144 protein-coding genes and 2 tRNA genes (1 of these 146 running past the window's edge) are annotated in these 230,686 nt (G+C 70.6%); 72 read left to right on the top strand and 74 right to left on the bottom strand.

From position 1 onward, the window contains the following. A protein-coding gene (locus tag LXT23_RS33845; RefSeq protein WP_253984519.1) for an endonuclease/exonuclease/phosphatase family protein crosses the window boundary here: on the bottom strand, positions 1-1,044 show its 5' portion. 69 nt of this gene lie to the left of the window's left edge; the window shows 1,044 of its 1,113 coding nt (coding positions 1-1,044); it begins with the start codon at positions 1,042-1,044; the stop codon falls past the left edge of the window. 49 nt (positions 1,045-1,093) lie between these two features. Continuing rightward, positions 1,094-2,890, bottom strand: a complete 1,797-nt coding sequence (locus tag LXT23_RS33840) for a hypothetical protein (protein ID WP_253984518.1) — start codon at positions 2,888-2,890, stop codon at positions 1,094-1,096. Between the two features lie 76 nt (positions 2,891-2,966). On the opposite strand from LXT23_RS33840, the gene sitI6 reads away from it, so the two are divergent. Continuing rightward, positions 2,967-3,686: a SitI6 family double-CXXCG motif immunity protein gene (gene sitI6, locus LXT23_RS33835; RefSeq protein WP_253984517.1), complete on the top strand. Its 720-nt coding sequence runs from the start codon at positions 2,967-2,969 to the stop codon at positions 3,684-3,686. Positions 3,687-3,780: 94 nt separating this feature from the next. After that, positions 3,781-4,551: a 3-hydroxybutyrate dehydrogenase gene (locus LXT23_RS33830; RefSeq protein ID WP_253984516.1), complete on the top strand. Its 771-nt coding sequence runs from the start codon at positions 3,781-3,783 to the stop codon at positions 4,549-4,551. Here the strand turns inward: LXT23_RS33830 and LXT23_RS33825 are convergent. The 6 genes from LXT23_RS33825 to LXT23_RS33800 form a co-directional block, all read right to left on the bottom strand. After that, the gene (locus tag LXT23_RS33825) at positions 4,505-5,869 is read right to left on the bottom strand and encodes an MFS transporter (RefSeq protein WP_253984515.1); all 1,365 of its coding nucleotides are present in this window, start codon (positions 5,867-5,869) and stop codon (positions 4,505-4,507) included. The genes LXT23_RS33830 and LXT23_RS33825 overlap by 47 nt on opposite strands. Positions 5,870-5,904: 35 nt before the next feature. Next, positions 5,905-7,338 (bottom strand): hypothetical protein, encoded by a 1,434-nt coding sequence (locus LXT23_RS33820; RefSeq protein WP_253984514.1) that lies wholly within the window; start codon positions 7,336-7,338, stop codon positions 5,905-5,907. Positions 7,339-7,427: 89 nt separating this feature from the next. Further along, positions 7,428-8,792, bottom strand: coding sequence for an esterase/lipase family protein (locus LXT23_RS33815; RefSeq protein WP_253984513.1), 1,365 nt, complete (start codon positions 8,790-8,792; stop codon positions 7,428-7,430). 220 nt (positions 8,793-9,012) lie between these two features. Then, on the bottom strand, positions 9,013-11,577 hold the full coding sequence (locus LXT23_RS33810; protein ID WP_253984512.1) for a MupA/Atu3671 family FMN-dependent luciferase-like monooxygenase: 2,565 nt from the start codon (positions 11,575-11,577) through the stop codon (positions 9,013-9,015). Next, complete coding sequence (locus tag LXT23_RS33805; protein WP_253984511.1) at positions 11,574-15,539, bottom strand: amino acid adenylation domain-containing protein; 3,966 nt, start codon at positions 15,537-15,539, stop codon at positions 11,574-11,576. The genes LXT23_RS33810 and LXT23_RS33805 overlap by 4 nt, the downstream gene beginning before the upstream one ends. A 1-nt stretch (position 15,540) precedes the next feature. Further along, complete coding sequence (locus tag LXT23_RS33800; protein WP_253984510.1) at positions 15,541-22,245, bottom strand: type I polyketide synthase; 6,705 nt, start codon at positions 22,243-22,245, stop codon at positions 15,541-15,543. 114 nt (positions 22,246-22,359) lie between these two features. Between LXT23_RS33800 and LXT23_RS33795 the strand changes: the two genes are divergently transcribed. After that, the gene (locus tag LXT23_RS33795; RefSeq protein WP_253984509.1) at positions 22,360-23,703 is read left to right on the top strand and encodes a phthiocerol/phthiodiolone dimycocerosyl transferase family protein; all 1,344 of its coding nucleotides are present in this window, start codon (positions 22,360-22,362) and stop codon (positions 23,701-23,703) included. 4 nt (positions 23,704-23,707) lie between these two features. Here LXT23_RS33795 and LXT23_RS33790 read toward each other — a convergent pair whose 3' ends face one another. Together LXT23_RS33790 and LXT23_RS33785 are read right to left on the bottom strand one after the other, a co-directional pair. Then, entirely contained in the window at positions 23,708-25,072 is a 1,365-nt protein-coding gene (locus LXT23_RS33790) for a cytochrome P450 (protein WP_253984508.1), read from the bottom strand. Next, a complete protein-coding gene (locus tag LXT23_RS33785; RefSeq protein WP_253984507.1) occupies positions 25,069-26,325 on the bottom strand; it encodes a glycosyltransferase in 1,257 nt (418 codons plus the stop codon). The genes LXT23_RS33790 and LXT23_RS33785 overlap by 4 nt, the downstream gene beginning before the upstream one ends. A gap of 172 nt (positions 26,326-26,497) precedes the next feature. Between LXT23_RS33785 and LXT23_RS33780 the strand changes: the two genes are divergently transcribed. After that, positions 26,498-27,709 (top strand): threonine aldolase family protein, encoded by a 1,212-nt coding sequence (locus LXT23_RS33780; RefSeq protein ID WP_253984506.1) that lies wholly within the window; start codon positions 26,498-26,500, stop codon positions 27,707-27,709. 3 nt (positions 27,710-27,712) lie between these two features. On the opposite strand, the gene LXT23_RS33775 is transcribed toward LXT23_RS33780, so the two are convergent. Continuing rightward, a complete protein-coding gene (locus LXT23_RS33775) occupies positions 27,713-28,612 on the bottom strand; it encodes a LysR family transcriptional regulator (protein WP_253984505.1) in 900 nt (299 codons plus the stop codon). Between the two features lie 95 nt (positions 28,613-28,707). On the opposite strand from LXT23_RS33775, the gene LXT23_RS33770 reads away from it, so the two are divergent. The 3 genes from LXT23_RS33770 to LXT23_RS33760 all read left to right on the top strand — a co-directional run bounded on the left by LXT23_RS33770 (position 28,708) and on the right by LXT23_RS33760 (position 30,381). Then, positions 28,708-29,160, top strand: coding sequence for a DoxX family membrane protein (locus tag LXT23_RS33770; RefSeq protein WP_253984504.1), 453 nt, complete (start codon positions 28,708-28,710; stop codon positions 29,158-29,160). A gap of 121 nt (positions 29,161-29,281) precedes the next feature. Continuing rightward, positions 29,282-29,476: a hypothetical protein gene (locus LXT23_RS33765; RefSeq protein WP_253984503.1), complete on the top strand. Its 195-nt coding sequence runs from the start codon at positions 29,282-29,284 to the stop codon at positions 29,474-29,476. A 134-nt stretch (positions 29,477-29,610) separates the two neighbouring features. Continuing rightward, a complete protein-coding gene (locus tag LXT23_RS33760) occupies positions 29,611-30,381 on the top strand; it encodes a CARDB domain-containing protein (RefSeq protein WP_253984502.1) in 771 nt (256 codons plus the stop codon). 13 nt (positions 30,382-30,394) lie between these two features. Here LXT23_RS33760 and LXT23_RS33755 read toward each other — a convergent pair whose 3' ends face one another. Then, positions 30,395-31,615, bottom strand: coding sequence for a discoidin domain-containing protein (locus tag LXT23_RS33755; protein ID WP_253984501.1), 1,221 nt, complete (start codon positions 31,613-31,615; stop codon positions 30,395-30,397). A 141-nt stretch (positions 31,616-31,756) separates the two neighbouring features. On the opposite strand from LXT23_RS33755, the gene LXT23_RS33750 reads away from it, so the two are divergent. Beyond that, positions 31,757-34,048: an RCC1 domain-containing protein gene (locus LXT23_RS33750; protein ID WP_253984500.1), complete on the top strand. Its 2,292-nt coding sequence runs from the start codon at positions 31,757-31,759 to the stop codon at positions 34,046-34,048. A 62-nt stretch (positions 34,049-34,110) separates the two neighbouring features. Here the strand turns inward: LXT23_RS33750 and LXT23_RS33745 are convergent, their stop codons facing one another. Both LXT23_RS33745 and LXT23_RS33740 read right to left on the bottom strand, forming a co-directional pair. Next, a complete protein-coding gene (locus LXT23_RS33745; RefSeq protein ID WP_253984499.1) occupies positions 34,111-35,928 on the bottom strand; it encodes a GAF domain-containing sensor histidine kinase in 1,818 nt (605 codons plus the stop codon). Positions 35,929-36,076: 148 nt separating this feature from the next. Beyond that, entirely contained in the window at positions 36,077-36,709 is a 633-nt protein-coding gene (locus tag LXT23_RS33740) for a DUF2267 domain-containing protein (protein WP_253984498.1), read from the bottom strand. A gap of 243 nt (positions 36,710-36,952) precedes the next feature. Here LXT23_RS33740 and LXT23_RS33735 point away from each other — a divergent pair, with 243 nt between their 5' ends. Continuing rightward, entirely contained in the window at positions 36,953-38,311 is a 1,359-nt protein-coding gene (locus tag LXT23_RS33735) for a hypothetical protein (protein ID WP_253984497.1), read from the top strand. A gap of 17 nt (positions 38,312-38,328) precedes the next feature. Then, positions 38,329-38,967 (top strand): YdeI/OmpD-associated family protein, encoded by a 639-nt coding sequence (locus LXT23_RS33730; protein ID WP_253984496.1) that lies wholly within the window; start codon positions 38,329-38,331, stop codon positions 38,965-38,967. Between the two features lie 13 nt (positions 38,968-38,980). Here LXT23_RS33730 and LXT23_RS33725 read toward each other — a convergent pair whose 3' ends face one another. Genes LXT23_RS33725 through LXT23_RS33705 form a run of 5 tightly spaced genes read right to left on the bottom strand, consistent with a single transcriptional unit; the run spans position 38,981 to position 44,040 of the window. After that, positions 38,981-40,117, bottom strand: coding sequence for an ABC transporter permease (locus LXT23_RS33725; protein WP_253984495.1), 1,137 nt, complete (start codon positions 40,115-40,117; stop codon positions 38,981-38,983). Positions 40,118-40,133: 16 nt separating this feature from the next. Then, positions 40,134-41,264 (bottom strand): ABC transporter permease, encoded by a 1,131-nt coding sequence (locus LXT23_RS33720; RefSeq protein WP_253984494.1) that lies wholly within the window; start codon positions 41,262-41,264, stop codon positions 40,134-40,136. Positions 41,265-41,270: 6 nt separating this feature from the next. Continuing rightward, the gene (locus LXT23_RS33715) at positions 41,271-42,209 is read right to left on the bottom strand and encodes an ABC transporter ATP-binding protein (protein WP_253984493.1); all 939 of its coding nucleotides are present in this window, start codon (positions 42,207-42,209) and stop codon (positions 41,271-41,273) included. Further along, complete coding sequence (locus tag LXT23_RS33710; protein WP_267146728.1) at positions 42,206-42,979, bottom strand: ABC transporter ATP-binding protein; 774 nt, start codon at positions 42,977-42,979, stop codon at positions 42,206-42,208. Before LXT23_RS33710 ends, LXT23_RS33715 begins: the two co-directional genes overlap by 4 nt. Beyond that, a complete protein-coding gene (locus LXT23_RS33705; protein WP_267146727.1) occupies positions 42,976-44,040 on the bottom strand; it encodes an HlyD family secretion protein in 1,065 nt (354 codons plus the stop codon). Before LXT23_RS33705 ends, LXT23_RS33710 begins: the two co-directional genes overlap by 4 nt. Positions 44,041-44,492: 452 nt before the next feature. Between LXT23_RS33705 and LXT23_RS33700 the strand changes: the two genes are divergently transcribed. From LXT23_RS33700 to rtcA, 6 genes are all read left to right on the top strand, one after another. Then, on the top strand, positions 44,493-44,783 hold the full coding sequence (locus LXT23_RS33700; RefSeq protein ID WP_253984492.1) for a hypothetical protein: 291 nt from the start codon (positions 44,493-44,495) through the stop codon (positions 44,781-44,783). A gap of 32 nt (positions 44,784-44,815) precedes the next feature. Then, the gene (locus tag LXT23_RS33695) at positions 44,816-46,156 is read left to right on the top strand and encodes a sensor histidine kinase (protein WP_253984491.1); all 1,341 of its coding nucleotides are present in this window, start codon (positions 44,816-44,818) and stop codon (positions 46,154-46,156) included. Further along, on the top strand, positions 46,149-47,591 hold the full coding sequence (locus LXT23_RS33690) for a sigma-54-dependent transcriptional regulator (protein WP_253984490.1): 1,443 nt from the start codon (positions 46,149-46,151) through the stop codon (positions 47,589-47,591). Before LXT23_RS33695 ends, LXT23_RS33690 begins: the two co-directional genes overlap by 8 nt. Positions 47,592-47,722: 131 nt before the next feature. Next, the gene (locus LXT23_RS33685; RefSeq protein ID WP_253984489.1) at positions 47,723-48,289 is read left to right on the top strand and encodes a response regulator; all 567 of its coding nucleotides are present in this window, start codon (positions 47,723-47,725) and stop codon (positions 48,287-48,289) included. Between the two features lie 145 nt (positions 48,290-48,434). Then, positions 48,435-50,366: a CocE/NonD family hydrolase gene (locus LXT23_RS33680; RefSeq protein WP_253984488.1), complete on the top strand. Its 1,932-nt coding sequence runs from the start codon at positions 48,435-48,437 to the stop codon at positions 50,364-50,366. Positions 50,367-50,474: 108 nt separating this feature from the next. After that, positions 50,475-51,551, top strand: coding sequence for an RNA 3'-terminal phosphate cyclase (rtcA, locus tag LXT23_RS33675; RefSeq protein ID WP_253984487.1), 1,077 nt, complete (start codon positions 50,475-50,477; stop codon positions 51,549-51,551). A gap of 28 nt (positions 51,552-51,579) precedes the next feature. Here the strand turns inward: rtcA and LXT23_RS33670 are convergent, their stop codons facing one another. Continuing rightward, a complete protein-coding gene (locus LXT23_RS33670; RefSeq protein WP_253984486.1) occupies positions 51,580-51,924 on the bottom strand; it encodes a hypothetical protein in 345 nt (114 codons plus the stop codon). A gap of 108 nt (positions 51,925-52,032) precedes the next feature. On the opposite strand from LXT23_RS33670, the gene sppA reads away from it, so the two are divergent. From sppA to LXT23_RS33640, 5 genes are all read left to right on the top strand, one after another. Then, positions 52,033-53,802: a signal peptide peptidase SppA gene (gene sppA / locus LXT23_RS50200; RefSeq protein ID WP_267146726.1), complete on the top strand. Its 1,770-nt coding sequence runs from the start codon at positions 52,033-52,035 to the stop codon at positions 53,800-53,802. A 78-nt stretch (positions 53,803-53,880) separates the two neighbouring features. After that, complete coding sequence (locus LXT23_RS33655; RefSeq protein WP_253984485.1) at positions 53,881-55,335, top strand: AAA family ATPase; 1,455 nt, start codon at positions 53,881-53,883, stop codon at positions 55,333-55,335. Positions 55,336-55,727: 392 nt separating this feature from the next. Continuing rightward, positions 55,728-56,324: a protein kinase family protein gene (locus LXT23_RS33650; protein WP_253984484.1), complete on the top strand. Its 597-nt coding sequence runs from the start codon at positions 55,728-55,730 to the stop codon at positions 56,322-56,324. Between the two features lie 34 nt (positions 56,325-56,358). Continuing rightward, positions 56,359-57,327: a hypothetical protein gene (locus LXT23_RS33645; protein WP_253984483.1), complete on the top strand. Its 969-nt coding sequence runs from the start codon at positions 56,359-56,361 to the stop codon at positions 57,325-57,327. A 36-nt stretch (positions 57,328-57,363) separates the two neighbouring features. Further along, positions 57,364-57,972: a hypothetical protein gene (locus tag LXT23_RS33640; RefSeq protein ID WP_253984482.1), complete on the top strand. Its 609-nt coding sequence runs from the start codon at positions 57,364-57,366 to the stop codon at positions 57,970-57,972. A gap of 86 nt (positions 57,973-58,058) precedes the next feature. On the opposite strand, the gene LXT23_RS33635 is transcribed toward LXT23_RS33640, so the two are convergent. Next, positions 58,059-58,763, bottom strand: a complete 705-nt coding sequence (locus tag LXT23_RS33635) for a hypothetical protein (protein WP_253984481.1) — start codon at positions 58,761-58,763, stop codon at positions 58,059-58,061. Between the two features lie 119 nt (positions 58,764-58,882). Here LXT23_RS33635 and LXT23_RS33630 point away from each other — a divergent pair, with 119 nt between their 5' ends. The 14 genes from LXT23_RS33630 to LXT23_RS33565 all read left to right on the top strand — a co-directional run bounded on the left by LXT23_RS33630 (position 58,883) and on the right by LXT23_RS33565 (position 69,895). Continuing rightward, positions 58,883-59,809 (top strand): hypothetical protein, encoded by a 927-nt coding sequence (locus tag LXT23_RS33630; RefSeq protein WP_253984480.1) that lies wholly within the window; start codon positions 58,883-58,885, stop codon positions 59,807-59,809. A 96-nt stretch (positions 59,810-59,905) separates the two neighbouring features. Next, positions 59,906-60,508, top strand: a complete 603-nt coding sequence (locus LXT23_RS33625) for a hypothetical protein (protein WP_253984479.1) — start codon at positions 59,906-59,908, stop codon at positions 60,506-60,508. 50 nt (positions 60,509-60,558) lie between these two features. Further along, positions 60,559-61,008, top strand: a complete 450-nt coding sequence (locus LXT23_RS33620; protein WP_253984478.1) for a hypothetical protein — start codon at positions 60,559-60,561, stop codon at positions 61,006-61,008. Next, a complete protein-coding gene (locus LXT23_RS33615; protein ID WP_253984477.1) occupies positions 61,005-61,592 on the top strand; it encodes a hypothetical protein in 588 nt (195 codons plus the stop codon). The genes LXT23_RS33620 and LXT23_RS33615 overlap by 4 nt, the downstream gene beginning before the upstream one ends. Positions 61,593-61,801: 209 nt before the next feature. Beyond that, complete coding sequence (locus LXT23_RS33610; protein WP_253984476.1) at positions 61,802-62,887, top strand: Mrp/NBP35 family ATP-binding protein; 1,086 nt, start codon at positions 61,802-61,804, stop codon at positions 62,885-62,887. Positions 62,888-62,905: 18 nt separating this feature from the next. Beyond that, the gene (locus LXT23_RS33605) at positions 62,906-63,421 is read left to right on the top strand and encodes a hypothetical protein (protein ID WP_253984475.1); all 516 of its coding nucleotides are present in this window, start codon (positions 62,906-62,908) and stop codon (positions 63,419-63,421) included. Positions 63,422-63,423: 2 nt separating this feature from the next. Next, a complete protein-coding gene (locus tag LXT23_RS33600) occupies positions 63,424-63,873 on the top strand; it encodes a hypothetical protein (protein ID WP_253984474.1) in 450 nt (149 codons plus the stop codon). Positions 63,874-63,947: 74 nt separating this feature from the next. Then, entirely contained in the window at positions 63,948-64,796 is an 849-nt protein-coding gene (locus LXT23_RS33595) for a 3-hydroxyacyl-CoA dehydrogenase family protein (protein WP_253984473.1), read from the top strand. 19 nt (positions 64,797-64,815) lie between these two features. Next, positions 64,816-65,592, top strand: coding sequence for an enoyl-CoA hydratase-related protein (locus LXT23_RS33590; protein WP_253984472.1), 777 nt, complete (start codon positions 64,816-64,818; stop codon positions 65,590-65,592). Between the two features lies 1 nt (position 65,593). Then, a complete protein-coding gene (locus LXT23_RS33585) occupies positions 65,594-66,298 on the top strand; it encodes a hypothetical protein (RefSeq protein WP_253984471.1) in 705 nt (234 codons plus the stop codon). A 34-nt stretch (positions 66,299-66,332) separates the two neighbouring features. Beyond that, complete coding sequence (locus tag LXT23_RS33580) at positions 66,333-67,475, top strand: acyl-CoA dehydrogenase (RefSeq protein WP_253984470.1); 1,143 nt, start codon at positions 66,333-66,335, stop codon at positions 67,473-67,475. Positions 67,476-67,480: 5 nt separating this feature from the next. After that, the gene (locus LXT23_RS33575) at positions 67,481-67,933 is read left to right on the top strand and encodes an AgmX/PglI C-terminal domain-containing protein (RefSeq protein ID WP_253984469.1); all 453 of its coding nucleotides are present in this window, start codon (positions 67,481-67,483) and stop codon (positions 67,931-67,933) included. A 10-nt stretch (positions 67,934-67,943) separates the two neighbouring features. Then, entirely contained in the window at positions 67,944-69,089 is a 1,146-nt protein-coding gene (locus LXT23_RS33570; RefSeq protein WP_253984468.1) for an acyl-CoA dehydrogenase family protein, read from the top strand. Positions 69,090-69,106: 17 nt separating this feature from the next. Further along, positions 69,107-69,895 (top strand): toxin-antitoxin system YwqK family antitoxin, encoded by a 789-nt coding sequence (locus LXT23_RS33565; protein WP_253984467.1) that lies wholly within the window; start codon positions 69,107-69,109, stop codon positions 69,893-69,895. 13 nt (positions 69,896-69,908) lie between these two features. Here the strand turns inward: LXT23_RS33565 and LXT23_RS33560 are convergent, their stop codons facing one another. Further along, positions 69,909-71,033, bottom strand: coding sequence for a sterol desaturase family protein (locus LXT23_RS33560; RefSeq protein WP_253984466.1), 1,125 nt, complete (start codon positions 71,031-71,033; stop codon positions 69,909-69,911). 605 nt (positions 71,034-71,638) lie between these two features. Here LXT23_RS33560 and LXT23_RS33555 point away from each other — a divergent pair. The 8 genes from LXT23_RS33555 (at position 71,639) to LXT23_RS33520 (ending at position 83,300) form a co-directional block, all read left to right on the top strand. Next, the gene (locus tag LXT23_RS33555) at positions 71,639-73,351 is read left to right on the top strand and encodes a 30S ribosomal protein S1 (protein WP_253984465.1); all 1,713 of its coding nucleotides are present in this window, start codon (positions 71,639-71,641) and stop codon (positions 73,349-73,351) included. 178 nt (positions 73,352-73,529) lie between these two features. After that, positions 73,530-76,067, top strand: a complete 2,538-nt coding sequence (locus LXT23_RS33550; RefSeq protein WP_253984464.1) for a WD40 repeat domain-containing protein — start codon at positions 73,530-73,532, stop codon at positions 76,065-76,067. A 102-nt stretch (positions 76,068-76,169) separates the two neighbouring features. Next, positions 76,170-78,641, top strand: a complete 2,472-nt coding sequence (locus LXT23_RS33545) for a WD40 domain-containing protein (protein ID WP_253984463.1) — start codon at positions 76,170-76,172, stop codon at positions 78,639-78,641. 237 nt (positions 78,642-78,878) lie between these two features. After that, entirely contained in the window at positions 78,879-80,060 is a 1,182-nt protein-coding gene (locus LXT23_RS33540; protein WP_253984462.1) for a thiolase family protein, read from the top strand. 82 nt (positions 80,061-80,142) lie between these two features. Next, on the top strand, positions 80,143-80,841 hold the full coding sequence (locus LXT23_RS33535; protein ID WP_253984461.1) for a CoA transferase subunit A: 699 nt from the start codon (positions 80,143-80,145) through the stop codon (positions 80,839-80,841). A gap of 7 nt (positions 80,842-80,848) precedes the next feature. After that, complete coding sequence (locus LXT23_RS33530; RefSeq protein WP_253984460.1) at positions 80,849-81,505, top strand: CoA transferase subunit B; 657 nt, start codon at positions 80,849-80,851, stop codon at positions 81,503-81,505. 63 nt (positions 81,506-81,568) lie between these two features. Continuing rightward, on the top strand, positions 81,569-81,952 hold the full coding sequence (locus LXT23_RS33525; RefSeq protein ID WP_253984459.1) for a TIGR02266 family protein: 384 nt from the start codon (positions 81,569-81,571) through the stop codon (positions 81,950-81,952). Between the two features lie 43 nt (positions 81,953-81,995). After that, the gene (locus LXT23_RS33520) at positions 81,996-83,300 is read left to right on the top strand and encodes a class I SAM-dependent RNA methyltransferase (RefSeq protein WP_253984458.1); all 1,305 of its coding nucleotides are present in this window, start codon (positions 81,996-81,998) and stop codon (positions 83,298-83,300) included. A gap of 29 nt (positions 83,301-83,329) precedes the next feature. On the opposite strand, the gene LXT23_RS33515 is transcribed toward LXT23_RS33520, so the two are convergent. Next, a complete protein-coding gene (locus LXT23_RS33515) occupies positions 83,330-84,082 on the bottom strand; it encodes a hypothetical protein (protein ID WP_253984457.1) in 753 nt (250 codons plus the stop codon). Between the two features lie 180 nt (positions 84,083-84,262). Between LXT23_RS33515 and LXT23_RS33510 the strand changes: the two genes are divergently transcribed. Beyond that, positions 84,263-85,660: a VWA domain-containing protein gene (locus LXT23_RS33510; RefSeq protein ID WP_253984456.1), complete on the top strand. Its 1,398-nt coding sequence runs from the start codon at positions 84,263-84,265 to the stop codon at positions 85,658-85,660. A 529-nt stretch (positions 85,661-86,189) separates the two neighbouring features. Beyond that, complete coding sequence (locus tag LXT23_RS33505) at positions 86,190-86,807, top strand: hypothetical protein (RefSeq protein WP_253984455.1); 618 nt, start codon at positions 86,190-86,192, stop codon at positions 86,805-86,807. 15 nt (positions 86,808-86,822) lie between these two features. Here LXT23_RS33505 and LXT23_RS33500 read toward each other — a convergent pair whose 3' ends face one another. Then, positions 86,823-88,538 carry an MYXO-CTERM sorting domain-containing protein gene (locus LXT23_RS33500; protein WP_253984454.1) on the bottom strand — a complete coding sequence of 572 codons (1,716 nt, stop codon included), beginning with the start codon at positions 88,536-88,538 and terminating at the stop codon, positions 86,823-86,825. A 116-nt stretch (positions 88,539-88,654) separates the two neighbouring features. Between LXT23_RS33500 and LXT23_RS33495 the strand changes: the two genes are divergently transcribed. The 9 genes from LXT23_RS33495 to LXT23_RS33455 all read left to right on the top strand — a co-directional run bounded on the left by LXT23_RS33495 (position 88,655) and on the right by LXT23_RS33455 (position 97,990). Then, positions 88,655-89,176, top strand: a complete 522-nt coding sequence (locus LXT23_RS33495; RefSeq protein WP_253984453.1) for a hypothetical protein — start codon at positions 88,655-88,657, stop codon at positions 89,174-89,176. Between the two features lie 73 nt (positions 89,177-89,249). Continuing rightward, positions 89,250-90,638: a tRNA (N6-isopentenyl adenosine(37)-C2)-methylthiotransferase MiaB gene (gene miaB, locus LXT23_RS33490; protein WP_253984452.1), complete on the top strand. Its 1,389-nt coding sequence runs from the start codon at positions 89,250-89,252 to the stop codon at positions 90,636-90,638. A 46-nt stretch (positions 90,639-90,684) separates the two neighbouring features. Continuing rightward, positions 90,685-91,200, top strand: coding sequence for a gamma carbonic anhydrase family protein (locus LXT23_RS33485; RefSeq protein ID WP_253984451.1), 516 nt, complete (start codon positions 90,685-90,687; stop codon positions 91,198-91,200). Between the two features lie 39 nt (positions 91,201-91,239). After that, positions 91,240-91,710 carry a Crp/Fnr family transcriptional regulator gene (locus LXT23_RS33480; protein WP_253984450.1) on the top strand — a complete coding sequence of 157 codons (471 nt, stop codon included), beginning with the start codon at positions 91,240-91,242 and terminating at the stop codon, positions 91,708-91,710. A gap of 26 nt (positions 91,711-91,736) precedes the next feature. After that, a complete protein-coding gene (locus tag LXT23_RS33475; RefSeq protein WP_253984449.1) occupies positions 91,737-92,765 on the top strand; it encodes a hypothetical protein in 1,029 nt (342 codons plus the stop codon). A 16-nt stretch (positions 92,766-92,781) separates the two neighbouring features. Next, complete coding sequence (locus LXT23_RS33470; protein ID WP_253984448.1) at positions 92,782-93,591, top strand: DedA family protein; 810 nt, start codon at positions 92,782-92,784, stop codon at positions 93,589-93,591. Between the two features lie 5 nt (positions 93,592-93,596). After that, positions 93,597-94,007, top strand: a complete 411-nt coding sequence (locus tag LXT23_RS33465; protein WP_253984447.1) for a hypothetical protein — start codon at positions 93,597-93,599, stop codon at positions 94,005-94,007. Positions 94,008-94,081: 74 nt separating this feature from the next. Beyond that, positions 94,082-96,475, top strand: coding sequence for a patatin-like phospholipase family protein (locus LXT23_RS33460; protein ID WP_253984446.1), 2,394 nt, complete (start codon positions 94,082-94,084; stop codon positions 96,473-96,475). A 48-nt stretch (positions 96,476-96,523) separates the two neighbouring features. Continuing rightward, positions 96,524-97,990, top strand: a complete 1,467-nt coding sequence (locus LXT23_RS33455; protein WP_253984445.1) for a hypothetical protein — start codon at positions 96,524-96,526, stop codon at positions 97,988-97,990. On the opposite strand, the gene LXT23_RS33450 is transcribed toward LXT23_RS33455, so the two are convergent. The 4 genes from LXT23_RS33450 to LXT23_RS33435 all read right to left on the bottom strand — a co-directional run bounded on the left by LXT23_RS33450 (position 97,933) and on the right by LXT23_RS33435 (position 159,278). Then, the gene (locus LXT23_RS33450; RefSeq protein ID WP_253984444.1) at positions 97,933-101,364 is read right to left on the bottom strand and encodes an nSTAND1 domain-containing NTPase; all 3,432 of its coding nucleotides are present in this window, start codon (positions 101,362-101,364) and stop codon (positions 97,933-97,935) included. The genes LXT23_RS33455 and LXT23_RS33450 overlap by 58 nt on opposite strands. Further along, positions 101,361-103,397: a CHAT domain-containing protein gene (locus tag LXT23_RS33445; RefSeq protein ID WP_253984443.1), complete on the bottom strand. Its 2,037-nt coding sequence runs from the start codon at positions 103,395-103,397 to the stop codon at positions 101,361-101,363. The genes LXT23_RS33450 and LXT23_RS33445 overlap by 4 nt, the downstream gene beginning before the upstream one ends. A 176-nt stretch (positions 103,398-103,573) precedes the next feature. Then, positions 103,574-156,796, bottom strand: a complete 53,223-nt coding sequence (locus LXT23_RS33440) for a non-ribosomal peptide synthase/polyketide synthase (protein WP_253984442.1) — start codon at positions 156,794-156,796, stop codon at positions 103,574-103,576. A 175-nt stretch (positions 156,797-156,971) separates the two neighbouring features. Beyond that, complete coding sequence (locus LXT23_RS33435; protein WP_253984441.1) at positions 156,972-159,278, bottom strand: TIGR02266 family protein; 2,307 nt, start codon at positions 159,276-159,278, stop codon at positions 156,972-156,974. A 175-nt stretch (positions 159,279-159,453) separates the two neighbouring features. Here LXT23_RS33435 and guaB point away from each other — a divergent pair, with 175 nt between their 5' ends. Beyond that, positions 159,454-160,911 (top strand): IMP dehydrogenase, encoded by a 1,458-nt coding sequence (gene guaB, locus LXT23_RS33430; RefSeq protein WP_253984440.1) that lies wholly within the window; start codon positions 159,454-159,456, stop codon positions 160,909-160,911. A 115-nt stretch (positions 160,912-161,026) separates the two neighbouring features. Here the strand turns inward: guaB and LXT23_RS33425 are convergent, their stop codons facing one another. Then, the gene (locus tag LXT23_RS33425) at positions 161,027-161,659 is read right to left on the bottom strand and encodes a hypothetical protein (RefSeq protein WP_253984439.1); all 633 of its coding nucleotides are present in this window, start codon (positions 161,657-161,659) and stop codon (positions 161,027-161,029) included. A 98-nt stretch (positions 161,660-161,757) separates the two neighbouring features. Here LXT23_RS33425 and guaA point away from each other — a divergent pair, with 98 nt between their 5' ends. Next, a complete protein-coding gene (gene guaA / locus LXT23_RS33420; RefSeq protein ID WP_253984438.1) occupies positions 161,758-163,311 on the top strand; it encodes a glutamine-hydrolyzing GMP synthase in 1,554 nt (517 codons plus the stop codon). 85 nt (positions 163,312-163,396) lie between these two features. Here guaA and LXT23_RS33415 read toward each other — a convergent pair whose 3' ends face one another. The 3 genes from LXT23_RS33415 to LXT23_RS33405 form a co-directional block, all read right to left on the bottom strand. Further along, positions 163,397-165,493, bottom strand: coding sequence for a S46 family peptidase (locus tag LXT23_RS33415; protein WP_253984437.1), 2,097 nt, complete (start codon positions 165,491-165,493; stop codon positions 163,397-163,399). Between the two features lie 303 nt (positions 165,494-165,796). After that, positions 165,797-167,029 carry an MFS transporter gene (locus LXT23_RS33410; RefSeq protein WP_253984436.1) on the bottom strand — a complete coding sequence of 411 codons (1,233 nt, stop codon included), beginning with the start codon at positions 167,027-167,029 and terminating at the stop codon, positions 165,797-165,799. A 60-nt stretch (positions 167,030-167,089) separates the two neighbouring features. Continuing rightward, positions 167,090-167,449 carry an alpha/beta fold hydrolase gene (locus LXT23_RS33405; protein WP_253984435.1) on the bottom strand — a complete coding sequence of 120 codons (360 nt, stop codon included), beginning with the start codon at positions 167,447-167,449 and terminating at the stop codon, positions 167,090-167,092. Between LXT23_RS33405 and LXT23_RS50770 the strand changes: the two genes are divergently transcribed. Both LXT23_RS50770 and LXT23_RS33400 read left to right on the top strand, forming a co-directional pair. Beyond that, positions 167,397-167,957 (top strand): CGNR zinc finger domain-containing protein, encoded by a 561-nt coding sequence (locus LXT23_RS50770; protein ID WP_407692931.1) that lies wholly within the window; start codon positions 167,397-167,399, stop codon positions 167,955-167,957. The genes LXT23_RS33405 and LXT23_RS50770 overlap by 53 nt on opposite strands. Beyond that, positions 167,864-168,442 carry a hypothetical protein gene (locus LXT23_RS33400; protein ID WP_253984434.1) on the top strand — a complete coding sequence of 193 codons (579 nt, stop codon included), beginning with the start codon at positions 167,864-167,866 and terminating at the stop codon, positions 168,440-168,442. Before LXT23_RS50770 ends, LXT23_RS33400 begins: the two co-directional genes overlap by 94 nt. Positions 168,443-168,563: 121 nt before the next feature. Here LXT23_RS33400 and LXT23_RS33395 read toward each other — a convergent pair whose 3' ends face one another. The 13 genes from LXT23_RS33395 to LXT23_RS33335 all read right to left on the bottom strand — a co-directional run bounded on the left by LXT23_RS33395 (position 168,564) and on the right by LXT23_RS33335 (position 181,184). Then, positions 168,564-169,379 (bottom strand): DUF3014 domain-containing protein, encoded by an 816-nt coding sequence (locus LXT23_RS33395; RefSeq protein ID WP_253984433.1) that lies wholly within the window; start codon positions 169,377-169,379, stop codon positions 168,564-168,566. Positions 169,380-169,567: 188 nt separating this feature from the next. Further along, positions 169,568-170,449 carry a ribonuclease H-like domain-containing protein gene (locus LXT23_RS33390; RefSeq protein ID WP_253984432.1) on the bottom strand — a complete coding sequence of 294 codons (882 nt, stop codon included), beginning with the start codon at positions 170,447-170,449 and terminating at the stop codon, positions 169,568-169,570. After that, a complete protein-coding gene (locus tag LXT23_RS33385; protein WP_323379114.1) occupies positions 170,449-170,877 on the bottom strand; it encodes a (deoxy)nucleoside triphosphate pyrophosphohydrolase in 429 nt (142 codons plus the stop codon). The genes LXT23_RS33390 and LXT23_RS33385 overlap by 1 nt, the downstream gene beginning before the upstream one ends. Beyond that, positions 170,874-172,037 (bottom strand): outer membrane protein assembly factor BamB family protein, encoded by a 1,164-nt coding sequence (locus LXT23_RS33380; protein ID WP_253984431.1) that lies wholly within the window; start codon positions 172,035-172,037, stop codon positions 170,874-170,876. The genes LXT23_RS33385 and LXT23_RS33380 overlap by 4 nt, the downstream gene beginning before the upstream one ends. Before the next feature lie 9 nt (positions 172,038-172,046). Next, positions 172,047-172,859 carry a tetratricopeptide repeat protein gene (locus LXT23_RS33375; RefSeq protein WP_253984430.1) on the bottom strand — a complete coding sequence of 271 codons (813 nt, stop codon included), beginning with the start codon at positions 172,857-172,859 and terminating at the stop codon, positions 172,047-172,049. A gap of 72 nt (positions 172,860-172,931) precedes the next feature. Beyond that, the gene (gene der, locus LXT23_RS33370; protein ID WP_253984429.1) at positions 172,932-174,311 is read right to left on the bottom strand and encodes a ribosome biogenesis GTPase Der; all 1,380 of its coding nucleotides are present in this window, start codon (positions 174,309-174,311) and stop codon (positions 172,932-172,934) included. A gap of 1 nt (position 174,312) precedes the next feature. Beyond that, positions 174,313-175,257 carry a GTPase Era gene (era, locus tag LXT23_RS33365; RefSeq protein ID WP_253984428.1) on the bottom strand — a complete coding sequence of 315 codons (945 nt, stop codon included), beginning with the start codon at positions 175,255-175,257 and terminating at the stop codon, positions 174,313-174,315. Between the two features lie 121 nt (positions 175,258-175,378). Further along, positions 175,379-175,930, bottom strand: a complete 552-nt coding sequence (locus LXT23_RS33360) for a peptidylprolyl isomerase (RefSeq protein ID WP_253984427.1) — start codon at positions 175,928-175,930, stop codon at positions 175,379-175,381. Positions 175,931-176,005: 75 nt separating this feature from the next. Then, on the bottom strand, positions 176,006-176,716 hold the full coding sequence (locus LXT23_RS33355; RefSeq protein WP_253984426.1) for a peptidylprolyl isomerase: 711 nt from the start codon (positions 176,714-176,716) through the stop codon (positions 176,006-176,008). Positions 176,717-176,760: 44 nt separating this feature from the next. Beyond that, positions 176,761-177,567 carry a ribonuclease III gene (rnc, locus tag LXT23_RS33350; RefSeq protein WP_253984425.1) on the bottom strand — a complete coding sequence of 269 codons (807 nt, stop codon included), beginning with the start codon at positions 177,565-177,567 and terminating at the stop codon, positions 176,761-176,763. Positions 177,568-177,576: 9 nt separating this feature from the next. Next, positions 177,577-178,440, bottom strand: coding sequence for a hypothetical protein (locus LXT23_RS33345; protein WP_253984424.1), 864 nt, complete (start codon positions 178,438-178,440; stop codon positions 177,577-177,579). Then, a complete protein-coding gene (locus LXT23_RS33340) occupies positions 178,440-179,585 on the bottom strand; it encodes an acyl-CoA dehydrogenase family protein (protein ID WP_253984423.1) in 1,146 nt (381 codons plus the stop codon). Before LXT23_RS33340 ends, LXT23_RS33345 begins: the two co-directional genes overlap by 1 nt. Positions 179,586-179,654: 69 nt before the next feature. Further along, a complete protein-coding gene (locus LXT23_RS33335) occupies positions 179,655-181,184 on the bottom strand; it encodes an acyl-CoA carboxylase subunit beta (protein ID WP_253984422.1) in 1,530 nt (509 codons plus the stop codon). Between the two features lie 209 nt (positions 181,185-181,393). On the opposite strand from LXT23_RS33335, the gene LXT23_RS33330 reads away from it, so the two are divergent. Continuing rightward, complete coding sequence (locus LXT23_RS33330; protein ID WP_253984421.1) at positions 181,394-181,753, top strand: YtxH domain-containing protein; 360 nt, start codon at positions 181,394-181,396, stop codon at positions 181,751-181,753. 81 nt (positions 181,754-181,834) lie between these two features. On the opposite strand, the gene LXT23_RS33325 is transcribed toward LXT23_RS33330, so the two are convergent. Then, on the bottom strand, positions 181,835-182,611 hold the full coding sequence (locus LXT23_RS33325; protein ID WP_253984420.1) for an enoyl-CoA hydratase-related protein: 777 nt from the start codon (positions 182,609-182,611) through the stop codon (positions 181,835-181,837). A 94-nt stretch (positions 182,612-182,705) separates the two neighbouring features. Between LXT23_RS33325 and LXT23_RS33320 the strand changes: the two genes are divergently transcribed. Both LXT23_RS33320 and LXT23_RS33315 read left to right on the top strand, forming a co-directional pair. Further along, positions 182,706-184,658 (top strand): TIM44-like domain-containing protein, encoded by a 1,953-nt coding sequence (locus tag LXT23_RS33320; protein WP_253984419.1) that lies wholly within the window; start codon positions 182,706-182,708, stop codon positions 184,656-184,658. 53 nt (positions 184,659-184,711) lie between these two features. Beyond that, positions 184,712-184,990, top strand: a complete 279-nt coding sequence (locus LXT23_RS33315) for a hypothetical protein (RefSeq protein ID WP_253984418.1) — start codon at positions 184,712-184,714, stop codon at positions 184,988-184,990. 12 nt (positions 184,991-185,002) lie between these two features. Here LXT23_RS33315 and LXT23_RS33310 read toward each other — a convergent pair whose 3' ends face one another. Both LXT23_RS33310 and LXT23_RS33305 read right to left on the bottom strand, forming a co-directional pair. Then, a complete protein-coding gene (locus LXT23_RS33310) occupies positions 185,003-185,938 on the bottom strand; it encodes a hydroxymethylglutaryl-CoA lyase (protein WP_253984417.1) in 936 nt (311 codons plus the stop codon). Positions 185,939-185,986: 48 nt separating this feature from the next. Continuing rightward, positions 185,987-186,715, bottom strand: a complete 729-nt coding sequence (locus tag LXT23_RS33305; protein WP_253984416.1) for a class I SAM-dependent methyltransferase — start codon at positions 186,713-186,715, stop codon at positions 185,987-185,989. Positions 186,716-187,075: 360 nt separating this feature from the next. Between LXT23_RS33305 and LXT23_RS33300 the strand changes: the two genes are divergently transcribed. From LXT23_RS33300 to LXT23_RS33285, 4 genes are all read left to right on the top strand, one after another. Continuing rightward, entirely contained in the window at positions 187,076-188,965 is a 1,890-nt protein-coding gene (locus LXT23_RS33300; RefSeq protein ID WP_253984415.1) for a methylmalonyl-CoA mutase subunit beta, read from the top strand. Continuing rightward, the gene (gene scpA, locus LXT23_RS33295) at positions 188,965-191,151 is read left to right on the top strand and encodes a methylmalonyl-CoA mutase (protein WP_253984414.1); all 2,187 of its coding nucleotides are present in this window, start codon (positions 188,965-188,967) and stop codon (positions 191,149-191,151) included. Before LXT23_RS33300 ends, scpA begins: the two co-directional genes overlap by 1 nt. Continuing rightward, entirely contained in the window at positions 191,148-192,131 is a 984-nt protein-coding gene (gene meaB, locus LXT23_RS33290; protein ID WP_253984413.1) for a methylmalonyl Co-A mutase-associated GTPase MeaB, read from the top strand. Before scpA ends, meaB begins: the two co-directional genes overlap by 4 nt. A 75-nt stretch (positions 192,132-192,206) precedes the next feature. Further along, positions 192,207-195,674 (top strand): methylmalonyl-CoA mutase family protein, encoded by a 3,468-nt coding sequence (locus tag LXT23_RS33285; protein WP_253984412.1) that lies wholly within the window; start codon positions 192,207-192,209, stop codon positions 195,672-195,674. A gap of 19 nt (positions 195,675-195,693) precedes the next feature. Here the strand turns inward: LXT23_RS33285 and LXT23_RS33280 are convergent, their stop codons facing one another. The 3 genes from LXT23_RS33280 to LXT23_RS33270 are packed head-to-tail and all read right to left on the bottom strand — an operon-like array spanning position 195,694 to position 200,417. Continuing rightward, the gene (locus tag LXT23_RS33280) at positions 195,694-196,887 is read right to left on the bottom strand and encodes an aminotransferase class I/II-fold pyridoxal phosphate-dependent enzyme (RefSeq protein ID WP_253984411.1); all 1,194 of its coding nucleotides are present in this window, start codon (positions 196,885-196,887) and stop codon (positions 195,694-195,696) included. Between the two features lie 45 nt (positions 196,888-196,932). Then, positions 196,933-197,910 (bottom strand): phosphatase PAP2 family protein, encoded by a 978-nt coding sequence (locus LXT23_RS33275; protein WP_253984410.1) that lies wholly within the window; start codon positions 197,908-197,910, stop codon positions 196,933-196,935. Further along, positions 197,907-200,417 carry an efflux RND transporter permease subunit gene (locus LXT23_RS33270; protein ID WP_253984409.1) on the bottom strand — a complete coding sequence of 837 codons (2,511 nt, stop codon included), beginning with the start codon at positions 200,415-200,417 and terminating at the stop codon, positions 197,907-197,909. The genes LXT23_RS33275 and LXT23_RS33270 overlap by 4 nt, the downstream gene beginning before the upstream one ends. A gap of 425 nt (positions 200,418-200,842) precedes the next feature. Between LXT23_RS33270 and LXT23_RS33265 the strand changes: the two genes are divergently transcribed. The 3 genes from LXT23_RS33265 to LXT23_RS33255 are packed head-to-tail and all read left to right on the top strand — an operon-like array spanning position 200,843 to position 204,605. Beyond that, positions 200,843-202,402 carry an aminotransferase class I/II-fold pyridoxal phosphate-dependent enzyme gene (locus LXT23_RS33265; protein ID WP_253984408.1) on the top strand — a complete coding sequence of 520 codons (1,560 nt, stop codon included), beginning with the start codon at positions 200,843-200,845 and terminating at the stop codon, positions 202,400-202,402. Positions 202,403-202,409: 7 nt separating this feature from the next. Next, complete coding sequence (locus LXT23_RS33260) at positions 202,410-203,585, top strand: GNAT family N-acetyltransferase (RefSeq protein WP_253984407.1); 1,176 nt, start codon at positions 202,410-202,412, stop codon at positions 203,583-203,585. An 18-nt stretch (positions 203,586-203,603) separates the two neighbouring features. Next, on the top strand, positions 203,604-204,605 hold the full coding sequence (locus LXT23_RS33255; protein WP_253984406.1) for an NAD-dependent epimerase/dehydratase family protein: 1,002 nt from the start codon (positions 203,604-203,606) through the stop codon (positions 204,603-204,605). 96 nt (positions 204,606-204,701) lie between these two features. On the opposite strand, the gene LXT23_RS33250 is transcribed toward LXT23_RS33255, so the two are convergent. Together LXT23_RS33250 and LXT23_RS33245 are read right to left on the bottom strand one after the other, a co-directional pair. Next, complete coding sequence (locus tag LXT23_RS33250; protein ID WP_253984405.1) at positions 204,702-205,331, bottom strand: MlaC/ttg2D family ABC transporter substrate-binding protein; 630 nt, start codon at positions 205,329-205,331, stop codon at positions 204,702-204,704. A 52-nt stretch (positions 205,332-205,383) separates the two neighbouring features. Continuing rightward, a complete protein-coding gene (locus LXT23_RS33245; RefSeq protein ID WP_253984404.1) occupies positions 205,384-207,117 on the bottom strand; it encodes a TolC family protein in 1,734 nt (577 codons plus the stop codon). Positions 207,118-207,405: 288 nt separating this feature from the next. Here LXT23_RS33245 and LXT23_RS33240 point away from each other — a divergent pair, with 288 nt between their 5' ends. Beyond that, positions 207,406-208,329 (top strand): class I fructose-bisphosphate aldolase, encoded by a 924-nt coding sequence (locus LXT23_RS33240; RefSeq protein WP_253984403.1) that lies wholly within the window; start codon positions 207,406-207,408, stop codon positions 208,327-208,329. Positions 208,330-208,506: 177 nt separating this feature from the next. Here the strand turns inward: LXT23_RS33240 and LXT23_RS33235 are convergent. From LXT23_RS33235 to LXT23_RS33215, 5 genes are all read right to left on the bottom strand, one after another. Continuing rightward, positions 208,507-208,579: transfer RNA gene (locus LXT23_RS33235), tRNA-Ala, on the bottom strand. Positions 208,580-208,634: 55 nt separating this feature from the next. Beyond that, on the bottom strand, positions 208,635-209,036 hold the full coding sequence (locus tag LXT23_RS33230; RefSeq protein WP_253984402.1) for a hypothetical protein: 402 nt from the start codon (positions 209,034-209,036) through the stop codon (positions 208,635-208,637). A 56-nt stretch (positions 209,037-209,092) separates the two neighbouring features. Then, positions 209,093-210,427 (bottom strand): RsmB/NOP family class I SAM-dependent RNA methyltransferase, encoded by a 1,335-nt coding sequence (locus LXT23_RS33225; RefSeq protein WP_256561412.1) that lies wholly within the window; start codon positions 210,425-210,427, stop codon positions 209,093-209,095. Between the two features lie 52 nt (positions 210,428-210,479). Further along, positions 210,480-211,154, bottom strand: a complete 675-nt coding sequence (locus tag LXT23_RS33220) for a response regulator (protein ID WP_253984400.1) — start codon at positions 211,152-211,154, stop codon at positions 210,480-210,482. 98 nt (positions 211,155-211,252) lie between these two features. Continuing rightward, positions 211,253-211,338 (bottom strand) — tRNA-Leu (locus tag LXT23_RS33215). Positions 211,339-211,434: 96 nt separating this feature from the next. On the opposite strand from LXT23_RS33215, the gene LXT23_RS33210 reads away from it, so the two are divergent. The 3 genes from LXT23_RS33210 to LXT23_RS33200 all read left to right on the top strand — a co-directional run bounded on the left by LXT23_RS33210 (position 211,435) and on the right by LXT23_RS33200 (position 215,322). Then, the gene (locus LXT23_RS33210; RefSeq protein ID WP_253984399.1) at positions 211,435-212,178 is read left to right on the top strand and encodes a tetratricopeptide repeat protein; all 744 of its coding nucleotides are present in this window, start codon (positions 211,435-211,437) and stop codon (positions 212,176-212,178) included. Between the two features lie 399 nt (positions 212,179-212,577). Next, a complete protein-coding gene (locus LXT23_RS33205) occupies positions 212,578-213,534 on the top strand; it encodes a GGDEF domain-containing protein (protein ID WP_253984398.1) in 957 nt (318 codons plus the stop codon). Between the two features lie 45 nt (positions 213,535-213,579). Next, entirely contained in the window at positions 213,580-215,322 is a 1,743-nt protein-coding gene (locus LXT23_RS33200) for a response regulator (protein WP_253984397.1), read from the top strand. 87 nt (positions 215,323-215,409) lie between these two features. On the opposite strand, the gene miaA is transcribed toward LXT23_RS33200, so the two are convergent. The 16 genes from miaA to LXT23_RS33120 form a co-directional block, all read right to left on the bottom strand. Beyond that, positions 215,410-216,321 carry a tRNA (adenosine(37)-N6)-dimethylallyltransferase MiaA gene (gene miaA, locus LXT23_RS33195; RefSeq protein WP_253984396.1) on the bottom strand — a complete coding sequence of 304 codons (912 nt, stop codon included), beginning with the start codon at positions 216,319-216,321 and terminating at the stop codon, positions 215,410-215,412. Further along, entirely contained in the window at positions 216,314-217,282 is a 969-nt protein-coding gene (locus LXT23_RS33190) for a hypothetical protein (protein WP_253984395.1), read from the bottom strand. Before LXT23_RS33190 ends, miaA begins: the two co-directional genes overlap by 8 nt. Continuing rightward, positions 217,270-217,449 carry a hypothetical protein gene (locus LXT23_RS33185; protein ID WP_253984394.1) on the bottom strand — a complete coding sequence of 60 codons (180 nt, stop codon included), beginning with the start codon at positions 217,447-217,449 and terminating at the stop codon, positions 217,270-217,272. Before LXT23_RS33185 ends, LXT23_RS33190 begins: the two co-directional genes overlap by 13 nt. Continuing rightward, the gene (locus LXT23_RS33180; RefSeq protein WP_253984393.1) at positions 217,446-220,550 is read right to left on the bottom strand and encodes an outer membrane protein assembly factor BamB family protein; all 3,105 of its coding nucleotides are present in this window, start codon (positions 220,548-220,550) and stop codon (positions 217,446-217,448) included. Before LXT23_RS33180 ends, LXT23_RS33185 begins: the two co-directional genes overlap by 4 nt. 16 nt (positions 220,551-220,566) lie before the next feature. Next, the gene (locus tag LXT23_RS33175) at positions 220,567-221,097 is read right to left on the bottom strand and encodes a hypothetical protein (RefSeq protein WP_253984392.1); all 531 of its coding nucleotides are present in this window, start codon (positions 221,095-221,097) and stop codon (positions 220,567-220,569) included. Further along, positions 221,097-221,405 carry a PqqD family protein gene (locus tag LXT23_RS33170; RefSeq protein ID WP_253984391.1) on the bottom strand — a complete coding sequence of 103 codons (309 nt, stop codon included), beginning with the start codon at positions 221,403-221,405 and terminating at the stop codon, positions 221,097-221,099. The genes LXT23_RS33175 and LXT23_RS33170 overlap by 1 nt, the downstream gene beginning before the upstream one ends. Beyond that, positions 221,402-221,809, bottom strand: coding sequence for a S24 family peptidase (locus LXT23_RS33165; protein WP_253984390.1), 408 nt, complete (start codon positions 221,807-221,809; stop codon positions 221,402-221,404). Before LXT23_RS33165 ends, LXT23_RS33170 begins: the two co-directional genes overlap by 4 nt. A gap of 184 nt (positions 221,810-221,993) precedes the next feature. Then, positions 221,994-223,292: a histidine--tRNA ligase gene (gene hisS / locus LXT23_RS33160; protein WP_253984389.1), complete on the bottom strand. Its 1,299-nt coding sequence runs from the start codon at positions 223,290-223,292 to the stop codon at positions 221,994-221,996. Then, a complete protein-coding gene (gene asd / locus LXT23_RS33155) occupies positions 223,289-224,131 on the bottom strand; it encodes an archaetidylserine decarboxylase (RefSeq protein WP_253984388.1) in 843 nt (280 codons plus the stop codon). Before asd ends, hisS begins: the two co-directional genes overlap by 4 nt. Before the next feature lie 77 nt (positions 224,132-224,208). After that, the gene (locus LXT23_RS33150; RefSeq protein ID WP_253984387.1) at positions 224,209-224,907 is read right to left on the bottom strand and encodes a hypothetical protein; all 699 of its coding nucleotides are present in this window, start codon (positions 224,905-224,907) and stop codon (positions 224,209-224,211) included. 106 nt (positions 224,908-225,013) lie between these two features. After that, on the bottom strand, positions 225,014-225,745 hold the full coding sequence (locus LXT23_RS33145) for a metallophosphoesterase family protein (protein ID WP_253984386.1): 732 nt from the start codon (positions 225,743-225,745) through the stop codon (positions 225,014-225,016). Between the two features lie 27 nt (positions 225,746-225,772). After that, the gene (locus LXT23_RS33140; RefSeq protein ID WP_253984385.1) at positions 225,773-226,126 is read right to left on the bottom strand and encodes a TIGR02266 family protein; all 354 of its coding nucleotides are present in this window, start codon (positions 226,124-226,126) and stop codon (positions 225,773-225,775) included. 101 nt (positions 226,127-226,227) lie between these two features. Continuing rightward, the gene (locus tag LXT23_RS33135; RefSeq protein WP_253984384.1) at positions 226,228-227,157 is read right to left on the bottom strand and encodes a PfkB family carbohydrate kinase; all 930 of its coding nucleotides are present in this window, start codon (positions 227,155-227,157) and stop codon (positions 226,228-226,230) included. 116 nt (positions 227,158-227,273) lie between these two features. Continuing rightward, positions 227,274-228,803 carry an MlaD family protein gene (locus tag LXT23_RS33130; RefSeq protein ID WP_253984383.1) on the bottom strand — a complete coding sequence of 510 codons (1,530 nt, stop codon included), beginning with the start codon at positions 228,801-228,803 and terminating at the stop codon, positions 227,274-227,276. Positions 228,804-228,902: 99 nt separating this feature from the next. Further along, positions 228,903-229,640 (bottom strand): ABC transporter ATP-binding protein, encoded by a 738-nt coding sequence (locus LXT23_RS33125; protein ID WP_253984625.1) that lies wholly within the window; start codon positions 229,638-229,640, stop codon positions 228,903-228,905. A 56-nt stretch (positions 229,641-229,696) separates the two neighbouring features. Then, on the bottom strand, positions 229,697-230,512 hold the full coding sequence (locus tag LXT23_RS33120) for an MlaE family ABC transporter permease (protein ID WP_253984382.1): 816 nt from the start codon (positions 230,510-230,512) through the stop codon (positions 229,697-229,699). Positions 230,513-230,686 lie beyond the last annotated feature (174 nt).

Genomic DNA, 230,686 nt, shown 5'->3' with positions numbered 1-230,686 from the left:
GTCCGTGAGCAAGTCACCGACGACCTGCGCGCTGAGCGGCGTGAGGCCCTCGCCCGCGTAGAACACCAGGTCGATGCGCTCGTCGAAGCCGGACGTGTTGGTGTCGTTCACCGTCTCGCTGACGCAGCAGGTGAAGCCGTTCCCCACGCCGACCTGCGCCCACGCATCCGTGAAGCCCGCCGAGCCGGTGAGGATGCCGTAGGCGGGCGTCGGAGAGCCCGGTCCGGTGTTGAGGTCTCCCACCAGGATGATGGGCCGCGGGTAGCTCGCGAGGATGCCCACCAGCTCGTTGGCCTGCTGCTGGTTGGCCGGCATCAGGCCCTCCAGGTGGCTGTTCACGAACGTGAAGCTCGCGCCGTCAAACGTCGCCTCCACTTTCGTGAAGCCGCGCTTGAAGGTCACCTGCGCGCCGCCCACGGGGACCTGCTGGTTGTTCGTGTAGTTCTGCTCGACCACGCCGGAGATCTGGACGTCGCCCCGGGCGAGGATGACGTCGTAGTCCGTCAGCCGGAGGTCGGTGAGGTCCAGCGCGCCGCCAGCGAGCGCGGCGGGCAGCTCCGCATCCGCGTTCTCCACCTTCGCGGCGACGCGGTAGTTGAGCCCGCGCTCCTGCAGCTTCTCGAGCAGGATGGCCAGGAAGTCGTAGGCCACCGTTTGCGCGTCCGGCGTCGGCGACGACAGGAAGTTGCTGGGGAACTGCGTCCGGTACAGCGACACCTCCTGCAGCCCCACGAGGGCGGGGTTCACCGACTGGATTTCGTCCGCGAGCGCCTCGGCGCGGGTCGGGAAGTCCGTGGCCTGCACCGTGGCGTAGAGCTGCCCGGCGACCACCGGGACCTGCTGCGGTGACTGCGCCTGGGCGAGCCGGAAGATGTTGGCACCCAGGTAGACGTTGCGGGTCATCACCGCGGCCTTGGCTCCTTCGACAGGGGGCTTCGGTTCCGGGCCGCCGTCGTCGTTGTCGTCACACGCGGAGAGGGACAGCACCGCGCACCCGAGCAGCGGTGCCAGCACACGGAAGCGGCGAAGGGGACTGGGGGCCATGGGGCTCCTCGTGAGAAGGGGGCGCGCAGTGTGCCATGCCCGCATGCCCTCAGAGCCCCATGGGGCCCGGGCTGTAGAGAATCGGAAGACTCCCGCCGGGGGACGGCAGGAGCACGGAGCGCAGCCCGGCGTTGCTCCAGGTGACGAAGCACAGGTCGGGGGACTCCAGCGGACGGCCGAAGTCGAAGTGCACGCGCATCGGGCCGGCCTCGGTGGACTCCTTCACGGTGACGTGGAGTCCCTCGAGCCGCACCTCGGTTCCAGGTGGCGGTGGAGTGTCGCGGTACACCTGCTCCCAGAAGCCGGGCCGGCGCGCGTCGGTGCGGACCACCAGGTCGAAGCCGGTAGGGGAGGTCCGCTCCAACTCGTGGTCGTGGGGCGCCGCGCTGAGCAGGCGGTAGCGCCGGGGCGCGCGGCCTTCGAGCAGCATGACGGCGGGGACATAGGTGGCGATGGCGGGGTCCGAGGCCACCACCACGACGAGGGTTCCCTCACACCGTGGCGCGGCGCGGGCGACGGTCCACTGGGCCTCGGCGATGAGGCCCAGCCCCACGCCCGCCACCATCCGGAACAGTGGTCCGCTCACGAAGTGTCCCAACACGAGGACGGCCGCGACGGCGCGGAGGCCCCAGCGCGACAGCGCGGTGCGCCCCGGCTCGCGAGCGGACGTCCAGCTCCGGACCAGCAGCACGGCCGCGAGGGCGCTGCCCGCCAGCAGCGGCGTCAGCAGGACGCGGCCGCCAATGACTCCCGCGGCGCCGGGGATTGCCGCGGCCACGCCTCCGGGGAGGAGCCAGCGCAGGGTGTGCCGCTCCCGCTCCGACAGTCGCGGCCACAGCGCTCGCAGCACCAGCAGCGCCGCGACGGTGACGAGCGCACCCCAGGCGGCGAAGCGCTGGTGCATGGCGGGGAAGGGCGCCACCGCGTCCGAGGGCGTCGCCACCACCAGCTCGCCCAGGAGGATGAGGACGCGCTGGGCCAGGGTGACGATGAAGGCGCCCGGTTCGGCCATCGGGTCCAGGTAGGCGGCGCTGCCATGCGCTCCGTAGCCCCGGGCCACGTAGAAGGCGAGGTAGGCCGCCATGATGACGGCATAGGGAACGAGGTGCAGGGCCGAGCGCCGCCAGCCCTCGCGATGGCCGAAGAGCTCGTAGGCTCCAATGAGCGCCACCGCGCCGAGGGCCGGCTCGCCGCCCGTCAGCGCCGCCACCACGAGCAATGGGGCCAGGATGCGCCCTGGCTTCCAGCGGTCCTCACGGAAGCGCAGGTGGGCCGCCAGGGCGAGCAGCCCGAGGAGCCCGGAGATGAGCGGGTGCCGTGCCGCGAGCCAGGCGACGGGCATCAGGTGCGCGGCGGCGATGGCATAGGCCACGGTGGCGACCGCGGCCTGGGGCGCGGGCAGCAGGCGGCGGTGCAGCCAGCCGATGACGGTCACCACGCCGAGGAACCAAGCGAGGCTGTGGAGGTGGGCGGGGAGGGCGGCATCGCCGATGAGCCACGTGTCCAGGACGAGCAGCGCGCTGGTGAGCGGCCGGAAGAAGCGCACCGACAGCTCATCGGGCGTCCACCAGGGAATCAGGCCGGATTCTCGCAGGCCGGCGGGTGGCGTCTTCGCGGTGCCCGCGAACTCGTAGAGGGTCAGCGGCCCCCAGTCGCCGTACTCGCGGAGCTGTCCGGAGATCATCAGGCGGTGGAGGAGGTCATCGAGCAGGAGGCCCACGCCGAGCGAGGGGAGTGACACCAGTACCCCCAGCGCCATGGCCAGCCACAGCGAGCGGGGCCAGCGCCGCCAGCCGCTCGCGCGGGAAGGACTGTCAAGTCTGGGGCCTTCGTGGGATTCGGACATGGCTGTCTCCACGATAGCTCCTCTCCTCGGTGCGGCTGATCAGTCCTACAATTCGCGCCCGGGAGCGTGACAGCGGATGAGCCAGTTCTTCTGGATGCGAGAGGACAGGGCGGTCGTTGAGAAGAACGGCGGCTACGTCAACGCGGCGCACAGGTGGGGGCTACCGGGTGCGACCTGCCACACGTGTGGCGTCACGTGGGCCAGCTCGGGCCACACGTACCCGTGTGTTGACCTGTCGCAACTGCCAGAGCATGCGGAGTTCTTGAGCGCAAGGCCCGAGCCCTTCCCTGAGTTCGCGCGCCTCCGCGAGCTGGTGCGCCCCCTTGCGCCTCCCAAGGCCACCCTGCCACCCGGCACACTCTTTGGGCCGCTGGTTGGCACCGCTACCGGAAGGCTGGCTGCCTTCGAGTGGCTCACCGAGGTGCTCCTGGTGCGTAGGGACGCGCTGGAGCGCCTCCAGGGAGAAGGCCTCCGGGGCATGCGGGCCTGCCCGACAGCGCTGCGGTTCCGACAGAAGAACCCGCCAGAGTTCCTGGAGCTACAAGTGGAACCCCACGGCAGGTTGCACCCGGACTGCCTCCCGCCAGATGTTCCTCCGCCGTGCGTCACCTGTGGCCGGCACGCATTCCGGCGGCCGGATGAGCCCATCCTCGACGCGGCTTCCCTGCCCATGGACCTGGACCTGTTCCGCGGAGGGAACTTCGCCACGATGGTCGTCGTCACCGCGCGGTTCATGGAGGCGGTGCGCCGCCTGGACCTGGACGGCGTCACCTTCCGCGAGCTGCCTACGCGCTGATCCGCGGCGGGTCCGACACGACGCACGACGTCGACGAACCGGTCCCTATTGCCCTCCGCCGCGCCGTCCTCCACCATGCTCGCGGAGGTGGAACATGAATCAGTATTCAGGTCGGTGTGCGCTAGTGACGGGGGCCGCCAATGGCATCGGGCTCGCGGTGGCGGAGTCCCTGGCGTCGCAGGGCGCGAAGGTGTTGCTGGCGGACCTCGACGAGGCGGCGGGTGCCGAGGCGGCGCGGCGGCTTCCGGGAGCCCGGTTCCAGCGGGCGGACGTGTCCTCGCGTGAGGACTGCCGCTCGCTGGTCGCCCATGCCGAGCGGGAGTGGGGTCGCCTGGACATCCTCGTCAACAACGCGGGCGTGCAGCACGTGTCGCCCGTCGAGGACTTCCCCGAGGACCGCTGGGAGCAGCTCATCCGCATCATGCTCGTCGGCCCGTTCCTCCTGACGCGCTACGCCCTGCCGCTGATGTACGCCCGGAAGTGGGGGCGCATCATCAACGTCTCCTCGCTCCACGGCCTCGTCGCCTCGCCGTACAAGTCCGCGTACGTCTCCGCCAAGCACGGACTCATGGGCCTGACGAAGACGGTCGCCCTCGAGGCCGCCGACAAGGGCGTCACCGTGAATGCCGTGTGCCCCAGCTACGTGCGCACGCCCCTGGTGGAGAAGCAGATCGCCGACCAGGCCCGCGTCCACGGCCTCTCCGAGACGGAAGTCGTCGAGAAGGTCATGCTCGCGCCCGCCGCCGTGAAGCGGCTGCTGGAGCCGTCCGAGGTCGCCGCCTACATCTCCTTCCTGTGCTCCGACGCCGCGGCGGGCATCACCGGGGCGGCACAGGTGATGGACTGCGGCTGGACGGCTCGCTGAGCGCGTCCTCACCGGGGCTCGCGGCGGGGGCCTCGGTCAGCTGCTCCCGGAACGTCTCCGCCGACAGGTAGACGGAGACCAGCGTCACCGCCGCCAGCCCCAGCATGTACACCGACACCGGCCACGCCTGACCGCCCGAGCGCGACAGCAGCGCCGTGGCGACGACTGGCGACAGGCCCCCCGCGAACACCGACGCCAGCTGGTACCCCAGCGACGCCGCGCTGTAGCGCACGCGCGTGCCGAACAGCTCCGAGAAGAAGCTCGCCTGGGGGCCGTACATCGCCGCGTGCGCGATGATGCCCAGGACGATGGCCAGCCAGATGAGCAGCGTCTGCTTCGTGTCGATGAGCCAGAAGAACGGGAAGGCCATCAGCGCGCAGCCCACCGCGCCCGCCAGGTACACCGGCCGGCGGCCGAAGCGGTCCGACGCCGCGCCGAACGCCGGAATCGCCACCAGGTGCACCGCCGTCGCCACCAGCACCCCGTTGAGCAGCGTGGAGCGCGGCAGCCCCAGCCGCTCGGTGCCGTAGGAGAGGACGAACGTGGTGATGATGTAGAAGAAGCCGTTCTCCGCGAAGCGCGCCCCCATCGCCAGGAGGATCTGCTTCGGGTAGTTGCGTATCGCCTCCATCACCGGCAGGCGCTCGGCCGCCGGCGCCGGCTTGCGCTGGCGGAAGACGGGGGACTCCGCCACGTGGAGCCGGATGAACACGCCGATGCCGATGAGCACCGCGCTCAGCAGGAACGGCACGCGCCAGCCCCACGAGAGGAACTGCGCGTCCGGCATCTTGGAGAAGAGGCTGAACACCGCCGTGGCCACCAGCAGCCCTGCCGGTGCCCCCATCTGCGGCCAGCTCCCGTAGAAGCCCCGCCGGTTCGCGGGCGCATGCTCCACCGCCATCAGCACCGCGCCGCCCCACTCACCGCCCAGGCCGAAGCCCTGGACCAGCCGCAGCACCACCAGCAGCACGGGGGCCAGGACGCCCACCGTGTCGTAGGTGGGGAGCAGGCCCACGGCGAACGTCGCCAGCCCCATCAGCATCAGGGTGGCACTGAGCATCGCCTTCCGGCCGAGCTTGTCCCCGTAGTGGCCGAACACCACGCCACCCAGCGGCCGGGCGACGAAGCCGACGGCGAAGGTGCCGAAGGCCGCCAGCGTCCCCGCCAGCGGGTCCAGCGAGGGGAAGAAGAGGCGGTTGAACACCAGCGCCGCCGCCGTCCCGTAGAGGAAGAAGTCGTACCACTCGATGGCCGTGCCGATGAAGCTCGCCACCGCCACCTTCAAAATGGAGTCGTGCCGCTCCTGCGTGGGTTCCATGGCTTCCCCTCCCGGGGCGGACGTCGTTGGAGCTTCTAGAGCAGCAGGCGCAGCGTCAGGAAGTACGACGCGTCAATCTCGTCGCTCGAGCGGTCCTGCTTCTTCTGGTAGCGCGCGTAGCGGGCACCGAACGCCACGTCCTCGGTGAACCAGTACGTGCCGCCGACGTTGAAGAAGAACTGCGTGGTCTTCGTGATGGGCTCGCTGGCGGGGGTGTCTCCCGTGGGCGCCACGAAGCCGGGCGACCTGTCCGCCACGCGGGAGAACTGGAAGCCGACGCCCGAGCGGCCGTGGACGTTGACGTCCATGCCCGCCGACACCGAGGTGGCCGCATAGCGGGTGGACAGGAGCTGGTCCGCGAAGCCCGCCGTGTTGTTCAGCACGTCGTTCTGCACCCGCGCGACGTTGAAGAACGGGGTGATGAACAGCGGGATGCCCACATTCGCATGCAGCTTCAGCAGCACGTTGCCGCGGAGGTTGTTGCCGCGCAGCAGCGGATCCTTGCGCGACGACGTCTGGTAGTTCACGTCGAACACCTGGGCCATGGCCTTGGCCTCGAACAGCGCATGCGAGTAGGTGACTGACGGGCTGAAGACCTGGAAGTGCAGGTCGTCGTCCGGCTGGCCATTGCGGTAGTTGCCCAGCGGCCGCTCCCAGAAGCGGCCGCCACCGCCGAAGGAGCCGCCCACCTGGTAGGAGCTGGAGGTGCTGATGGGGTTGGCCGCGGTGTAGCCGAAGCCCACCCGGAAGCCGTTCCAGTCATATGCCGCCTGCGCGCCCTGGCCGCGGTTGAAGCCGCTGAAGAGCAGCGGATCTCGCGTGTACTTGTCCGCGAGCAGCGTGTCCGCCACGTGGGTGGAGATGAAGTCCACGCTGGCCGGGTCCACGATGATTCCGGCTTCTACCGTGGCATTCCACCGCTGCAGGCGGATGACCTGGTCGCGGACGCTGAAGGACGCGGTGCCCTCCCACACGCCGGAGCCGTGCGCGCGGATGTTGCGCTCGAACTCGCTGCGGAACGACACGTACTCGCCCAGCCGGCCCTCGAAGCCGAAGCGCGTGAGGGCCAGCGTCGTCGCCCGGCTCTCACGGTTGCGGTTGAGCGTCTGGATGAGGTTCTCCACGTGGACGCCACCCGCGAGCGCGAGGATGGGCTTCACGTAGAACGTCTCGTTGCCCAGCGCGATGCGCGGGCGGACGGTGGGCGGCGGCCGCGCGTCCACCACCTCGGACGTGCCGGCCATCTCCTCGGCGGTGAGGGGCTTGTCCTGCGCCTCGGCGGCGGGGGCCGGAGCCGCGGGGGCCGCCGGAGCTTCGGGGCTGGCCTGCGGAGCTTCGGGAGCGGGAGCCGCCTCGGGCCCAGGAGCGGCGTCAGCGGGAGGAGGCGTGGCGGGCGCCTGCGCCCAGGTCGCCGGAGCGGCGGCCAGGGCGAGCGCACAGACGGTCGCGGTGAAGGGGAATCGCTTCATGGAATGAGCTCGGGAAGGAGGAGGGGAGGCGTGGAGCCGGCTCGGCCTCGGGTGGCGGGCTGGCCCTGCTTCGGGAGGAAAGGGGCGCGCTACTCGGCCAGCGTGCGCAGCACCAGGTTGACGCCCGCGGTAGACCGCAGCGAGCCGAAGTGGTTGGCGATGAAGCCCTTGTTGAAGTAGCCGCTGGTGTCGTAGTCGCTCAGCGTGGTGAGCGAGTTCGTCACGCAGCCCTCCATGTCGATGCGCGAGGCGGCCTCGGACACGTAGTAGTCCTGGTAGTTGGTGCCGCGCTGCTTGTCCGTCATGGTGAGCGTCTGGTACTTCACCACGTTGCCGCCGCACTGCCCCGTCTTGCCGAAGGCGTAGTCACCATCCGCGCACGGCGTGGCGAACAGGTCGAAGGGGCCATTGAGCGGCTTGTGGAAGTACGTCTGCACGTAGTTGGAGCGGCTGCCCATCTCGCAGACGATGGTGCCGCGCATCGTCGAGTTCGTCTGGCAGAGCCCGCCGCCCGCGGTGTCATAGGTGGAGACGCCGTGGTTGGCGCCCGAGCCGAGGATGACGTGGCTGACCTGCGGGAAGGGGTTGATGGAGCCCGCGCGGCCGGTGCTCCACTCGACATACAGCCGGCGCAGGGCGTCGCGCGCCACGGTGACGCCGAGCGAGTGGCCGATGAGGGCCACCTTGCGGTTCGGCTGGTCCTTCATCACCGCCTTGAGCAGTGACTGGAGGATGGGCGTGGCCCAGCCATGGTCGATGTTGCCCGCCGAGTTCTGGCTGGTGGCGTTCGGGTCGACGCTGGTGACGATGTCCGTGCGGAAGTCCACCGCGATGACGCGGAAGCGCCGCGCGATGAGCTCCTCGGCGAGCTGGTTGCGCGCGGTGGAGTCCGCGGTGAACTGCACCTGCTCGAGGGCGCTGTTGATGGACGTGTTCGGCGGGAGGAGGAACTTCTCCCAGGTGTGCGGGCGCGTGGAGTTGCCGTGGACGAGGATGACGATGGGCTTGGACGTGTCCTCGTTGGGTTGCGTGTACTCCTTGGCCGCGCAGGGATAGCCGGGGATCTTCGCCACGTTGCCGGGGATGAAGCCGCTGGCGGCGTTGGGCCCGCCGAGTGCCGCGGCGCCCGTCCACTTCCCGTCGTTGTTGCCGTCGATGTACGGCGTGGCGCCGGTGGTGTTGTTCCGGTCGTAGTAGAGGTCCGCCGTCGTGCAGCCGGGGTGGTTCGTTACCGGGCGGTAGTTGCCGTCATAGTTCAGGTAGTTGTCCTGGTTCTGCGGCACGGTGGTGGTGATCTCCGCCATCTCCGGCGCGTCCTGGATGGACCAGGCGGCGATGTCGATTCCCGCCGCGGTGACCTCCGCGGTCTTCGCCGCGATGCGCTCCTGACAGGCCTTCACCTCGGCCGGCACTTCCGTGACGAGTGGCTGCTCCTCTCCAGGGTCCTGGTTCACACACGCAAGCCCGCACAGACCGAAGACCGCGGTCACGGCATGAATGCTCAGACGCGTCTTTGCCATTTGTAGCTCCGTTGCAATCGCTGACAGGTTTCAGAGGAGAGTCAGGGGCAGCCCTCGATGAACCGCGGAATACGTACCGCACGCGGCCCGCACGGAGCAATCCAGACTTGAAGGGTGATTCATCTTTCGACTTATTGAATTGCGGTGCGGCGCGTCATGTCTCGATGGAGAGCGGAGGCAGTCCGGGGAGTCGCTCGTCCACGTACGCGGCCAGGACGCGGCGCATGCGCAGCGCGTCATCGTCGACGAGCGCCTTCAGCTCGACGAGGTGGGCGAGGCCCTCCAGCACGGCGGAGCCTTCGACGCCGAAGTCGATGAAGCACGCGAGCTCGTCGGCGCCGGCCTCGGTGAGTCGCTCCACCATGGGCAGACAGGAGGTGGGCGTGCCGATGAGGGCGCTCGTCCGGTAGTGCAGCTCGAAGGCGAAGCGGGCCAGCGAGTCGAGCCACTTCGGGTCGTTGATGTCCACGTTCAGGTCCAGGGCGCGGACGCGGGCTTCCTGGAGCTTCAGGTGGGTGCGGAGGTAGTGCGTGAGCGGCTCGCGGACCAGGTCGAGCACCGCGTCCGCGTCGCGTCCCACGTAGGTGTGGAGCATCACCGTCGCAATGCCCGTGGCCGGGTCATGGCCGGCGCGGGCGCGGGCCGCGCGGTAGAGGGCGAGCTTCTCGCGGACCTCCTCGACGGACTGTGACGCCAGGGAGGTGAGCACGTTGACGCCCAGCTCGCCGGCCTTCTCGAACAGCTCGGGGTTGCCCGGGCAGGTGAGCCACACCGGGAGCTCGGGTTGGATGGGGCGGGGGAAGGTGCGCAGCGGAACCTCCCTGCCGGTTCCGTCCGGGCAGGGCACGGTGCCGCCGCGCCACAGCTCCCGCACCTTGGCGAGCGACTGGAAGAGCACGTCGCGCTTCTGGGCGAAGTGGTCGGGCGCCAGCGCGAAGTCCTGGGGCATCCAGCCCGACGTCACCGCGATGCCGGCGCGGCCGTTGGACAGGTTGTCGATGGTGGACCAGTCCTCCGCCACGCGCAGCGGGTGGTGCAGCGGCAGGACGACGCTGCCGGCGCGCAAGCCGATGCGCTCGGTGATGGTCGCCAGCGCGGCCGTGAGGACGGAGGGGTTCGGGTACAGCCCGCCGTGCTCGTCGAAGTGGCGCTCGGGTGTCCAGACGGCCGTGAAGCCGTTGCGGTCCGCGAGCCGCGCGCTGTCCAGGTAGAGGCGGTACTTGTTGCTCGCGCGTGCGTCCTCGTTGGCGAAGAAGAAGAGGCTGAAGCCAGGCTTTCCGCGCCGGGCCTCCGCCACCGGACGCGCGGGCACCACGCGCGCCACGAGCCTGCCCGAACCGGGAGCGCTCGAGTCAGGCGCCACGGTGACGCTGGCCACCGAGGGGTGCTGGGCGAGCACGGCCTCGACCTCCCTGGGGCCGAAGGTGTTGCCCACCGTCAGGGACGTGGCCGCCCAGGAAGCACCGGGGAGCACGGAGAGCTCACGCTCGGGATGCAGTGCCAGCGCTTCCACCAGGGTGCCCAGGTGTCCGGCCAGCCGGGCCACCACCGTGGAGTCGAGCCGCCCGGCGTCATACTGGAACCGCAGCGCCAGGCGTGGACCCTGCGTGGCGCTGATGACGAGGGGGGCGGGCAGCCAGGAAGGCAGGAGGCTCAGCCCGTGGAAGCCCAGCCGTCTCGCCGAGGGCTTCAGCAGCGCATCCTCGGAGTCCGTGGTGAGCACGCTCCCGACGTGCACGGGGGACGAAGCCGGCTCATCCAGCCGCGCGTCCGCGAGCCCGGCCTGGAGCCCCCGCAGCCACGTCAGCCGCGAGCCGGTCCGCGCCACCTGGATGCGGCGCGGGGCCAGGGTGGCGAAGCGCCCGAGCAACGCCCCATCGCTGGCCAGCGGGGCCGGGCAGCCGGTGAGGACGCCGAAGACGAGGTCGTCACCTTGCCCCTGCTGGTGCAGGAGCACCGCCCAGGCCGCCTGGAGCAGCGTCCCGAGGTCCACCGAGTGCTGCCTCAGGAACGCCTGCACCTGCCCGGTGACGGCGGGCTCGAGGAGGAAGCGCTGCACGAGTCGCTCGTCTCCCGCGCCCTCACGGGAGGACGGCTGCCAGGCCCGCGGAAGCTCCGGGCCCCGTGCTTCCGTGAGCGGCGCGCGTACGGGCTGCACCGCGTCCCGCCGTTCGAGCCAGGCGACGTAGTCACGATACGGGCGGCTGCTTCCGAGTCCCGGGGCCTCGCCCTCCAGCGCGGACCCATAGAGCAGGAACAGCTCCTGGACGCAGCGGAGCGCGGAGGCGTCGTCCAGGATGAGCGGGTGCCAGCAGAGGACCACCGTTCCCGCTTCCGGTGACGTCCGGAGCACGGTGACGCGCAGCAGCGGCGCGGCCGACGGGTTCATCGCGCGCCGCCGCTCCTGCGCGAGGAAGGCCGCGAGCCTGGCGGGCCGCTCGGCCTCCGCGAGCTTGGACAGGTCCAGGCGCTCCAGCTTCGGCTCGACCTGCTCGCGCACCACCTGCTTGGGCTCGGGCATGCCCTGCCAGAAGAAGCCGGTGCGCAGGACGGTGTGACGCGCCAGGAGCTGGCGCAGCGCGGACTCCAGGGCCGTCTCATCCAGGCCCTGACGGAAGCTCCAGTGCAGGCAGGAGGGCCGCGCCTCCGGTGCCTCCAGCCGGGAGAGGAGCTCCCGCTGCACGGGCGAGAGCCGGTATACGTCCTGGACGTTCTTCATAAGAGCGGCGCGAGCTGGCGGGCGAGCTCCGCCACGTGGGGTTCGACCATCACCGAGTAGTGGTCACCGGGAAGCTCGATGAGCCGGGGCACCTGCCGCGTCACCGTGTCCCAGCCTCCCAGCGGGCCCGACGCGGCCCTGAGCGCGCCGGCTTCCGGACGGAGGAGGTGGATGGAGGCGGGATGGTCGCTCGCGGGCACATACCCCCGGAACGCCTGGGCATGCGCGCGGTAGACCTCCAGGCGCGCGCGCAGCGTCTCCGCGCCCACGCCCGGCGGCAGCGCGTTGGCGGCCCGGGCCCGCTCGAACAGCAGGGTGCGCCGCGCGTCGGGCGAGAGTGGCGCCAGCTCCTCGCTGGAGAGTGACACCTCGTGCCCCGTCATCTGGCTCAGCTCCAGCGCGAAGCCCTGGAGCACGAGCGTGTCGTCGAGCTTCACGGGACTGGCACCGGGCTGGAGCGTGGGCACCCAGCTGTCGATGAGGGCCACGAGCGCCACGGACTTCCCGCGCCGCAGCAGCTCGCGCGCCATCTCGAACACCACCAGCCCGCCCATGGACCAGCCGGCGAGGAGGTACGGGCCTTCCGGCTGCGTCTTCAGCACGACGTCCAGGTAGGCCGCCGCCATGGCCTCCAGGGTGGGGAAGGGCTCGCGCGTGCCGTCGAGCCCCGGCGCTTCGAGCCCATACAGCGGCTGCTCGGGGCCGAGGTGGCGGGACAGCGGCTCGTAGCAGAGCGCGCTGCCGCCAATCGGGTGCACGCAGAACAGGGGCCGCCGCTGGCCGTGCGGCTGGATGGGGACGAGCGGACTCCAGCCGGCGCTGGATGGCTCCTCGCGCAGCAGCTCCGCGAGCCGGGCGATGGTGGGGTGGGTGAAGAGCACCGACAGGGGCAGCGTGCGCCCCAGTGCCTTGGCAATGCGCGACATCATGCCCATCGCGAGCAGCGAGTGGCCGCCCAGCGAGAAGAAGCTCTGGTCGATGCCTACCGGACGGACGTGCAGCAGCTCCTCCCAGATGCGCACGAGCTGCTGCTCCACCGCGTCACGCGGGCCGGCCACGGCCGTATCCGAGGCCATGGCGCCCACGGGCGCGGGCAGGGCCTTGCGGTCCACCTTCCCATTGGGTGACAGCGGCAGGGCGTCCAGCACCATGAGCGCCGAGGGCACCATGTGCGAGGGCAGCCGGTCCGCCACGAAGCCGGCCAGCGTCCCGCGCTCCACTTCAGCCCCGGGGGCGAGGACGACGTAGGCCACCAGCCGCCGGTCTCCGGGGACATCCTCTCGCGCCAGCGCAACGGCCTCTCGCACCGCGGGGTGCTCGAGGAGCCTCGCTTCCACCTCTCCCAGCTCGATTCGGAAGCCGCGGATCTTCACCTGGTGGTCGGCACGGCCGAGGAACTCCAGGCGCCGGTCGGGCAGGTAGCGGACGATGTCTCCCGTCCGGTACATCCGCGCTCCGGGCTCGGGGCTGAAGGGGTTGGGCAGGAAGCGCTCCGCCGTGAGGGCCGGTCGCCGGAGGTAGCCCGTGGCCAGCCCGTCGCCTCCGATGTAGAGCTCTCCGGGCACGCCCTGGGGAACGGGCTGGAGCTGCCCGTCCAGCAGGTACACCCGCGTGTTGGCGATGGGCCGGCCGATGGACACTGTGCGCTCCACCTGGGACGCGTCCTTCATCACGTAGCAGGTGGTGAAGGTGGCGCTCTCCGTGGGGCCATAGCCGTTGATGACGTGGCCTCCCCGCGTGAGCCGCTCACGCACCCGGCCCGGAGGCAGCACGTCTCCGCCCGCGAGCACCTGGCGCACGCTGTCGAGCGCTTCCGGGTGGTACGCCACCATCTGGTCGAACAGGGGCGCGGTCAGCCAGAGCGTCGTTACTCCGAACCGCGTCAGCTCTGCGCCCAGCTCCTCCAGCGAGTGCAGGTGCGGCGGGCACACCGCCAGCTTCGCGCCGTGCAGCAGGCTGCCGAACAGCTCGAAGGCCGAGGTGTCGAAGGAGATGGGCGAGAACAGCATGAAGGTCTCTCGCGGCCCGGTGTCGAAGTAGCCGGTGTCCATCGCCATCCGCATCACGCCGCGGTGCGGGACGCACACCCCCTTGGGTCGCCCCGTCGAGCCCGAGGTGTACATGACGTACGCCAGGTCCAGGGGACGGGTGCCCGCCTCGGGCCGGTCCTCTCGCGAGGCGGCGAGCCGCTCGCGGTCCAGGTCCATCAGCACGCGCTGCTCACCGCCTCGTGGCAGCACGTCCGCCAGCGACTGCTGGGTGACGAGCACCGGGGCGTGGGACTCGTCCAGCATGAAGGCCAGTCTGTCGCGCGGGTACGCCGGGTCCAGCGGCAGGTAGGCACCGCCCGCCTTCAGGATGCCGAGCACGCCCACCACCGTCTCCGCCGAGCGCTCCAGGCACAGGCCGACGATGGAGCCCCGCGCCACGCCGAGCGTGCGCAGGTGCCACGCGAGCTGGTTCGCGCGCCGGTCCAGCTCCCGGTACGTCAGACGTGCGCCTTCGGCTTCCACGGCGATTGCGTCGGGCGTGCGGTCGACCTGGGCCTCGAACACGTGCTGGAGGCAGGCGTCTCTCGGGAACTCTGTCACCGTGTCGTTCCACTCCACCAGCAGCCGGTGCCGCTCCTCGTCCGTCACCAGGGGCAGCTCACGCAGCTTCCGCTGGGGGCCGGAGGCCATGCCCTCCAGCAGCACGCGCACGTGTCCGAGCATCCGCTCGATGGCGTCCGGCGCGAAGCGGTCCGCGTCGAAGACGAGCTGCAGCTCCAGCTCCGCGCCCATGCTCGCCACGAAGGTGAGCGGGTGTCCCGTCCTGGGGTCCGCGTAGCCGAAGCCGTCCAGCGTCACCTTCCCGCCGGCCAGGGGGTCGAACTTCAGCTCCACCGCGGCCTGGATGGAGACCATGCTGTGGAACAGCGGCTGCCCGCGCGGCACCTGTCCGAGTCCCTGCGCGTCCACGAGCGAGAGCTGGTCGTGCTTCCTCGCGGCGAGCTGGTCGGCCTGGAGCGCCTTGAGCCACGGCAGCAGCTCCGCGTCCGGAGGCACCGCCACGCGGGTGGCCAGCGTGTTGATGAGCAGCCCCAGCATCGTGTCCGAGCCGGGGAGGGCGGGCGAGCGGCTGGAGCTCACGCTGCCAAAGGCCACGTCCCGCTCACCGCTGTAGCGCGCGAGCAGCAGCGCCCAGGCGCCCTGCACCAGCGTGCCCGGGGTGAGCTGGTGCTGGCGCGCGAGCGCCGTGAGCTGCCCCGTCACGGGAGCCGGCACCCGCAGCGAGCGCGTGCCGTAGGCGGCATTGACGGAAGGCGGCTGCTCCGCGCCCCGGTCCACCCAGAGCGGGGTGGGGGCCACGAAGCCCTGGAGCGCCTGTTGCCAGTACCGCTCGGCCTCCTTGCGGTCCCTCCGTCCCAGCCACGCGATGAAGTCGCGATAGGGACGCCCCGGCTCCAGCTCCGGCTCTCGTCCCTGGGCGAGCGCGTCGTAGCAGGTGGTGACCTGCTTCAGGCAGAGCGGGAGCGACCAGCCGTCGAGCAGGAGATGGTGGTAGCTCCACAGGCACCGGTAGTGCTCCGGGCCGAGCTGGAGGAGCGTGAGGCGCATCAGCGGCGCCGCGGAGACGTTGAAGCCCTGGCGCCAGTCCGAGTCGAGCAGCGCCTTCCACCGCGCCTCCTGTTCGTCCGGCGGCAGCCCCCGCCAGTCCTGCTGCGCCCAGGGCAGGTCCACCTTCGTGCGGATGGCCTGGACGGGCTCGGCCAGGCCCTCCCAGAAGAAGGCGGTGCGCAGCACGGGGTTGCGCTCCACGACCGACTGCCACGCGCGCTGGAGCAGCGCGAAGTCCAGCGGCCCCCGCCAGGTCCAGTAGACCTGCTCCACGTAGGCGCCCCCGTGTGGCGAGTAGAGGCTGTGGAAGAGCATGCCCTGCTGCATCGGCGAGAGCCGATACACGTCGTCGATGTTCTTCATGTCAGTCGTTCGCCTGATCGACCTGGTCGATGAGCTGGGAGAGGACATCCATCTGCGAGTCATCCAGGCCCGCGAGCGGGAAGTCCGTCGGGGAGATGGCCTCGCGCGTCTCCTGGTCGCCAGCGCACAGCGCGCGCAGCGCACCGAGCACCTCCGTCATGAGCCGCTCGGGAACGGGCGCGGGCAGCGCGGTGCCTTCATGGGTGCACCGGACCTGGAGCCGCCCGCCGGCCATGAAGCCCTCGAGCTCCAGCAGGCAGCCTCCGGGCAGGCCCCGGCCCGACAGCGCCTCCGGCACCTCGTTGCTTCCTCCCAGGAACCGGAGCCCCATCTCGTTGCGCTCCGGTCGCGACGTGGGCGTGGAGAGCCCACGGACCTCCTCCTTGATGACCCGGAGGAGCGTCGCCTCGTCGGAGCCTTCGGGCAGCTCGAGGCGGAGCGGCTGGCGGAGGTCGAAGCAGCCCACGGTGCGGGAGCAGTCGAGCCCCTCGAACGCGGCACGCCCATCCCGCGTGAAGTCGAGGTGCAGCACGCGCCCCTCCGTCCACGCCCCGAGCGCCCTCGCGAACCCCACGAGCAGGGCCTCTCCCAGGTCCGCGCGCCAGGCGCTCGCCAGCTTCTGCTGGAGGACTCGCGTCTCCTCCGGGGGCAGTGAGGCCAGGCGCTCCTGCACCGACTCCCTGGCCGGGTGCGACGGTGGCGTGGCTTCGGTGAACGGCGGCGCGCTTCCGGCGCGGTGCTCCGCCCATCGCTGGAAGGACCAGGTCTTCGCGCGGGCCACGGCCGTACCGGCGCCGTCCGAGGTCAGGCCCTCCCTCACGTCCTCGGCCAGGATGCGCCAGGACGTCCCGTCGACGACCAGCTCATGCCCGGCCAGCAGCAGCCGGCTGCTCTCGCCCGGACCCCGGAGGAGGACCGCCGCCAGCATGGGGCCATGGAGCGGGTCCAGCATGGCCCGGGCCTGCTCCTCGGCGGCACGCTTTGAATCCGCGGGTCCGGCCGGAAGGTGCGCGTCGAGGTCCAGCTCCCTCAATGGCACGGCTCCACCCGGAGGTGCGCTCTCCTGACGCCAGCCCGCGGCGTCCAACGTGAAGCGGTGGCGGAGCGCGTCGTGACGGGTGAGCAGTCCGTCGAGCACCCGGGCCACGCGCGCCGGGTCCGGTGTCCCGGGAAGGTCGATGGCCAGCACCCGGCTGGCGCGTGCGGTGAGCTCGGGCGGCCCCTCCAGGAGGCGTCGCTGCTCGGGCGTGAGCGGGACGGGGCCCACCACGGGGCCCTGCTCGGCCTGCCGGGTCAGCATCCCCTCCAGCACCCGGGCCAGCTCCGCGATGGTCGACGTCTGGAAGAACTGCTCCGGGTTGAGCTGGAGTCCCAGCCGGCTTCCTCGCGCCATGATCTGGATGGCCTGGACGGAGTCTCCCCCGAGCTCGAAGAAGTCGTCGTGGACGCCGATGCGCTCGATGCCGAGCACCTCCTGCCAGGACGCGGCGAGCTTCTGCTCCAGCTCGGTGCGCGGCGCCACGTAGCCCTTCTTGAGGTCGGGGCGGGGCTGGAGCGAGTCTCCCGTGCGCAGCCCCGCGGCCGCCTCGGCGATGCGCTCGCGGACGACCTCGTCGGTGTGCTCCTGCGTGGCCTGGAGGTCCCTCACCGAGACCACCACCTGCGGCATCACCCGGGCCGACAGCAGCCTTTCGAGCGCGGCCACGCCCTCGCTCGGGCGAATCTCCTCACTCGCGCTGCGGGAGGACTCGGACGCGGTCTGTGCTTCGGTCTTCGCCGCGGCGGCCAGTGCGCGGAGCTCGGCGGCGGGGTCGTTCACCCGCTTCTGCGTCAGCCGCTCCACCTCGGCGAGCACGCGGCCCGACTCATCCGCCAGGGTGACGTCGAACGCGCGCGTCTCGCCATCGGAGCCCGCGTTCTCCAGGAACCGCGCATGCGCGTAGATGCGGCGGGGCAGGGGCGCCAGGAAGCGCAGCCGCCCGTAGCCGAACGGCAGGTAATAGCCGCGCTCGGCGAGGAAGCTCTTCGCCATGCCAGACGTCCGGTCCATGAGCGACGGGTGGAAGCGCATGTGCTCCAAGTCGGAGCTGAACTCCGGCTGCAGCTCCAGCACGACCAGCAGCTCACCCTTGCCCAGGTGGAGCTGGCGGACGCTGCGCCACCGGGGCCCCAGGTCCTCCTCGTACTCGGCTTCGAGCGAGTCGGGCGTGCCCGTGCACCGGCTGCGGAGCGAGTCCAGGTCCAGCGTGCGCGGCGCCTCGGGCGCGAGGAACCGCGCGCGGCCCGTCGCGTGGGCCGTGGCCTTGCCCGTGCCATCCGCAGGCTGGGAGCGCACCACCCAGCGATAGCCGTCGGGCTCCTGCTCGATGACTACCCGGGCCTCGCGCGTCTCTCCGTCGGGCACGCGCAGCGGGAAGAGGAAGAAGGTGTCGACCAGCTCCAGGGTGCGGCCCTCGGCGCGTCCGGCGAGCGCCGCGCGCACCAGCTCGAACCAGGCCACGCCGGGGACGGTGGGGGTGCCGAGGATGCGGTGCTCGTCCACCACCCAGCGTGAGCGGGCGTCGCCGATGTCCGAGGCGAAGACCAGCCGCTCCGGCGTGTCCTCCAGGCAGCGGTGGAGGAGGGGATGCTCCAGCAAGCGGACGGGGTGCGCTTCGGCGGCGTCCTTGCGCGCCGCCATGCCGACCTCCTCCCAGGCGCCCCAGTTCACCGCCACCGCGTGGATGCCGGTGCGGGCGTGGAAGGCGCGCATGGCCGCGTCCAGGAACGCGTTGCCCGCCGTGTAGTCCACCTGTCCCAGCCGGCCGACGACGGAGGACAGCGAGGAGCAGGCCACGACGAAGTCGGGGCGGCTTCCCTCCAGCGCGGCCAGGAGGACTTGCGTGCCCTGGACCTTGGGCGCGAGGACCGCCGCCGCCGCTTCCGGCGCCTTGAGCTGGATGAGGCCGCCACCCGGGACGCCCGCGGCGTGGATGACGCCGTGGAGCTCGCCGAAGCGCTCGCGTGCCATGGCCACCACGCCGCGCATCGCGTCCAGGTCCGTCACGTCCGCCTGGCACACCAGGACCTCCGCGCCACGCTCCTCCAGGCGAAGGACGGCGCGAAGCCTCCGGCGGACCTCGTCGCTTCCTTCGTGCTGCTCCAGCAGCCGTGGCCACTGCTCGCGCGGCGGGAGCGCGGTGCGCGTGGTGAGCACGAGCCGGGCGCGCGACTTCTCCGCGAAGCCCTCGGCAATCGCGAGCGCGAGCCCTCCGAAGCCACCGGTGATGAGCACGGTGCCGCGCTCGCGCAGGGGCAGCGTGGCACCGGCTTCGAGCCGGACCGTGTCGAAGCCCTGCACCCAGCGCCGGCCCGCGCGGTAGGCCGTCACGGGCTCCTGCGCGTCGGAAGCGACGTCCGCGGCGAGCAGCTCCGCCAGCCGCTCGAGGTGCGGGCTGTTGGCGGCGGGCAGTGCCACGTCCACGCTGCGGCAGTGCAGGCTGGGGTACTCGCGGGGAATGACGCGGACCGGCCCCAGGACCGTGGCCTGCTCGGGCCAGAGCAGGTCTCCACCGGCGACCTCCTGCATGCCGTTGGACACGGTCACCAGCCGGACCGGCCGCTCCAGCCCCTGGCTTCCGAGCGCCTGGGCCAGGAAGAGCAGGCTGTAGAAGGAGCGCGCGACCACGTCCTCGGAGGGGCCCGTGGGTTCAGGCGTGAGGCCGAACATGTGGATGACTCGCTCCGGCGAGCGCGCCTCGGTGTGCAGCTCCGAGAGCAGGGCGGCGTAGCCCTCGCGCGTGGGCGGCACCTCGAAGGTGTGTGCTCCCGTGCGGCGGAAGGTCCGCGCCCGCCGTGCTTCGACCACGTCGCCGCCCGCCTGTCGCAGCCGCTCGGCCAGCCGTGCACCGAGCCCGGCCTCATCGAGCAGGAGCAGCCAGGGCGTGCGCGGCGCGGAGGCCGTCGCCAGCGAGGGGACCGACTCCTTCCACACCGGCAGGTAGAACCAGCCCGCGAGGTCCGCCTGCTTCTCCAGCGAGCCCGGCTTCGTCCCCGGGGTGAGCGCGGCGGCGCGAGGCTCCACCCAGTGGCGCTGTCGCTCGAAGGGGTACGTGGGCAGGGGCTGGCGGTGGCGCTGCTGTCCCACGAAGAGCCCCGGCGCATCCACGCCCCGCAGCCAGAGCTGGCCGACGGTGCGCAGCAGGTGCTCCACGTCCGACGTGCGCTCCTCGGCGGCTGGGAGGCAGGGCAGCACGGTCTGCCCCGGCTGCTTCCGGGGGTGCCACCGCGCCAGCGTGCGCAGCGCGCGGCCCGGGCCTACCTCCAGCAGGACGGCATCCGGCTCCTGGAGGAGGACGTCCAGTCCGTCGGCGAAGCGCACCGGTTGGCGCAGGTGCTGCGCCCAGTAGTCGGGGCTCGTGGCCTGCTCCGGCGTAATCCACGTGCCCGTCACGCAGGACAGGAAGCGGAGCTTCGGCGCATGGCGCTGCACCCGCGACACCGCCTCGCGGAACGGCGCCACCGCGGACTCCACCCGCGCGCAGTGGAAGGCGTGCGACGTGCGCAGCCGGCGACAGGGGACGGAGGCTTCCACGAGCCGGCGCTCCAGCGCGGTGATGGCCTCCGTGGAGCCCGCCGCCACACACGAAGACGGACCGTTGATGGCGGCGAGCTCCACCTCCGGCGACAGCAAGGGGCGGAGCTCCTTCTCGGGGAGCTGCACGGAGAGCATGGCCCCGGGCGGACAGGCCTGGAGCAGCCGGCCTCGCAGCGCCACCAGGTCCAGCGCGTCGTCCAGCGAGAACACTCCCGCGAGGCAGGCCGCGACCAGCTCTCCGACGCTGTGCCCGAGCATCGCTCCGGGCTGGAGGCCCCAGTGCTGGAGGAGCCGCGCCAGCGCGTACTCGATGACGAAGAGGGCCGGCTGGGTGAGGGCCGTCTGCTCCAGCCGCGCCGCAGCGTGGGCGTCGTCCCTGTCGGCAGGGAAGAGCCACGGCCCCAGGTCCAGGTCATGCCGCCGCCGCAGGGCTTCGAGGCACCGGTCCAGTTGCTCCCGGAAGACGGGCTCGGTGGCATGGAGCTCCGCCGCCATGCCGGGGTGCTGCGAGCCCTGGCCGGGGAAGAGGAACACCAGCGAGCGCTGGGTGGACTCCTGCACGCGGGAGAGGACGCGCTCCGGGTGCAGCGTTGCGAGTGTGCCCGCCGCATCCTCCGTGTCCCGGCACACCACGAACCGGCGGTGGTCGAAGGTCCGCCGGCCCACCGCCAGCGTGTACGCCACGTCCGCGAGGGGCAGGGTGGGGTGCGCCTTCAGGTGCTCCGCGAGCCGCGTCGTCATCGCCTCCAGCGCCGCGTCAGAGCGGGCCGACAGCATGAGGAGCTGGAACGGGCGCGACGGGCCGGACGGGGCTCGCTTCGGTGCCTCCTCCAGCACGACGTGCGCGTTGGTGCCGCCCAGGCCGAAGGCGCTCACCCCCGCGCGCCGGGGCGTGGCGGAGTCCCAATCGCGCAGGCGGGCGTTGACGAAGAAGGGACTGCCGGCGAAGTCGATCTCCGGGTTGGGCGTCTCGAAGTGCAGGCTCGGCGGGAGCTGCCGGTGCTCCAGTGCCAGCGTGGTCTTGATGAGCCCGGCGATGCCGGCCGCGGTGTCCAGGTGCCCCAGGTTCGTCTTCACGGAGCCGAGCGCGCAGAACCCCGTGCGCGCGGTGTCACGGCGGAACGCCTGGGTGAGCGCCCGGACCTCGATGGGGTCTCCGATGGGAGTCCCCGTCCCGTGTGCCTCGACATAGGAGATGCTCTCGGGTGACACCCCGGCCAGCGCCTGCGCCATGGCGATGACGTCCTCCTGCCCCTCCACCCCCGGCGCGGTGTAGCCGACCTTGGACGCGCCATCGTTGTTGAGGGCACCGCCCCGGATGACGGCGTGGATGGTGTCTCCGTCGGCCAGCGCGTCCGACAGCCGCTTGAGGAGCACCGCGCCCGCTCCGGCGCCGGGCACGGTGCCCTGGGCCTTCGCGTCGAAGGCGCGACAGTGCCCATCCGGCGAGCCGATACCCCGCTCGTTGTAGAGGTAGCCGGTCCGCTGGGGCAGGGGGAGCGAGACGCCGCCCGCCAGCGCCAGGTCGCACTGGTGGCTGAGCAGCGACTGGCTGGCCATCACCACCGCGACCAGTGACGTGGAGCACGCCGTCTGCACGGAGATGCTCGGCCCCTTGAGGTCCAGCTTGTAGGAGACCCGCGTGGCGAGGTGGTCGTTCTTGTTGTGGAGGATGGTCTGGAACGCGCTCGCCGTGCCCACCAGCCGCCCGGCGGGTGCGAGGTGGTGGAGGAGGTAGCCGTTCGCTCCCGCTCCCGCGAAGACGCCGACGGGGCCCGGGAAGGTGGAGGGCTCGTAGCCCGCCCGCTCGAACGCCTCCCACGCGCACTCCAGGAAGACGCGCTGCTGCGGGTCGGTCAGCTCGGCCTCGCGCGGTGAGAAGCCGAAGAAGCGCGCGTCGAAGTGCTCGAGGCCTTCGACGAGGCCCCGCGCCTTGACGTACTTCGGGTCGCCGAGCTCCGCCGGGTCGACCATCGCGCGGTCGAGCTCGGTGTCCTCGAAGAAGGTGATGGACTCCACGCCCTCCCTCAGGTTGCGCCAGAACTGCTCCACCGTGCTCGCGCCAGGGAAGCGGCAGGACATGCCGATGATGGCGACGGCTTCCTGCTCCAGGGGTTGATCCGTGCTCATGCCTACCTCGTCATTCCGGAAATGCGCGAAGCAGGTATACTGAAAACTGAATCATCATTCATATGCCATCGCGTTGCGCGCCGCGGCACGCAGTCCAGGCGCGAAGGTGCTCCCATGAACGTCGCGACCGTACCCGCACCGAGCCCGAAGCCGTCCCCCGCCTGGCGGCGTCCGCTGGGACTGGCGGAGAGCCTCTTCTGGCAGCTCGACCGCATCATCTGCGGCAACTTCATCGCCTACGTGGAGCTCGACGGTGTCGTCACCCAGGAGGAGCTGGCCCGGGGGCTCGCCGCGCTCGTGCAGGCCCATCCGCTGCTCCGGGCTCGCATCGTCGAGGACGTGTCGCTCGGCCGTCCGTGCTTCCAGGAGGTGGAGGCCGTCCCACCGGAGCTGACGCAAGTCGCCCCGGAAGCCCTTCGCTCTCACTGGATGAGAGAGCTGGACAGGACCTTCGCCAGCGACAGCGAGCCCCTGTTCCGCGCGCACCTCGCCACCGACGGCGCACGGAGCTGGGTCGGGCTGACGTTCCATCACTCCATCGGTGATGGCCGCACGGGCGCGAAGCTGCTGAACGAGCTGGTCCCCTTCCTGGACCAGGGCCTCGCGCCAGCGCCCAGCGCACCGCCGCCGGCGCAGGAGTCGTTCTACCGGCCGGAGGCGTTCGGCGCGCCGGACAAGGCCCATCACTTCGCGACGGTGGTCGCGGACATCCGCGCCCGCGCGCAGACGCTGGCGCCGGGCAACCTGGTACCGGGGCTGTGCGAGCGGACGAGCCTGACTCGCGAGAACGGCCACCACGAGCTGGAGCTGTCCTCCGCGCAGACGAACGCGCTGCTCCAGACGTGCCGGAGGCACGGCGCGACGGTCCACGGCGCCCTGGGTGCGGCGTACCTGGGCGCACTGCACACGGAGTTCCTGACGCCGGGCCGCTCGGTGGTGATGTCCCTGGCCTCACCGGTGGACCTGCGGGCCAGCCGCCGCAGCCCCAGCAGCTCCGAGGATGTCGGCCTGCGGCTGTCGGGCGTGGTCAGCCGCATCCGCATGAGTGACAGCTCGGAGTTCTGGGAGCTTGCCCGCACCTTCACCCGGGACGTCCGGGAGCAGATCGACCTTGGCAATGCCCACCTGCTGCATGAGCTGGTCTACACGCAGACGCCTCCGGGCCTGACGCGCGAGCACGGCGCCGCGATTCTGGAGGGGATGCGGCGCTTCCCCTGGAACAGCGTCATCACCAACGTCGGCCGCCTGCCCGCGCTGGAGCCCGGACGGAGGCTGACGCTGCGGCACATGGGCTTCCTGGGAGCGCCCACGCCCAGCCAGGCGCTGGTGATGTCCATCGGCACCTACGGCGGGCTGCGCATCCACACCGTGTATGACCGGCAGAACCTCGGCCAGCCCCGGGCCGAGTCCCTGCTGGGCCGCTTCGAGGAGCGGCTGCGGGCGGCCATCGACACCTGAGGCGTCAGGCGGGGAGGGGGTCCAGGTACATGGGCACGCCGCCCCTGGGACGCAGCGCCACCAGGGGCTCCTCCACCGGCGTCCAGCCGGGCACCCGCCTGAGGCGGTACCGGCGGAGCACCTGCGCGAGGATGAGCACCATCTCCATCATCGCGAAGTGGGTGCCGATGCAGAGGCGCTGCCCGGCTCCGAAGGGCAGGTAGGCCATGCGCGGCCGTCCCGCCGCGCGCTCCGGCGAGAAGCGGTCCGGGTCGAACCGCTCCGGCTCCGGCCAGAGCTCCGGCTGGCGGTGGATGACCCACGGGGAGATGGCGACGACGAGGCGCGGGTCGGCCGGGATGCGGATGCCGTCCACCACGTCGTCCTCTCGCGCCTGCCGCACCAGCACCCAGGCCGGTGGGTGCAGGCGCATGCTCTCCTCCAGCACCTGGGAGAGGTAGCGCAGCCGGGGGACGTCCTCCGCCCCGGGCACCCGCTCGCCGAGCACCTGGGCCACCTCCGCCCGCGCGCGCTCCTCCACCTCGGGGTGCCGGGCGAGCAACGTCCAGGTCCACGACAGGGCGTTGGCGGTCGTCTCATAGCCAGCGATGAAGAGCGTCATCAGCTCGTCACGCAGCTGCGCGTCCGTCATGCTCTCGCCCGTGTCGGCGTCGCGGGCCTCCATCAGCATCGCGAGCAGGTCCTGTCCCGTCGTCTCGCCGCTCCGGCGCCTGGCGATGATGTCGAAGATGACGGAGTCGAGCGTCGCGCGCGCCCGCTTGAAGGCCAGGTTGCCGGGAGAGGGAATCGAGAGGGGCAACGGCAACAGCGAGAGGACCCGACCGTTTACCTCCTGCTGCGCCACCGTCAACGCCGGCAGGACGCGGTTCGCCTCGCCAATCACCTGGGTGGAGAACAGCGCCCGGCTGGCGATGGACACCGTGGCGCGTGCCATCTCCTCGGCCAGGTCCACGGGGGCGGAGGTGTCCGGTCGCGCCTGCCAGCGCTCCAGCATGCGCCGGCCTTCCTCCTCCATCACCTGCACCAGGGGCACCAGTCGCTCCCGGTGGAAGGCGGGCTGCGCCAGCCGGCGCTGCCGCTTCCAGAAGTCGCCATCACTGGTCAGCAGGCCGTTGCCGAGCATCGGGCTCAGCCGCTCCGCGCCCAGGCCCTTGGTGTAGCGGCCCACCTGCTCCACCAGGACGTGCCGCACATGCTCCGGGTCCACCAGCGACATCACCCGGTTGACGGGCCCCATGCGCCACTGCGCCACGGGGCCGTACTCGCGGTGCATCCGGAGCAGGAAGTGGAGCGACTCCTTCCGCCGCTCTCGCAGGCTGCCCCAGAACCAGTGGCCCTTCGGGCCCGGTGCCATTCGTGGGGCCGTCATCGCAGCGCGCCCTCGATGACGCGCACCGCCTGGCCCACACCGTCCTCGGCGCGGATGAGGCCGCCGAGCTGCTCGGCCCGGGTGCGCGGGCCCGGTTTGTCCGTGGCCGCCAGCGCCGCCGCCAGGTTCTGCGCCGTGAGCTGCTTGCGCGGAATGGGAGGCGGCGCCACGCCGAGCATCTCCATGCGCCAGCCCCAGAAAGGTTGGTCTCCCAGGAAGGGCACCGTCACCATGGGCACGCCCGCCCGGAGCGCCGCGCCCGTCGTGCCGGCGCCGCCGTGGTGCACGACGGCCGACATCCTCGGGAAGAGCCAGTCGTGCGGTGCCGAGTCCACGAAGTGCACGGTGTCGGGCAGCGCGCTCCGGTCGAGCCCGCCCCAGCCCGCCGCCAGCACCGCGCGCCGGCCCTTCAGCGCCTGGAGGACGAGCCGCGTCGTCTCCGCGGCATCGAAGCCCCCCATGCTGCCGAAGCCGACGTACACGGGCGGCGGCCCGGCGCCGAGGAAGTCTCGCAGCCCGGCCGGTGGATCCCACGCGCGGCCCTCGTCCAGGAACCAGAAGCTGGTGACCTTGATGACATCGGGCCAGTCCTCCGGCGGCGGCACCACCACGGGGGAGAAGCCGTAGATGACCGGCCAGCGCCGCTCCACCATGACCTGGCCCGGGTGCACGAGCGACCAGGGCCCCAGCCCCAGCACCTTGCGCCGGGCCTGGTTGACCATGCGGCGGAAGTTCAGCCAGACGAGCTGACGCATCGCGATGTGAAGCGAGCGGTTGACGATGCCAGGCAGGGGACGCCGGGGCGGTGGAATGAGCGGGGGAGGGAAGCGGACCGTCGGCGAGACGGGCTGCAGCCCCGCGCCGATGGCCGGGATGCCCAGCTTCTCCGCGATGGACAGGCCGATGAAGAAGCCCATCCCAATCGCGATGATGCCGTCGCTGCCCCGGGCAGCCTCGAGGAACTGCGCCGCCCACGATTCCGAGTGCTGGACGGCGAGGCGGGCCATCATCCGCGAGAGCTCCGCCGGGTTGCTGCCGCGCGTGAAGAGGGCCTTCAGCTCCTCGCTGGCGGTGCTCGAGCGGATGTCTCCCGACAGGGGCCGGAACTCGATGCCGCGCCCCACCGTGAGCGGCGCGAACTCCGGGTCGGCCACGAGGACCGGGGTGTGTCCCGCACGGGCCAGGCCCTCGGCGAGCGCCACCATGGGACGGACATCGCCTTGCGTACCGAACGTGATGATCGTGATGCGCATGCGCCTGAATATGACATCACATTCATGTTCGCGGCGGACGATGTGCTTTCCGCGCGGCGCTCACGGAGGTGGATGTGAGACAGGACCGGCGCGTGATGGGCAAAGACGCACGGTGTCACGCGCGGTAGGTTCTTCCGCCGGACCGCGACCTCACCCGGAAGGACACACCACCATGAATCCACGCCAGCTCAGCCGGGGAGAGTTCCTCGCCCTCACGGGATTGTTGTCAGGCTCCACGCTCCTGCGAGGCACGGCGGTGGCCGCCACCCCCGCGCCCCCTCCAGCCGCGGGCCAGCCCACCCGTGCGCAGTACGAGCAGCTGCGCCGCGAGTGCCGCGCCGCGCTGGCGCCGGGCTCCCCCGCCGACGCGGGCGGTGAGCTGGTCCGCATCGGCCAGTGGATGCAGCGCCAGGGAATGTCGGGGGACATCTACGGGAATGGCGACCTCGTCCAGTCCTTCGAGAAGCGCATCGCGGGCCTGCTCGGCTTCGAGGACGGCTGCTTCATGCCCACCGGCACCATGGGCCAGCTCATCGTCCTGCGGATGTACGCGGACGCGGGCGGACACCGCACGGTGGGGTTGCACCCCTCCTCGCACCACGTGCTGCACGAGAACGACGCGCACCGCATCCTCCACGGGCTGAGCGACGTCACCATCTCCCCGTGGACGCGGCCGGTGCTGGCCAGCGACGTGGCCGAGGCGCGCGAGCCCCTGGGCTCCGTCAGCGTGGAGCTGCCGGTGCGGTGGCTGGGGGGCCAGCTCCAGACGTGGGAACAGCTCGAAGACCTCAAGCGCACCTGCCGCGAGAAGGGCGTGAAGCTGCACATGGACGGAGCCCGACTGTGGGAGTGCCAGCCCTTCTACGGCCGCTCGTACGCGGACATCTGCAAGGGCTTCGACTCCGTCTACGTGTCCTTCTACAAGATGGTGGGCGCGCTCGGCGGGGCCATGGTGGTGGGCGGGAAGGACTTCATCCGCACCGCGCGCACCTGGCGGCACCGGCACGGTGGCAACGTGTTCCAGCTGTACCCATACGTGGCGTCCGCGGCCATGCGGCTGGACGAGGTGCTGGCCCGCATCCCGGAGTACGTGAAGCGGACGAAGGCCGTGACGGAGCTGCTCGCGGCGGACACCCGCCTCACCGTGCTGCCGCGCCCCGTGCAGACGAACATGTTCCACGTCTTCCTCCGGGGCGACCCGGGCGCGCTGAGCCAGAAGCGAGACCGCATCGCCCGCGAGGACAAGGTCTGGGTGGCCAACGGCTTCGGCCAGACGCGCGTGCCCGGCATCGTGCAGACGGAGCTCCAGCTCGACGAGGGCATCACCGGCATCAAGGACAAGGACGCGGCCCGCGCCTTCCTGCGGCTGCTCGAGGCGGCCTGAGCGTCACATCTCCCCGGCCCGCTGACACGACAGCAGCTGCTGCGCCAGGAAGTCGCGCAGCAGCGTCACGCGCTTGGGCAGGTGCCGGGACGGGTACACGAGGGACTGCACGGCCCCGATGGCGGAGACCTTCGGGAGGACGTTCACCAGCGACGCGGCGCAGGTGTACAGGCGCGAGAGATACTGCTCGGGCAGCAGGCCGATGCCATGGCCTCCGGCGATGGCATCGAAGATGAACTGGTGGCTGTCGCCGCTCAGCGCGCCCTTGACCTTGACCGTCTCCGGGCCTCGCGGGCCGGTGAGCTCCCATATCGCCTGACCGGCGCTTCCCCGGTACAGCACCGCGTCGTGGCGCGCCAGGTCGGAGACCGAGCGCGGGTGTCCGCGCTGCTCCAGGTAGGCGGTCGACGCGAACAGCCGGTTCACGCTCATGCCCAGCTTGCGGACGATGAGCGACGAGTCCTCGAGCGGACCGGAGACGATGGCCAGGTCGACCTCGCCCCCCAGCAGCTCCGCGCCTCGCGCCGTGGTGATGATGTCCACGTGAATCTTCGGGTGGCTGCGCACGAAGCCGCCGAGCACGGTGGCGAGCTTGCCCGTCAGCTCCGGCGGCGCCGCGAGGTGCACGACGCCGCTGGGGTCCTTCGCGGCCTCGCCCGCCAGCAGCGTCGCCTCGTCGAGCCCGGCGACGGCCTCGCGGGCCCGCTCGTAGTAGGCTCGCCCGGACTCGGTGAGGGAGACGCGCCGCGTGGTGCGCTCCAGCAGCACGATGCCGAGCTCCTCTTCGAGCTTCGCGACGCTGCGGCTCACGGAGGAGGTGGGGAGCTTGAGGCGCGTCGCCGCGGCCGTGAAGGTGCCGGCCTCGACGACGCGGATGAAGGTGGCGATGCGGTTCAGGTCCATTGCTCCAGGGACAATAATGCGTTGTCCGCGGACGCTCTAGTGCTGCCTGAGGCACGCCGTTAGGTTGGCCGTGTGACTTTCACCGGAGCGTTCACATGTCCTTCCTGACCAGGTTTGCCCCCCACGTCGCTCGAGTCGTGATGGGGCTGATCTTCTTCGTCTTCGGCCTCAACTACTTCTTCAACTTCCTGCCGCCCATGCCTCCCCCCGAAGGCCAGGCGGCCCAGACGTTCTTCATGGGGCTGATGGCGAGCGGCTTCGTGATGCCCATCATCAAGGTCATCGAGATCGCCGCCGGCATCGCGCTGCTGTCGAACCGGTTCGTCCCGCTGGCGCTCATCCTGCTGGCGCCCATCGTCGTGGTCATCGCCGGGTTCCACTTCGTGCTCGCTCCTGCGTACCCCATGCCGATTGCCCTCATCGCGATGGGGCTCTACCTCGCATGGACCCACCGCGCCGCATTCGCTCCGCTGTTCCGTGCGCACACGACGTCCCCGGCCGCGGCCACCCGGGAGTCCCTGCCCGCCCACGCCGCGCCCGCGCGCTGAGCGGTTCCGTACCCGGCCGGTTGGAGAGTAGCCGGCCGGGCTGCGCGGTCTCGCAGGCGCGCGGTGGACACTCCGGGCCGCGGCGGGTTGCGCGGCGTCCAAGCCGCGTTAACTCAAGTACATGACCGAAGTGCAGACCACTCAGCGTGACTTCATGATCCCCGAGGGGTGCCCCGTGTGTGCGGCGGACCTGCCGGTGCGCGTGTCCGCCGCCGGGCCGAACGGCGTCTGCAAGCACTGCGGCTGGATCGGCAAGCCCCGCCTCACCGTCACCCACCGTGGGTTCCGCGTCTCCTACGAGGGTGAGCGGGCCTGACCTTCACCTTCACGGAGGAGGGGTGAATACACACGCCGGCTCCGCGTCCAGACCGCTGTCAGGTCCGCGGGGCGGGAGGGGAGAAGGACACGGGGCGCGGCCGGGAGTTCCTCACCTCGGAAGGCAGTCCTCCCATGAAGCAGGGTCGGTGGTTGCTGGGTGCGCTCGCAGGCGCCCTCGTGGGTTGTGCTGAAGCGCCCCCTCCGGAAGCGCCCGGCGCTTCAGAGACTGAGGAGCTCATCCCGGGCCGGCCGGACTTCGAGTTCGCCACCGTGGAGGGCCCCGCCGAGCTGTCACCGAGGGCGAGAGGGCCGCTGCGGGCGCTGCTCTGCAACCGGGGCGACACCGCTGGCAGCGCCGAGGTGTCCTTCTATTTCTCCCACAGCGACAGCTTCGAGTCGTTCGACAAGCCGGTGGCCACGACCCTTCCGCTCTTCGTGCGGGCGGGTGGTTGCGAGGACGTGAGCATGCTGGTGGCCAGGCCGGAGGTCGCGGATGCGACCTACCACCTCATCGCGGTCGCGGATGAGGACGGGCGGGTCAGCGAGGGACGGGAGGGCAACAACGTCCGCGTCGGGAAGGACAGGTTCCGCGTGGACTTCCACGCGCCGCCCCGGCCGGTGCTGAAGTGGGTGTCCAGCGAGTACTCGCCGGAGGGGCCGCTCCTGGAGGTCACCTCCGAGGTCAACGACTCCGTCTACGTCTACGTCGGCGAGCGCTGCGAGGGCAGGCCGGTGGCGGAGTCGCGCGTCGGCTCGGAGTCGTACTGCTACATGCCGATTGATCTGTCGGGCATCCCTGCGAGCAGCTACTCGGTCCAGGTGGTGGACTTCGTCGACAACGCGTCGGAGTGCAGCACCATCGGGGCCCCGAGCGGCTACGGCGTGGCAGGCGCTCGGGGCTGAACACAAAAAGCGGCTAGCGATAGACCTCGAGCTCACGCCAGGCGACCCAGCCCGGGCTGGTGACGGTCTCGATGCGGATGTACCGCCCGGAGATGCCGCGGCCCAGCAGGTCGACCTCCAGCCACACGCTGTCGGAAGTCACGCCCTCCAGCGTCGACACGAGCGCCGTCGGGGCCGGGATGTTGCCGACATAGACCCGGTGCGTCGTCTGCCCGGCGGGAGATTGCGAGGTGAGCAGGCGGAGCTTCTTCACGACGGTGGGGCTGCCGAGGTCCAGCTCGAGCCACCGTGACGCTCCCGCTCCCGCGTTCCACTGGGTGCCCGTGTTGCCGTCGATGGCGCTCGAGGGCGGCGTGCCGGCGTAGCTGCTCTGCGCGGACGCCGCGAAGGGCTGCACCTTCACCAGCTCATGGACGACCAGGTCGTCCATTCGGCCCTCGAAGTACTTCCCGAGCTGCTTCGCGGCCCAGTAGAAGCCGATATGCGGGTCGGACTTGAGGCTGGCGTTGAGGAAGTCTCCCGGCTCACCGTAGCGAGGCACGCCGCCGACGTTCGGCATCCGCATCTCCACCCCGTTCACGAAGTAGCGCCAGCCACCGCCCTCGGGCCCGAGGTAGTCCAGCCGCAGGTCGTACAGGACGCCTCCGGGGACCTTCATGACGTTGCCGTTGGCGTCGCGGAAGAGCTGGTAGTCGCAGGGGGCCCAGCGCCCCACCGCGTAGAGCTGACGGCCCAGGGCATCGAGCTCTCCCGTGGAGTCGAAGGCAATCTCCCGGTAGTCGGTCTCGGAGGCAATCAGCGTCACGCCCATGAAGCACCCCTGCTCCGTGTCCTGGCAGTGGTCGGGCGCCATCTTCACCGTCGCCGTGAGATAGCGGCTCTTGTCGAACGTGCGCCGGCTGATGAAGGCATGGCCATCATCCGAGGGGCCGCGCCGCGCATGGGTGTAGAGCACGCCGTTGCCCACCGCCCACGCCTGCGTTGCCCCGGTCCCCCGCCACGTCAGCGGGTAGACGCTGCTGGAGAAGAAGTTCCAGGTGTCCGAGCCGGGCACGGACATCGAGACGTCTTCCGGGTCGGGGCCATTGGGGTTGGCGCCGCAGCTGATCATCCCGCTGAACTCCACGCCGTTCTGGATCGTCATCGTGTTGAAGTCCTCGCGGAACTCCTGGGCCCGGCTCGCTCCGCCGGACAGGACTGCGACGATGGCCAGACCTCTCTTCACGCGATTCATGGCTTCCCCTGGGCGCCGTGCGCCGTGATGTAAGTCGGTTGCACCTGAAGTATGCCTGCAAGACTCATTGAAAACCGTTCTCACGGACGGTGAAGGGCATATAGGGTGCGCCGCGATTTCTTCGAGGCATGGGAGTGTGCAATGCGGAAGCAGTCGTCGAAGGCGACGTGGATTGTGTGTGCGGTGCTCTGGGGCCTGGGGGTGACGGGTTGTGGGGGAAGTGGCCCTGAAGGAGCCATGCTCGAGAGCGGGCTCCCGGCACGCACGGGGGAAGCGGCGCGCGCCGAGGCGAACGGCGAAGGGGCCCTGTCCGCCGCGCTCGTCACCAGCAGCACCGTGACGAAGGCCATCTCCGCCGGTAGCTCCCACTCGCTGGCCCTGCGCACGGACGGCTCGGTGTGGGCGTGGGGTCATAACTCGAGTGGGCAGCTCGGAAACGGGACGCAGACCCTCAGCAACGTCCCGGTCCGCGTGACGGGCCTTCCCGCCATCCAGGCGATCGCCGCGGGAGAGAACCACTCACTCGCGCTCGGGGTGGATGGCACAATCTGGGCCTGGGGCCAGAACAACGCGGGCCAGCTGGGTGATGGAACAAAGACCCACCGTCTGAGCCCCGTGTCCGTGTCCGTTCCGGGAGGCGCCGTGGCCATTGCTGGAGGCCTGGCCCACTCGCTGGCCATTGCCGCGGATGGCAGCGTCTACTCGTGGGGACAGAACGCCTATGGCCAGCTCGGCGATGGAACGACGAGCTCCCGGCTGACGCCGGTCCGCCTCAGCCTCCCGGTCAGCATCGCCGCCGTTTCGGCGGGGTGGTATCACTCGATGGCGCTGGGGGCGGATGGCCGCGTGTGGACGTGGGGCTACAACAACAATGGACAGATCGGCAATGGGAGCGCGTCGTCGAGCATCCACCAGCTCTCGCCGTACCTGGTGAGCCTGGCGCACGGCGCCACCGCCATTGCCGCCGGAGGCAACCACTCCCTGGCGTTGCTCTCCAACAAGAGCGTGGTGGCGTGGGGCCACAACGCCAATGGCCAGCTTGGCAACGGGACGACCACCTCGGCGCACGCGCCCGTGGCGGTGGGCCTGACGGGGGAGGTGAGCGCCATCGCGGTGGGCGGCAACTTCTCGCTGGCCATCGACTCCACCGGGGCGGCCTGGAGCTGGGGACAGAACAACGTAGGCCAGCTCGGCGACGGGTCGACGACCCAGCGCACCCTCCCTGTGTGGGTGCTCGGCGTGAGTGATGCGCAGGCGCTCTCCGGAGGACTCTTCCATGCCCTGGCGCTGCGCCCCGGCTGCCCCTTCTGGGCCTGGGGTCAGAACTCCTCGGGGCAGCTGGGCGACGGCACGCTGACCCACCGGCTCACGAAGACGCAGACGCAGTTGCTCAACATCTACTTCTACGACCTCGAGGGCGACGGCTATGGCGCCGACCTGCTTCCCGCCGAGGAGGCTTGCGAGGCTCCATCCCCCGAGTACGTGGAGAATGGCCTGGACTGCGATGACTTCGACCCCTCGGTCAACCCCGGTGCCACGGAGGTCTGCGATGGCCTGGACAACGACTGCAATGGCCAGACGGATGACGGCTCGGCCTCGTCCAACTGGTACCGTGACGCGGATGGGGATGGGCACGGCGATGCAGCGGTGAGCACCCAGGCCTGCGGGCAGCCGTCAGGCTACGTGTCCAACTCCAACGACTGCAACGACACCAACGCCAGCGTGAAGCCCGGTGCCACCGAGGTGTGCAACAACGTGGATGACAACTGCAACGGCTCCGTCGACGAGGGAGTGCCCCTCAGCACCTGGTACCGGGATGCAGATGGGGACGGGCGCGGTGATGCCGCGGTCAGCACCCTGGCGTGTTCAGCACCGGCCGGCTACGTGTCCAGCTCTGACGACTGCAACGATGCCAACCCCACGCTGCCTCGGGCCTTCTCCCAGGACAATGACAGGGATGGCTACGGGGATAGGTTCACCATCAGCCCCGCTCCCTTCGGATGCACGCCGCCGCCGGGGTACTCCTACACGTCCGACGACTGCAACGACAGCAACGCCAGCGTGAGGCCTGGAGCCGCCGAGCTGTGCGACACGGTGGACAACAACTGCGATGGCGCCGTCGACAATGGAGTGGGCTGCTCGTGCTCGGCGTGGCTCTCCAGCGACACCGTCCCCAGTGGTGGCACGGCGACCTTCGGGTTCGTGACGACAGGTCCCTTCCCCGCGGGCTCGCGGGCCTACCTGTATGGAACGAGGAATGGCGTGGTGGACGCGAACGGCTCGGATTCCTACGACCAGCTCACGTTCTCCTACCAGGTCGGCAACTACCCCGGCCTCGAAGGCTACTATCAGCGGTACATCATCATCCGGGGGCCTGACTACGCCGCTCTCTGCGAGACCAACGTCGTCTCCGGGTGGTTCCTCGCTCCGTAGTCCTTCAATGGGCGCTGCGCCGTGCAGTCCGGTCATGCACGGCGCTTCGCGCAACCCTGTCATCAATGCAGGACGGGTCCTGCCTCTGGCGCGTCGGGCCTGGACAGCTCCACGGTGAACGTGGAGCCCATCCCCGGCTGGCTGTACACGGAGATGGTGCCGCCCATGCCGCCGAGGATCTCCCGGACGATCCACAGCCCCAGACCCAGGCCGCCGTAGTGCTTCTCGGACACGGCGCGCTCGAATCGCTCGAAGATGCGCGCCTGGTCCTGCTCCGCGATGCCGATGCCCTCGTCCCGGACGATGAGCTTCGCGGTGTGCTCGTCCTGGGTCACCAACAGGGTGATGGGCCGGCCCTGCCCGTACTTGATGGCGTTGGACAGGAGGTTGGTGACGACCTGCTCCAGCCTCAGCCGGTCCCACTGGCCGCGGACGCTGCCCTCGCAGCGCATCACCAGGGTGCTGCCGCTGCGTGTCAGCTCCTCACGGAAGCGCACCGCCACGTCGCGCACCACCTCCGACAGGTCCAGGTCCTCCGGGTGGAAGGCCAGGCGTCCCTCTCGCACGCGGGCGATGTCCAGCAGCTCGTCCACCAGGTGCCCCAGCCGCTCCACCTGCCGGGCAATGACCTCCACCTTGGACTTGAGCTGCGGGTTGACGCACTCGGGGTTGCCGAGCGTGCTGCGGTGCAGGCTCTGGGACTGGAGGCGCAGCGTCGTCAATGGCGTGCGCAGCTCGTGCGAGGCGACGGAGAGGAACCGGTCCCTGGCGCGGATGGCCTCCACCAGGTCCTGGTGCATCCGGGCGTTGTCGATGGCCAGCGAGAGCCGCCGGGCCACGTCCCGCGCGAGCTCCACCTCGGTGTCCCCGAAGCGGCGCGGCGACACCGTGGTGAAGCCGATGGCTCCCAGCACCTTGCCCCGGCCCAGCAGCGGCAGCCGGATGGAGGACCCCGTCGGGTCATTGAGGCGGAGATGTCCCGTCACCGCCGCGCCCTCCGGTCCGGAGCCGAGGATGCCGGAGGGCTCGGACTGGCTCCACAGGCGCTGCTCCTCGTGCGCGTCCAGGTGGGCCACCGCCTCGCGCTGCAGCCTTCCGTCCGCCTGGAGCAGGTCGAGGCAGCACCCGTCCGCGACCAGTGGCACCGAGAGGCGCACGGCCAGGGTGATGGCCCGGGAGATGTCGGTCTGCTCGGCGAGCGCACCGCTGAGCTCCGCCAGGAGGGCGAAGCGCTGGCGCGCGGCCTCCGCCTCGGCCCGCGCGGCTGCCAGCGCCCGGGCCTGGACTTCCAGGTCGCGATTGGCGCGCAGCTCGATCTCCGTCATCACCGAGGCCGCCAGGTCCTCCAGGATGGCCAGGTCGTCTTCCGCCCACTTCCGAGGCTGCCGGTCGATGGCGCACAGGGTGCCCAGCAGATCTCCAGTGGCCGTCTTCAGCGGGAAGCCGGCGTAGGCCACCACGCCGAGTTGGTCCACCGCGAGGTTCGTCTTCAGTACCGGGTGCTGGCGCGCATCCTCGATGATGAGCGGCTTCCCGGTGGCCACCACATGGACGCAGAAGGAGTACGTGAGGGGCGTCTGCCGGGCGTCACCCCAGGGAGTGGGCAGGCCCACGCAGCTCTTGAAGAACTGCCTGTCCCGGTCCACCAGCGTCACCAGGGCCACCGGGACGTGGAGACAGCGCGTCGTGAGCCGGGTCAGCCGGTCGAACGACTCCTCGGCCGGCGTGTCGAGCAGGGCCGTGCGCCGCAGGGCGTCCATCCGGCGCCTGCCGCTGATGGTCTGCTGGAGCTCGACGAGCGAAGAGCACAGCCGACCGTCCGGCTGACCGGGCGATTCGTCATGGCCGCCGTTCACGTACGAGCCGGTTTCTGACGACACTCCGACCAAGTCCCTTCTCCCCGGGGGCGTGAAGGTATTGCCCCCGTCCTCTTTCATGTTGGGCACAGTGAGGCCGGAATGCCTGGGCCCCGGGGGCATGCTGCCGGCCCGGCGGAGCAAGCAGGGCCAGCGTGGGACGTGGGGGCGGCTAGCCGTCGTCTTCGCCCTGCGTGAGCCGGGCGCCGGGATGTGCGGTTGCCAGCGTCTCGCGCTCCCGCTCCTGCGTGAGCCCCGAGGCGCTGGACAGCCGGGTGTCCGCGTGCGGTTCGTCGGACCGCGCCACCGAGTGCGTATGTGCCCGCTCGGCCCGGGCTCGTGACACCGGGTGCTGACTTCCCGGCTGGCCCTCGGCGAGTGTGTGGTGGTGGACCGGATCCAGGTGGACGTACTCGAACCGCTCCCGGTGCGCACGGGGCATGAAGAGGGCGGCGAGCGGCTCGGGCAGGGCTTCCCGGAGCTGGTGCAGGGCGCCGTCGGACAGGGCCTCTGCCAGCACCTGGCAGACGATGCCGGTGTGCTCCACCGCGAAGCCCGGCCGGACGTGCTCTCGGCGCGCCACCCGGGCGTAAAGCTCCGCGAGGTCGAAGTCCTGGCCGTGCGTCCCGTCCCTGAGCAGGGCCCCCAACGGAGTGGGCAGGTCCTCGGCAAGGGCCTGGAGCTCCCGTCTGCCGAGCCGCTCGCCGACCACCTCCAGCACGGCCCGGACCGTCCGTGCCGCGTCCTCGGCGTCCGCCAGTCCCGCGCGCTCGGCGACCCGGGACAGGAATTCAGCGTGCGTCATCCACCACCTCCTACGGCGTAGGACCCTCTCAAGGGTGTGCACGGTGACGGACTCGCGCGGCTGCGGAGGCCGGGCGCCTCGCGCCACCGTCGCGGAGCGGGCCGCCTCCCGACGGTCCTCCTGCTTCGGGAAGGCACGCCGCCCCCGTGAGTCTCCTGGCCCGGCGAGGAGCGGGGAGGGGCCTCGTGGTAGCGTCCCGGCCAGATGCTTCATCACGTTCCTGTCTCCCGTGCGCCCTCCGGGATGTCCCCTGTGTCGCGGAGACCTCGCACCCGCGTCGCCGCGCTCTCCCTCGTGCTCCTCTCCGTGCTGGCGGGCTGCCGCAAGTCGGACGCCGAACGGGCCGCCGAGGAGCGCGCGGAGATGGACAAGAAGCTTCGCGACTCCTACGCGCTGGTGCCCTACCGCGCCCTCAAGCTGACGGTCCGCGCCCAGGGCCAGCCGAACGCGCCCGAGGAGATCGCCACCCTGTGGAAGGCCGTGGCCGAGACGCAGGCCCTGCCGGAGAAGGCCGTCACCGACGAGGAGGCACGGCGGATGGCCAGGACGTACCTGGACCTGGGCGTCGCCTTCTACAAGGCGAAGAAGACGCTGGAGAAGCGCGACGAGGACGAGTTCCCACTGCTGTGGGAGCACTGGATGCCTGGCACGGCGTCACCCCTCCCGGGGTACGACGCCGGGCAGGAGCACGCCTTCCTCTCGCTCGTCTGGCTCGTCCTGGACAACGCGGACCGGGGCAACCGGGTGCCGGCCACCGACCTGGTGTTCTACGAGCTGTCGCGCGCCACGCCCACGCCCTCGTGGCCACCCACACTGCGCGTGGGCATGCGCGCCAGCCGGGGCCTGGGGTTCTGCGAGGCGAAGTACCACTACGCCGCCGAGGAGGAGCTGAACGCGTTCCTCGCCGAGGCGGAGACCCTGCCGCTGGAGGACTTCCCCGGGTACAAGGGCACCACGCCCGCACAGTCCCGCGAGACGCTGCTCGCGGGCGGCTACTTCCTGCGCGCTTGGAACCGCATGGCGCTCAAGCGCCAGCGGCCCGCGGAGGACGACATCGAGCGCGGCCTCCAGTCGCTGGAGAAGCTGGGCATCGAGAACGAGCTGACGTGGTGGGGCTGGGCCTTCATCCACTTCCGCCGCGAGCGCTACGAGGAGTCCGCGAAGTACCTCGACAAGCTGGCCGCCAGCCCGTACCTCGACGCGAAGGAGCAGCAGGAGGTGAGGGCCAGCGCCGAGGAGATGCGCAAGCACGGTGACGAGCTGCCCATCTTCCTGCAGGCCCGCGCCGCCGTCATCCTGGGGCAGGCGCTCATCGCCCGGGCCGGCGGGCCGGAGAAGCTCCTCGCCACCGTGCTGGGCCCGGAGCGGGCGAAGCAGGTCTACGCGCCCATCGCCTGGATGGACCGGGTGCGGCAGGGCGTGGGTGGCCTCTCCGCGGACACCGTGGCGCGCGGGGCAGGGGACACGCTGGAGGTGGCGAAGCAGGCGGGCGGGAAGGGCCTCGAGGCCGCGAAGGAAGTGGGCGGGAAGGGGTTCGAGGCGCTGAAGCAGAAGCTGGGCGGGGGTTCGGGAACCACGACGGCCGAGCCCGCGCCGCAGTAGGCTCCGGGTCCATCGATATGAGCCCTGCGAAGAAGACCGTGGTGAAGAAGGCCCCCGCGAAGAACGCCGTGGCGAAGGCGCCCGCCGTCGAGCTCCCCATCCTGCCGTTCGAGAGTCCCAAGGCCTGGGAGACCTGGCTCGCCAAGCACCACGCGTCGTCTCGAGGGGTGTGGCTGAAGCTGGGCAAGAAGGGGACGGGCATCGCGTCGGTCACCTACCCTGAGGCGCTCGACGTGGCGCTGGCGTGGGGGTGGATCGACGGGCAGAAGGGCAGCTTCGACGACGCGTGGTGGCTCCAGAAGTTCACGCCGCGCGGCGCCCGGAGCGTCTGGTCCAAGATCAACCGCGACAAGGTGGCGGCGCTCATCGCCGCGGGGAAGATGCAGCCGCCGGGGCTCGCGGTGGTGGAGAGCGCGAAGCAGGACGGGCGCTGGGATGCGGCCTACGACTCGCCGAGCAAGGTGGTCGTCCCCGACGACCTCAAGGCGGCCCTGGATGCCAACCCGCGCGCGGCCGCGTACTTCGCCACGCTGAACTCGGCCAACCGCTACGCCATCCTGTGGCGGGTCCACACCGCGAAGAAGGCGGAGACGCGGGCCCGGCGCATCGCCCAGTTCGTGGAGATGCTCGCCCGCCACGAGAGCCTCCACGCCTGAGGCACGACGGCGCTCAGGCCGTGGTCTTCCGGAAGCGGTGCGCGGCCACCGACATCACCATGAACCCGAAGAGCGCGAGCAGCGCCAACTGGGGCCACAAGTCCATCAGGCCCGCGCTCTTGAGCAGCACGCCGCGCAGCACCTCCACGTAGTAGCGGACCGGGTTGAGCCAGGTGACCCAGGCCAGCCAGTCCGGCATGGCCCGCACCGGCGTCATCACGCCCGACAGCAGCACCGCCGGCAGCAGGAAGAGGAAGCCTCCGACGAAGGCCTGCTGCTGGGTGCGGCTCATGGTGGCGATGAGCAGCCCCACGCCCAGCGTGGACAGCACGTAGAGCAGGGTGGCCAGCGCCACCAGCGCCAGGCTCCCGCGCAGCGGCACGCCGAACACCCACGCGCCCACGCTCAGCGCCAGCCCCACGTCCACCAGCCCCACCAGCACGAAGGGCGTCACCTTGCCCGCCATCAGCACCCCGGGCCGCAGCGGCGTCACCTGGAGCTGCTCCAGCGTGCCGCTCTCCCGCTCGCGGGCCAGGCCCATGGCCATGATGATGGTGGTGACGATGAGCAGCAGCATCGCCGCGATGCCCGGCACCACGTACACCGACGTGGACAGCTCCGGGTTGTAGAGGACGCGAGGCACCAGCTCCACCGGCGGGCGGGGCGGCGTCTCGCCCCGGGCGCCGGCCTGGGCCTGGAGGGACTGCAGGGCCCGCTGCGCCGCGTGCCGCGCCACCGCGTCCGCCGCCACGCCCGAGCGCACCGGGTCGGAGCCATCCACCAGCGCCTGCACCCGCGCGCCGCTGCCCCGCAGCACGTCCTCCTCGAAGTCCGGGGGGAAGACCAGCGCGACGGAGGCCTGGCCCTGTTCCACCAGCGCCTCCGCGGCGCGCTCGTCGCGCAGCTCCGCCTTCAGGTCCAGCGTGTCGCCGGCCAGCAGCGTGCGCGCATGCTCTCGGCTCTCCACCGAGTTGTCCCGGTCCACCACCGCCGTGGGCACGTGGCGCACGTCGAAGTTCACCGCGAAGCCCAGCACGAAGAGCTGGATGAGCGGCACCAGGGTGAGCAGCGCCATCACGCGCTTGTCGCGCGCCGTCTGGCGCACCTCCTTCACCACCACCGCGCGGTACTGCACCATCAGCGGATGCATGCTCCCGGCCCTCCCTTCAGTCCAGCCGCCGCTGGAAGCGGCGCGTGGCCACCGTCAGCATCAAGGCCGCGAACAGCGTCAGCGCCACCAGCTGCGGCCACAGCACGTCCAGGCCGTTGCCCCGCAGCAGCACCCCGCGCAGCGTGGCCACGAAGTAGCGCGCGGGAATCAGCGTGCTGATGACCCGCAGCGGCAGGGGCAGGTTCTCCAACGGGAAGATGAAGCCCGACAGCAGCATGGACGGCAGCACGGACGTCATCGTCGCCACCTGCGTGGCCACCACCTGGTTGCGCGTCACCACGGAGATGAGCAGCCCCTGGCCCAGCATGCCCACCAGGAACAGCAGCGCTCCCAGCCCCAGCGCCACCAGGCTGCCCCGCACCGGCACGGCGAAGACCCACGCGCCCACCGTCAGCACCAGGAGCACCTGGAGCAGGCCGATGCCCAGGTACGGCAGCAGCTTGCCGACGACAATCTCCAGCCGTCCTACCGGCGTGGCGAAGAGCTGCTCCATGGAGCCGCGCTCCCACTCGCGCGCGACAGTCAGGGCGGTGATGAGCACCGCGACGATGGCCAGCAGGTACGCCGCCAGCCCCGGCACCAGGAACAGCGCCGAGCGCCCCTCCGGGTTGAACAGCGTGCGCAGGCTCACCTCCAGCGGCGGCGCCCGCACCTCACCGCCCGCGAGCTTCCGTCCCGCCGCGTCCACCAGCGCCTGGGCCTTGGCCAGCGCCTGCGTGGCCGTATTCCCATCCGAGCCGTCCACCAGCAGCTGCACCCGGGCTCCGCCGCGCGCCACGTCCTCGGCGAAGCCCCGGGGCACCACCAGCACGGCGATGGCGCGTCCCCGGCGCAGCTCCCGCTGGGCCTCCTCCGGGGAGGTGCCCTCCCACTCCTGGATGAACTCCTCGGAGGCCGTCACGTGGCGCACCAGCTCCCGCGACTGCTCCGTCCGGTCCTGGTCCACCACGGCCAGGCCCAGGTGGTCCACGTCGAAGCTGATGCCGAAGCCGAACAGCACCAGCAGCAGCACCGGCATGGCCAGCGCCAGGTAGAGCGTCCGGATGTCCCGGCGGATGTGCAGCACCTCCTTGCCCGCCATGGCGAGGATGCGTCCCAGCGTGCGACCCGCGTGTGAAGAAGCCATGGCGCGTCAGTCCTCCCCTCGCTGCGCCCCGGCGGTGAGCGCCAGGAAGACGTCGTCCAGCGTGGGCGCGGACTCCTCCGTCTCCAGTGGGTCCACGCCGCGCGCCTTCAGCCAGCGGGCCAGCACGTCCACGGGCAGCCGCTCCGGGTCCACCCGCACCGTGGCGCCCGAGCCGAACCGGCTCACGTCCAGCACCCCCGGCTCGCCGCGCAGCGCGTCCAGCGCCGGTGCCAGGTGGGGGCCGCGCACCTCCAGCACCCGGCCGGGCGCGTGCGTGCGCTTCAGCCCGTCGGGGGTGTCCAGCGCCACCAGCCGCCCGTCCACCATGATGCCGATGCGCGCGCAGTACTCCGCCTCGTCCATGTAGTGCGTGGTGACGAAGACGGTGGTGCCTCCCGCCGCCAGCTCGCGGATGAGCGCCCAGAAGGAGCGGCGCTGCACCGGGTCCACGCCCGCGGTGGGCTCGTCCAGGAAGACGATGCGCGGCCGGTGCAGCACCGCGCTGGCCAGCGCCACGCGCTGCTGCATGCCTCCGGGCAGCGCGCCCGTCACCTCGTCCTGGATGGAGGTGAGCTGCATGCGCTCCAGCATCTCGCCGATGCGGCGCTCCAGCTCCAGGCCATGCGCGCCGTACGCCGAGGCGAAGAACTCCAGGTTCGCCCGGACGGTCAGGTCCAGGTACAGGGAGAATTTCTGGGACATGTAGCCGATGCCGGCCTTCACGCGCTCCGGCTCGGAGCCCACGTCATGGCCCGCCACCCGTGCGTGGCCTCCCGTGGGCTTCAGCAGCCCGCACAGCATGCGGATGGTGGTGGACTTGCCGGCGCCATTCGCGCCCAGGTAGCCGAAGATCTCCCCGGCCCCCACGGTGAAGCTCACGTCGTTCACCGCGGTGAAGGCGCCGAAGCGCCGCGTCAGGTGCTCCACCTCGATGGCGGTGCTCATGCGGCCCTCCCGCCGGTGCGCTTCTCCACGAGGGCCAGGAACACCGCCTCGAAGTTGGAGGCCGCCGCGCCGTGCTCGCGGGCCAGGGCGCGCGGGTCGCCCTCCGCGATGAGCTCGCCCGCGTAGAGCAGCCCCACGCGGTGGCAGCGCGCGGCCTCGTCCATGTACGGGGTGGAAACCACCAGCGTCATGCCGTCATGGACCAGCGTGTACAGCAGCTCCCACAGCTCGCGGCGGCTCACCGGGTCCACGCCGTTGGTGGGCTCGTCCAGCAGCAGCACGCGCGGCCGGTGCAGCAGCGCGCACGCCAGCGCCAGCTTCTTGTACATGCCGCCGGAGAGCGCATCCGCCCGCCGCTCCGTGAAGCGCCCCAGCCGGGTGATGTCCAGCAGCCGCTCCCGCCGCTGCGTGAAGTCCTCGCGCGACAGGCCGAACAGGCGCGAGAAGAAGTGGAGGTTCTCATCCACGCTCAGGTCGCCGTAGAGCGTGTTCCGCTGGGGCACCAGGCCCAGGCCCTCGCGCACCGTGGAGCGCGGGTTGGCCGGATTCTCCCCCAGCATCCGCACCTGGCCTCCGTCCGGGCGCAGCAGTCCCGCCATGAGGCGGATGGCCGTCGTCTTGCCCGCGCCGTCCGGGCCCACCAGGCCGTACACCTCGCCCCGGCCCACCGCCAGCGACACGCCCTTCAGGGCCCGCGTGGCGCCGAAGCTCCGGCGCACGTCCTCCAGCGCCACGTCCGCTCCGGTGTCCTCCGGGGGCGCCGCGCTCATGGCCGCTGCTCCGCCACCGCCGCCCCCTCCGGGGCGCCCAGGGAGATGTCCACCGGCATGCCCGGCAGCAGCAGCCCGTCCGGCGCTTCGATGTGCACCTCAATGGGGTAGACGAGCCTGTCCCTGTCGCTGCGCGTCTGCACGTTGCGGGGCGTGAAGGCGGCCTCGCGGGCGACGGTGACGACTCGGGCGGCGAAGGTGCGGTCGGGGTACGCGTCCGCGCGCACCGTGGCCGGCTGCCCGGGGTGCGCGGCGGCCAGCTCCGCATTGGGCAGGTAGAAGGTCGCCTTGGGCCGGCGCGTGTCCACCAGCCGCGCCACCACCGCGCCCGGCAGGGCCAGCTCGCCCGGCTCCAGCGCCAGCGTCTCCACCGAGCCGGCCATGGGGGCGCGCAGCTCGCACTCCGCCACGGACACGCGGGCGCGGCGCAGCATGGCCTCGGCCGCCTCGATGGCGCGCACGGCGGCCTCCGCCTGCTGCTCGCTGGAGCGCACCTGCTCGGTGGCGGCGCGGGCCTGCCGCGTGGCGGCGGTGCTGGCATGGCGGGCGGCCTCGAGCTGCTGCTCCAGCGACGCGGCCTGCGCCTGCGCCTGGTCCAGCGCCGCCTCCGTGGTCGCTCCGCCCATCTGCCGCAGGCGCTCCGCCTGGCGCTTCGCGAGGCCCTGCTGATCCGCCAGCGAGGCAATCTGCGCCTGGCTGCCCGCGGCCTGCGACGTCACGGCCTCGCTGCTGCGCCCCGCCGCCAGGGCCGCGGCCTTCGCGGCGTCCGCCTGGGCTCGGGCCATGGCCAGCCGCGCCTCCGTCTCCGCGAGGTTCGCCTCCGGCTCCGTGCAGTCCAGGGTGACGAGCAGCGCGCCCTTGTCCACCCGGGCGCCTTCCTCCACGTGCCGCGCCATCACCCGCGCATTGAGCCGGGCGCGCACGTCCACCACCGTGCCCTCCACCACGCCCGAGCCGCCCGGCGGCCCCTCCGCCGCCCGGCGGTCCTTCAGGATGCGGAACCCGAGCAGGGCGCCGAGCACTCCCACCAGGACCCCGAACAGCACGACCGCACGTCGCATGGACTTTCCCCTTTTGCCGCGGCAGGTCCCGCGGAGACATGGAGCGCCATGGCAAGGTCCATGCCGTTCACCTCCCAGGCGGCACCCCGCGTCCGGGTGCCGGAAGCCCGTGCGATACCCCCGCCGGAAATCCGGCACCCCCTGCCGGAAGGCCGGCGGAGCCCCGGCTGCTCCCCGCTGGCGGCCGTCGCACCCGCCAGGCCGCCACCCCTCCCCTGGGAAGCTGCGCACGCCGCGGCCATGAGGCCTTCTTCAGAGGGGAGCAGGGCTTTCGTCACGGCTTCTTCATCCTTCTTCACGGGCTCGTCCGAGGGAGGGCGTGGCACCTTGCGCACGGCTTCATCCCTGAAGGAGGGAGAGGCCCGGCGGCGGTCCGCGCCGATGGCATCACCATTGCTCAGCGAGTCGTGCGTCACATCCCGTGCGCACCCGAGGAAGGGGAAGAAGCCCCCATGCTGCTCGACATGTACCTGTTCTTCTGTCTGCCGTTCCCGAGCGCCCCGCGCGCCGCATCCAAGGCGGCGCCACGCTCGCGAAGCGGCTCTGCGCGCAGGGGCAGCAAGTCGGCGGGCACCCGCGCCGCACCCCGGCGGGCCACCAAGGTCGTGCCGCGGGAGCCTGGCCGCAAGGCCGGTGGGGCTCGCGGCGCGGGCGGGCAGGGTGCCAGGGGTGAGGAAACCAAGAAGCGCGTGCGCCGGCCCGCGCTTCGGGTCATCGAGGGCGGCCGGGCCGGCATACCATGAGCCCGGAGGCGTGAGCGGAAGGGGACGTGCGGATGGACTCGCGGACGCAGCGCAGCTTCAAGGACATCCAGGCCAAGCACCTGGGGCGCATCTTCGGCATCATCGTGCGGGTGCGCGCGTTCGCGGGGCCGAAGCTGCTGCTGGTGCTGACGGGAACGGCGCTGTTGGACCCGGCGCCCTGGCGGCTGGCCTGGATGGGGACGGTGACGGTGTGCGCCCTCACGTTCTTCTACTACGAGCTGCGCCGCTACAACCGCGAGGGGCTGACGAAGCGCACCGTGCCCTTCAACATCTTCGTAGGCGTGCTGTTCCAGCAGTGCCTGGTGGTGGGGACGGGAGGGCTCGCCAGTCCGCTGCTGCCGGTGGTCCTCCCGCTCGCATACATGGGCGCCACCGTCCTTCCCTGGAAGCACCAGCTGTGGGTGATGGCCACGGAGCTCCTGGCGCTCACGGTCATGGCCATGCTCCAGCTCCTGGGCTGGTTGCCGCACCTGCCCCTGCCCTTCATGGGGACTCCGGCCCAGGGGCTGCTCATCGCGGTGGCGGTGACGATGGCGCTGCTCATCATCCTGTCCAACGTGATGGGCATCGGCATACGCAACACCTTCGACGACATGCTGCGGGAGGCGCTCGCGCAGCGGGACGAGCTGCTGGCCACGCACCGCACCTACTCGCGCGTGCTGGAGTCCATGTCCGCGGAGATTGCCCACGAGCTGAAGAACCCGCTGGCCACCGTGAAGGGGCTCACCCAGCTCATGGTGCGGGAGGCCGGCCGCGCGCAGCCCACCGAGCGGCTGGAGGTGCTGTCCAGCGAGGTGGTGCGCATGCAGGGCATCCTGGAGGAGTTCCTCAACTTCTCCCGGCCGCTCGTCCCCCTGTCGGTCAGCGAGGTGGACCTGACGGCGCTGTGCGACGAGGCGCTCGTGCTGCACGAGGGGCTGGCCCATGAGCGCGGCGTCCGGCTCGCGCGGGAGGCAGAGAGCTCCATCCACGCGAGGTGTGACCCGCGCAAGGTGAAGCAGGTGCTGATGAACCTGCTCCACAACGCCATCGAGGCCAGCCCTCGCGGTGGCCTGGTGACACTGGCGCTGGAGTCCACCTCCACGGGGGAGGTCCGGGTGTTCGTCCGCGACGAGGGCTCCGGGCTGCCGCCGGAGGTGGCCGGGCGCGTCTTCGAGGCGGGCGTCACCACCAAGGCGAAGGGCTCCGGGCTGGGGCTGACGGTGGCGCGCGCGCTGGCGCGCCAGCACGGGGGCGAGCTGACGCTGGCGAACGCACCTTCCCGCGGCTGCGTGGCGGAGCTGCTGCTGCCGCGCGAGCTGCCCGCGGACACGCTGGGCCCCGTGCACGGGCGCGAGGTGGCCCATGGCTAGGGCAGGGGACGCGGAGGCACCGCAGCCCGGCAACGTGCTGGTGGTGGACGACGACGCGGGCGTGCGCTTCACGCTGCGCGAGACGCTGCGCAGCCTGCCGGGCGTGACGGTGGACGTGGCGGAGGACGGCGAGGTCGCGCTGCAGAAGCTGGCCACGAAGCCCTACGAGCTGGTCATCACCGACCTGCGCATGCCGCGCCTGGACGGGCTGGAGCTGGTGAAGCGGGTGCAGGGCCAGCCCGGGGCCCCGCGCATCATCGTCGTCACCGCGCACGGCTCCGAGCGCTTCGCGGTGGAGGCGATGAAGGCGGGGGCGTACGACTACTTCCGCAAGCCATTCGACGTGGACGAGCTGCTGGCCGTCGTCTCCCGCGCGCTGGAGGCGGTGCGGCTGCGCGATGAGAACGAGCGGCTGGCCGGCGAGCTCAACCTGTCCCGCTCGCTCGTCTTTGCCTCGGAGCCCATGCGCCGGCTGGCGCAGCTCGTCCAGCGCGCGGGCTCGCGGGACGTGACGGTGCTCATCACCGGGGAGAGCGGCACCGGCAAGGAGCGGGTGGCGGAGGCGCTGGTCCGCGCGTCGCCCCGCGCCGCCGGGCCCTACCTGCGCTTCAACTGCGCGGCGCTCACCGAGGAGCTGGCGGAGGCGGAGCTGTTCGGCCACTCGAAGGGGGCCTTCACCGGCGCGCACCGCGTGCGCCAGGGCCTGTTCCGCGAGGCGGACGGCGGCACGCTGCTGCTGGACGAGGTGGGCGAGCTGGCCCCGCCGCTCCAGGCCAAGCTGCTGCGCGTGCTGCAGGAGGGCGAGGTGCGGCCGGTGGGCGAGGACCGGCCCGTGAAGGTGGACGTGCGCATCCTCGCCGCCACGCACCGGGACTTGCGCCGCCGGGCCGCGGAGGGGACGTTCCGCGAGGACCTCTACTACCGCCTCAACGTGGTGCAGCTGCGAGTGCCGCCGCTGCGCGAGCGTCCCGAGGACATCCCGGTGCTGGCGCGCATGTTCCTGGACCGCTTCAGCGACCGCTTCCACACGGGGCCGCTCAAGGTGCCTCCGGGCTTCTTCGAGAAGCTCCGCGCGCTGCCCTGGCCCGGCAACGTGCGCGAGCTGGAGAACACCCTGGAGAGCCTGGTGGCCCTCTCCAGCGAAGGCGAGCTGGACCTGGGGCTGCTGCCGGCACCGGACCCGGAGGGCGGCGCTCCAACGGCCGTCGTCTCCCCGGCGGGGGCGGCGGGCGGCGAGGCTCCGGAAGGCGCGGGCCTCAAGGAGCGCGTGGAGGCGTACGAGCGTGGCCTCATCCTGGACGCCCTGCGCATCGCCGGGGGCAACCGCAGCGAGGCCTCGCGCCGGCTGGGCATCGGCCGCGCCACGCTGCACGACAAGCTGCGCAAGTACGGCCTGGACGGAGGCCCGGAGGAAGGCGGGGAGGGGCGGGGCTGAGACGGCTGGTGCGAGCACCGGACGCTGGCATCGGGGCTCGGAATGACGGAGTGTTTCCTTCCCGTCAGAGCACCCGGAAAGCCCGCGGATGATCCGCGGGATGTGGCCCGGGAGCAGCCATCCTTGCCCCAGTGTCCGAGCCCCGCACCCCAGCTTCCTCCGCGACCCCCAGTGCCGCCTCCGCTCCGGGGGAGGCGAGCCTCCTGCTGGTCGACGACCTTCCGTCGAACCTCTTCGCGCTGGAGTGCATCCTCGCGCCCATGGGGCACCGGCTGGTGCGCGCCTCGTCCGGGCAGGAGGCCCTCCGCAAGGTCCTCACCGACGACTTCGCCGCCATCCTCCTGGACCTGCGCCTGGGGGACATGAGCGGCCTCGACGTCCTCGCGCTGCTGCGTGAGCGGGAGCGCACCCGGCGCACCCCGGTGCTCCTGCTCACGGCCTCGGATGGCGATGACCCGGAGATGCTCAAGGCGTATGCCCGGGGCTCGGTGGACTACCAGCGCAAGCCCCTGGTGTCGGAGCTGCTCCGGGCCCGGGTGTCCCTGTACGTGGAGCTGTTCTTCGCCCGCGATGCCGTGCGGCGACAGGAGCTCCGCGTGCGGGAGCTGTCCACCCAGCTCCAGGTGGCCCAGCGCGAGCTGGAGGCGCTCCGCGAGCCCGTGACGCAGCCCCCTCCGGAAGCGCCAGAGCGGCAATAGGGCGCTTCACGCGGCGCGGCGTAGCGGCCGTTGCGCGGATTCAGGGAACAAAGGTGCGCGGCCCGCGTTGGGGGCGCCGCGGCGCAATGCCTTCCAGCACCGCCCGTCTTCTCCCAGAATGTCGCCCTCTCCTCCAGGAGCGTGCATGCACTCCGTGTCCCGCAGCCTCGCGGCACTCCTGCTGTTCTCCCTCTCCAGTCCCAGCTGGGCCCAGGCCACCCCCCCGAAGCTCCCGTACGGCCGGTCCGAAGCGCGGACGGAGCGCATCCGCACGCAGTTCACCAAGTTCGAGTACCGCATCCCCATGCGGGACGGCACGCGGCTGTTCACCTCCGTGTACGTCCCCGCCGACGCCTCGCCGGGCAAGCGCTACCCCATCCTGCTGGTGCGCACGCCCTACACCGTCGCGCCGTATGGCGTGGACCGGTACCCGCCCGAGCTCGGGCCCACCGAGGCCTTCGAGAAGGAGGGCTTCATCTTCGCCTTCCAGGACGTGCGCGGCCGCCACATGTCCGAGGGCGAGTTCGTCAACGTCCGCCCGCACAACCCGAAGAAGGCCGGGCCGAAGGACATCGACGAGAGCACCGACACGTACGACACCATCGACTGGCTGCTCAAGCGCGTGGCGAACCACAACGGCCGCGTGGGGCAGTGGGGCATCTCCTACCCCGGCTTCTACACGTCGGCGGGCGCCATCGACTCGCACCCCGCGCTCAAGGCGGTGTCGCCGCAGGCCCCCATCGCCGACTGGTTCTGGGACGACATGCACCGGCACGGCGCGTTCAACCTGGCGCTGACGTTCAACTTCTTCGCGGCGTTCGGCAAGCCCCGCCCCCTGCCCACCGACAACGAGGAGTGGAAGCCCTTCGAGCACGGCACCCCGGACGGGTACGAGTTCTTCCTGGACCTGGGCCCGCTGCGCAACGCGAACGAGACGCACTTCAAGGGGGAGGTGGGCTTCTGGAACGAAGTCGCCGCGCACCCCAACTACGACAGCTTCTGGCAGGCGCGGAACATCCTGCCGCACCTGAAGAACATCAAGGCGGCGGTGCTGACGGTGGGCGGCTGGTACGACACGGAGGACCTGTACGGGCCGCTGCGCACGTACGCCTCCATCGAGAAGCAGAACCCGGGCATCTCCAACACCCTCATCATGGGCCCCTGGCCGCACGGCGGCTGGGACAGCACCGAGGGCTCCGAGCTGGGGGACGCGCAGTTCGGCTTCAAGACGAGCGAGACGTACCAGGACCTGTCGCTGAGCTTCTTCAAGCACCACCTCAAGGGCGGGGAGAAGGCGGAGCTGCCGGAGGCGCTGGTGTTCGAGACGGGCGCCAACCGCTGGCGGCGCTTCGACACGTGGCCGCCCAAGGGCCTGAAGGAGACGCGGCTGTACTTCCACCCGAAGGGCGGCCTGTCGCGCCAGGCCCCCAAGGATGCGGCGGTGTCCTTCGCCGAGTACGTGAGCGACCCGGCCCGGCCGGTGCCGTACACGCAGGAGCTGAATGCGGGCTGGAGCCGGAACTACATGACGGAGGACCAGCGCTTCGCGTCGCGCCGGCCGGACGTGCTGGTGTTCGAGACGGAGCCGCTGGAGCGCGACCTGACGCTGGCGGGCCCGCTGGAGGCGGAGCTGTGGGTGTCCACCACCGGCACCGACGCGGACTGGGTGGTGAAGCTGGTGGACGTGAACCCCGGCAAGACGCGCGGGTGGACGAAGGCGGACGAGGAGGCAGGGAAGCGGAACCGGGGCGGCCAGCAGACGCTGGTGCGCGGTGAGCCGTTCCGCGGCCGCTTCCGCGACAGCTACAGCGAGCCCAAGCCCTTCAAGGCCGGTGAGGTGACGAAGGTGCGCTTCGTCATCAACGACGTGTTCCACACGTTCCAGCGCGGTCACAGGGTGATGATCCAGGTCCAGTCGAGCTGGTTCCCGTTCATCGACCGCAACCCGCAGACCTACGTCCCCAACATCTTCGAGGCGAAGGAGGAGCACTTCACGCGGGCGTTCCATCGCGTGTACCACTCGGCGGCGCACCCCAGCGCCATCAAGGTGGGCGTGCTGCCCTCCGCGGACGAGTAGCGCCCGGACGTTCCGGGCGCGACACCGCGCCCGCGCCCCCGGGCAGATTCCCGGGGGTACCTGTTACGCTGCACCTGCCACGACGTAACGCGAGGGATGGGGAGGGACATGACCGGCACGGAGGGGCCCGACAGCGGGCCTGTGCGGCTCGATGGAAGTGAGGGTGAGGGGGGAGGGCAGATCCTCCGCTCGGCGCTGTCGCTGTCGCTCATCACCGGCCGTCCCTTCCACATCACCCGCCTGCGCGAGCGGAGGGATCCACCCGGGCTGCGCCCCCAGCACCTGGCCTGCGTGCGCGGCGCCGAAGCCCTGGGGGGCGGCTCCAGCGAGGGCGCCACCGTGGGTGCGTCCGAGCTCTCCTTCAAGCCGGGCACCGTGAAGGCCGGGGACTACCTCGTGGAGGTGGGCACCGCCGGCAGCACGCCGCTGCTCTTCCAGTGCCTCGTCTACCCGCTGGCCCTGGCCGGTGGCGGGCGGCTCACCCTGCGCGGCGGCACGCACCTGCCGCACAGCCCCAGCTTCCACTACGTCGCCAACGTCTGGCAGCCGGTGGCCCGCGCGTATGGCCTGCCCGTGCAGCTCACCATGCCGCACGCGGGCTTCTACCCGGAGGGCGCGGGGGAGCTCGTCGCCGACGTGGGCGCGCCGCAGGAGCCTCCGCTGCTGGTGGAGCTGCCCGCCCGGGGCATGCTGCGCGAGGTGCGCGTGTCGTCCTTCGTCGGCGGGCTGCCCTTCGGCATCGCCGAGCGCCAGTCCCGCGCCGCCGTGGCCGCCCTGCGCGAGCGGGGCATCCTGGCCGAGGCGGAGAACCGGCCGCTGTCCGTCACCCGCTCGGTGGGCACGGTGACATTCGTGCTCGCCCAGTTCGAGCACACCATCGCCGGCTTCACCGCCCTGGGTGAGCGGGGCCGTCCGGCGGAGGAGGTGGGACGCGAGGCCGGCGAGGCCCTGGCGGCCTTCATGGAGACCGGGGGCGCGCTCGATGAGCACCTCGCCGATCAGATCCTGCTGCCCGCCGCGCTGCTGGCCGCGGGACGCCTGGGCCCGGCCACGCCCGGCACCACGCGCTTCACGGCGGCGCGCATCACCGACCACCTCACCACGCACGCCCGCGTCGTCGAGCGCTTCCTTCCCGTGCACGTCAGCGTGGATGCGGGTGGCGCCGTCGAGGTCCGCCCGCGCTGACGGTCAATGCCCGGGGACCCGGGGAGGCTCAGGCCGCCTCGTCGTCTTCGCGGTGGGCGCCGACGGTGTTGGCGCCGGAGATGTCCTTGGTGGTGTTCCGGTAGGCGCGGATGGCGAAGGGCACCGTCCCGAGGAACACGAGGCCGGCGAGGCCCACGGCCATCCACGGGAAGGGCTTCTGCTTCACCTGGATGTCCTTGCCATAGGAGTTGAGGTTGTTGCCCATGGCGCGCTGCTTGGCTTCCTCCCGCTCTTCGGGAGTCATCTCACGCGGGGCCTGGAACTCCTGCACCTGCTTCCGGGGCTGGGCCAGCGCGGCACCGCCCGAGGTCAGGGCGAGAACGAGAACGAGCCGGGGGAGGACGTAGCGCATGGGCGCGGAGGCTAACACGAGCCAACGCACCGGAAGAACAAGGCTTGCACCCGGAAGAGGCCTCCAGTACGGCCCGGAGACCCACATTTCCTTCCAGGACTGGACGCCATGCTGCGCCTGCCCTTCATCGCCCTCGTCAACCTCCTCATCCTCCTGCGCACCCTGCTGGGGGCGCCCTTCCGGCTGCTCGGGGCGCGCCACCGGCCCGCCTACGTGCGCTTCCGGCTGACGGGGAACCCGCCGTACCGGGAGCAGCGCCAGCCCCGGTTCCAGCTCGGGGGCAGCAGCCGTCCGGAGCCGGCCGCCGTGACGTCGCTGGAGCGCTTCCGGGAGTCCTTGAGGCTGCTGGCGAAGGACGCCCGGGTGAAGGGCATCCTGCTGGAGCTGGAGGACCTGGAGGTGACGGCGGCCCGGCGGGACGCGCTGCTGGCGGTGCTGGCGGAGTTCCGGGCGGCGGGCAAGCGGGTGGTGACCTGGGCGGTGAGCGTGGGGACGGACGCGTACCCGGTCATGTGCGCGGCGGACGAGGTGCTGCTGGCCCCCATGGGGCGGGTGGAGCTGACGGGCTACGTGGCCGAGGCGTCGGCCCTCGGGGATGCGCTGAGCCGGGTGGGCATCCATGCCCACTTCGTGCGGCGGGGTGACTACAAGACGGCGCCGGAGCTGTGGACGCACAAGGCCGTGTCCGACATCCAGGCCAAGACGGTGGAGACCTTCCTGGACGAGCGGTACGCGGACCTGGTGGACGCGGTGGCGCGGGGACGGCGCAAGACGCCGGAGGAGGTGAAGGCGCTCATCGACCAGGGGCCCTACAGCGCGAAGCGGGCGGTGGACGCAGGGCTGGCGGATGCGCTGGTCAGCGAGACGGACCTGCCGGTGCACCTGGGGCTGGTGAAGGCGGAGGAGGGCGAGGAGGAGACGGAGCTGGAGCCGATGTCCACGTACCTGGAGACGCTGCCCTTCCCGCCGGTCCGCTGGAGGCCGCTGCGGCGGCGGCCGAGGCTGGCGATGATTCCCATCTCCGGCCTCATCACCCAGGGACGGGGCGGGGGTGCCGGGAGGTTCGCGACGTCGGAGACGGTGGTGAAGGCCCTGCGCGCGGCGGGCAGGGACAGGCGCTCGAAGGCGGTGGTGCTCCACATCAGCAGCCCGGGAGGCGTGGCGCTGGCGTCGGAGCAGATCCTCGAGGTGGTGCAGCGGGTGGCGCGCAAGAAGCCGGTCATCGCGTTCATGGACCAGGTGTGCGCCAGCGCCGGCTACATGGTGGCGGTGGGGGCGAAGGAGATCTGGTCGACGCCGCATGCGGTGGTGGGCTCGATTGGCGTGTTCGCGGGCAAGTTCGAGGCGTCGGTGCTGCTGGAGCGGGTGGGGGTGCACCGGAAGCTGATTGCGAGAGGGGAGAACGCGGGCGTGTTCTCGAACTCGCGGGGCTTCACGCCGCACGAGCGGGCCTCGCTGGAGGCGGACATCGAGGAGATGTACCAGGCCTTCCTGGGGCACGTGGCGAAGGCGCGGGGGCGGACGACGGAGGAGATCCACGCGCTGGCGGAGGGCCGGGTGTACTCGGGGATGCGCGCGAAGGACCTGGGCCTGGTGGACCGGCTGGGCGGCTTCGAGGAGGCGTGCCGCCACGCGCTGGGGCTGGCGAAGGTGTCCGCGGAGCACTTCGAGCTCAAGACCTTCGGTGCGCCGGTGCAGCGGTTCAATCTCTTGAAGCTGCTGATGAGCACGGCGCGGGCACAGGTGTATGCGCTGTGCCCCGTGTCGTGGAGCCTGGGAGGCGGCCTGGGCACGGAGGAATTCGACGTGCCGGTGGCCTGGAGGACGTGGCTGAGCGGGCTCCTGGCGGAGCTGAAGGAACCCGAGGGCGGCGGGTAATGGGCGCGTAGCGAGCCGTCATGAAGAGGATGGGCAAGTCCCTTGCGGCACGCTCCCCCCGCGTGTGAGCTTGCGCCCATGTATATCCGCCACCTCAAGGTCGAGCATCTGAAGCGGCTTGCGGCCTTTGAACTCGACTTCACGCATCGCGGTGCGCCGCGCATGTGGACGGTGATGATTGGCGAGAACGGGACGGCAAAGACAACGCTGCTCCAGGCGATAGCGCTGGCGGCGGCGGGCTTCAGGGAGGTCAGCGGTCTCGCGGGGTCGGCGGTGAAGCATCTGCGTGATCGGCGCTACGAAGCGCCCATGCTCATTGACGCGGCGTTCGCGTTCGGCCCCCAGTCGCGCAAGGGCGGCAAGACGATCCACCCGCACATGCCGTCCGCGAGCGAGCACAAGCCGGCGGAGCTGATGCTCCAGTCCCTCGTGCGCCTTGATGCAGGCGCGACCTCGCTTGAAGCAGCCGCCTTCTACGACAAGCAGAAGAAGCTGCGCGCGGACCCCCTCGCGGAGGCCCGGTCCCTGAACACGCCGCTCTGGTTCGTGGCGGGCTACGGCATCTCGCGGGCGCTGCCTGATGCGAATGAGATTCCCGCTCTGGCTCGCCCATCCATCGAACGGCTGGAGCCTCTGTTCCGGCAGCAGCGGCTTGCCTCCACCGGCTTCGCGAATCACTTCCTAGAGAAGGACCGGAGGGAGGGACGCAGGCTCGGGGAGACCTCCCGGCGCTTCAGCCGGATGTTGAATCAAGCCGTCAAGCTCGGAGGGGATGACCTCTTTCCCGGCCTCGCACGTCTCGAGCTGCGCGGGCAGGGCGGAGCCCGGTCGAGCACCGCGCTCATCGAGAGCGACCGCTTCTACCAGGTGATGGCCAAGGGGCAGGATCCGGTGGCAATCGCGGGAGTAGCACTCTCCCATGGGTACCAATCAACCTTTGCGTGGATCGCGGACCTCATTGGCCATGTGCTGCTCGAATCGAGCGCAGAGTCCACCACGACCGAAATGGAGGGGCTCGTGCTGGTTGACGAGATCGACCTCTATCTGCACCCGACCTGGCAGGCGCGCTTCATTCCCGCCCTGCGACGGGTGTTCCCCCGCCTTCAATTCGTCGCGACGACGCACTCGCCCGTCGTGCTCTCGACGCTGGCTCCGCACGAGGTCATCCGGCTCACCGTCGACGAGCAGACCGGCGACATCGTCCAAGGCGGCTGGGCGCGCGGCGGCGGGCAGTTCCGTCCCGGCATCCAGGACGCCGGGCACCAGCCTGACCCACGAATCATGACCGGAGGGGAGCTCTACAGGACCTGGTTCGGGCTTGAAGGCGTCACGCCCAATCCGCTCGGAGAGAAGCTGCGGCGGCTCCAGGTCCTCTCGGTGCATCCGGCTCCGACTTCAGCGCAGAAGAAGGAACTGAGGGAGCTGCGCAGCACGGTACGTAGGGAATTCATCCAACTGCTCGGGACCACCGAAGGAAGAAAGGCCTTCGCGGACATAGAAGCGAGCAACGAGGGCGGGGGAGGCACCCCATGATTCGTATTTCGCGAGGAGACGAACCCAGGGGCCTGAAGAGAGCGACGCCGGGGCGCCTGAAGGACGCGGTCCAGGTGTTCAACACGCACGGGGCGCCGTCGAAGGCCCTTTCGGCGATGCTGGTTGGGTACAACACGAGAGCGACGAAGCTGGCCCTGTACAAGGCCCAACACGAGAAGTGTGCCTGGTGCGAGCGCAATTGTCTGCCTTTACCTGGCACGCACTGAACTATCTGGTGCCCACGGCGTACAGGCGGCTGCACGGGCTCGCCGACCCCACGCGGCCGGGGGCCTAGAGGTGGGTGACATGGCCCTGGGGCGCAGGTGCTTCCTGGATTCGGTCCTGCACTGCTGGTGCGACCCTCCGCTCGTCATGAAGTCGGGAGGCAGTGAATGGTGAAGCTCTCGGAGGCCGAGCGGAGCGGCGTGCTCCGGGCGGTCGAGCGGTGTCGCGAGGACGAGCGCTTCGGGAGGATGGTGCTCCTCAGCTACGTGACGCTGGAGAACATCGACGAGGTGATGGCCCTGGTGCCCGAGCCGTTGCGGGGCCGGTTCCGTGAGTGGATCGACGTCATCGCGGACCATGAGGTCGCCCCGCTGGGGTGGGAGGCGCCCCTGGAGCCAGCCCTTCGTGCCGGGCTGAAGCAGTGGCTCCGGGGAACGGGCGAGCCGCTGCGTCAGCCCCTGCGGATTCCCGGAGGCTGGATGGTCGAGCACCATGAACTCATGCAGTTGGATCCGGTGGGGTTGGCCGAGAACGCCCCTGCCTGGGGCTACTATCTGATCGAGGATCTCCTGCAGCTACGTGAAGTGCGGCGCGACTTCCTCCTCGACGCCGGGTGGTATCCGGATGGGGATCCTGCAGGACGGTTCCGCGCAGTGCTGCTCCAGGGACAGGACTGGGCGCATCCACTTCGGACCCATGAGACGCGCAATCTCGCGGACCTGGTGGCGAGGGTGGAGGAGTGGCTGCTCCGGCCCCAGCCTTGAGGCCGCGAAGCAAGGAAGCACTGAGGTGACGCACGTGGCTGATCGTTACTTCTGCATCCAGTGCGGCGTCGATGGTGACAGGCCCGGTCCGTGCCATGCGTGCCGCGATGGGCGGATTGTCTCCCAGAGGCTCGTCGAGGATGCTCCATTCACACCGCTGCCGCCCCCCGTCCAGCCGCAACGGGACGGGGTGTTCGAAGCGCTCGAGCAGGTGGTCACCCGGCTTCAGGCGAGTGATTTCAACGCGCTGGAGGTGCTGCCGGCCCTGCTCCTCGTCACGGGGCGTGACGGCTTGTGCGCTGGGCGTATGGTCTCCGCCGAGACGCTGTCCTTCGAATGCTCCGAGGGCCGGCGGGAGTACGCCGTGCCGGATGCGCCCCTGCGCCTTGCACGCATTCTCGCCGTGCTGATCGAGGCCCTCGGGGTGGGGCTGAATGGAGGAGCCGAGCTGTTCACCTGCCAGTTGGAGGGGCGGGTCTTCAAGTACTCGGCGGAGATCGCGAACGGGAAGGGCGAGGCGTCGTTCGTCCTCCGGCGGCTTGAGTGGCTGGAGCCCGGGGCGGACCCGATGGGCCGCACCGCCCTGGCCGCGAGGCGCCTCCTGGGAGATTCGCAGGGCCTGTGTGTCGTGGACTGGCACCTGGCGGACGCCCCCGACTCCCGCTACCTCATCGCCCGGGTGCAGGGAGACCGGGGCGAGCTGGTCCGACGCCGGGGTCGCCACGACCAGCGGCGGTTTTCGATGTCGAGGAAGTCGCTGGAGTCGCTCATGGAGTCACTGCGGGCGGCGGGGCTCTTCGAGCTCGAGGACGCGCCGTGGGAAGAGACGGCGACGATGCTGGATGGTCAATACCTGGGCGTCGCCATGAACTGGGGACCCGTGCGCCGCTCGCGGCAATCTGAGAACCCTCAGCCGCACCGGGGGCTGGATGCTATCAATTGGCTCATGGGTGCCTCCGCCCTGTCCCTGCGGCTCAAGTGCTTCTGGGGGACATGGCGATGACCGTGGGCTGTACGCTTGTGGGGGAGTGAAACAACCATGCTGGCGCTGCTGCTCGTAGTGCTGATGGCGGAGGTTCCCGCTCAGCCGCCTCTCGAGGGGATGAAGCTGGATGAAGTCCTGGCTTGCGCGGGTGACCCCACGAAATGCGAGGCCTCGGACTGGGACCTGGCACGAGTGCTGGCGCGTCGCTTCGACACAGCGGTCCTGGCGGCGCGGATTCAGCGCGCATCCAGCACGCAGCGCAGGGTGCTGGCGTTCGCCCTCTACATGAAGCCCAGGAGCCCGGCGGTCATGGGGTTCATGAAGAAGCTGTCCAGCGATGGCGACGAGGAGGTTGCGTATTACGCGCTGAACTACCGGGCCAAGGCGTGTGACCGGGACGCCCTCGCCACGCTGGTCGCGCCCCCGTACGAGGTTCGCGCGGCCTGCGAACAGTGGGCAACCACCGTGTCCCTGGTCGGCCAGTGCCATTACGTGCCCGGGGGTGCCTTCTTGCTGAACTCCCTCGGCCACGCCTGCCTCAACGTCGTCCAGGCCGCGAAGACAGGGCTGCGCGCGCTCTACCCGGACGCGCCCGCCACCTTCGAGTCGGAGAGCCACGAGAAGGAGTACTTCGAGAAGAGGGTGAAGCAGGTGCGGCGATGACCGTGGACGACTGCCTCGAACGCTTCGGGGTGGATACCATGCGGACCAGGCCGAGTACTCCGCGGAGTGACGAGGTGTCGGCGAGGCTACGTCTCGAAGAAGGGCCCCGGGCGGATCAGCAGCGGGTGACGCGCCCACAGCTCCACGGTTCGGCCCTGGAGCCGGCGAATCGTCTGCTCATCCGCATCAGGGATGCGGAACGCGTTGTGGCCCGTCATGAACGTACTGGGCGACGTCACGCGCGCATGGACACCCGCGTGCCGGAGTGCTTCCTCCAGTCTTCTGGAGACGTACGCCTCATGGTCCCGGTCGCCGAGGAGGAGGTCCCCGTCACCGAATCCCCACTTGTTCACCACATCGGCGAGTGGAAGCTCGGATTCAACCATGGCGTCGAAGAACCGCCCGTTTCGCAGGTCGACGCTTCGTCCCAGGGACAACTCCGCGAGCCGCATGCCCAGGAGGCTGGATTCGTCGGGGATATCCGGGACGACCCACAGCAGCCATCCCAGATGCTCTCCGCGAAAAGGGCACGGAGGGAGTGGGTCCAGGAAGGCGGCGCCCGGAAATGCGGCTGCGAGTTCGTCGGTAGTCGCCAGCCGGCAGAGGCCCGTGACTTCGTACGCCGGCTCTCTTAAAGCTCGTGTCCGCGCAACGTCGGAGCGGATCTCCCCCGCAGTCAGGTCGATGTCGTGATGAGGCCGCAGGCGCGCCAGCAGCGCCGCAGGGGCAGGTCGCAGCCCATCCGAGGGTCCACGGAGCTCACTGGCAAAGGAGAAGCCGACAAGGGACATTTTCGCATCCTCAAGTGCGCTGCTTCGGCCCTCCGCCGCCTCCAAAGGGCCTGCTGTCAGGCGCCGTTACTCCAATGGGTCTGCCAGGCCGGGATGGAAGAGAGACGGGGTGCTGAGACATGTCTGGCGTCGATTACGACTTTGTCATCAAGGAAGATCTCCAGTGGGTTCTTCGGCGGTTCATTCGTCGGATGAGGGGGAGATGGCCACGCCTCGTCTGTGGCGCGGACAGGGACGTGTACTCCAGGGATGGCGCGCTGCTGAGCGAGTATCCCGAGTTCTTCGTCGTATCCCGGGACGTCGAGATGCAGGAGCTCACACGCCAGCTCGGCCTGCCTGGGCGGAAGAGTGGGGACTTTTCGTTCTTCGTCATCTCGACCCCCCTCCCGAATGGGGCAACCGATGTCGACCTGGTCGTAGCGGACGCCCGCCCCTTCTGGTTCACCGAGCTCGTCATTGGCTGCTTCTCGGGGGCTGTTCTCGATTGGTATCGACGCAGGAGCCTGTCAACCCTCGTTGCCAGGGGAGGGCTGAGGCGCGGCCTCCATGTCGCCGAGGTGTGTGCCGACCCCGAGTGGATGGAACAAGCGCTTCGCGTCTGTATCGAGCGGCGGTGGCCGGGCGTGGAGACAGGGAGCACGGGAATGTCTACGCCCCCCATTCATGGGGTGGAGGTCTCCTGGACGCGGAGGGTGGCGCTGCAGGCCCAGGATGGGCACCGCGAGTCTCAGGTGGCCGTATTCTTCGGCGCCGCCACGGGTTCATCGTCGGGTGGCTCCTTCGTGGGGGTAGAGCTTCCGAGCACGCCCTCACGGACGTGGCGCAAGGAAGCGCGCGCCGTCCTTGGAGAGGCGGTTGCGATGTGGCACGCAGTCTCGTGGCGAAGCATGAAAAATCCCTTCGTGGCCTATGCGTGTCCACCAGGAACGCCCAGGTTGAACGCGGGAAAGGTGTCCTTCGAGGGGCCGGGATGCCCGGTTCCGGAGCGGAAGGAGGAACTTCCTGTCGAAGTGCCCCGGAAGCTCAGCCCCAGGAAGAAACGGTGAGTGGAGATAGCTATTCGAAAACCTTCCATTCACGCCGATGCCCCCTTCAGTTCACTCTGAAGAGGACAGCGCTGAAGGTGCTACCGTGCGCCCGTCATGAAGCGCACCGCACTCCTCAGCCTCTGCCTGCTGGCCCCCGCTTGCGCCACCACGCCGCGTGAGCCCGTGTCCGTCGCCGAGGCCTATGCTCGGGCCCTGGACGAAGGCCGCCTCCAGGACGCCTACGCCCTCACCAACGGAGGGCCCGAGGGAGAGGTCGGCTTCCTGGAGCGCTACTCGGATGAGACCGTCCGTCGCGAGCGGGCCGCCGCGGTGCGAGCGGGAACGGCCATCCTGGAGGCCCGTGCTCCCTCGGTCACCCTCGCACGCACCGACCAGGGCTGGCGCGTCGTCGAGGCCCGGCCCGCGGACGTCCCCCGCGCCGCGCTCTCGCGCTTCCTGGACACCGTGGAGGCCCGTGACTGGAAGGCCGCGTGGACCCAGCTCGCAGCCCCGCTGCGCGCTCGCTACACCCCCGAGCGCCTGCGTGAGGACTTCGAGCGGGAGCCCCTGGCCAAGGAGCGCCTGCGCCGGGCCCGCCTCGCCCTCAACACCCACGTCCGCGTCGGAGCGGGCGAGGCCCTGTTCTCCCTGGGCGAGGACCGCGCCGTGGTCCTGGTCCTGGAAGACGGCGAGTACCGCGTCGCCGCCCTCGAGTAGCCTCATTCCCGAACCCGACTCACACGCCGCCGGAGGAGTGAGGCTGCTTCATGGGCGAGATTGCACTGGAAGAGTGGCAGCTTCTCGCGGAAAGCCCTGTTCCTGGCTGGCAGGTCGTAGAGCAACTCGCGCGCGCCGCATCAACGGTGTCAGAGGGGGCGCGGCTGCTGGTGTTCGAGCCGACCGGAAGCAAGACCTACCGGATCAGCTATAGCGCCAGTGCTCCCTTTGAATGGTCGGGAAGCCTGGAGGAGCTTGTTCGCAAAGCACTTCGGCGCGAAGGCTTCGTGGGCCTCACCATTCGGAGCCCCGAGGTCTTGAGTAGCGGGCTTCGTCACTATCGACGTGTGCAGGGGCGAGTGCTCAACGGTGACGGACTGGCTTCGGAGTTGGGCGGACGGCTGCTGGAACTGGAGGAGTTCCTCGAAGGAGCCCATCTCCTGATGCTTGCGGGGCATGACGGCGATCCCGTCTTCCTGCTGGCGGGAGTCGAGGAATGATCTTCGCGAACCTCCTGCTGCGCTACCGCACCTGGAGGGCACGCCAGCCCTCGGGGGGCCTGGCCAGGTTGATCTCCGAGCTCCCCGAAGCCGCCTTCTCCATGAAAGGAGCGCTGTACACCCGTGCGGAGCTCATGGGCCGGCTCACGGAGCAGTACCTGGAGTTCCTGCTGGATGCCGTCGCATGGACCGGCGAGTTCTATGAGCAGATCCAGAAGCGCCGGCTGCCCGACACCTGGTGGCGCGAGCTCCAGGAGGTCTCGACGGAGCTGGGCTACCCGGAGGCCATCAAGGACTACTGGGTGGATGGGCAACGTGCCAGCGAGCTTCCACCTCCGCCGCCGCGCCCCGAGGCCGAGCGACTCGCCGACTTCCTCGGGCTGGTGGAGCAGGGCCACTTCCAGCAGCTGAAGTCCGCGGGGCTGCCTCCTGTCGAGGTCGCCGAGGCCATGCTCGAAGAGGGAGGCGGTGAGATCGCCACCGTGAAAGAACTCCGGGCCCTCTACGGACTGGACCTCGACCAGGGCATGAAGCTCCTCCGCGAAGCCCAGCGGCAGCTCTCCGAGAATCCCGAGGGCGACTGACCCCAGCGGGCGCCCGTCCGCCGGGCCGTCCAGCCATGCTGATGACTCCCTTCAGCCGGGCCGTCAGCCCCTGCCGATCAGCCCGCCGAGAGGGTGCGTCCTCAGTACAGCCGCGTTAAACGACGTTGACAGCCCCCCGTGGGCTGTCAGATTCCGCGCCCGGTGGCGGCCCCCAACCGCCCGTTTTCCAAAAGGTTTCAGGTGTTCCGATGAGCGTTTCCGAGGCCGACGTCCTCGCTGCGATGTCGAAGGTGATCGACCCCGAGCTCCACGTGGACCTCGTGAAGGCGGGGATGGTGAAGGACGTCCGCGTCAGCGGCGACACCGCGAAGCTGAAGATCGAGCTGACCACGCCGGCCTGTCCCATGAAGGGGAAGATCCAGGCCGACGCCGAGGCCGCGCTCAAGGCCGTCCCCGGCCTGAAGTCCTTCGACATCGAGTGGGGCGCCCAGGTGCGCGCCGCCGGTGGTGGCATGCCCGGTGGCGGCCTGCTCCCCAAGGTGAAGAACATCGTCCTCGTCGGCGCCGGCAAGGGCGGCGTGGGCAAGAGCACCGTGGCCGTCAACCTCGCCACCGCCCTGGCCCAGCACGGCTCCAAGGTGGGCCTGCTCGACGCGGACTTCTATGGCCCCTCCGTCCCGCTCATGACGGGCCTGGGAGACAAGAAGCCCGTCAGCCCGGATGGCAAGTCGCTGGATCCGCTCGTCGCCCACGGCATCAAGGTGATGTCCATCGGCTTCCTCGTGGAGGCGGACCAGGCCCTCATCTGGCGCGGCCCCATGCTCCACGGCGCGCTGATGCAGCTGGTGCGCGACGTGAACTGGGGCGAGCTGGACTACCTCATCCTGGACCTGCCGCCCGGCACCGGTGACGTGGCCCTGACGCTGTCCCAGTCCGTGCGCGCCGCGGGCGCCGTGCTGGTGACGACGCCGCAGGACGTGGCCCTGGCCGACGTGGTCCGCGCCAAGCAGATGTTCGACAAGGTCCACATCCCCGTGCTGGGCATCGTGGAGAACATGAGCCAGTTCATCTGCCCGAACTGCTCGCACGTCACCCCCATCTTCAACCACGGCGGCGGTCGCAAGGCGGCGGAGATGTTCGGGATCCCATTCCTCGGGGAGATTCCCCTGGATCTCAAGGTGCGCGTGTCCGGAGACTCGGGCGTGCCGGTGGTGGTGGGCGCGAAGGACAGCCTGGAGGCCAAGGCCTTCCTGGAGATGGCGCGCAACGTGGCGGGACGCGTGTCCACGCAGAGCATGAAGAGCATGCCGTTGCCGGTGGTGCAGGCCCGATAACTCCCAGAGGAGACACCCATGCCCCCGGTCGGCAACGACGACTACCCGCACGACCCGCTGATCGACGATGACGACCGGCAGGGGCAGGGCCGCGCCGGTGGCCCGGCCGGATTCGTCCCGGAGTTCGTCCGCCGCATGGCCGTGGCCGGCCTGGGCGCCCTCTTCATGACGGAGGAGGGCATCCGCAACCTCGCGGGGCAGCTCAAGCTCCCCAAGGAGGCCCTGGGCTTCATCCTCGGCCAGGCGGAGAAGACCAAGGACGAGGTCACCCGCGTCATCACCGACGAGCTCCGCCGCTTCCTCCAGTCGGAGAAGCTGCGCGACGAGTTCCTCAAGCTGATGTCCGGCATGACGGTGGAGATCAAGGCGCAGATCCGCCTCGTCCCCCAGGACAAGGCGGAGAAGGCCTCCGAGCCCGACGACGCTCCGGCCCCCGAGCCGAAGGAGAAGAAGGCCGGCTCGCCCCGCGTCGTCATCTCCGAGCTCAACGCGCGGCGCCCCGGCTCGGGCTCCAAGCGGACGAAGAAGGAGTAGCGGTGGCGGACACGCCTCCTTCCCCAGAGCCCTCCGAGCCCTCGCCGCCGCCCGCTCCCGCGCGCCGGAGCTGGCGCTCGCACCCGATGGCGAAGCGCCTGCCGCTGCTGCTGCTGGTGCTCCTGGGCCTGTGGCTCTGGCAGTCGTCGGGCACGCCCGAGCGCGAGCTGACCTTCCAGCTCACCGGGGCGGGGTGGAGCACCACCCAAGCCCTGGACCTCCAGGTGCTGGCCGAGGACGGGAATGTCCTCAAGCGCGAGGAGCGCTTCTTCGCGTCGGGGCCGCCTCCAGAAGTGACGTTCAAGGTGGACCTGCCCGAGGGCACCTGGCGCGCGCGCCTCTTCGTGAAGCAGGAGGGGCGAGACAATCGCCTGCGCCTGGACGAGTCGCTGGTGGTGGGAGAAGAGCGCTACATCGTCCGCCAGCTCCAGTTGCCTCCCGCCGGTCGTTGACCGTCCCGGACGCGTGGGCTATGGGCGCCCGCACGTCGTTGGTTCACATTCCGACCGAGGGGTTCGCGAACACCATGGCAACGGAGCATATCGTCGTCGTCGGGGCAGGGCAGATGGGCGCGGGCATCGCGCAGGTGGCGCTCCAGGCGGGCCTGCGCGTCACGCTGGCGGACGTGTCCAAGGAGGGGCTCGCCAAGGGCGCCGACCGCATCCGCGGCGGCCTGAAGAAGCTGGTGGAGAAGGGCAAGCTCGACGAGGCGAAGCGCGCCGCCGCCGAGGCCAACCTCGCCACGCTCACCGACGTGAAGGAAGCGAAGGACGTCGACTTCGCCGTCGAGGCCGTGACGGAGAACGAGGATCTCAAGCGCCGCATCTTCCAGGACCTGGACAGCGTGGTGCGCCCCGGCGGCATCCTCGCCACCAACACCTCGTCCATCCCGATTACCCGCATCGCCGCGTCCACGAAGCGCCCCGAGTCCGTCATCGGCATGCACTTCATGAACCCGGTGCCGGTGATGCAACTGGTGGAGCTCATCCGCGGCGCGGCCACGTCCGACGAGACGTACGCCACCACGCGCGCCCTGGCCGAGAAGATGGGCAAGACGACGGTGGTCTCCAAGGACTACCCGGGCTTCATCGTCAACCGCATCCTCATCCCCATGCTCAACGAGGCCTGCTTCGCGCTGATGGAGGGCCTGGGCACGGTGGAGGACATCGACACCGCGATGAAGCTGGGCACCAACCAGCCCATGGGCCCGCTGCAGCTCGCGGACTTCATCGGCCTGGACACCGTGCTCTACATCGCCGAGGTGCTGCACAAGGGCCTGGGTGACTCGAAGTACCGCCCCAGCCCGCTGCTGCGCCAGTACGTGGACGCCGGCTGGTACGGCAAGAAGAGCGGCCGCGGCTTCTACAAGTACTAGGACACGAGGAGCCTCGCACATGGCCTACGAGAACATCCGGCTGGAGAAGGACGGCGCGGTAGCGACTCTCTACGTCGACCGCCCCAAGGCGCTCAACGCGCTCAACACCAAGACGCTGCAGGAGATGGAGGCCGCGCTCCACACCATCGGCACGGACGTGCGCGTCCTCATCGTCACCGGTGGCGGGGAGAAGGCCTTCGTCGCCGGCGCGGACATCGCCGAGATGGCGGCGCTGCCCGAGGCCCAGGCGCAGGAGTTCGGCGCGCTCGGCCACCGCGTCTTCGCCATGCTGGAGGCGCTGCCCGTCCCCACCATCGCGGCCGTCAACGGCTTCGCGCTGGGCGGCGGGTGCGAGCTGGCCCTGGCCTGCGACTTCATCTACGCGTCCGAGAAGGCCAAATTGGGCCTGCCCGAGGTGGGCCTGGGCGTCATCCCAGGCTTCGGCGGCACCCAGCGCCTCACGCGCGCGGTGGGCCGGGCCCGCGCCAAGGAGCTCGTCTTCACCGGTGAGCGCATCGACGCGGCCAAGGCGAAGGAGATCGGCCTCGTCCTCGAGGTCCTCCCCGCGGACGCGCTGATGGCCCACTGCCGCGCCGTGGCCGAGAAGCTGATGAAGAACAGCCCGCTCGCCATCGCCAAGGCGAAGCGCGTCATCGAGGCCGGCGCGGACCTGGAGCTGAAGGTCGCCAACGAGCTGGAGCGCAAGACGTTCGGCGAGCTGTTCGGCTCCGAGGACCAGCGCGAGGGCATGAAGGCCTTCCTGGAGAAGCGCACCGCCTCCTTCACCGGCAAGTGAAGTGCGGCGCGCGCTCGCGGCCGGAGGACTGCTGACGTACCTCCTGGCCGCGACGCCGGCCCGGGCCTCGGAAGGCGCGGACGAAGCCGGGCGCGCTTCGCCCCTCGTCTCCTGGAAGCGCACGCTGTGCCTCTACACGGGCTGCTTCCTGGAGCCGCTCGTCCCGGACCTGCGCTACGAGTGGGGCCCGGATTCGCGCGAGCGCTGGCTCCTGTCCTGGCCCGTCCACCCGTGGGCCCTGCCTCCGCTGGACGTGCCCGGGCCCACGCTCATCGTGTCCCCGTTCCTGGAGCCCCAGCTCCGCCTGAAGCCCTCCGTCTTCCGGCTGCTCGCCGGGGCCCGGGTGTACGCGTTTCCCGACACCCTCCGGCTGGGTGTACTCGCCGAGGGAGCGGGCCTGTGGGGCGAGGACGGGTCGGGTGGGATGGCCGGCGTGGGGCTGACGTACGACCTCATCGAGCGCCACCGGCACACCGTGCCGTGGACCCTGTCCCTGGTGCTGCGGCGGACCTGGACGGGGACGGGGGAGGGCGCCCGGACGGACGTCACCTTCGACGTCACCGTGCCCCTCAACATGTTCTTTGGCTCACCCTTGGATTCCGGGGAGTCAGGCAGGCAGTCGTCCTCTAATCGGACCGCCAACCCGCGCTTGCAGTCGGGCACATCCTCTTCGCTGTTCCCGAGGGGAAGCCCCCATACTATGTAGGCCTTTCTCTCTTTTCCTCCCGCTGAGGAGCCTCATGAACTTCGAGCTGACCGACGTCCAGCGCGAGATCCAGCGGATGACCCGCGAGTTCGCCGCCAAGGAGCTGATCCCCAACGCCCGCAAGTGGGATGAAACCCACGCGTGGCCGACGGACGCGGTGAAGAAGCTCGCGGAGCTCTCCCTGCTGGGTGTCGCCGTTCCCGAGCAGTACGGCGGCGCCGGCCTGGACAACGTCTGTTACGCCATCGCCATGGAGGAGATCAGCCGCGGCTGTGCCTCCACCGGCGTCATCATGAGCGTGAACAACTCGCTCTACTGCGACCCGGTGATGAAGTTCGGCACCGAGGCCCAGAAGGAGCAGTTCCTCACGCCCTTCGCCCGTGGCGACAAGCTGGGCTGCTTCGGCCTCACCGAGCCCGAGGCCGGCAGCGACGCCGCCGCCCAGAAGACCGTCGCGGTGCGCCGTGGTGACGAGTACGTCATCAACGGCTCCAAGAACTGGATCACCAACGGGCCGAAGGCGGACGCCATCGTCCTCTTCACGATGACGGACAAGGAGAAGGGCAACAAGGGCATCACCGCCTTCCTCGTCCCCACCAACACCCCCGGCTTCATCCGCGCCGAGCCCGACAAGAAGATGGGCATCAGCGCCGCCTGGTCCTGCTCCATGTTCTTCGAGGACATGCGCGTGCCGGCCAAGTACATGCTCGGCAAGGAGGGCGACGGCTTCAAGGTCGCCATGAGCACGCTGGACGGCGGCCGCATCGGCATCGCGTCCCAGGCGCTCGGCATCGCCCGCGCGGCGTACGAGGAGGCGGTGCGCTACTCCGGCGAGCGCAAGTCCTTCGGCAAGCCCATACGCGAGCACCAGGCCATCCAGTTCATGATCGCCGACATGGCCACGGAGATCGACGCGGCCCGGCTGCTGGTGATGCGCGCCGCGCTGATGAAGGACAAGGGCGTGCGCCACAGCCAGGAGAGCGCCATGGCCAAGCTGTACGCCAGCGAGATGGCCAGCCGCGTGGCGAACAAGGCCCTGCAGGTGCACGGCGGCATGGGCTACAGCAAGGAGATGGACGCGGAGCGCCACGTGCGTGACGCGCGCATCACCGAGATCTACGAGGGGACGAGCGAGATCCAGCGCATCGTCATCTCGGCCAACGTCCTCAAGGAGTAGGCGACATGAAGCGGGCACTTCTCTCCGTGGTCGTTCTTGCCTCCGCCGTCGCGCTCGCGCAGGGCGCGCCGGCGAAGAAGCCCTCGGGCGGGAAGCCCGCCCAGGCCCAGACTCCGGCCCCCGCGAAGAGCGACGGGCCGGATGTCGAGCGCCTGCCCTTCACGCCGGACTCCATCCGCCAGGTCGTCACGCACAACCAGGGTCGCATCCAGGAGTGCTACGAGGACCACATGGCGGAGAAGGACAAGAAGGTGGAGGGCCGGCTGCTGACGACCTTCACCATCGACTCCAACGGGCTGGTGAAGAGCGCGAAGGTCGTGAAGAAGTCCAGCACGCTGAAGGACCCGAACCTGCACGACTGCGTGGTGGCGGTGCTGTCGTCCATGACGTTCCCCAAGCCTCCGGACGGCGCGGACCACCCCATCGAGTACCCGTTCAACCTCAAGGCCATCGAGTAGGAAGACCGCCGTGAACCTCGAGCTGACCGAGACCCAGACGCTGATCCGCGACACCGCCCGCAAGTTCGCGCGCGAGCGCGTGGCCCCGATGGCCCGCACGCTGGACCGCGAGGAGCGCTTCCCCACGGAGCTGTACAAGGAGATGGGCGAGCTGGGGCTGCTCGGGGTGAACATCCCGGCGAAGTACGGCGGCTCCGAGGCGGGCGTCGTCTCCTACGCGCTGGCGATGATGGAGATGGCGGCGGCGGACGCGTCCACCTCCGTCACCATGGCCGTGACGAACATGTGCGCGGAGCTGATCCACGCGTACGGCACCGAGGCCCAGCGCGAGAAGCACGTGACGCGGCTGGCCGCTGGTGAGGCCATCGCCGGCTCCTTCGCCCTGTCCGAGCCGCACGCGGGCTCCGACCCGGGCGCCATGCTCACCTCCGCCGTGAAGAAGGGCGACAAGTACGTCCTCAACGGCAGCAAGCAGTGGATCACCTCCGGCGCCTACGCGGGCGTCATGGTGGTGTGGGCGCGCACGTCCCCCACGGGCAACAAGGGCCTGTCCTGCTTCATCGTGGAGGGCGGCACGAAGGGCCTCATCATCGGCAAGCACGAGGACAAGATGGGGCTGCGCGCCTCGAACACGGTGTCGCTCACGTTCGAGGACTGCGAGATTCCGGCGGAGAACCTCCTGGGCACGGAAGGGCAGGGCTTCCGGCTGGCGATGATTGCCCTGGACGGCGGGCGCATCGGCATTGCGTCGCAGGCGTGCGGCGTGGGGCGCGCGGCGCTGGAGGCCGCGGTGTCCTACGTGAAGGACCGCAAGGCCTTCGGCCAGGCGGTGGCCGAGTTCCAGGCCCCGCGCTTCATGCTGGCGGACATGCGCACGCGGCTGGACGCGGCGGAGCTGCTGACGCTGCGCGCGGCCACCATGAAGGAGAAGGGCCAGCCGTTCTCCCGCGAGGCCTCCATGGCGAAGCTGTTCGCCAGCGAGATGAGCAACGCGGTGGCGGACAAGGCCGTGCAGCTCCACGGTGGCTACGGCTACATCGACGAGTTCCCCGTGGAGCGGTACTTCCGCGACGCCCGCGTGCAGACCATCTACGAGGGCACCAGCGAGGTGCAGCGGATGGTGATTGCCCGCGAGAGCTTCAAGCTGCTGGGCTGAGCACGGGGCGCCGTCCCATGCGTCTCCCGCGCTCGCTCCTCCTCCTGTGCTGCCTGCCCGCCCTGACGGCCTGGGCGGGCGAGCCCCATCCCGCCTGCCCCAAGGGCGCCCTGCTTCATTCCGAGCAGCAGTTCGACGGCTACACCTGGCGCAGGTGCGAGCGCGTGGAGGCCTCGGGGAAGCGCGTCTCCCATGGCCCCTTCGCCGAGCTGGACGGCCAGGGAAGGCTGCAACGCCGGGGCGGGTACACCGACGGGAAGCCCTCGGGCACGTGGACCACCTACCACCCGAACGGGACGCGGAAGGCGGCGGGCCCCATGGAGGGGAACACCTTCCATGGCCTGTGGACCGAGTGGTTCGAGGACGGCCGGGTGCTGGTGACGAAGGAGTACGAGCACGGGAGGCTCGTCCGCCAGAACGGCCGGCTCATGTCCACGTTCGGCGATGGCCCCAAGGCCGACCACGCCTTCTACATCCAGCGCTCGCGGCAGGTCGCCATCGTGCGTGTCGTCGACATCCTCCCGGGCCTGCAGACGGCGTTGGACCCGGGCACGGTCATCTTCGAGGTCCTGGAGCCGCTGCGGGGCACGCCGGCCGGCCGCGTCAGTGGACACGTCGGCTCGGTGACGACCACTGGCGTGGAGGTGGGGACCGTGGCCCTCGCGGGCATCGAGCCGGAGCCCCATGACGTGAAGGAAGTGATGCATCCACCCCAGCGCGTCGAGGGGCGGGTGACGGGCGTCATCATCGTCCCGAGCGTGGAGCAGGCCCGCCAGCAGGCGCGGACCCTGGGGCCGGGGCGCTGACGCCCGCGGCGCGCTACCCGTAGGGCGTGCCTTCCTCGTGCTTCTGGAAGGGGTACGCGAGCTGGCCCAGGTACGTCTCCGGCGGCTGGAACTTCGTGGTGCCGTAGCTCGTGGGCCAGTGCGCGGGCAGGTGCGCCGTGCCGAACACCCAGTCGAAAAAGGAGAGGAAGACGGCGAAGTTCTTGTCGATGCCCTCCTCGTCGGACGTGTGGTGCCAGTGGTGGAACTCGGGCGTGGCGAAGACCCAGCGCAGCCCCGGCCACCGGTGATTCACGTTGGCGTGGATGTACACCGCGTGGAAGGACACGAAGACCAGGTACGCGTAGATGGCCGCCGGCGCGAAGCCGAGGATGAACACCGGCACGAAGCCCAGCGTCCGGTTCACCAGCACGTCCACCAGGTGCGAGCGCGAGCTGGCCAGCCAGTCCATGTGCAGGCTGGAGTGGTGGATGGCGTGGAACTTCCACATCCATGGGAAGTGGTGGAAGGCCCGGTGCACCCAGTAGCTCACCAGGTCCACCACGAAGAGGATTTCGAAGAACTGGAGCCAGAGCGGCTGCGCGGCCACCGTGGCCTGGAAGTCCAGCTTCACCGCCCACGCGAAGAACACCTGCGCGGGAATCAGCGTGGCGAAGGAGATGAGCTGCACCCCCATGTGGCTCACGAAGAGGTGCTTGAGGTCCGTCTGCCAGCCCACCCGGAAGATGGGCTGCTCGCGCTGCGACCACAGCCGCTCCATGGGGATGAAGAGCAGCCCCAGCACCAGCAGCTCCAGGATGAAGTAGTCCAGCCCCGCGCTGAAGCTCCGCGCCTGCTGGGTGAGGGGCTCCGCCTCCGCCCCGCCCATCAGCAGCGCCACCAGCGCCAGCGCCATGGCCAGGCCGCCGTGCACCTTGGAGCGCAGCGTGAGGACACTCAGCATGCCCAGCGCGAAGGTGGCGACGATGGAGCCCTGCAGCAGCGCCCGGAAGATGCCGATGTTGTCGGCGTAGAAGCCCCGCGCGTCGTTCGTCACCAGCAGGTGCGGGAAGAGGAAGCAGAACTCCGCGAAGATGCACAGCACGCCGAGCAGGCCGGCGGTGACGCCGGCACGCTTGCCGAGGTGGGTGCGAAGGGCAGGTGAGAGAAGGACGGACACGGAGGTTCCTGGCTCGGACGGAAGGGGCCCGAGCATAGGCAGGAGCGCATCCCACATGGGAGGGGGGCCGCGAGAGCGGGGAAGGGAAGGATGAGGCCCGCGGCCGCCGACGTTCGGGAACAGTCCACCCCCCCGGGCGCACCTCCCCCGTGACATACGCCGGTCACTGGACTCGCGGGCCTCAACCCACCCTGTGAACGAAGCCCCCGGGAAATTGTCGCATCAGGTTGGATTTTCCCTGCCCGCTGACCGGCCTTGCCAGCACGGTCCAGATAACGCCGGGGGGCGGGAGGGCTGCGAGGGTGGGCAGCCGTTCATAAGTAGGTGCGGGACCCAACTGGCCGGGATTCGCGTCCGTCCGCTTGTTGTCCTACCTGGCGGACGCCAGCGCCGGCTCTTGACAGTCCCGGTGTACGGCATCCACCGATCCACAGTGGGGTACGTGCTCGCTTGACTACCGGAATAACCGGCGTCTAGGGTGCGCCGCTTCCACTCAGCATCCAGGTCCTCAATCAGGAGGACGAACGTAACGGCCCGTTGCGCCCCGCAGGCCGCTATGCCCAACCACAGGGGGCAGCTGTACCGTTTCAAAGGACTTCCACTTCATGCAGCAGAACCTGAACCAGCAGATCGGGGAGGACGCGGGCGACGAGAGCTTCGCGGCAATGTTCGAGGCCTCTCTCAAGGAGCGCGGTGGCGACGGAATCCTCAAGGAAGGGGAGATCGTCAAGGGCACCGTGGTCCAGGTGACGAAGGACTTCGCGATTGTCGACATCGGCTACAAGTCCGAGGGACAGGTCCCGATCTCCGAGTTCACCAACCCTCGCGGAGAGGTCTCGGTCAAGGCCGGTGACCCCGTCGAGGTCCTCCTGGAGAGCCGCGAGAACGACACCGGCATGGTCGTCCTCTCCAAGGAGAAGGCCGACAAGATGCGCATCTGGGACGAGATCAGCGCCGCCTGTGAGCGCGACGAGATCGTCAAGGGCACCATCGTCGGTCGCGTCAAGGGAGGCCTGTCCGTCGACATCGGCGTGAAGGCGTTCCTCCCTGGCAGCCAGGTCGACATCCGCCCCGTGCGGAACCTGGACCAGTACATCTCGAAGGAATTCGAGTTCAAGGTCATCAAGTTCAACAAGAAGCGCGGCAACATCGTGCTTTCTCGTCGCGTGCTCCTCGAGAAGCAGCGCGAGGAGATGAAGAAGGAGACCCTCAAGAACCTGAAGGAGGGTGCGGTCCTCAAGGGCGTGGTCAAGAACCTCACGGACTACGGCGCCTTCATCGACCTCGGCGGCATCGACGGCCTCCTCCACATCACGGACATGTCCTGGGGCCGCATCGGTCACCCCAGCGAGATGTTCAACGTGGGTGACGAGGTTCGTGTCGTCGTCCTCAAGTTCGACCCGACGCAGGAGCGCGTCAGCCTGGGCCTGAAGCAGATCCAGGAGGACCCGTGGCACCGCGCCGACGAGAAGTACCCGGTCGGTACGCGCGTCAAGGGCAAGGTCGTCAGCATCACGGACTACGGCGCGTTCATCGAGATCGAGCAGGGCGTCGAGGGTCTGGTGCACGTGTCCGAGATGTCCTGGACCAAGCGCCTCAAGCACCCGTCCAAGATCCTGGAGGTCGGCCAGGAGGTGGAGGCCGTCGTCCTGGACATCGATCCGAAGGCCAAGCGCATCGCGCTCGGCATGAAGCAGATCGAGCAGAACCCCTGGACGCTGCTCGAGGACAAGTACCCGATCGGCTCCGTCATCAAGGGTCAGATCCGCAACGTCACCGACTTCGGCGTGTTCGTCGGCGTCGAGGAGGGCGTGGACGGCCTGGTGCACGTGTCCGACATCTCGTGGACCCAGCGCATCAAGCACCCGGGCGAGATGTTCAAGAAGGGCGACGAGGTCGAGGCGGTGGTGCTCAACATCGACGTCGAGAACGAGCGCTTCAGCCTGGGCATCAAGCAGCTCCAGCCGGACCCCTGGGAGACGCTGTCCGAGCGCCTGCCTGTGGGCAGCCGCGTGAAGGGCAAGGTCACCAAGGTCACCGACTTCGGCGCGTTCGTGGAGATCGAGCCGGGCATCGAGGGCCTCGTCCACGTCTCCGAGCTGAAGGAGGAGCGTGTCGAGAACCCGCGTGACGTGGTGCAGGAGGCTCAGGATGTCGAGGTGAAGATCATCGACATCAACACCCCGGACCGGAAGGTGGCGCTGTCGATGAAGGCGCTGATCGGCGAGGGCGAGGACTACCGCGAGTACCTCCGCAAGCAGGCGGAAGGCTCGAAGGCGCGCCTCGGCGACGTGATGGCGAGCAAGCTGAAGAAGTAGTCCTTCAGCGGCACGCGCCAGTACGGCGAGACGGCCGGGTTCCCGAGAGGGGGCCCGGCCGTTGCCGTTCCTTGGGACCTGCGATTGCTTGTCGCATGGCCACATCCCTTTGACTTCACGCGGGGAGGCGACTACTCACCGCTCCGCGTGCACGGGGGCCGGGCGCGCGGAACGAACCATGAACTCTCGTCGTCTGTGCCTGCCCTCCGCCCGCTCCGGGCGCTCCCGTCCCTTCCTTGCCCTGGCGCTCGCGCTGGGCCTCGTCTCCGCCTGCTCCGACAGCGGCGGGGGCAACCCGCCTGATCCGCGCACCCCCGGCAAGGCCCGCATCGAGGCGGTGGCCGACCGCGGTGCCGTAGGCGAGCCGCTGCGCTTCCGCTGCACCGCCGAGGATCCGCAGGGCGGGCGCCTCATGTACTCGTTCGACTGGGGAGACGGGAGCGGGGAGGAGACCGACTCCGAGTCCGTCGACAGCGGGGTGACGGCGGAGGTGACGCGGACCTTCACCCGCGAGGGCAGCTTCCAGGCCCGCTGCCGCGCATTGAAGGACATCGGCCTCGCCGGCGAGTGGTCCGAGCCGGTGGGCTACACCGTTCAGGGGACCGTTCCCGACGACCGCGAGCACTCCGTCGCGGTGCGGGTGTTCGGCCAGGGAAGGGTGACGAGCACCCCTCTGGGGCTCGACTGCTCGCCGGACGGCTCGTGCGTCAAGGTCTTCCCGGCAGGCACCCTGCTCAGCCTTCGCCCCAGGCCCGAGGAGGGCTGGCGCTTCGTCGGGTGGTTGGGATGTGAGGAGGGGCTGGAGGCGACCCTGCTCACGCTCGACCGGGACGTGGCGTGCACCGCGCGCTTCGCTCCGGCGGTGGATGCCTCCGTGGAGTGGCAGCGGACGGGAGCCCGCCTGCCGAAGTCCCCGGTGTGGAGCGCGGATGGAACGCGGCTGGCCGCCATCGACGGCGGCCTGGCTCTGTCCAACGCGCTGCTGCGCATCTGGGATGCGGAGAGCGGGCGTGTGGTGAGGCTGCTCAGCGCCCGGCCGGAGAGCTTCACGTCGGTGGCCTGGCACCCCTCCAGCTCCGTGCTGGCCGCCGGCCGCTCGAATGGGAGCATCGTGCTCATCGACGCCACGACGGGCGCCATCGTCCGGCAGTGGATGGCCCTGGCCGGCGACGTCCGGGCCCTGGCGTGGAGCCCGGATGGGAGCCGGCTCGCCAGCGCGGATGACGCGGGCAAGCTCGTGCGAATCTGGTTTGCCGACAGCGGGATGCCGGATGGTGCGCCCCTGGAGGCCCTGGACAAGGTGCGGCGGCTGGCGTGGAGCCCGGATGGGAGCCGGCTCGCGCTCGAGGCGGGCGCGGCCATCTCCGCCACCTCGCAGTGGGTGGAGATCCACGCGCTCGGCACGAAGGGGCTCGAGGCGCTGTGGGTCGACGTCGCCAGCTTCACCTGGAGCCCTGACGGCCAGCGCTACGCCCTGGGCCTCCATGACGAGGTGCGGGTGTACGTGACGGCCACCCACCAGCCCGAGAAGAGCCTGCGCGGGGCGTGGAGCACCACCGCATCGCTGGACTGGAGCCGGGACGGGCGCTGGATCGCCCTGGGCAACACGACGCGGCTGGTGATGGTGATGGACGTGGCCGCCAGCGTCCTGGTGGCGTCGTACAGCGAGCCGTCGCCTCCCGGGGCCCAGAAGAGCTTCGACGGGCTGCGGTTCCATCCGTCGAAGCCGGAGCTCGCCATGGTGGATGACCTGCCCGCCCGGGTCAGCGTCCTCACGGTGGACGCGGCGGCGGGGGCGGTGAGCGTGCGCGAGCTGCTGGCGCACGACAGGGACGTGGGCGAGGTGGCCTGGAGCCCCACGGGAGCCATGCTCGCTTCCGGCGGCGCCGAGGGGTTGATCCGCCTGTGGAGTCGGGACGGCGGGGCGCTGCGCACGCTGTCGGGGCATGGCAACAATGCCATCAAGTCCTTGTCGTGGGACCGCACGGGCACCCGGCTCGCGAGCGGTGGCACGGACAGCCGCATCTGCATCTGGCGCGCGGAGGACGGCACGCTGGTGCGCGAGCCGCTGGAACACTACGCAGGGCAGCACCCCCTGATGAGGGAGGTCAGCCTCGTCGCGCTGAGTCCGGATGGAGGGCGGGTGGCGGGCGTGGCGAGAGCGGCTCAGCCGACGGTCCGGGGTGGGCTGGTCAGGGTCTGGGACGTGGCGACGGGCCAGCAGTTGTTCCAGTTCACCGAGGCGGATGAATCCATGCGCTCGCTGAGCTGGACTCCGGATGGCCGCTACCTCGTCGCCACCTACATCGGCGCGAGCTGGAGCATCTGGGACAGCCAGACCGGCGAGCTGCGTTTCGTGGACCCTGGGTTGTCCATAGCGTCGAAGGCCTCGGCCCTCAGCCCGGACGGGACGCGGATCGCCCTGGGACTGGAGTCCGGCCTGTCCATCCGTGACCTCTCCACCGGAGCGGTGGTCCTGGAGTCGAGCAGTGGCGTCGATGCCCTCGCGCTCTCCTGGAGCCCCGATGGTCGGCGCATCGCCGAGGGCGGAATGAGCGGACTGGTCTTCACGTGGGACCTGGACCGCGCCATGACCCGCTCGGTCATCGGCTTCCATGATGGCGTGGTCTCCTCGGTCTCCTGGCGCCCGGATGGCATGGCGCTCACCACCGGTGGCACCGACTCCTCGCTGGTGACGTGGCACTCACGCCACTGAAGCCGGGCACCGCCGCAGCGCCCCCGGTTGACTTCATCCCGTTCGCGGAACTACTCACCCAAGGACAGACGTGCCAGGGCCGGGGGCGCGCGGAGTAATCCCATGAAGCCTCGTTTCGTGTTCCTGGTGCTGGTGCTGGGGGTGCTCGCAGCCTGTTCCAAGAACGACCCGCCCCCCGAGGAGAACCCAGGCCAGGCGCGCCTCGAAGCCGAGCTCGTGCGCGGCACGGTGGGCGAGCCGATGCGCTTCCGCTGCACCGCCGAGGACCCTCGGGGTGAGCGGCTGCGCTACTCGTTCGACTGGGGAGATGGGAGCGGAGAGGTCACCGACTCGGAGCCGGTCGACAGCGGGGTGACGGCCGAGGTGACGCGGACCTTCACCCGCGAGGGCAGCTTCCAGGCGCGCTGCCGGGCGGTGAAGACCTCTGGCCCCACCGGCGCGTGGTCCGAGCCGGTGGCCTACACCGTCGAGCAGGCGGAGGACACGCGTGCCGTGTCCATCGAGACGCATGGCCGTGGGCAGGTGACGAGCGCACCGGAGCGAGTCTCCTGTCCGGGAGACACCTCATGCGTCGGTCGCTTCCCGGTGGGCACCCAGGTGACGTTGACCGCCACGGCCGAGGCGGGCTGGCGCTTCGTCGGGTGGTACCGCTGCGCGGAGGGTGATGAACCGCATGTGCTCACCCTCGACGCGGACGCGGCCTGTGCGGCGCGCTTCGCTCCAGAGCCGGAGTCCGTCGTCGAGTGGCAGCGCACGGGGGGAGTCGACCCGCAGGCGCCGGTCTGGAGCCCGGATGGGACCCGGCTGGCCGCCATCGACGGGCCCGTCGACGGAGTGAGCCAGCCGGGCGGCCCGGTGCGCCTCTGGGATGCGGAGAGCGGGCACACGGTGCAACTGCTCCGCCCCGAGACGAAGCGCTACACCTCGGTGGCCTGGAGCCCCTCTGGACACCTGCTGGCCGCGGGTCGCTCGGATGGAGAGCTCGTCCTCATCGACGCCACGACAGGGAAGGTCGTCCGTCAGTGGTCGACCCTTCCTCATCGCGTCATCGCCCTGGCATGGAGCCCGGACGGAAGCAGGCTCGCCACCCTGGCGGAAGACCGCCAGAGGGTGTGGTTCTGGAACGCGAACAGCGGAGCCCAGGAGGGGGCTCCCCTGGTTGCGAGCGTGAGGGAGATGCGGCGGCTGATGTGGAGTCCGGACGGAAGCCGCATCGCGCTCCAGGGCGCGGAGGGCCGAGTGGAGCTCCACGCGCCCGGTGTCGAGGGGCCGCAAGCGCAGTGGCCCGACGTGGCCAGCTTCACGTGGAGCCCGGACGGTCAGCGCTATGCCCTGGGCGCGCAGGGTGAGGTGCGCGTGCATGTGACGGCGACCCATGAGCTCGAGACGACCTTGCGCGGCGCCTGGGGCAAGACCACGACCCTGGACTGGAGCCGGGATGGGCGGTGGCTGGGCGTGGGAGGCGCGGCCCGGACCCTGTACGTGCTGGAGGCCGCCACCGGTGCCATCGTGGCGGACGCAACCGACAGGTCCGCGCCCTGGCAAGAATCACAGGCCTACGATGCACTGCGCTTCCACCCGTCGCGGCCGGCACTGGTCGTCGCGGACTCCAGTCCCATCTCGCTCACCCTGCTCACGGTGGACGAGGCGGCCCACACCGTCGTCAGGCGCGAGCTGATCCACCACTTCGGCACCGTGAGCGCGGTGGCCTGGAGCCCCGCGGGAGACCGGCTGGCGTCTCGTGGCGCCGCCGAGGGAGTCGTCCGCCTCTGGGACCGGGATGGCGTGCCGCTGCGCACGCTGGAGGACCCTCGCCAGAAGCTCAGTGCGTCGGTGGCGTGGGATGGCACCGGCACGCTGGTGGCCAGTGGAGGCGAATGGGGAGCGATCTACATCTGGCGCGCGGCGGACGGCACGGAGGTACGGCGCCTCAGGCATGTGACGGCAAACGAGTCCTACTACTACGGGGTGTACGACCTTGCCCTGAGCCCGGATGGAAGCAGGGTTGCGACCCATGGCGGCTCGAGCGTGACCTACTTCTTCTCGGTCCAGGTCATCGACGTGGCGACAGGGGCGAGGCTGGCCCGCTTCGAGCTGGAGCGAACAGACTCCGTACGCTCACTGGGCTGGACTCCGGACAGCCGGTACCTCGTGGTTGGCAGGCTCGACGGGAGCTGGTTCATCTGGGACAGCCAGACGGGGACGGAAAGCGTCGTGAACGCCGGGCTGCCCACGCGGTCGCGAGCCTCGGCACTCAGTCCGGATGGAACGCGGATCGCCGTTGGCGCCCAGCCGGGCCTGTCCATCCACGACGTCTCCACCGGCGAGCTCCTCCAGGGGGTGAGCGGCGGGTTCGAGCCGTACACGCTCAGGTGGAGCCCGGATGGCCAGCGCATCCTGGGAGGCGGGGAAGGCGGACAGGTCTTCGCCTGGAGTCTGGCCAACGGCCTTCGGAGCTCGGTCGTCGGCTACCATGACGACTCGGTCTCCTCGGTCTCATGGCATCCGGAGGGTCAGGTCGTCACCACCGGAGGTACCGACTCCGCGCTGGTGACGTGGCGCCCGCGGCCCTGAGCCTCTGTGGGGGCCCAGGCGTCCGACCGGTCGGGCGGGCCCCTGGCGCCATTCCCGGCTCGAATCCCTCATGAATCCAGTGGGTTGGAGCGCCTGGCGCAGCGCGTCGCGACCAGTGGACGCTCCCGTCCGGGCGGCGAGCGAGGACGCTTGAACTCCGGGGAGTGCCCGGTGATAAGGGCCCTCGCCGCTGTTATCGAAGCTCATCCGGACATCTCCTAAAGGGAGGCAGTTTTCATGGCTCGTGAAGTCGTCATCGTGGGCGCGGCCCGTACCCCCATCGGCTCCTTCCAGGGCGCGCTCTCCAAGCTGACGGCCCCGCAGCTGGGCGCAGTGGCGATCAAGGCGGCGCTGGAGCGTGCGGGCGTCAAGCCGGAGACCGTGCAGGAGGTGCTGATGGGCTGCGTGCTGCAGGCCGGCGTGGGCCAGGCGCCCGCCCGCCAGGCGAGCATCTTCGCCGGCATCCCCGAGTCCGTCCCCGCCACCACGCTCAACAAGGTCTGTGGCTCCGGACTCAAGGCCGTCATCGCCGCTGCGCAGTCCATTGCCCTGGGTGACGCGGACATCATCGTCGCCGGCGGCATGGAGTCCATGAGCAACGCGCCCTACCTCAGCCATACCATGCGCAACGGTGCCCGCATGGGGAACGTGGAGTTCAAGGACGCGATGATCCACGACGGCCTCTGGGACGTGTACGGCAACGTCCACATGGGCCTCTGCGCGGAGGAGTGCTCCACGTCGCAGGGCATCAGCCGCGCACAGCAGGACGAGTTCGCGCTGGAGTCCACGCGCCGCGCCATCCAGGCCCAGAAGGAGGGCCTGTTCGCCGCGGAGATCACCCCGGTGCACATCCCCGGCAAGAAGCCGGAGGACATCATCACCGTCGTCGAGGACGAGGGTCCGCGCAACGCGAAGCCGGAAAAGATTCCGGGCCTCAAGCCGGTCTTCAAGAAGGACGGCACCGTGACGGCCGCCAACGCGTCCTCCATCAACGACGGCGCCGCGGCGCTGGTGCTGATGAGCGCGGAGCGCGCGAAGGCGGAGGGCCGCACCATCCTCGGCCGCATCAACGGCTACGCCCAGGCGGCGCGCAAGCCGGTGGAGTTCACCATTGCCCCGGCGGACGCCATCAACGCGCTGCTGAAGAAGAACGGGCAGTCGGTGAGCGACGTGGACCTCTGGGAGATCAACGAGGCCTTCGCGGTGGTGTCGGTGGCCAACAACCGCCTCCTCGGGCTGGATCCGTCGAAGGTGAACGTGCGCGGCGGCGCGGTGGTGCTGGGCCACCCGATTGGCGCCTCGGGCGCGCGCGTGCTGGTGACGCTGCTGCACACGATGAAGGACCTGGGCAAGAAGCGCGGCGTCGCGTCGCTGTGCATCGGCGGCGGCGAGGGCATCGCGCTGATGGTCGAGCGGTAATCATCCTCTCCCGAAAGGGAGGGGCACGGGGTGGGGGCCGCAGCCAGGCCTTCACCCCGTTGCACATCATGCGGGAGGGCGGATGAACAAGGTCTACGCGAACGCGGACGAGGCGGTCGCCGACATCCCGGACGGCTGCACGCTCATGAGCGGCGGCTTCGGCCTGTGCGGCAACCCTGAGAATCTCATCGAGGCGCTTCACAAGAAGGGCGTGAAGAACCTCACCATCATCTCCAACAACTGCGGCACCACCGAGCTCGGGCTGGGCATCCTGCTCCAGAACAAGCAGGTCAAGAAGATGGTGTCCAGCTACGTGGGAGAGAACAAGGAGTTCGAGCGGCAGTACCTCTCCGGCGAGCTGGAGGTGGAGCTGAACCCGCAGGGCACCCTGGCCGAGCGCATCCGCGCCGGCGGCTGCGGCATCGGCGGCTTCTTCACCCCCACGGGCGCCGGGACGCAGGTGGCCGAGGGCAAGGAGACGCGGATGATCGACGGCCGCCTCCATGTGCTGGAGACGCCGCTGAAGGCGGACTTCGCCATCATCCACGCCTGGAAGGCGGACACCTGGGGCAACCTGGTGTTCAACAAGACGGCGCGCAACTTCTCCCCGATGATGTGCATGGCCGCGAAGACGACCATCGTCGAGGCGGAGCACATCGTGGAGCCGGGAGAGCTGGATCCGGATCAGGTGCACATCCCGAGCATCTTCGTGCACCGGATCATCCAGGCGAAGAACCTCAAGAAGTGGATCGAGCGGCGCACCGTCCGCAAGCAGGCGTGAGGAGCCCATGCCACTGACTCGTGAACAGATCGCGATGCGCATCGCCCAGGAGCTGAAGGACGGCTTCTACGTCAACCTGGGCATCGGCATCCCCACGCTGGTCCCCAACTACATCCCCCCCGGCGTGGAGGTGGTGCTCCAGTCGGAGAACGGCCTGCTGGGCATCGGCCCGTACCCGTATGAGGGCAAGGAGGACCCGGACCTCATCAACGCGGGCAAGGAGACGGTGACGACGGTGAAGGGCGCGGCGTTCTTCGACTCCGCGCTGTCCTTCGGGATGATCCGCGGCGGCCACATCGACATGGCCGTGCTGGGCGCCATGGAGGTCAGCGAAGAGGGCGACCTGGCCAACTGGATGATCCCCGGGAAGATGGTCAAGGGGATGGGCGGCGCCATGGACCTGGCGGTGGGCGCCAAGCGCATCTACGTGGCCATGGAGCACGCCAACAAGGAAGGCCAGCCGAAGATCCTCAAGAAGTGCTCGCTGCCGCTGACGGGCCTGAAGTGCGTGCACCACATCGTCTCGGACCACGCGTTCATCGACGTGACGCCCGAGGGGCTGGTGCTGCGCGAGGTGGCCCCTGGCGTGACGGTGGAGCAGGTCCGGAAGCTGACGGAGCCGACGCTGAAGGTGGCTCCGGACGTGCGCGAGATGAAATTCTGAGCGCACACGGCTAGGGTGCCTCCCCGCGGGTGCCGTCGGTGGCCCGCGGGGGACCCCTACCAAATGGCCGAGACTCCGGAGAAGCCGAACCGCGCGCCCCGGGTGGAGTACGAGCTGCCGGTGGCCTACAGCAGCGTGACCGGGTTCGTGACGGACTGGGCCGTCAACCTGTCGCGGGGCGGGCTGTACATCAACACCGACAAGCCGCTGCCGGTGGACACCGTGGTGCGACTGCTGGTGACGCTGCCGGGCGCGCACTTCCCCGTGGAGCTGAAGGGCCGCGTCACCCGCACCCACGCCATGGGCACGCCCGGCTCCGAGTCCCCGGGGATGGCGCTGGAGTTCGTGGACGTTGATGACGACAAGCGGACGCGCATCGGGGAGTTCGTGGAGCGCCTGCGCGCGGAGCTCCCCTCGGACATCCCCGCCTCGAACAACCGCAAGTGACGACGGTGGCCCAGCCGGGGCGCGCCGCCTGACGAGCCCCTGAATGTTGCCGCTACCTGAGCTTCCCGTTGAGTTGACGATCGAGCGCCTGGGCCAGTTGGGCGAGGGCGTGGCCTCCTGGCAGGGGCGCACTGTGTTCATCCCGGGCGCCTTCCCGGGGGACACCGTGCGCGTCCACCTGGAAGCCCAGGGCCGCGTGCTGCGCGGGCTGCTGCGGCAGGTGGTGACGCCGGGGCCGGACCGGCGCGCGGAGCCGTGTGTCTACTCGAGCGAGTGCGGAGGGTGCGACTGGCTGGGGCTGGCCGAGCCCGCCCAGCGCACGGCGAAGCAGGAGATTGTCCTCTCCACCCTGGAGCACCTGGGGCACCTGTCCCGGGAGTCCTTCACGGTGCGCCCGCTGCTGGTGGCGCCCCGGGACTGGGGCTACCGGCGGCGCGCGGTGCTGCACCCGACGGGCAAGGGGACGCTGGGCTACTTCGGCCGGCGGAGCCATGAGCGCATCCCCGTCTCGGCCTGCGGGGCGCTCACGCCCGTGCTGACCGGGCTGCCCGGGAAGCTGGCGCCGCTGCTCAAGCCGCTGGCGAAGGACACGGAGGAGGTGCTGCTCCTGGCGGAAGGGGACAAGGCGGCCTTCGCGGTGAACCTCACCGGCCCGGTGACGGCGCGGCACGTGGAGGCGGCGGAGGGCGCGGTGCGGGCGCTGCGCCTGGAGGGCGCGGTGCTGGTGCCCAAGGAGGGCTCGCCGCGGCTGCTGGGGAAGCCGGCGCTGCGCTCGTTCTCTCCGCTGCGGCCGGAGGTGCCGCTGTACCTGCGGCCGGATGCGTTCGCCCAGGCGCACGCGGAGGCCAACGTGGGATTGGTGACGGCGGCGGTGTACGAGCTGGGGGCTCGCGAGACGGACTCCGTGCTGGAGCTGTACTCGGGGAATGGAAACTTCACGTTCCCCCTGGCGGCCGTGTCCGCGTCGGTGCTGGGGGTGGAGTCCTCGCCCGTTGGAGTGGAGCTGGCCCAGCGCAGTGCTCGCGAGGGTGGGGTGGGGAACGTCCGCTTCATCCAGGGCGATGCCCGGAAGGCCTGCGACGGGCTGGTGGCCGAGGGGCGGAAGTTCGACGTGTGCCTGGCGGACCCACCGCGCGCCGGAGCGCCGGGGCTGGCGAAGTGGATGACCGCCCTGGGCGTGCGCCGCGTGGTGTACGTGGCGTGCGACCCGGCCTCGCTGGCTCGCGACGCCGCGGGGCTGGTGGAGGCGGGCTACAAGCCCGTGGCCCTGCAGGTGGTGGACATGTTCCCCCAGACGCACCACGTGGAGGCTGTCATGTCCTTCGAGCGGGGGCCCGGAGCGGCGTAGCTCGCGGCTCCGGACCCTGGGCGCACGGGCTACTTCGCCGTGTTGCCGTCCACGAGCGTCTGCACGACGAGGTTGCCGAAGTCCGCGTCGCTGATGGACATGGGGACCAGCGTCCGCAGGTTGGCGAACGAGACGGTGGTGATGCCCTTCTCGTCACGCGTCACGGTGAACTGGCGCGGGTCGAAGCCGCTCACCCGGAGCACGCCGTTGCTGAGGACGATGGAGGCGCGCCACAGCGTGTTCTGCTCGGTGCGCACCGGGTCCTCCACCTGCTGGCCCTCCACCACGTCCTCACGGAAGATGAACAGGTCGATGCGGCTCTCCATGGCGTCCGCCGAGGACGTCATCGTGCCCTTGTCCAGGATGAGGGTGACGGTGCGGCGGGCATCGTCGAACTCGGCGCGCGTCTGCACCGAGTGCGAGCCGGAGGCGTCCGCCTCGGCCGTCGCCCCGGGGTCCACCTCGCCGTAGACGCCCTGGCCGGTGCGGTAGCCGGTGGCCGAGCAGCCGCCCCAGCCGTTGGAGGCCGAGGACTGCGCTCCGCCCCACAGACAGCTCCGCCAGCTACAGGAGACGCTCGTTCCGTCACAGTGGCCGGAGTGGCTGGCACACAGGGGCAGCCCGAAGCCGATGCACCCCACCGTCGCGTTCGCGGTGAACTTCTTCGCGAACCACTTGCACCTGTTGCGGGTGTTGCACCAGGAGCTTGCCTGGGCGTCCGCCGTGCCCAGCACCAGGAACAGTCCAAGGAGGGGGGCAATCCACGTCTTGCGCAGCTGCATAGGTCGAGACTCCACGTTGTCGTGTCGAAGTGGCGCCGGAGTGGCGCGATTTCACGATAGTCCGGCTTTTCACTTGAAGTGAATCATAGATAACAGTGCGTGCAGTGACGGGGCGGCCGTTCGAGGGAGGAGGGGAGGAATCCCGGTTGCGCCGGACGGCTGCGCGGACATGATGGTCGGGTGGATGCCCGCATCGTCGAGTTCGCCGAAGTGCTGCGCCAGAACGGTGTGCGTGTCAGTACGTCCGAGGTCCAGGATGCCCTGCGCGCCACGACCGAGGTGGGCCTGAAGGACCGGGGGCTGTTCCGCTCCGTGCTCCGCACCACGCTGGTGAAGCGCGAGCTGGACGTGGACACGTTCAACCGGGCCTTCGACTTCTACTTCTCGGGGGCGGCGCGGACGTTCGAGGCCATCGACAAGTCGCTGGCGGACCAGCTCAAGGAGGAGGGCTACCTGGAGGGCGACCTGCTGAAGATGGTCATCATCCAGATGAACCAGCTGCTGCCGGAGATGTCGCCGCTGGCCCAGGCCATCCTGGAGGGGGACCGGGCGCGGCTGGCGCAGATCTTCCGGATGGCGTCGCTGCAGCTGGACTTGTCCCAGCTGGAGAGCCCGCTGCAGGCGGGGTTCTTCTCACGGCGCATGCTGGCGGCGGCGGGGATGGAGAAGGCGCGCTCGGACATGAAGTCGCTGGAGGACGAGCTGCGGGCGCGGGGGCTGGCTCCGGAAGGGGTGGAGATCGTCTCGCGGCATGTGGCGGCGGCGATGCGGAAGATTGAGGACGCCGCGCGCCAGGAGGTGAAGCGACAGGCCGAGGCGCGCATCCGGCGGCGGACGGACACGGTGCAGGACAAGCCGCTGCACCTGCTGACGCAGGCCGAGGTGGACCAGATGGAGGCGGCGGTCCGGACGCTGGCGGAGAAGCTGCGCAGCCGGCTGATCCGCAAGCAGCGCTCGTACCGGCGGGGGGCGTTGAACGTGCGGCGCACGCTCCGGAGGAACATGCCGTGGGGTGGGGTGCCCATGGTGCCGCAGTTCAAGCGTCGACGTCCCGAGCGGCCGGAGCTGGTGGTGCTGTGCGACGTGTCCGACTCGGTGCGGAACGCGTCCCGGATGATGATGCTGTTCATGCACACGCTGCAGTCGCTGTTCGTGCGCGTGCGCTCGTTCGTCTTCGTGTCCGACATCGGCGAGGTCACGCAGTACTTCAAGGACCTGGACGTGGACGAGGCCATCGACATGGCCACCGCGGGCAAGACGGTGTCGCTGAGCGCGAACTCGAACTATGGGCGCGCGCTGGCGGACTTCACCCGCGACCACCTGGGGAGCATCACGCGCCGCACCACGGTGATGGTGATTGGCGACGGGCGGAACAACTACAACGCGAACAACGCGTGGGCGCTGAAGGACCTGCGCCGCAAGGCGAAGCGCCTCTTGTGGATCTGCCCCGAGGAGCGTGGGAACTGGGGCATCGGGGACAGCGAGATGCTGACCTACGAGAAGCACTGCCACCAGGCCGTGGTCGTCACCTCCGTGTCCGACCTGGCGCGCATCGCGGATCAGCTCGTGCCGGCGTGACGCGGACTATTGTCCGAGTGGAGTCGACGGGTTCCCGGTGGCTGTATCGCGTAGGGCTTACGGCGCTCCTGTGGACCGGCTTCGGGCTGGTGGGGTGTGCCCATGGACGCAGCACCGTCGCAGGACGAATCTCTCCAGAGCACTTCCGGTTCAAGACGGTTGTCGAGGTCGACAGTAGAGCGCAGCCTGATGGCTGGAGAGCTGTCTGCATCAGCGCTCGCATCACCGAAGGTGACTCAGGCGCTACCGACGTCTGTAGATTCGAAGTGGGCTTGCCGCTCCGCAATGGCCCTCAGGGGGATATCTCCCTGGGGGAGGCTCAGTGGATTTCGGCGGAGCTGGCGAATCATGCAGCCCAGTCCATCCTGGCTGACGCTCGCCCAGGAGAGATGATCGCCGTGCACTGCATCCACTTCAAACGTCGCTACGAGCGAATGCTCAAGGAGGAGATTGCCGGTGCCCGGGTCTCGGAGTGCCGCACACCGGGGATTGAGACCGTGCACTTTGATATCCCAGAAGGCTCAAAGCGATGAACGGCCCGACCCAAGAGGAGCTCATTCGCTGTGCCGAGCAGTTCTACCCACGAGGGTTCCCACCCGAGGAGGATGATGCGAGCGAGCCCATCCCAGCCCACCACCGCACGCCTGAGCATCAGTGCTTCGTGGCCGCGTGGGAGCGGGCACTCGAATGGAAGGAATGGGGGGCCTTCGTAGAAGCGCTTCCGGCAATGTTTCCGGAGCATGCCGTCGGCGGCGGGACACAGCCGTTCGTGTCGGCCTGCCTTCGCAGCCAGATCTACAAGGTAGAGCCGCAGCCGGACGGCAACAGGCTCGTCACTCGATGGGCCGTGGCCGTCAGTGTCCTGACCCCGCTCTACATCGTCTATGTGACGACCCAGCTCTGGTATCCCACTCGTCGCGCTTCTCGCCCCACGCTCATCTTGGCCCCTGGGAGCGGAGACAAGCCCCAGGCTGACAGGCTGGGGCAACAGGTTGAACACGTGCTGGGCTGCCGGCCGTTTCCGCTTTCGCTCGCGCAGGTGCCGCTGCCTGGCCTCCGCATCGGGCAACTCAACTATCTGAGCGCCGATCCACCACCGACGCTGCTGGATGCCTTCTTCATGGATGACCTGGCAAACCTGCCGTGACGCGCACTCTCGAAGCTATCGCGTCCTCGCGCGACGACGGGCGCTGAAGAAAAGTCCCATCAGGGCCAGGCCCCACGGAACGGAGGAGGAGGTCGACTGGCAGCTGCAGCCGCTCTCATCCGGTGGAGGCTGTTGCGTTCCCGCATCCGCCACGCCCGCATCCTGGGTCGTCCCCGCGTCGGGCGTGCCGGCATCCACCGTCGTCCCGGCATCCGAGGGCAGGGGACCTGCGTCCTGCTCCGTGCCCGCGTCCACTCCTGAATCAGAGGGCAAGGGACCTGCGTCCGGCTCCGTGCCCGCGTCCACTCCTGCGTCCAGCTCCATCCCCGCATCCTCAACACCGGCATCCAGCTCGACTCCACCGTCCTCGGGCGGCAGGCCCGCGTCCAGCTCCGTCCCCGCGTCGGTGCCGGCGTCCGCCTCCGTGCCGGGGAGGAGCCCCGACAGCTTGAAGAGCCCTCCGCTCGTCCCGTCGTTCGCGGTGAAGTAGAGGTCCGTCCCCGCCACCGTCAGGTTCGCGGGTGACGAGGACGCAGTCCCGCTGGCGACATCCGACGCGAGCGTGGGCGTCTCCAGCGGACCGTCCAGCCGCCACAGCTCCCGGCCCGTCTCCGGCGTCGTCGCCGTGAACACCAGCGGGCCCATCTCCGACATCAACATCAGCGACGCCGGATTCGAGCTCGCATTGCCCGGGTTCAGATCCGCCACCAGCACCGTCCCCTGCGACGTCCCATCCGTGCGCCACAGCTCGACGTCGCCCGAGGGGGCCGTCGCGGCGAAGAAGAGGAAGTCCCCCCAGCCGACGAACTCGCGCTCCCCCTGTCCGTAGCTCACCGCCGAGCTCACCAGCTCCGTCCCGTTCGCGGTGCCATCCGACCGGTAGAGCCGCGTCCCCCAGCCAATCCCCAGCGGCCAGAAGTACACGTGGCCCTTCCAGGGGAACAGGTAGATGGGAACCGTGTCGCCAGGCCCCATGTTCACCACGAGCTGGGTGCCATCCGCCGTCCCATCCGACTTCCACAGCTCGGAGCCAGCCGCTCTGTCGGTGGCACGGAAATACGTCAGCCCGCCCATGGGGACGAAGTCCGTGGCGAACGACTCGCGCGGGCCCTCGTTGATGTCCTTGAGGATTCGCGTCCCACCCGGCGTGCCGTCCGTGATGTGGGGCTCAACGCCCATCACTCCCGTGGGAGCGTTGAACCAGGCCCTGCCCTGGGAGATCGCCAGGCCGTTGACGCCCGACGGGAACCCCTCGACGGCGCGGGTGCCCGGCTCGGTGCCGTCCGTCTGCCAGAGGGCCTTCGATCCATAGTCCGCCAGCATGAACACGTAGGAGGAGCCCAGGGGCGTGAGCTTGAAGTACGCATCCGGCAGCGCAGCCTTCACCCGCACCGTCCCCACGCCCGTCCCATCCGTGGACCACAGCTCGTTCGCCGACGTGAACAGCACGCTGTCCCTGAAGCGTGTCAGGGACACACTGCCGTCCTCCTGGGGCACGGCGAGGTGGATTCGCAGCGTGGAGCCCACCGTCCCCGTCGAGCGCCACACCTCCAGCGCCGTGGTGGCCGTGTCCACCCCCACCAGCACCCCGCCATCGAAGGCGAGCACCTGGGTGACGCTCTCCCCTGAGGCGAGGGCCTTCAGCTTCACGGGTGAGAGGGGCGCCAGCGCCTGGCGCCGCAGCTCGAAGGCGCTCGGCGACGAGGGCCCGCCCTCCGAACAGGCAGCCACTGCAAGGAGCCATGACATCCCGATGAAACCCGGACATCCCTTCCAAGCGCGCTTTCCCATGCGCTGAAGGGTACAACAGCGCCTCCGAAGGCTGTTACAAGCGCCAGGAGCTCCCCATGGCACCCTCCCTCTTCGATGACGCAGGCTACCAGGACGTCCGGAACCTCGAGCGCAGCTCGAACATGGACGCCGCCGACGACCGCACCCTCCGCATGGCGTTTCCCGCGGTGGACGGCCCCCTGCTCGACGCCCTGGTCCGCTACCAGCAGGCCTACCTCTCCCACGCGGAGGCAGGGCAGGGGACGGACGCGCTCAGCCGCGCACATACCGAGGCCCTGGTGGCTTCCGGGCTGGACTCCAAGACGGCGGAGCAGGGCGGCGCCATGCTGCGCGCCTTCAGCGGCCGGCGGCACACCGCCTGGCGCCTCCAGGACAAGCTGCGTCAACTCGAAGGCGACACCGGCCCCCGGGCCGACGAGCTGCGCACCCGCATCCGCGAGGAGCTGACGAAGCAGGAGCGCGCCACCGAGGCCCTCGCCCGTCGCTACGGCGCGGACGCCCTGGCCCTGCTGCGCTCCCGCGAGCCGGAGCTGCTGGACCTCCACACCCGCCTGACGCGGCTGCTCAGTCGGGGATGAACCCCGCCGTCCGTCGGGTTGCATTCCGCGCCCGGGCATCGCATAAGGGCACGTACTTCCTCAAGGTTCTCCCATGAAGCGCTACTTCATCCACACCTTCGGCTGCCAGATGAACGTCAACGACTCGCTCCGCATGAGCGAGGTGCTGGCGAAGATGTCCTACGAGCCGACGCCGGTGCCCGACAACGCGGACCTCATCATCCTCAACACCTGCGCCATCCGCGAGAAGGCCGAGGACAAGATGCTGTCCGCGCTGGGCCGCTACAAGCCGGTGAAGGCCAGCCGGGGCGCGCTCATCGGGGTGGGTGGCTGTGTGGCGCAGCAGGAGAAGGACCGGCTCCTCAAGAAGGTGCCCTACCTGGACTTCGTCTTCGGCCCCGACAACATCGCCAAGCTGCCGGACATCATCGGCCGCGTGGGCCAGGAGCGCGAGCGGGTGGTGGAGACGGCCTTCGTCCACTCGGAGGAGTACGTCTTCCCGCGCGCGGACCCGGAGACGTCTCGCGGCAAGGTGACCGAGTTCGTCACGGTGATGAAGGGCTGCGACAACGTCTGCTCCTTCTGCGTGGTGCCCCACACCCGCGGCCGCGAGGTCAGCCGCGCCTTCCCGGAGGTCCTCCTGGAGGTCGCCGACCTGGCCAAGGTGGGCGTGCGCGAGGTGACGCTCATCGGGCAGAACGTGAACTCGTACGCGGGCGGCATCTCCTTCGCCCAGCTGCTGCTGCGCACCGCCGAGGTGCCGGGCATCGAGCGCGTGCGCTTCACCACCAGCCATCCGCATGACCTGTCGGACGAGCTCATCGACGCGTTCCGCACCCAGCCCAAGATTGCTCCGCACTTCCACCTGCCCGTGCAGTGCGGCAGCGACCGCATCCTCAAGATGATGCGCCGCGACTACACCGTGGTGCAGTACCTGGAGCGGCTGGCGAAGCTGCGCGAGGCGCGGCCGGGCATCGCCGTCACCACCGACATCATCGTGGGCTTCCCCGGGGAGACCGAGGAGGACTTCGAGCTGACGATGAAGCTGACCGAGCAGGTCCGCTACGACAACCAGTTCTCCTTCGTCTTCAGCCCCCGCCCCAAGACGGGCGCGGCCCTGCGGGAGAACGAGTGGGGCCCGGTGCCGCACGAGGTGAAGATTGCCCGCCTGGAGCGCCTGCAGAAGCTGCAGCGGCGCATCAGCACGGAGGTCACCGCGGCGCTGGTGGGCACGGAGGTGGAGGTGCTGGTGGAGGGCCACTCGCGCTACGACGCCACCAAGCGCTTCGGCCGCACGCCGGAGAACCGCACCGTCAACTTCGACGGAGACGCCCCCGCCGGCGCCCTCGTGAAGGTGAAGGTGGACCGCTCCACGCCCAACCAGCTCAACGGGCAGCAGCTCTCCGTCCTGTCGCTGCCCACGGTGGAGCCGCTTCCCCTGGCTCCGGCCGCGTCGCCGTTCCACGTCGTCGCGGAGGCGTAGCCGCAAGCCTCCGCCGTCCCGCGTCGTCCGAGCAGGAGGTGCCGCCATGGCGTTGAGGCCGTTTCGCGGGGTGTCCCCCCGCGTCCACCCGAGCTGCTTCGTCGAGGACTCCGCCCAGGTCGTGGGCGAGGTGGAGCTCGGGGAGGACTCCTCCGTCTGGTACAACGCCGTGCTGCGCGGGGACGTCAATCCCATCCGCATCGGCAAGCGCACCAACATCCAGGACCTCTCCCTGGTCCACGTCACCACGCACAAGCACTCCACCTCCGTGGGGGACGACGTCACCGTGGGCCACCACGTCATCCTCCATGGCTGCACCGTGGGCGACCGGGTGCTGGTGGGCATGGGCGCCATCCTCATGGACGGCGTGGAGGTGGGGGACGAGTGCATCATCGGCGCCGGGGCCCTGCTGACCCCGGGGACGAAGGTGCCGCCGGGCTCGCTGGTGGTGGGCTCGCCGGGCAAGGTGAAGCGGCCGATTACCGAGGAGGAGCGGGCGTTCCTCCGGCAGTCGGCCCAGCACTACGTGCAGCTCGCCGCGGAGCACCGGGCCAGCCGCTGATTCGCGGCGCTTCGCGCCCCGTGTTAGGAGATCCGAATCATGGCTCTCGTGCCCGCGAACACCCTCAAGGCGTGTCCGATCTTCAAGGGGTTCACCGATACCGGCATCCAGATCTTCGCCGGCGTGGCGGTGCCCCGGGCCTTCCCCAAGGGCACCGCGCTCTTCACCGAGGGCAAGACGGGCGAGTCGCTCCTCATCGTCGGCGAGGGCACCGTGCGGCTGAGCGCGAAGAGCGCCTCGGGTGACGACGTGGCCCTGGGCGAGGTGACCTCGGGTGAGCCGCTGGGCGAGCTGGCCCTCGTCCAGAAGGGCGAGCGGCTGTGCACCGCCACCGCCGTCACCGACGTGTCCGCCCTGGAGATTCGCGCCTCGGACTTCCAGAAGCTGCTGGCCTCCAAGCCGCAGGCCTGCGTGAAGCTGCTGATGGGCATCGTCGCCCACTTCGGCCAGAAGGCCCGGGACAACCGGGACATGCTCCGCACGCTCGTCGGAAAGGCGCCGGCCGCCTGAGGAGGCCGTGGTAGGTTGGGGGCGTCATGCGCGCCCCCGTCCTCGCTGCCCTCCTGTTGCTCGGGGCCTCCGAGCCCGTCTTCGCCCAGGGCTCCAGCCGTCCTGCCGCGCCGGCGGCCCCGGTGGAGGATTGGTTCGCCAGCATGTACACGCCAGGCGGCCTGGAGGTCCGGGCCGATCTCCGCGTCTTCACCCTGTTCGCCCTGCTGAACCGCGCGGGGTACGACGCCGGCATCAAGCACCGCGAGCACCCGGTGCCCTTCTTCCTCTACCACCCGGCCCGCACCTACGTGCGCGATGCCCTGGAGGTGGAGCCCACCGCCGTCCTGGCCGAGGCCCAGGCCTTCTTCCACACGCACCCCGTGCCCATCGAGGCCTACCTGTCCCGGCTGCTCGATGGGGCGCCCGAGGGCCCCGGTGCCCGCGGGCTGGATGGACTCGACGGGCTGGAGGCGCTGCTGGACCGGGTGGAGGCCGAGTGGCCCATCGCCGCGCTTCGCGAGGAGACGCTGGAGATGTACCGGGCGCAACAACAAGCCTGGCTGCTGGTGTTGGATGAGCCGCTCCAACACGCGGCACGACTTCTGGGCCTGCCAGAAGGCAAGCCGGCCCTGCAGGTGGTGGTTAATCTGCTCGACGCCGATGGCAGCATCCGGCTCGTGGAGACGGGGCGTGGGTGGGTGGTGGTGGTCGGGCCTACCACTCACACGCCCAACATGGAGCCGGTGGTCCGGGAGCTGGCGCGGGGGGTGTTGAGCTCCCGGCTGGCAGGGCGGCTGGAGGGCAGGTGGGCGGGCGGCGCGGAGGCACTGCGCAAGGCCCGCACGGTGGGCGCGGGAGAGGCGTCAGTCGGGGAGTACGGGGTGGCGCTGGTGAGCCGGGCGCTGGCCCTGAGGGCCACGGGGGCCCAGGAAGCGGCCTATGAAGCGGCCGGCCGGCAGGGGTACTTCGGATTGAAGACCCTGGTCCGGAGTATTGATGACTCGCGCCCGGTTGATGCGTGGGCGCTGGAAGGGCTGGCTCGGGCGGTGTCCGGGCAGGCCCTCCGGAAGTGAACGGACGGGACAACGCGTGCAAGAACTCCTCACCAACATGCTCGGCGATGCGCAGGGCTTCATCGCGTACGCCACTGTGTTCGGCATCCTGGTGGCCTGTGGTCTCGGTGTACCGCTGCCGGAGGACATCTCGCTCATCCTGGGCGGCTTCCTGGCGCACAAGGGCGCCGCGAGCCTGCCGGTGATGATGGTGGTCGGCTTCGCCGGCATCCTCGTGGGCGACAGCCTCATCTTCCTCGCCGGCCGCCGGCTGGGCGGGAAGCTGGGCCGTGACTCCGCGAAGGGCGGCTTCTTCGCCCGCATCGTCACGCCCGAGAAACGGACCAAGGTGGAAGGCCTCTTCACCAAGCACGGCGAGAAGATCGTCTGCATTGCCCGCTTCATGCCGGGCGTGCGCGCGGTGACGTACTTCACCGCGGGCTCGGTGGGCATGTCCTACTGGCGCTTCATCTTCTGGGACGGCCTGGCCGCGCTGCTGTCCGCGCCCGTGTTCGTCTGGCTCGGCTTCCACTTCGGCGGTGAGCTGGACATGCTCATCAGCAAGTTCAAGGAAGGCCAGTACGTGGTCATGGGCGGGCTGGCGCTGATCGCGGTCGGCTACTTCCTGTGGCGCCGCAGCCGTCAGGCGGCCCAGCGTGCGAAGGCGTTCCAGGCGGCCTCGGTGGAGCCGGTGCCCGTGGCCGCCCGCGTCCAGGAGCCGGTGGCTTCGCCCCTGCGCAACACGGTGAAGGGCGGCGAGCCGCTGTTCGACGTGGCTCCTCCCGCCTCGGCGCCGGAGAAGACCTCGCACGAGCCTGTCGTGCGCGGCGAGCTGCAGAAGTCCTAGCGCCCGTGGAGTCGCCCCCGAGCTTCGACCTGTGGGCGCGGCATCGGGGGACGTCGCTGACGGATGCCGTGAAGTGGACCATGAAGCTGCGGTCCTGCTCCCTGGCTGACGCCATGCGCTACGTGCTCCCCGTGCGCAACCGGGAGCATGGCTGGGTCCAGCTCTATTTCGACCTGGGGTGGCTCGAGGCGCAGGAGTTCCTATCCGCGCCACTGCCGGACTTTGTCGAGCCCGGCTCCGCGGTCCTCCTCGATCATGACAGCTACACCACCCCTGAGCGCTGCCGGGGACGCTGTGACGCACACCGCATCTACCTCTACCGCGAAGGAGGGAGCTGTCCGGTCTGCGACGGGGACTACATGCTCACCACGCGCGGTGGCTTCCGGACGGCGGTGCGGACCTCCCGGAGATACTGAGCGCGAGGCTCGCGCCTTCCCAAAGTGCCCGCGAACCGGCAAGGCTGGGGTGGATGCCACGAGCCTGCCTTGTCGTGTGTGCCGTCGCCGTCCTCTTCCTCGCGGTGCCAGTGTCCGCCCAGGAGCCCGATGCCGGCTCCGCGCCCGACGCCGGCACTCCCGGCGAGGACACGCGCCGCGTGTACATGGGCACGGAGTTCCCTCCGGAGAACGTCGAGGACCCGGGCGCCGCCCGCGCGCTGGCCGCGGCGACGGAGCAGAGCGCTCCGGCTGTAGTCGTCAGCGGCGGCATCAGCCTGGGCGCCTACCAGGCCGGGTTCATCTCCACCTTGGTGCGCTTCTGGAGCGTCGCGCGCCGGGACGCCAGGGACTCGGGCCTGGGCAACCCGGCGCCCCGCGTGTGGACCGGGGCCTCCGCGGGCGCGGTGAACGCGCTGCTGGGAGGACTCGCGTCGTGTGACCCGGCCTTCGCGCAGGAGCAATGGTCCCCCGAGCAGAGCCTGTTCTGGACCGTCTGGGTGCAGGAGCTGGACCTGGAGGCGCTGCTGCCCTGGGAGGACAGGGACCGGGACGACCACCTCTTCAGCGCGCCGCACATGGAGCGGACGCTCGCGCTGATTGAAAAGCAGGCGGCGGAGACCCGCTTCCGCGAGGACTGCTCCTTCGCCTTCGGCATCACCGTGACGAACCTGCGCGGGCGGGACGTCCCGTTCGGCTGGGGCGGCCCCGAGTCCAGGGCCCTGCTCAAGCGCGTCACCGAGAAGCTCGTCGTGCAGGTGTCGACAGGGAAGGATGGGAAGCTCACGGCGCGGATGCCCTCCGTCGTGGGAACTCCCGACGTGAGCCCGCCGTACATCGCGCTGGACCCGGAGGAGCGGCTTCACTACCCCGCGCTGGGCGAGCGGCCGGAGCGGGAAGAGGGGGGCCAGCCCGTCTCCCTCAAGAGCCTGCTGCTCACGCCCCAGGCGTCCGGGGCCTTCCCGCTGGCCTTCCCGCCCGTGCCCGTGTCGGTGTCGTTCTTCGAGGAGCAGCAGTGGGGACCGCTCCAGGCCCTGCGGCTGGTGGATGGCGGGTTCCTCAACAACAACCCGCTCGACCTGGCGGTGCGGCTGGGCGCGCGATGGGTGGAAGGCCCGAGAGGCTCGGAAGGCTCGGAGCTGGCCTTCAACCCCTCCCGCTTCCCCGTCGTGTACCTGGACCAGGACGTCGTCGACTGGAAGTGGACCCAGGAGCCCGCGCAGCCGGCAGGCTCACTCAGCCCGCTGGAGGAGACGTACTTCCAGCACCTGGGCACGGTGCTGCGCGCGGCGCAGGACAGCGTGGTGCTCGACACGCTGGAGCACGACGCGAACCTCTCCGGCCGCATCAAGATTCCGCGGCGCAGCTCCGTGCTGCCCTCGGAGTTCCAGTTCGCGATGATGGGGTTCTTCGACCGGCGCTTCCGCCAGCACGACTTCTACCGGGGCATGCGGGACGCCATCGGCTTCCTGTCCACGCAGCTCTCGTCCACGCGCGCGGTGGAGGTGCTGGTGCCCCGCGTCCCGGATGAGCCGGTGCTGACCCGGGAGCAGCGGATCCGCGACGTGCTCGGCATCTCCTCCGGAGGCTTCCGGTGCGTGGCGGATGGGGCGTGTGACGGTGTGGAAGCGGGAGAGCAGCTCGGGAAGCTCCGCCGGGCCATGGACATCCTGACGAAGCGGGCGAGAGGAGACGAGTTGAAGGAGGCGGACGTCGATGACCTCCTCGCGGTGCTCGGTGACGCGGGGTATCAGTACAGCGACGGCGTCCTCGGGGCGGCCAGGGCCTCCGGGAGCCGGGACGACCTCATGCCGGCCCGCGTGCGCATCGGCAGGGCGTTCCATGACCTCGTCACACAGCAGAAGGGCGGGCTGAGGGTGGCGCTGCGCCCGGCCGGCGCGGCGTTCCTGGACGACTGGCTGACGTACACGCCCCCGCGACATGCCGTCACCCTGCACCTGAGCCGCCCGCGCGGCCTGGGCGTGGGCCTGGAAGCGCCAGTCGCCGCCTTCGAGAACCGCCCGGTGGACGGCGTCTATGACCGCAGCGAGCTGCGGCTCGGCGCCGAGGTGTCCGGGCTGGGCGTGCGGGACATGGACCAGCTCGCCGCGAACCGGACGCGGTGGCGGTGGGTCTCCGCGGGGGCCTATGCCGACTGGGTCTCCGACATGGATGGCTTCTCCGGGCGGGTGAAGCTGCTGCAGGCGGGGCCCTTCGTCCGGCTGCGGCTGGGCCTGGGAGCTTCCGCTGGCTACCTCACCGAGCCGGACGAGATTGCCCTCAACATGCTGGAGGCGCGCATTGGCGTGGACCTGATGGAGAAGGTGGGCCTGCGGCTGGCGATGCCGCTGTACCTGCTCAAGTTCCAGGGCGGGGACGTCCAAGGAGGGACGCCCAAGTTCTTCAAGGAGACCGACCTGGGCGTCGAGGTGCTCTTCACCTGGTGGTGAGGAACGAACCGTCCGTTCCCATGGGTTCCCCGGGTGAGGGGGGCACTCATGAAACACGGCCGGGCCGAGGTGCTGCACCTGCTCCTGTCCCACGCGGACGGGCGGCGGCCATTCCTGGAGCAGGGACTTCCCGCGGAAGCGGCCGGGCGCGCGCCCGAGCCCGAGCGCGTCCCAGGCCGGGCGGACGTGCCGTGGCTCGAAGCGCCGGAGGCCCTTCCGGACGACCTGCCGGCGCAGCGCTGGGGCGTGATTGCCCCGGAAGGGCGCGAGGGAGACGCCATGCGCCAGGCCGTGGCCCCCCTCATCCAGCACCGGGCAGGGGAGCAGGGCGCGGAGGTGCGCCTCTACCGCGCCCCCGCCAACCTCGACGCCCTGGGCGCAGTGAAGTGGAGGAAGACTCAGTACCGCATCGAGAGCGAACCCGAGGCGGAGCGACCGAAGTACCTGCTCATCCTGGGCGACCTGCACCAGGTCTCCATCGAGCTCCAGCACGTACTGGCCCACGGCGCCTACGTGGGCCGACTCCACATCTCGCGCCCTTCGGGCGAACCGGACCTCGAGGGCTACACCGCCTACGCGAACAAGGTGCGGGCCTTCGAGACGGACACCGCCGCGAGCGAGGCGCCTGACGTCCTGCTCTTCGCCGCGGACGATGGCTCGAACGCCACCCGGTGGGGCCGCGAGCTGCTCGTGGAGCCCTGCCAGAAGCTCGTGGAGCAGCGGTGGATGCCCAAGCGACCGGGCCTGCGCCTCCAGGTGCTCTCCCACGAGCAGGCCCGACTGGAGCAGCTCCTGCGCGCGGCCGCCACCGCCCGCGCGGGGGTGATGCTCTCGGTGTCCCACGGCCTCGGCCTGCCGACGCCTGCGGAGGCGTCGGTGGAGGAGCAGCGGGCACGCCAGGGGGCGCTCGACCTGGGCGGCGGACAGGTGCTGGCGCGGGAGCAGCTTCGCGACACGCCCTTCCTTCCCGGCGGCATGTGGTTCTCGCTCGCGTGCTTCAGCGCGGCCACGCCCCCACGGAGCATGTTCCACCCCTGGCTCGCGCAGCTCGCCCAGCAGAAGGTCTACGAGAGTCCGCTCGACGCCGTGCTGCAGTGCCTGCCCCGTCCCGACGCGCGCCCCTTCGTCACCGCGCTTCCCCAGGCCGCGCTGTCCAATCCCCGGGGACCGCTGGCCATCATCGGCCACAGCGACCTGGCCTGGATGTTCAGCTTCAGCGAAGGGGAAGCCGTCCTCCAGAGCCGCGCCTCGCGGATTGCTTCGGTGCTGGAGGTCCTGTCCAAGGGCAGCCGCGCGGGTGTCGCGCTGGATACGCTGATGCGTGTCTACCGCGACGCGAACGATGACCTGGCGGCGGATGCCCACGTCCGCAGGCAGGCCGAGCTGGACGGAGCGCCGGACCCGGTCGACCCCAGGGAACACGCCTACCGCTGGATGCTCCGCAACGACCTTCGCGGCTACATCCTGCTCGGGGACCCGGCGGCGAGGCTGTCCTTCCGCAGCGCCACCGCCTGACTGGGCTTGCGGCGGTAGTCGTGCTCACACTCCTTGTAGCCCGCCACCGCCTTCCGAGCGCTTTCATCGAGGTAGAGCCGGCGCAGCGAGGGGGACAGGCAGTCGTGATTCCTCCCCTGGAGCTGCGCGAGGATCTCCCCGGCGCTGGGCGTCGAGAGGTTCGGAAGCGTCCACACCCTCGCGGTCTTGTCCCACGAGGCCGTGACGATGCGCCCGTCCCGGGTGAACACGGCCGAGCGCACCGGGCCCTCATGTCCCTTCAGCACGCGGGGCACGCCCCTTCCGTCCACGGGCCACACCCGCGCCGAGCCGTCCCAGGAGGAGGTCACGATGAGGCTCCCATCCCCGTTGAACCGGGCGGACAGGACCGGGCCTTCATGAAGGAGGGGGCGAGCCTCTGAAGGGGCGGACCGCCACGCCCACACCCGCGCCGTTCCATCCTGCGCGGCCGTCACGAGGGACTGGCCATCCGGGCTGAAGTCCACGGAGGAGACCGGGCCCTTGTGCTGCTCCAGCACGGCGAGCGCGGGGCCCGAGCCGTCCGCCTTCCATACGCGCACGGTGGTATCCCGCGAGGCCGTGGCGATGAACCGGCCGTCGGGGCTGAACGCGACGAAGGTGACGTGCCGCTCGTGCCCCTTCAGCACCTCGAGCGGCCGGCTCGCATCCTCCGTGGACCACACCCGGGCGATTCCGTCCGACGAGGCCGTGACGATGCGCTGGCCGTCCATCGGGTCGAACGCGGCGGAGAGGACGGGACTGTCGTGACGGAAGACCGGGCCCGGCTTCCAGCCGTCCGGGCCGGACCGCCACACGACCGCGGTCCGGTCATAGGACGTCGTGACGATGCGCTTGCCATCCGGACTGAAGGCCGCGGAGGTGAGGGCCTGCGTGTGCCCGTCCTCCAGGTCCTCGGGTGGCCGCGTGCCTTCGGACTCCCAGACCCGCGCAATCCCATCCTGCGAGGCCGTGACGATGCGCGTGCCCTTCGGGTCGACCGCGGCGGAGACCACGGGCCTCTCATGCTCCATCAGCCGGGCGTAGAGCGGCTGCTTCGCATCGTCGGCATTCCACACCCGCGCCGTCCCGTCCTGGGAGGCGGTGACCAGGCGCTGGTGCTCGGGGTGCCAGGTGAACGCCGCGGAGGTGACGGGGCCCGTGTGCCCCTGGAGCACGAAGGGAGGGCCGGACCCATCCTGCTTCCACACCCGCGCCGTCCCATCCTGAGAGGCCGTCACGAGGTACTGCCCATCCGGGCTGAAGGCTCCCGCGGAGACTGGCGCGTCATGGTCCTCGAGCCGCTTGAGTTGCTGGAAGCGCTGCCCGCGTCCCTCCGCGCGCCACAGCCAGGCCGTCCCGTCCCGCGAGGCGGTCAGCAGGTGGCTTCCGTCCTGCTTGAACGCGGCGAAGGTGACCGGGCCCTCGTGCCCCGGGAGCACGTCCTCTTTTTCGAACGTGCCCCCCTTGGCCCGCCACAGCCACGCGGTTCCATTCCAGGAGGTCGTGACGAGCCGGCTGCCGTCCGCGCTGAATGCGGCGAAGTTGAACCTCACCTCGTCCGGTCGGTTCATCTCCTCCGGCAGGCGCTCAGGGGCATCCACACTCCAGCGTCGCGCGACCCCGTCCTGCGCGACGGTGACGACGTGCTTCCCGTCCGGACTGAACGTGGCCGAGCGGACCGGCATCCCACGCGGGTGTGGGAACACGCGAAGCTGCTCCCTCCTGTCCACGAGCCAGATCCGTGCCTCTCCGTCCTGGGAGGCGCTGACGATGAACTTCCCATCCCGGCTGAACTCCGCGGAGGTGACGGGCGCGGCGTGCCTGCCGAGCTCCGTCGGCTCCTCATTGCCGTTTGCGTTCCACATCCGGAGGATGCCGTCGTCCGAGGCCGTGACGATGCGGTTGCCGTCCGGGTCGAAGGACGCGGTGTTGATGGCCTGCCCCTCGGGCCCGTGAAGCGTCACCTCCAGGAAGTTGGAGTCGAGGGCCTCCAGGGCCAGGGTGGCCCAGTCGGCCCCCTGGCCCGGGGCTTTGACGTTGGCGAGCAGCTTCATGGCCACGGCAGGCTGGCCGCGCTGGATGGCCCGCTGGGCGCCCATCATCAGGGACTGGTTCGTCGCTTCGCGCTGGGCCCGCCATGCCATGAACCACAGGAGGGAGATCATGACCACGATGCCGCCCGCCACCACCGCGGCCTGGAGCATCCGGGTCCGCTGCACGCGCTCTTGCCGGTGCCGTTGAATCTGCGCCTCGAGCTGCAGGCGCTCGCTCTTGAGCTCGTAGACCTTGTTCGCCAGCCAGTCGTGGCCCAGCTCGAAGTAGCGGCTCCCCTCGTGGAACTCGGAGCGCAGCACGGCCGCGGCCTGCAGGTGGTTCAGCACCTGATCGGCCTCGCCGGGGGGCAGCACCTCATGGGCCTCGGCCTGCGTCAGCAGGGTCCGGCTGCCACTGGGCGACACCAGGTGCTCCTCCAGCAGCCTCCGGGCATGCGGCTGGGACGGCCCCAGCGCCATCAGCGTCTGGTCCAGGTACTGGTGGAGGATGGGCTCCGCCGCCGGCGCCTGGTTCGTCCGGGCGGCGCCGCTCCCGCGAGCCTCCCACAGGGCCCGGCACACAATCTGCGCGAAGGCGGCCTGGACCTCGGCGTCGTCCGAGCTGCTCTGGCCGGGCGTCCGCATCTGGCGCATGAGCGGGTTCATCTCCTCGGGAGACCAGGTCTGCCCAGGGTGGCCCGCCGCCGCCAGCTTGCAGGCGATGTTCGCCATCTCCTTCACCGTCAGCGGCCCCAGCCGGAAGCCCGGGTCCAGCAAGGCGCGGTGGCCGCGCGCCAGGTCCCTCAGCCGCCCCAGGTAGTCCTCGCGCAGGGACAGCACGAGCTGCAGCCCCCGCATGGGCTTGCGGGCAATGGCCTCCAGGCTGCACAGCAGCTCCCGCACCAGCTCCGCCGGGCGCTCCGGGAGCAGCGTCTGTTCCAACTGGTCCAGGAAGATGAGGATGGGACGATCCGAGCGCATCTCCGCCAGCTGGAGCGCCTCGTCCACCAGCTCCCCCGAGCAGCGGTCCGCGGGCACGTCGCCGAGGTCGAGGTCCGCGTACATGGTCCGCGCCAGCCGGTGGAGCGGCGACTCCCGGCTCAGCCAGGCGTCGACATAGACGATGCGGAAGCCGTGCTCCTTCTGGAGCTCGGGGATGACGGCGGCCTGCATCAGCGAGGACTTGCCCGAGCCCGAGGGGCCGAAGAGCGTGACGCACGGATGCGCGAGGATGCTGTTCATCAGCCGCCGGGCGACCGTCTCACGACAGAAGAAGCGCGCACGGTCCTCCGCGCGATAGGGCAGCGGGCCCCGGAAGGGATTGAGGGGCTCGGCGCTCATGCGCTCTCCCTCCGGGCATCGGGGCTGGTGGGCAGCACTACCTCGGAGGCGTCCAGCTCCAGCACCTGCACGCCCATGCGCGCGGGCAGGCTCCGCCCACGCTCCCACAGCTCGCGCTCCATCTCCCCGGGCTCCAGGATGACCAGGCTGCCGGTGGGCAGCGGCACCTTGCCGAAGATGCGGTAGAGCAGCATCCGGTGATGCCAGGTCAGCATCGACATGCCCAGGATGAGGGCGGGCCGGCTCGTCAGACAGGCCACCAGCTCGTTGACGAGGTCCGGGGAGAACTGGTCGCCGCTCTCGCCGATCAGCATGCTCTCCAGCTCGCTGACGCCCAGGAGGTAGTCATCCTCGGTGAGCAGGGGCCGCATGTAGATGCTCGAGGGCAGGTACCCGCAGAAGAGGTGGAGCACGATGATGTCGTTCTCCGGATTCAGGGACGTAAGCCGGGGGTCTGGGTCGACCGTCGTCCACTCTCGCGCTCCGCCCTCACGCCGGAGCAGGGTGACGCGACCGCCGTCGCGCCCGGGGGGCGTGATGACGTGGACCGTGACGTCGGGCTGATGCTCGGCGATGGCCAGCTCCAGCAGGGGAAAGCGCATGAGGGTGACGTGGACGCCGGGCGCCATACGGCGTGCCAGCTCGTCGACCAGCGGTTCCGAGGTAGCGGTGTTCCGGAAGACCTGCTGGAACTCGATGTTCAGGCGGTGCTCCTCGAAGTGCTGCGCGTAGTACTGCGTGAGGGCGCTCATGGAGATGCTGTCGGGAACCTCGCCCACCTTCTGGGTGAGGGCCTGTCGGAGCCGCTTGCGGAAGCCGTCCAGCATGCCGCGCTCGTTGCTCCAGCGGTCGCCCAGCACCAGCGTGAAGGGCTTGCGCAGGAGCTTGTCGAGGGCGGGGGAGGGCTCCCGGACCCGGAAGGGATTGGGCAGCGGGGGCAGCGGCTTGAGGACACGCCGGTTCCTGAAGTCGAACAGGACGGAGCTGTCTCCGCGCAGGTAGAGCACGGGGGAGAAGGCCTCGGCGGTGTTGTTCCCCCGGGCGAGCATCGTCATCCGGGCATCGTTGAGGCTGACGGCGACGTCGCCCTCGAGCGCGGACTCGCGGGTGAGCGACCGGTAGAAAGCCTCCGCACAGTACTGGGTGATGTCCGCCCTCACGGGCCAGAGCCAGGCGATGACCGCGGCGGACGCCTCCCGGGCAATCACCTCCGCCGAGCTGGCGAGGGCCCCTGGCCGGGCCCCTTCGCACGCATCCAGGACGACCAGGCGCAGCGTCTTCCGGCAGAACCTGCGGAGCAGCCGGGCCAGCGTCTCCGCGCCGATCCACGTCTCGTTGCCGTCGTCATCCAGCACCTGGAGCTGGGGATGCCCGGATTCACCGACCCGCCCATGTCCGACGAAGTGGATGACGTGAGGCGTCGGCTCCAGCGCCAGACGGTCGATGAGGGAGCGAAGCCGCGCCTGGTTGCCCACGAGGGCCTCGAACTCCACCTCGCCAGCCTGGATGGGTTTCTCGAGCGCGGCACGCAGCCGGGTGACGGCTCCGCCCCCGGGAAGCGCCACGGCCAGCACGCGGACGGCTGACTTCACCTCGCGGAACTGGGAGCGCTCGTTCGAGGTGACGTCCCGCGCCACGTGCACATCCGTCGAGCTCCCCAGGAATTCCGAGGTCCTCTCAGGCTCGCAGAGCGCTTCCCAGGGAACGGCCTGGAGGAGGCGATCCGTGTCGAGCTTGAATCTCAGCAGGACCGGCAGGGGGGCCTCGCCGCCGCGCTGCCGCTGATGCACGGCCCCGAGGTTCGCCTGGAAGAGAGCCTGGTGGATGAGCTGGGCCTGCCACATCGCGTCTCCCAACCCCTCGCCGCGCTCCGCCGCCTGGCGGACCTGCTCACCGAACGCCTCGAGCTGCTCGACGGTGAGGTCGGGAAGGATGTGGGACGCGGGGTTCTCTCCGCCGCTGCCCTGGGCCTTGGCCCTCAGCGCGCTTCCCTCACGTGTGATGGCGATCTGCAACCACGGTCTGGATGACATTCCCTCTCCCCTTGAAGGGTGTGTCTTCGCGGACGCGGATGTGATGCGCGCGAGGGGAGCCCCGACAGTCGCTTGCTGTCAGGGCTCCCGGTCGGGGGCGCGTCAGGCGTTCGCCAGGTGGAGGGCCTCGCCCGGGGACTGCTCACCCGGGCGAAGGGCTGGGGCCTGACCTGGCGTTACTTCTTCAGGGCCTCGCGGAGGCGGTCGGCGAGCTCGCGGACTCCCGGCTGCCGCAGCAGGGTGTAGTGGTCGCCGGGCAGCAGGTGCCGCTCCAGCGCTCCCCCGACGAGCGCGGACCAGCCGCCGTCTTCCGGCAGGCCCTCCGCGTCGTCCGCCGCCTTGAAGAGCACCACGCGCTCCTGGCTGGCCGGGGCCACGTAGTGCCGCGAGGCGTGGTGGTTGGCCTCGAACACCCGGAACAGCGCACGCACCTGCTCGGGGCTCGTGCCCGGCGGCAGGGCGCCCGCGCTGGCCGCCTGCTGGAGCAGCTGCTCCAGCACCGCGTCCGGCTCCAGGCCCATGAGCTGCTCCAGGTCCAGCGGCAGGTCCGCCAGCGACACGCCCATCAGGTCGCGAGCGAACATGAGCGCCAGGTGCAGCCGGTCCGGCTCGGCCTCCCCGGCCAGCACCGCCGGCACGTAGGAGTCGATGAGGGCCAGCAGCGCCACCTCTTCGCCGCTCGCGCGGAGCTGGCGTGCCAGCTCGTAGGCGATGACGCCGCCGAGGGACCAGCCGCCCAGGAAGTAGGGCCCGGACGGCTGCACGGTGCGAATGGCCTTCGCGTACTCGGCGGCCATTTCCTCCACGGTGCCCAGTGGCGCGGTGGCGCCATCCAGGCCCCGGGCCTGCAGGCCGTAGAAGGGCTGGTCCGGCCCGAGCAGTCGGGCCAGCTCCGCGTACGCGAGGACGCTGCCGCCCACCGGGTGGACGCAGAAGAACGGCGCGTTGCTGCTCGTGCCCTGCGTGCCGAAGGGCACCAGCGGTGAGTACGCCCCCGAGTCTTCGCGGCGCAGCAGCGTGGCCAGCTGCTCCACGGTGGGCGCCTGGAAGAGCGCGGCCAGCGGGAGCTGACGCCCGGTGGCCTGTCGCACCGCCGCCATGAGGCGGACGGCCAGCAGCGAGTGCCCCCCCAGCTCGAAGAAGCTGGTGCGCACGCCCACCGGGCTCACGCCGAGCACCGACTCCCAGGTGCGCGCCAGCAGCAGCTCCAGCGCGTCCCTCGGTGCCACCTGGGCCGCCGTGGGTGCATCCACCGCGTGCGGCGCGGGCAGCGCCTTCCTGTCCACCTTGCCGTTGGCCGTCAGGGGCAGGGCGGGCAGAGACACGAAGGCGGCCGGCACCATGTACTCGGGCAGGTGCTGCTTGAGGTGGGCGCGCAGCGACTCGGAGGACTCCGACGTCACCACGTACGCCACCAGTCGCTTGTCCCCGGGCACGTCTTCACGGGCCAGCACCACCGCGTCCTTCACGGCCGGGTGCGCGCGCAGGGCGTTCTCGACTTCACCCAGCTCGATGCGGAAGCCGCGCACCTTCACCTGGAAGTCCAGCCGGCCCAGGTACTCCAGCGTGCCGTCCTGCCTCCAGCGCGCCTTGTCTCCGGTGCGGTACAGCCGCGTGCCCGGCTCGGTGCCGAAAGGGTTGGGCACGAAGCGCTCGGCGGTGAGGGCAGGGCGGCCCAGGTAGCCCCGGGCCAGGCCCTCTCCGCCCAGGTACAGCTCTCCGGGCACGCCCACCGGGGCGAGCTGCAGCCGTTCATCCAGGACGTAGGCCTGGGTGTTGGGCAGCGGCTGGCCGATGACGGGCACCTCGACGGCCGAGTCCTGCACGCGCCACGTCGTGGCGTACACCGTGCTCTCCGTCGGGCCGTAGGCGTTGATGGTCCGCGTGCGCTGCGTGCGGGACAGGCGCTTCCAGAGCGACAGGTCCATGGCCTCGCCCGCGCACACCACCATGCGCGGGACATGGGCGGCTTCCAGCAGCCCGGCCTGGAGCAGCAGCGTCAGCTGCGCGGGCGTGCAGTCCAGCACGTCCACCCGCTGGTGCTGCAGCCACGCCACCATGGCCTCCGGGTCCTTCCGCGTCTCCTCCGGCAGCAGGCACAGGCAGTGCCCATCCGCCAGGTGGAGGAGCTGCTCGATGGACACGTCGAAGTACAGCGGGGCGTTGAGGCTCAGCCGCAGGCCCTGGGGCCGGTCGGCGTACAGCGTGCGCGCCATGGCCGCGTGCAGGTGGAGCACCGAGCGGTGCCGCACCATCACGCCCTTGGGCGTGCCCGTGCTTCCCGACGTGTAGATGACGTACGCCAGGTGGTCCGCGGTGGCGGAGGACGGGCCGCCCGTCTCGGGCAGGGCCGCCAGCCGCGATGCCTCGGTGTCGAGGCACACGAGGTGACGGACCTCGGGCTTCCAGGCGTCGGCCAGGTGCTGGACGGTGAGCAGCACGGCGGCGCCGCAGTCCTGGAGGACGAAGGACTTGCGCTGCGCCGGAGCCGCCGGGTCGATGGGCACGAAGGCGCCACCGGCCTTGAGCACCGCCAGCAGGGCGATGATGGCGTCCGGCGTGCGCTCCAGGCACAGGCCCACCGTGACTTCGGGGCCGACGCCCAGCGAGCGCAGGTGCGAGGCGAGCTGGTTGGCCCGCGCGTCGAGCCGCGCGTACGACAGCACCACGTCGCCGAGCTGCACGGCCGGTGCGTCTGGCGTGCGGCGTGCCTGCTGCTCGAAGAGCGTGTGGAAGCAGGCGTCCCGCTGGAAGTCGGCGGTGGCGCTGTTCCACTCCACCAGCGTCTTCTGGCGCTCCTCCGCCGTCTGCAGGGGCAGCGCGTCCAGCGGGGCGTCGGGTGAAGCCACGGCCCCTTCCAGCAGGAGCTGGAGGTGGGCCATGAGGCGCTCGGCCGTGGAGGGCTCGAACAGGTCCGTGCTGAAGATGAGGCCGCCGCGGTAGCCGTCGGGCACGCGCCACAGGCCGAGCTCCAGCTCGAACCGGCTCAGCGTGAGGTCCACCTCCACCGTCTCCAGCTTCAGCTCCGGCAGGGACATGCCCGACTCGGGCGTGTTCTGCAGGACGAAGAGGGCCTGGAACAGGGGCGTGCGGCCCAGATCTCGCGCGGGCTGCAGCTCCTCGACGAGCCGCTCGAACGGGATGTCCTGGTGCTCGTACGCGCCCAGGGTGGTGCCCCGCACCTGCGCCAGCAGTTGGCGGAACGTGAGCGCCGGAGCGAACCGGGCGCGCAGCACCAGCGTGTTGACGAAGAAGCCGATGAGCCCCTCCGTCTGCTCATGGCGCCGGCCAGCGATGGGCGAGCCCACCAGCACGTCGTCCTGCCCCGAGTACCGGTGCAGCACCGTCTGGAAGGCGGCCAGCAGCAGCATGAAGGGCGTGACGCCCTCACGCCGGGCCATCGCGTCCAGCTTGTCGGCGAGCGCGGCCGGCAGGTGCACCTGGACGTCGGCGCCCTGGTGCGACAGCACCGCCGGACGGGGCTTGTCGGTGGGCAGCTCCAGCGCGTGCGGCGCGCCGCCGAGCTGCGACTTCCACCAGCCGAGCTGCGCCGCGAGCGTCTCGCCCCGCAGCCAGTTGCGCTGCCAGATGGAGTAGTCGGCGTACTGCAGCGGCAGCTCGGGCAGGGGCGAGGGCAGGCCACGACGGAAGGCCTCGTACAGGGTGACGACCTCCCGCATCAGCACGCCCATGGACCAGCCGTCCGTGATGCTGTGGTGCATGTTGAGCAGCAGCACGTGCTCGGCCGCGTCCAGCTTGAGGATGGCGGCGCGCACGAGCGGGCCCGCGGCCAGGTCGAACGGCCGCTGCGCATCGTCGGTGGCGATGCGCACCGCTTCGGCCTGCCGCTGCTCGAGGGGCAGGGCGCTCAGGTCCACGAACGGGAGCAGGCCGGTACGGGCCGGGTGGATGACCTGGAACGGCTCGCCGCCCTCGGAGTGGAACGTGGTGCGCAGCGACTCGTGGCGGCGCACCAGCTCGTCGAAGGCGCGCTGGAACGCGGCGGCCTCCACCGTGCCCGACAGGCGCAGCGCCGTGGGCATGTTGTAGAGCGCCTGGCCCGGCTGGAGCTGATCCAGGAACCACAGGCGCTGCTGCGCGAAGGACAGCGGCACGGGGCCTTCGCCGCGCGCCTTCGTCAGCTCGGGCACACGGGTGTTCGACGTAGCGGCCTGGAGGCGCTCGGCGAGGGCGGCCACGGTGGGCGCCTCGAAGAGGGTGCGCAGGGGCAGCTCCACGTCGAAGGCAGCGCGGATGCGCGCGGCCAGCCGCGTGGCCAGCAGCGAGTGGCCACCCAGCTCGAAGAAGCTGTCCCGCGTGCCTACGCGACGGACTCCCAGCAGCTGGGCGAAGAGGTTCGCCAGCGTCTGCTCCGTCGGGTTGCTCGGCGCCACGTACCGGTCGGCCTGGGCCCCGGAGTCGTCCGGTGCCGGCAGGGCCTTGAGGTCCACCTTGCCGTTGGCCGTCAAGGGCAGGGCGGGCAGAGACACGAAGGCGGCCGGCACCATGTACTCGGGCAGGTGCTGCTTGAGGTGGGCTCGCAGCGACTCGGAGGACTCCGACGTCACCACGTACGCCACCAGCCGCTTGTCCCCGGGCACGTCTTCACGGGCCAGCACCACCGCGTCCTTCACGGCCGGGTGCGCGCGCAGGGCGTTCTCGACTTCACCCAGCTCGATGCGGAAGCCACGCACCTTCACCTGGAAGTCCAGCCGGCCCAGGTACTCCAGCGTGCCGTCCTGCCTCCAGCGTGCCTTGTCTCCGGTGCGGTACAGCCGCGCGCCCGGCTCGGTGCCGAAGGGGTTGGGCACGAAGCGCTCGGCGGTGAGGGCCGGCCGGCCCAGGTAGCCCCGGGCCAGGCCCTCTCCGCCCAGGTACAGCTCTCCGGGTACGCCCACCGGGGCGAGCTGCAGCCGCGCGTCCAGGACGTAGGCCTGGAGGTTGGGCAGCGGACGGCCGATGGACGGGCGCGTTCCCGGCAGCACCTCGGCGATGGTGGCGTCCACGGTGCACTCGGTGGGGCCGTAGACGTTGAAGGTGCGCGAGCGAGGCGCGGCGGCCAGCTGCTCCCACAGCACCTCGTCGATGGCCTCGCCGCCCGGCAACAGCAGCCGTGGGGCGGACGCGTCCTGGAGCAGGCCCGCTTCCACCAGCAGCTTCAGCATGGACGGCGTGCACTCGAGCACGTCGAGGCGGGTGCTCGCGATCCACTTCGCCAGGGCCTGAGGATCCCTGCGCGTGTATTCGGGGACGATGCAGAGGCAGTGGCCATCCAGGAGCTGGAAGACCTGCTGGATGGAGGCATCGAAGTACAGCGGCGCGTTGAGGCTGACCCGCAGGCCGGCGGGCTGCCCGGCGTAGAGGGTCTGCCGCACGGCCTGGTGCAGGTGGAGCACCGAGCGCTGCCGCACCATGACGCCCTTCGGCGTGCCCGTGGAGCCCGACGTGTAGATGACGTACGCCAGGTGCGCCCCGGTGGAGACCGGGGGAACATTCGCGTCCGGCAGGGCCGCCAGTCGCGCCGCCTCGGAGTCGAGGCAGACCACGTGACGGACCTCGGGCTTCCAGGCGTCGGCCAGGTGCTGGAAGGTGAGGAGCACGGAGGCGCCGCTGTCCTGGAGGACGAACGACTTGCGCGGAGCCGGCGCCGCCGGGTCGATGGGCACGAAGGCGCCACCGGCCTTGAGCACCGCCATCACCGCGACCAGCGCCTCGACCGAGCGCTCCAGGCACAGGGCCACCGTGACTTCGGGCCCGACACCCAGCGAGCGCAGGTGTACGGCGAGCTGGTTGGCGCGGGCGTTGAGCTGCCGGTAGGACAGCGCCCGGTCCTCCAGCACCACGGCGGGTGCCTCGGGGGTGCGGGCCGCCTGCTGCTCGAAGAGGACGTGGAGGACGGCCTCGCGCGGGAAGTCCGCCGCGGTGTCGTTCCACTCCACCAGCGCCTGCCGGCGCTCCTCCGCCGTCAGCAGCGGCAGCTCGGACAACGGCGCATCCGGGGAGGCCACGGCCCCCTCCAGCAGCAGCCGCAGCCGCGTCACCATCCGAGTGGCGGTGGCGTGCTCGAACAGGTCGGTGCTGAAGGCGAGCGCGCCCTGGAACCCGTCCGCCGTGCGAGCCAGGTCGAGGTTGAGCTCGAACTTGGCGGAGGCCAGGTCGGCGTCCACGCCCCGCAGCGTCAGGCCGGGCAGTGTCAGCACCGGCTGAGGAGCGTTCTGCAGCGAGAACATGGCCTGGAAGAGCGGCGTGCGGCTCAGGTCTCGCGCCGGCTGCAGCTCCTCCACCAGCTTCTCGAAGGGGACGTCCTGGTACTCGTACGCGCCCAGGGTGGTGCCCCGCACCTGCGCCAGCAACTGGCGGAAGGTGAGCGCCGGGGTGAGCCGGGCGCGCAGCACCAGTGTGTTGACGAAGAAGCCGATGAGGCCCTCCGTCTCCGAGTGCCGGCGCCCCGCGATGGGCGAGCCCACCAGCACGTCGTCCTGTCCGGAGTAGCGGCCCAGCAGGGTCTGGAACGCGGCCAGCAGCAGCATGAACGGCGTGGCGCCCTCACGCTTCGCGAGCGCCTCCAGGGCCTGGCTGAGCGACTCGGGCAGGTGCACGACGACCGCGGCGCCCTGGTGCGAGAGCACCGCCGGACGGGGCTTGTCGGTGGGCATGTCCAGCGCATGCGGCGCACCGGAGAGCAGCTCCTTCCACCAGCCGAGCTGCGTCCGCAGCGTCTCGCCTCGCAGCCAGTTGCGCTGCCAGAGGGCGTAGTCCGCGTACTGCACCGGCAGCTCCGGCAGGGGCGAGGGCTGGCCCTGACGGAAGGCCTCGTACAGCGCGGCCACCTCGCGGACGAGCACGCCCATGGACCAGCCGTCGGAGATGGCGTGGTGCAGGTTGAGCAGCAGGACGTGCTCCGTCGGCCCAAGCCTCAGCAGTCTGCTCCGCAGCAGCGGGCCGGCGGCCAGGTCGAAGGGACGCGCGGCGTCCTCGGTGGCCAGGCGACGCGTCTCCGCCTCGCGCTGCTCGGGCGGCAGCGCGCCCAGGTCCACCACCGGGAGGCGCCAGGTGCCGGCCGGGTGGATGACCTGCTCGGGCTCACCGGCCTCCACCTGGAAGGTGGTGCGCAGCGACTCGTGGCGGCGCACCAGCGCTTCGAAGGCGCGCTCCAGCGAGTGCAGCTCCAGGGCTCCCGACAGCCGCAGGGCCATGGGGATGTTGTAGAGGGACTGGCCCGGGTGCAGCTGGTCGAGGAACCACAGCCGCTGCTGGGCGAAGGACAGCGGGAGGGGGCCCTGCGGCCGGGCCCGCGTCAGGGCCGGAAGCTCGGTCGCTGCCGTGGTGGACAGCAGGCGCTCCGCGAGTCCGGCCACGGTGGGGGACTCGAAGAGGGCGCGCAGGGGCAGCTCCACGCTGAAGGCCGCGCGGATGCGCGCGACGAGCTGCGTGGCCAGGAGGGAGTGGCCTCCCAGGTCGAAGAAGCTGTCCTCCACGCCGACACGCTCGGCGCCGAGGACCTGGGCGAAGAGCTCCGCCAGCGTCTGCTCGGCGGCCGTGCGCGGGGCCACGTACCGGCCCTGCTGGAGCACCGAGAGGTCCGGCGCGGGCAGGGCCTTGCGGTCCACCTTGCCGTTCGTCGTCAGGGGCAGCTCGCCCAGGATGACGATGACCGAGGGCACCATGTACTCGGGCAGCCGCTGCGCCACGTACGCGCGCAGCGCGTTGGAGTCGAGCACGCCCACGTCGCCGATGACGTAGGCCACCAGGCGCTTGTCGCCCGGCGGGTCCTGGCGCACCACCGCCACCGCATGGCGCACCCCGGGATGCGTCAGCAGCGCGGCTTCCACCTCTGCCAGCTCGATGCGGTATCCACGGACCTTCACCTGGTTGTCGATGCGGCCCAGGAACTCCAGGACTCCGTCCGCACGCCAGCGCGCCTTGTCGCCGGTGCGGTAGAGCCGCTCGCCCGGGGTGGCGCTGAAGGGATTGGGGATGAAGCGCTCCGCCGTCAGGTCCGGCCGCGACAGGTAGCCGCGCGCCAGGCCGTCTCCGCCGATGAACAGCTCACCCGGCACGCCCACGGGCACCGGCTGCAGCGCACCGTCGAGCACGTACACCTGCGTGTTCGCGATGGGCGAGCCGATGGGGATGGAGGCGCCGAGCCAGGTGGCCTCCGTCATCCGGTACGTCGACGTGAACAGCGTGGACTCGGTGGGGCCGTAGCAGGCCGTCACCGGAATGAACATTCCTTCCACGACCTTGCGCACGTGGGCGGCACTCACCACGTCACCGCCGGTGAGCAGCTGGCGCACGCCGCGCAGGCTGTCCGGCTTCAGGTCCACCACCTGGGAGAACAGGCCCGAGGTCAGGTGCAGCGTGGTGACTCCGTGACGCTGGAGCACCGTGCTCAGCAGCTCCAAGTCACTTGGTGACTGGGGCGGGAAGACGACGAGGCGGCCACCGAAGAGCAGCGGGCCCCAGACCTCCAGGGTGGAGGCGTCGAAGGAGATGGGAGCGATGAGGAGGAAGGTCTCCTCCGGACCCAGGTGGGCGTAGTGGGCCCCGTGCAGCAGGCGCATGACGCCCCGGTGCTCGACGGCAACGCCCTTGGGCCGGCCGGTGGAGCCGGAGGTGAAGTCCACGTAGGCCAGGTTGCGCGAGGTGGCTCCGGACACCGGCCGCGTGCGCGGCAGCATGTCCAGCGGCAGCTCCTCCACGTAGACGCACGAGATGCCCTCTGCCACGGGCAGGCTGGCGCGCAGGGCGTGCGAGGTGATGAGCAGCCGGGGCGGAGCGTCCTCCATCATCTGCGCCAGCCGCTGCGTCGGGTAGGACGCGTCCAGCGGCAGGTAGGCGCCACCGGCCTTGAGGATGGCCAGCAGGGAGACGATGAGCTCCACCGAGCGCTCCAGGCACACGGCCACCAGCACATCGGGCCGTACGTCATGGAGGCGCAGCAGGTTGGCGAGCTGGTTGGCGCGCGTGTCGAGCTGCGCGTACGTGAGGCGCTGCTCACCGAACTCCAGCGCGATGGCATCCGGGCGCAGGGTGGCCTGCTGCTCGAAGAGCGCGTGGATGGTCGCCTCGCGCGGGTAGTCCGACGCGGTGGCGTTCCACTCCACCAGCACCTGCTGGCGCTCCCGGTCGGTCAGCAGCAGCGACGCCGAGAGGGGAGCGTCGGGCCGGGCCACCACGCCTTCCAGCAGCAGGCGCAGGTGGTCGACCAGGCGCGCGGCCGTGGAGGGCTCGAACAGGTCCGTGTTGAAGACCAGGCCACCCCGGTAGCCATCCGGCGTGCGAGTGAGGCCGAGCTCCAGCTCGAAGCGGCTGGACGTCTGCTCCACCTCCACGCCCCGCAGCGTCAGCTCGGGCAGGGACAGCGCCGAGTCGGGCGTGTTCTGCAGGACGAACAGGGCCTGGAAGAGCGGAGTACGGCTCAGGTCGCGTGCGGGCCGCAGCTCCTCCACCAGCTTCTCGAAGGGGACGTCCTGGTGCTCGTAGGCGCCCAGCGTGGCGTCCTTCACCTGCGCCAGCAGCTGGCGGAAGGTGATGGCCGGCGTGAAGCGCGCGCGCAGCACCAGCGTGTTGACGAAGAAGCCGATGAGCCCCTCCGTCTGCGCGTGCCGGCGCCCCGCGATGGGCGAGCCCACCAGCACGTCGTCCTGACCCGAGGCGTGGTGCAGCACGCTCTGGAACGCCGCCAGCAACAGCATGAAGGGCGTGACGCCCTCACGCTGCGCCGTGGCCTCCACCGCCTGGCTGAGCGCGGGCGGCAGGTGCAGGGGGGCCATGGCGCCCTGGTACGTCAGCGCCGTCGGCCTCGGCTTGTCGGTGGGCAGCTCCAGCGCATGCGGCGCGCCCTCGAGCTGTCCCTTCCACCAGGCGAGCTGCGCCTTCAGCGTCTCGCCCCGCAGCCAGTCGCGCTGCCACGCGGCGTAGTCCACGTACCGCATCGGCAGCTCGGGCAGGGGCGAGGGCAGGCCGCGCCGGAAGGCCTCGTACAGGGCGGCCACTTCGCGCACCAGCACACTCGTGGACCAGCCGTCGGAGATGCTGTGGTGCATGCACAGCAGCAGCACGTGCTCGGCCGGCTCCAGCTTCACCAGGGTGACGCGCAGCAGCGGGCCCGTGGACAGGTCGAAGGGCCGCTGGGCGTCCTCGGTCGCCAGCCGCACCGCCTCCGCGTGGCGGGACGCCGCGTTCGGGAGCCCCGTCAGGTCCACGTGCTCCAGCTGCTGGCCCATGGCCGGGTGGACGAGCTGGAAGGGCTCACCGCGCTCGGCGTGGAAGGTGGTGCGCAGCGACTCGTGGCGGCGCACCAGCTCGTCGAAGGCGCGCTGCAGGGCGGCGGCCTCCAGCGTGCCCGACAGGCGCAGCGCGGTGGGCATGTTGTAGAGCGCCTGTCCCGGCTGCAGCTGGTCCAGGAACCACAGGCGCTGCTGCGCGAAGGACAGGGGCTGCGGGCCTTCCCCGGCCAGCCGCGTCAGCGTCGGGAGCCCGGTGCCGGACGTGGCGGCCTGGAGGCGCTCGGCGAGGCCGGCCACGGTGGGCGCCTCGAAGAGGGTGCGCAGGCTGAGCTCCACGTCGAAGGCGGCGCGGATGCGCGCCACCAGCTGCGTGGCCAGGAGCGAGTGGCCGCCCAGCTCGAAGAAGTTGTCCCGGCGGCCCACCAGGGGCACGCGCAGCAGCTCCTGCCACAGCTCGGCCAGGCGGGCCTCCACCTGCGTCGCGGGAGGCTCATGGGCCGCCGTGGACTGGAGCTGCGAGGCCTCCGGAGCGGGCAGGGCCTTGCGGTCCACCTTGCCGTTCGGCGTCAGCGGCAGCGCGGTGAGCGCCACGAAGGCCGCGGGCACCATGTACTCCGGCAGGTGCGTGCGGAGCGTGGCGCGCAGGTCCGTGACGTCCACGGACGCGCTGTCACCCGAGGCGGGAATCACGTACGCCACCAGGCGCTTGTCGCCGGGCGCGTCTTCCCGGGCCACCACCACCGCGTCATGGACGGACGCGTGGGCCCGGAGCGCGGCTTCAATCTCCCCCAGCTCGATGCGGATGCCCCGCACCTTCACCTGGTTGTCGCCGCGGCCGAGGTACTCCAGCCCTCCGTCCAGCTTCCACCGGGCCTGGTCGCCCGTGCGGTACAGCCGCTCGCCGTCCCCGAACGGGCTGGGCACGAAGCGCTCCGCCGTCACGTCCGGACGCCCGTGGTAGCCGCGTGCCAGGCCCTCGCCACCGATGAACAGCTCGCCAATGACACCCGTGGGCACCGGCTCCAGGTCGCGGTCCAGCACGTACAGCAGCACGTTCGTCAGCGGACGGCCGATGGAGACCTCGCGGCCGAGCTCCCCCGAAGAGGCCTCGCACGCCAGGTCCACGGAGGTGGCCACCGCCGTCACCTCGGTGAGGCCGTAGGTGTTCAGCAGCGGCACCTCGCCGCCCACGCGCTGGCGCCACTGCGCCACGCGCTCGGGCACCGCGCGCTCACCGCCAATCACCACCCACTTGAGCGCCGCCGGCAGCTTCGCCTTGCCCTCGCTCAGGGCCGCAGTCACCTCGTGCCAGAAGGCCGTGGGCAGGTTGAGCTGCGTCACCCCGGCTGCTTCGACCTTCGCGAGGAAGGCGTCCGGCACGTCCAGCATCTCCGGCGTGCGCAGCACCAGCGTCCCGCCTCGCGTGAGGCACGGGTAGATCTCCTCCGCGCTGGTGTCCCAGCTGATGGAGGCGAACTGGAGCACGCGGTCCCCCGGTCCCAACGGGAAGGCCCGCCACGCCGCCTGGGTGAAGTTCACCAGCGAGCGGTGCTGCACCACCACGCCCTTGGGACGCCCGGTGGAGCCCGACGTGTACAGCACGTAAGCCGCCGCCTCGGGAGGCACCGCGATGCCCGGGGACGACGCCTCGCCCGTCACCGGGAGCGCGTCCACGTCCACCCAGACGCGCGTGGTGGACTCGCCCAGCCGCTCGCGGAACAGGGCGCGGCCCACCAGCACCGTCGCGCCGCTGTCCTCCAGCATGAAGCGCAGCCGCTCCGCCGGGTACTCCGGATCCAGCGGCACGTAGGCGCCGCCCGCCTTCAGCACGCCGAGCAGCGCGGTCATCAGCTCCACCGAGCGCTCCACGCACACGGCCACTCGCGTCTCCAGCCCGACGCCCAGCTCGCGCAGCCGCCGCGCCAGCCGGTTCGCCCGTGCGTCCAGCTCGCGGTACGTCACCGAGCGCTCACCGGCCACCACGGCCGTGGCATCCGGCGTCCTGGCCACCTGCGCCTCGAACAGCGCATGGATGCGCGCGTCAGCGGGCAGCGGCTCGCGCGCTCCGTTCCACTCCACCAGCAGTCGCTGGCGCTCCTCATCCCCGAGCAGGGGCAGCGCCGACACGGCTGCGTCCGGCCGGGCCAGCACGCCCTCCAGCAGCAGGCGGAAGTGCTCGAAGAGGCGGGTTGCCGTCGCGGCCTCGAACAGCTCGGTGCTGTAGTTGAGCATCCCGACGAGCCCCTCCGCCGGTCGCCACAGGTCCAGGCTCAGCTCGAACAGCGCCACGCCCGTGTCTTCGACGTCCGCCTGGCGCACGGACAGCTCCGGCAGCACCAGCTCCGGCACCGGGGTGTTCTGCAGCGTGAACATCACCTGGAACAGCGGGGTGCGGCTCGCGTCGCGCGCGGGCTGCAGCTCCTCCACCAGCTTCTCGAAGGGCACGGCCTGGTGCTCGAAGGCGCCCAGCGTGGTGTCCTTCACCTGCGCCAGCAGCTGGCGGAAGGTGATGGCCGGGGTGAAGCGCGCGCGCAGCACCAGCGTGTTGACGAAGAAGCCGATGAGGCCCTCGGTGGCGCCCTGGTCGCGGTTGGCGATGGGCGAGCCGACGAGCAGGTCGTCCTGGCCCGAGTAGCGGTGCAGCAGCGTCTGGAATGCTGCCAGCAGCAGCATGAAGGGCGTGACGCCCTCGCGCTGGGCCAGGGCCTCCAGCTTCCGCGTCAGGCCCAGGGGCAGGCGCACTGCCTGCGTCTCGCCCTTGTGCGAGAAGACCGCCGGGCGCGGCTTGTCGGTGGGCAGGTCCAGCGCGACGGGCGCGCCTTCCAGCCGCGACTTCCACCATGCGAGCTGCGCCTTCAGCGCCTCACCCTGGAGCCACCCGCGCTGCCACACCGCGTAGTCGGCGTACTGCAGCGGCAGCTCCGGCAGGGGCGAGGGCAGGCCGCGACGGAAGGCCTCGTACAGCGCCGTCACCTCGCGCACCAGCACGCCCATGGACCAGCCGTCCGAGACGATGTGGTGCAGGTGGAGCATCAGCACGTGCTCCCGCGCGCCCAGCTTCAGCAGCAGCGTGCGAATGAGCGGGCCGCGCAGCAGGTCGAAGGGACGCCGGCTTTCCTCGGTCGCCAAGCGCACCGCCTCGCCGTGCCGGAGGTCGTCCTCGACCACGCGAGACAGGTCCACCTTCTGGAGTGGCACGAAGAGCGACGAATGGATGTACTGCACGGGCCGGCCCGCCTCCGTGCGGAAGGTGGTGCGCAGCGCCTCGTGGCGGCGCACCAGCTCGTCGAAGGCCCGCTGGAGCGAGTTCTCGTCCAGCGTCCCATCCAGCGTCAGGGCGAGCGGGACGTTGTAGAGCGAGTTGCCCGGCTGGAGCTGGTCGATGAACCACAGCCGCTGCTGGGCGAAGGACAGGGGCAGCTCGCCCGTGCGAGGTGCACGCACCAGGGCCGGAGCCCGCGTGCCCCCGGCGGCACCCAGGCGCGCAGCGAGGCCCGCCACGGTGGGCGCCGAGAACAGCTCGCTCAGCGGCAGCTCCACCTCCAGGGCCGCGCGGATGCGCGACACCACCTGCGTGGCCAGCAGTGAGTGGCCGCCCAGCGCGAAGAAGTCGTCGTGGATGCCCACCGACTCCAGGTGCAGCACGTCCGCCCAGATGGCGGCGAGCTTCGCCTCCAGCTCATTGCGCGGTGCCGTACCCTCGGATGCGGCCGGAGCCTCGGGGACAGGGAGGGCCTTGCGGTCCACCTTGCCGTTGGATGAGAGGGGCAGGGCGGTGAGGGACACGAAGGCCGACGGCACCATGTACTCGGGCAGCTGCTTCTGGACGGCCGCGCGCACCGCCTCGGTGTCCAGGTTCGCCGTCTCCGGCACCACGTACGCCACCAGTCGCTTGTCGCCGGGCACGTCCTCGCGCACGACGACCACCGCCTCCTTCACGCCGGACACCTGGCGCACCACCGCCTCGACTTCACCCAGCTCGATGCGGAAGCCACGCACCTTCACCTGGAAGTCGCTGCGGCCCAGGAACTCCAGCGTGCCGTTGGCGAGCCAGCGCACCTGGTCTCCGGTGCGGTACAGCCGCGCTCCCGGAGTGGAGGCGAAGGGGTGGGGCACGAAGCGCTCGGCGGTGAGGTCCGCGCGGTTGAGGTAGCCCCACGCCAGGCCGTCTCCGCCCACGTACAGCTCTCCGGGCACGCCGGCCGGCACCGGCTGCAGCCCAGCGTCCAGCACGAAGGCCGTCGAATTCGCCACCGGCCTGCCGATGGGCACCGAGCGGCCCACGTCGTCTCCGGCCCGCAGGGCATGGGTGGTGGAGAACGTCGTGTTCTCCGTGGGGCCGTAGCCATTCACCAGCACGGCGCCCGAGGGCAGCCGCGCCAGGTGCTCGCGCACCCGCTGCACCGGCAGCACGTCGCCACCGGCAAGCACCTGCCGCACCCGGGCCAGGGCCTCGCCCTGCGCGTGCGCCATCTGCTCGAAGAGGGCCGCGGTCAGCCACAGCGTGCTGACGCGCTCGCGCACCAGCAGCGCGCCCAGCTCCTCCAGGGCCAGCGGCCCGGGAGGTGCCAGCACCAGCCGGGCGCCATTGAGCAGCGCGCCCCACACCTCCAGCGTGGAGGCGTCGAAGGCGGCGGGCGCCAGCTGGAGGACGACTTCCTCCGGCCCGAAGCGCACGAAGGTGCTGCCCTGCACCAGTCTCACCACGCCCCGGTGCGGCACGCACACGCCCTTGGGGCGGCCCGTGCTTCCCGAGGTGAACATGACGTACGCCAGCGCCTCCGCACCCACCTCCACGGCGGGCACGGTGGTGGGACGGGACGCAATGGCGTTCCACTCTGTGTCCAGCAACACGCGCGTGCCGCCCGCCTCGCGCAGCGCTTCCACCAGCGACTGCTGCGTCAGCACCACGCTGACGCCCGCCTCGCGCAGCATCCAGCCGATGCGCTCGGCCGGGTGGTGGGCATCGACGGGCACATAGGCGGCGCCGACCTTGAGGATGGCCAGCATGCCGACGATGAGCTCCGGCGAGCGCTCCACGCCCAGGCCGACACGAGCGCCAGGACGCACGCCCAGCGAGAGCAGGTGCCAGGCGAGCTGATTCGAGCGCGTCTCCAGCTCCGCGTAGCTGAGCGTCCGAGTCCCGAACGCCAGGGCCACGAACGAGGGCGATAGAGCCGCCTGACGCGAGAACAGCGCGTGCACCGGCGTGTCACGCGGGTAGTCCACCGCCGTCTCGTTCCAGGCCGTCAGCACCTGCTGGCGAGCCTCCGGGGTGAGCAGCGACAGCCGGGACAGCGGCAGGTCCGGCGAGGCGACGGCCGCCTCCAGCAGCGTGCGCAGGTGCTCGGCCATGCCGGCGATGGTGGCCGGCTCGAAGAGCGCGGTGTCGTAGTTGAAGCCGCCGTCGAAGCCCTCCGCCGTGCGGTAGAAGTTCAGCTCCAGGTCGAAGCGGATGAGGCCGTGCTCCGGCTCCACTGGACGCAGCGAGAGGCCGGGCAGGGCCAGCTCGGGCAGCGGCGCGTTCTGGAGCGCGAAGATGACCTGGAAGAGCGGCGTGCGGCTCAGGTCGCGCGGAGGCTGCAGCTCCTCCACCAGCTTCTCGAAGGGCAGGTCCTGGTGCTCGTACGCGCCCAGGGTGGTGTCACGCACCTGGGCCAGCAGCTCGCGGAAGGTGGCCTCCGGCTTCAGGCGCGTGCGCAGCACGAGGGTGTTCGCGAAGAAGCCGATCAGCGCCTCGGACTCGGCGTGGCGGCGGCTGGCGATGGGCGAGCCGACGGAGATGTCGTCCTGCCCGGAGTAGCGGCCCAGCAGGGTCTGGAACGCGGCCAGCAACAGCATGAAGGGCGTGGCGCCCTCGCGCTTCGCCAGGGCCTCCGCTGCCTCGCTCAGCTCGCGCGACAGGCGCAGCGGCAGGGGCGCGCCCTGGAAGGACTGCCGCGGCGGGCGCGGCTTGTCCGTGGGCAGCTCCAGGTGGGACGGCGCCCCGGTGAGCTGCTCGCGCCAGTAGTCGAGCTGCGTGCCCAGGACCTCGCCCTGGAGCCAGCCGCGCTGCCAGACGGCATGGTCGGCGAACTGCACCGGCAGCTCCGGCAACGGCGAGGGCTGGCCCTGGATGAAGGCCGCGTACAGCGCGGCCAGCTCGCGCACCAGCACTCCGGTGGACCAGCCGTCCGAGATGATGTGGTGCAGGTTGAACACCAACAGGTGGCGGGTCTTCTCCACCTCCACCAGGAGGGCGCGCACCAGCGGGCCGTTGACCAGGTCGAACGGGCGGCGGGCCTCTTCGGTGGCCAGTCGCATGGCCTCGGCCTGACGCAGCGATGCGTCGGCCAGCCCCGTCACGGAGACGCTGTGCACGGAGAGCGGGGCGGCGGGGTGGATGACCTGGAAGGGCTCACCCGCCTCGGACTGGAAGGTGGTGCGCAGCGTCTCGTGGCGCCGCACCAGCTCGTCGAAGCTCCGGCGCAGCGCGTCCACGTCCAGCGTGCCCTCCAGCATCAAGGGCATGGGGATGTTGTACGCGCTGGCCCCGCCGCCGAGCTGGCCGATGAACCACAGCCGCTGCTGCGCGAAGGAGAGGGGCAGGGGCCGCGAGCGGTCCGCGCGGACCAGCGGCGGCACCACGCTCGCGGAGCCGGTGGCCGGCTGGCGGGAGTCCAGGCGCGCCGCGAGGGCGGCCACGGTGGGCGCCTCGAAGAGGGCGCGCAGGGGCAGCTCCGCGCCGAAGGTGGTGCGGACGCGGGCCACCAGCTGCGTGGCCAGGAGCGAGTGGCCACCCAGCTCGAAGAAGCTGTCGTGGATGCCCACCCGACCGACGCCGAGGAGCTGGGCGAAGAGGTCCGCCAGCGTCTGCTCGGTGGGAGTGCTCGGCGCCACGTACCGGCCGCGCTGCGCCACCGTGGCGTCGGGCGCGGGCAGCGCCTTGCGGTCCAGCTTGCCGTTCGTCGTCAGGGGCAGCACGCCCAGGTGCACCACGGCGGAGGGCACCATGTACTCGGGCAGCCGCTGCGCCACGTACGCGCGCAGCTCGGCGGCGTCGAGCGGGCCTGCGTCACCGGTGACGTAGGCCACCAGGCGCTTGTCGCCCGGCGGGTCCTGGCGCACCACCGCCACCGCCTCGCGCACCCCGGGGTGCGTCAGCAGCGCGGCCTCCACTTCCGCCAGTTCAATCCGGTAGCCGCGCACCTTCACCTGGTTGTCGATGCGGCCCAGGAACTCCAGGACTCCGTCCGCGCGCCAGCGCGCCTTGTCGCCGGTGCGGTAGAGCCGCTCGCCCGCGGTGGCGCTGAAGGGATTGGGGATGAAGCGCTCCGCCGTCAGGTCCGGCCGCGACAGGTAGCCGCGCGCCAGGCCGTCTCCGCCGATGAACAGCTCGCCCGGCACACCCACGGGCATTGGCTGCAGCGCACCGTCCAGCACGTACACCTGGGTGTTCGCGATGGGAACGCCGATGGGAATGGACGCGCTCACGTGGACCACGTCCGTCATCCGGTACGTGGAGGTGAACAGCGTGGACTCGGTGGGGCCGTAGCAGGCCGTGACGGGAATCCCCAGCGTCTCCACTGCCTTGCGCACGTGGGCGGCACTCACCACGTCGCCACCGGTGAGCAGCTGGCGCACGCCGCGCAGGCTGTCCGGCTTGAGGTCCACCACCTGCGAGAACAGACCCGAGGTCAGGTGCAGCGTGGTGACACCGTGGTGCTGGAGCACCGTGCTCAGCAGCTCCAGGTCGCTGGGCGACTGGGGCGGGAAGACGACGAGGCGGCCGCCGAAGAGCAGCGGGCCCCAGACCTCCAGGGTGGAGGCGTCGAAAGAGATGGGAGCGATGAGGAGGAAGGTCTCCTCCGGGCCCAGGTGGGCGTAGTGGGCCCCGTGCAGCAGGCGCATGACGCCCCGGTGCTCGACGGCAACGCCCTTGGGCCGGCCGGTGGAGCCGGAGGTGAAGTCCACGTAGGCCAGGTTGCGCGAGGTGGCTCCGGACACCGGCCGCGTGCGCGGCAGCATGTCCAGCGGCAGCTCTTCCACCAGCAGGCACGGCACCGCTTCGCCGACGGGCAGGCTGGCGCGCAGGGCCTGTGAGGTGATGAGCAGCCGGGGCGGAGCGTCCTCCAGCATCTGGCTCAGGCGCGTGGCCGGATACGAAGCGTCCAGCGGCAGGTAGGCGCCGCCGGCCTTGAGGATGGCCAGCAGGGAGACGACGAGCTCCACCGAGCGCTCCAGGCACACGGCCACCAGCACATCGGGCCGTACGTCATGGAGGCGCAGCAGGTTGGCGAGCTGGTTGGCGCGCACCTCGAGCTGCGCATACGTGAGGCGCTGCTCACCGAACTCCAGCGCGATGGCGTCCGGGCGCAGCGCGACCTGCTGCTCGAAGAGCGCGTGGATGGTCGCCTCGCGCGGGTAGTCCGACGCGGTGGCGTTCCACTCCACCAGCACCTGGCTCCGCTCGACGTCCGTGAGCAGGGGCAGCAGCGGCGTCGGCAGGTCGGGCGAGGCCACGACGGCGCGGGCCAGCCCGGTGAGGTGCTCGGCCAGGCGCTCGACGGTGGAGCGGTCGAAGAGGCTGGTGGCGTACTCGAAGCGGACCGTCATCCCCGCGCGGTGCTCCCAGACCTCCAGGCCCAGGTCGAACTTGGCGGTGCCCATGCTCATGTCCACCGAGCTGAGCTTGAGCGTCTGCGCGGAGACCTCGACCTCCGGCGTGTTGAGCACGTTGAGGCTGACCTGGAAGACCGGCGTGCGGCTCAGGTCGCGAGGCACCTGGATGAGCTCCATCAGGCGCTCGAAGGGCGCGTCCTGGCGCGTATAGGCGCCCAGGGCCTGCTGCTTCACCCGCGCCAGCAGCTCCCGGAACGTGGGGGCGCCGCCGAGCCGCGAGCGGAAGGCCAGCGTGTTGAGGAAGCAGCCGATGAGTCCCTCCACCTCGGGCCGGGTGCGGCCGGCGATGGGCGTGCCAATCGCGAAGTCCTCCTGGCCCGAGTACCGGCCCAGCAGGAGCTGGTAGAGCGCCATCATCACCATGAAGGGCGTGGCCCCCTCACGGCGGCCCAGTGCCAGCAGCGGCTCCACCAGCTCCTTCGGCCACTCGAAGCGGTAGAGGTCGCCCGCGTACGACTGCACCGCGGGGCGCGGCCGGTCCGTGGGCAGCTCCAGCGCCTGCACGCCGGAGAGCTGGTCCTTCCACCAGCGCAGCTGCTCCTCCAGCACCGCGCCCTCCAGGTACTGGCGCTGCCACACCGCGAAGTCCGCGTACTGCACGGGCAGCTCGGGCAGCGGCGAAGGCATGCCCGCCCCGAAGCTCGCGTAGAGGAGGGTCAGCTCGCGCGCGAGCACCATGTTGCACCACGCGTCGGAGACGGCGTGGTGGAGGATGAGGCTGAGGACGTGCTCCTCGGCGCCCAGGCGCAGGAGCTTCGCGCGTACCACCGGCCCCTTCTCCAGGTCGAAGGGCAGGGCGGCGTGCTCCAGGCACAGGCGCACCATCGCGGCATCACGCTCCGCGGGCGTGGCGCCGGGGACGTCCTCGAGCGGCATCGGCAGGCGCACGTCCGCATCGATGCGCTGCATGGCGTTGCCGTCGTCCGCGAGGAAGTACGTGGAGCGCAGCACCTCGTGACGGCGCACCAGCTCGTCCAGCGAGGCCTGGAGCGCGGGGATGTTCAGCGGCCCCACCAGCCGGAAGCTGGCCGGGTTGTTGTAGGCCGAGCTCGTCGGCTCCAGCTGCTGGAGGTACCAGAGCCGCTGCTGCGCGAAGGACAGCGGCAGCGGGCGGTCCCTCGGCGCGCGAGGAATTGGCGGCGGCGAACCCGGCATGGCGGCCGGCTGCGGCGCCTGGGCCACGGGGGCCTTTGGAGCCTTCGGGGCCTGGGCGACGGGCGTGGCGGCCTTCGCCACGGGGAGAGTCACGGCCTCCACGAGTCCGTTCGAGCGCAGCCGGACCGACCGGCCCGTGCGGTAGAGCATGCCGCCACTTCCGCGCGGATGGGGCACCAGCCGGCGGCGCTCCTCCTCGGGCGCGCGCCACAGGCCCCGGGGCAGGCCCGCGCCTTCCAGCGCCAGCTCGCCGACGACACCCTCGGGCACGGGCAGCCCCGCCTCGTCCAGCACCCACGCCTGGAGGCCCGACGGAACGCGCTCCTCCGGCGACTTCGGCAGCAGGGCTCCTTCGGTGGCGCCACCCGCGAGCAGCACCTCCACCCCCGCGGCCCGGTGCAGGGCCGAGGCCAGCTCCGCGGACGCCCCTTCGAGGACCAGCGCGCCCACCGAGCCCAGCGACTCACGGGCCGTGGGCAGCTCCAGCAGCGTACGGGCCAGCCGCGCGGAGGCCTGGAGGACGACGCCGCGAGACTCGCGCGCCAGCTCCAGCAGCTCACCCACGCCCTGCTCACCCTCCACCAGCACCTGCTCCTGACGGACGGACGCCTCGGCCTCCACCCGCTCGCGCAGCGTGGCGAGCCGGCGCAGGCTCTGCAGCACCACCTGCGTCTCCACGCCGAAGTCGATGAGGCAGGCCACCTCGTCCACGTCGGCGTCGCGCATGGCGCGCATGCGCTTCATGCCGCTCTCCACCGTGCCGATGAGCCCCGTCGCCAGCGCGAAGTTCTCGAACGAGTGCTCCAGCATCGCGTTGATGTCGTCTTCGGAGAGCTTGTCGACCTCGCCCTTGTAGCCCTGCGCCGACAGCAGGCTGGCGATGATGTCCGCCGAGCCCCGGAAGTACGTCAGCAGCGGCTTGCGCACGGTGCGCAGCACTTCCTGCTCGTCGTCCCCGATGAAGGTGTGCGCCATGCACGTGATGTGGCCCCGGCCGGGGTGGCCGTTGCGGCGCCACGCCTCGCGGTACAGCGCCACCTTCGGCTTCAGCTCCTCCAGGGAGTGCGCCAGCAGCCCCGTCAGCAGCCCCGCGCCCAGCTCACCCGCCATCCGGAACGTCTCCGGGCTGGAGGTGGCGGTGAGCCACACAGGCAGCTCCTTCTGCACCGGCTTCGGGCGCAGGCCCACCTCCACGGTGGTGCCGGCGCCGCCCGGACGCCGCAGCTTCTCTCCGCGCCAGAGGGCGCGCAGCGTCTCCAGGTTGCGCAGCAGGATGTTGCGCCGGTCCTCGTAGTTGGCGGGCGCGAAGGTGAAGTCCTGCACGTGCCAGCCGGTGGCCACGGACAGGCCCACGCGGCCGTTGGAGAGGTTGTCCACCACGGACCACTGCTCGGCGATGAGCAGCGGGTCATGCAGCGGCAGCACCACGCTGCCGGAGCGCAGGCGCAGGTTGCGCGTCACGGTGGCCAGGCCCGCGGCCACGACGGCGGGCTGCGGGTACAGGCCGCCGAAGGCGTGGAAGTGACGCTCGGGCGTCCACACCGCCGTGAAGCCGTGGGCATCCGCGAACTTCGAGCCCTCCACCAGCAGCTCGTACTTGGGGCCGGTGAGGGTGTCCTCGTCGTTGGCGAAGTAGAGGAGGCTGACCTCCATGGCGCGCGTGCGCGGGCCACCGCCGCCCAGGCGCACCAGCCGTGCCCGGACCTGCTCGGAGGGGAACACCACGCGCAGGCCGCGAGAGAGCGCCCACAGCGACTCCAGCTCCGCGCGCTCCGTCGAGGACTCACCGGCCGCCAGCCAGGTGCCACCCTCGGTGGGGCGCAGCCGCACATCCAGCTGGCCGAACAGCTCCGCCAGCGCGGAGTGGCTCAGTGTCCAGGCGGGCTTCCCGGCGCCCGCGGGCAGCAGCCACGCGAGCGACTCGGCCTGGGCGGGAGACTGGACCTCCAGGGTCGCATTGCCCGTGGAGGACTTCGAGAGGTCATCGACGTACAGGACCCGGGCCGCATCGAGGCGGGCCGCGGTGGTGACGCCACGCCACGTGATGAGCAGGGGCGTGGTGGTGCCTTCCGGTGCGTAGGTGGCCAGGGCGCCCAGGTCGGTGGGGCCGAGCGTCACCGCGGCGCCACCGGCCTCCAGCACACCCCACAGCACCGCCAGCTTCGCGGGCGAGGGCTCCAGGCACACGGCCACGGGAGCACCCGCGCGAAGCCCGAGCGCCCGCAACCTCGCGGCCACGCCCCGCGCCTGTGCGGACAGCTCCGCCCAGGACCAGGACCGCCCACCCTGGACGGTGGCCACGGCCTCCGGGCTCCGGAGAGCGCGCTCGGACAGCAGCGCGGGGACGGCGGCGGAATGGGACGGAGGGCGAGACGCGGGCCAGGCACGGCGCTCCGCCTCGGTGACGAGGGGCAGGCGCGACACGCGCTCGTCGGGCCGGGCGACGGCGGCACCCAGCAGGACCTGCAAGTGCTCCACCATGCGGCGGGCGGTGGACTCGTCGTACAGCTCGGTGGCGTACTCCAGCGCGCCGACGATGCGGCCGTTGCTCTCGGACAGCACGAGCGTCAGCTCGGACAGCGTGGCGCCCCACTGCACGGGCGCATGGGTGATCTCCATCAGCGAGCCACGGACACCGGACAGCTCCAGCGTCGCCGGGCCGCTCGCGCCCACCGCGTGGTAGACGAAGACGGTGTCCGTCATCCGGTCGCGGCCGATGTCCTTGCCCGGGATGAGGTCCTCCACGAGATACTCGAAGGGCACGTCCGGGCGGACCTGGACCTCGGAGACCTCCTGCTTCACGCGGCCGAGCAGCTCGCGGAACGTCGGGTCTCCCGCGAAGCTGGTGCGGAAGGCCGCCGAGTGGGCCACGTAGCCGATGAGCGGCAGCAGCTCCGGGCGGGTGCGGTTGGCGATGGGCGTGCCGACGATGATGTCCGTCCGCCCGCTGTAGCGGTGCAGCAGCGTCTGCCACGCGGCCAGCACCGTCATGTACGCCGTGAAGTTCTCACGCTTGCCGAAGGCCAGCACCTCGCGTGCCAGGGCGGGGGGCAGGTCCACCGTCATGCGCACCGACGTGAGCGGGCAGCGCTCCGGGCGCGGCCGGTCCAGGGGCATGTCCAGCCGGCGCGGCATGCCGGCCAGCCGGTTGCGCCACCACTGCTCCTGATCGGGCAGCAGGCGCTCGGCGATGGTGCGCTTCTGCCACGCGCCGAAGTCCGCGTACTGCACGGGCAGCGGGGGCAAGGGTGACGGCCGGCCCTGGCGGAAGGCGCCGTAGAGCTGTCCCAGCTCGTTGACGAAGAGGACGATGGACAGCGTGTCGCAGACAACGTGGTGGATGGTGCCCACCAGGATGTGGAGCTGCGGGCTCAGCCGGACCAGCGTGGTCCGCATGATGGGGCCCTTCACCAGGTCGAAGGGCCGAGCGGCGTCCTCGCGCGCGATGCGCATGGCCGCCTCCTCGCGCTGCTCGGCGGAGCCGGTGACCTCCACCACGTCGAGGGGGATGTGCACCTCGGGGTGGAAGCGCTGCACGGGCCGGCCGTCCACGACGTCGTAGGTGGTGCGCAGCGCCTCGTGGCGGCGGACGATCTCCTGGATGCTGCGGTGCAGGATGTCCACGTCCACGAACCCCTCGAGCCGCAGCACGAAGGGGATGGTGTACGCGGAGAGGCCGGGCAGGTGCTGCTCCAGGCGCCACACGCGCTCCTGGACGAAGGACAGCGGCAGCTCCTGGGTGCGCGGCAGCGGGACGAGCGGCAGCTCCCGGGTCTGCTCCACCGGAGCGGCCTGCGCCAGCAGCGGCTCCAGGCGCTCGGCGATGCCGGCCACCGTGGGCGCCTCGAAGAGGGCCGCCAGCGGGAGCTGCACGCCGAAGGTGTCGCGGAGCTGGTTGAGGAGCTGGGCGGCCATCAGCGAGTTGCCGCCGATCTCCAGGAAGTTGTCGTCGCGGCCCACGAAGTCCAGGCCCAGGCGCTCGCGCCACAGCGCGGCCACGCGCTCCTCGGTTCCAGGGCGCGGTGCGTCCTCACGGACGGGGGTTGCCGGAGTGGAATCGACAGACTCGGGCTCGACGGGCGCGGGCTGGGCGGAGACCACCGTGGCCTGAACGGGAGCGGAAGCCTCCCGAGGCTGAAGTGTCGAGGAAGCCAGGACGGGCGGCAGCGCCGACTGCGGCGCGGGGCCAGAGGTGGGGGCTGTGAGCGCCACGGGAGGAGTAAAGCCGGGCGATGAGGGCGCGAGCTCTGCTGGGAGCGTCACCACTGAGGCCGAGACGGCGCTTGCGGCGGGCGGAGTGAACCCAGCCGTGGGAGCTGTGCTTGCCGCAGGCGGAGTGAGCCCGGGCGTCAGGGCTGCACTCGATCCGGGAGGCGTGAACCCTGGCGCCGACGCCGTGCTCACCGCAGGCGGAGCGAACCCGGACCCCTGGCCCGTGAGCACCGCAGGCGGTGTGATCCCGGGCATCGGTACAGCGCTCGCAGCAGGAGGCGCGAACCCGGCCGCGGGCGACGTGCTCACCGCAGGAGGCGCGAACCCGGCCGCGGGCGACGTGCTCACCGCAGGAGGCGCGAACCCGGCCGCGGGCGACGTACTCACCGCAGGAGGCGCGAACCCGGCCGCGGGCGACGTGCTCACCGCGGGAGGCGTGAACCCGGGTGCCGGGGTCGCAATCACCGCAGGCGGCGTGAAGCCAGGCACCGCGGCCTGCCCGGCCGGAGACGGGACCACGCGTGCCGGGGGCACCACGGGCTGGGCGAACACGGGCGGCGAAGCGGGCGGAGGCGTGGGAGCCACCGTGGTGCCCGACTGTGCTGCCGGCGTCGGCGTGAACACGGGAGCCGACGCATGTCCGCCGGGCGTGACCACCATGCTGCCCTGGGCCACACGAGTCCCGCCACCGGGCGTGAGCGCCGGGGCAGGGGGCGCGGCCACCTGCGCCTGCGCGGGCTTCGCATCCACCCAGCAGTGCTTCTCCTGGAACGGGTACGTGGGCAGGTGCAGCCGCCGCCGCTGCTCGTGGGCGTAGAAGGCGGACCAGTCCACCTCGACTCCCAGCGTCCACAGCTCGCCCACCGCCTGCAGGAAGCCCGAGTGCTCCGTCGTGGAGCCCCCGCGCCGCAGCGACGCCAGCGCCTTCACCCGGTCGCGGTCCTGTCCCAGGCACGAGCGCACCAGCGGCGTGAGGTCCTGCCCCGGGCCCACCTCCAGCACCAGGCTGCAGCCTTCCTCCAGCAGGGCACCCACCGCCTCGCTGAAGCGCACGGGCTGCCGCATCTGGTCCGCCCAGTAGCGCGGCTGCGCCAGCGCGCCCGGCATCGCCCATGTCCCGGTGACACTGGACGCGTAGCGCAGCGCGGGCTCCGAGCGCCGCAGCGACGCCACCACCCGCTCCAGCTCGGGCATCAGCGGCGCCACGTCGGCCGAGTGGAAGGCGTGCGGCGCGGGCATCCGCACCGCACCGATGTCCCGGCGCTTCAGCTCCTCCTGGAACCGCTCCACCTCGTCCACCGGTCCGGCGACGACGCACCGGTCCGGCGCGTTGAGCGCGGCCATCTCCAGGCGCCCGGACAGCAGCGGCAGCACCTGCGACTCCGACAGCGCCACCCCGAGCATGGCCCCCGGGGGCATGCGGTGCATCAGCTCACCGCGCGCCACCGCCAGCTTCAGCGCATCCTCCAGCGGCAGCGCACCCGCCACGCACGCGGCGGCGTACTCGCCGAAGCTGTGTCCCAGCACGGCGTGGACCTTCAGGCCCCAGTCCATCCACGTACGAGCCAGCGAGTACTCCACGGAGAACAGCGCGGGCAGCGCCACGCGCGTGTCGGCCAGCAGCGTGGCCACCTCCGCGTCCTGTCCAGGCGCGGCCTGGAGCAGCTTGCGCACCCGCTCGCGCAGCGGCGCCTCCAGCAGCGCGAGGCACGCGTCCAGGTGCCCGCGGAAGACAGGCTCACCCGCGTACAGCTCGCGGCCCATGCCCACCTGCTGGGCACCCTGGCCCGGGAAGACGAGGGCCACGCGACGCGCACGCGCCGCCTCGCCCTTCACCTTCACCGCCGTGTACGGCTTGCGAAGCTGCTTCGCGAGGTCCGCGGCGTCCGTGGCCACGACGGCCCGACGGTGCTCGAAGGCCTTGCGGCCCACCGCGTGGGTGAAGGCCACGTCGGCCACGCGCAGGTCGGCGGCGCTGGCCTCCGCGTGCGAGGCGAGCTGCCGGGACGCCGCCTCCAGTGCCTCCGGTGTCCGCGCGGACAGGGTGACGAGCTGGTGGGTTCGCGTGGTGGAGCCGCTGTGCGACATGGGGGATTCCTCGAGCACGGCGTGGGCGTTGGTTCCACCAATGCCGAAGGAGCTGACAGCCGCGCGTCGCGGCGCCTCGCCCCTCGGCCACGGCCGCAAGGTTGTATTGACGAAGAAGGGGCCGGAATCGAAGTCGATCTGCGGGTTGGGGCGCTCGAAGTGCAGGCTCGGAGGAATCTCTCCGTGGTGCAGCGACAGCGCGACCTTGATGACGCCCGCGACGCCGGCCACCGTGTCCATGTGGCCCACGTTGGTCTTCAGCGAGGCCAGGGCAATGGAGCCGCGGTGCTCGGCGCCCAGGCCGTACGCGCGCTGGAGCGCCGCCACCTCGATGGGGTCTCCCAGCGGCGTCGCGGTGCCGTGCGTCTCCACGTAGGCAATGTCCTTCGCCTCCACGCCGGCCCGGGCCATGGCCTGCGAAACGACGGCGGCCTGGCCCTGCACGCTGGGCGCGGTGAAGCCGGACTTGTTGCGGCCGTCGTTGTTGGTCGCCGTGGCGCGGATGACGGCGTAGATGGAGTCGCCGTCGCGCTCCGCGTCCTCCAGGCGCTTGAGCACCACGGAGGCCACGCCGTTGCCGGAGATGGTGCCCTGCGCCTTCGCGTCGAAGGCGCGGCAGTGGCCGTCCGGAGAGAAGATCATCCCTTCCTGCCAGACGTACCCCGTGCGCTGCGGCACGGCGAGGCGCGTCGCGCCAGCCAGCGCCACGTCGGAGTTGCCCGCCAGCAGGTTCTGGCAGGCGAGGTGGATGGCCACCAGGCCCGTGGAGCACGCGGTGTAGACGAGCGTGCTCTCACCGGTGAGGCCCAGCTTGTAGGACGTCTTGGTGGCCAGGCTCACGTGCGTGGCGGTGCCGTACAGCTCGAAGAGGGCCGCGGCATCCAGCGGCACCGTCGTGCGCACCGCCTGCGTGTAGCCGGAGTCCAGCGCGCCCGCGTACAGCGAGATGGCGCCGGGGAACCGGTGGGGGTCGATGCCCGCGTCCTCGAGCGCCGTCCACGCGCACTGGAGGAAGAGGCGCTGCTGCGGGTCCATCCACTGCGCCTCGCGCAGGGACATGTCGAAGAAGGCGTGGTCGAACCGGTCGATGCCGTCAATCACGCCGCCCGCGGCGACGAAGTCCGGGTGGTGCCACAGCTCCGTGCCGTCCGGCAGCCCGGGCATGTGCTCCAGCTCATCGACGGAGAAGCGGGAGATGGACTCCACGCCCTCGCGCAGGTTGCGCCAGAAGTCCGCCACGGTCAGCGCGCCGGGGAAGCGGCCCGCCATGCCGACGATGGCGATGGCGCCCGAGCTGGACGGCGTCGGTGACGCCGGGCGCGGGCGGTGGCCGGGCGCGGGCTCCGGGGCGGCGGCCTGGGCCGCGGTGCCCGCCTCGCGCTCCAGGCGGAGGGCGAGGTCATGGACGGTGGGGTGCTCGAAGAGCCACACCACGGCCACCTCGCGCTTGAGCTCCTCGCGCAGGTGCGTGGCGATGCGGACGACGGACAGCGACGTGCCGCCCAGCTCCTCGAAGAGGTGGTCATGGACGCCCACCCGGTCGGCGCCCAGCTCCCGGGCGTAGAGCGCCGCGAGCTGCTGCTCCAGGGGGTTGGCGGGCTCCACGAAGCGGCCCTGGCGGCCGGTGGACGCGGCGTCCGGCCGCGGCAGCGCCTTGCGGTCCACCTTGCCGCTGGTGTTCAGCGGCAGGGCCGGGAGCACCACGAAGACGGACGGCACCATGTACTCGGGCAGCCGCTGGCGGAGCCCCGTGCGCAGGATGCTCGCGTCGAGGGTGTGGCCTTCCCGCGCCATGGCGTAGGCCACCAGGCGCTTGTCGCCGGGCACGTCCTCGCGGACCACGGCCACCGCCTCATGGACGGGGGGCAGGGCGCGGAGGGCGGCCTCCACCTCGGCCAGCTCGATGCGAAAGCCGCGCACCTTCACCTGGTGGTCGGCGCGGCCCAGGAACTCCAGCGCACCGTCGGCGCGCCAGCGCACGAGGTCACCGGTGCGGTAGAGGCGCTCGCCGGGCGTGGTGGCGAAGGGGTGCGGGACGAAGCGCTCGGCGGTGAGGTCCGGGCGCGACACGTAGCCACGCGCCAGCCCGTCGCCGCCGATGAACAGCTCGCCGGGCACGCCCGCCGGCACGGGCTGGAGCTGCCCGTCCAGCACGTACGTCTCGGTGTTGGCCAGGGGCCGGCCGATGGGAATGGACGTCCCCGCCTCTTCGGGCCGCTCCATCCGGAAGCAGGTGGCGACGACGGAGCCCTCGGTGGGGCCGTAGCCGTTGGTGAGGGGGACGCGCAGCGACTCCAGCGCGCGGCGGGCGTGGGGCGCGGAGAGGATGTCGCCGCCGACGTGGATCTCCCGGACGCCGCCGAGGATGTCGGGCCGGTGCTCCACGAGCTGCGCGAACAGGCCCGCGGGCAGGTGGATGAACGTGACGCCCTGGCGCTGCACCACCTGGCCCAGCGCGTCCAGGTCCCCGGCCGACACCTGCGCGGGGAGGATGACGAGCCGGCTGCCGTGCAGCAGCGGAATCCACATCTCCATCACCGAGCCGTCGAAGGAGATGGGTGCCAGCAGGATGCCCGTCTCCCGCATGCCGTAGCCGGCGTAGGGCTCGCTGTGGACGAGGCGCAGGATGCCCCGGTGCTCGACGGCGACGCCCTTGGGCCGGCCGGTGCTGCCCGAAGTGAAGATGACGTACGCGACATCCCTCGGCCCGGCGCCCGAGACGGGAGCCGTGGTGGGCTGGGACTCCAGGGACAGCTCCTCCACGAAGAGGCTCGGCGGTGCGTCGTCCGGCAGGGTGAGCAGCCCGCGCAGGGCGCGCGAGGTGAGCAGCAGCTTCGGCCGGGCGTCCTCCAGCATGAGGGCCAGCCGCTGCGACGGGTACGTCGCGTCCAGCGGGACGTAGGCGCCGCCCGCCTTGAGGATGGCCAGCAGCGAGACGATGAGCTCGACGCCGCGCTCCAGGCTCACGGCCACGCGCGTGTCCGGGCCCACGCCGTGCGAGCGCAGCAGGTGCGCCAGCCGGTTGGCCCGCGCGTCGAGCTGCCCGTAGGTGACACGCTGCTCACCGCACTCGAGCGCGATGGCGTCCGGGCGCAGCGTGGCATGCCGCGAGAAGGCCTCGGGGATGGTGACGTGGGACGGGTAGGGGCGGACGGTGTCGTTCCACTCGACGAGGACGCGCTGGCGCTCCTCGGGCGGAAGCAGGGGCAGGGTGGCCAGCGGCACGTCCGGCGTGGAGACGGCGGCCTCCAGCAGGGTGCGCAGGTGACCGGCGAGGCGGGCCACGGTGGGGGCCTCGAACAGGTCGGTGCTGTACTCGATGGCGCCGCGCAGCCCGTCCGCGGCCTCGCTCAGCAGGAGGCCCAGGTCGAACCGGGCGGTGGCGTTGTCCACCTCGAGCGTGCGCAGGGTGAGCCCCGACGCGCGCAGCTCCTCGGCGGGCGTGTTCTGCAGGGCGAAGATGACCTGCACCAGCGGACCACGGCTCAGATCGCGCGCGACGTTCAGCTCCTCGACGAGCTTCTCGAAGGGCAGATCCTGGTGCTCGAACGCGGCGAGGGTGGTCTCACGCACCTGGGCCAGCAGCGCGCGGAACGAGTCCCCCGGACGCACGCGGCCGCGCAGCACCAGCGTGTTGACGAAGAAGCCGACCAGCCCCTCCAGCTCGCCATGGCGGCGGCCGGCAATGGGCGAGCCGATGAGCAGCTCCCCCTGGCGGCTGTAGCGAGACAGCAGGACCTGCCACACGGCGAGCAGCGCCATGAACGGCGTGGTGCCCTCCTGACGCGCGAGCGACAGCAGGCGCGAGACGAGCTCCTGTGGGAGGTGGAAGGGCAGCAGCGCCCCGCGCGGAGTGCGGATGGCGGGCCGTGCCTTGTCGGTGGGCAGCTCCAGGACCTGCGGCGCCCCGGCGAGCTGCTGCTTCCACCAGTCCACTTCCCGGGCAAGCACGTCGCCCTGGAGCCACTGACGCTGCCACGCGGCGAAGTCCGCGTACTGCACCGGCAGCGACGGCAGCAGGGGCGTCTTTCCGGAGGCGAAGGCCTCGTAGCCCGCCGCCACCTCGCGGACCATCACCCCGAGCGACCACCCGTCCGAGACGATGTGGTGCATGACGAACAGCAGGACGTGGTGCTCCGCGCCCAGCCGCAGCAGCCGCGTGCGCAGCAGCGGGCCGGTGCGCAGGTCGAAGGGCGTCGCCGCCTCCTCGGTGGCGAGCCGGAGCGCCTCGGCCTCGCGACGCTCCGCGGGCGTGGCCTCCAGGTCGGTGACGGGCAGCGTCCAGGCGCCGTGCGGGTGGAGGACCTGGATGGGCTGGCCCTCCTTCATCGCGAACGTCGAGCGCAGGGACTCGTGGCGGGCGACGAGGAGCTCCAGGGCGCGGCGCAGCGCCTCGGCATCCAGCGTCCCCTCCAGCCGGAGCGCGGCCATGATGTTGTAGTTGCTGCTCCCGGGCTGCACCTGGTCGAGCACCCACAGGCGCTGCTGGGCGAAGGACACGGGCAGCGCGCCGTCGCGAGGAACGGGCCGCAGCGGCGGCGTCTTCGACTCCGGGGTGCGGACGAGGAACTGCTCTTCGACGAACTCCGTGACGCGAGCCACGGTGGGCGCGCCGAAGAGGGCACGGAGTGGCAGCTCCACCTGGAAGGTGGAGCGCAGCCGGGAGATGAGCTGCGTGGCCAGCAGCGAGTGGCCACCCAGCCGGAAGAAGTCATCGTGCAGGCCCACGTGCTCCACGCGGAGCACCTCGCGGAAGAGGCTCGCGACCCGCTGCTGGAAGGGCGTCATGCGCTCGGGGGCGGCAGGCGCCACGGCAGCGGGCAGGGACGAGACTGGCGCCGGCAGCGCCTTGCGGTCGACCTTGCCGTTGGAAGAGAGGGGCAGGGCGGTGAGGGACACGAAGGCCGACGGCACCATGTACTCGGGCAGCTGCTTCTGGACGGCCGAGCGCACCGCCTCGGTGTCCAGGTTCGCCGTCTCCGGCACCACGTACGCCACCAGCCGCTTGTCGCCGGGCACGTCCTCGCGCACGACGACCACCGTCTCCTTCACGCCGGACACCTGGCGCACCACCGCCTCGACTTCGCCCAGCTCGATGCGGAAGCCACGCACCTTCACCTGGAAGTCGCTGCGGCCCAGGAACTCCAGCGTGCCGTTGGCGAGCCAGCGCACCTGGTCTCCGGTGCGGTACAGCCGTGCGCCCGGAGTGGAGGCGAAGGGGTGGGGCACGAAGCGCTCGGCGGTGAGGTCCGCGCGGTTGAGGTAGCCCCACGCCAGGCCGTCGCCGCCCACGTACAGCTCTCCGGGCACGCCGGCCGGCACCGGCTGCAGCCCAGCGTCCAGCACGAAGGCGGTGGAGTTGGCCACCGGCCGGCCAATAGGCACCGAGCGGCCCACGTCGTCTCCGGCCCGCAGGGCATGGGTGGTGGAGAAGGTGGTGTTCTCCGTGGGGCCGTAGCCATTCACCAGCACGGCGCCCGAGGGCAGCCGCGCCAGGTGCTCGCGCACCCGCTGCACCGGCATCACGTCGCCACCGGCAAGCACCTGCCGCACCCGGGCCAGGGCCTCGCCCTGCGCGTGCGCCATCTGCTCGAAGAGGGCCGCCGTCAGCCACAGCGTGCTGACGCGCTCACGCACCAGCAGCGCGCCCAGCTCCTCCAGGGCCAGCGGCCCGGGAGGCGCCAGCACCAGCCGGGCGCCATGCAGCAGCGCGCCCCACACCTCCAGCGTGGAGGCGTCGAAGGCGGCGGGCGCCAGTTGGAGGACGACTTCCTCCGGCCCGAAGCGCACGAAGGTGCTGCCCTGCACCAGCCTCACCACGCCCCGGTGCGGCACGCACACGCCCTTGGGGCGGCCGGTGCTTCCCGAGGTGAACATGACGTACGCCAGCGCGTCCGCGCTCACCGCCACGCCAGGCGCGGTGGTGGGACGGGAGGCAATGGCGCTCCACTCCGCGTCCAGCAGCACGCGCGTGCCGCCCGCCTCTCGCAGCCCCTCCACCAGCGACTGCTGCGTCAACACCACGCTGACGCCCGCTTCGTGCAGCATCCAGCCGATGCGCTCGGCCGGGTGGTGGACGTCGACGGGCACGTAGGCGGCGCCGGCCTTGAGGATGGCCAGCATGCCGACGATGAGCTCCGGCGAGCGCTCCACGCCCAGGCCGACACGGGCCCCGGGGCGCACGCCCAGCGAGAGCAGGTGCCAGGCGAGCTGATTCGAGCGCGTCTCCAGCTCCGCGTAGCTGAGCGTCCGAGTCCCGGACGCCAGGGCCACGGCCGAAGGCGACAGGGCCGCCTGACGCGAGAACAGCGCGTGCACCGGCGTGTCACGCGGGTACTCCACCGCCGTCTCGTTCCAGGCCGTCAGCACCTGGGCCCGCTCGGCCGCGTCCATCAGCGGCAGGCGGCTGAGTCGTACCGTGGCGTCGTGGGCCACGGCCTCGAGCAGGACGCGGAAGTGCTGGAGCAGCCGCTCGGCGGACGACTGGGAGAACAGATCCAGGCTGTACTCGAGGTGCCCCACCAGGTCCCCGTCACGGTCAATCAGTCCGAGGCTCAGGTCCTGCCGGGCGGTGTCGGTGACACTCTCCAGCAGCTCCACCCGGCCCCCGGGCAGCGACGGCGGCTGCATGGGCGCGTTCTGCAGCGCGAACAGCACGTTGAAGAGGGGCGAGGCATGCTCACCGCGCTCTCCGCCGACCGCCTCCACCAGCCGGTCGAACGGCACGTCCTGGTGAACGTAGGCGGCGAGCGACTCCTCGCGCACGCGGCCCACCAGCTCCGCGAAGGTCGGGTCGCCCTCCAGGCGCGTGCGCAGCACCATCGTGTTGACGAAGAAGCCGATGAGAGGCTCCAGCTCGGACACGGTACGCTGGGCAATCGGGCTGCCGATGGCGAAGTCACTCTGTCCCGAGTAGCGCGACAGCAGCGTCTCGTACGCGGCCAGCAGCACCATGAACAGGGTGGCGCCCTGCTCGCGGCCCACCTTCTCCAGCGCCTGGACCAGCGTCGCCGGGAGGGTGAAGAACTGGTTGCCGCCACGGAGGGTCCGCGTCGCGGGCCGGCCGGCCTCAGCGGGCAGCACCAGCGCGGGGACGCCCTGGAGGCGGGCCTTCAGGGACTCGAGCTGCGCCTGGATGCCCTCGGACTGCACCCACTTGCGCTGCCATGCGGCGTAGTCCGCGTACTGCACCGGCAGCTCCGGCAGGGGAGACGGCTTGCCCTCGGAGAACGCCGCGTACAGGACCACGACCTCCCGCACCAGCACGCCCATGGACCAGCCGTCCGAGACGATGTGGTGCATCGTCAGCAGCAGCGCATGCTCCTCGGCGCCCGTGCGCAGCAGCACGGTGCGGAGCAGCGGGCCGTTGGCGAGGTCGAACGGGCGGTTGGCCTCCTCGCCCATGCGCTTCTTCAGGAGGGCGTCGCGCGTGGACGCGTCCAGCGCGCTCAGGTCCTCCACCGGGAGGGGCCAGTGCGCGGGCGCGGGGTGGATGCGCTGCAGGGGCTGGTGCTCACGCGTGACGAAGGTCGTGCGCAGCGCCTCGTGCCGGCGGACCACCTCGGCGAAGGTGCGGCGCAGCACCTCGGCGTCCAGCGGGCCCGACAGCCGCAGGGCAATGGGCACGTTGTAGACGGCCTGGCCGGGCTGGAGCTGCTCCAGGAACCACAGGCGCTGCTGCGCGAACGACAGCGGCGGCGCATCCTCGCGAGGCACGGGCACCAGCGGAGGCATCGCCGTGCGCGACGCCTGCAGCATGAGCGCTTCGACGCGCTCCGACAGCAGCGCAACGGAGGGGGCCTCGAAGAGCATCCGGAGCGGAAGCTCCACGTTGAACCGCGCGCGCACCCGGGTGACGAGCTGCGTGGCCAGCAGCGAGTGGCCACCCAGCTCGAAGAAGTCGTCGTGAGGACCGACGCGCTCCACGTTGAGCACTTCGCGGAACAGCGCCACCAGTTGCTGCTGGAGCAGCGGAAGCGAGCCGATGTCCACCGCCTCCACGGCTGTCGACGACAGGTCCGGCTGCGGCAGGGCCTTGCGGTCCACCTTGCCGTTGGGCGACAAGGGCAGCGCCTCCAGGGCCACGACGGCCGAAGGCACCATGTACTCCGGCAGGCGCCGGCGCACGTGCTCTCGCAGGGCGGCCGTGTCCACGTCTGCCGGCGTCACGTACGCCACCAGTCGCTTGTCCCCGGGCACGTCCTCGCGCACCAGCGCCACCGTCTCGTGCACGCCCGGCACCGCGCGCAGCGCGGCTTCGACTTCGCCCAGCTCGATGCGGAAGCCACGCACCTTCACCTGGAAGTCCACGCGCCCCAGGAACTGCAACGTCCCATCCGCCAGCCACCGCACCCGGTCGCCCGAGCGGTACAGCCGCATGCCCGGCATGGCCGAGTAGGGGTGGGGCACGAAGCGCTCGGCGGTGAGCGCGGGCTGGCCCAGGTAGCCGCGGGCGAGGCCGTCGCCGCCGATGAACAGCTCACCCGGCACGCCCACGGGCACCGGCCGCATCGCCGCGTCCAGCACATACACCTGCGTGTTGCCGATGGGCCGGCCGATGGACACGGAGTCACCCACCGCATCCCCCGGAGACAGCCGGTGCGTGGTGGTGAAGGTGGTGCCCTCGGTGGGGCCGTAGCCGTTGATGATGCTGCGGCCCTGGGCCAGCCGCTCCCGCACGCGCGGCACCGGCAGCACGTCACCACCCGCGAGCAGTCGCGGTACCCGCGCGAGCGCCTCGGGCTGGTGCTGCTGCATCTGGTCGAAGAGGGCCGCCGTCAGCCACAGCACGGACACCTGGTGGCGGGTGAGGGCCTGCCCCAGCTCCTCCAGGTCCGGAGTCGAGCGCGGGAAGAGGACGAGGCGAGCGCCGTGCAGCAGCGCGCCCCAGACCTCCAGGGTGGACGCGTCGAAGGCCAGCGGGGCCAGCTGCAGCACCACCTCGTCGGGCCCGAGCTGCACGAAGCGCGAGCCGATGAGCAGGCGCACCACGCCCCGGTGCGGAATGGCCACGCCCTTGGGCGTGCCCGTCGAGCCCGACGTGTACGTGACGTACGCCAGGTGGTCCGGGCCGGACGAGGCCTCCAGCGCGTGCGGCGGCTGGCGGGCAATCGTCTCCCACTCGGAGTCCAGGGAGACGACGAGCTGCGCGCCCGCCGGCAGCTCGTCCTCCAGGGCCTCCTGGGTGAGGATGGCTGCGACGCTGGCGTCCTCCACCATGAAGGCCAGGCGCTGGGCCGGGTACGACGCATCCAGCGGCACGTAGCAGCCGCCGGCCTTGAGGATGCCCAGCAGGCCCACCAGCAGGTCGAGGCCCCGGTGCAGGAAGACGCCGACGCGAGACTCGGTGCCCAGGCCCAGCGAGCGCAGGTGCCGGGCGAGCTGGTTGGATCGCTCGTCGAGCTGCGCGTAGGTGAGGGTGTGGCCGTCGGACTCCACCGCCACGGCCCTGGGCGTGCGCCGGGCCTGCGCGGAGAACAGCGAGGCGATGGTGGCCTCCGCCGGGTAGTCGGCGCGCGTGTCGTTCCACTCGATGAGCACCTGCTGGCGCTCGGCGCGGCTCATCAGCGGCAGCTCGCTGAGCCGCTGTGCCTGGGCACCCTGAGCCACCGCCTCGAGCAGCAGCGTCAGGTGCTCCACCATGCGGCGCGCGGTGTCCGCGGTGAAGAGGTCCAGGTTGTACTCGAGCTGGCCCTCCAGCACTCCGCCGTGCTCGCGCATTCCCAGCGTGAGGTCGTACCGGGAGGTCTCCGTGACGACGGGCAGCACCTCCACGTCCAGCCCTGGCAGGGCGACCGTCCCCAGCTCCATGTTCAGGAGCACGAACAGGGTCTGGAACAGCGGCGTCCGGGACATGTCCCGCTCGCCACCGAGCTCCTCGACCAGTCGCTCGAATGGGATGTCCTGGTGCGCGAAGGCGCCCAGCGCTTCGTCACGCACGCGGTCCACCAGCGCGGAGAAGGTCGGGTCTCCATCCAGCCGCGAGCGCACGGCGAGGATGTTGACGAAGAAGCCGATGAGGTCTTCCAGCTCCGGCCGGGCGCGGTGGCCCACCGAGGTGCCCACGCAGAAGTCCGTCTGCCCGGAGTAGCGGCCCAGCAGCGCCTGCCAGCCGGCCATCAGCACCATGTAGAGCGTCGCGTTGCGGCTCCGGGCGACGTCCTCCAGTCCGGTGAGCACCGCGGCCGGGAGCGTGAAGAAGAGCGTGGCACCGCGCTGGCCGCGCACGGCCGGACGCGGCAGGTCCGTGGGCAGCTCCAGCACCGGAGCGTCCTCGAGCCGCGAGCGCCACCACTCGAGCTGCTCCGCGAGCGCCTTCTCCTCCAGCGCCCGGCGCTGCCATGCGGCGTAGTCCGCGTACTGCACGGGCAGGGCCGGCAGCGCGGGCTCACGGCCCTGGGCCAGCGCCTCGTACAGCGCGGCCACCTCGCGCACCAGCACGCCCATGGACCAGCCGTCCGAGACGATGTGGTGCATGCACAGCACCAGGACGTGCTCGTCCGCGTGCACGCGCAGCAGCACCGTGCGCAGCAGGGGGCCCTGGGCCAGGTCGAAGGCGCGATGGGCCTCCTCACCGATGCGCCGCTGGACAGCGGCCTCGCGCGCGGAAGGTTCCAGCGCGCTCAGGTCCTCCACGGGCAGCGGCCACTCCGCCGGAGCGGCCTGGACACGCTGGAGGGGACTGCCGTCGCGGGAGACGAAGGTGGTGCGCAGCGTCTCATGGCGATGGACCACCGCCGCGAAGACGCGGCCCAGCAGGGCCACGTCCAGCGGGCCGCGCAGGCGGAGCGCGACGGGCATGTTGAAGACGGACTGCCCCGGCTGGAGCTGGTCCATGAACCACAGGCGCTGCTGCGGGTACGACAGCTCCAGCAGTGCCTCCGACTCCGTCGGGCGCGGCAGGGGCACCAGGGGCAGCGCGTCCAGCGCGGCCCGCGACGTGTCCAGGCGCTCCGCGAGGCGGGCCACGGTGGGCGCCTCGAAGAAGGCGCGAAGGGGCAGCTCCACCCCGAGCTGCGCGCGCAGCCGCGTCACCACCTGCGTGGCCAGCAGCGAGTGGCCGCCCAGGAGGAAGAAGTCGTCATGCAGGCCCACGCGCTCGACGCGCAGGACCTCGCGGAACAATGCGGCGAGCTGCTGCTCGCGCGGCGTCCGAGGCTCGATGAATCCCCCTTCCACGGAGCCGAGGTCGGGCACCGGCAGGGCCTTGCGGTCCACCTTGCCGTGCGACGTCAGGGGCAGCGCCTCCAGCACCACGAAGGCCGAGGGCACCATGTGCTCCGGCAGGTGCTGGCGCAGGTGTTCGCGCACCACGCCCGTGTCCACGTCCGCGGGCGTCACGTACGCCACCAGTCGCTTGTCCCCGGGCACGTCCTCGCGCACCAGGGCCACCGTCTCGCGCACGCCCGGCACCGCGCGCAGGGCGGCCTCGACTTCGCCCAGCTCGATGCGGAAGCCACGCACCTTCACCTGGAAGTCGATGCGGCCCAGGAACTCAATCGTGCCGTCCGGCGTCCACTTCACCCGGTCGCCGGAGCGGTACAGCCGCTCGCCCGGCGTGGCCGAGTAGGGGTGGGGCACGAAGCGCTCGGCGGTGAGCGCGGGCCGGCCCAGGTAGCCCCGGGCCAGACCGTCTCCGCCGATGAACAGCTCACCCGGCACGCCCACCGGCACCGGCCGCATCGCCGCGTCCAGCACGTACACCTGCGTGTTGCCGATGGGCCGGCCAATGGAGACGGAGTCACCCACCACATCCCCCGGCGACAGCAGGTGGGCGGTGGTGACGGTGGTGCTCTCCGTGGGGCCATAGGCGTTGAGCACGGAGCGGCCCTGCGCCAGCCGCTCACGTGCGCGGGGGGCGGGCATCACATCGCCGCCGATAATCAGCTGCGGCACCCGGGCCACGGCCTCGGGCTGGTGCTGCTGCATCACGTCGAAGATGGCGGTGGCCATGACGGCCATCGTCACCTGCCGCTCGACGAGGAGGCGCGCCAGCTCGCCCACGTCCGGAGTGTGGGGCGGGTAGACGACCAGTCGCGCGCCGTGCAGCAGCGCGCCCCAGACCTCCAGGGTGGACGGGTCGAAGGTCAGCGCGGTGAGCTGGAGGACGACGTCCCGGGTGTCCAGGTGCAGGTAGCGCGAGCCGAACAGCAGGCGCGCCACGCCCCGGTGGGGAACGCCGACGCCCTTGGGCGTGCCCGTCGAGCCCGACGTGTACGTGACGTAGGCCAGGTTGTCCGGCGCCAGGGGGACCCCCACGGGCTGGGCGGACTGGCGCGCGACGAGCGACCAGTCGGAGTCCAGGCACACCACGGGCCTTGAGCCCACGGGCAGCGAGGCCACCACCGCCTGCTGCGTGAGGACCGCGGCGAGGCCCGCGTCCTCGAACAGGAACGCGAGGCGCTGGGCCGGGTACGCCGGGTCGACCGGCACGTAGCAGCCACCGGCCTTGAGGACACCCATCAGGCCCACGAACAGCTCCAGGCTCCGGGTGACGCACATGCCGATGCGCGGCTCCGAGCCCAGGTTCAGCGACAGCAGGTGCCGGGCGAGCTGGTTGGAGCGCTCGTCGAGCTGCGCGTAGGTGAGGGTGCGGCCCTCGAACTCCACGGCCACGGCCTCGGGGTTGAGCCGGGCCTGCTCCGTGAAGAGCTGGTGGACCGTCGCCTCCGCCGGGTAGTCGGTGCGCGTGTCGTTCCAGGCCACCAGCACCTGCTGGCGCTCGGCCTCGCTCATCAGCGGCAGCTCGCTGAGCCGCAGCGTCGCGTCCTGTGCGACGCCCTGGAGCAGCCGCTGGAAGTACTCCGCCAGGCGCCGCGCGGTGGCCTCGGTGAACAGGTCCAGGCTGTACTCGAGCCGGCCCTCCAGCGCGCCGCCCTGGTCCATCAGGGACAGCGAGAGCTCGAACTGCGAGGTCTCCGAGGCGCTGGGCAGCAGCTCCACCCGCATGCCCGGCAGCGACGGCGGCTGCATGGGTGCGTTCTGGAGCACGAAGAGCGTCTGGAAGATGGGCGTCCGGGACAGGTCCCGCTCCCCGCCGAGCGACTCCACCAGCCTGTCAAAGGGGACATCCTCGTGGGAGAAGGCGCCCAGGGACTCCTCGCGCACACGCGAGAGGAGCTCGGTGAAGCTCGGGTCTCCGTCCAGCCGGGAGCGCACGGCCAGGGTGTTGACGAAGAAGCCGATGAGGCCCTCCAGCTCCGGCCGCGAACGGTGGGCCACGGGGGTGCCCACGCAGAAGTCCGTCTGCCCGGAGTAGCGGGCCAGCAGCGCCTGCCAGCCGGCCATCAGCACCATGTAGAGGGTGGCCCCCCGCGCCTGCGCCAGCGTCTCCAGCGAGGAGACCAGCTCCGCCGGGAGGGTCAGGAAGTGCGTGGCCCCGCGCGGAGTGCGCACGGCCGGACGCGCCAGGTCCGTGGGCAGCTCCAGCGCGGGAGCCCCCTGGAGCCGCGAGCGCCACCACTCCAACTGCTCCGTGAGGGCCTCGCCCTCGAGCACCTGCCGCTGCCATGCGGCGTAGTCCGCGTACTGCACGGGCAGGGCCGGCAGCGCGGCCTCGCGGCCCTGGAGTCGCGCCTCGTACAGCGCGGCCACCTCACGCACCAGCACACCCAGGGACCAGCCGTCCGAGACGATGTGGTGCTTCGTCATCAGCAGCGCGTGCGCCTGCGCGTCCGTGCGCAGCAGCACGGTGCGGAGCAGCGGGCCATTGGCGAGGTCGAACGGGCGGTTGGCCTCCTCGCCCATGCGCTTCGTCAGGGCGGCGTCGCGCGTGGACGCGTCCAGGGTGCGCAGGTCTTCCACGGGCAGCAGCCACTCCGCGGGAGCCGCGTGAATGCGCTGCGTGGGCTGGCCCTCATGGACGCCGAAGGTGGTGCGGAGCACCTCGTGCCGGCGGACGATCTCCGTGAAGGTCCACCGCAGCGTCTCCACGTCCAGCGGTCCCGTCAGCCGCAGGGCGACCGTCACGTTGTAGACGGCCTGACCCGGCTGGAGCTGCTCCAGGAACCACAGGCGCTGCTGCGCGAACGACAGCGGCAGTGCCGCCTCGCGAGACACGGGCACCAGCGGCGGCAGCTCCACGCGCGCCGCGTGCGGCAGGAGCTCCTCCAGGTGCTGCGCGAGCTGCGAGACGGTGGGCGCCTCGAAGACGGCGCGCAGGGACACGTCCACCTTGAACTGCGCACGCACCCGGGTGACGAGCTGCGTGGCCAGCAGCGAGTGGCCGCCGAGTTCGAAGAAGTCGTCGTGCGGACCGACGCGCTCCACGTTGAGCACTTCGCGGAACAGCGCCACCAGTTGCTGCTGGAGCAGCGGCAGCGAGCCGATGTCCACCGCCTCCGCGGACTTCGAAGACAGGTCCGGCCTGGGCAGGGCCCTGCGGTCCACCTTGCCGTTGGGCGACAGGGGCAGCGCCTCCAGGGCCACGAAGGCCGAAGGCACCATGTACTCCGGCAGGCGACGGCGTGCGTGCTCACGCAGCGCGGCCGTATCCACGTCAGCGGGCGTCACATACGCCACCACCCGCTTGTCGCCGGGCACGTCCTCGCGCACCACAGCGACTGCCTCGCTCACGCCCGGCAGCGTCCGCAGCGCCGACTCCACCTCGCCCAGCTCGATGCGGAAGCCACGCACCTTCACCTGCGAGTCGCGGCGGCCGAAGAACTCCAGCGTGCCATCCTCGCGCCAGCAGGCGATGTCGCCGGTGCGGTACAGGCGCGCTCCGGCCTCGGTGCTGAAGGGGTTGGGAACGAAGCGCTCGGCGGTGAGGGCCGGCTGTCCCAGGTAGCCCCAGGCCAGGCCGTCGCCGCCGATGAACAGCTCGCCGGGCACGCCCACGGGGACGGGCTGGCCACCCGCGTCCAGCAGGTACACCTGGGTGTTGGCGATGGGCCGACCGATGGAGACGGACGTGCCCACCTGCGAGGCGTCCTCCAGCACGTGGCACGCGGTGAAGGTGGTGCCTTCCGTCGGGCCATAGCCGTTGATGAGCCGGCCCCCGCGCGCCAGCCGCTCACGCACGCGGCCCACCGGCAGCACGTCGCCACCGGCCAGCAGCTGCTCCACCCCGTCCAGCGCGGGCAGGTGCGAAGCGGCCAGCTGGTCGAAGAGGGCGGCCGTCAGCCACAGCGTGGTGATGCGGCGCGAGGCGATGAAGGAGGCCAGCTCCTCCAGCGAAGGCGTGCGCTGGGGGAAGAGCACCAGCCGCGAGCCATGCAGCAGCGCGCCCCAGATTTCGAAGGTGGAGGCGTCGAAGGAACTGGGGGCGAACTGGAGGAAGGAGTGCTGAGGCCCGAAGGAGGCGAAGGACGTACCGCACACCAGCCGGACGATGGCGCGGTGGGGGACGCACACGCCCTTGGGCCGTCCGGTGGAGCCGGAGGTGAACATGACGTAGGCCAGCGACTCGGCGCTGACGGACGCGTCCAGAGCGGAGGTGGACTGGCGGGCAATGGCCCTCTCGTCGCCGTCGACGCTGACGAGCATGAGGCCCTGGGCCGGCAGCTCATCGGCCAGGGCGTCGGAGGTGACAAGGACGGCGGCGCCCGACTCGGCGAGCATGAAGGACAGCCGCTCGGCGGGGTAGGCGGGGTCCAGCGGGAGGTAGGCGGCGCCAGTCTTGAGGATGGCCAGGGTGGCGACGACCAGGTCCAGCGAGCGGCCCAGGCACAGGGCGACGATGGAGCCGGGAGAGACACCGCAGGCGCGCAGGTGGTGAGCGAGCTGGTTGGAGCGCTCGTCGAGCTGACGGTAGGTGAGAGAGCCCTCCTCGGCCTCCAGTGCGAGGGCTTCGGGCGTACGCGCGGCCTGCTGGGAGAAGAGCTGGTGGACGGACGCGTCGCGCGGGTAGGGCACACCGGTGGCGTTGAAGTCGGCCACCACGCGCTGCCGCTCCCCGGCCGACAGCATCGTCAGCTCGGACAGCGTCTGATGGGCGCCGCCCACGAGTGCGGCGATGAGCCCACGCCAGTGCTCCAGCAGCCGCTCCACGGTGCCGCGATCGAAGCGCCGGGTCTCGAAGTGCAGCTTGAGGTGGAGCTGCTCCCCAGGGAGCACGACGGCCGTGAGCGCGTAGTGGGGACGCTCGACGGAACGGACGTCGTCCACTTGCAGGTGACGCGCCCGCTCCTTCAGGGAGACATCGAGCGGGTAGTTCTCGAAGACGAAGTGGCTGTCGAAGAGCGGCGTGCCACGCGGGACGCTGCTCCAGCCCTGGACCTGGACGAGCGGCGTGTATTCGAGCTGCCGCATCTCGGCCTGGGCGGCCTGGAGCGATTGGAGCCACGGCAGGACGCGCTCGGAGTCCGCGAGTCGGACGCGCACGGGCAGCGAGTTGATGAACAGGCCGACCATGGACTCGACGCCGGGCAGCTCGGGAGGACGGCCGGCCACGGTGATGCCGAAGACGACATCGGACTCGCCGCTGTAGCGGGCCAGCAGCAGGGCCCAGGCGGCCTGGACGACGGTCGTGGGCGTGAGCTGGTGCTGGCGCGCGAACGCCTGGAGCGCCGAGGTGGACTCGGCGGACAGCCAGAGGTCGCGCTCGTCCTGCGCATGCTCGGCCGTGGACAGCGCGGTGCTCCGGCCATCCGCGACGGGCATGGGCGTGGGCGCGGAGAAGCCCTCCAGCGCCTTGCGCCACCAGGCCTCGGCGCGAGCCAGGTCCTGGCGCTTCAGCCAGCCAAGGTAGTCGCGGAACGCCGGAGGCCGCGGGAGCCGGGACGCCGTGCCCTGGGTGAAGGCATCGTAGAAGGCGAAGAGGTCCTGAAGGAGCAGGCCCACGCTCCAGCCATCCAGCAGCAGGTGGTGGAAGCTCCAGACGACCTTCCAGGACGTGTCACCGACGCGCATCATCGCCAGCCGCATCAGCGGGGCGCGGGTCAGGTCGAAGCCCCGTGCGCGGTCCTCGCGCAGGAAGGACTCCAGCTGCGCCTGCTGCGCGGCCGTGTCGTGCGCACGCCAGTCCAGGAGCTGCCACGGCAGCTCCGCGTTCGACTGCACCACCTGGAGCGGCTCGGGGAGCCCCTCCCACAGGAACGCGGTGCGGAGGACGGCGTTGCGCTCCACCACCGCGTTCCATGCGCGGTGGAAGGCGTCCACGTCCAGCTGCGAGTGGATCGTCCAGTGGATCTGGTTGAAGTAGGTGCCGGCGTCCGGCGACATCAGGGCGAGGAACAACATGCCCTGCTGCATCGGGGACAGCGGGTAGAGGTCCTCCAGCCCGGGGTGGCGCCGCAGGGCCCATGCGAGCGAGGAGGCGTCCAGCCGGGCCAGGGGGAAGTCGGAGGGCGTGAAGCGGCGGCTGTCCTCGGAGTGACGCTGCTCCACCAGCGAGCGCAGAGCCCGAGCGAAGCCCTGGGCGAGCGACTCCACCGTCTCACGCGAGTGCAGGGCCTCGCTGTAGTGCCACTTCACCTCGAGCTCGCCACCGAGCACCATGCCGCTCACTTCGATCAGGTGGCGGCGCTCGCCCTGTGCGCTCACGGGCGCACCGCCGGACTCGGGGGCCAGCGTGAAGGCCGCGCCTTTGCCCACGGCGTCGAACTGGCCGAGGTAGTTGAAGAGGATCTGGGCCTGGGGCAGGGCGCGCAGGCGCTCGGAGGTCTCCGCGTTCAGGTAGTGCAGCAGGCCGTGGCCGAGGCCGCGCGTGGGCATCCGGCGCACGGTGTCGCGGTTGGCGCGCAGCGCGTCGCCCAGGCTCAGGCCGTCGCCCGGAGCCTTGAGGCGCACCGGGAGAAGCGTGGTGAACCAGCCGAGGGTGCGCGACAGGTCCACGCCGTCGAAGGCGTGCTCACGGCCGTGGCTCTCGAGCTCGACCAGGAGCTGCGACTGACCGGACCACTGGCCCAGGGACTGCGCCAGCGCGGTGAGCAGCACGTCGTTGATGTGGGCGCGCCAGGCGGAGGGCGTCTCCTGGAGCAGGAGCCGGGTCTCCTCGGCGCTCAGGCGCACCGAGACGGTGCGCGCCGAGGCCACGGTGTTCTGGCCCTCGGGCCGGTCCACGGGAAGGGGCTGGCTCGGGCCCGCGCCTTCAAGCCACACGTCCAGCTCCCCCGCGAGCGCCGGTGAGACGGCATGCGCGGAGAGCTGCTCGGCCCAGGCCTTGTAGGACGTGGTCTTCGCGGGGAGGGACGGCTGGTGTCCGGCGAGGACCGCCTTGCAGGCGGCATCGAGGTCCTCCAGGAGGATGCGCCAGGAGACACCGTCGATGACCAGGTGGTGCGCCACGACCAGCAGCCGCTGGGGCGCGTGGGTGCCCAGGTCGAAGAGCGCCACGCGCAGCAGCAGCCCCTCGTCGAGGCGGAAAGACGCCTGGAGGCGCGAGGCCTCGGCCTCGAGCGCGGCGCGCTGTTCATCCTCGGGCAGCGAGGACAGGTCGAAGCGCCGCAGGCGCAGGGGCTGGGGCGCGGCGACGGACTGGCGCCACTCACCGTGCTCGGAGCGCTCGAAGCTCAGGCGGAGGGCGTCGTGGTGCTCGACGAGCAGGTTGAGGGCCCGCTCTAGCTGGGTGGGGTCCGGCCGCTGGTGGAGCGAGAGGAGGACGTGCTGGTTGAAGTGGTGGGGCTCGGGCAGCCGCCAGTCGAAGAACCAGTGCTGGATGGGGGTGAGCGGCACAGCGCCGGTGACGAGGCCCTGCTCGTCGCGGGAGACCTGGGCATGGGCGGCCAGCGGGGCCAGCTCGGCGATGGTCTGGTGCTGGAACAGATGCTGCGGGCTGAGCTGCAGGCCGGCCTGACGGGCGCGGGCGATGACCTGGAGGCTGATGATGGAGTCGCCGCCCAGGTCGAAGAAGTTGTCATGGATGCCGACCTGCTCGCGGCGCAGCACCTGCGCCCAGATGGACGCGAGCGTCTGCTCCACCGCGTTGCGGGGGGCGGTGAAGGTGGTGCCGGGCACCTCGCGAGCCCCGTCCGGAGAGGGCAGGGCCTTGCGGTCCACCTTGCCGTTGGAGGACAGGGGCAGCGCGTCCATCGGGACGAAGACGGCCGGCAGCATGTACTCGGGCAGGTGCTGCTTGAGGAAGGCGCGCAGCGCGGCCGGCTCGGGGAGCACGGCGTCCTCGCGGGCAGTGGCGTAGGCGACCAGGCGCTTGTCGCCGGGCACGTCCTCGCGCACCACCACGACCACCTCGCGCACGGCGGAGTGGCGAGCGATGGCCGCTTCGACCTCGCCCAGCTCGATGCGGAAGCCACGCACCTTCACCTGCGAGTCACGGCGGCCGAAGAACTCCAGCGTGCCGTCTTCCTTCCACCGAGCGATGTCACCGGTGCGGTAGAGCCGCTCACCCGGAGTGGTGCTCAGCGGGTGCGGGACGAACTTCTCGGCCGTCAGCTCGGGACGGCGCAGGTAGCCCCAGGCCAGGCCGTCGCCGCCGATGAACAGCTCGCCCGGCACGCCCACCGGCACCGGCTGCAGCTGCTCGTCCAGCAGGTACACCTGGGTGTTGGCGATGGGCCGGCCGATAGAGACAGACGTGCCCACCTGGGAGACGTCTTGCAGCACGTGGCACGCGGTGAAGGTGGTGCCTTCCGTCGGGCCATAGCCATTGATGAGCCGGCCCCCGCGCGCCAGCCGCTCGCGCACGCGGCCCACCGGCAGCACGTCACCACCGGCCAGCAGTTGCTCCACTCCGTCCAGCGCGGGCAGGTGCGAAGCGGCCAGCTGGTCGAAGAGGGCGGCCGTCAGCCACAGCGTGGTGATGCGGCGCGAGGCGATGAAGGAGGCCAGCTCCTCCAGCGAAGGCGTGCGCTGGGGGTAGAGCACCAGCCGGGCGCCATGCAGCAGCGCTCCCCAGATTTCGAAGGTGGAGGCGTCGAAGGAGCTGGGGGCGAACTGGAGGAAGGAGTGCTGGGGCCCGAAGGAGGCGAAGGAGGTGCCGCACACCAGGCGGACGATGGCGCGGTGGGGGACGCACACGCCCTTGGGCCGTCCGGTGGAGCCGGAGGTGAACATGACGTAGGCGAGCGACTCGGCGCTGACGTACGCGTCCAGGGAGGAGGAGGGCTGACGGGCAATGCCCTTCTCGTCGCCGTCGACGCTGACGAGCATGAGGCTCTGGGCCGGCAGCTCATCGGCGAGGGCGTCGGAGGTGACGAGGACGGCGGCGCCCGACTCGGCGAGCATGAAGGACAGCCGCTCGGCGGGGTAGGCGGGGTCCAGCGGGAGGTAGGCGGCACCGGCCTTGAGGATGGCCAGGGTGGCGACGACCAAATCCAGCGAGCGGCCCAGGCACAGGGCGACGATGGAGCCGGGAGAGACACCGCACGCGCGCAGGTGGTGAGCGAGCTGGTTGGAGCGCTCCTCCAGCTGACGGTAGGTGAGAGAGCCCTCCTCGGCCTCCAGTGCGAGGGCTTCGGGCGTACGCGCGGCCTGCTGGGAGAAGAGCTGGTGGACGGAGGCGTCGCGCGGGTAGGGCACACCGGTGGCGTTGAAGTCGGCCACCACGCGCTGCCGCTCTCCGGCCGACAGCATCGTCAGCTCGGACAGGGGGAGCTGGGGCCGGGCGACGGCGTTCTCGAGCAGAGTGCGCAGGTGGCCGAAGAGACGGGCCACCGTGCTGGCGTCGAACAGGTCGGTGTTGAAGTCCAGCGGCCCCGCGAAGCCTTCCGGCGTGTCCGTGAAGGTCAGCGTCAGGTCGAACTTCGCCGTGCGCTCCTCGGGCAGCACGCGCAGGGTGAGCCCTGGCAGTGCCAGCTCGGGCATGGGCGCGTTCTGGAGGACGAGCATCGCCTGGAACAGCGGCGAGCGGCTCGCATCGCGCTCGGGCTGGAGCTCCTCGACGAGCTTCTCGAACGGGAGGTCCTGGTGCTGGTACGCGCCCAGCGTGGTCTCCCGCACGCGGCCGAGCATCTCACGGAAGGTCGGATTGCCGTCCACGCGCGTGCGGAGCACCAGCGTGTTGACGAAGCAGCCAATCAGCCCCTCCACCTCGGCACGATTGCGGCCGGCGATGGGCGTACCCACGGACACGTCGTCCTGGCCCGCATGGCGCGCGAGGACCACCTGGTAGGCGGCCAGCAGCACCATGAAGGGGGTGACACCCTCCTGCCGCGCCAGCGCCTTGACGGAGTCGGAGAGCCCGCGCGGCAGCAGCACGGGCAGGTGCGAGCCACGGTAGGTCTGCACCGGCGGACGCGGCCTGTCGGTGGGCAGCTCCAGCACTCGCGGCGCGCCTTCCAGGTGCTGCCGCCACCAGCCGAGCTGTCGCTCCAGCACGTCACCCTGGAGCCACTCGCGCTGCCACACCGCGTAGTCGGTGTACTCCAGCGCGGGCTCCGGCAGCGCCGCGGCCTGGCCAGAGGTGAAGGCCACATACAGTGCCGCCAGCTCCTGGACGATGAGCCCCAGCGACCAGCCGTCGGAGACGATGTGGTGCATCGTCAGCAGCAGCACGTACGACGGGTCTTCCAGGTGGAGCAGCGTGGCGCGAACCAGCGGGCCGTGCCCCAGGTCGAAGGACCGCAGCGCCTCCTCATGGGCCTGCTTCCGCCACGCGGTCTCGCGGGCGTCAGCGGACAGCGAGCGGAGGTCCACCGTCTCGATACGCAGCGACGCCTCGGGCAGCACCTGCTGCACGGGGCCCTGGTCGCCCATCGTGAAGACGGTCCGCAGCGCCGGGTGCCGGCGCAGGATGTCCTGGAGGCTGCGCTCCAGCGCCGCCACGTCCAGCTGGCCCTCCAGCCGCACCGCCGCGGGGATGTTGTAGAGGCCCGTGCCCGAGCCGAGCTGCTCCAGGAACCACAGGCGCTGCTGCGCGAACGACAGCGGCACCGGCCCGCTCAGCTGCCTCGGCCGCGGGCCCGGCTCACTCCCAGCAGGCTGCTGGGACGTGGACGCCTCCAGCCGGCTCGCCAGGAGCGCCACCGTCGGGCACTCGAAGAAGGCGCGCAAGGACAGCTCCACGCGGAGCGCCTCGCGGACGCGCGAAAGGGCCTGGGTCGCCAGCAGCGAGTGACCACCCAGGTTGAAGAAGTTGTCATGGACGCCGACGCGCTCCACCTGAAGCAGCTCGGCCCAGATGCCGGCCAGCACCTCCTGCAGCGGGGTGCTCGGGGCGACGTACTCCCGCTCGTCTCCGGGCTGTCCGCCCTCCGGCGCGGGCAGCGCCTTCCGGTCCACCTTGCCGCTGGGACCGAGCGGTAGCGCCGGCATCACGACGAAGGCAGCGGGCACCATGTACTCGGGCAGCCCCCGCTGGAGGGCGCCGCGCAGCGTGCCCGTGTCGAGCACCTGCCCGTCGTGCGCCACCACATAGGCCACGAGGCGCAGGTTGCCGGGCGAGTCCTCGCGCGCGACGACCACCGTGTCGCGCACGCCGGGCTGCCGCAGCAGGGTGTTCTCGATCTCCCCCAGCTCGATGCGGAAGCCGCGCACCTTCACCTGGAAGTCGATGCGGCCCACGTACTCCAGCGTCCCATCCGGGAGCCACCGGACCAGGTCACCCGTGCGGTACAGGCGCGCGCCGGGGACGCCGGAGAAGGCGTCCGGAAGGAAGCGCTCGGCGGTGAGGTCCGGCCGTCCCAGGTAGCCACGCGTCATGCCGTCACCGGCGATGAACAGCTCGCCCACCGCGCCCTGCAGCGCGGGCTGGCCGTACGCGTCCAGCACGTACATCCGCATGTTGGCGATGGGCGCGCCAATGGGGATGGTGGTCGTGGCCGCATCCACGGCCCCCACCGCATGCGTGGTCGACCAGACGGTGGTCTCCGTCGGACCGTACATGTTGGTGAGTGTGGTGGAGGGCAGTGCGGCGTGCACCTGCGAGGCCAGCGCCACCGTCATCGCCTCACCGCCGACGAGCAGGTGTTGCAGCCCCGTCAGGCCCGGGAGGGCCTCGGGGGTCAGCACCATGCCGCGCACGAAGGACGGCGTGCACTGCAGGTGGGTGATGGCGTGGCGGCGCAGCACCTCGGGCAGCGGGAGCGCGGTGCCCTCGCGCGCGGCGGCGCGCTCGTCATGCAGCACGACGTGGTAGCCCCGCGCGAGCGCCCAGAGGAGCTCCAGCACGTGGATGTCGAAGGAGATCGAGGTGACGGCCAGCCACGTGCCGGGCACGGGGCCCAGCATCGAGTCCATGCCACCGAAGTAGTTGGCGACGCCGCCATGCGGCACCATGACGCCCTTGGGGCGCCCGGTGCTGCCCGACGTGTAGATGACGTAGGCGAGGTTCTCCGCGAGTGAGGCGCCGGCCGCGCGCGCGCCCTCGCCATCCGCCACGTCGTCGAGCAGCAGGACCTGGACACCCTCGGTGGAGACGGTGCCCAGCAGCTGGCGCGAGGTGACGAGGACGGACGCGCCGGAGTCCTGGAGCATGTACGCCAGGCGCTCGGCCGGATAGTCCGGGTCGAGCGGAACGTAGGCGCCACCCGCGTGGAGGATGGCCAGCATGGCGGCGACCATGTCGGGCGAGCGCCCGAGGCACAGCCCCACGCGCACGTCCGGGCCCACGCCTCGCGACTGGAGCACGCCGGACAGGCGCAGCACCCGCTGATGGAGCTGGCGGTAGGAGACCCGCATGTCACCAAAAGACAGCGCCGTCGCGTCCGGAGTCCGTGCCACCTGGGCCTCGAACTGCTGGTGGATGCAGGACGCGTCGTAGGGGCGAGCGTTGTCGTTCCACGCGAGCAGCACCCGCTGGCGCTCGACGTCGCTCAGCAGGGACAGGCTGCCCAGCTTCTGGCCGGGGTGCGCCAGGAGGGACTGGAGGGCCACCGCCAGCGTGCCCACCATGCGCTCGGCGGTGGAGGCCTCGAACAGGTCCGTGCAGTACTCCAGCGTGCCCACCAGCCCGTCGGCGGTCTCCGCCAGCGCCAGCGTCAGGTCGAACTTGGAGGTGCGGCCCTCCACGTCCAGCGGGCGCAGCGCCAGCCCGGGGAGCCGCAGCGACGGCACCACGTCCGGCTGCAGCGCGAGCATCACCTGGAACAGCGGCGAGCGGCTCAGGTCGCGCTCGGGCTGCAGCTCCTCGACGAGCTTCTCGAAGGGAACGTCCTGGTGCGCATAGGCGCCCAGGGTGGTCTCCTTCACGCGGGCCAGCAGCTCGCGGAAGGTGAGCTTGCCGTCCACGCGCGTGCGCACGATGAGCGTGTTGACGAAGAAGCCGATCAGCCCCTCCAGCTCACGGCGGCCGCGGCCGGCGATGGGCGTGCCCACCGACACGTCGTCCTGGCCCGAGTAGCGGGCCAGCATCACCTGGAGTCCCGCCACCAGCACCATGAAGGGGGTGACGCCCTCGTCGCGGCAGAGCGCCTTCATGGCGTCCACCAGCGCCCGGGGCAGGCGCACCGGAACGGTGGCGCCGCGGAACGACTGCACGGCCGGACGCGGCTTGTCGGTGGGCAGCTCCAGCGCCCGAGGCGCTCCCGCCAGCTGCTTCCGCCACCATGCGAGCTGCGAGTCGAGCACCGCGCCCTGCAGCCACTGCCGCTGCCACACCGCGTAGTCCGCGTACTGCACGGGCAGCTCGGGCAGCGGGGACGGCTTGCCGGAAGCGAAGGCCTCGTACAGCGCGGCCACCTCGCGCACCAGCACGCCCATGGACCAGCCGTCCGACACGACGTGGTGCAGCGTCACCAGCAGCACGTGCCGCCGCGCCTCCAGCCGCAGCAGGGTGGCCCGGGCCAGCGGGCCGTGCTCCAGGTCGAAGGGCCGCTGCGCCTCTTCGGTGGCGAGCCGCAGCGCGTGCGCCTGCCGCTCCTCCGCCGGCACCGCCTCCAGGTCCACCACCCGCAGGCGCAGCGCGTCTCCGGGCGCGAACACCTGGACGGGCTGGCCACGCTCACTCCGGAACGTCGTCCTCAGCGCTTCGTGCCGCCGGACGACCTCCGAGAGCCCGCGCTCCAGGGCCTGCAGGTCCAGCGCGCCCTCCAGCTCGATGGCGGCGGGGATGTTGTAGAGGGGGCTGCCCGGCTCGAGCTGATCCAGGAACCACAGTCGCTGCTGCGCGAAGGAGGCCGGGGCCTCGCCCTCGTGCTTCACGCGGGAGATGGCGCCCCGGGACGACGGGACGGCCTTCGCCTTCAGGTCGAGCAGCTCCCGGGCCAGCGCATTCACGCCAGGGCCGCGCAGCAGCAGCTCCATGGGCACGGCCACGCCCAGCGCGCGCTCCAGCTCGTGCGCCAGCTCCACCGCCGCCAGCGAGTCCAGGCCCAGACGGGTGATGGGCGCGTCCAGGTCCACCTCGTCGCGCCGCACCCGCAGCCGCAGGCTCAGCACGTCCGCCAGCCAGCCCGCGAGCGCCTCGGGAGTGGAGGGCGCCTGCTCGGACGGCGTGGGCACGGGGCTCCCCTCCGACGCGTCCTTCGACTCGCCGGGGGTGCCACCCACCTGCCAGCGCGCCACCTCGCGCAGCTCCCCGGTGCGCAGGGCGGCGCGCGTCGCCTGGCGCTGGATCTTCCCGCTGGACGTCTTGGGGATGCTGCCGGGCTCGATGAGCACCAGCGTGTGGAGCTGCACCTCGTGCAGCTCGGCGAGCCGCTGGCGGACCTGGCCCACCACCTCGTCCATCGAGGTGAGCCGGCGGGAGTCCACCTCCTGCACCACCGTGAGCTGCTCCTCGCCCTCGACGTCCACGGAGAACGCCGCGACGCAGCCCGGCCGCAGCGCCGGGTGGCTGCGCTCCACCGTCAGCTCCAGGTCCTGCGGGTAGTGGTTGCGCCCGCGCAGGATGATGAGGTCCTTGCGCCGGCCGGTGACGAACAGCTCACCGTCCTCCCGCAGGAAGCCCAGGTCTCCGGTGCGCAGGAAGGGGCCTTCGCCCGTGGCCGTGAGGGCGCCGAACGTCGCCGCGGACTCCTCCGGGCGGCGCCAGTAGCCCCGCGCCACGCTGGGGCCTCGCAGCCAGATTTCTCCCACCTCGCCCGGGGCGCAGGGCCGCAGCGACTCGGGATGAACGACGAGGAGCTGCTGATCCGTCAGGTTGCCACCGCAGCCCACCAGCAGGCGGGCCCCGCTCTCACCGGGGGCGGCGAGCTCGGCCCGGCCCTGCTCCAGCGCGGCGGCGCGCACCGTGCTCTCGCGCGTCCCCGTTCCCTTCTGTCCACCCGAGGAGATGAGCGTACCCTCGGCCAGGCCGTAGCACGCGTAGAAGGACTCGGGGCGGAACCCGCTGGGGGCGAATGCTTCCGTGAAGCGGTCCAGCGTCTCCTTGCGGATGGGCTCCGCGCCGCAGAAGGCCACTTCCCAGCGGCTCAGGTCCAGCGTCTGCCGCTCCTCCGGCGACACCTTGCGCACGCACAGGTCGAAGGCGAAGTTGGGGCCACCGCTGATGGTGCCGCCGAAGCGGGACATCGCCTCCAGCCACAGCAGGGGCCGCTTGAGGAAGCTCAGCGGCGACATCAGCGCCGTGTGGAAGCCGTGATACAGCGGCGCGAGGATGCCGCCGATGAGCCCCATGTCGTGGTAGGGCGGCAACCAGATGACTCCCACGCTGTCGTCCCGCGTCTGGAATGACTGGGTGATGAGCCCCAGGTTGTGAACCAGGTTCGCGTGCGACAGCATCACGCCCTTGGGCGTGCCCGTGGAGCCCGACGTGTACTGGAGGAACGCCAGCGAGTCCGGGCCCACGTCCGGCTCACGCCACGCGCGCTCACCGCCCGCGGGCAGCTCGTCCGTCGCCAGCCACGCCAGCGCGCGGAAGTCCGGGGCCTGCTCGAAGAGGAACTCCGACATCGACAGGATGAAGGACGTGGTGAGCACCACCGTCGCCTCGGCGTCCTGGATGATGGCGCGCAGACGGGGCAGGGTGCGCTCCAGCCGCATCGGGTCCGGCGGATACGCGGGCACCGCGATGGCCCCCGCATAGAGGCAGCCGAAGAAGCCGGCCACGTACTCCAGCCCCGGCGGATACAGCAGCAGCACCCGCTGCCCCTGCGCACCGCGAGCCTGGAGCTCGGCGGCGATGCGACATGCGCGCTCGTGCAACTGCGCCGCGCTCAGCGTCGTTTCTTCGCCTTCGGACTCGCCGAGGAACGTGTATTGCCGCTCGTGGGCCTTCGTTCCGGTGGCGCGCTGGAGGAGGACGTCGTTGAGGGTTCGAGATGTCTGGGGCATGTAGGGCAGCGCTCTTCCGTCCAGTTATCGACGGCTGCGCTTAATAACAGGCCCCCCCGACTGATAAAGGTCGGACAGATTGACCACACAGTTACTCCGGCCCTGGATTTGATACTTGTGTGGCGCACGGCCCCTGCGTGCGCCACACGGCCACTGCGAGAGCAGGTGAGGAAGCTCAGGCCCGTCCGAAGAGGCCCTTGAGCCAGCGCATGAAGCCCTTCTGCTTCGGGACCGTCACGGCCGCGGTCGCCGCATGTACTCCCGCAGGCGCCTGGGTGGCACCCCTGGGCGCCGGTGGTGACTTCGGCGCCTGGGTGTGCGCCCCGGCCGCGTGAGCCGGCACCGCCTCGGTGGGCGCCTTGACGGGCGACGCGGGGCCCGTGGCCACCGCGCCCGCGTGCGCGCTGGAGGCCGACATGCTCTCGGCCTCCATCTGCGCCAGCTTCGCCTTCACCGCCTCGGGGGTGTCCCGGGTGGAGAAGGTGCTCGTCACCACGCGGCCCGAGGTGGCCTCGCGCGCGGTGACCTTCAGCAGGGACTCGTTGTTCACCTCGAAGGTGATGGACACCTGCACGCCGCCGCGCGGCCGCTTGGGCAGCCCCGCCAGCTTCAGCGTGCCCAGGTACTCGTTGTCCGACGCCTTGTCGGAGTCACCCTGGAACACCGTGAGCTCCAGCTCCGTCTGCCCGTCGCGGTGCGTGGAGAGCGAGTAGCTCTTGGTGGCCGGCAGCGACGTGTTGCGCTCCAGCACGGGCTTGAAGCGCCCACCCGGCAGGCCCACGCCGATGGCCATGGGCAGCACGTCGATGAGGACCACGCCCTCGAGCTGTCCCAGGCTGTGCGCCAGCAGCGCCGCGCCCAGCGCGACGGCCTCGTCCGGGTGCACGCCCTTGCTGGGCGGCTTGCCGAAGAACCGGGTGATCTTCTCGTGCACCAGCGGGAAGCGGCTCTGCCCTCCGACGAGGATGACCTCGTCCACGTCCTTGGGCCCCAGCCCCTTGACCTTGAGCACCTCGTCGCAGACCTGGACGGTGCGGTCCACCAGGCCCTCGGTCAGCTCGATGAGCTTCTGGCGCGTCAGCGTGACGTCCAGGTCATAGGGCTTGTCGTCGATCATCGTGACGAAGGCCACGTGCACGCGCATCTCCGTGCGCTCCGACAGCGCGCACTTGGCGCGCTCGGCCGCGTCGTTGATGCGCTGCATGGCCACCCGGTCCCCCTGGAAGGGCCGGCCGGCCTTCTTGTGGAACTCCTCCAGCAGGTACGCGACGATGGCGTTGTCGAAGTCGAGCCCGCCGAGGAACGTGTCGCCGCCGGTGGAGATGACCTCGTAGACGTTGTCGTTCAGCTCCAGCACGGACGCGTCGAACGTGCCGCCGCCCAGGTCGTACACCAGCACGCGCTGGTTCAGCTTGCGGCCGTAGCCGTACGCCAGCGCCGCCGCGGTGGGCTCGTTGAGGATGCGCTCCACGTACAGGCCGGCCAGCTTCCCGGCCTCGCGCACCGCGTGGCGCTGGTTGTCGTTGTAGTAGGCGGGGACGGTGATGACCGCGCGGGAGATGGGCTGCCCCAGCTGGTTCTGCGCCACCTCGCGCACCTCGCGGAGGATGAGCGCGGACAGCTGCTGCAGCGTGTAGATCTTGTCGCCCAGCTTCACGCCCGCGTCGCCGTTGGCGCCCGCGGCAATCTCGTAGTGGAAACGGTCCTTGATGTGCTCCACCACGGTGGAGCTGTAGGCCCGGCCCACCAGTCGCTTGGCGCCGTACACCGTCTGCCGGGGGTTGGTGAGCATCTGCCCCTTGGCGGGGTGGCCCACCACCAGCTTGCCGCGCGTGTTGACGGCGATGATGGAGGGCACCGTGTTGTGGCCCTCGCGGCTGGGCAGCACCCCGGGCTTCCCGTTGCGCGTGTACGCCGCGCAGGAGTTCGTCGTCCCCAGGTCGATGCCGATGATGAGGCCGGTGCGCTTGGGCTCCTCCGTCGTCAGCCCCAGCGCCTCGTCCGTCATCATCACCGGCGCGGCCGGCGGCGCACCCGGCGCGGGAGCCACGGCGGGCGCCGCCGGAGCGAGCGCCGCGGGCGCGGCGGCGGAAGCGGGAGGTGGGACGGTGTAGTCGGCCGCGCCCACGCCGTTGGGGACCGGGGGGACGTCCGACTGGGCGTGGGGCAGGGTGACGAGCGCCGAGTCGAGGAAGCGGCGCGTCTGCGCGTCCATGTTCAGGAAGCGCAGGCCCATGCCGGGCACGCCCTGGCCGGCCTGACCGGTGACGAAGTGGACGACCGCGGAGGCGTGGATGAGGCGCTCGCCCCCGGCCAGCCGCAGGTCCAGCGTGACGAGCGTCCCCGGCGGCTTCACCGCGCGGGCGCGCAGGTAGATGCCTCCCCGGGTGACGTTGGCGCCGTACTTCGCCAGGAACTCCTCGGGTGTCGCGAAGGGCAGCTTCACGACCAGCCCGACCGCACCCTGATTCGATTCCGTCAAAGCCCGGTTCCTGAGACGAGAGGGGAGAGACGTCGGGATTATCGCCCGAAGTCCGAGGGAACGGGCGTCAAAAAGACCTCCCTTCCCGGTTGCGCCCTGACAGCGTACCTCGTATGGAACCGCACCCGCAGGCGCTGGTGCCCGGCGGGTATTTCATGCCCCGGGAGCGCCGCTCATGCTGAACCCCGATATCCGGCTCGCCCTCACCTTCGATGACGTCCTGCTGGTGCCGGCCGAGAGCTCGGTCGTCCCCAAGGACGTCGACCTGACGACCCGCCTCACCCGCAACATCCGGCTCAACATCCCCCTGCTGTCGGCCGCCATGGACACGGTGACGGAGTCGCGGACGGCCATCGCCATGGCCCAGGAGGGCGGGATTGGCGTCATCCACAAGAACATGACGCCCGAGCAGCAGGCGCTCGAGGTCCTCAAGGTCAAGAAGTTCGAGAGCGGCATGGTGGTGGACCCGGTCACCATCGAGCCGGAGGCCCCGCTGGGCCGCGCGCTGGAGCTGATGCGCCAGCACGGCGTGTCGGGCGTCCCGGTGGTGAAGGGCCGGCGCCTGGTGGGCATCGTCACCAGCCGCGACGTGCGCTTCGAGACGAACTTCACCCAGAAGGTGGAGTCGATGATGACGCGCAAGCTCGTCACCGGCCGCGAGGGCATCAGCCAGGAAGAGGCCCAGAAGCTGCTGCACGAGCACCGCATCGAGAAGCTCCTCATCGTCAACGACGCGTTCGAGCTCAAGGGCCTCATCACCATCAAGGACATCGAGAAGCGCCGGACGAACCCGAACGCGGCCAAGGACGCCAAGGGGCGCCTGCTGTGCGCCGCCGCCGTGGGCGTGTCCGCGGACCGCGAGGCCCGGCTCGACGCGCTCATCAAGGCCGGCGTGGACGTCATCATCGTGGACACCGCCCATGGCCACTCCAAGGGCGTGGTGGACGGGGTGCGCGACACGCGGAAGAACTTCCGCGGCTTCGACCTCATCGCCGGCAACGTGGCCACGGCGGAGGCCACCCGCGCCCTCATCGAGGCGGGCGTGGACGCGGTGAAGGTGGGCATCGGCCCCGGCTCCATCTGCACCACCCGCGTGGTGGCCGGCGTGGGCGTGCCTCAAATCACCGCGGTGGACGACTGCGTCCGCGAGGCCGAGAAGCACGGCATCCCCATCATCTCCGACGGCGGCATCAAGTACTCGGGCGACATCGTCAAGGCGCTCGCCGCGGGCGCCAGCACGGTGATGATCGGCTCGCTCTTCGCCGGCACCGAGGAGGCCCCCGGCGACGTCATCCTGTACCAGGGCCGCAGCTACAAGAGCTACCGCGGCATGGGCAGCATGGGCGCCATGAAGCAGGGCGCGAAGGACCGCTACTTCCAGTCGGACGTGGAGGCGGTGAAGCTGGTGCCCGAGGGAATCGAGGGCCGCGTCCCCTACAAGGGCACGCTCGGCATGAACGTGCACCAGATGCTCGGCGGCATCCGCAGCGGCATGGGCTACGTGGGCTGCCGCACCATCGACGAGCTGCGCACCCAGGCCACCTTCGTGCGGATCACGTCCGCCGGGCTCAAGGAGAGCCACGTGCACGACGTCATCATCACCGAGGAAGCGCCCAACTACCGCGTGGAGTAGCGGCGGCCGGGCGGCCCGGGGCCTGGCTCCCCGGTCCGTCCCCTGGAAATGCGAAGGGGCCCACGCCGTGACGGCGGGGCCCCTTTCTCGTTGGAGGACGGTGGAGCGGCCGGCGCTACCGGGTCTTCTTGCGGCCGCCACCGGCGGGCTTGTCGCCCTCCTCGGAGGCAGGCGCGGACGCCGGCTGCACCTTCTTCTCCGCGTTGGCCACGCGGTTGAGGAGCGCGTCCTTGTCGTCCGGCTCCAGCGTCTCAATCGCCTGGCGCAGGGTGTTGAAGTCGAGCCGGGCGATGGTGACGGTGTTGCCGCCCTTGATTTCCTGGACGGTGGGCACCTCCACCAGCTCGCGGATGTAGGTCTCGAACTCCACCCGGACGTCGGCCGTCTGCTGGATGCAGGTGTCCTTGGCGTTGACGATCTGCTGGCTGCCCTCGCGGTAGTTCAGGTCCGGGTTGCGGTTCATGGCGTCCTCGAAGGTCGCCGTGCGCTTGCGGAGCGAGGTGTACAGCTCGATGTAGTCCACCAGCCGGTCCGTCTCCGGCCGGTTGACGTTGCGCGCCTTGCCGAGCGCGTCGGTGGTGTCTTCACAGGAGAGCTTCTGCAGCTCGGCAGCCCCGGGCGTGTCCTTCACCGCCAGGTTCTGGGTCTCGCGGTCCAGCCGCTCGTCCGAGGAGATCTCCTTCACGCAGCCAGGAGTGCACAGCAGGAGCAGGGTCGCAGCAGTGGGGGCGGACAGACGGCGGAGCATCCAGACCTCGAACAATTGAAGGTACTTGGGCGTTGATTTCCGGAAGTTTGTAGCGATAAGGGCCCCCAGCCGTCAACGACGCCCCTTGGAGACCTCCGGTGGACCTGCACGCCGAGAAGATCCTGATCCTCGATTTCGGGAGTCAGTACACCCAGCTCATCGCCCGGCGCGTCCGGGAACTGGGGGTGTATTGCGAAATCCACCGTCCCGACCTCCCGGCGGAGGACATCCGCCGCTACGCGCCCCGGGGCATCATCCTCTCGGGCGGCCCTGCCTCCGTGGAGGCCGCCGGCTCGCCCCGGTGCGACCCGTTCGTCTTCGAGGCCGGGGTGCCCGTGCTGGGCATCTGCTACGGCCTCCAGCTGATGGCCAAGCTGCTGGGCGGGCGCATCGACCGTGGCGCGCACCGTGAGTTCGGCAGCGCGGAGGTGGAGGTGCTCGCCCGCCGGGGGCCCTTCGCCGAGTTCAACCCGGGTGACAGGGTGCAGGTGTGGATGAGCCACGGGGACCGGGTGGACGAGCTGCCGCCGGGCTTCGAGGCCATCGGCCGCAGCGGCAACTCGCCCTTCGCGGCCACCGCCCATACGAGCAAGCCCTGGTACGGCCTCCAGTTCCACCCGGAGGTGGTCCACACGCCGCAGGGCAAGGCGCTGCTGCGCGCCTTCCTCTTCAACGACTGCAAGGTGACGGGCTCGTGGACGATGAAGGGCTTCATCGACGAGGCGGTGGCCACCATCCGCAAGCAGGTGGGTGAGCAGGGCCGCGTCATCTGCGCGCTGTCCGGCGGCGTGGACAGCTCCGTGGCGGCGCTGCTGCTGCACCGGGCCATCGGCCCGCGCCTGCAGTGCATCTTCGTGGACAACGGGGTGCTGCGGCAGGGCGAGCGCGCCCACGTGGAGTCGCTCTTCGTGGACCGCTTCCACGTGCCGCTGAAGACGGTGGATGCGCGGGCGCGCTTCCTGGAGAAGCTCGCCGGCGTCACGGACCCGGAGAAGAAGCGGAAGATCATCGGCCGCGAGTTCATCGCCGTGTTCGAGGAGGCCTCGCGCGACATCCAGGACGCCGAGTTCCTGGCGCAGGGCACGCTCTACCCGGACGTCATCGAGTCGGTGTCCTACAAGGGCCCGTCCGTGACGATCAAGAGCCACCACAACGTGGGCGGCCTGCCGGAGACGATGAAGCTCAAGCTGGTGGAGCCGCTGCGCGAGCTCTTCAAGGACGAGGTCCGCGCCCTGGGCCGCGAGCTGGGCCTGCCGGACGAGATGGTCTCCCGCCAGCCGTTCCCGGGCCCGGGCCTGGCCATCCGCGTGCTGGGCGAAGTGACGGAGGCCCGCCTGGACCTGGTGCGCCGCGCGGACGCCATCGTCCAGGAGGAGATTCGCGCCGCCGGCCTCTACAAGGAGGTCTGGCAGGCCTTCGCCGTGCTGCTGCCCGTGCAGAGCGTGGGCGTCATGGGCGACGAGCGCACCTACGAGTCCACCTGCGTGCTGCGCGCCGTCACGAGCGTGGACGGCATGACGGCCGACTGGGCCCGCCTGCCGTTCCCCGTGCTGGAGAAGATCTCCACCCGCATCACCAACGAGGTGCGCGGCATCAACCGCGTCGCCTACGACATCTCCTCCAAGCCCCCCGCCACCATCGAGTGGGAGTGAGCGGGTAGGGCGGTAGAAAGCAAAGAGGCTGCCCGGGATTCGCTCCGGGCAGCCTCTTCTTGCTTCAGGGCCCCTCAGGGGGTGACTACCCCGCCGGGTTGGTCTTCACGGGCGGCACCTTGGTGCTGCCGGGGCGCAGCTCCTCGAGGACGCGGGTGGCGCCGTAGATCTTCTTCAGCGACTCGATGATGGCGTCGCTGTGCACGGACACGGTGCGGTTGACGCTCTCGTCGAAGCCGTACTCACCGCCCAGGGACTGGATGTTGCCGTCGAACACCAGGCCGACGATCTCCGCGTCCTTGTTGATGATGGGCGAGCCGGAGTTGCCGCCGATGATGTCGTTGGTGGAGACGAAGTTCATCCCCGTCTTGCCGTCGAGGATGTTCTGCGACTTCAGCCAGGACGGGGGCAGGGCGAACGGGTCCTCGCCGGTGTGACGGTCGAAGGTGTTGGCCATCTGGGTGATGGGCTCCACCTTCTTGCCGTCCTCCATGTAGCCCTTCACCGAGCCGTAGGACAGGCGCAGGCTGAACGTGGCGTCCGGGTACTGGTTGGTGCCGTAGACCTCGAACTTCGCCTTGGCGATGAGCTCGCTGTTCTTGCGGACGACGGCCTCGATGTTCTCCTCGTAGTTCTTGCGGATGGCGCGGGCATCCGGGTCCACCAGCCTCGCCAGCTCGATCATCGGGTCCTTGGAGGCGTCCACGGCGGCCTTGCCACCGGTGAACAGGGCCTCGCGCACCTTCACGTCACGCAGCTTGGAGCCCTTGATGACGCGGGCGGCCAGCTTCTCCGGGGACTCCTTGCCGAGCACCTTCTTGACGAACGGGTGGTCCGCGCCCAGCTCCTCGCGCATCTTGGTGAGGCTGAACGTCAGGCGGGCAATCTCCAGCTCCGGGTAGATGGGGGCGGGGCTGAGCAGCTGGGCCTTGAGGGCGGGCAGGCCGGCCTGGCTGAACTCGCGCAGGCGCTGGCCGTTCTCCTTGGGCAGCTCGTCGGCGCCGCGCACCAGCGTGCGGGCGATGCTGAAGAGCTGGGAGGACAGGCCCTGGCCCTGCTCCATGAAGTTCAGATCCTTGCGGATGTTGACGAGCTGCGCCTGGGCCTTGGAAATCTCATCCCACGCGGCGCCGTACTTCTTCTTCATCTCCGGGTTGGCGTCGACCTTCTTGCGCAGGTCCTGCTCCGCGGCGACCTTCTGCGCGAAGAACTTCTTGTCCAGCAGCGCCTCGTGGCGGCCCTTCTGGGCCTTCAGCGCGTTCTCCACGCCGAAGAGCATGTTGTTGGAGATGCGCTTCTGCTCGGGGCCGCGGCGCTGGAACTCGGTGATCATCCCGCGAATCTCGGAGAGCATGAACAGCGTCTTGGGGAGCACCAGGTCTCGCTGCATCTCCAGCTCGGCGATGGTCAGCCCGCGCGAGGTGCGGCCGGGGTGGCCGGAGACGAAGGTGAGGTCGCCCTCCTTGACGGGCTTCTCGGACCACTTGAAGTAGTTGTCCTTGGTGCTGGCCGGCTTGCCGTCCTCGTAGACGCGCACGAACGTCACGTCCAGGTCGTACCGGGGGAACTCGAAGTTGTCCGGGTCTCCGCCGAAGAAGGCAATGGCGTGCTCGGGGGCCATCACCAGGCGCACGTCCTGGAAGCGGCGGTACTCGTACAGGTTGTACTTGCCGCCCTGGTACAGGGTGACGACGTCGCAGCGCTTCTTGGCGTCACCATTGGAGCAGGCCTGCTCCAGCTCGGACATCTTCGCCTTGAGCGTGTCCGCGTACTGCTTGCCGGACATGCCCTGGGTGGCCTGGTTCAGCGTGTCGGTGACGTCGGTGATCTTGACGAGCTGGTTGATCTCCATGGCCGGGCACTGCTTCTCCTCGGCCTGGGTCTTCGCGTAGAAGCCGTTGGCGATGTAGTCCTTCTTCGCCGTGGACAGCTGCTCGATGCAGCCGCGGGCACAGTGGTGGTTCGTCATCACCAGGCCCTCCGGCGACACGAAGCTCGCGGAGCAGCCGCCCGCCAGCCGCGCCGACGACAGGCGCACCTTGTCGAGCCACTGCTGCGAGGGCTCGAAGCCGTACTTCTCCTTCACCTTCGCGGCGGGGAAATTGTTGTACGTCCACATCCCCTCGTCGGCCAACGCAGGCGCCGCGCCGAGGAGGGTGGCAATCAGGAACAAGCGCTTCATGAACAGGTCCTTTCCAGGGCCGTAGGTTGCCGCGTTCTGCGGGAACCCCCTGCCTGGGTCAAGCCGGGAAAAAGGCGGGAAATATTCCCGACGCTCGGAACAGGCGAGCAGCGCGGCGATTCCGCGCCGTCGTGGGTAGGAAGTACGCGGGCGTTCCTCGGTGATTGCCCGAATCCAGGCCCATTTCGGAACAACGAAGCCCGACCGGAAAAGTCGCGCTGGCGGCTCCCGGAAATGGGACGCGGGATGACGTTCCCGGACTGGCGCGTCGCGTCGTGTAGCGGGCGGCCAGGACGGCGTGCGTCAAGCCGATGTGGACGGTGGGGCCGGACGGTCGGCGATGGCGACGAGCCGCTCGTGGAGGACGACGAGCAACAGGGCGCAGCCGACGATGACCCAGGTGACGGCCTCGAGGCCGAAGCGCTGGCTCAGGAGGCCGGCGACGCTGGGAATCACGGCCACGCCCAGGGTCGCGGCGCTCACCTGGAAGCCGACGGCATGCGGCGCGAGCGGGTCGCCGACGCGCCGCGGCGTCTCCGTCATGAGGCCCGGGAAGATGGAGGCCAGGGAGAAAGAGAGCAGCGGCAGTGCGGCGGCCCCCGGGACCCACCCGGGGATGGCGAGGATCAGCGTGGAGGCGAGCACGCCGAGGGTCGCGAACCGGAGCATCCGGACCGGGCCCACGCGCTCGACGAAGAAGCCCAGCACGAGGCGTCCCGCGAGGAGCCCGCCCCAGTAGGCCGCGACCCAGGTGCCGGCGGTCGGGGCGCCGAAGCCGCGCGCCTCGGTGAGGAGCGTGTAGCTCCACTGGCCGGCGGAGACCTCGATGCCGACGTAGACGAAGAAGATGGCGATCTGCAGCCAGACCCGGCCGCTGCGGAGCGCGGAGAAGCCGCTCACCGGGGGTGTGTCCAGGGTCATGGGACCCACGCCCCCGGGCGCATCGACAACGACGTGAGGCTCTGGCGTATCCGCGTCCCAGCGCTTCCGGGCCGCGGCGAAGGCCACCACCAGGGCGGCGAGCGAGAAGCCGACCACGGCGTAGCCGGTCCGCCACGAGGCGCCGCGGGCGAGCACGGCGGTCATGATGGCCGGGCCCAGCATGGCGCCGGCCGCGTAGGCGGCGTGGAGCCACGACATGTGCTTGGGGCTGAAGTTGCGGGCGGCGTAGGTGTTGAGTGCGGAGTCGATGGCGCCGGAGCCGAAGCCCACGAAGGGCATCACCAGCAGGATGACGACGAAGGCGGGCGCGGCGGAGATGCCGAGGACGCCCGCGGCGACCAGCGCGGTGCTGCCGGCCAGGAGCAGCCCGATGCCGAAGCGCACGAGCAGCCGGCCGGCGAGGAGGCCAGAGACGAAGTAGGCCGCCGCGCCGATGGCGAGGGGCGCGCCCAGCAGGGCCTGGGGCAGTTGGAAGGTGTCGCGAAGGGACGGCCACGCGACGCCGACCACGGCATCCGGAAGGCCGAGGCTGATGAACGCCAGGTAGGCGAGCACCAGGAGGGTCGCCGAGGAGCGGGACGCGGAGCGGTTCATGGGTCGGGAGCTGCATGTAGCAGCGTCAGGGGCCTGCGTCCCGCGGCGCGGAGTCGCACGTCAACGAGCCTTGCGTGAGACCTTCGTGGCCATGAAGGCCTCGATGTGCTCGGCGATGGCCGGGGCGTCTTCCTCGAGGGCGAAGTGGCCCGTGTCGAGCAGGTGGAGCTCAATGTTCTTCAGGTCCTTCTTGTACGCCTTGGCACCGGCGACGCTGAAGAGCGGATCTCCCTTGCCGTTCCTGGGACAGCCGGGGGAGACATTGCAGGCCGTGGTCGCCGACGGCCGCCTGAAGCTCGAGAAGCGCCGCGAGGTGCAGCGGCCCGAGGGCCTGCTCAGGCTCGTGGCTGAGGCCGCCGCGCACCTGATGGCCGAAGGGGACCCGCGCCAAGCGCGCCGCTGCGACCATCCGGACTGCATCCTCCTGTTCCTTGACACCACCAAGAACCGCACGCGCCGCTGGTGCAGCTTGCGGATTGGCGCCAGTCAGGGGCGGCTCCGAACGCCGAAGCGGGGAAGACCGAGCGCTGAAACCCGCCCTGGGTGCCCCATGGGCTTAGTTTACATAACGCATGTTAGCGGACCTTCCGACAGAGGGAGAATGGGGGGCGCCGTGGCGTTCTCAGGCCGTCCTCCAGCGTCATTCCAGGCCTCCGTGGCGCATACGTCGAGTCTCTCCCATGGCCCCTTCGCCACCGTCGCGGCGCGCGACCTTCCAACCCGGGAACCTCGACCGGCCTCGCTTGCTTCCGCGCCGGGACGCTGGCTGACGCGGCCCACGACCTGTTCAGCGCTGCCACTTCGGCTGAGGCTCGACTGCCCGCCTGGCACTCCGTGCTTTCCGCCATCCGTGCCGCCGCATACCGTGGCCGCTCCATGCGTTTCCTTCGATTCGGACTGGCCGCTTGCTGTGGCGCTCTCGTCCTGACCGGCTGCCCCGACAAGCCGTCCGCCACCACGGCCGACGCCGGCGTGGCCGAGGCCGTCCAGGCCCCCACGACGCCTCCGCCCACGAAGTTCACGCTCAGCTACCAGGCCCCCGATGCCGGCCTGGCCGAGATCTCCCTCGCTCCGGACGAAAAGCCCCTGGTCGAGGCCTCCTCGGTGCTTGAGCTCCGTAGCTCCATGGGTCTGCGGAACTACCGCGTCCGGCTGTTCGACGAGGCCGAGCGCGCCATGGTCACCGACGATGACGTCGAGGAATCCGACGCCGGGGTCGTCTACCGCATCAACCTGCCGCAGCCCCTCAAGACGGGCTTCGAGTACACCCTGGTCGTCGACGCCCAGACCGGCTCCGCCTTCACGGACACCCTCGGCCGCGACGTCGAGGAGCTCCGGACCACGTTCCAGATCGCTGGCGAGAAGGAAAAGCCGGCACCGCCGCCCAAGCCCGCCAAGAAGAAACGCAAGTAGCCCGGCGGTGGGCCCCAAAGAATGTTCTTCCGGCCCGTTCTGGTAGAAAGAATGTTCTTTCCGCCCAAAAAGAACATTCCTGACACCAAAAGAATGTTCTTTTGCGCCCTGCCGACCCTCCTCAGCGCTCCGCGACGGACGGCAGTCCCAAAGCGCTCTGAAGCTCGCGAAGCTTGGCCTGGATGATCCGCATGTTCTGGGGCCCCATCCGCAGCAGGTGCTTCTGGGCGCGACTCAAGCCCTCCAGCTCCGGCGCCGCGTACGCATAGAGCGCCCCCTGGTGCTTCACCTCCACGGGCCCTTCCTGCACCGGCACCGCCAGCAGGTGCTGGATGGCCTGGCTGAACGTCCTGTCGAACGGCTGTCCCGGCGGCGCAATCTCTCCGTGGGCCTGGTCGATGAGCGGCTTCAGCTCCCGGTACACGCTGCCGGCGCCCTGCGCGTCCAGAGAACCGAAGACCCGCGCCACCGTGTCGTAGCGCCCGTAGCTCGGCGGGTCGATGACCGTCGTCCCGTCGACCTGGGACACCTCGAAGCCACCGGCCGGCGCCAGGAAGCCCAGGACCATCCGCGGGCTGACGCCCTCGGCGATGTTGTTCACCGCCGCGGTGAAGCGCCGGACCAGGTCCTTCTCCTGCATCCACTTCGCGAACTCGGGCTCGCTCGAGAGCCGGCCCGTCAGGTCCCGGACCCGTCCGTCACTCTCCGGCAAGGACGCGGTCGGCCCCGGAGCCACCGCCGGGCCCGCATCCGGCACGGGCGCACTGACCACCTCCGGCGGCCGCGACTCGTGCCGGCGGAGACCGTAGTACGAGGCAATCAGCGCCAGCAGGCCCAGTCCGACGACGACAGCCAGCGTCTTCACCCGGTTGGCCCCCGGCGACGGTGAGTGCGGCGGCGGGCTACCTGAGGGCGTCGGGCTCATCGGGTCGGTCATGCGTTCCTCCGTCTTGGACCGCCCACCCTACAAACGTCCCATCGACACATTCCACGGGGAGCGCGCGGAAGCGCCCCACGGGTGTTCACCGTCGAGTAGTCCCGGAGGTCAGGCGCGCCACGCACCAGCCACGGAAGCAGCGGGCCCAGGCCGGGCGTCCACGCAGCACGGCCACCCTGCCCGCCCCGTCAGAAATCCTGCTCCATCGCCCGTACCCTCGCGAGCGTCTGCAGGTCTCTCTCGGTGGGGCCCAGGTCCAGGAGGATGCGGCTCACGTCGTACAGCACGTCGCCGCGGTCGAAGACGGGCAGCCGGGGGACGTCCTGGTTCAGGTCGTCCGCGCCGCGGTTGTACGCCACGTCCATCAGCGTCCGGAGCTGGAACGAGTCGTACAGGTTGTACTCGACGAGGAACCGCAGGGCCTCCACGTCGCCCCGGCGCAGGTACGCCCGCCACAGCAGCACCGCGTCGTAGCCCTGGACGCCCTTGAGGTGCGGCGGACGCTCGGCGCCAATCTTCCCCTCGATTTCCTTCAGCCCGCCGCCCAGCCCCAACCGCCGCGTCACGAAGCGCAGGTCGATGTGCGCGTCCGGCACCGGGAAGCGCCCCGGCCCGAAGTAGTCCCGCAGCACCGGCACGTCGAAGCACGAGCCATTGAACGTCACCCACAGCCGCCGCGCCGCCATCGCCTCCGGCAGCGCGTCCATGTTCCGGCCCTGGATGTAGACGTGCAGCCCGGCGGAGTCGAACAGGCTCACCACCGTGGGCGCCTGCGCCTCCTTCCCGTCCGTCTCGATGTCGAAGTACACCGCGTCGTCATGGAACTCGGGGTACAGCCGCCAGTGCTCACGCGAGGGCAGCAGCTCCGCCAGCCTGCGCAAGTCCCGCTTCGCCAGCGCCTCTCGCGCCTGGGCGATGCGCTCGCGGGCCACCTCGTCGGCCTTCTTGCTGATGGCCACCCCGGTGCCGGCCGCCGGGAAGTCGTCCCAGGTCCGGATGCCTCGGGACCACAGGTCCTTCTCCCTCCAGGGCCCCACGCCGGGGATGTGCTGGAAAGTGCGCTGCAGCATCAATCGAGCGCGCCCAGCCTTCCCGCCACCAGGTCGTCCAGGAGCGGGATGTCCGCCTCACAGAACGGCAGGGCCGTCATCTCCGCCGGCGTCTGGAAGGCCAGCGCATGCGCGCCCAGGGGCTTCGGCTCGCCCTTCACCAGGCGGGCCGCGTAGAGCACCAGCTCCACCGTGAGGTCCGGGTACGTGTGCCGGCCCTCCCAGAGGCGCCGGCCGACGGCGAGCTCCACGTCCAGCTCCTCGCGACACTCGCGGGCCAGCGCGGCTTCGTCCGTCTCCCCGGCCTCCACCTTGCCGCCGGGGAACTCCCACAGCAGGGCCCGGCTGCCGCCGGGGAGCCGCTGCTGCACCAGGAACCGGTTGCCGTCCTCGGGCCTCGGAATCAGGGCCGCCACCACGCGGACCGTCCTGGGCGCCGCGGCCGTCACCCTCGAAACCCGTTCACTTCCAGGGCGTACAGGTAGCCGTTGTTGGACAGCACGAAGACCTGCTTGCCGCGCACGAAGGGCGTCGCCGTGATTCCATCACCCGGGTTCCACGCCACCCGGGACTTGCCAGTCTTCGGGTCCAGGAACAGCAGCGAGCGCTGGATGGGCACGAGCAGCATTCCCTGGGCGAACACGGGAGTGAACCCGGCCCGTTCCCCCAGCGGCACCGACCAGAGGAGCTTCCCGCTGTCTCCCAGGTAGGCGTCCACCCGGCCATCGCCGGCCGCGAAGACCACCTGTCCCTTGGCCAGCAGCGACGTCATGCCCGCGACGTTGGTGTTCCACACCAGGTCGCCCGAGTCCGCCTCCAGGGCGTAGATGCCGCTCTTGTACGAGGCGACATACAGTCGGCCGGAGTCGTCCATGACCGGAGGCGTGTCCACGTCCAGGAACTCGGAGCCGGCCCCGGACAGGGCCTTCTCCCAGGACGCGCTGCCGTCCGTGATGTCCAGCGCCACCACGAAGCCGTCCGAGAAGCCGACGTACGCGGTGCCCTCGCGCACCAGGGGCGTGGACGCGCCGCGCACGGTGAAGCCCGAGGGCGGATCCCTCCGGTACTGCCAGGCCCACTGCCCGTCGGCGGCCTTCACTGCGAAGAGCGTGTCGCTCTCCGAGGCCACCAGCACCAGGCCGTCGGACACCACGGGCACCGTCGCCAGCGACTCGCCCGCGTCGTACTTCCACTTCACCTCGCCGGTGGCCGCGTCCAGCGCGTACAGGAAGCCGTCACCGCCGGGCACGTAGGCCACGCCCTCGACGACCCTGGCCCCGGCATTGAAGCGGACCGCCGTCTTGCGCGACCACTTCACCTTGCCATCCTGACCCACGGCGCGGATGAAGCCGTCGCGCGTGAGCGCGATGACCAGCTCGCTGTCCGGGTCATAGGCCGGGCTGGCCGGCTCGCGCGGCCCGTACTCCAGCTGGGTGGGCTGCACCAGCGGGGTCCACCAATCCACCGAGAAGTAGTCCACCGGGGGGTGGGACGGCCCCCGGGGCAGCTCCGGATTGGTGTAGTACTGCGTCATACCGCAGCCGCCCAGAAGCCCCGCCGCCGCGGCGCCACCCAGCCAACGCTTCCAGCTCACGAGCCGCTCCCTCATACGTGCGTACTACCCCGCGTCCTGTCCGGCAGCCGCCGCGGGCTGCGCGGGGGCGGGGGCCGGAATCTTCACGCCCTCGGAGGCGAGCACCGCCAGCCGCTCGCTGGCCATCCGCGCCGCCGCGGTGTTCGGGTGGTCGGTGGAGATCTTCGACAGGACCTCCGCCGCCTCCTCCTTCTTCCCCTGGAGGACGAGCATGCGGCCCTTGTGGTACGCGCCCATGCCCGGCAGGAACGCCTTGCCGCCGACCGTGGTCATCTGGTCGAACGCCTTGATGGCCTCGTCGTACTTCTTCTCGGCCTCGAACGCGTAGCCCTGGCCTTCCAGTGCGCCGGCGCGCAGCGGCTCCGTCTCCGGGGCGTCCTTGAGGAACGCGCCGAAGGCCTCCTGCGCCGCCCCGTACTGGCCCAGCCGGAACTGCGCCTTGCCCAGCGTCAGCGCCGCCGTCGTCGCCGAGCGGGTGCCGCCATGCTCCTTGCGGAACGCGTCGAGCGCCTTCACCAGCTCCTCGTCGCGCTCCTTCAGCGTCTTGAAGGGGACGGCGGTGTCACCCGGCTGCGCGGGCTCCACGCCCTCCACCGGGCGCTCCAGGACGGCGAGCGCCTGCCCCAGTGCCTGGGACGCCTTCTCCTCGCCCCGCTTGGAGACCTCGTTGGCGATGGCCACGCCGAGCCCACCGACGATGATGACCCCCGCGGCGATGCCGATGAGCTTCTGCCGCTGGGCCAACCAGTCACTGGCCTCGACGCCCACCTTCATGAAGGTGTCCGGCTGGCGAAGCTCTTTCTGGCGAATCTTCTCGGTCTTGGTGGTTCCGGCCACGTCTGGAAACCTCTCTCAAAAGAGCGGCGCACTGTACGGAGCGCGTGCCGCGAGTGTCAACGCACTGACGCTTCAGTGTTTGCCTTGAAGGTGCGGCTTCTTGCGGGCCTCGCGCTTGGCCTGGCCGGGGCGCGCCCGGAAGAGGATGCGGATGGGCACCCGCAGGTCGAACGTCTTGCGGAGCTGGTTGGTGATGTACCGCTTGTACATGTCCGGGACGCCTTCGGGGTGGTTCGTCGTAATCGCGAAGGTCGGCGGGGCCGTGGTCACCTGGCTGATGTAGTACAGCCGTAGCGGCTTGCCCCGGACAATGGGGGCCGGGTGGTTGTCCACCATGTGCTCCAGCAGGCGGTTGAGCTGCGGCGTGGGCGCCCGGAAGCGGAACTGCTGGGCCAGCTCCACCGCCACGTCCACGACCTTCTCCACCTTGGAGCCCGTCAGCGCGGACGTGAAGAGGATGGGCGAGTAGCCTACGAACTTCAGCGAGTACTTCAGGGACTCGCGGTAGGTCTCCTGCCGGCGCTGGTCCGCGTCCACCAGGTCCCACTTGTTCACGACGATGACCAGGGCCCGCCCGCGCTCCTCGGCCAGGCCCGCCAGCTTCGCGTCCTGGTCCACCGCCACCTCCGTGGCGTCCATCAGCAGCACCGCCACGTCGCTGCGCTCCATCGTCTTGAGCGCGGCGATGACCGAGAACTGCTCCACGCGGTGGGCAATGGTCTTCTTGCGCCGGATGCCCGCGGTGTCCGTGAGGATGAGCTGGTGGCCCTTGTACGTCAGCGGCGAGTCCACCGGATCCCGCGTGGTGCCGGGGATCTCACTGGCCACCACCCGCTTCTGCTTGAGGATGGAGTTGACCAGGGTGCTCTTGCCCACGTTGGGCCGGCCGATGATGGCCACGCGGATGGTGCCGTCGTCCGGCGGGGCCTCGGCGTCCTCGCCCTCTTCCTTGGGCGGCAGCTTCGCCACCACCTCGTCGAAGAGGCCCGGCACGCCCAGGCCGTGCTCGGCGGACATGGGCTGCACCTCGCCCAGGCCCAGCTTGTAGAACTCGGCGGCCAGCGACTGCATCTGCCCCGTCGTGTTGTCCAGCTTGTTGGCGGCCACGACGACGGGCTTGCCGCTCTTGCGCAGGTACTTCGCGACGGCCTCGTCCTCGGCCGTCAGGCCCTGGCGCGCGTCGGTGACGAAGATGATGACGTCGCACTCCTCCACGGCGAGCTGGGCCTGCTCGCGCACCTGCTGGAGCAGCGAGTCCTTCTCCCCGGGGACGAAGCCACCGGTGTCGATGAAGGTGAAGTGACGGCCCTCCCACTCCGCGTCGGCGTAGTGGCGGTCCCGCGTCACGCCGGGCAGGTCCTCCACCAGCGCGAGGCGGCGGCCGACGAGGCGGTTGAACAGCGTGCTCTTGCCCACGTTGGGGCGTCCGACAATGGCTACCAGCGGCTTCATCTCAGTCGTATCCCAGCTTCTTGAGGCCTTCGCGGCGCTCGCTCCAGCGCGGCTCCACGCGCACCCGGAGATCCAGGTACACGTGCGCGCCCAGCAGGCGTTGCACGGACTTGCGCGCGTCCGTGCCAATGGTCTTCAGCATCTGACCCTGCTTGCCAATGATGATGGCCTTCTGGCTGTCGCGCTCCACGTAGATGGACGCCGCGATGCGGATGAGCCCGCCCAGCTGGTTCGGCGGAGTGCCCGGACGGGGCTCCCGCTCGGACTCGTCGAAGATGTCCACCAGCACCGCCGTGGAGTACGGAATCTCCTCGCGGCAGTGACGCAGGACCTGCTCGCGGATGTACTCGGACACCAGCGCGCGCTCCTGCTGGTCCGTCAGCATGTCCTCTTCGAAGACGTTGTCGCCTTCGGGCAGGTGCTCCAGCACGGTGTGGAAGAGCCGGTCCACCCCGTCCTTCTCCCGCGCGGAGATGGGCACCACCTCCGCGAAGGGGAACTCGTTCCGGTACAGGTCGATGAGCGGCAGCAGCATCGCCTTGGGAATGGAGTCGATCTTGTTGATGACCAGGAAGGTGGGCTTGCCCACCTTCTGCAGCCGCTCGAGGATGGTCCGGTTCCCGGGGCTCACCTCGAGCTTCTCGCCCGCGGGCGGCTCGATGAGGAAGAGGACCAGGTCCACCTCCTCGGCGGCGGAGAGCGCCGTCTCCACCATGTAGCGGTTGAGCTCACCCTTGGCCTGATGGATGCCGGGCGTGTCGATGAACGCCACCTGCCCCTCCGGGCGGGTGACCACGCCGAGGATGCGGTTGCGGGTCGTCTGCGGCTTGGGCGAGACGATGGCGATCTTCTCGCCGGTGAGCGCGTTGATGAGCGTGCTCTTGCCCACGTTGGGGCGCCCGATGAGCGCGGCGAAGCCGCTGCGGTGTGTCTTGGGGGAGGCCATTGCTTCGGAGGTGATCTGGGAGTCCCTTGAAACCGGGAGCCCCGAAGAGGGAACCGCGGACAACGCCCTATAACAGCCCGCCGCCCATCCATTCTGCATGGAGGGGCGGCAGGCAGCCGGGCTACGGCTGGGTCGTCGAGATGGTCAGCTTGTTGATGCGCACGTCCTGGCGCGGCCGGTCACTCCCGTCGCGCGGCACGTTGCCAATCTTCTCCACCACGTCGTAGCCGGTCACCACCTCGCCGAAGATGGTGTGCTTGTTGTTCAGGTACGTCGGCTTGGAGGTGGTGAGGAAGAACTGGCTGCCGTTGGTGTTGGGGCGGCCGATGTTGGCGGTGGCCAGCAGGCCCACCTTGTCGAAGGTCCGGCCGCTCTTGTACTCGTCCGGGACGTTGAAGCCGGGGCCGCCGCGGCCGGTGCCCGTGGGGTCACCGCCCTGAATCATGAAGCCCGGGATGACGCGGTGGAAGACGGTGCCGTCGTAGAACGGCCGCTTCGTCTTCTCACGTGTCGTCGGGTCCTCGAACTCCAGCTCCCCCGTGGCCAATCCCACGAAGCTGGCCACCGTCGTCGGCGCGTCCTTCGAGAACAGCCGCACCACGATCTGCCCCTGCGTGGTGTCGAAGGTGGCGTACAGCTCATTGCCCGCGCGGGCCTCGTCCATCATTCCCATGCTGCCCTCCCGTCTTGCTGGAGCCCGCCGGACGGACGGGCCCGTTTCACTTCCACTGCCTCGCGTGCTCCGGACTCACGGCTTCGGAGAAGCCGGCTTCGGGCCCGCGTCCTTCTTCGGCGCAGGCGCGGCCGGAGCGGTTGCCGGAGCCTTGGCGACGCCCGCGGGCGCCTTGTCGCTCAGCTCCACCCGCGTCACCACCACCGCCGTCAGGGGCCTGTCCCTGCTGTCCCGGGGCACATTGCCAATCTTCTCCACCACGTCGTAGCCCTTCACCACCTCACCGAAGATGGTGTGCCGGTTGTTGAGGTGCGCCGGCGTGGCGGTGGTGATGAAGAACTGGCTGCCGTTGCTGTTGGGGCCGGCGTTGGCCATGGCCAGCAGGCCGACCTTGTCGAAGCCGCGGCCGCTCTGGAACTCGTCCTCGAAGCGGTAGCCCGGGTCGCCCATGCCGGTGCCGGTGGGGTCGCCGCCCTGAATCATGAACTGGGGGATGACGCGGTGGAACACGGTGCCGTCGTACATCGGCTTCTTCGACTTCTGTCCCGCCCGGGGGTCGGTCCACTCCTTCTCCCCCGCGGCCAGGCCCACGAAGTTCGCCACCGTCTTCGGGGCGTCCTTGGAGAAGAGCCGGACGACGATGTCGCCCTCGCTCGTCTTGAGGGTGGCGTAGAGGTCCTTGCCGGACTCGACCTTCTTCGTCCACTTGCCGGAGGCGGCGGACGCGGTACCGGCCAGCAGGCAGGCCACCAGCGCGAGCATCATTCGGGGGGAGGAGGGTCTCATCGGCGCGGCACCCTATCCCCCGCCCCTCCCCCATCCAAGGGGTTTCACGCCGGGGTGTCGTCCCGTGGCGTTTCGGCCGCCGGGGGCGCGCAGGCCGGCTCCCCCTCCGGACGGGCCCCGTTGGCGGCCGCGGTGTTCTGGGCCAGACGCTGGGGGAGCATGTCCAGCGTCACCCGGGCCGCGGCCTGCTCCGCCTCCTTCTTGCTGCGGCCGGTGGCGCGCGCGAAGGCCTCCTCGCCGATGATGACCTCCACCTCGAAGATCTTCGAGTGCTCCGGGCCGGACTCGGACACCACCCGGTAGCGGGGCGGCATCTTCAGGCGCTCGTGGACCAGCTGGCCCAGGGCCGTCTTGTAGTCCTTGTCCAGGTTGGACGCGGCGTCGTCGATGAGCTCCGCGAAGAAGCGGTCCACCAGTTGGAGCACCGGCTCCATGCCCGAGCTCAGGTACACCGCGCCGAACACCGCCTCCATGGCGTCCGCCAGCAGGGAGTTCTTCTCCCGCCCGCGGTACTTGTCCTCGCCCCGGCCCAGCAGCAGCAAATCGCCGAGCGGAATCCGCCGGGCCACCAGGGCCAGCCCCTCCTCATGCACCAGCCGGGCGCGCACCTTGGTGAGGAAGCCCTCCGGCACGTCCGGGTAGCGCTTCCAGAGCCTGTCGCTGACGGCCAGGTTCACCACCGCGTCCCCGAAGAACTCCAGGCGCTGGTTGTCCTTGAGGCGCAGGTCCGGGTTCTCGTTGACGTACGTCTTGTGGGTGAGCGCTTCGATGGCCAGGTCCTGCCGGGCGATGGACACCCCCAGGCGAGACTCCAGCACCTTGACCCGCTCGGCCAGATTGAGCTTCTCCACGGCCTTCCTTCACTCCTGTGGCGCGTCCGGCCCCACCAGCCTCACGGCCTCGGGAGGGACCTTCAGCAGCTCCGCCACCATCCGGACGATGCCTGGAAACTCATCCAGCTCGAACCGTCCCGCCCACACCTTGCCCTTCGCCCCCGCCAGCAGTCCCCGGAACGTGCGCCCCGCCACCCGTGCGGCGGCGAAGCGGTAGGGCCTGCCCTGGACCTGCAACTGCGCCAGCAGCTCCAGGCCGCTGCGGGGAGGCACCAGCGCCTCCGCTCCGAACTTCTCCACGATGTCGCCGAAGCGCACCAGGCCCGCCCCCACGGGGGCAGGCTGCGGCCGGGCGGCCGGCTCGCCGAACAGTGCCGCCAGGTAGCCCGTCAGCGCCGCCCGCTCGCGGAACTCCGACAGCTCCAGCGTGTGCCCGTTGCCGTTGGGCATGTCCTCGCCGCCCCGCGACACCCGGGCCACCCGGAAGTTGCCCAGCCGATCCGCCACCAGGGTGACGGCCAGGTCCCCGTCCTGCACCACGGTAGACAGCTCCAGCGTGTCCGGGTCCACCTTGGGCGTCAGGCCCAGGACCTGGAGCTCCGCGGAGCGGCGCTGCACGTGGAAGATGTGCTCGTTGAAGGCGTCGGCCAGCAGCGCCTCGATGTCCGCCACGTCACTGAGGGCGCCCACCAGGATGGGGGCGAGCCCCACCACCGCCGCCGGGGAGATGGGGATGAGCCGGTCCCCCATCACCTGGAAGATCACCTCTGGGATGAAGGCCCGGGTGACGGGATTCACGAGGGGAGAAGACTCCAGGTCCAGCACGGCCTCCGTGCCAGCCGCGTCCTCCCTGACCTGCAACCCGAGTCCTTCCAACCTGGCGGTGTCCATCAGGCCCCTTTGAAGATCTCACGGGCGATGATGGTGCGCTGGATCTCGCTCGTGCCTTCGCCAATTTCACACAGCTTGGCGTCGCGCAGGTAGCGCTCGACGGGGAATTCGCGCGTGTAGCCGTAGCCGCCGTGGATCTGTACCGCCTTGTTGCACGCGCGCATGGCGGCCTCGGAGGCGAACAGCTTCGCCATGGAGGCCTCCTTCGAGTACGGCTTGCCCTCGTCCGCCAGCCGCGCCGCGCGATGCACCAGCATCCGGGCCGCGTCCATCTCCGTCTTCATGTCCGCCATCATCCAGCGCAGGCCCTGGAACTCGCTGATGGGCTGGCCGAACGCGGTGCGCTCACGCGAGTAGCGCACGGACTCCTCCAGGGCGCCGCGCCCCAGGCCCACGGCCAGCGCGCCGATGGTGATGCGGCCCTTGTCGAGGATCTTCATCGTGTCGATGAAGCCGTGGTCGATCTCCCCCACGCGGTTGGAGTCCGGCACCTCCACGTTCTCCAGGATGAGCTCGGCGGTGTCCGACGAGCGCATGCCCAGCTTCCCGTGGATGGCGCGCTGGCTGAAGCCCGGCATCCCCTTCTCCAGCAGGAAGGCGGTGACGCCCTTCTGCCGCTTCTGCGGGGACGTGAGCGCCAGCACCACGAAGACGTCGCCCACGGTGCCCTGGGTGATGAACATCTTGGTGCCGTTGAGCACCCAGTTGTTCCCCTGGCGCACCGCCGTGGTCTTCATGCTGGACGCGTCCGAGCCGGACCCGGGCTCCGTCAGGCCCCAGGCGCCCAGGGCCTCGCCGGTGGCCAGCTTCGGCAGGTACTTCTTGCGCTGCGCGTCCGTGCCGAAGACGCGCAGGTGGCTGGTGCCCAGGCCGTTGTGGCTGGCCACCGTCAGCGCGAGCGAGCCGTCATACCGGGCGATCTCCTCCACGGCGACCGCGACGGCCAGTGAGTCCATGGCGGCCCCGCCGTACTCCTCGCCGACCAGGATGCCCATGACGCCCAGCTGCCCCAGCTCCTTCACGACCTCCATCGGGAACTTCTCGTCCTTGTCCCAGTCACGGGCGTACGGCTTCACGCGCCGCTCGCAGAAGTCGCGAAGGGAGGACTGAAGGGCTTGGTGGCTTTCAGGAAGTTCGAAATCCATGGTCGGCAGGATCTATAGCAAAGCGACCCGGTGCAGGCCGGGCCTCGCAGTGGGAGGAAGTTTTCCTACTCAGACGGGATAGACACCGTGCTTCTTCTCGGCACGGGGGGCCTGGCCCTGGGAGTACAGCCGGTAACGCTGGGCCAGCTCCTGACGCAGACGGTCGCCGGGGACGATCTCATCGATGATGAGCTCGCTGGCCAGCTTGTAGATGTCCACGTCGGCCTTGTACTCGTCGCGCAGCTTCTGGACGTAGGCGGGCCGCTGCTCCTCCGGCAGCTCCTGGATCTTGTTGTAGTAGACGGCATTCACCGCCGCCTCCGGGCCCATGACGGCGATCATCGCCCCGGGCAGCGCCAGGGTGGCGTTGGGCGCGAAGCCGGGGCCGCTCATGGCGTACAGGCCGGCGCCGTAGGCCTTGCGCACGACGACGCAGATCTTCGGGACGCTGGCCTCGGACACCGCGGAGATCATCTTCGCGCCGGCGCGGATGATGCCGGCCCGCTCCACCTTGGTGCCGATCATGAAGCCGGGCACGTCCGCCAGGTAGAGCAGCGGGATGTTGAACGCATCACACAGCCAGATGAAGCGCGCCGCCTTGTCCGCGCTGTCCACGAACAGCACGCCGCCCTTGTACTTGGGCTGGTTGGCGACGATGCCCACCGGGCGCCCGTCGATGCGGGCCAGGCCGGTGATGAGCTCCTGGGCAAAGAGCTTCTTCACCTCGAACCAGCTGTCCTCGTCGATGAGCTCCTTGATGAGCGCATGCATGTCGAAGGGCTTGTTCTGGTCCGCGGGGACGATCTCCTCCAGCCGCTTGCCGCTGGCCTTGGGGGCGATGGGGTCCGTCCGGGGCGGCAGCTGGCTGCAGTTCTCCGGGAAGAAGCCGATGTACTTCTTCGCCGCGGCGATGGCCTCCTCCTCCGTCTTGGCCAGCACGTCGCCGACACCCGAGATGGAGCAGTGCATCTTCGCGCCGCCCATCTCCTCGAGCGTCACCTTCTCGCCAATGACCATCTCCGCCATGCGCGGGCTGCCCAGGTACATGGAGGCGTTGCCGTCCACCATGATGACCAGGTCACAGAAGGCGGGGATGTACGCGCCACCGGCGGCGGAGGGCCCGAAGAGCAGACACACCTGGGGCACGAAGCCCGACATGTGGACTTCGTTGTAGAAGATGCGTCCGGCGCCGCGGCGGCCGGGGAACATGTCCACCTGGTCGGTGATGCGGGCTCCGGCGGAGTCCACCAGGTAGAAGAGCGGGCAGCGGAGCGAGCGGGCGGTCTCCTGGATGCGGAGGATCTTCTCCACCGTGCGGGCGCCCCAGCTCCCGGCCTTCACCGTGGAGTCGTTGGCCATGATGGCCACGGTGCGGCCGGCCACCTTGCCCAGGCCGATGATGACCCCGTCCGAGGGCAGCTCCGGGTCCAGGTTGTTGGCGAGCTTGGCGTCCTCCACGAAGGAGCCCTCATCCACCAGCAGGCGGATGCGCTCGCGGGCGAAGAGCTTGCCCGCCTCCTTGTTCTTGGCGTGGTACTTCTCCGCGCCACCCTTCTCCACCTGGGCGATCTTCTCCAGCAGTTTCGAGTCGTAGGACATGGCCGGGGCCACATAGCAGAAAGGTCCCCGCCTGGCTGCCTTCTCGCCTGCTGTGCAGCGCGGCATGACGTCCAGCTTACGACGCACCGTGTGACGGTGGTGCCCGGGGGGTGCCGCTGACGGCTCCCCTGCCTACCTTGGAGCCTCACGGGGGCGTGAACGAGTGCGGGGAGCGCCTCCGACCAACATATCGGGCCCAGGAGGGACGCATGTTCGCAGCGAAGAAAGGCAAGTGGATGGCGAAGGGGTTGGCCAAGAGCGATCTGTACCGGAAGTGGGTGGCCCACAAGATCATTGACGACCTGCCCCGGAACGCCCGGAACGTCTGGGACGACTTCGACCCGGATGACGTGCTGCGTCTGGTGGGGCTGACCCGCAGCAAGCCGGTGGCCACCGGCCTGGGCGGCATCGGCGCCTTCATCCTCGGGGTGGCCGCGGGCGGCGTGGCCGCGCTGCTGCTCGCCCCGAAGACGGGCACCGAGCTGCGCACCACCGTCAAGGACAAGGCGATGGGCTACATGAACAAGCAGAACGTCAACATCGGCAACGAGAAGACCGCCAGCGCCTGAGTCGCTCGCGGCCTTCGGGCCATGACGTGAAGTGCACGGGGGGCGGGGTCTGGTGCATCCAGGCCGCCGCCCCTGGTGCGTTCAGCGCCCCTTGTAGACGGGCGGACGCTTCTCGGCGAAGGCGCGCAGGCCCTCCAGCCGGTCCTCCGTCTTGAGGATCTCCTCGTACTTGCGCAGCTCCAGCGCCAGCGCGTCGTCCAGCTCCAGGCCCGTGCCCTCGTCGATGGCGTGCTTGGCCGTGGACACGGCGATGGGCGCATTGTCCACCACCGACTCCGCCAGCCCGTAGGCGACCTCCAGCAGGTGCCCCTCGGGGGCCAGCCGGTTCACCAGGCCCACGGTGAAGGCCTCCGCCGCGTTGATGCGCCGCGCGGTGAGGATGAGGTCCTTCGCCCGGCCCGGGCCAATCAGCCGCGCCAGCCGCTGCGTCCCGCCGCCGCCGGGGATGATGCCCAGCTTCACCTCCGTCAGCCCCAGCTCCGCCGCCGGTGCGGCCACGCGCATGTCGCACGCCAGGGCCAGCTCCGTCCCGCCGCCGAAGGCCGCGCCGTTGATGGCGGCGATGAAGACGCAGTCGCTCTTTTCAATCGCACGGAACGTCTGGCGCAGGCCGTCCAGGAAGGCGCGGACCTCGTCCTCCTTCATGCCGGCGCGCTCCTTCAGGTCCGCGCCCGCGCAGAAGGCCTTGTCACCCGCGCCCGTGAGGATGACGGCTCGCACGGCGCGGCTGGAGGACACGCGCGTCACCATCTCGCCCAGCTCCTTGAGCATGGCGCGGCTGATGGCGTTGCGGCGCCCCTCGCCGTCGATGGTCCAGATCTCGATGGCACCCCGTGCGTCGACCTTGAACTCCGGCATGTGCACTCCCCTGCCCGGGCCCGTTACGGTGGGCCGCCTGGGACGCGGCAGAGTGCGGCGGGAAGCCGGGTCTGGCAAGGCGGAAACGGTTACCATGGGACACATGCGCCCGAGCTTCGTCCCACACCGTCTGTCCCGGTGGGCCCCCTGGCTGCCCTCCGCCCTCACCTTGCTGGCCCTGGCCGCTCCCCTGGAGGCCCTGGCCCGGGGCGGCGGCGGCGAGCACTACACCCGCCCCTCGTCGGACAGCGGCGGCGACGGTGACGGCCTCCCGCTCTGGCTCCTCTATGACCTCATCATGCTGGTCTTCCGGTACCCGAAGGTCATGCTCCCGCTGCTGGCCATCGCGGGCGTGGCGTACTGGTTCTACAAGCGCAACCTGCACCCGGACGCCACCACCCGCCGCGCCCTGGACCAGCGCGAGGCCGCGCAGCGGACCCAGGTGGGCTTCCGCGACGTGTCGGGCTGGGTCAATGCCCTGAAGCTGAAGGACCCGGCGTTCGAGCTGCAGCCGGTGCTCGACAAGACGCGGTGGCTCTTCCTGGAGCTGCAGAAGACGTGGTTCCGCCGCGACATGACGCCGGTGCGGCCCTTCCTGTCGGACGCCACGTGGCAGCGCTTCAACGTGCAGCTCCAGCTCCTGTCCGCCCAGGGCGTGCGCGATGCCATCACCGACGTGGAGGTGATGGACATCCAGCTCATCGGCCTGGACCAGAGCCAGTGGTTCGACAGCATCCACGTCCGCGTCCAGGCGCGGATGCGGGACACGGACGTGCCCTCGTCGTTCACCGACGCGCAGGCCACGGACGCCGCGAAGAAGGCCCCGTCGGAGTCCTTCACCGAGGTGTGGACCTTCGTGCGCAAGCCCGGTGCGCAGACGCGCCTGGGCGCGGACCTGTTCCAGGGCAAGTGCCCCAACTGCGGTGCCCCGTTCGCGGGCGGCGCGGCCAACACCTGCGAGTACTGCGGCGCGGTGGTGAACTCCGGCAACTACGACTGGACGCTGTCGGAAATTACCCAGGGCGTGGAGCACGTGCGCCACCACAAGACGGTGGACGGCCTGCTCGCGGCGCGCGAGGTGGACCCCGCGCTCAACCTGGAGATTCTGGAGGACCGCGCGTCGCTGCTGTTCTGGAAGTGGATCGACGCGCAGAGCCATGGGGACGCGAAGCCCCTGGGCAAGGTGGCCCGGGAGGACGCCGTCGCGTCGCTGGGCTCGGAGCTGGAGGAGCTGCGCCGCAAGGGCCGGCGCCGCGTGTTCCTGGAGTGCGCCGTGGGCGCCGTGGACGTGCGGGCGCTCCAGGTGGACCCGTCCGGGTACGACGTGGCGCACGTGGAGATCCGCTGGAGCGCGCGCATGGGCGTGGGGCCGCTCGACCAGCGCCCGCCGAAGCTGCCCACCGTGCCGCAGCGCTTCGTCTTCTCGCTGATGCGCAAGCACGGCGCGCAGACGAACAGCGCCAACGGCATGTCCACCGACCGCTGCCCGCAGTGCAACGCGACGCTCACCGACAGCGCGGCCACCACGTGCGACTTCTGCGGCACGCAGCTCGGCAGCGGTGAGCGGGACTGGGTGCTGGCGAGCGCCCTGCCCTACGAGGCGTGGAACGTGGAGCACGACGAGCGGTATCAGGCCGCCGTGCTCCGCAAGTCGGTGGCTGTGGAGGACGCCCGGAGCAAGGGGCCCGCCGATGGGGCGGACCTGGTCATGGACGTGCAGGAGCGCCAGCGGCTGCTCTACATGATGGCGGCCATCGCCGCGGCGGACGGCGAGGTCAGCTCCAGCGAGCGCAAGCTGCTGAAGCTGTGCTCGGAGCGCTGGGGCGTGGACTGGGCCAACGTGGAGATGGCCCTGGGCGTCGGTGCGCAGCTCTTCGAGCGGTTGGTGCCGCGCGGCAGCCCCGAGGCCGAGGTCTTCCTCCGGAAAATCGTCGAGATGGCCATGGTGGACGGCCGCATCGACCGCAAGGAGCGGCGGATGCTGGAGACCGCCGCCGCCCACCTGGGCGTGGAGGAGAAGCTGACGTCCATGCTCGGCGAGCGGTGACGCCGGGGGCGTCCGGTTGCCTGCCCGCGAAGCGCTCCCGTAGCTTCGCGGGCATGGCAAACCACTACTTGAAGGGCCCGCTCAAGGCCCTCATCGTGCTCGGCTGGGACAAGCGCCTCTGGAGAATGGACGCCAACCTGCCGTTCCCCCCGTCTCCGGGCCTGGGCATCCGGCTCGACACGTACGAGCTCATCCAGGTGGACAGCGTCGTGGTGGGTGACTACGGCTACGACGTCACCTGCATCTGCACCATCGAGGGCGATGACGGCGAATACTCGGACGCCCGGCTCGAGCAGCTCGGGTTCGAGCTGGCCGAAGCCGGCTATCCGTAGGCCCCCCGGCGCTCAGGTCCGCGCGCTGCGGGAGGCCTTCTTCTCCCGCTCACCGAGCGCGGCCTGCAGGTACTTGCCGGCCAGCTTCCGGCCGATCAGCTCCTGCGCGATCTCCCCGGCCTCGACGAGCTTGTCCAGGTTGATGCCCGTCTCCACGCCCATGCCGTGCAGCATGAACACGGCATCCTCGGTGGCCAGGTTGCCCGCCGCGCCCGGCGCGTAGGGACAGCCGCCCAGACCGCCGATGCTCGCGTCGAACGTCGTGACGCCCGCGCTCAGGCCCACCAGCGCATTGGCCAGCGCGGTGCCTCGCGTGTCGTGCATGTGCAGCGCCAGCTTCTCCGGCGGGAGGTGCTTCAGCAGCGCGGAGAGGATCTCCTCCGTCTGCCGCGGCGTGCCCACGCCGATGGTGTCTCCCAGGCTCAGCTGGTACAGGCCCGCGTCCACGAGCTGACGGCAGATCTCCACCACCCGCTCCACCGGCACGTGGCCCTCGTACGGGCAGCCCCACACCGTGGATAGGTAGCCGCGCACGCGCATGCCGGCCTTGAGCGCCGCCACCGTCACCTCGCGCGCGCCCGCCAGCGCCTCGGCGATGCTCTTGTTGATGTTCTTCTTCGAGTGGGCCTCGGACGCGGAGATGAACACCGCCGCTTCCTCGAGGCCCGCCTCCTTCGCGCGCTCCAGCCCCTTGAGGTTGGGCACCAGCGCGGAGAACACCACGCCCTCCCGCCGGCCCACGAGGCGCAGCAGCTCCTCCGCGTCCGCGAGCTGGGGAATCCACTTGGGTGACACGAACGACGTCACCTCGATGCGCTTCTCGCCTGCGGCGACCAGCGCGTCGATCAACCGCGCCTTGTCCCGGGTGGGCAGCGTGCGCAGCTCGTTCTGCAAGCCATCCCGGGGGCCGACCTCATACACGTCGACCCGCTTCGGGAGCTGGCCCATCCAGCCAATTAGCGCTCGGGAATGTTGGTTCGGATCCACGGTACGAGCTCAGCGCCGTTGGAGCGCTGCTCCCACAATCAGGTCGGTCGACCGCGGTGTCGGTGGCCCGCCCTCCAGCCCACCGTGCACCCAGGCCGTTGAAAACCCCGTGCTTTCCAACAGTCGTGTCAGTTCCGCAAGGGGATAGTAGCGGATGGCAAATGACGCGGTGAGATGCCTACCGGTCGGTAGGGTGAGCGTCCGCTGTCCTTCGTCCCTACCCGTAACCGCGTTGAAGCAGCTCTGCTCCTTCAAGATGCTGCCGTCGGGCAGCGTCTGCTGGAACGTGGCCGGCGGAGACTCCGCCAACCGCTCGTACGGCACCGTCTGGAACACCAACCTCCCTCCCGGCCGCAGCACCCGCGCCACCTCGCGCAGGATGTGCACGTGCTCCTCATCCGTGAAGGCGAAGAGTGTCGAGTACCAGGCGTACGCCCCGGACAATGATGCCTCTTGAAATGGCAGCGCCCGCAGGTCGCCCTGCACCGCCGGGAAGCCGGGCCGCCGCATCGACAGCGACAGCGCATCCAGCTCCAGCCCGATGACGCGGCCGGCCAGCGGGCCCGTGGCATTCAGACGCGATGCGTGACGCCCGTGGCCGCAGCCCAGGTCCACCACCGGTGCGGGACCGGGCACGTCCGCGAAGGCATGCGCGAGGTACTCGACCTCCCGAGCCGTAACGGCTTCCGAGAGGAAGGGCAGCGTGCTGCGCAGGTAGAGCTCGCCGAAGAAGGACACGGACGCTCGGGTTCCGGTGAACTGGGAGTGAGGCCTTTCAAAAGGGACCGGAGTGCTGCTTCCACTCAAGCAGAAGTGAGGCCTCCGGTACCGCCGCGTGCTTCCACTCGTGCAGAAGTAACGCTCCACGCCAACGTCCCGGCATGCTGCGCCCACTCGTGCAGAAGCAAGGCCGCCTGGCAGGGGCATGCGCACCCCACCCCGCGCCCATTCAGGTGGGAGTAGCGCTGCTACGCGGCCTCAGCAAAACCCATCACCGCGCGCATCAGCCCATTGCCCCGGGCAGGCATTGCGCCTATGGGATGGGCACGGTGCTGCCCTCCGGGGCATGACGCCTCCACATCCCCGCGAGGACGCAGCATGTCGCAAGTGCCTCCCCCCTCCGCCGCCGACTTCCCGCCGCCGTCGCTCGACGCGTGGCGTCGGCTCGTGGAGAAGGACCTGAAGGGCAAGCCCTTCTCCACACTCCAGTCGAGCCTGGAAGGTGGCCTGTCCCTCCAGCCGCTCTACACGCCCCAGGATGCCCCCTCCCCCGTGGAGCCCCCGGGCGTCGCGCCGTACGTGCGGGGCACCCATCCGCTCGGCCACACCGAGGGCGGTTGGACGGTGTGCCAGGAGTACGCCGGCACCGACGTGGCCACCACCGCCGCGGCCCTCCGTGATGACCTGGAGCGTGGCGCCCAGGGCGTCTGGGTGTTGCTGGACGCGCCGCACGGCGTGGACGTGAAGGACCAGGCCGCGATGGAGCGGCTCCTCGCGCACGTCCCGCTGGAGCGCACGCCCGTGCACCTGGAGCCGGCGCGCGACGTGCTCACCCCCGCGTCCCTCCTGCTCCAGGTCGCGGAGGCGCTGCGTGTTCCTCGCACGGCCCTGCGTGGCAGCCTGGGCATCGACCCCATCGGCGCCATGGCTCGCGCGGGTGCGGCGAAGGTGGACGTGGCGGGGACGCTCGCCCGGGCCGCGCCCATCGTGACGTCGCTGCTGAAGGAAGCGCCGGGCCTGCGGGCGCTGCTGGTGTCCTCGCGTGCCTGGGCGGACGCGGGCGCCACGCCCGTGCAGGAGCTGGCGTGGGCCATCGCCACCGGCGTGGAGTACCTGCGCGAGCTGGAGCGCGCGGGCGTGTCCGCCGGAGACGCGGGGCGCTCGATGCAGTTCGCGCTGTCGGTGGGCGGACAGTTCTTCCCGGAGATTGCGCGGCTGCGCGCGGCGCGGCTGCTCTGGTCCAAGGTCGTCGCCGCGTCCGGCGGTCCTCCCGAGGCCCAGGCCATGGTGCTGCACGCGCGCACCGCCAGCGCCACCAAGACGAAGCGGGACCCGTGGGTGAACATCCTGCGCGCCACGTCGGAGTCCTTCGCCGCCGTCATCGGAGGCGCGGACAGCGTGAGCACCTCCCCCTTCGACGAGCCCCTGGGCGCGTCGGACGAGCAGGGCCGGCGGCTCGCGCGCAACACGCAGCTCATCCTGCGCGACGAGTCCAGCCTCAACCGCGTCGCGGACCCCGCCGGCGGCAGCTACTACCTGGAGCAGCTCACGGGCGAAATCGCTCGCGCGGCCTGGGCGGAGCTGCAGCGCATCGAGTCGCTGGGCGGCATGACACGCGCGCTCGTGCAGGGCGACGTGGCCCGCGTGCTCGCGGAGACGGTCGCCGCGCGCGACAAGGCCGTGCGCAGCCGGCGCCTGCCGATGGTGGGCGTCAGCGAGTTCCCCCACCTGGGCGAGACGCCCGTGCACCGCGAGCCGCACCCCACCCCTGTCTCCGTGGCGGTCGCCGAGGGCGGCTTCGCGCCGCTGCGCCCCGTGCGCATGGCGGAAGCCTTCGAGTCCCTGCGCGACGCGAGCGACAGGCACCTGGGCCTGTCCGGCACCCGCCCGCGCGCCTTCATGGTGAGCCTGGGCACCGTGGCGGAGCACACCGTCCGCTCGATGTGGGTCACCAACGCGCTGGCCGTGGGCGGCATCGAGACCGTCGAGCAGCGCGACTTCCCGGACGCGGCCCATGCGGCCCAGGCCTTCGTCGCCGCGGGCACTCCGCTCGCCATCATCTCCGGACCGGACACGCTCTACCCGGACCAGGTGCCCGCACTCGCGCAGGCCCTCAAGGCTCGCGGCGCTCGCGCGGTGGCCGTGGCCGGCCGGCCGGGTGACCACGAGGCCGCCTTCCGCGCGGCAGGCGTGGACCTGTTCATCTCCGCGGGGGCCGACCTGTTCCAGCTCCTCAAGACGCTGCACACCCACCTGGGAGTGGCCTGATGCGCTCCAACGTCCCCGACTTCTCCCGCGTCGCCTTCGACGCTCCCGAGACGCAGCCCTCCCCCGCCGTGCGTGACGCGCAGCTGCGCCACGCGCGCGAGGCCACCCGCGCGGCCGAGCGCTGGGACACGCCCGAGGGCATCCCCGTCAAGCCGCTCTACACGCCCGAGGACCTGGAGGGTGTGGCGCACCTGGGCTCGCTGCCCGGCCTGCCGCCCTTCGTGCGCGGCCCGTACGCCACCATGTACGTGCAGCAGCCGTGGACGGTCCGCCAGTACGCGGGCTTCTCCACCGCCGAGGCCTCCAACGCCTTCTACCGCCGCAACCTCGCGGCCGGGCAGAAGGGCCTGTCCATCGCCTTCGACCTCGCCACGCACCGGGGCTACGACAGCGACCACCCGCGCGTCGCGGGTGACGTGGGCATGGCCGGCGTGGCCATCGACTCCATCAAGGACATGCGCATCCTGTTCGACCGGATTCCGCTCGACCAGATGAGTGTGTCCATGACGATGAACGGCGCCGTCCTCCCCATCCTCGCGCTCTATGTGGTCGCGGCCGAGGAGCAGGGCGTGCGCCCCGAGCAGCTCAGCGGGACCATCCAGAACGACATCCTCAAGGAGTTCATGGTCCGCAACACGTACATCTATCCGCCCGGTCCCTCGATGCGCATCGTCGGGGACATCTTCCGCTTCACGGCGGAGCGGATGCCGCGCTTCAACAGCATCAGCATCAGCGGCTACCACATGCAGGAGGCCGGCGCGTCGCAGGACCTGGAGCTGGGCTACACGCTCGCGGACGGTGTCGAGTACATCCGCGCGGGGCTCGCCGCCGGCCTGGACGTGGACGCCTTCGCTCCCCGCCTGTCGTTCTTCTGGGCCATCGGGATGAACTTCTTCATGGAGGTGGCCAAGCTTCGCGCGGCCCGCCTCCTGTGGGCCCACCTGCTCAAGGGCTTCTCCCCCAAGAGCGACAAGAGCCTGGCGCTGCGCACCCACTGCCAGACGTCCGGCTGGAGCCTCACCGCGCAGGACGTCTACAACAACGTGGTGCGCACCTGCGTGGAGGCCATGGCCGCCACCCAGGGGCACACGCAGAGCCTGCACACCAACTCGCTGGACGAGGCGATTGCGCTGCCCACCGACTTCAGCGCGCGCATCGCCCGCAACACGCAGCTGTACCTCCAGCTGGAGAGTGGCACCACGCGCGTCATCGACCCGTGGGGCGGCAGCTACTACGTGGAGCGCCTCACCCAGGAGCTGGCGCACAAGGCCTGGGCCCATATCCAGGAAGTGGAAGCCCTGGGCGGCATGACGAAGGCCATCGAAGCCGGCCTGCCCAAGCTGCGCATCGAGGAGGCCGCCGCGCGCACCCAGGCGCGCATCGACTCCGGGCGACAGGCCATCATCGGAGTGAATAAATACCCGCCCGAGCGTGAAGACCGCATCGAGATCCTCAAGGTGGACAACTCCGCGGTGCGCGAGGCGCAGGTGGCCCGGCTGCGCGAGCTGCGCGCCGAGCGCAACGCCGAGGACGTCCGCCGCCGCCTGGACGCGCTCACCGAGGCGGGCCGGCGCAACGAGGGCAACCTGCTGGCGCTCGCCATCGACGCGGCGCGGGCCAAGGCCACCGTGGGGGAGATCAGCGACGCGCTCGAGAAGGTCTTCGGGCGCTACGAGGCCACCGTGCGAAGCATCTCCGGAATCTACTCGGCCGAGGCCGGCTCGGCGGGCGGCATCGCCGACGCGCGGGCGAAGGCGGACGCCTTCCTGGCGCGCTTCGGCCGCCGGCCGCGCATCCTCATCGCGAAGATGGGTCAGGACGGGCATGACCGCGGGCAGAAGGTCATCGCGACGGCCTTCGCCGACCTGGGCTTCGACGTGGACATCGGTCCCCTCTTCCAGACGCCCGAGGAATCCGCGCGCCAGGCGGTGGAGAACGACGTGCACGTGGTGGGCGCCAGCTCGCTCGCCGCCGGTCACCTCACGCTGGTGCCGGAGCTGAAGCAGGCGCTGAAGAAGCTGGGCCGCGAGGACATCATGGTCGTCGTGGGCGGCGTGATTCCGACCCAGGACTACGACGCGCTGAGGGCCGCCGGCGCCGCCGCCATCTTCGGGCCCGGCACCGTCATCTCGAAGGCCGCCATCGAGCTGCTCGACAAGCTCTCCCTCGAGCTGGAGGCGGCGTGAAGCTGCTGCCCGCGGACACCTACGTGGACGGCGTCCGCGCCGGGGACCGCGCCGTGCTCGCCCGCGCCATCACCCTGGTGGAGAGCGAGCACCCGCGCCACGCCGCGCTCGCCCAGGAGGTCCTCACGCGCCTGCTGCCCCACACGGGCAACAGCCAGCGCGTGGGCATCAGCGGCGTGCCCGGCGTGGGCAAGAGCACCTTCATCGACGCGCTGGGCATGCACCTGGTGGGACGGGGCAGCAAGGTGGCGGTGCTCGCCATCGACCCGTCCAGCAGCATCTCCGGTGGCAGCATCCTGGGCGACAAGACGCGCATGTCCCGGCTGGCGCGCGAGCCCTCGGCGTACATCCGCCCCAGCCCCTCCAGCGGCACCCTGGGCGGCGTGGCGCGCAAGACACGCGAGACGCTGCTCCTGTGCGAGGCCGCGGGCTTCGACGTGGTGCTGGTGGAGACGGTGGGCGTGGGCCAGTCCGAGACCGTCGTCGCGGAGCTGGTCGACTTCTACCTGGTGCTGATGCTCGCGGGCGCGGGTGATGAGCTGCAGGGCATCAAGCGCGGCATCCTCGAGGTGGCGGACATGGTCGCCATCAACAAGGCGGATGGCGACAACGCGCCCCGCGCCGAGCGGGCCCGCGCCGAGTACCGGGCCGCACTGCACCTCATGCGGCCGGGCGCGGAGCCGGTGGTCACCACGTGCAGCGCGCTGGAGGGCCTCGGCATCGACACGCTGTGGGACTCGGTGGCCACCCACATCTCGCGGCGCGCTGCGTCGGGCGAGCTGTCGCGCCGCCGCAAGGAGCAGCAGGTCGGTTGGATGTGGGCCATGGTGCATGACGGCCTGCGGTCGGCCCTGCGAGCGCACCCCGAGGTCTCCGCCCTGGTGCCGACGCTGGAGGGGGACGTACGTGAAGGGCGCGCGACGCCCACCTCGGCCGCACTGCGTGTACTAGGCGCCTTCCTGCCTCGTTTACCGGCCTGACAGCCCGCGTCGTCCGGCGGGCACACGCCGTCTCAATCGCTTGCCGGCCCCGCATCGCACTTCTAGTGTACGCGCGTGCGACACGCTCAGCCGACCACCCCTCCCCAGCCCTACAAGCCCCGCTTCCACGTCCGCATCGTCACGGCCGCCAGCCTGTTCGACGGGCATGACGCCGCCATCAACGTGATGCGCCGCCTGATGCAGGCGTCTGGCGCGGAGATCATCCACCTGGGCCACAACCGCTCCGTGGCGGAAATCGTCGACTGTGCCATCCAGGAGGACGCCCAGGGCATCGCCATCACCTCCTACCAGGGCGGCCACGTCGAGTACTTCAAGTACATGATCGACCTGCTGCGCGAGCGCGGCGCGGACATCAAGGTGTTCGGCGGTGGCGGCGGCACCATCCTCCCCTCGGAGATCGAGGAGCTGCACAAGTACGGCGTCACCCGCATCTACTCGCCGGACGACGGCCGGGCCATGGGCCTGCAGGGGATGATCGACGACCTCATCTCCAAGTGCGACTTCGAGAAGCGTCAGCCGGACTTCAAGCCCCTGGTCGCCAGGCCCCTGCCCCGCGAGGCGGACCGCATCGCCTCGCTCATCACCATCGCGGAGAACTTCGCGGACGCCGGTGAGGAGCTGCGCAAGGCCATGGCGGAAGCGCATGTGGACGCGCCCCGGGTGCCCGTGCTTGGCATCACCGGCACCGGCGGCGCGGGCAAGTCCAGCCTCGTGGACGAGCTGGTGCGCCGCTTCCTCGCCGACTTCCCGGACAAGACGCTCGCCGTGCTCTCCGTGGACCCGTCCAAGCGCAAGTCCGGCGGCGCGCTCCTCGGTGACCGCATCCGGATGAACTCCATCGACAGCTCGCGCGTCTACATGCGGTCGATGGCCACGCGGCAGAGCAACCTGGCCCTGTCGCGGCACGTGGCCCACTCCATCGAGGTGTGCAAGGCGGCGGGCTTCGACCTCATCGTCGTGGAGACGTCCGGCATCGGCCAGTCGGACACCGAGATCACCGAGCACTCGGACGTGTCGCTCTACGTGATGACGGCCGAGTACGGCGCGGCGACGCAGCTCGAGAAGATCGACATGCTCGACTTCGCGGACGTCATCGCCATCAACAAGTTCGACAAGCGCGGCTCGCTGGACGCGCTGCGCGACGTGCGCAAGCAGTGGAAGCGCAACCACAACGCCTTCACCCTCGCCGACGACGCGGTGCCAGTACACGGCACCATCGCCTCGCAGTTCAACGACCCGGGGATGAACCAGCTGTACCGGGCCATCATGGACGCGCTGGTGAAGAAGACGGGCGCGCCGCTCCAGTCCCATTTCGAGCTCACCCCTGGGATGAGCGAGAAGAAGTGGATCATCCCGCCGGAGCGCACGCGCTACCTCGCGGAGATTGTCGAGACGTGCGAAGCCTATGACGGCTTCGTGCGCGCCCAGGCCGCCATCGCCCGGCGCATGTACCAACTGCACGGCACCATCCAGGCCCTGCGCGCCAACGTGGGCAAGAAGCGCCTGGAGATCGTCGAGCCCAAGGACACCACCGACGTGGTGCAGGTGACCGAGCGCGTGGAGGGCGAGCCCGCGTACCTGGGCGAGCTGGTGGCGCTGTACCAGGACCTGGAGAGCCGCCTGCACCCGGACTGCCGGCGCCTGCTGGCCGAGTGGCCGGCGACGAAGCGGCGCTACGCGGCGGCGAAGTACCAGTACCAGGTGAGAGATCGCGTCATCGAGCTGGACCTCTACACCGAGTCCCTCTCGCACCTGCGCATCCCGAAGATTGCCCTGCCCCGCTACGAGGACTGGGGCGACATCCTCACCTGGCTCCTGCGTGAGAATGCCCCGGGCGCCTTCCCGTTCACCGCGGGCGTCTTCCCGCTCAAGCGCGAGGGCGAGGACCCCGCCCGTATGTTCGCCGGCGAGGGCGGCCCGGAGCGCACCAACAAGCGCTTCCACTACGTGTCACGCGGCCTGCCCGCGAAGCGCCTGTCCACCGCGTTCGACTCCGTGACGCTGTACGGCGAGGACCCGGACCACCGGCCGGACATCTACGGCAAGGTGGGCAACTCGGGCGTGTCCATCGCCAACGTGGACGACGCGAAGAAGCTCTACTCGGGCTTCGACCTGGCGGACCCGTCCACGTCCGTGTCGATGACCATCAACGGCCCGGCGCCCATGCTGCTGGGCTTCTTCCTCAACGCCGCCGTGGACCAGCAGTGCGAGAAGTGGATCCGCGAGAACGGCCAGGTGGAGGCGGTGGAGAAGAAGATCGACGCCATCTACCGCGAGCGCGGCCTGCCCCGTCCGCGCTACCAGGGCGACCTGCCCGCGGGAAACGACGGGCTGGGCCTGCTGCTGCTGGGCGTGTCCGGTGACGAGGTGCTGCCGCGCGAGGTGTACGAGAAGATCCGCGCGAAGACGTTGCAGTCGGTGCGTGGCACCGTGCAGGCGGACATCCTCAAGGAGGACCAGGCGCAGAACACCTGCATCTTCTCCACCGAGTTCGCCCTGCGCGTCATGGGCGACATCCAGCAGTACTTCATCGACCAGAAGGTGCGGAACTTCTACTCGGTGTCCATCTCCGGGTACCACATCGCGGAGGCCGGGGCGAACCCCATCTCCCAGCTGGCCTTCACGCTGGCCAACGGCTTCACCTTCGTCGAGTACTACCTGTCGCGCGGGATGGACATCGACGACTTCGCGCCCAACCTGTCGTTCTTCTTCTCGAACGGCATGGACCCCGAGTACACGGTGCTCGGCCGCGTGGCGCGCCGCATCTGGGCCAAGGCCATCCGCGACAAGTACAACGGCAACGACCGCTCGCAGAAGCTGAAGTACCACATCCAGACTTCCGGCCGCTCCCTGCACGCGCAGGAGATTGCCTTCAACGACATCCGCACCACGCTGCAGGCGCTGCTGGCGCTCAACGACAACTGCAACTCCCTGCACACCAACGCGTATGACGAAGCCATCACCACGCCCACCGAAGAGAGTGTACGGCGGGCGCTCGCCATCCAGCTGGTCATCAACAAGGAGTTCGGCCTGTCGAAGAACGAGAACCCCAACCAGGGCTCGTTCATCGTCGAGGAGCTGACGGACCTGGTGGAGGCGGCGGTGCTGACGGAGTTCCGCGCCATCTCCGAGCGCGGCGGCGTGCTGGGCGCCATGGAGCGCATGTACCAGCGCTCGAAGATCCAGGAGGAGTCGCTCTACTACGAGACGCTGAAGCACGACGGGACGCTGCCCATCATCGGGGTGAATACCTTCCTGGACCCGAAGGGCTCGCCCACCGTGCAGCCACCGGAGGTGATTCGCGCGACGAAGGAGGAGAAGGACTACGCCATCTCCTCGCGCGACGCCTTCCGCAAGCGCAACGAGGCGACGGCCACGAAGGCGCTGGAGGCGGTGCGCCGCGCCGCGCTGGACAACGGCAACGTGTTCGCCGCGCTGATGGACGCGTGCAAGGTGTGCACGCTGGGCCAGCTGTCCCGCGCGCTGTACGACGTGGGCGGCCAATACCGGCGGAACATGTAGCGCCGCCGGGGGTTGAGCCTCAGCGCCCCGGCGTCAGCTTCGCGCGCAGGCGCCGCACGGCCTCGTCCAGCACGCCTTCCGTCTTGCAGAAGGCGAAGCGGGCCAGCTTCTGGCCCAGGTGACGGTGCTCCGGGCCGTAGAAGACGCTCGGAGGAATCGCTGCCACGCCCACCTCCGACACCAGGTGCCGGCAGAACGCGATGTCGTCCGGGAAGCCGTACCGGGCAATGTCCGCGAGGATGAAATAGCTGCCCTGCGGCGCATACGCCGTCAGCCCCGCCTCGCGCAGCCCGCTCAGCAGCCGCTCCCGCTTCGCCGTGTACGTCGCCGTCAGCTCCGCGAAGTACGCGTCCGGCAGCCGTAGCGCCGCAGCCATGGCCGCCTGCAGGGGCGACGCGGTGGCGAACGTCACGAACTGGTGCGCGCGCTGCACGGCGTCCCGCAGCGGCGGAGGCGCAATCACCCAGCCAATCTTCCACCCCGTGAGGCTGAACGTCTTCCCCGCGCTGCTCACCGTCGCGGTGCGGTCCGCCAGCGCCGGCAGCGTGGCCGGGCGCACGTGCTTCGCCGGCGCGAAGACGATGTGCTCGTAGACCTCGTCCGACAGCACCTTCACGTCGTGCTCGACGCAGAGCGCGGCCAGGAACTCCAGCTCCTCGCGGGTGAAGACCTTGCCCGTGGGGTTGTGCGGCGAGTTGAGGATGAGCAGCCGCGTGCGCGGGCCGAACGCGGCGCGCACCTCGTCCCGGTCGAACCACCACTCCGGATGCGCCTCGTCCGGCGGCCGCAGCGGCACGTAGCGCGGGGTGGCGCCAACGAAGGTGATGTTGGCGTCGTACGAGTCGTAATACGGCTCGAAGGCCACCACCTCGTCGCCCGGGTCCACCAGCCCCAGCATCACGTCGAGGATGGCCTCGGTGGCGCCGCTCGTGACGGTCACCATGGTGTCCGGGTCCACCTGCTGGCCGTAGAAGCGCGCCGAGTGCTCGGAGATGGCGAGCCGCAGGTCCTTCGCGCCCATGCTGATGGCGTACTGGTTCACCCCGTCACGGATGGCGCGCTGCGCGGCCTCCTTGATGGCATCCGGCCCGTCGAAGTCCGGGAACCCCTGCCCCAGGTTGACGGCGCCGTGCTTCGCTGCCAGCGCGCTGAACTCGGAGAAGACGGTGGTGCCGAACCGGGTGACGCGCTGCGCGGACACGGGCCTGGACATGGAAGGAAGCTCCTCCTGGCCGGGCCCTCGGGGTGAGGCCGGCGCTCAGGGACGCACGATAGCGTCCACTGGCACCGAGCGCGCGCCCTTGACGACCTCGCGCTGCCGCGCGGCCCGGGACAGCCCCAGCGCCAGCCCCGCCACCACCATGACCAGGGGCACTGCCGCCACCAGGTCCGTGGCGTAGTGGAAGCGCCCCGCCAGCGTGGCGATGATGAGGCCGATGCCCGGCAGCAGCATCACCCAGAAGAGGCGCCGGGCGAAGCGCCACGCGTAGAAGAGGACCAGCAGCGTGGTGCCGGTGTGGCCCGACGGGAAGCAGTCCCGCGCGTACAGCGGCGTGCGCATCACCGAGTCCAGCAGCGGCGTCAGCACCGCGCCCTTCAGCGGCCCGTCGAACGAGCCGATGAGGAAGTAGCGGGGCCCCACCGCCGGCACCATCGCGTAGGCCGCGTAGGTGAGGAAGAACAGCAACCCCATGCCCGTGAGGCACTCCTCGAAGTCGGACGACGGCCCCCGCGAGCGCCGGTAGAGCGCGATGCCCAGCACCAGCGGCCAGACGAAGTGGCCGTAGTAGCAGACCATCAGGATGTCGTTGAGCCAGGGCGGCACCAGCCGCGCCAGCTCCACCGCCGCCTGGAACCCGAACAGCCGCTGGTCCGCCGCCACCAGCTGCGCGTCCTTCAGGAGCGGGTTGAGCGCGTCCACGATGGGCGACAGCCAGCTGTGCGTCAGCACCGCCACCGGCAGCAACCAGAAGTCCGCCAGCACGGTGATGCCCCGGCGGCCCGGATACATGGCCTCCAGCGTGCGAAGGACCAGCGGGCCCACCGCCATGAAGGCGAACAGCGCGGCGTTGTGCAGCGCCCCCGGCGCCCAGCGGGCCGGGCCCACGCACACCAGCGCCCCCAGTGAGCAGGAGACCAGGCAGATGAGGTCCACCGTGTTCAGGCGGACCTGGACCTCTCGCTCGCGATGCACCACTTCGATGCCCCGAGACCTCTGGAATGACCAGGAACTCACGCTGACTTCCGCTCCCCCGGCGTCTCACTGCTCGCGCCGGCCACGCCCAGCTCGAGGCTTCGAACGACAGCACCCTCCCCTGCGGCGACGGCCTTCCGCCCGCTCCAGCGCTCCAGAAGCGCCAGCATCGCGGGGAAGAAGACCGTGGTCCCCAAGAAGGTGCACACGACCCCCAGCAGCGCAATCTGACCGATGCTGCGCAGGCCCTGGTGGTTGGCGACGAGCAGCGCGCCGTAGCCCGCCGCGTTCGACAGCGTGGCCACCACCGCCGCCAGGCCCGTGTGGCGCACCACCTTGCCGAGCGAGCCGGGCCCCTCCTCTTCGTACCGGTGGAAGAGGTGGATGGAGTTGTCCACGGCGATGGCGAGCAGGTTCGGCAGCACCACCGCGTTGATGAAGTTGAGCTGCACGTCGAACAGGTACATGCCGCCCGCCAGGCACGTCATGCCCAGGAACAGCGGCCCGGTGACGAGCAGCGCGCGCTTGAAGCTGCGCAGGCTCAGGAGGATGACGAAGAACACCACGCCCGCCGCGGACCAGAGGATGAGCGGACCGTCCCCGCGCACCAGCGCGAAGATGCGGGCGGCGATGCGGTTGCTGTCCAGCACGGACATGTCGATGCCGCGCGCCTTCGCTCCGTCCACCACCTGGTCGATCTGCGCCGCCCAGCGCCGCAGGTCCTCCGTGTCGTAGTTGGACACCGAGGGGAACAGCAGCAGGAAAGTGCCCTTGCCGTCCGTGGCCTCGAAGCGGCGGCGCACCTCCACCGGCAGCGAGTCGAGCCCGTACGGCTTCGCCTCCAGCATCCGCTCGAAGTCCTTCAGCCGCGCGTCGTCGCGCGCCGACGCCGGCAGGCCCTGCAGCAGCGTGCGGATGCCAGACAGCTCCTCCTCGCGCCGCTTCAGGTCGGTGGGCACCAGGTCGTTGAGGGACGCGGTGCGCAGGAACACCGAGTCATCGCCATTGCGGCGCTTCACCTCCGCGATGACCTCCTCCACCTGCCCGGCCTGCTTCACGTCGTCCACCAGGAAGATGGCCGGGTTGAGCGGCTGGCCCAGCTGCGCGGTGACGTGGTCGTCCAGGCGCGAGGCCGGCGAGTCCCCCTTCAGCTTCCGCATGTCCGTCTCGAAGCCCAGCCGAGGGGCGATGACGACGGAGAACGCCGCGAACCCCACCACCGACAGCGCGAGCGCCGCGATGACCGACGTGGGCCAGCGCTTCCACTCGCGCGCCGGCTTCGCGATGACGGGCACGGACGACGCGCCGGCCGGAGCGGGGGCGGCGTCCGGGCGCGCGGGGCGCAGCCGCTCGGCGATGGCCAGCAGCGAGGGCCCCAGCGCGTACGCCGCCAGCACCGCCAGCAGCACGCCCAGGCCGGCCAGGAAGCCGAACTGGTTGAAGGCGTGGAACTGCGCCAGCAGCAGCACGAAGAAGGCCGCCGCGTTCGTCACCGCCGAGGTGACGGCCCCGCCAAACGTCCCGCGCACCGCCGCGGCCAGCGCGTCACGCGAGGACTTCTCGCGCCGCTCCTCCCAGTAGCGCATGCACAGGTGGACGCCGTACTCGATGCCCAGGCCGATGAGGATGGCGACCAGGAAGCCCGTCACCACGTTGAGGTGGCCGATGACGAGCCAGGCGATGCCGAACGTCATCAGCAGGCCCACCACCACGGGCAGCCCCACCACCGCCAGCGCGGCGATGCGCCGGGTGGCCAGCAGGATGAGCCCCACGGCGATGAGCGCGGACAGCATACCCGCGCGCGCCAGGTCGCTCTTCATCACCGCGTCCTCTTCGATGCGGTTCTGGAAGTTGCCCGTGGCCTCCAGCTTCACCGAGGGGAAGCGCTCCGACGCCAGCGTCCGGCCCGTGCCCATGGCCAGCTCCACGAAGCGCCGCGCGAAGTCCAGGTCCCCCGCCGTCCCCGACGGCTTGAGCATGAGGTAGACCTCCGAGCCGTCCGCGTTCGCCAGGTACTCCTTCATGGGCGCGTTGGGCTCGTGCTTCCGGGCAATCTCGTCGAAGCCAGGCGGCGGCGGCGTGGCCCCCAGGTCGATGTAGAAGGGGTTGGCCTGCTGGCGCTCGTACCGCACCCGCGCCTCCAGGTCCTGGCGCAGCCCGGCCAGCTTCTCCGCGGGCAGCAGCAGCAGCCCGTGTCGGCGGAAGAAGTCCACGTCATAGCTGTGCTCGACGTAGCGGACCTCCGGCAGGGCCTCCAGCCGGCCCTTCAGCTCGGCCGCGTAGGCCTTCAGCCGCTCCGGGGTGTCCCCCTTGGCGAGGATGACCAGGTACCCGTCCCCGCCCGCCTTCTCTGACACCCGTGTCAGGTCCTGGACCTCCCGGGCACCCTGGGGGAGCAGCTCCACGAACGACCCGCGGAACTCCAACCGCGACGCCAGCGCCATACCTCCGGCCGCCAGCAGGGCGAAGGCGAGCAGGACCTGCCACGGCCGTGACACCGCCGTCTGGATGAACCGCTCGAACCACTGCTGCCGCAGAGACCTCGCCACCGTCCACTCCTCGATGAAGGCCAGCGAAAGCAAATTCCCGGCCAGTCAATGGCCCCCGCAAACAATGGGCTCGGACAAAACCTTCCAAGCCCCCGGAGGCCCTCCGGCGGGCGTGCAGCCATGTGCACACGGCAGTTTCCAGTATCCACTGGCCAACGGACGTGTGCCGGCGGCGTGCCATCAAAGTCGCGGTGCTGTCAAGCCGGCCGCCTGGCCGGGGGCCTTGGACGGGCCCCGAGCAACAGTCCGCGCCTTGACACTGTCGCTAACCCTCTTTATTCACCGCCCCGCGTCCCCCGTGGGAGGTCGCTGGACGCAGATTTCCCGAGGTCGGAACGAGCCCTGCAAGGGCGTTGGCGACCGGGAATCCGCTGTCCCCCCCAGCAACACCCTCCCGTCGCAGCCCAGAGAGAGACCGGCCACCCATGAGTGACGTCTTCGACAAATGCCGTAACTGGAAGGACTACCGCATCGCGAAAGCCACGGGGTTGTACCCGTACTTCCGGGCCATCGAAGCGTCGCATGGCGCCACCGAGGTGGAGATCGAAGGCAAGCGCGTCATCATGGTGGGGTCCAACAACTACCTGGGCCTCTCCGCGGATCCGCGCGTGAAGGAAGCCGCCATCAAGGCGACGGAGAAGTTCGGCACCACGTGCTCGGGCTCGCGCCTGCTCAACGGCACGCTGGCGCTGCACGAGGAGCTGGAGGCGCGGCTGGCGAAGTTCCTCAACCGCGAGGCCGCCATCGTCATCTCCACCGGCTTCCAGACGAACCTGGCGCTGGCGTCCATCCTCGGCCGTCACGACATCGTCTTCAGCGACCGGCAGAACCACGCGTCGCTGGTGGACGGCATCCGCCTGTCCTTCGCCACCGAGCGCAAGTTCCGCCACAACGACATGGACCACCTGGAGCAGCTGCTGTCCCAGGCGGACGCGGACGCGGGGAAGATCATCATCACCGACGGCGTCTTCTCCATGGAGGGCGACCTGTGCAACCTCCCCCGCATCACCGAGCTGGCGAAGCAGTACAACGCCCGGGTGATGACGGATGACGCCCACGCCATGGGCGTGCTGGGCGAGAAGGGCCGCGGCACGTCGGAGTACTTCGGCCTGGAGAAGGAGACGGACCTCGTCATGGGGACGTTCTCCAAGAGCTTCGCGTCGCTGGGCGGCGTGCTGGCGGGCCCGTTCGACGTCATCAACTACATGCGGCACAAGTCGCGCTCGGTCATCTTCTCCGCGTCCATGACGCCGGCGTCCATCGCCGCGGCGCTCAAGGCGCTGGAGATCATTGAGGCGGAGCCGCAGCGCCGCGAGCGGCTGATGGACATCGCCGAGAAGATGCACAACGGCTTCCGCGCCATGGGCTTCGACACGGGCGTGTCGGTGACGCCGGTGGTGCCGGTGCACATCGGCGACCAGGTGAAGTGCTTCCGCTTCTGGCGGGCGCTGCACGAGGCCGGCGTCTTCGCCAACCCGGTGATTCCGCCGGCGGTGGAGGCGGGCCATGCGCTCATCCGCACCTCGTACATGGCCACGCACACCGACGCGCAGCTGGACCGGGTGCTGGACACCTTCGAGACCATCGGCCGGAAGCTGAGCGTGATTCCGGAGACGCGCCCCGCGGTGTACGAGCCGGTGAAGATTGCCCGGCCGGGCACGCGGGTGCTGTCCAACAAGGCCAGCGACAAGTGGGCGGCGGGCTCCGCGGGCATGCTGGCGGACAAGGGCGGCATCACCCTGGACCAGCTGTCGCGGATGTCCTCGCGCGAGGTGGCCGGGAAGCTCTTCGACGCGGTGGAGCAGCTCACCTGGCGCGCGGCCAACCTGCAGCCGAACGACCTGCGCAAGCTGGGCACCGCCCCGATGAAGCTCTGGGAGAAGCGCGGCGAGCTGCCGGGCCTGCTGCTGGAGAAGGGCGCCCACTTCTTCATGCGCAACGGCACCAACGGTGCCAACGGCGCCCAGACGGAAGACAGGAACTGACGCCCCCATGGCCCTCCCCGCCGAGCCTGCCTCCGCCTCGCTCCCGCCGCTGCCCTCGGACGTGAAGGTGACGCCCGTGCGCGGCGGGGCGGAGAAGATGCAGTTCATCCGCTTCCCGTACGGCCTCTACAAGGATGACCCGAACTGGGTCATGCCCCTGGAGATGGAGCGCAAGGACTTCCTGGACCCGAAGAAGAACCCCTTCTTCGAGTACGGCGAGGTGGAGCTGTTCCTGGCACGGCGGGGCGGCACCGTGGTGGGGCGCATCGCGGCCATCCGCAACCCGCGCTACCAGGAGGTGCACGGCACCAAGGAGGGCTTCTTCGGCCTCTTCGAGTGCGTGAATGACGCGGGCATCGCTCGCGTGCTGCTGGACACGGCGGCGGCGTGGCTGCGCGAGCGGGGACTGGACTCGATGCTCGGGCCGGCCAACTTCTCGTCCAACCAGGACTGGGGCGTGCTCATCGACGGGTACGGCACGCCGCCGGCCATCATGATGCCGCACAACCCGCCCTACTACTCCGCGCTGCTGGAGACGTGCGGGCTGACGAAGGCGAAGGACCTCTACGCCTTCGAGCTGTCCTCGTCCGCGTCGCCTCCGGAGAAGGTCGTCCGCATCGCGGAGAAGATCCGCCAGCGCGAGGGCGTCACCGTGCGCCCGGTCAACATGAAGGACCTGGCCGCCGAGGTGGAGCGCATCCGCTCCATCTACAACTCCGCCTGGGAGAAGAACTGGGGCTTCGTCCCCTTCACGGACGCTGAGTTCGACCACCTCGCCAAGGACCTGAAGGCCATCGTCCGGCCGGAGCTGGCGCTGGTGGCCGAGGTGAAGGGCGAGCCGGTGGCGTTCTCCCTCACCGTGCCCGATGCGAACCAGGCCATCCGGGCCGCCAACGGGCGCCTCACGCACTTCGGCCTGCCCATCGGCCTGGCGAAGCTGCTGCTGGCCTCGCGGCGCATCAACCGCCTGCGCCTCATCATCCTCGGCATCAAGGAGGGCTACCGGCGCCGCGGCCTGGACGCCATCCTCTACCTGGACACGCTGCGCACCGCGAAGGCGCTGGGCTACGTGGGTGGTGAAATCTCCTGGACGCTGGAGGACAACCACCTCGTCAACCGCGCCATCGAGTCCATGGGCGCCCAGCGCTCGAAGACGTACCGCGTCTACCAGCGCCCGCTGTAACCCCTCACGGAGTCCCCATTGCGTTTCCTGCTCACCGGTGGCACCGGCTTCATCGGCCAGCGGCTCGCGCGCCGTATCATCGAGCGCGGTGACACCCTGACCGTCCTGGTGCGGGCCAGCTCGCGCCGCGAGGTCCTGGAGGCCCTGGGCGCCCGCTTCGCGGTGGGGGACCTGACGACGGGCGAGGGGCTCGCCGAGGCCGTGCGCGACGTGGACTGCGTGCTGCACCTGGCGGGCGTCACCAAGGCCCGCCAGCCGGCCGGCTACTTCGAGGGCAACGCCAACGGCACCCGCCGCGTGGTGGAGGCCATGGCCGCCCTGCCCCACCCGCCCCGGCTCGTCTACTGCTCGTCCCTGGCCGCCGCCGGCCCGTCCACGCCCGAGCGTCCCCGGCGCGAGGAGGACCCTCCGGCCCCCGTCTCCATCTATGGCCGCAGCAAGCTGGGCGGCGAGGTGGCGGTGCGCGAGTACGCGGACCGGGTGCCCTCCGTCATCGTCCGGCCGCCCATCGTCTACGGGCCGGGGGACACGGAGTTCCTTCCCTCCATGCTGCCCATGGCGAAGAAGGGCCTGGCCATCAAGAGTGGCTTCGGGCCCAAGCGCTACTCGCTCATCCACGTGGATGACCTGTGCACCGCGCTGCTCGCCGCCGCCGAGCGCGGCGCCACGCTCAGCAAGGACGACCCCGCCCGGGGGGCCTACACGGTGTCGGACGGCGCGGAGTACACCTGGGAGGACGTCTGCGGGGCGCTGGCCGGCGCCCTCGGCCGCCGCCGCCCCACGGTGGTACCGGTGCCGGACACCATCGGTTACATGATTGGCCTGTACTCGGAGGCCGTGGCCCGCCTCAAGGGCACCGTCCCCATCCTCAACCGGGACAAGGTCCGGGAGATGACGGCGGCCGCGTGGACGTGCACCACCGAGCGGGCCTCCCGTGAGCTGGGCTTCGCTCCTACGATTCCGCTGGCGGAGGGCATCGTCGGCACGCTGGCCGCGTACCACCAGGCTGGCGGTCGCTGAGGGCCCGCCAGGCCTCCTGAAACACGAAGGCCGGACCGCCCTTCCCTCTCGGGGAGGACCGCCCGGCCTCGAGCCACGCCTGGGGCGCGGGAAGCGTCAGCCTCCCTTGCCGGCCGCGGGAGCCGCCGGGGCCGCCGCGCCACCCTTGGTGGACTGCGCCGCGTTCTCCTTCTCCAGCTGTGCCCGCTTGCTCTTCAGGGTGGTGAGCAGGCCGTCGAAGCCCTTGTCGGCGAGCAGCTTGCGGAACTGGCCGCTGTACGTCGACACGAGGGACACCTCGTCGGTGATGACGTCGTAGATGCGCCACTCACCCTTCGCGCTGGTGCGGTACAGCTTGTAGTCGACGGGGAGCTGGTCCTTCTTCACCGTGAGGGTGGTGTTGACCGTGGCCTCGTTCCCCTCCACGGCCTCCTTGCCGTACTTCACCTCCGCCTGGGCCTGGCCAATGGCCTTCTGGGCGTACGAGGCGCGCAGGAGGCCCGTCATGGTGTCCGTGAACTCCTTGCGCTGGGCGGCCGTGAGGCCCGTCCACGCCTTCTCCCCGAGCGCCCGCTTCGCGAGCTCCTCGAAGTCGACGAACTTCTCCACGACGGTGGCGAGCGACTGGACGGTGGCGCCCGGCGCATTGGCGGCCTTCTGCACGTCCGCATTCCCGGTCTTTACGACCGAGAGCGGGCTGGCCGGCGCGGCGGCAAGCAGGGTGGCTGCGAGCAGGGATGCAATCATGTTTTCGGCTCCGTAGTGGCGAACGCTAGAGACGACAGAAGGAGGGCGGAGGTTATTCACCCGGGGCGACGGGCGCCCCGGTAACGCGGCTCAGGGCGGCCATCCCGACCCTGACGTCGTGCCAGCTCTTGGACTTGTCTCCCGAGGCCTGGGCGTACGCGGTGAATGCCTCCACCAGGTCCCGCGTCTCACCCGTTCCCAGGTCGAAGGCGGCGAAGGCGGCCGTCACCCACCGGCGGGCGTTCTTCTCGGCCTCGGCGAAGGCCCGGGCACGAGCCCACGCGGACACCAGGTCCCCGTGCACCTTCGTCACCTCCAGGCGGATGCCGGCGCGAATCTGCTTCTCCTGGGCGCGCATCTTGTCCAGCTCCGCGCGGGCCTGCTCGAGCTGCGCGTTCTTGATGGGGATGTCGAACGTGCCGCGCATCACCAGGCCCAGGCCGGCGGTGCGCTCGTTGTAGGGGTCATACGCGAAGGGGTTCGTCTGGCGCGTGGCGCTGGTGGTGAGCCGCACGTCGTAGAAGCCGGCCAGCCCCAGGTCCGGGAAGTAGCTCCGCTCGCGGATGAACACCTCCTGCTCGCGCGCGGCGATGCCCGCGGAGATGGCGGTGAGCTCCGGCCGGTGCTGCTCGGCCTGCGTCAGCGCCTGCTCCAGCGAGGGCGGCTCCACGTCCCCTTCCGGCTCGAGGTCCTCCTCCACCACCGCCACCGGCTCGCCCGGGGCCGCGTTGGCCAGCAGGCCGATGGCCGTCAGCGCGAAGGCTTGCCCCTGCCGGGCCTCGGCCTTGCGCGCCTCCACGAGCTGCCGGAAGAAGCGGACCTTGTACGTGTCCATCTGGGACACCTGCGACGACTCCTCCTTCAGCAGCTTGTCGATGCGCTCGGCGGCGTCCTCCAGCCGCTTCGACACGTCTTCAATCTCCTTCAGGCCGGCGCGCGCCAGCTGGTAGCCGAAGTACGCCTGCGCGGCCTGGAAGCCCGCCTCGGCCCGTGCGCGCTCCCGCAGCGCCGCGCCGACGATGGGGCCCTGGGCGCCGGCCTTCTCCAGCGCGGACAGCTTGCCGAAGGTGTAGAGCGGCAGCACCGCGTTGCCCGTGGAGAAGACCGTCACACCCACGCGGCCGAAGTCGAAGTCGCCCTCGCGGGAGGCCGGGGTGAGCACGCCGTTGTCGTCGAGGCGCGCCTCGGGCACGGGGCCGCCCAGGCCCACGGAGATCTCGAATTTAGGGAACCAGGCCCACTTCGCCTGCTGGTAGAGCGCCTGGAACCGGCGCAGCTCGGCGGTGGCTTCCTCCACGCGCGAGTCCGTGGCACGTGCCCGCTCCACCAGCTGCGCCAGGGTGAGCGGCGCGGCCCCGGAGGGGGTCTTCGAGGTGGCCGCCTGGCTCACGGACTCGCCGGCCTGCTGCTGGGCCTGCTGCGCGGGCTCGCGCGCGGGAGCGGGAGACACGGCTCGCCCCCCGGAGGGGCCGGACGTGGGCGACTCGACTGTCTCGGGCGCGATGGCCGGAGGCCCTGGAGGCAGGTTCCCCGCGCCTGTGCCCGTGCGAGGCGTGGGCATGTTGCTCCCGGCGGTTCCCGCCCCCGGCGAAGGCGTGGAGCCGGAGCCCGTGCCTGGCGACGGCGTCGAGGGAGTCCCGGTACCCGGAGCGGGTGAGCCCTGCGTCCCCGACCCCGTCGACGGGCTGCTGCCCTGCCCCGCCGTCCCGGGCGTGAGCTGGGCCGCCGAGAGTCCGGCCGCCAGCACCAGCGCCACTGTCACGCCTCGTTCCAGGTGTCCGCGCATTGCCCGCCTCGTGCGGGCCCCATATCCGAGTTGCCCGCGGCCGCGCAGCATCTCTGTTCACGGCCACCGCGTCATTGGCGTTCTTCGTCCCATATCCATCGTCCGGTGCCCTGGCCCCCTGCCCTGGTGGCGCACGAGGCGTCACTCCAGGGGCTGAACGCCCCGCGCCCACGTAGAACCGATGACACTCGCACGTGAAAATGAGTTGGTGGGACGTGACGTATGCAGCAGATTGGGCCCGTTCCCGACACGGGCGCTATCGAGCCCGACAACCGAGGACCCCCACACATGGCCCATACCGATCGCGTCAAGCAGATCCTGTCGTGGTACCCGTCCGACAACCCCGGCACGCTGACCAACCTGGCCCGCCTGCTGAACACCGGCACGCTCGCCGGCACGGGGAAGCTCGTCATCCTTCCCGTGGACCAGGGCTTCGAGCACGGTCCCGCGCGCTCCTTCGGTCCCAACCCCGCCGGGTATGACCCGGAGTACCACGTGCAGCTGGCCATCGACTCCGGCTGCAACGCCTACGCGGCGCCCCTGGGCTTCCTGGAGGCCATCGCTGGCAAGTACGCGGGCGAGATTCCGCTCATCCTCAAGACGAACAACTCCGACTCGCTGGCCAAGGTGCCCAACCCCATGTCCGCGGTGACGTCCTCCGTGAAGGACGCGGTGCGGCTGGGCTGCGTGGCGGTGGGCTACACCATCTACCCGGGCTCCGGCGCGCGCAACGAGCAGTACGAGGCGCTCCGGGACCTCATCGCCGAGGCCAAGTCCTACGGCCTGCCCACCGTCCTCTGGGCCTACCCCCGCGGCAACCTGTCCAAGGAGGGTGAGACGGGCATCGACGTGGTGGCGTACGCGGCGCAGATCAGCGCCCAGCTCGGCGCCCACATCATCAAGGTGAAGCCGCCGCAGGACCACATCGAGCAGGCCGAGGCGAAGAAGGCCTTCGAGAAGGCCGGCATCGCCACCAAGACGATGTCCGACCGCGTGCGCGAAGTCGTCCGCTCCGCGTTCAACGGCAAGCGCATCGTCATCTTCTCCGGCGGCGAAGCCAAGGACACCCCGGCGCTGCTCGAGGAGATCCGGCAGATCAACGCCGGTGGTGGCTTCGGCTCCATCATGGGCCGCAACGCCTTCCAGCGGCCCCACGGCGAGTCCGTGAAGCTGCTCAAGGACGTGATGGGCATCTTCGCCGGCAAGGCGTAGGCGCCGTCCCCGCCAGCGCTCCGGGCTTCCGGGGCGGGAGCCGGCCCGTCAGGATCTCCTGGCGGGCCTTTCCATTTTCGGCGTGGTGCTTGCCTCGCGCGTGGAGCCGCACGGACGCCAGCGCCGGAAAACAAAAAGGCCCGCCTGGTTTCCCGGGCGGGCCTCTTCATTTCAGAGTGGAGCTAATCGGGATCGAACCGATGACCTCTTGAATGCCATTCAAGCGCTCTCCCAGCTGAGCTATAGCCCCGTCTTGTGCTGCTGACCGCCTTGGGGAGCGGCCCGACGTCGAAAGCGGGTGCCTTCTACCGCTTCTTTCCGCCCTGCGCCACAACTGTTTGTGGCTTCGTGGCGTTTTTTCCAACCTTCAACCGCTCAGCGACCTCTTCCCCTTCCCGGAGGATGTCGGTCAGCTCGCGGGCGTGGGCCTCGGCCGCCTGCTCGGCCGCCTCCACCGCCTTGAGCACCGAGGCGAAGCCGGCCGGCAGCTCCAGCTTGCCCTTCTGGACCTGGCGCCACACCACCTCGCCCAGCTCCTTCAGCGCCTTCTCCTTGTGGTCCTTCAACACGGTGACGCGAGCATTCGCCCGAGCCAGGTCCGTGTTGCGCTCCACCGCTTCGCGCAGCTGGGCCAGCCGGGCCTGGGCCGCCTGGAAGGCCTCGTTGATCTGCTTCACCACCTCGGACTGCTTCGGATCGGCCGCCACGTGGGTGAACCCCTTGGAGAATCCGACAGTTGCGTAGCGTGCGGCCTCGGCGACTGTCAACCCTGCCCTGACTTGCGCAGCCGGGCCGCGAAGAAGCCGCCCCCCGGCACCCGGGGAGGCAGCGCCCGGAGGTATGGCCCCTCGGCCGCCAGCGCCGCCCGTTCCGCTCCCAGCACGTCTCCCACCGGCTCCAGCGTGAAGTCCGGGTGCTTCGCCAGGAAGCCCTCCACCACCGCCTCGTCCTCCTCCGGCATCACCGAGCAGGTGGCATAGACGACGAGGGCCCCGGGCTTCGCCTGACGGGCGACCTCGTCGAGCAGCTCGGACTGGGTGGTCTGGTACTTGGAGATCTCCTGCGCGGTGAGCTTCCACTTCTGGTCCGGCTCGCGCGCCAGCGAGCCCGTGCCGCTGCACGGCGCGTCGATGAGCAGCACGTCCGCCTCGGACAGCGGCAGCGGATGGGGGAAGGCCACCTGGCGCAGGGAGAAGTGGCGCACCCGCTCGCGCGCCTCGGCCAGCCGGCGCCGGGAGCGGTCTCCCGCGAGCACCTTGCCGGTGGGCCCCACGAAGTCCGCCAGCGCCAGCGTCTTCCCACCCGCGCCCGCGCACACGTCCGCCACGGTGAGCCCCGCCAGCGAGCCGCCCGCGGGCCGGCACATCTCGGTGATGAGCTGGCTGCCCACGTCCTGGACCTGGAGCTTCCCGGACTTCATCACCTTCGTCTCGAAGATGCGGTGGCTGGCATCCACCACGCGCACCGCGTCCGGAGCCGCCGCCACCGCCTCCGCGGCAACGCCCTCCTCCGCCAGCGCGGCCAGCACCGCGTCGCGCGTGCCCGGAGGCCGCACGCGGAAGTGCAGCCCGGGCTCCTCGTCGAGCGAGGCCAGCAGCCCTTCCAGCACGGGTTCCGGGTACACCTGCGCCAGCCGGTTCACCAGCCAGTTGGGGAACGAGTAGCGCATCGCCAGGCGCTCGGCGGTGGACTCCGGCAGGGGCGCCTCCGGCAACGGGGCCTCCACCAAGGTCTGGAGCAGGTCGTCCTTGATGGTGCGGGGGCGCACCGGGCCGGGCAGCCGCACCTCCGGGCCGATGCGCGTCCAGCCCTCGCCGCAGAAGACGCGCCGCCACAGGGCGTAGCGCACCAGGGCCTGGTCCTCCGTCATCACCAGCTTGCCGGGCGGATGCCCCAGCAGGCGCGCCGCCAGGTCCAGGAGCCGCTGGTGCCGGGACAGCTCCCGGACGGCCAGGGCGGTGAAGCGCCGCTCCTGTCCGCCCAGCCCCTCCGCCTCGCGCAGGGCGTCCGCCAGCGCGGCCTTCAGCGGCTCGCCCCGCAGTACGGAGATGTGCGCCTGCAGCGCCGCCGTCGCCGCCCGCCGGGACGGACGCCCCAGGCGCGCCGCATCCAGCGGGGTGGAAGGCCACACGGAGTCCACGGGGAGTTTCCTAACCTTTCAACGGCAGGGTGACGGCCAGACACCCCTCGCGGGTGCGGACCTCGGGCGCCGGTCCGGCCCCGATGAAGAGGTAGCAGGGCGCGATGTGCCGCTCGCCCTGCACCTCCACCCCACCCTCTACCAGAAGCACGCCTTCGCGGCCCTGGCCATGAACCCGCCACGCAAAGCCGCTGCCCGGCGCCAGCCGCACCCAGCGGGGCGCGGCCTCCGACTCCGGCCCCGTGGACGCCACCCGGACTCCAGCGGAGAGCTCCGTCCAGGCCGCTTCCGGAGGCAGCACCCGTGCGGTGGCGAGGCGCTCGACCTCCTTGCGCAGCGCGAGGAAGCGCTCCCCGAGGCCGACGATGTCGTCCAGCTGGAACGGCTTGACCAGCACCGCGTCCGGCTCGTGGGGCCGCAGCGTCCGGGCGACCTCCTCGGGCGCGGCGGCGCTGACGATGGCCACCGCCTGCTGCCGCCTGCGCGCGGCCTCCAGTACGCTGCGTCCACCCTGCTCGTGGTTGCCGATGCGCAGGTCGGTGATGACCAGGTCGAACCGCTCTGCGGCCAGGGTCGCCAGGGCCTCGGCCTCTGCACCCACCGCCCGCACGTCCGCCAGCTCACCGATGATCTCGGCCATGCCTTCCCGGAGGCTCGCGTCGTCCTCGACCAGCAGCACCTTCATTACGGGAAGCCTCCGCCAGCCCAGAACGGACCTGTTGTCCTCACCGGACCCAGGCAGCGCCAGCACGGTCACCCCCGCCGGTCTGCCTGTTTCGGATGTGGCCCTCCCCGGACTCGAACCGGGACGCGGGGTCAGCCGCAGCGGATTTTGAGTCCGCCTCGTCTACCAATTTCGACAGAGGGCCGCTTGTTGCAGGAACAGCCAGACGTATACCGCGACCGTCGGCTACATGCATCCGAAGATTGCGGTGCCGCACGCACATCGCTAAGAGGGGCCCCCCATGTACAACCTTCTCATTTCCCTCGGCGTGGGTCTCGTGGTCGCGCTGCTGGTGAAGCTGGCCGGCTTCTCCCTCTGGGCCGGCCTCATCCCCGGGATCATCGCGGCGCTCGGCACCTTCATCCTCCTGGCCCGGCGGGTGGCAAGCCGCGTCCAGGCCCTGATGACCGTGGTCCAGCAGGACCTCCAGACACAGCCGACCAGCCAGAAGGACGCCCAGACGCGGGTGGACCGGGCGGTGAAGACGCTGGAGAAAGGGCTCGTCTACGACAAGTGGCAGTTCCTGGTCGGCCCGGAGATCCACGCGCAGATCGGCATGCTGAAGTACATGGTGAAGGACCTGGACGGCGCGAAGGCCGCCTTCGACAAGGCCAGCGGCCGCAACTACATGGCCAAGGCCATGCAGGGCGCCCTGTACTACCAGCGCAAGGACTTCCCCGCGATGAAGGCCGCCTTCGAGGCCGCCGTGAAGACGGGCAAGAAGGAGTCCATCGTCTGGGCCGTGTACGCCTGGTGCCTCCTGCAGAACAAGGAGAAGGACGACGCACTGCGGGTGCTCGCACGCGGCGTGGAGGAGAACCCCAAGGACGAGAAGCTCAAGGGGAGCCTCGCGCAGTTGCAGAACGACAAGCGGCTGAAGATGAAGCCGTATGAGCCCATGTGGTGGCAGTTCGGCCTGGAGGCGCCTCCCACCATGCCCCCCATGGGCGGTGGCCGTCGCATGCAGTTCGTTACCCGACGCTGATCCCCCGCGCGCGGCCGCCTTCCGTCTGCCCGCGCACGGGAATTCCTACCGGGAATTTCAAACCGACGCTGGAACGTCTTCCGACCCGTTAAAACTGCGGGACGGAAAGGGCACGCAACCGCCCGAAAACACTCTGGCGGCCCCGTCAAGTCGCGGGGCATGCAGCTTGCTCCAGGGCCATGCGCGCGCCAGGCGGGGATGCGGACCCGCCGCGTGGAGGCGAACGGGCTTGGCAGCCGGAGGTCTCGGGTGAAGGTTGCGGGAGTTGGCGGGTGCTTGCAGGACCGGGTGGCGGCGGATGCGCGTGGGGCGCAAGGGCGGAGGGAGCACTCGGAAGGGCGTGGCACCCGAGACTTTCGGCCTGCCATTTCGCAGCAGCCGAGCGAAGCGGAGTGGTGCATGGAACGGCGTGGCCGGACCTCGGAGCGATCCCTGCTGCTCATCATCGAGGATGACGCGGGCGTCCGGGAGAGCCTCACGGACCTGCTGGCGTCACGCTTCGACGTACTCGCGGCCGAGGACGCGGACGCCGGGGTGGAGCTGGCGCGCGAGCATCGGCCGGACCTCGTCCTGCTGGACAGGTTCCTGCCCAGCGGGGATGGGCTGGCGGTCCTCGAGACGCTGCAGCGCGAGCCGCGCACGGAGGCCGTGCCGATCATCTTCCTGACTGGGGACGCGGACGAGGCCACCCTGGAGAAGTGTCTGGAGATGGGCGCGGTTGACTTCATCCACAAGCCGGCGAGCGCCCGCGAGCTGCTGGCGCGCATCGACAGGGCGCTGCGCCAGAGCGAGCAGCAGCGCCGGCTCCAGATTCTGGCGCAGACGGACGCGCTCACCGGGCTGGCCAACTTCCGGGCGCTCACGGTGCGGCTGGAGGAGGAGTTCCGCCGGGCGCACCGCTACCAGTACCCGCTGAGCGTGGTGGTCATCGACCTGGACCACCTCAAGGCCATCAACGACGGCATGGGGCACGACGTGGGCAACCGCGCCATCCTCGCCCTGGCGTCGCAGCTCAAGCGGGAGCTGCGCGAGTCGGACTTCGCGGCCCGCTTCGGCGGGGACGAGTTCGTGGCGCTGCTGCCGCACCAGACGGCGCTGGAGGCAGCCGTGTTCGCCGAGCGCATCCGTACCGGGCTGCGCAGCGTGGGCGTGCAGAAGAGCGACGGCCGCCCTGCCCCCTTCGGGCTGAGCGTGAGCGTGGGCATCGCCGACCATACGTTGGAAGGACCGAAGGAGGATCCGGACGCGCTGATGAAGGCGGCGGACGCGGCCCTCTATGAGGCGAAGCGAGAGGGGCGGGATCGGGTGGTGGTGTACGGCCGGCCGGTGCTCTCCCCGCCAGTGCAGCGGCACTGAGTGAGGCGCGGTGAGGCAGGCAACGGCGGGGCAGCGAGGGCGCGGATGATGCTGGGCAACAGCAACAGGCTGGCGAGCGGTTCGAGGGTTGCAATCGTCGGGGGCGGCATCGCCGGGGCGGGGCTGGCGGCCTCACTCCTCTTCAACGGGCGGGCGCGCGGGCTGACGCTGGACGTGCGCGTGTACGCGGGCGGCATGTCGGAGCGCACGGCGCCGCCGGCGGTGCTGACGCCGGAGTGCCGCTCGCGCCTGGCCGCGCTGGGCTGCCGCATTCCCCTGGAGTGGCGCGCGCACGAACTGCGAGGCGTGGAGATCATCGCCGAAGGCCGCCGGGAGCTGCTCTCCGCCGCGCCCGGAGGCCTGTGGGTGGTGGACGGCTGGCCCAATGGCGAGGGCGGGCTGGCGCAGGTGCGCGACGTGCTGGCCACCGCGGCGAGCGCCCAGGGCGCCCGCTTCCTCACGCGTCATGTGGAGCGGGTGGAGCGGCAGGCCCCCGCCCCGGACGCTCCTGCCTCGGTGCGCGGGGCCGGGCCGCTGGTGGTCCGGGCGCAGGGCAGCGGTGACCGCTTCCATGCGGTGGCCCTGGCGGCGGGCGCGGGTCCGCTGATGGGTGATGCCTTCTTCAAGGGCTTCCGGCCGGCGCCCACGGTGGCGGCGGTGCAGGCGAGGCTGCGGCACGCGTCTCCCCGGCTGGAGCTGGCACCGCTGGCGCGGCTGTGGATTGCCCCGCTGCCGACGGTGGACGGGCTGTTCCTGCTGCCCGGGGCGGGCTCGGTGTACGCGCTCGCCTTTGGCCCGGCGGTGACTCCGGCGGACCTGTGCCAGGCGCTGATGATGGCGGCGCGGGACGGGCTGGTGGAGGAAGGCTTCGAGCTGGCGGCGCTGGAGACGACGCGCCTGCCCTACGGGCCTGGCCGGACGCTGGTGGCCCCGGGCCAGGTGGCGGTGGGGCCGGCGGCCTTCGGCCATCCGCTGCAGGTGGGCCTGTCGGAGACGCTGGCCTCGTGCAGCCGGGCGGCGGTGGCCCTGCTCGACGGCGGGCTGGAGGCGCCCGCGCTGGAGCGCCGGTACGTGCGCGAGGGCCTGGGCGAGCTGATGGAGGACGCAGCGGCCGGCGCGCGGTCGGTGACGTGGCTGCGCCGCGCGGGACGGCGGGCGCCGGCGGCCTTCGTCGCGGCGAAGGGCCGGCGGGCGTCCGGGGGCATCTACGGCGGCGGCGTGCTGGGCATGAGCGCGCCCACGCCCACGGCGCTGCTGGGGGCGGCGCGGTGGGCCGGCCTGCGCGAGGTGGTGGGCTCGTGGGTGCGGTCGACGATGGAGCCGGTGCCCACGGTGGTGCCCGAGCTGGAGCCCGACCTGTACTACGTGGTCGATGATGATCCGGACGCTCGCGAGGCGCTGACGGCGCTGCTGGAGAGCACGGGCGCGAAGGTGGTGGCGTTCGCCGACGAGCTGGCGCTGTTCTGCGCGGTGGCGCGGCGGCCGCCCACGGCCATCCTGCTGGACGTGGTGCTGCACTGGGTGGACGGCCTACGGCTGGCCGAGGGACTGAAGCAGCACCCCCTCACGCGCGGCACGCGGGTGTTCGTGATGAGCGGCCTCAACCGGCCCCACGTGCGTCAGCGCGCGCTGGACGCAGGGGCCGAGGCCTTCCTGCCCAAGCCCGTGGATCCGGACCGCCTGCTGCGGCTCCTCACGGGCCGCGCGCCCGCGCACCTCGAGGTGGACGCACCCGCGCACCCGGCCCAGGACACGCACGAGGTGGGCTCGGACCGCTACGCGTCCTGAATCCTGAATCGCGCGGCGTTTCCCAAGCCAGGGCACCTCCCGGGCTCGGTGGCGGTGGGGATGGCGCGGACCCTCCCCGAGCCGTGCTCAGCGCGGCGAGACAGGGAGGCGCAGGGCTTCGTACGGCGTTGGCACGAACACGGCGCCGGGCTCCTTGCGGAACCAGGTGAGCTGGCGCTTGGCGTAGCGGCGGGTCTCCTGCGCGGTGTCGTGGATGGCCTCCTCCACGGTCATCCGCCCTTCGACCACCGCACGGGCCTGCACGTAGCCGACGCTGCGCATGGGCGCGGCGTCCGCGTAGCCGCGGGCCAGCAGCTCGCGCGTCTCCTTGACCAGGCCGCGTGAGAACAGGGCCTCCGTGCGCGCGTTGATGCGCGGGTAGAGGTCCTCGCGCGGCGGGTCCAGCACGTACAGCCGGAAGGCATACCGGTCCGGCGCGAAGGAGTGGGCCTTGCGGAACTCCGAGGCGGGCACGCCCGTCTGGGCGTGGATCTCCAGCGCGCGGATGATCCGGACCAGGTCCTGCGGGGGCAGCTTCGCCGCCGTCTCCGGGTCCACCTGCGCGAGCCGGCGATGGACGACCTCACGCCCCTCTGCCGAGGCCAGCGCCTCCAGCTCCGCGCGCAGCTCGGGGAGCGCGCCAGGGGCGTCCACCACGCCGTGCAGCAGCACGCGCATGTACAGGCCGGTGCCTCCCACCACGAACACGGGGCGCCCGCGTGCGGTGATGTCGGCGATGGCCGCGTCCGCACGCCGTTGGTACTCGGCGGCGGAGAAGGCCTCCAGCGGGTCGACGAAGGAGACCAGGTGGTGCGGCACCGCGGCCAGCTCCTCGGCCGAGGGCTTCGCGGTGCCGATGTCGAAGTGCCGGTACACCTGCTGCGAGTCCGCGCTGACAATCTCGCCGCCGGCCCGCTGGGCCAGCTCGACAGCGAGCGCCGTCTTCCCGGACGCGGTGGGCCCGGCAATCACCGTCAACATCGGCCCGCCCTCAGTCATGTGTAGCGGCCTCCAATGCGTCCCGGACCACCTGGGCCGCGGACGCGTCTCGCGCGAACACCAGCCGCACCGGGGGCACCTCCGACAGCATCCGCCCCGCCGCCGCGAGCAGCCCGCCCCGCCCCGTCGCCGAGGCCTCCGGCAGCAGCGCATTGAGCAACAGCATCCGCCCCACCTCGCCCGCCGACTGGGATTCCCATCGCGAGCCTGTGTCCCACGCCAGCGTCCCCACCGCCACCAAACTGGCCTCCACGGGCAGCCCCACGTTCCACGGAGTCCCCGCCGCGCGCCAGGTGAAGCCGCGAGTCGTGCTGACGGCAGAGCTCGCGGTCGCCGGGTTCCGCGATGCCGCACTGGCGCCAGGCCCCGACGTACCCTCCGGCCACACGGCCACCAGCTCATCGGACAGCAGCGTCTCACCGGCCCCCGCCCACAGCCCTCCCAGGGTGCTCTTCCCTGCCCCCGAGTGCCCCACGAACAGCGCGGCGTGGCCCTGGTGCGCCAGCGCCACGCCGTGCACCAGCAGCCCCCCACGCCGGGCGAGCTCCGTCGCCAGCATCACCTTGAGCACCGTCTCCACCGGAAAGCGCCCCTGCCCCACCACCGTGGCGCGCAGTCCCTCCGCGGAGAGCGTCGCGGAGTAGTCCTCGCCCTCCAGCCGCAGCCCTCCTTCCGGAGCGCGCTGCACGCGGGGCAGCTCGCGCACGTCGGGCGCGGGCCGGGGCACCTGGGGCGCGATGACCTCCAGCCGGGCCACCGCTTCACTTCCAGGCGCCACGGAGACCATGAACCGGGAGAACATCCGCCGCAGCGAGTCTCGCAGGCCCGCGTCGGTCGTCTCCACCGCCACCGTCCAGCCGGCGATCCTCACGCACAGGCCGGTGGCCACCGGGGTGCCGTCGGCGTCGCCAGGACCATCGGGACCGGACGTGCCGGTGCCCGGGTGGCTCAGGGGATGCACTCCGACTCACCCGGGATGTTGCACTGGGAGATCTGCGCCAGCGCCACGAAGGGCTGCTCCCACAGGATGGCGGGCGCCTCGTAGCGCGCACGCGTCCTGGAAGGGGCCGCCTGGGTGGCATCCGGCGCCTGGGGCCGGGCTGGCGTGGAGGCAGGGACGTTTCTCACGGGAAGGGTACCGGGAATGCGCAGATGCGTCCGTCTTCCGAGCCCACATGCAGGCGGCTCACGGTGTGGTCGATGGTCGGGGTCCCGATGCGCTGCGCGCCTCCAATCGAGACCTGCCGCGAGTCAGCGCCACTGGTCAGCTCGAGCTGGTGCACGCGCCCATCCGAGCTGCCCACGTAGATGCGGGCCACTCCATCACGATTGAGGGAGAACACGCCGGACGGGTTCGCGATGGGCGTGCTCCACCGCAGCGTCGGCTGGGTGCCGGCGGCACCGGTGACATCGTAGAACTCCACCCGGCCCGCGGCGATGCTGGCCACGAAGCCCGCGCCCTGCGGGCGCACGAAGCTGGTGAACGCGGGCGTGCTCGGCGCCGGACGCGTGGCGATGGCCATGCTCCACGCAGGCTGCGTCGTCGCCACGTCGATGGCGTGGACGGTACCGGCGCTGTTGGTCGCGTAGACCTGATTGCTCACCGCGTTCTTCACCAGACTCAACTCGATATCGCCGACAGGGCGCCGCGCAACTTCTACGCCATTCAACGTGTTCACGATGCGAAGCGAGTCCGTGGACCCCGCGTGGGTCATCGAGCCGATGAAGAGGCGGTTGGTCGGATAGTCCACCAGCATGCCGCCACTCACCATGCCGAGGTTGCCCGGCTGGTACCTCCACACCACCGCGCCGGTGGCGGCATTCAGGGCCACCACCTGGTTCAGCGCGGGATTGGCCAGCCGTGTCGCGAAGAACACCAGGTCGCGGCCGGGATGCGCCGCCTGGTACGCCGCATTGGCGAAGTCGTGGAGCTGGGTGACGGGGAAGGACTGGATGGTGCCGATGGGCGTGCCGCCATTGTCCCAGCGCCACAGCACGGCTCCGGTGGCGGCGTTGATGGCATACGCGACGCCGGCCTGGTCCCCCACGAGGATGTACTGGCCGGGCAGGCCGCGCAGCGGCACCACCGGGAAGCGGCTGCCGATGAGGCCCGACAGCGGGAGCGGCCGCCATCGCTCGGCGCCGTCCTGGGACGGGTTGCTCACCTGCGTGAGGTTCGCCACCACCGAGTCGTTGAAGGAGCTGTAGATGCCCACGCCCAGCTCGGTGATGGGCTGCTGCAGCGCGGACAGGCCCACCGAGTAGCACCACAGCGGCGCGCTGCCGACGCGCGCCCGTGGGGTGGCGAGGAGCGTCGCCGACGTGGGCTGGTTGCCGGCGGAGTACCTGCGCACCTCGTCCGCGTTGTGCACGCGGTAGTAGTACGTGGTGCCGTTGGTGACTGTGGTGTCCGTGAAGGACGTCGCGGAGCTGAACGTGTCAGCGTAGACGACGGTGGCATTGCCCAGCGTGGCCCCCGCCGCGTAGCGCAGGCCCGGCGTGGGCGCGAGGTTCGGGGCCGCGCCCACGGCCCGGAGAATCAGGACGCCGTCATGCTGCGCCGGGTTGTCCCACGTCAGCGTCACGCTGGCATCGCGAGCCACGGCCGTCAGGCGCGCCACCTCCGGCGCGGTGCCCATCAGCAGCGTCACCGGCGCCTCGACGCGGATGGGGGGCAGCTCGTAGTCGTCGAGCAGGTGCATCCGATGACGGAACGACGTGGGCGCGGTGAGCGACGTGCCAGTGCCGAAGTTCGTGTACCGCACCGAGAAGGACTGCTCCCCTCCCTGCGGAATGCCCGGGTCCGCGAACCAGGAGATGCCGTTGACGTCGTTGATGAACTGGGTCCAACCCGCGGGTGCCACCGGGTTGGTCGGCTGGGCGAAGTAGTTGGCCGTGGGCCGCAGGAGCTGGACCTGGATGATGGGCCGCGGTCCCCGGTTCTGCACGGTGTAGACCACCGTCCGGTTCGTGGAGTTGGCCGCCATCGCCTCCGCGCTGATCCTCACCCGCTGCAGGACGACCTGGCCGCGCTCCGAGCGCACGAGGCTCGACGTCACCGCGCTGCCTCCGCGCGTGGCATCCACCTGGCCCGTGAAGCGGTAGTCCGCTCGCGCCACTCCGGAGACCTGGTAGCGCCAGACGAAGTGCGCGGAGGCGCCCGGACCGAGCCGGGGAACGCTCGCGGGGCTGGGGCCCGACTGGAGCGTGAGTTCCGCCGTCCCCTCGAAGCCGGGCGTGCGCGGCGCCACGTTGAGGAAGGTGTCCGTGGTGGACGGGTTGGTGACGGTCATCCGCACCTGCACCGTCTCCCCGGTGAAGGCCTGGGTGGAGTCCACGTCGAGCGCCGCCGGGAGCACTCCCACGTTCACCATCTTCGTCTCTGCCACCCTGGAGGTGATGGTGGCAGCGGCATTGGTGCCACGCACCTGGGCCTCCAGGGTGCCGCCCGACGTCGTGCGGACGCGCGCGGCCAGGACGCCCGCGCTCCGCCGCTCAATGTCCGCCTGGAAGTCGGTCGGCTCCACGCCCACCACCGTGAAGGCGACGCCACCCGAGCCGGTGGTGGGGCCCTCGGCGGTGATGTCGGCGCGCACCGTGCCGGACGCGGTGCGGTTCTCCATGACGATGCGGGCCTCGATGTCCCCGCCGACGCCCAGGACTCGCGGCATCACGGAGACATGCGTGGCCAGGCTGTGGCGCACCCACGATGACGGAGTGCCCAGCGTGGCCGCGAAGGTCCCGCCCGAGCACTGGTTCCTCGCGATGGTTCCTCCGGTCCCCGTGGCGAAGTTGTCCGTCGTGATGTCCACGCCATTGGTGTTGGCGGCGGGAATCATCCGGAGGGTGAAGCGCACCGGCACGTTGAAGCCCAGGCCGAAGGGACCGGAGCCCATGCAGTCGACCCCGAGGTGGAAGACGAACTGCCGCAGCCCCATGTTGTAGGCGACGCTCCATCCCGTGGGCGCCGACGTCTCCAACGGGACGTAGCCGTTGGGCAGGGTGAACTCGACCTGGTTGAGGGGCTGGTAGTTGCCCGAGGTGGTCCGGGTCATGTTCCGAACCTCGACGGTCAGCTCGGAGACCTCGTCCATGGTGACGCGCGCCCGCGTCTCTCCGGGCTCCAGGACCTGCGTGACGGTGAAGGAGCGGTTGTTGGTCTGCGCCAGCGCCAGCGCCGGCAGCAGGACGGCGCAGAGCACCGCGAGACGGGTGTTGCAGAGACTCATGGCGGAGGGCCTCACGTCACGGCTCCAGGGTGAAGGCGACCGAGGTCATCGGCTCGCCGTCGAGGAAGAAGTGCGCCTGCCACGTCCCGCTCATGCCGGAGGTGGCCACTGTGGTGCCGGCCACCGGGAGCGCGAAGCGCAGCGTGCGCGGCACGTCGGGCCGCAGCTCCACCGCCGTCGCCCGGCGCTCGTACGGATGACCCGAGGGAGGGATGAACTCCACGCTCACCGAGCGCTTCCCCCGGAGGCCCTCCATCGTCACGTCCACGTCCACGTGGGACACCGAGGACAGCCCCCGGGCGCCCTCCTCCAGCCCGACGACCGCCGCGCGCGCCGTCACGGGCGGAGGCGCGGGAGGCGGCTCGGGCTCCACGCCTGCCGCGGGAGGCGGCGTCGCCGTCGCGGCGCCGGGCACACCGCCCAGCACGTCGGTGGGCGACACAGGGGCTGGCGCTTCCGGCTCCACCCTGGGGGTGAAGGCGGAGCCGCCCTCCGTACACGCGGACAGCAGCAGCGCCGCCATGAGGAACGACCTGCGTGCTCCCATCACCGCACCTCCAGAAGCTCGTCGATGAGGCCCAGCCGGGCCAGGTCCGAGAGGAACCGCAGCGTGTCCGCCAGCGCCTGCTCGGTGTCGATGGAATAGTCCCGGGCCACCTGCTCCGCCACGGCGCGTGCCGTGCGGATGCCATCACACAGCCCCCAGACGTGGACCGCCGTCGCGTTGAGGCCGCGCAGCGTGCGCCCCTCCGCGTCCAGCACGATGTAGTCCTCGCCGAAGCGCTGGCCTGACACGCCCTGACGCGGCACGGGAACGCTCGAGGCGGCGAAGCCATTCGCAGCGGGCGCGCTCATGAGCGCCCTCCCCTTCCCAGCAGCGCCGCCAGCCTCCACTTCACCGCCACGCGCCAGCGCCCCAGGCGCCACGGCCCCTGGTCCCACCCCGCCTCCAGCACCGCGCCACCGCGCCGCACCCGGCGCACATGGCCCAGCACCCGCGAGCACGGCAGCAGCGGATCCTCCGCGGGCGAGTTGTCCCCGCGCAGCACCACCGCGCCCGCCTCACAGCGCCGCACGCGGTGCAGCACCAGGGCATGGTCGAAGCGCGCGAGGACGACGTCGCCAGGCCGAGGCTCGCGCTCCAGCGGCTCCACGCCCGCCAGGTCTCCCGCGCGCAGCGACGGCCACATGCTGTCCCCGCGAACGGGAATCCAGCTCAGCGTCGCGGACACAGTGGGGGTGGAAGACTCGCGCAACATCGTAAGCTGAGAGTCTACCCCAGCCTCCCGGTCACCGCGAGTTCACTCCACCCCATTCCCCCTGACTTTCCCAGGGGTTACACGCCTGCTTGCCTTTTGTTGCTCTTACAAGGAGTGCGCGGATTTCCCGAAACCTCCCGTTCCGTCACTGGGGAACGGGAGGGCTCGAAAGCGCGCCGGATCCTCAGGCCGGGCCAGCGCCGCCCGCCGGGCCGGAGGCCAGCCGGGCGCGGACCGTCTTCGCCACGTCGTCCAGGGCCACGGGGATGGGCTCGCCGCCGGCCATGGGCTTGAGCTTCGCCTGACCGGAGGTGCGCTCCGCCTCGCCGAGGACGAGGGTGAAGTGGGCGCTGCTCTTGTCCGCGCGCTTCATCTGGCTCTTGAGGCTGCCGCCACGCGTGTCGAACTCCACGCGCAGCCCCTCGCGGCGCAGGCGGCTGGCCAGCGTCAGGGCCGCGTCCTGCGAGCCCTCGTCCGCCACGGCCACGAACAGGTCGGGCGTCGCGCTGTACTTGCGACCGCTCTCCTTGAGCAGCAGCACCAGCCGGTCCAACCCCATGGCGAAGCCCACGGCGGGCACGTCCGGGCCGCCCAGGCCCTTCATCATCTTGTCGTACCGGCCGCCGCCGCCCACGGTGCTGGCGGTGCCCAGCGCGGGGTGCGCGGCGATGAACTCGAAGACGGTGCGCGTGTAGTAGTCCAGGCCCCGCACCATGCGCGGGTTCACCACGTACCGGATGCCCAGCGCCGTCAGCTTGCGCTGCAGGTCCTCGAAGTGCGTGCGGCACGGCTCACACAGGAACTCGAGCACGTTGGGCCCTGCGGCGGCCACGGCCTGGCACTTCTCGTTCTTGCAGTCGAGCACGCGCAGCGGGTTGGTCTCCATGCGCCGCTGGCAGTCCCCGCACAGCTCCTCGCGGTGGGCCTGGAGGTACTCCACCAGCTTCGCGTGGTACGCGGGCCGGCACGCCTCGTCCCCCAGCGAGTTGAGGTTGAGCGAGACGTCCTTCAGCTCCAGCGCGCCCAGGAACTGCACCACCATGTCCATCATCTCGGCGTCCTGGGCGGCCTCCCTCGCGCCGTAGGCCTCCGCGCCGATTTGATAGAACTGGCGGTAGCGGCCCGTCTTCATCCGCTCGTAGCGGAACATGGGCCCCATGTAGAACCAGCGGGTGACGGGCTCCTGGTTGCTGATGGCGTGCTCGATGTACGCGCGCGCCGCGGGCGCCGTGCCCTCCGGACGCAGGGACAGGCTGCGCTCCGCCTTGTCCAGGAACGTGTACATCTCCTTGCCGACGATGTCCGTCTCCTCGCCCACGCTGCGCACGAAGAGCGCGGTGTCCTCCACCATGGGCGTGCGCACCTCGCCGTAGCCGAACCGGCCGAACAGCTCGCGCGCCTGGCCCTCCACGTGCTGCCAGATCTCGATCTCCCCGGGGAGGAGGTCGTTCATGCCCTTCACGCCGGAGATCTTCTGACTCACGAAATCACTCCAATGCGCTTGCCCAGGCGCACCACCGCCTCCTCCTGGAGGCTGTCGTCCCACGTCACGCGCTTGGGCTCGAACAGCAGGATGACGGTGGAGCCCATCTCGAAGCGGCCCAGCTCGCCGCCCTTCTCCACCTCGAAGCCCGCGTCGTACTTGTGCACCTTGCCGGGCTTGCCCGCGTGCGTGAGCACCTCGTCGTACGACGCCTTGATGCGCGACACGCACGTGGCGCCGACCTTCACCACGGCGCACTTGCCCGCCACCGTGTCCAGGTACGTCACCAGCCGCTCGTTGACGCAGAACAGGGACTGCTTGTTCTTCACCGACGCGGGGTTCACCGGCCAGAACTCACCGGGGATGTACGCGTAGCCGGTAATCGTCCCGCCCAGGGGCGCGTGGATGCGGTGGTAGTCGCGCGGGGACAGGTAGATGGTCGTCCAGGCGCCGCCGTGGAACGGCTTCGCGGCCTCCTTGTCGCCCAGCAGCTCGTCCACCGTGTACTCGATGCCCTTGGCCTGCAGGCAGCGGCCCAGGTCCGAGTAGCCCACCTGGGACACGCGGCCATCCACCGGGGACACCACCACCTTCTCCCCCGGGTCGATGGGGCGCAGGCCCGGCTTGAGGCCGCGGGTGAAGAACTCCGCGAAGGTGGGGTAGCGCTCGAAGGAGTGCTCGGCCTCCTCCATGTCCACGTTGTACGCCTTGGCGAAGGCGCGCATCGCGGCCCGGTGCACGGGCGCCGGCACGGGCAGGCGCGTGGCCATGCCCACCGCCGTGGAGAGGGCGGACTTGGGGAGCAGCTGCATCAACTTCATGAAGGTCTGGTCGTTCATTCGGCTTTTCGCCCGAGGCGGGAGTCGGATGGGTTGCCGCGCACGGACGGACGCCCGGCGCGGCGGGGGGCTGACTCTTAACGGCCGGCGTCCGCCGGCGCGGGCCGTGGCGCCGTACCCCCGTCGGCCGTCACCTGGACGGTCCGCACGGCGCTCTTCGGTAACAGCGTCAGGACCCGTCCCTCTTCGATGAGGAGGATGACGTCCCCATGCCCGGGGTACTCCAGGCGGCACGCCGTGCGGTCGGCCAGCTCCCACGTCTCGCGCATGCCCCGCCCCTCCACGTCGATGGGCGGCCCGCGCCGGAAGCAGCCCCGGAAGCCGGCCACCAGCTCGGACGCCAGGGTGCCTGCCTGGGGACCCGTCAGCCCGGCGTCCGGAGGCCCGGCGTCCGGCACCTCGCGAGGCCCCGGGGGGGCGGGTGGCGTCAGGGTCGGCATGGACGTCCCCGCGGGCACCTCGCGCGCGGTGGCGACGGCGTCCTGGCGGGCCTTGAGGTCCGCCTGCATGCGGGAGCGGCCCTGCTGGATGCGCTGGAGCAGATCCCGGGCCCCCTCGGCGTCCAGGCTGTCCGCCGGCACGCGCTGGAGCTGGGCTTCAATCTCCCCCATCTGCGGGTCCAGGTAGGCGGCATCCAGCTGCTTCGCGTAGAGCTCGCGGAAGCGGCGCGCCGCCTCCTCGTACTCGGCGGAGGGGCCGGACTGGCGGCGGCAGGCCGTGGGCGCCAGCGCCAGCAGCAGGGCGAAGGCAATGCCCGCGAGGGGCCGGAGGGACACTCGAAGGACCGGGGTACGCACGGCACGGGTTTATTTCATTTCCCCGCGCCTGTGCCGACTTTTGTGCCCGCGGCACGCCGCCCGTGCCCGGGCCTCGACTCCCGGCCTACACCCCGAGGAACAGGCGCTTGCCGAAGTTGAGTGCCAGGTCCGCGTCGAAGATCTTCTGGGCGGACGTCTCGATGTCGTACTCCACCCGGACGTACTCCACCGTGCGCGCGTCGGTGTCGCAGATGACGAAGCAGGCCCGGTTGTCGTAGTCGCGCGGCTGGCCCACGCTGCCCACGGAGATGATGTACTTGTAACCCTTCCGGATGCCGAACTTCTGGGCCACCACGTCGTTCACCTCGCCATTGCCGATGGCGAACGCGCGGCACAGGTGGCTGTGCCCGATGAACGTCACCTCCGGCAGCTCCGCCACGTACGGCGTCAGCTCCCGCGCCTGCTCCAGCGCGAAGATGTACTCGTACGCCTTCGGGTCAATCGGTGAGCCATGGCAGAAGCCCACGTCGCCAATCCGGTACGTGTACGGCAGGCTGCGCAGCCACACCATGTTCTCGTCCGACAGGACGTTGGCGGACCAGTCCAGCGCGTGGCGGGCGGCGTCGTAGTAGTACGAGTAGTCCATCCGCCCGGCGACCGCCGCGTCGTGGTTGCCCAGCAGCGTCACCTCGGCCACCGAGCGCACCAGGTCGCAGCAGGGGTTGGGAGACGCCCCGTACCCGACGATGTCCCCCAGCGACACGAAGCGGTCCACCTTCTGGTGCTCGGCGACGCGGAGCACCTCGGAGAGCGCCTCGATGTTGGAGTGGATGTCGGAGATGACCGCGATGCGCATGAGGGGCCTCGGTTCGGGGGCGCGGGCTCAGCCGGCCCAGCCGACCTTCACCTGGTTCTTCTGCTGCTGAGAGATCATCTGACGGAGCCGTCCCAATGTTTCGCCATCCAGGGACTCGAAGCGCAACCCCATGCCGGGCGGGAAGGCCCGCTCCTCTTCCTCCCGGAGCCATACCACCGTGGCCTTGGCGTGGATCTCCGGATCACCGCCGGGCGTCAGCCGGACAACGGCCTGCGCCCCGCAGGCGAGCGGCGTGCTGGTGCGGAGGAAGAGTCCGCCTTCGCTGAGGTTGGAGATGCGCGCGTAGAGGGTGACGTTGTCACCCTCGCACCAGCAGCGGAGCTGGGTGGGGATCCGCGTGTGCTTTCGGTTATCGCTCAACCCGCGTCCTTGTTCTTCCGGCACCTGGAGCAACAGCCTAGGGACGGCCTGAATCGACCGTCAAGTTATGGGTAGGAGTAGACCCCACCCGGAGGCTGCCCTCAGCGCTCCAGCGGGCCCAGGTCGTCGAAGTGGGTCAGCTTGCGGAACTCGGCGAAGCGGGCGTGGATCTCCGGCCGCGTCACCTCGCGCAGCCGCTCCAGGCTGAACTTCTCCACGGTGAAGGACGCCATGACGCTGCCCATCACCATGGCCCGGCGGAGGACGGCCTCGTCCACGGTGCCGGAGGCCGCCGTGGCCAGCGCGCCCATGAAGCCACCCGCGAAGGTGTCCCCTGCCCCGGTGGGGTCGAAGACCTCGGCCAGCGGGTAGGCCGGGCAGGCGAAGATGTGCTCGCGGTCGAAGAGGAGCGCGCCGTACTCACCGCGCTTGATGACCACGCGCTGGGGCCCCATGCCGAGGATGGCCCGGGCCGCCTTCACCACGTTGTGCTCCCCGGCCAGCTGCCGCGCCTCCGCGTCGTTGACGAAGAGCAGGTTCACCCGCTTGAGGGTGTTGAGCAGCGCCGCCCGGCTGCCCTTGATCCAGAAGTTCATCGTGTCCGCGGCCACCAGCTTCGGGGCGCGCACCTGGTCCAGCACCTGCGCCTGGAGCTCCGGGTGGATGTTGCCCAGGAAGACGTAGGGCGTGTCCCTGTAGGCCTCCGGCAGCTTGGGGGAGAAGGACTGGAAGACGTTGAGCTGGGTGTCCAGCGTCTGCGCCTCGTTCAGCTCGTAGCCGTAGCGGCCGCTCCAGCGGAACGTACGCCCGGACTCCCGGGTGAGCCCCTCCAGGTCGATGCCCCGCCCGCGCAGGAAGTTGAGGTGCGCCTCCGGGAAGTCCTCGCCCACCACCGCGACGACGCGCGCGGGCGTGAAGAACGACGCGGACGTGGAGAAGTACGTGGCGGAGCCGCCGAGGATGTCCTCCTTGCGACCGAAGGGGGTTTCCACCGAGTCCAGAGCGACGGAGCCAACGACGAGGAGGGACATGCGAGCTTCCTGGAAATGCCGTGAGGGGGCACGGCGCTCCCCGGGAACCCCGTGCCGATGCCGGGTACGTGGTTTCCCGTCCTGCGTCAAGCGTCGACCGGGAGGGTGGCGGCGGCTCAGGGGGTCGGTACGCCCGTGGCCGTGAGGATGGCCTTGAGGTCGTCGTCGGTGAAGAAGAGGCCACCGCCCACGAAGAAGTCGCGTCCGGCGATCAGCCGCTGTGTCGCCAGGTCTCTCTGCTGGGCGTTGAGGATGTCATCCATGCCCGCCACCACGAACAGGTGGTCGAACGCCTGCGCCCTGAGGGTGGCCCGCACCCGGGGGTAGCGCAGCTCGTCCGCCGCGAAGTTGAAGGCGTCCAGCTTCAGCGTCAGCGCGTCCTCGAACAGGTGCAGGTCGCCGCCCACGCCGCCGGTGGACTCGATGAGGCCCACGCGCAGCGTGGTGAAGTACCAGCGCTTGGCGAACTGGAGGGAGATCTTCAGGCTCTCCTCGGTCACCTTCTGCGTCTGGATGACCGGGTCGCCCTCGGAGGGCGGGTTGGTCTGCACCACCTGCGTGGACACGGTGCCGCGCGGGTCGTCCACCAGCTCCAGCAGGTAGTACTTGTCCGGCTTGGGGATGAGGCGCACGGACAGCAGGTTCTTCGAGCGGCCCTGGGCGGCCAGATAGGTGCTCTGGATGCCCACCTCCGTCTGGAGGTCGGTCAGCTTGGAGGCGAAGCGGGCCACGTCCTGCACCGTCTCGCGCACCTCGCGGCCCACGCTCTCGTCGGCCAGCAGCACGCCCGCGGCGCCCTCGCCGTCGCGCACCTTGCGGGTGATCTCCTCGAGGTTGCCGAGCGTCTTGTCCAGCTTGCTCATCGTCTCCTTCAGGCTGGCGACGGTCTCCTTCACGTCACCCTCGCCCGTTCCGACGATGTTCTTCACGCTCGCCAGCACCTCGCGCACGTCGCGGGTGATGAACTCGATGTTGTCGACGATGCGCGACACGTCCGCCGAGTTGTTCCGGGTGATGCCGCGCACGTCCTCGGAGATGCCCTCCACGTTGCCGACGATGATGTCCAGCCGGTCCGCGTTGCGGCGCACCGTGGCGTCCACCGAGTCCGACAGGCGCACCAGGTTCTCCACGATGCGCTGGAGCGAGCCGGCCCCCTTCTCCCCTCCCAGCACCTCGCGCAGCGCGCCCGTCACCTGCTGGATGTCCGCGGTGATCTGCGACAGCGACTCGAAGACGGCCTCCATGCCGGCCGTGTCGATGACGCGGCGGATCTGCCCGCCGTTCTCGAGATTTGGCGCGCTCTCCGTCCCGGGGTTCAGGTCCAGGAGGTAGTCGCCCAGCAGCGACTCGGAGCGCTTGGTGATGACGGCGTCTTCCCGCAGGTCCACGTCGTTGCGGATCTTCAGGAACACCTTGGCGCGCGTGCCCTCCAGCGTGATCGCGTCGATCTCCCCGACGGGGATGCCGGCGATCTGCACCCGGCCCCGCACGGCGAGCCCCGACGCGTCGCGGAAGTACGCCCACACCTGAAGCGACTCACTGTCGCTCAATCCGCCCTTGCGGGCGAAGAGGACGAAGGTGATGAGAAAGGCCCCCGCGGCGATGACCAGCAGGCCAACACGGAAGGGCGTGACGAGCTTCTTCACCTGATGTGACTCCGAGGGCTACCGGCCGGGCGCGACTCTAACGTTTTGCATTCGGAGTGCCACCTTTTCGTGGGGGCACCCCCTCCTACCCGGCCCGACTCAATTCTTGCCGAACCACGTCTCCAGGAAGACCTTCACGGCGGGATGCTGGGATTCCCGGAGCTGCTCCGGCGTCCCGTTCTCCACGATGATGCCCTTGGAGAGGAAGGCGATCTGGTCCGCCACGTTGAAGGCGGAGGCGATGTCGTGGCTGATGACCACGCTCGTCACCCCCAGCCCCTTCTGCGCGGCCAGGATCATCTCATCCACACTGTCAGTGGTGATGGGATCCAGCCCCGTGGTGGGTTCGTCATAGAGGACGATCTTCGGGTCCAGGACGACGGCGCGCGCCAGGCCCACGCGCTTGCGCATGCCGCCGGACAGGTCCGCCGGGAACTTGTCCTCCACGTCGCGCTTGAGGCCCATCAGATCCAGCCGGGCGCGGACCTTCTCGCGGATGACGTCCTCGGAGTCCGACGTGCGCTCGCGCAGCGGGAAGGCCACGTTCTCGAACACCGTCATGGAGTCGAAGAGGGCCGCGCCCTGGAACACCATGCCGAACTTGTTGCGCACCTGCTGCAGCGGCCGCGCGCCCATGGGGACGATGTCCTCCCCGTCGACGATGACCTTGCCGCTGTCCGGCTTGAACAGGCCGATCATGTGCTTCATCAGCACCGTCTTGCCGGAGCCGGAGCCGCCGAGGATGACGCACGTGCTGCCGGCCGGCACCTCGAGGTTGATGCCGGTGAGCACCTTCGTCTCGCCGAAGGTCTTGTGCAGGTCCACGATCTCGATCATCGGCTTCGTGGACGTGCCGGGCGCGGAGCCCTCGCGGGTGTTCGCGGGCGCAGCCATCATTGCCAGAAGAGGCCGAGGATGAAGTCCAGGATGAAGATGGAGAGCGCGCTGGCCACCATGGCCTCCGTGGTGGCCTGGCCGACCCCCTTCGCGCCGCCCGAGGCGTTGAAGCCCTTGTAGCAGCAGATGAGCACCACGGAGAGGCCGAAGACGGCGCCCTTCACCAGTCCCTGGAAGACGTCCGCCGGCGCCAGCCACTGCTGGGTGCGCGACAGGAAGGTGCCCGGGGAGATGCCCAGGCCCCCCACGGCCACCAGGTAGGCGCCCGTCATGCCCGTGGTGTTGAAGATCATGGTGAGCGCGGGGACCATGAAGAGGCCGGAGAGCACCCGGGGCACCAGCAGGTACTGCACCGGGTTGACGGCCATGGTCTCCAGCGCGTCCACCTGCTCGGTGACGCGCATGGTGCCCAGCTCGGTGCACATGGCGGAGCCGGCGCGCATGGTGACCATCAGCGCGGAGAACACGGCCGCCAGCTCACGGGTGAGCGTCAGGGCCACCGTGGGGCCCACCAGGCTCTCGGCGTCGAAGAGCGCGAAGGCGGTGGACGTCTGCAGGGCGAACACCATGCCGGTGAACGTGCCCGTCAGCCCCACGATGAAGATGGAGCCCACGCCCACGAAATCCAACTGGGCGAACAGGTTGTTCAACCGGAAGGGGCGCCGGACGCTCAACCGGAAGACGTCGATTCCCAGGGAGACCACGCCCCCGATGGTGCTGACGACGTCGATGAGGCCCTTGCCGAAGCTCGTCACCGACTGCGTGAAGATTCCGGGCTCTTGCGCCGGCTTGCTGGGGGTCTGCGTGGTCATTTCGGTCCAGAACCTACTCTTACGTGCCCGGCCGGTGGGCACAAGTGAAGTGATGGCCCCGAGGAGCGCGGGCAGCGGGCGCACCTCCAGTCTTGAACCAGGGAAGGAAGCGGGCAGACGAAGACGCTTCCTCCCTTTGGAGTGAAGCCGTTATGTTCCGCCCCCCTTTACTCC

The sequence above is a fragment of the Pyxidicoccus xibeiensis genome, from assembly GCF_024198175.1.
GTDB classification, from domain to species: Bacteria; Myxococcota; Myxococcia; order Myxococcales; family Myxococcaceae; genus Myxococcus; species Myxococcus xibeiensis.
This window is presented reverse-complemented; position numbering and strand designations above follow the sequence as displayed.

Coding starts and splice junctions, on each gene's coding strand:
- LXT23_RS33730 (WP_253984496.1), top strand. CDS start 38,329: ATGAGCCCTGCGAAGAAGACCGTGGTGAAGAAGGCCCCCGCGAAGAAC.
- LXT23_RS33680 (WP_253984488.1), top strand. CDS start 48,435: ATGCACTCCGTGTCCCGCAGCCTCGCGGCACTCCTGCTGTTCTCCCTC.
- LXT23_RS33810 (WP_253984512.1), bottom strand. CDS start 11,577: ATGAAGAACGTCCAGGACGTATACCGGCTCTCGCCCGTGCAGCGGGAG.
- LXT23_RS33480 (WP_253984450.1), top strand. CDS start 91,240: ATGGCTCTCGTGCCCGCGAACACCCTCAAGGCGTGTCCGATCTTCAAG.
- LXT23_RS33735 (WP_253984497.1), top strand. CDS start 36,953: ATGTCCCCTGTGTCGCGGAGACCTCGCACCCGCGTCGCCGCGCTCTCC.
- LXT23_RS33650 (WP_253984484.1), top strand. CDS start 55,728: ATGGTGAAGCTCTCGGAGGCCGAGCGGAGCGGCGTGCTCCGGGCGGTC.
- LXT23_RS50770 (WP_407692931.1), top strand. CDS start 167,397: ATGGCCGAAGGGGACCCGCGCCAAGCGCGCCGCTGCGACCATCCGGAC.
- LXT23_RS33520 (WP_253984458.1), top strand. CDS start 81,996: ATGTTGCCGCTACCTGAGCTTCCCGTTGAGTTGACGATCGAGCGCCTG.
- LXT23_RS33640 (WP_253984482.1), top strand. CDS start 57,364: ATGCTGGCGCTGCTGCTCGTAGTGCTGATGGCGGAGGTTCCCGCTCAG.
- LXT23_RS33320 (WP_253984419.1), top strand. CDS start 182,706: ATGGGACACATGCGCCCGAGCTTCGTCCCACACCGTCTGTCCCGGTGG.
- LXT23_RS33550 (WP_253984464.1), top strand. CDS start 73,530: ATGAACTCTCGTCGTCTGTGCCTGCCCTCCGCCCGCTCCGGGCGCTCC.
- LXT23_RS33625 (WP_253984479.1), top strand. CDS start 59,906: ATGAAGCGCACCGCACTCCTCAGCCTCTGCCTGCTGGCCCCCGCTTGC.
- LXT23_RS33505 (WP_253984455.1), top strand. CDS start 86,190: ATGAACGGCCCGACCCAAGAGGAGCTCATTCGCTGTGCCGAGCAGTTC.
- der (WP_253984429.1), bottom strand. CDS start 174,311: ATGAAGCCGCTGGTAGCCATTGTCGGACGCCCCAACGTGGGCAAGAGC.
- LXT23_RS33440 (WP_253984442.1), bottom strand. CDS start 156,796: ATGCCCCAGACATCTCGAACCCTCAACGACGTCCTCCTCCAGCGCGCC.
- LXT23_RS33700 (WP_253984492.1), top strand. CDS start 44,493: ATGCTGCTCGACATGTACCTGTTCTTCTGTCTGCCGTTCCCGAGCGCC.
- LXT23_RS33515 (WP_253984457.1), bottom strand. CDS start 84,082: ATGCAGCTGCGCAAGACGTGGATTGCCCCCCTCCTTGGACTGTTCCTG.
- LXT23_RS33740 (WP_253984498.1), bottom strand. CDS start 36,709: ATGACGCACGCTGAATTCCTGTCCCGGGTCGCCGAGCGCGCGGGACTG.
- LXT23_RS33630 (WP_253984480.1), top strand. CDS start 58,883: ATGTCTGGCGTCGATTACGACTTTGTCATCAAGGAAGATCTCCAGTGG.
- LXT23_RS33525 (WP_253984459.1), top strand. CDS start 81,569: ATGGCCGAGACTCCGGAGAAGCCGAACCGCGCGCCCCGGGTGGAGTAC.
- LXT23_RS33620 (WP_253984478.1), top strand. CDS start 60,559: ATGGGCGAGATTGCACTGGAAGAGTGGCAGCTTCTCGCGGAAAGCCCT.
- LXT23_RS33455 (WP_253984445.1), top strand. CDS start 96,524: ATGAAACACGGCCGGGCCGAGGTGCTGCACCTGCTCCTGTCCCACGCG.
- LXT23_RS33475 (WP_253984449.1), top strand. CDS start 91,737: ATGCGCGCCCCCGTCCTCGCTGCCCTCCTGTTGCTCGGGGCCTCCGAG.
- LXT23_RS33785 (WP_253984507.1), bottom strand. CDS start 26,325: ATGCGCATCACGATCATCACGTTCGGTACGCAAGGCGATGTCCGTCCC.
- miaA (WP_253984396.1), bottom strand. CDS start 216,321: ATGACTGAGGGCGGGCCGATGTTGACGGTGATTGCCGGGCCCACCGCG.
- LXT23_RS33710 (WP_267146728.1), bottom strand. CDS start 42,979: ATGAGCGCGGCGCCCCCGGAGGACACCGGAGCGGACGTGGCGCTGGAG.
- LXT23_RS33580 (WP_253984470.1), top strand. CDS start 66,333: ATGAACTTCGAGCTGACCGACGTCCAGCGCGAGATCCAGCGGATGACC.
- LXT23_RS33145 (WP_253984386.1), bottom strand. CDS start 225,745: ATGCGCATCGCGGTCATCTCCGACATCCACTCCAACATCGAGGCGCTC.
- LXT23_RS33595 (WP_253984473.1), top strand. CDS start 63,948: ATGGCAACGGAGCATATCGTCGTCGTCGGGGCAGGGCAGATGGGCGCG.
- LXT23_RS33575 (WP_253984469.1), top strand. CDS start 67,481: ATGAAGCGGGCACTTCTCTCCGTGGTCGTTCTTGCCTCCGCCGTCGCG.
- LXT23_RS33695 (WP_253984491.1), top strand. CDS start 44,816: ATGGACTCGCGGACGCAGCGCAGCTTCAAGGACATCCAGGCCAAGCAC.
- LXT23_RS33355 (WP_253984426.1), bottom strand. CDS start 176,716: ATGAGACCCTCCTCCCCCCGAATGATGCTCGCGCTGGTGGCCTGCCTG.
- LXT23_RS33775 (WP_253984505.1), bottom strand. CDS start 28,612: ATGGACCTGAACCGCATCGCCACCTTCATCCGCGTCGTCGAGGCCGGC.
- LXT23_RS33345 (WP_253984424.1), bottom strand. CDS start 178,440: ATGGACACCGCCAGGTTGGAAGGACTCGGGTTGCAGGTCAGGGAGGAC.
- LXT23_RS33485 (WP_253984451.1), top strand. CDS start 90,685: ATGGCGTTGAGGCCGTTTCGCGGGGTGTCCCCCCGCGTCCACCCGAGC.
- LXT23_RS33565 (WP_253984467.1), top strand. CDS start 69,107: ATGCGTCTCCCGCGCTCGCTCCTCCTCCTGTGCTGCCTGCCCGCCCTG.
- miaB (WP_253984452.1), top strand. CDS start 89,250: ATGAAGCGCTACTTCATCCACACCTTCGGCTGCCAGATGAACGTCAAC.
- LXT23_RS33450 (WP_253984444.1), bottom strand. CDS start 101,364: ATGAGCGCCGAGCCCCTCAATCCCTTCCGGGGCCCGCTGCCCTATCGC.
- LXT23_RS33380 (WP_253984431.1), bottom strand. CDS start 172,037: ATGAGGGAGCGGCTCGTGAGCTGGAAGCGTTGGCTGGGTGGCGCCGCG.
- LXT23_RS33800 (WP_253984510.1), bottom strand. CDS start 22,245: ATGAGCACGGATCAACCCCTGGAGCAGGAAGCCGTCGCCATCATCGGC.
- LXT23_RS33805 (WP_253984511.1), bottom strand. CDS start 15,539: ATGAAGAACATCGACGACGTGTATCGGCTCTCGCCGATGCAGCAGGGC.
- LXT23_RS33390 (WP_253984432.1), bottom strand. CDS start 170,449: ATGCTGCAGCGCACTTTCCAGCACATCCCCGGCGTGGGGCCCTGGAGG.
- LXT23_RS33825 (WP_253984515.1), bottom strand. CDS start 5,869: ATGGAACCCACGCAGGAGCGGCACGACTCCATTTTGAAGGTGGCGGTG.
- LXT23_RS33830 (WP_253984516.1), top strand. CDS start 3,781: ATGAATCAGTATTCAGGTCGGTGTGCGCTAGTGACGGGGGCCGCCAAT.
- LXT23_RS33315 (WP_253984418.1), top strand. CDS start 184,712: ATGGCAAACCACTACTTGAAGGGCCCGCTCAAGGCCCTCATCGTGCTC.
- LXT23_RS33360 (WP_253984427.1), bottom strand. CDS start 175,930: ATGGGAATGATGGACGAGGCCCGCGCGGGCAATGAGCTGTACGCCACC.
- LXT23_RS33405 (WP_253984435.1), bottom strand. CDS start 167,449: ATGCAGTCCGGATGGTCGCAGCGGCGCGCTTGGCGCGGGTCCCCTTCG.
- scpA (WP_253984414.1), top strand. CDS start 188,965: ATGCGCTCCAACGTCCCCGACTTCTCCCGCGTCGCCTTCGACGCTCCC.
- LXT23_RS33655 (WP_253984485.1), top strand. CDS start 53,881: ATGTATATCCGCCACCTCAAGGTCGAGCATCTGAAGCGGCTTGCGGCC.
- LXT23_RS33120 (WP_253984382.1), bottom strand. CDS start 230,512: ATGACCACGCAGACCCCCAGCAAGCCGGCGCAAGAGCCCGGAATCTTC.
- LXT23_RS33840 (WP_253984518.1), bottom strand. CDS start 2,890: ATGTCCGAATCCCACGAAGGCCCCAGACTTGACAGTCCTTCCCGCGCG.
- LXT23_RS33780 (WP_253984506.1), top strand. CDS start 26,498: ATGAATCCACGCCAGCTCAGCCGGGGAGAGTTCCTCGCCCTCACGGGA.
- LXT23_RS33335 (WP_253984422.1), bottom strand. CDS start 181,184: ATGTCCTACGACTCGAAACTGCTGGAGAAGATCGCCCAGGTGGAGAAG.
- era (WP_253984428.1), bottom strand. CDS start 175,257: ATGGCCTCCCCCAAGACACACCGCAGCGGCTTCGCCGCGCTCATCGGG.
- LXT23_RS33280 (WP_253984411.1), bottom strand. CDS start 196,887: ATGTCCAGGCCCGTGTCCGCGCAGCGCGTCACCCGGTTCGGCACCACC.
- LXT23_RS33165 (WP_253984390.1), bottom strand. CDS start 221,809: ATGTTGCGCGAGTCTTCCACCCCCACTGTGTCCGCGACGCTGAGCTGG.
- LXT23_RS33765 (WP_253984503.1), top strand. CDS start 29,282: ATGACCGAAGTGCAGACCACTCAGCGTGACTTCATGATCCCCGAGGGG.
- LXT23_RS33755 (WP_253984501.1), bottom strand. CDS start 31,615: ATGAATCGCGTGAAGAGAGGTCTGGCCATCGTCGCAGTCCTGTCCGGC.
- LXT23_RS33340 (WP_253984423.1), bottom strand. CDS start 179,585: ATGGATTTCGAACTTCCTGAAAGCCACCAAGCCCTTCAGTCCTCCCTT.
- LXT23_RS33635 (WP_253984481.1), bottom strand. CDS start 58,763: ATGTCCCTTGTCGGCTTCTCCTTTGCCAGTGAGCTCCGTGGACCCTCG.
- LXT23_RS33540 (WP_253984462.1), top strand. CDS start 78,879: ATGGCTCGTGAAGTCGTCATCGTGGGCGCGGCCCGTACCCCCATCGGC.
- LXT23_RS33590 (WP_253984472.1), top strand. CDS start 64,816: ATGGCCTACGAGAACATCCGGCTGGAGAAGGACGGCGCGGTAGCGACT.
- LXT23_RS33750 (WP_253984500.1), top strand. CDS start 31,757: ATGCGGAAGCAGTCGTCGAAGGCGACGTGGATTGTGTGTGCGGTGCTC.
- LXT23_RS33530 (WP_253984460.1), top strand. CDS start 80,849: ATGCCACTGACTCGTGAACAGATCGCGATGCGCATCGCCCAGGAGCTG.
- LXT23_RS33770 (WP_253984504.1), top strand. CDS start 28,708: ATGTCCTTCCTGACCAGGTTTGCCCCCCACGTCGCTCGAGTCGTGATG.
- LXT23_RS33790 (WP_253984508.1), bottom strand. CDS start 25,072: ATGACGGCCCCACGAATGGCACCGGGCCCGAAGGGCCACTGGTTCTGG.
- sitI6 (WP_253984517.1), top strand. CDS start 2,967: ATGAGCCAGTTCTTCTGGATGCGAGAGGACAGGGCGGTCGTTGAGAAG.
- LXT23_RS33425 (WP_253984439.1), bottom strand. CDS start 161,659: ATGCTCCGCCGTCTGTCCGCCCCCACTGCTGCGACCCTGCTCCTGCTG.
- LXT23_RS33410 (WP_253984436.1), bottom strand. CDS start 167,029: ATGAACCGCTCCGCGTCCCGCTCCTCGGCGACCCTCCTGGTGCTCGCC.
- LXT23_RS33330 (WP_253984421.1), top strand. CDS start 181,394: ATGTTCGCAGCGAAGAAAGGCAAGTGGATGGCGAAGGGGTTGGCCAAG.
- asd (WP_253984388.1), bottom strand. CDS start 224,131: ATGAACGACCAGACCTTCATGAAGTTGATGCAGCTGCTCCCCAAGTCC.
- LXT23_RS33715 (WP_253984493.1), bottom strand. CDS start 42,209: ATGAGCACCGCCATCGAGGTGGAGCACCTGACGCGGCGCTTCGGCGCC.
- LXT23_RS33495 (WP_253984453.1), top strand. CDS start 88,655: ATGGCACCCTCCCTCTTCGATGACGCAGGCTACCAGGACGTCCGGAAC.
- LXT23_RS33205 (WP_253984398.1), top strand. CDS start 212,578: ATGGAACGGCGTGGCCGGACCTCGGAGCGATCCCTGCTGCTCATCATC.
- LXT23_RS33170 (WP_253984391.1), bottom strand. CDS start 221,405: ATGAGCGCGCCCGCTGCGAATGGCTTCGCCGCCTCGAGCGTTCCCGTG.
- LXT23_RS33310 (WP_253984417.1), bottom strand. CDS start 185,938: ATGGGCCAGCTCCCGAAGCGGGTCGACGTGTATGAGGTCGGCCCCCGG.
- LXT23_RS33245 (WP_253984404.1), bottom strand. CDS start 207,117: ATGCGCGGACACCTGGAACGAGGCGTGACAGTGGCGCTGGTGCTGGCG.
- LXT23_RS33180 (WP_253984393.1), bottom strand. CDS start 220,550: ATGAGTCTCTGCAACACCCGTCTCGCGGTGCTCTGCGCCGTCCTGCTG.
- LXT23_RS33725 (WP_253984495.1), bottom strand. CDS start 40,117: ATGCATCCGCTGATGGTGCAGTACCGCGCGGTGGTGGTGAAGGAGGTG.
- LXT23_RS33300 (WP_253984415.1), top strand. CDS start 187,076: ATGTCGCAAGTGCCTCCCCCCTCCGCCGCCGACTTCCCGCCGCCGTCG.
- LXT23_RS33325 (WP_253984420.1), bottom strand. CDS start 182,611: ATGCCGGAGTTCAAGGTCGACGCACGGGGTGCCATCGAGATCTGGACC.
- LXT23_RS33445 (WP_253984443.1), bottom strand. CDS start 103,397: ATGTCATCCAGACCGTGGTTGCAGATCGCCATCACACGTGAGGGAAGC.
- sppA (WP_267146726.1), top strand. CDS start 52,033: ATGCTGCGCCTGCCCTTCATCGCCCTCGTCAACCTCCTCATCCTCCTG.
- LXT23_RS33705 (WP_267146727.1), bottom strand. CDS start 44,040: ATGCGACGTGCGGTCGTGCTGTTCGGGGTCCTGGTGGGAGTGCTCGGC.
- LXT23_RS33250 (WP_253984405.1), bottom strand. CDS start 205,331: ATGATTGCATCCCTGCTCGCAGCCACCCTGCTTGCCGCCGCGCCGGCC.
- LXT23_RS33265 (WP_253984408.1), top strand. CDS start 200,843: ATGAGTGACGTCTTCGACAAATGCCGTAACTGGAAGGACTACCGCATC.
- LXT23_RS33760 (WP_253984502.1), top strand. CDS start 29,611: ATGAAGCAGGGTCGGTGGTTGCTGGGTGCGCTCGCAGGCGCCCTCGTG.
- LXT23_RS33210 (WP_253984399.1), top strand. CDS start 211,435: ATGTACAACCTTCTCATTTCCCTCGGCGTGGGTCTCGTGGTCGCGCTG.
- LXT23_RS33535 (WP_253984461.1), top strand. CDS start 80,143: ATGAACAAGGTCTACGCGAACGCGGACGAGGCGGTCGCCGACATCCCG.
- LXT23_RS33125 (WP_253984625.1), bottom strand. CDS start 229,640: ATGATCGAGATCGTGGACCTGCACAAGACCTTCGGCGAGACGAAGGTG.
- LXT23_RS33220 (WP_253984400.1), bottom strand. CDS start 211,154: ATGAAGGTGCTGCTGGTCGAGGACGACGCGAGCCTCCGGGAAGGCATG.
- LXT23_RS33135 (WP_253984384.1), bottom strand. CDS start 227,157: ATGTCCCTCCTCGTCGTTGGCTCCGTCGCTCTGGACTCGGTGGAAACC.
- rtcA (WP_253984487.1), top strand. CDS start 50,475: ATGACCGGCACGGAGGGGCCCGACAGCGGGCCTGTGCGGCTCGATGGA.
- LXT23_RS33670 (WP_253984486.1), bottom strand. CDS start 51,924: ATGCGCTACGTCCTCCCCCGGCTCGTTCTCGTTCTCGCCCTGACCTCG.
- LXT23_RS33610 (WP_253984476.1), top strand. CDS start 61,802: ATGAGCGTTTCCGAGGCCGACGTCCTCGCTGCGATGTCGAAGGTGATC.
- LXT23_RS33820 (WP_253984514.1), bottom strand. CDS start 7,338: ATGAAGCGATTCCCCTTCACCGCGACCGTCTGTGCGCTCGCCCTGGCC.
- LXT23_RS33605 (WP_253984475.1), top strand. CDS start 62,906: ATGCCCCCGGTCGGCAACGACGACTACCCGCACGACCCGCTGATCGAC.
- LXT23_RS33615 (WP_253984477.1), top strand. CDS start 61,005: ATGATCTTCGCGAACCTCCTGCTGCGCTACCGCACCTGGAGGGCACGC.
- LXT23_RS33795 (WP_253984509.1), top strand. CDS start 22,360: ATGAACGTCGCGACCGTACCCGCACCGAGCCCGAAGCCGTCCCCCGCC.
- LXT23_RS33240 (WP_253984403.1), top strand. CDS start 207,406: ATGGCCCATACCGATCGCGTCAAGCAGATCCTGTCGTGGTACCCGTCC.
- LXT23_RS33395 (WP_253984433.1), bottom strand. CDS start 169,379: ATGACCGACCCGATGAGCCCGACGCCCTCAGGTAGCCCGCCGCCGCAC.
- LXT23_RS33720 (WP_253984494.1), bottom strand. CDS start 41,264: ATGGCTTCTTCACACGCGGGTCGCACGCTGGGACGCATCCTCGCCATG.
- LXT23_RS33415 (WP_253984437.1), bottom strand. CDS start 165,493: ATGAAGCGCTTGTTCCTGATTGCCACCCTCCTCGGCGCGGCGCCTGCG.
- LXT23_RS33690 (WP_253984490.1), top strand. CDS start 46,149: ATGGCTAGGGCAGGGGACGCGGAGGCACCGCAGCCCGGCAACGTGCTG.
- LXT23_RS33545 (WP_253984463.1), top strand. CDS start 76,170: ATGAAGCCTCGTTTCGTGTTCCTGGTGCTGGTGCTGGGGGTGCTCGCA.
- LXT23_RS33260 (WP_253984407.1), top strand. CDS start 202,410: ATGGCCCTCCCCGCCGAGCCTGCCTCCGCCTCGCTCCCGCCGCTGCCC.
- guaB (WP_253984440.1), top strand. CDS start 159,454: ATGCTGAACCCCGATATCCGGCTCGCCCTCACCTTCGATGACGTCCTG.
- LXT23_RS33175 (WP_253984392.1), bottom strand. CDS start 221,097: ATGGGAGCACGCAGGTCGTTCCTCATGGCGGCGCTGCTGCTGTCCGCG.
- LXT23_RS33555 (WP_253984465.1), top strand. CDS start 71,639: ATGCAGCAGAACCTGAACCAGCAGATCGGGGAGGACGCGGGCGACGAG.
- LXT23_RS33200 (WP_253984397.1), top strand. CDS start 213,580: ATGATGCTGGGCAACAGCAACAGGCTGGCGAGCGGTTCGAGGGTTGCA.